The 230,686-nt window shown below is 38.3% G+C and carries 205 protein-coding genes, 1 pseudogene and 1 riboswitch (2 of these 207 cut by a window edge); of the genes and pseudogenes, 83 read left to right on the top strand and 123 right to left on the bottom strand.

The window, feature by feature from the left end; all coding sequences use genetic code 11:
- Positions 1-3,686 carry the 3' portion of a QWxxN domain gene (locus tag IGJ39_RS06545; RefSeq protein WP_438764330.1) on the top strand. It extends 3,919 nt beyond the left edge of the window, so the window shows 3,686 of its 7,605 coding nt (coding positions 3,920-7,605); the start codon falls outside the window, past its left edge; it ends in the stop codon at positions 3,684-3,686.
- A gap of 13 nt (positions 3,687-3,699) precedes the next feature.
- Here the strand turns inward: IGJ39_RS06545 and IGJ39_RS06550 are convergent, their stop codons facing one another.
- Complete coding sequence (locus IGJ39_RS06550; protein WP_019724341.1) at positions 3,700-4,095, bottom strand: ribonuclease HI family protein; 396 nt, start codon at positions 4,093-4,095, stop codon at positions 3,700-3,702.
- A gap of 75 nt (positions 4,096-4,170) precedes the next feature.
- Between IGJ39_RS06550 and IGJ39_RS06555 the strand changes: the two genes are divergently transcribed.
- On the top strand, positions 4,171-4,608 hold the full coding sequence (locus IGJ39_RS06555) for an EbsA family protein (RefSeq protein WP_019724340.1): 438 nt from the start codon (positions 4,171-4,173) through the stop codon (positions 4,606-4,608).
- 108 nt (positions 4,609-4,716) lie between these two features.
- Here the strand turns inward: IGJ39_RS06555 and IGJ39_RS06560 are convergent, their stop codons facing one another.
- Positions 4,717-4,929, bottom strand: a complete 213-nt coding sequence (locus tag IGJ39_RS06560; RefSeq protein WP_029594249.1) for a cold-shock protein — start codon at positions 4,927-4,929, stop codon at positions 4,717-4,719.
- Positions 4,930-5,109: 180 nt separating this feature from the next.
- Here IGJ39_RS06560 and IGJ39_RS06565 point away from each other — a divergent pair, with 180 nt between their 5' ends.
- From IGJ39_RS06565 to IGJ39_RS06605, 9 genes are all read left to right on the top strand, one after another.
- The gene (locus IGJ39_RS06565; protein ID WP_019724338.1) at positions 5,110-6,780 is read left to right on the top strand and encodes a formate--tetrahydrofolate ligase; all 1,671 of its coding nucleotides are present in this window, start codon (positions 5,110-5,112) and stop codon (positions 6,778-6,780) included.
- A 257-nt stretch (positions 6,781-7,037) separates the two neighbouring features.
- Entirely contained in the window at positions 7,038-14,297 is a 7,260-nt protein-coding gene (locus IGJ39_RS06570) for a QWxxN domain (protein ID WP_438764332.1), read from the top strand.
- A gap of 259 nt (positions 14,298-14,556) precedes the next feature.
- Positions 14,557-21,747, top strand: a complete 7,191-nt coding sequence (locus tag IGJ39_RS06575; protein ID WP_195339263.1) for a QWxxN domain — start codon at positions 14,557-14,559, stop codon at positions 21,745-21,747.
- A gap of 342 nt (positions 21,748-22,089) precedes the next feature.
- Entirely contained in the window at positions 22,090-22,284 is a 195-nt protein-coding gene (locus IGJ39_RS06580; RefSeq protein WP_196768995.1) for a helix-turn-helix transcriptional regulator, read from the top strand.
- Positions 22,271-22,762, top strand: a complete 492-nt coding sequence (locus IGJ39_RS06585; protein ID WP_019723662.1) for a DUF6773 family protein — start codon at positions 22,271-22,273, stop codon at positions 22,760-22,762. The genes IGJ39_RS06580 and IGJ39_RS06585 overlap by 14 nt, the downstream gene beginning before the upstream one ends.
- A 96-nt stretch (positions 22,763-22,858) precedes the next feature.
- Positions 22,859-23,242, top strand: a complete 384-nt coding sequence (locus IGJ39_RS06590; protein ID WP_019723661.1) for a hypothetical protein — start codon at positions 22,859-22,861, stop codon at positions 23,240-23,242.
- Positions 23,229-23,927, top strand: a complete 699-nt coding sequence (locus tag IGJ39_RS06595; RefSeq protein ID WP_019723660.1) for a CBS domain-containing protein — start codon at positions 23,229-23,231, stop codon at positions 23,925-23,927. Before IGJ39_RS06590 ends, IGJ39_RS06595 begins: the two co-directional genes overlap by 14 nt.
- 4 nt (positions 23,928-23,931) lie before the next feature.
- Complete coding sequence (gene lspA, locus IGJ39_RS06600; protein WP_019723659.1) at positions 23,932-24,396, top strand: signal peptidase II; 465 nt, start codon at positions 23,932-23,934, stop codon at positions 24,394-24,396.
- Positions 24,393-25,304, top strand: coding sequence for an RluA family pseudouridine synthase (locus tag IGJ39_RS06605; protein WP_195339264.1), 912 nt, complete (start codon positions 24,393-24,395; stop codon positions 25,302-25,304). Before lspA ends, IGJ39_RS06605 begins: the two co-directional genes overlap by 4 nt.
- 59 nt (positions 25,305-25,363) lie before the next feature.
- Here the strand turns inward: IGJ39_RS06605 and IGJ39_RS06610 are convergent, their stop codons facing one another.
- Positions 25,364-25,486, bottom strand: coding sequence for a hypothetical protein (locus IGJ39_RS06610; protein ID WP_256209227.1), 123 nt, complete (start codon positions 25,484-25,486; stop codon positions 25,364-25,366).
- A gap of 58 nt (positions 25,487-25,544) precedes the next feature.
- Between IGJ39_RS06610 and pyrR the strand changes: the two genes are divergently transcribed.
- The 14 genes from pyrR to IGJ39_RS06680 all read left to right on the top strand — a co-directional run bounded on the left by pyrR (position 25,545) and on the right by IGJ39_RS06680 (position 40,679).
- Entirely contained in the window at positions 25,545-26,084 is a 540-nt protein-coding gene (gene pyrR / locus IGJ39_RS06615; RefSeq protein ID WP_029594119.1) for a bifunctional pyr operon transcriptional regulator/uracil phosphoribosyltransferase PyrR, read from the top strand.
- 14 nt (positions 26,085-26,098) lie between these two features.
- Positions 26,099-27,382, top strand: coding sequence for a solute carrier family 23 protein (locus IGJ39_RS06620; protein WP_010735517.1), 1,284 nt, complete (start codon positions 26,099-26,101; stop codon positions 27,380-27,382).
- 12 nt (positions 27,383-27,394) lie between these two features.
- Positions 27,395-28,321, top strand: a complete 927-nt coding sequence (locus IGJ39_RS06625; RefSeq protein ID WP_023519624.1) for an aspartate carbamoyltransferase catalytic subunit — start codon at positions 27,395-27,397, stop codon at positions 28,319-28,321.
- Between the two features lie 20 nt (positions 28,322-28,341).
- Positions 28,342-29,622 carry a dihydroorotase gene (locus IGJ39_RS06630; protein ID WP_019723657.1) on the top strand — a complete coding sequence of 427 codons (1,281 nt, stop codon included), beginning with the start codon at positions 28,342-28,344 and terminating at the stop codon, positions 29,620-29,622.
- 4 nt (positions 29,623-29,626) lie between these two features.
- The gene (locus IGJ39_RS06635; protein WP_066025534.1) at positions 29,627-30,706 is read left to right on the top strand and encodes a carbamoyl phosphate synthase small subunit; all 1,080 of its coding nucleotides are present in this window, start codon (positions 29,627-29,629) and stop codon (positions 30,704-30,706) included.
- Complete coding sequence (carB, locus tag IGJ39_RS06640) at positions 30,706-33,891, top strand: carbamoyl-phosphate synthase large subunit (RefSeq protein ID WP_019723952.1); 3,186 nt, start codon at positions 30,706-30,708, stop codon at positions 33,889-33,891. The genes IGJ39_RS06635 and carB overlap by 1 nt, the downstream gene beginning before the upstream one ends.
- 86 nt (positions 33,892-33,977) lie before the next feature.
- A complete protein-coding gene (locus IGJ39_RS06645; RefSeq protein ID WP_019723951.1) occupies positions 33,978-34,754 on the top strand; it encodes a dihydroorotate dehydrogenase electron transfer subunit in 777 nt (258 codons plus the stop codon).
- Positions 34,751-35,680 (top strand): dihydroorotate dehydrogenase, encoded by a 930-nt coding sequence (locus IGJ39_RS06650; protein ID WP_438764337.1) that lies wholly within the window; start codon positions 34,751-34,753, stop codon positions 35,678-35,680. Before IGJ39_RS06645 ends, IGJ39_RS06650 begins: the two co-directional genes overlap by 4 nt.
- Entirely contained in the window at positions 35,677-36,387 is a 711-nt protein-coding gene (gene pyrF, locus IGJ39_RS06655; RefSeq protein WP_019723949.1) for an orotidine-5'-phosphate decarboxylase, read from the top strand. Before IGJ39_RS06650 ends, pyrF begins: the two co-directional genes overlap by 4 nt.
- Positions 36,388-36,390: 3 nt before the next feature.
- Positions 36,391-37,023, top strand: a complete 633-nt coding sequence (gene pyrE, locus IGJ39_RS06660) for an orotate phosphoribosyltransferase (protein ID WP_010735509.1) — start codon at positions 36,391-36,393, stop codon at positions 37,021-37,023.
- A gap of 196 nt (positions 37,024-37,219) precedes the next feature.
- Positions 37,220-37,861 carry a YfbR-like 5'-deoxynucleotidase gene (locus IGJ39_RS06665; protein ID WP_019722833.1) on the top strand — a complete coding sequence of 214 codons (642 nt, stop codon included), beginning with the start codon at positions 37,220-37,222 and terminating at the stop codon, positions 37,859-37,861.
- Between the two features lie 41 nt (positions 37,862-37,902).
- A complete protein-coding gene (locus IGJ39_RS06670) occupies positions 37,903-38,604 on the top strand; it encodes a carbonic anhydrase family protein (protein WP_019722832.1) in 702 nt (233 codons plus the stop codon).
- Entirely contained in the window at positions 38,601-39,503 is a 903-nt protein-coding gene (locus tag IGJ39_RS06675) for a LysR family transcriptional regulator (protein WP_019722831.1), read from the top strand. Before IGJ39_RS06670 ends, IGJ39_RS06675 begins: the two co-directional genes overlap by 4 nt.
- Before the next feature lie 240 nt (positions 39,504-39,743).
- Entirely contained in the window at positions 39,744-40,679 is a 936-nt protein-coding gene (locus IGJ39_RS06680; protein WP_019722830.1) for an ETX/MTX2 family pore-forming toxin, read from the top strand.
- Positions 40,680-40,758: 79 nt separating this feature from the next.
- On the opposite strand, the gene efbA is transcribed toward IGJ39_RS06680, so the two are convergent.
- On the bottom strand, positions 40,759-42,459 hold the full coding sequence (gene efbA / locus IGJ39_RS06685; RefSeq protein ID WP_019722829.1) for a fibronectin-binding protein EfbA: 1,701 nt from the start codon (positions 42,457-42,459) through the stop codon (positions 40,759-40,761).
- A 192-nt stretch (positions 42,460-42,651) separates the two neighbouring features.
- Between efbA and IGJ39_RS06690 the strand changes: the two genes are divergently transcribed.
- The 12 genes from IGJ39_RS06690 to IGJ39_RS06745 all read left to right on the top strand — a co-directional run bounded on the left by IGJ39_RS06690 (position 42,652) and on the right by IGJ39_RS06745 (position 53,148).
- On the top strand, positions 42,652-43,278 hold the full coding sequence (locus tag IGJ39_RS06690; protein ID WP_029593979.1) for a hypothetical protein: 627 nt from the start codon (positions 42,652-42,654) through the stop codon (positions 43,276-43,278).
- Positions 43,279-43,701: 423 nt separating this feature from the next.
- Positions 43,702-44,727 carry a tryptophan ABC transporter substrate-binding protein gene (trpX, locus tag IGJ39_RS06695; RefSeq protein WP_019722827.1) on the top strand — a complete coding sequence of 342 codons (1,026 nt, stop codon included), beginning with the start codon at positions 43,702-43,704 and terminating at the stop codon, positions 44,725-44,727.
- The gene (locus IGJ39_RS06700) at positions 44,724-45,605 is read left to right on the top strand and encodes an ABC transporter permease (RefSeq protein WP_019722826.1); all 882 of its coding nucleotides are present in this window, start codon (positions 44,724-44,726) and stop codon (positions 45,603-45,605) included. The genes trpX and IGJ39_RS06700 overlap by 4 nt, the downstream gene beginning before the upstream one ends.
- Positions 45,606-45,607: 2 nt before the next feature.
- Entirely contained in the window at positions 45,608-46,378 is a 771-nt protein-coding gene (locus IGJ39_RS06705; RefSeq protein ID WP_019722825.1) for an ABC transporter ATP-binding protein, read from the top strand.
- 181 nt (positions 46,379-46,559) lie between these two features.
- Positions 46,560-47,420 carry a shikimate dehydrogenase gene (locus tag IGJ39_RS06710; RefSeq protein ID WP_019722824.1) on the top strand — a complete coding sequence of 287 codons (861 nt, stop codon included), beginning with the start codon at positions 46,560-46,562 and terminating at the stop codon, positions 47,418-47,420.
- Between the two features lie 114 nt (positions 47,421-47,534).
- A complete protein-coding gene (locus IGJ39_RS06715) occupies positions 47,535-48,683 on the top strand; it encodes an LCP family protein (protein ID WP_019722823.1) in 1,149 nt (382 codons plus the stop codon).
- 507 nt (positions 48,684-49,190) lie between these two features.
- The gene (locus IGJ39_RS06720; RefSeq protein ID WP_438764342.1) at positions 49,191-49,814 is read left to right on the top strand and encodes a hypothetical protein; all 624 of its coding nucleotides are present in this window, start codon (positions 49,191-49,193) and stop codon (positions 49,812-49,814) included.
- Positions 49,815-49,880: 66 nt separating this feature from the next.
- A complete protein-coding gene (locus tag IGJ39_RS06725; RefSeq protein ID WP_019722821.1) occupies positions 49,881-50,462 on the top strand; it encodes a hypothetical protein in 582 nt (193 codons plus the stop codon).
- A 38-nt stretch (positions 50,463-50,500) separates the two neighbouring features.
- A complete protein-coding gene (locus IGJ39_RS06730; RefSeq protein WP_019722820.1) occupies positions 50,501-51,121 on the top strand; it encodes a hypothetical protein in 621 nt (206 codons plus the stop codon).
- Positions 51,122-51,463: 342 nt separating this feature from the next.
- Entirely contained in the window at positions 51,464-52,021 is a 558-nt protein-coding gene (locus IGJ39_RS06735; RefSeq protein ID WP_019722819.1) for a hypothetical protein, read from the top strand.
- Positions 52,022-52,041: 20 nt separating this feature from the next.
- Positions 52,042-52,620 carry a hypothetical protein gene (locus tag IGJ39_RS06740; RefSeq protein WP_019722818.1) on the top strand — a complete coding sequence of 193 codons (579 nt, stop codon included), beginning with the start codon at positions 52,042-52,044 and terminating at the stop codon, positions 52,618-52,620.
- Between the two features lie 54 nt (positions 52,621-52,674).
- The gene (locus IGJ39_RS06745; protein ID WP_019722817.1) at positions 52,675-53,148 is read left to right on the top strand and encodes a hypothetical protein; all 474 of its coding nucleotides are present in this window, start codon (positions 52,675-52,677) and stop codon (positions 53,146-53,148) included.
- Here the strand turns inward: IGJ39_RS06745 and IGJ39_RS06750 are convergent.
- Both IGJ39_RS06750 and IGJ39_RS06755 read right to left on the bottom strand, forming a co-directional pair.
- A complete protein-coding gene (locus tag IGJ39_RS06750; RefSeq protein WP_019722816.1) occupies positions 53,126-53,743 on the bottom strand; it encodes a hypothetical protein in 618 nt (205 codons plus the stop codon). The two genes, IGJ39_RS06745 and IGJ39_RS06750, sit on opposite strands and share 23 nt — an antisense overlap.
- 17 nt (positions 53,744-53,760) lie before the next feature.
- On the bottom strand, positions 53,761-54,378 hold the full coding sequence (locus IGJ39_RS06755) for a hypothetical protein (RefSeq protein ID WP_019722815.1): 618 nt from the start codon (positions 54,376-54,378) through the stop codon (positions 53,761-53,763).
- Between the two features lie 393 nt (positions 54,379-54,771).
- On the opposite strand from IGJ39_RS06755, the gene IGJ39_RS06760 reads away from it, so the two are divergent.
- Entirely contained in the window at positions 54,772-55,338 is a 567-nt protein-coding gene (locus IGJ39_RS06760) for a hypothetical protein (protein ID WP_019722814.1), read from the top strand.
- A gap of 14 nt (positions 55,339-55,352) precedes the next feature.
- Positions 55,353-55,934: a hypothetical protein gene (locus IGJ39_RS06765; RefSeq protein WP_019722813.1), complete on the top strand. Its 582-nt coding sequence runs from the start codon at positions 55,353-55,355 to the stop codon at positions 55,932-55,934.
- A 70-nt stretch (positions 55,935-56,004) separates the two neighbouring features.
- On the opposite strand, the gene IGJ39_RS06770 is transcribed toward IGJ39_RS06765, so the two are convergent.
- Positions 56,005-57,885 (bottom strand): RNase A-like domain-containing protein, encoded by a 1,881-nt coding sequence (locus IGJ39_RS06770; protein WP_195339267.1) that lies wholly within the window; start codon positions 57,883-57,885, stop codon positions 56,005-56,007.
- Between the two features lie 418 nt (positions 57,886-58,303).
- On the opposite strand from IGJ39_RS06770, the gene IGJ39_RS06775 reads away from it, so the two are divergent.
- Positions 58,304-60,475, top strand: a complete 2,172-nt coding sequence (locus tag IGJ39_RS06775; protein WP_195339268.1) for a type IA DNA topoisomerase — start codon at positions 58,304-58,306, stop codon at positions 60,473-60,475.
- A gap of 76 nt (positions 60,476-60,551) precedes the next feature.
- Positions 60,552-60,866: a hypothetical protein gene (locus IGJ39_RS06780; RefSeq protein WP_010735484.1), complete on the top strand. Its 315-nt coding sequence runs from the start codon at positions 60,552-60,554 to the stop codon at positions 60,864-60,866.
- Between the two features lie 37 nt (positions 60,867-60,903).
- Here the strand turns inward: IGJ39_RS06780 and IGJ39_RS06785 are convergent, their stop codons facing one another.
- Positions 60,904-61,392: a GNAT family N-acetyltransferase gene (locus tag IGJ39_RS06785; protein ID WP_019723858.1), complete on the bottom strand. Its 489-nt coding sequence runs from the start codon at positions 61,390-61,392 to the stop codon at positions 60,904-60,906.
- Between the two features lie 261 nt (positions 61,393-61,653).
- Between IGJ39_RS06785 and IGJ39_RS06790 the strand changes: the two are divergent.
- Positions 61,654-64,193, top strand: a pseudogene (locus IGJ39_RS06790) (cation-translocating P-type ATPase).
- A 745-nt stretch (positions 64,194-64,938) separates the two neighbouring features.
- Positions 64,939-65,112, top strand: coding sequence for a hypothetical protein (locus IGJ39_RS06795; RefSeq protein WP_010735481.1), 174 nt, complete (start codon positions 64,939-64,941; stop codon positions 65,110-65,112).
- A gap of 75 nt (positions 65,113-65,187) precedes the next feature.
- On the opposite strand, the gene IGJ39_RS06800 is transcribed toward IGJ39_RS06795, so the two are convergent.
- The 12 genes from IGJ39_RS06800 to IGJ39_RS06855 all read right to left on the bottom strand — a co-directional run bounded on the left by IGJ39_RS06800 (position 65,188) and on the right by IGJ39_RS06855 (position 76,844).
- Positions 65,188-65,463 (bottom strand): hypothetical protein, encoded by a 276-nt coding sequence (locus tag IGJ39_RS06800; protein WP_019724663.1) that lies wholly within the window; start codon positions 65,461-65,463, stop codon positions 65,188-65,190.
- Positions 65,464-65,542: 79 nt separating this feature from the next.
- Positions 65,543-66,487, bottom strand: a complete 945-nt coding sequence (locus tag IGJ39_RS06805; protein ID WP_438764347.1) for an L-lactate dehydrogenase — start codon at positions 66,485-66,487, stop codon at positions 65,543-65,545.
- A 114-nt stretch (positions 66,488-66,601) separates the two neighbouring features.
- Positions 66,602-67,126, bottom strand: coding sequence for a hypothetical protein (locus IGJ39_RS06810; protein ID WP_195273474.1), 525 nt, complete (start codon positions 67,124-67,126; stop codon positions 66,602-66,604).
- Positions 67,123-67,467: a hypothetical protein gene (locus IGJ39_RS06815; protein WP_065095801.1), complete on the bottom strand. Its 345-nt coding sequence runs from the start codon at positions 67,465-67,467 to the stop codon at positions 67,123-67,125. Before IGJ39_RS06815 ends, IGJ39_RS06810 begins: the two co-directional genes overlap by 4 nt.
- A 35-nt stretch (positions 67,468-67,502) precedes the next feature.
- Positions 67,503-67,694, bottom strand: coding sequence for a hypothetical protein (locus IGJ39_RS06820; protein WP_065095802.1), 192 nt, complete (start codon positions 67,692-67,694; stop codon positions 67,503-67,505).
- 162 nt (positions 67,695-67,856) lie between these two features.
- A complete protein-coding gene (locus IGJ39_RS06825) occupies positions 67,857-68,150 on the bottom strand; it encodes an rRNA processing protein (protein ID WP_065095803.1) in 294 nt (97 codons plus the stop codon).
- A gap of 83 nt (positions 68,151-68,233) precedes the next feature.
- Positions 68,234-70,282 carry a beta-galactosidase gene (locus IGJ39_RS06830; protein WP_195273476.1) on the bottom strand — a complete coding sequence of 683 codons (2,049 nt, stop codon included), beginning with the start codon at positions 70,280-70,282 and terminating at the stop codon, positions 68,234-68,236.
- The gene (locus IGJ39_RS06835; RefSeq protein ID WP_195273478.1) at positions 70,279-72,525 is read right to left on the bottom strand and encodes an alpha-galactosidase; all 2,247 of its coding nucleotides are present in this window, start codon (positions 72,523-72,525) and stop codon (positions 70,279-70,281) included. Before IGJ39_RS06835 ends, IGJ39_RS06830 begins: the two co-directional genes overlap by 4 nt.
- 92 nt (positions 72,526-72,617) lie before the next feature.
- Positions 72,618-73,055: a DUF3284 domain-containing protein gene (locus IGJ39_RS06840; protein ID WP_065095806.1), complete on the bottom strand. Its 438-nt coding sequence runs from the start codon at positions 73,053-73,055 to the stop codon at positions 72,618-72,620.
- Positions 73,056-73,067: 12 nt separating this feature from the next.
- Positions 73,068-74,402: a PTS sugar transporter subunit IIC gene (locus IGJ39_RS06845; RefSeq protein ID WP_065095807.1), complete on the bottom strand. Its 1,335-nt coding sequence runs from the start codon at positions 74,400-74,402 to the stop codon at positions 73,068-73,070.
- Positions 74,403-74,549: 147 nt separating this feature from the next.
- Entirely contained in the window at positions 74,550-75,593 is a 1,044-nt protein-coding gene (locus IGJ39_RS06850) for a LacI family DNA-binding transcriptional regulator (RefSeq protein ID WP_065095808.1), read from the bottom strand.
- 213 nt (positions 75,594-75,806) lie between these two features.
- A complete protein-coding gene (locus tag IGJ39_RS06855; protein ID WP_195273480.1) occupies positions 75,807-76,844 on the bottom strand; it encodes a Gfo/Idh/MocA family oxidoreductase in 1,038 nt (345 codons plus the stop codon).
- A 212-nt stretch (positions 76,845-77,056) separates the two neighbouring features.
- Here IGJ39_RS06855 and IGJ39_RS06860 point away from each other — a divergent pair, with 212 nt between their 5' ends.
- Complete coding sequence (locus tag IGJ39_RS06860) at positions 77,057-77,929, top strand: MurR/RpiR family transcriptional regulator (protein ID WP_010735467.1); 873 nt, start codon at positions 77,057-77,059, stop codon at positions 77,927-77,929.
- A 97-nt stretch (positions 77,930-78,026) separates the two neighbouring features.
- Here IGJ39_RS06860 and IGJ39_RS06865 read toward each other — a convergent pair whose 3' ends face one another.
- The 7 genes from IGJ39_RS06865 to IGJ39_RS06895 form a co-directional block, all read right to left on the bottom strand.
- The gene (locus IGJ39_RS06865; protein WP_335883327.1) at positions 78,027-78,605 is read right to left on the bottom strand and encodes a histidine phosphatase family protein; all 579 of its coding nucleotides are present in this window, start codon (positions 78,603-78,605) and stop codon (positions 78,027-78,029) included.
- Between the two features lie 255 nt (positions 78,606-78,860).
- The gene (locus tag IGJ39_RS06870; RefSeq protein ID WP_195273484.1) at positions 78,861-79,472 is read right to left on the bottom strand and encodes a TetR family transcriptional regulator; all 612 of its coding nucleotides are present in this window, start codon (positions 79,470-79,472) and stop codon (positions 78,861-78,863) included.
- An 18-nt stretch (positions 79,473-79,490) separates the two neighbouring features.
- A complete protein-coding gene (locus IGJ39_RS06875; RefSeq protein WP_104872061.1) occupies positions 79,491-80,171 on the bottom strand; it encodes an ABC transporter ATP-binding protein in 681 nt (226 codons plus the stop codon).
- A 7-nt stretch (positions 80,172-80,178) separates the two neighbouring features.
- Positions 80,179-81,252: an ABC transporter permease gene (locus IGJ39_RS06880; RefSeq protein ID WP_019723348.1), complete on the bottom strand. Its 1,074-nt coding sequence runs from the start codon at positions 81,250-81,252 to the stop codon at positions 80,179-80,181.
- Between the two features lie 283 nt (positions 81,253-81,535).
- On the bottom strand, positions 81,536-83,380 hold the full coding sequence (locus tag IGJ39_RS06885; RefSeq protein WP_195273486.1) for a carbohydrate-binding domain-containing protein: 1,845 nt from the start codon (positions 83,378-83,380) through the stop codon (positions 81,536-81,538).
- A 13-nt stretch (positions 83,381-83,393) separates the two neighbouring features.
- Positions 83,394-84,068 (bottom strand): DUF4956 domain-containing protein, encoded by a 675-nt coding sequence (locus IGJ39_RS06890; RefSeq protein WP_065095814.1) that lies wholly within the window; start codon positions 84,066-84,068, stop codon positions 83,394-83,396.
- A complete protein-coding gene (locus tag IGJ39_RS06895) occupies positions 84,058-84,783 on the bottom strand; it encodes a polyphosphate polymerase domain-containing protein (protein ID WP_019723345.1) in 726 nt (241 codons plus the stop codon). The genes IGJ39_RS06890 and IGJ39_RS06895 overlap by 11 nt, the downstream gene beginning before the upstream one ends.
- A 141-nt stretch (positions 84,784-84,924) precedes the next feature.
- Here IGJ39_RS06895 and IGJ39_RS06900 point away from each other — a divergent pair, with 141 nt between their 5' ends.
- The 3 genes from IGJ39_RS06900 (at position 84,925) to IGJ39_RS06910 (ending at position 88,161) form a co-directional block, all read left to right on the top strand.
- Positions 84,925-85,599 (top strand): response regulator transcription factor, encoded by a 675-nt coding sequence (locus tag IGJ39_RS06900; protein ID WP_195339272.1) that lies wholly within the window; start codon positions 84,925-84,927, stop codon positions 85,597-85,599.
- A 4-nt stretch (positions 85,600-85,603) separates the two neighbouring features.
- The gene (locus tag IGJ39_RS06905) at positions 85,604-86,914 is read left to right on the top strand and encodes a sensor histidine kinase (RefSeq protein ID WP_066025004.1); all 1,311 of its coding nucleotides are present in this window, start codon (positions 85,604-85,606) and stop codon (positions 86,912-86,914) included.
- A gap of 248 nt (positions 86,915-87,162) precedes the next feature.
- Positions 87,163-88,161 carry a tyrosine-type recombinase/integrase gene (locus IGJ39_RS06910; RefSeq protein ID WP_066025005.1) on the top strand — a complete coding sequence of 333 codons (999 nt, stop codon included), beginning with the start codon at positions 87,163-87,165 and terminating at the stop codon, positions 88,159-88,161.
- Between the two features lie 254 nt (positions 88,162-88,415).
- Here IGJ39_RS06910 and IGJ39_RS06915 read toward each other — a convergent pair whose 3' ends face one another.
- Positions 88,416-97,712 (bottom strand): QWxxN domain, encoded by a 9,297-nt coding sequence (locus tag IGJ39_RS06915; protein WP_438764355.1) that lies wholly within the window; start codon positions 97,710-97,712, stop codon positions 88,416-88,418.
- Between the two features lie 505 nt (positions 97,713-98,217).
- Between IGJ39_RS06915 and IGJ39_RS06920 the strand changes: the two genes are divergently transcribed.
- From IGJ39_RS06920 to IGJ39_RS06935, 4 genes are all read left to right on the top strand, one after another.
- Positions 98,218-99,747 (top strand): AMP-binding protein, encoded by a 1,530-nt coding sequence (locus tag IGJ39_RS06920; RefSeq protein WP_019723945.1) that lies wholly within the window; start codon positions 98,218-98,220, stop codon positions 99,745-99,747.
- Between the two features lie 176 nt (positions 99,748-99,923).
- Positions 99,924-100,730 carry a bifunctional hydroxymethylpyrimidine kinase/phosphomethylpyrimidine kinase gene (locus tag IGJ39_RS06925; RefSeq protein WP_019723946.1) on the top strand — a complete coding sequence of 269 codons (807 nt, stop codon included), beginning with the start codon at positions 99,924-99,926 and terminating at the stop codon, positions 100,728-100,730.
- Complete coding sequence (locus tag IGJ39_RS06930) at positions 100,720-101,217, top strand: ECF transporter S component (RefSeq protein ID WP_065095821.1); 498 nt, start codon at positions 100,720-100,722, stop codon at positions 101,215-101,217. Before IGJ39_RS06925 ends, IGJ39_RS06930 begins: the two co-directional genes overlap by 11 nt.
- Positions 101,218-101,233: 16 nt before the next feature.
- Entirely contained in the window at positions 101,234-101,782 is a 549-nt protein-coding gene (locus IGJ39_RS06935) for a TIGR01440 family protein (RefSeq protein ID WP_029594172.1), read from the top strand.
- A 64-nt stretch (positions 101,783-101,846) separates the two neighbouring features.
- Here the strand turns inward: IGJ39_RS06935 and IGJ39_RS06940 are convergent, their stop codons facing one another.
- The 12 genes from IGJ39_RS06940 to IGJ39_RS06995 all read right to left on the bottom strand — a co-directional run bounded on the left by IGJ39_RS06940 (position 101,847) and on the right by IGJ39_RS06995 (position 114,599).
- Positions 101,847-103,487 carry a glycoside hydrolase family 13 protein gene (locus IGJ39_RS06940; RefSeq protein WP_195339274.1) on the bottom strand — a complete coding sequence of 547 codons (1,641 nt, stop codon included), beginning with the start codon at positions 103,485-103,487 and terminating at the stop codon, positions 101,847-101,849.
- 180 nt (positions 103,488-103,667) lie between these two features.
- A complete protein-coding gene (locus IGJ39_RS06945) occupies positions 103,668-105,899 on the bottom strand; it encodes an AAA family ATPase (RefSeq protein ID WP_195339275.1) in 2,232 nt (743 codons plus the stop codon).
- Between the two features lie 22 nt (positions 105,900-105,921).
- A complete protein-coding gene (locus tag IGJ39_RS06950) occupies positions 105,922-106,401 on the bottom strand; it encodes a DUF6530 family protein (protein ID WP_019723209.1) in 480 nt (159 codons plus the stop codon).
- A 155-nt stretch (positions 106,402-106,556) separates the two neighbouring features.
- On the bottom strand, positions 106,557-107,405 hold the full coding sequence (locus IGJ39_RS06955) for a DegV family protein (protein ID WP_019723210.1): 849 nt from the start codon (positions 107,403-107,405) through the stop codon (positions 106,557-106,559).
- A gap of 264 nt (positions 107,406-107,669) precedes the next feature.
- Positions 107,670-109,262 (bottom strand): polysaccharide biosynthesis protein, encoded by a 1,593-nt coding sequence (locus IGJ39_RS06960; RefSeq protein ID WP_019723211.1) that lies wholly within the window; start codon positions 109,260-109,262, stop codon positions 107,670-107,672.
- Positions 109,263-109,390: 128 nt separating this feature from the next.
- A complete protein-coding gene (locus tag IGJ39_RS06965; protein WP_019723212.1) occupies positions 109,391-109,708 on the bottom strand; it encodes an AzlD domain-containing protein in 318 nt (105 codons plus the stop codon).
- Positions 109,701-110,480: an AzlC family ABC transporter permease gene (locus tag IGJ39_RS06970; RefSeq protein ID WP_019723213.1), complete on the bottom strand. Its 780-nt coding sequence runs from the start codon at positions 110,478-110,480 to the stop codon at positions 109,701-109,703. The genes IGJ39_RS06965 and IGJ39_RS06970 overlap by 8 nt, the downstream gene beginning before the upstream one ends.
- A 267-nt stretch (positions 110,481-110,747) precedes the next feature.
- Complete coding sequence (locus IGJ39_RS06975) at positions 110,748-111,722, bottom strand: cation diffusion facilitator family transporter (protein ID WP_438764360.1); 975 nt, start codon at positions 111,720-111,722, stop codon at positions 110,748-110,750.
- 30 nt (positions 111,723-111,752) lie between these two features.
- The gene (locus IGJ39_RS06980; RefSeq protein WP_019723215.1) at positions 111,753-112,145 is read right to left on the bottom strand and encodes a DUF4430 domain-containing protein; all 393 of its coding nucleotides are present in this window, start codon (positions 112,143-112,145) and stop codon (positions 111,753-111,755) included.
- A 116-nt stretch (positions 112,146-112,261) separates the two neighbouring features.
- The gene (locus IGJ39_RS06985) at positions 112,262-113,338 is read right to left on the bottom strand and encodes a hypothetical protein (RefSeq protein WP_019723216.1); all 1,077 of its coding nucleotides are present in this window, start codon (positions 113,336-113,338) and stop codon (positions 112,262-112,264) included.
- Positions 113,338-114,216 (bottom strand): hypothetical protein, encoded by an 879-nt coding sequence (locus IGJ39_RS06990; protein WP_019723217.1) that lies wholly within the window; start codon positions 114,214-114,216, stop codon positions 113,338-113,340. The genes IGJ39_RS06985 and IGJ39_RS06990 overlap by 1 nt, the downstream gene beginning before the upstream one ends.
- A gap of 191 nt (positions 114,217-114,407) precedes the next feature.
- Entirely contained in the window at positions 114,408-114,599 is a 192-nt protein-coding gene (locus tag IGJ39_RS06995; RefSeq protein WP_010735437.1) for a hypothetical protein, read from the bottom strand.
- Positions 114,600-114,758: 159 nt separating this feature from the next.
- Here IGJ39_RS06995 and IGJ39_RS07000 point away from each other — a divergent pair, with 159 nt between their 5' ends.
- On the top strand, positions 114,759-116,261 hold the full coding sequence (locus IGJ39_RS07000) for a DUF1846 domain-containing protein (RefSeq protein ID WP_010735436.1): 1,503 nt from the start codon (positions 114,759-114,761) through the stop codon (positions 116,259-116,261).
- Between the two features lie 138 nt (positions 116,262-116,399).
- Here IGJ39_RS07000 and IGJ39_RS07005 read toward each other — a convergent pair whose 3' ends face one another.
- Positions 116,400-116,534 (bottom strand): hypothetical protein, encoded by a 135-nt coding sequence (locus IGJ39_RS07005; protein ID WP_019724499.1) that lies wholly within the window; start codon positions 116,532-116,534, stop codon positions 116,400-116,402.
- Between the two features lie 136 nt (positions 116,535-116,670).
- Here IGJ39_RS07005 and IGJ39_RS07010 point away from each other — a divergent pair, with 136 nt between their 5' ends.
- Positions 116,671-117,852 carry a NupC/NupG family nucleoside CNT transporter gene (locus IGJ39_RS07010; protein WP_065095829.1) on the top strand — a complete coding sequence of 394 codons (1,182 nt, stop codon included), beginning with the start codon at positions 116,671-116,673 and terminating at the stop codon, positions 117,850-117,852.
- Positions 117,853-118,021: 169 nt separating this feature from the next.
- Entirely contained in the window at positions 118,022-118,582 is a 561-nt protein-coding gene (locus tag IGJ39_RS07015) for a guanylate kinase (RefSeq protein WP_195339277.1), read from the top strand.
- 30 nt (positions 118,583-118,612) lie between these two features.
- Here IGJ39_RS07015 and IGJ39_RS07020 read toward each other — a convergent pair whose 3' ends face one another.
- From IGJ39_RS07020 to IGJ39_RS07140, 25 genes are all read right to left on the bottom strand, one after another.
- Positions 118,613-119,119 (bottom strand): GNAT family N-acetyltransferase, encoded by a 507-nt coding sequence (locus tag IGJ39_RS07020; RefSeq protein ID WP_195339278.1) that lies wholly within the window; start codon positions 119,117-119,119, stop codon positions 118,613-118,615.
- 13 nt (positions 119,120-119,132) lie between these two features.
- Positions 119,133-120,095, bottom strand: a complete 963-nt coding sequence (locus IGJ39_RS07025) for a sce7725 family protein (protein ID WP_065095832.1) — start codon at positions 120,093-120,095, stop codon at positions 119,133-119,135.
- A gap of 7 nt (positions 120,096-120,102) precedes the next feature.
- Positions 120,103-120,792 (bottom strand): hypothetical protein, encoded by a 690-nt coding sequence (locus IGJ39_RS07030; RefSeq protein ID WP_066025015.1) that lies wholly within the window; start codon positions 120,790-120,792, stop codon positions 120,103-120,105.
- Positions 120,793-121,058: 266 nt separating this feature from the next.
- Positions 121,059-122,516, bottom strand: a complete 1,458-nt coding sequence (locus IGJ39_RS07035; RefSeq protein ID WP_195339279.1) for an amidase — start codon at positions 122,514-122,516, stop codon at positions 121,059-121,061.
- A 146-nt stretch (positions 122,517-122,662) separates the two neighbouring features.
- On the bottom strand, positions 122,663-123,604 hold the full coding sequence (locus IGJ39_RS07040) for a dihydroorotate oxidase (protein WP_195339280.1): 942 nt from the start codon (positions 123,602-123,604) through the stop codon (positions 122,663-122,665).
- A gap of 83 nt (positions 123,605-123,687) precedes the next feature.
- Entirely contained in the window at positions 123,688-124,329 is a 642-nt protein-coding gene (locus IGJ39_RS07045) for a PepSY domain-containing protein (RefSeq protein ID WP_195339281.1), read from the bottom strand.
- A gap of 180 nt (positions 124,330-124,509) precedes the next feature.
- Positions 124,510-125,676, bottom strand: coding sequence for an SAM-dependent methyltransferase (locus tag IGJ39_RS07050; protein ID WP_195339282.1), 1,167 nt, complete (start codon positions 125,674-125,676; stop codon positions 124,510-124,512).
- 176 nt (positions 125,677-125,852) lie between these two features.
- Positions 125,853-126,674: a maltodextrose utilization protein MalA gene (locus tag IGJ39_RS07055; RefSeq protein WP_195339283.1), complete on the bottom strand. Its 822-nt coding sequence runs from the start codon at positions 126,672-126,674 to the stop codon at positions 125,853-125,855.
- A 12-nt stretch (positions 126,675-126,686) separates the two neighbouring features.
- Positions 126,687-127,538 carry a sugar ABC transporter permease gene (locus tag IGJ39_RS07060; RefSeq protein WP_010735425.1) on the bottom strand — a complete coding sequence of 284 codons (852 nt, stop codon included), beginning with the start codon at positions 127,536-127,538 and terminating at the stop codon, positions 126,687-126,689.
- Positions 127,539-127,540: 2 nt separating this feature from the next.
- Positions 127,541-128,839: a carbohydrate ABC transporter permease gene (locus IGJ39_RS07065; RefSeq protein ID WP_010735424.1), complete on the bottom strand. Its 1,299-nt coding sequence runs from the start codon at positions 128,837-128,839 to the stop codon at positions 127,541-127,543.
- A gap of 144 nt (positions 128,840-128,983) precedes the next feature.
- On the bottom strand, positions 128,984-130,243 hold the full coding sequence (locus IGJ39_RS07070) for an extracellular solute-binding protein (protein WP_065095839.1): 1,260 nt from the start codon (positions 130,241-130,243) through the stop codon (positions 128,984-128,986).
- Between the two features lie 98 nt (positions 130,244-130,341).
- Positions 130,342-132,108 carry a glycoside hydrolase family 13 protein gene (locus IGJ39_RS07075; protein WP_019723258.1) on the bottom strand — a complete coding sequence of 589 codons (1,767 nt, stop codon included), beginning with the start codon at positions 132,106-132,108 and terminating at the stop codon, positions 130,342-130,344.
- A gap of 158 nt (positions 132,109-132,266) precedes the next feature.
- The gene (gene menC, locus IGJ39_RS07080; protein WP_195339289.1) at positions 132,267-133,379 is read right to left on the bottom strand and encodes an o-succinylbenzoate synthase; all 1,113 of its coding nucleotides are present in this window, start codon (positions 133,377-133,379) and stop codon (positions 132,267-132,269) included.
- On the bottom strand, positions 133,370-134,206 hold the full coding sequence (gene menH, locus IGJ39_RS07085; protein ID WP_195339284.1) for a 2-succinyl-6-hydroxy-2,4-cyclohexadiene-1-carboxylate synthase: 837 nt from the start codon (positions 134,204-134,206) through the stop codon (positions 133,370-133,372). Before menH ends, menC begins: the two co-directional genes overlap by 10 nt.
- Positions 134,206-135,915 carry a 2-succinyl-5-enolpyruvyl-6-hydroxy-3-cyclohexene-1-carboxylic-acid synthase gene (gene menD / locus IGJ39_RS07090; RefSeq protein WP_195339285.1) on the bottom strand — a complete coding sequence of 570 codons (1,710 nt, stop codon included), beginning with the start codon at positions 135,913-135,915 and terminating at the stop codon, positions 134,206-134,208. Before menD ends, menH begins: the two co-directional genes overlap by 1 nt.
- Positions 135,912-137,270 carry an isochorismate synthase gene (locus IGJ39_RS07095; protein ID WP_229048893.1) on the bottom strand — a complete coding sequence of 453 codons (1,359 nt, stop codon included), beginning with the start codon at positions 137,268-137,270 and terminating at the stop codon, positions 135,912-135,914. Before IGJ39_RS07095 ends, menD begins: the two co-directional genes overlap by 4 nt.
- The gene (menE, locus tag IGJ39_RS07100) at positions 137,251-138,735 is read right to left on the bottom strand and encodes an o-succinylbenzoate--CoA ligase (RefSeq protein ID WP_195339291.1); all 1,485 of its coding nucleotides are present in this window, start codon (positions 138,733-138,735) and stop codon (positions 137,251-137,253) included. Before menE ends, IGJ39_RS07095 begins: the two co-directional genes overlap by 20 nt.
- On the bottom strand, positions 138,710-139,525 hold the full coding sequence (menB, locus tag IGJ39_RS07105) for a 1,4-dihydroxy-2-naphthoyl-CoA synthase (RefSeq protein WP_010735416.1): 816 nt from the start codon (positions 139,523-139,525) through the stop codon (positions 138,710-138,712). The genes menE and menB overlap by 26 nt, the downstream gene beginning before the upstream one ends.
- A gap of 381 nt (positions 139,526-139,906) precedes the next feature.
- Complete coding sequence (locus IGJ39_RS07110; protein ID WP_195339286.1) at positions 139,907-140,254, bottom strand: transposase; 348 nt, start codon at positions 140,252-140,254, stop codon at positions 139,907-139,909.
- Between the two features lie 276 nt (positions 140,255-140,530).
- Positions 140,531-141,532 carry an N-acetylmuramoyl-L-alanine amidase gene (locus tag IGJ39_RS07115; protein ID WP_195339287.1) on the bottom strand — a complete coding sequence of 334 codons (1,002 nt, stop codon included), beginning with the start codon at positions 141,530-141,532 and terminating at the stop codon, positions 140,531-140,533.
- Between the two features lie 122 nt (positions 141,533-141,654).
- A complete protein-coding gene (locus IGJ39_RS07120) occupies positions 141,655-142,554 on the bottom strand; it encodes a peptidoglycan recognition protein family protein (RefSeq protein ID WP_272019733.1) in 900 nt (299 codons plus the stop codon).
- A gap of 31 nt (positions 142,555-142,585) precedes the next feature.
- The gene (locus IGJ39_RS07125; protein ID WP_066025026.1) at positions 142,586-142,858 is read right to left on the bottom strand and encodes a holin; all 273 of its coding nucleotides are present in this window, start codon (positions 142,856-142,858) and stop codon (positions 142,586-142,588) included.
- Between the two features lies 1 nt (position 142,859).
- Positions 142,860-143,093 carry a hypothetical protein gene (locus tag IGJ39_RS07130; protein WP_104776874.1) on the bottom strand — a complete coding sequence of 78 codons (234 nt, stop codon included), beginning with the start codon at positions 143,091-143,093 and terminating at the stop codon, positions 142,860-142,862.
- A 287-nt stretch (positions 143,094-143,380) separates the two neighbouring features.
- Entirely contained in the window at positions 143,381-143,794 is a 414-nt protein-coding gene (locus tag IGJ39_RS07135; RefSeq protein ID WP_195339288.1) for an ArpU family phage packaging/lysis transcriptional regulator, read from the bottom strand.
- A gap of 640 nt (positions 143,795-144,434) precedes the next feature.
- Entirely contained in the window at positions 144,435-144,695 is a 261-nt protein-coding gene (locus tag IGJ39_RS07140) for a helix-turn-helix domain-containing protein (RefSeq protein ID WP_066025029.1), read from the bottom strand.
- A gap of 135 nt (positions 144,696-144,830) precedes the next feature.
- Here IGJ39_RS07140 and IGJ39_RS07145 point away from each other — a divergent pair, with 135 nt between their 5' ends.
- The 4 genes from IGJ39_RS07145 to IGJ39_RS07160 all read left to right on the top strand — a co-directional run bounded on the left by IGJ39_RS07145 (position 144,831) and on the right by IGJ39_RS07160 (position 147,216).
- Complete coding sequence (locus tag IGJ39_RS07145; RefSeq protein WP_010735409.1) at positions 144,831-145,277, top strand: helix-turn-helix domain-containing protein; 447 nt, start codon at positions 144,831-144,833, stop codon at positions 145,275-145,277.
- A 97-nt stretch (positions 145,278-145,374) separates the two neighbouring features.
- Entirely contained in the window at positions 145,375-145,566 is a 192-nt protein-coding gene (locus IGJ39_RS07150; RefSeq protein WP_104776877.1) for a hypothetical protein, read from the top strand.
- A gap of 204 nt (positions 145,567-145,770) precedes the next feature.
- The gene (locus tag IGJ39_RS07155) at positions 145,771-146,130 is read left to right on the top strand and encodes a PaaI family thioesterase (RefSeq protein ID WP_010735408.1); all 360 of its coding nucleotides are present in this window, start codon (positions 145,771-145,773) and stop codon (positions 146,128-146,130) included.
- 237 nt (positions 146,131-146,367) lie between these two features.
- Complete coding sequence (locus IGJ39_RS07160; protein WP_023519705.1) at positions 146,368-147,216, top strand: YitT family protein; 849 nt, start codon at positions 146,368-146,370, stop codon at positions 147,214-147,216.
- Between the two features lie 140 nt (positions 147,217-147,356).
- On the opposite strand, the gene IGJ39_RS07165 is transcribed toward IGJ39_RS07160, so the two are convergent.
- A complete protein-coding gene (locus IGJ39_RS07165; RefSeq protein ID WP_438764370.1) occupies positions 147,357-148,652 on the bottom strand; it encodes an ISL3 family transposase in 1,296 nt (431 codons plus the stop codon).
- Positions 148,653-148,901: 249 nt separating this feature from the next.
- Here IGJ39_RS07165 and IGJ39_RS07170 point away from each other — a divergent pair, with 249 nt between their 5' ends.
- The 3 genes from IGJ39_RS07170 (at position 148,902) to bsh (IGJ39_RS07180) (ending at position 150,900) form a co-directional block, all read left to right on the top strand.
- The gene (locus tag IGJ39_RS07170; protein ID WP_010735406.1) at positions 148,902-149,312 is read left to right on the top strand and encodes an organic hydroperoxide resistance protein; all 411 of its coding nucleotides are present in this window, start codon (positions 148,902-148,904) and stop codon (positions 149,310-149,312) included.
- 56 nt (positions 149,313-149,368) lie between these two features.
- On the top strand, positions 149,369-149,809 hold the full coding sequence (locus IGJ39_RS07175; RefSeq protein WP_066025034.1) for a MarR family winged helix-turn-helix transcriptional regulator: 441 nt from the start codon (positions 149,369-149,371) through the stop codon (positions 149,807-149,809).
- Between the two features lie 116 nt (positions 149,810-149,925).
- Positions 149,926-150,900: a choloylglycine hydrolase gene (bsh, locus tag IGJ39_RS07180; protein ID WP_195339611.1), complete on the top strand. Its 975-nt coding sequence runs from the start codon at positions 149,926-149,928 to the stop codon at positions 150,898-150,900.
- 71 nt (positions 150,901-150,971) lie between these two features.
- Here bsh (IGJ39_RS07180) and IGJ39_RS07185 read toward each other — a convergent pair whose 3' ends face one another.
- Entirely contained in the window at positions 150,972-152,342 is a 1,371-nt protein-coding gene (locus tag IGJ39_RS07185) for an LPXTG cell wall anchor domain-containing protein (RefSeq protein WP_195339612.1), read from the bottom strand.
- Positions 152,343-152,471: 129 nt separating this feature from the next.
- Here IGJ39_RS07185 and IGJ39_RS07190 point away from each other — a divergent pair, with 129 nt between their 5' ends.
- The 4 genes from IGJ39_RS07190 to IGJ39_RS07205 all read left to right on the top strand — a co-directional run bounded on the left by IGJ39_RS07190 (position 152,472) and on the right by IGJ39_RS07205 (position 156,419).
- Entirely contained in the window at positions 152,472-154,004 is a 1,533-nt protein-coding gene (locus IGJ39_RS07190) for a helix-turn-helix domain-containing protein (RefSeq protein ID WP_195339613.1), read from the top strand.
- Between the two features lie 141 nt (positions 154,005-154,145).
- Complete coding sequence (locus IGJ39_RS07195; protein ID WP_438764373.1) at positions 154,146-154,496, top strand: DUF2200 domain-containing protein; 351 nt, start codon at positions 154,146-154,148, stop codon at positions 154,494-154,496.
- A gap of 69 nt (positions 154,497-154,565) precedes the next feature.
- On the top strand, positions 154,566-155,093 hold the full coding sequence (locus IGJ39_RS07200; RefSeq protein ID WP_023519710.1) for a DUF308 domain-containing protein: 528 nt from the start codon (positions 154,566-154,568) through the stop codon (positions 155,091-155,093).
- Positions 155,094-155,267: 174 nt separating this feature from the next.
- Complete coding sequence (locus IGJ39_RS07205; protein WP_010735399.1) at positions 155,268-156,419, top strand: cation:proton antiporter; 1,152 nt, start codon at positions 155,268-155,270, stop codon at positions 156,417-156,419.
- A 68-nt stretch (positions 156,420-156,487) separates the two neighbouring features.
- Here the strand turns inward: IGJ39_RS07205 and IGJ39_RS07210 are convergent, their stop codons facing one another.
- From IGJ39_RS07210 to IGJ39_RS07230, 5 genes are all read right to left on the bottom strand, one after another.
- Positions 156,488-156,772: a hypothetical protein gene (locus IGJ39_RS07210; RefSeq protein WP_195339614.1), complete on the bottom strand. Its 285-nt coding sequence runs from the start codon at positions 156,770-156,772 to the stop codon at positions 156,488-156,490.
- A gap of 102 nt (positions 156,773-156,874) precedes the next feature.
- Positions 156,875-158,908, bottom strand: a complete 2,034-nt coding sequence (gene pbp4, locus IGJ39_RS07215) for a penicillin-binding protein PBP4(5) (protein ID WP_066025040.1) — start codon at positions 158,906-158,908, stop codon at positions 156,875-156,877.
- A 175-nt stretch (positions 158,909-159,083) separates the two neighbouring features.
- Positions 159,084-159,965 carry an LCP family protein gene (locus IGJ39_RS07220; protein ID WP_195339615.1) on the bottom strand — a complete coding sequence of 294 codons (882 nt, stop codon included), beginning with the start codon at positions 159,963-159,965 and terminating at the stop codon, positions 159,084-159,086.
- Positions 159,966-160,284: 319 nt separating this feature from the next.
- A riboswitch (M-box (ykoK) riboswitch) is annotated at positions 160,285-160,451 on the bottom strand.
- Between the two features lie 163 nt (positions 160,452-160,614).
- A complete protein-coding gene (locus IGJ39_RS07225; protein WP_195339616.1) occupies positions 160,615-161,229 on the bottom strand; it encodes a flavin reductase family protein in 615 nt (204 codons plus the stop codon).
- A 149-nt stretch (positions 161,230-161,378) separates the two neighbouring features.
- Positions 161,379-162,722: a lytic polysaccharide monooxygenase gene (locus IGJ39_RS07230; protein ID WP_066025043.1), complete on the bottom strand. Its 1,344-nt coding sequence runs from the start codon at positions 162,720-162,722 to the stop codon at positions 161,379-161,381.
- 439 nt (positions 162,723-163,161) lie between these two features.
- On the opposite strand from IGJ39_RS07230, the gene IGJ39_RS07235 reads away from it, so the two are divergent.
- Positions 163,162-163,929: an ankyrin repeat domain-containing protein gene (locus IGJ39_RS07235; RefSeq protein ID WP_195339618.1), complete on the top strand. Its 768-nt coding sequence runs from the start codon at positions 163,162-163,164 to the stop codon at positions 163,927-163,929.
- 161 nt (positions 163,930-164,090) lie between these two features.
- On the top strand, positions 164,091-165,386 hold the full coding sequence (locus IGJ39_RS07240) for an ISL3 family transposase (protein WP_438764378.1): 1,296 nt from the start codon (positions 164,091-164,093) through the stop codon (positions 165,384-165,386).
- Positions 165,387-165,524: 138 nt separating this feature from the next.
- Here the strand turns inward: IGJ39_RS07240 and IGJ39_RS07245 are convergent, their stop codons facing one another.
- The 14 genes from IGJ39_RS07245 to IGJ39_RS07310 all read right to left on the bottom strand — a co-directional run bounded on the left by IGJ39_RS07245 (position 165,525) and on the right by IGJ39_RS07310 (position 178,174).
- A complete protein-coding gene (locus IGJ39_RS07245; RefSeq protein WP_195339380.1) occupies positions 165,525-167,078 on the bottom strand; it encodes a bifunctional metallophosphatase/5'-nucleotidase in 1,554 nt (517 codons plus the stop codon).
- Positions 167,079-167,100: 22 nt separating this feature from the next.
- Positions 167,101-168,384, bottom strand: coding sequence for an extracellular solute-binding protein (locus IGJ39_RS07250; RefSeq protein ID WP_195273079.1), 1,284 nt, complete (start codon positions 168,382-168,384; stop codon positions 167,101-167,103).
- Positions 168,385-168,401: 17 nt separating this feature from the next.
- On the bottom strand, positions 168,402-169,682 hold the full coding sequence (locus tag IGJ39_RS07255; protein WP_195339381.1) for an MBL fold metallo-hydrolase: 1,281 nt from the start codon (positions 169,680-169,682) through the stop codon (positions 168,402-168,404).
- Positions 169,666-170,484 (bottom strand): carbohydrate ABC transporter permease, encoded by an 819-nt coding sequence (locus IGJ39_RS07260; RefSeq protein WP_195273081.1) that lies wholly within the window; start codon positions 170,482-170,484, stop codon positions 169,666-169,668. Before IGJ39_RS07260 ends, IGJ39_RS07255 begins: the two co-directional genes overlap by 17 nt.
- Positions 170,481-171,368 (bottom strand): carbohydrate ABC transporter permease, encoded by an 888-nt coding sequence (locus tag IGJ39_RS07265; RefSeq protein ID WP_195339382.1) that lies wholly within the window; start codon positions 171,366-171,368, stop codon positions 170,481-170,483. Before IGJ39_RS07265 ends, IGJ39_RS07260 begins: the two co-directional genes overlap by 4 nt.
- Positions 171,368-172,438, bottom strand: coding sequence for an ABC transporter ATP-binding protein (locus IGJ39_RS07270; protein WP_195339383.1), 1,071 nt, complete (start codon positions 172,436-172,438; stop codon positions 171,368-171,370). Before IGJ39_RS07270 ends, IGJ39_RS07265 begins: the two co-directional genes overlap by 1 nt.
- A 553-nt stretch (positions 172,439-172,991) precedes the next feature.
- Positions 172,992-173,234: a GlsB/YeaQ/YmgE family stress response membrane protein gene (locus tag IGJ39_RS07275; protein WP_010735387.1), complete on the bottom strand. Its 243-nt coding sequence runs from the start codon at positions 173,232-173,234 to the stop codon at positions 172,992-172,994.
- A 34-nt stretch (positions 173,235-173,268) separates the two neighbouring features.
- A complete protein-coding gene (locus IGJ39_RS07280) occupies positions 173,269-173,823 on the bottom strand; it encodes an Asp23/Gls24 family envelope stress response protein (RefSeq protein ID WP_010735386.1) in 555 nt (184 codons plus the stop codon).
- A gap of 12 nt (positions 173,824-173,835) precedes the next feature.
- Complete coding sequence (locus IGJ39_RS07285) at positions 173,836-174,024, bottom strand: DUF2273 domain-containing protein (RefSeq protein ID WP_010735385.1); 189 nt, start codon at positions 174,022-174,024, stop codon at positions 173,836-173,838.
- Positions 174,025-174,036: 12 nt separating this feature from the next.
- Complete coding sequence (amaP, locus tag IGJ39_RS07290) at positions 174,037-174,603, bottom strand: alkaline shock response membrane anchor protein AmaP (protein ID WP_062805198.1); 567 nt, start codon at positions 174,601-174,603, stop codon at positions 174,037-174,039.
- A 696-nt stretch (positions 174,604-175,299) separates the two neighbouring features.
- Positions 175,300-175,464 carry a cyclic lactone autoinducer peptide gene (locus IGJ39_RS07295; protein WP_010735382.1) on the bottom strand — a complete coding sequence of 55 codons (165 nt, stop codon included), beginning with the start codon at positions 175,462-175,464 and terminating at the stop codon, positions 175,300-175,302.
- Positions 175,465-175,466: 2 nt separating this feature from the next.
- On the bottom strand, positions 175,467-176,033 hold the full coding sequence (locus tag IGJ39_RS07300) for an accessory gene regulator B family protein (protein WP_195339384.1): 567 nt from the start codon (positions 176,031-176,033) through the stop codon (positions 175,467-175,469).
- 102 nt (positions 176,034-176,135) lie between these two features.
- Entirely contained in the window at positions 176,136-176,888 is a 753-nt protein-coding gene (locus tag IGJ39_RS07305) for a LytR/AlgR family response regulator transcription factor (RefSeq protein ID WP_066025052.1), read from the bottom strand.
- A gap of 2 nt (positions 176,889-176,890) precedes the next feature.
- Positions 176,891-178,174: a sensor histidine kinase gene (locus IGJ39_RS07310; RefSeq protein ID WP_066025053.1), complete on the bottom strand. Its 1,284-nt coding sequence runs from the start codon at positions 178,172-178,174 to the stop codon at positions 176,891-176,893.
- Positions 178,175-178,761: 587 nt separating this feature from the next.
- Here IGJ39_RS07310 and IGJ39_RS07315 point away from each other — a divergent pair.
- Positions 178,762-179,235 carry a DUF2975 domain-containing protein gene (locus IGJ39_RS07315; protein ID WP_066025054.1) on the top strand — a complete coding sequence of 158 codons (474 nt, stop codon included), beginning with the start codon at positions 178,762-178,764 and terminating at the stop codon, positions 179,233-179,235.
- Positions 179,236-179,243: 8 nt separating this feature from the next.
- Complete coding sequence (locus tag IGJ39_RS07320; protein ID WP_010735376.1) at positions 179,244-179,459, top strand: helix-turn-helix domain-containing protein; 216 nt, start codon at positions 179,244-179,246, stop codon at positions 179,457-179,459.
- Between the two features lie 73 nt (positions 179,460-179,532).
- On the opposite strand, the gene IGJ39_RS07325 is transcribed toward IGJ39_RS07320, so the two are convergent.
- The 11 genes from IGJ39_RS07325 to IGJ39_RS07375 form a co-directional block, all read right to left on the bottom strand.
- The gene (locus IGJ39_RS07325) at positions 179,533-180,969 is read right to left on the bottom strand and encodes a helix-turn-helix domain-containing protein (protein ID WP_066025055.1); all 1,437 of its coding nucleotides are present in this window, start codon (positions 180,967-180,969) and stop codon (positions 179,533-179,535) included.
- A 152-nt stretch (positions 180,970-181,121) separates the two neighbouring features.
- Positions 181,122-186,305: a putative mucin/carbohydrate-binding domain-containing protein gene (locus IGJ39_RS07330; protein WP_430608464.1), complete on the bottom strand. Its 5,184-nt coding sequence runs from the start codon at positions 186,303-186,305 to the stop codon at positions 181,122-181,124.
- A gap of 478 nt (positions 186,306-186,783) precedes the next feature.
- Positions 186,784-187,026, bottom strand: coding sequence for a GlsB/YeaQ/YmgE family stress response membrane protein (locus tag IGJ39_RS07335; protein ID WP_010735371.1), 243 nt, complete (start codon positions 187,024-187,026; stop codon positions 186,784-186,786).
- Between the two features lie 87 nt (positions 187,027-187,113).
- Positions 187,114-187,884, bottom strand: a complete 771-nt coding sequence (locus tag IGJ39_RS07340) for an Asp23/Gls24 family envelope stress response protein (protein WP_195339387.1) — start codon at positions 187,882-187,884, stop codon at positions 187,114-187,116.
- A gap of 11 nt (positions 187,885-187,895) precedes the next feature.
- On the bottom strand, positions 187,896-188,084 hold the full coding sequence (locus tag IGJ39_RS07345; RefSeq protein WP_010735369.1) for a DUF2273 domain-containing protein: 189 nt from the start codon (positions 188,082-188,084) through the stop codon (positions 187,896-187,898).
- Between the two features lie 12 nt (positions 188,085-188,096).
- Complete coding sequence (amaP, locus tag IGJ39_RS07350) at positions 188,097-188,660, bottom strand: alkaline shock response membrane anchor protein AmaP (RefSeq protein WP_010735368.1); 564 nt, start codon at positions 188,658-188,660, stop codon at positions 188,097-188,099.
- Between the two features lie 30 nt (positions 188,661-188,690).
- On the bottom strand, positions 188,691-189,584 hold the full coding sequence (locus IGJ39_RS07355) for an SDR family oxidoreductase (RefSeq protein ID WP_023519734.1): 894 nt from the start codon (positions 189,582-189,584) through the stop codon (positions 188,691-188,693).
- A gap of 64 nt (positions 189,585-189,648) precedes the next feature.
- On the bottom strand, positions 189,649-190,590 hold the full coding sequence (locus tag IGJ39_RS07360) for a magnesium transporter CorA family protein (protein ID WP_438764385.1): 942 nt from the start codon (positions 190,588-190,590) through the stop codon (positions 189,649-189,651).
- A 26-nt stretch (positions 190,591-190,616) separates the two neighbouring features.
- Complete coding sequence (locus IGJ39_RS07365; RefSeq protein WP_195339388.1) at positions 190,617-190,967, bottom strand: iron-sulfur cluster biosynthesis family protein; 351 nt, start codon at positions 190,965-190,967, stop codon at positions 190,617-190,619.
- 45 nt (positions 190,968-191,012) lie between these two features.
- Complete coding sequence (locus IGJ39_RS07370) at positions 191,013-191,915, bottom strand: glycosyltransferase family 8 protein (protein ID WP_010735364.1); 903 nt, start codon at positions 191,913-191,915, stop codon at positions 191,013-191,015.
- Positions 191,908-192,765, bottom strand: coding sequence for a glycosyltransferase family 8 protein (locus IGJ39_RS07375; protein ID WP_195339389.1), 858 nt, complete (start codon positions 192,763-192,765; stop codon positions 191,908-191,910). Before IGJ39_RS07375 ends, IGJ39_RS07370 begins: the two co-directional genes overlap by 8 nt.
- Positions 192,766-193,090: 325 nt before the next feature.
- Between IGJ39_RS07375 and IGJ39_RS07380 the strand changes: the two genes are divergently transcribed.
- From IGJ39_RS07380 to IGJ39_RS07400, 5 genes are all read left to right on the top strand, one after another.
- A complete protein-coding gene (locus tag IGJ39_RS07380; RefSeq protein ID WP_195273091.1) occupies positions 193,091-193,903 on the top strand; it encodes a Cof-type HAD-IIB family hydrolase in 813 nt (270 codons plus the stop codon).
- A 13-nt stretch (positions 193,904-193,916) separates the two neighbouring features.
- Positions 193,917-194,408 carry an isochorismatase family cysteine hydrolase gene (locus IGJ39_RS07385; protein WP_065096357.1) on the top strand — a complete coding sequence of 164 codons (492 nt, stop codon included), beginning with the start codon at positions 193,917-193,919 and terminating at the stop codon, positions 194,406-194,408.
- A 238-nt stretch (positions 194,409-194,646) separates the two neighbouring features.
- Positions 194,647-194,907: a hypothetical protein gene (locus tag IGJ39_RS07390; RefSeq protein WP_195339391.1), complete on the top strand. Its 261-nt coding sequence runs from the start codon at positions 194,647-194,649 to the stop codon at positions 194,905-194,907.
- Between the two features lie 37 nt (positions 194,908-194,944).
- Complete coding sequence (locus IGJ39_RS07395) at positions 194,945-195,178, top strand: helix-turn-helix domain-containing protein (protein ID WP_010735359.1); 234 nt, start codon at positions 194,945-194,947, stop codon at positions 195,176-195,178.
- Between the two features lie 38 nt (positions 195,179-195,216).
- On the top strand, positions 195,217-195,579 hold the full coding sequence (locus IGJ39_RS07400; protein WP_195339392.1) for a TIGR02328 family protein: 363 nt from the start codon (positions 195,217-195,219) through the stop codon (positions 195,577-195,579).
- Between the two features lie 122 nt (positions 195,580-195,701).
- On the opposite strand, the gene IGJ39_RS07405 is transcribed toward IGJ39_RS07400, so the two are convergent.
- Both IGJ39_RS07405 and IGJ39_RS07410 read right to left on the bottom strand, forming a co-directional pair.
- Positions 195,702-195,902 (bottom strand): cold-shock protein, encoded by a 201-nt coding sequence (locus IGJ39_RS07405; RefSeq protein WP_010735357.1) that lies wholly within the window; start codon positions 195,900-195,902, stop codon positions 195,702-195,704.
- A 184-nt stretch (positions 195,903-196,086) separates the two neighbouring features.
- Positions 196,087-196,563, bottom strand: a complete 477-nt coding sequence (locus tag IGJ39_RS07410) for a flavodoxin family protein (protein ID WP_066025064.1) — start codon at positions 196,561-196,563, stop codon at positions 196,087-196,089.
- A 419-nt stretch (positions 196,564-196,982) separates the two neighbouring features.
- Here IGJ39_RS07410 and IGJ39_RS07415 point away from each other — a divergent pair, with 419 nt between their 5' ends.
- The 3 genes from IGJ39_RS07415 to IGJ39_RS07425 all read left to right on the top strand — a co-directional run bounded on the left by IGJ39_RS07415 (position 196,983) and on the right by IGJ39_RS07425 (position 198,717).
- Entirely contained in the window at positions 196,983-197,741 is a 759-nt protein-coding gene (locus IGJ39_RS07415; protein ID WP_430607334.1) for a hypothetical protein, read from the top strand.
- A gap of 271 nt (positions 197,742-198,012) precedes the next feature.
- Positions 198,013-198,162, top strand: coding sequence for a hypothetical protein (locus IGJ39_RS07420; RefSeq protein ID WP_010735353.1), 150 nt, complete (start codon positions 198,013-198,015; stop codon positions 198,160-198,162).
- Positions 198,163-198,552: 390 nt separating this feature from the next.
- The gene (locus tag IGJ39_RS07425; RefSeq protein ID WP_438764389.1) at positions 198,553-198,717 is read left to right on the top strand and encodes a hypothetical protein; all 165 of its coding nucleotides are present in this window, start codon (positions 198,553-198,555) and stop codon (positions 198,715-198,717) included.
- A gap of 193 nt (positions 198,718-198,910) precedes the next feature.
- Here IGJ39_RS07425 and IGJ39_RS07430 read toward each other — a convergent pair whose 3' ends face one another.
- Both IGJ39_RS07430 and IGJ39_RS07435 read right to left on the bottom strand, forming a co-directional pair.
- Positions 198,911-201,754, bottom strand: a complete 2,844-nt coding sequence (locus IGJ39_RS07430; protein WP_195339394.1) for an endo-beta-N-acetylglucosaminidase — start codon at positions 201,752-201,754, stop codon at positions 198,911-198,913.
- Between the two features lie 337 nt (positions 201,755-202,091).
- Complete coding sequence (locus IGJ39_RS07435; protein ID WP_195273233.1) at positions 202,092-202,871, bottom strand: MerR family transcriptional regulator; 780 nt, start codon at positions 202,869-202,871, stop codon at positions 202,092-202,094.
- Between the two features lie 442 nt (positions 202,872-203,313).
- Here IGJ39_RS07435 and IGJ39_RS07440 point away from each other — a divergent pair, with 442 nt between their 5' ends.
- Entirely contained in the window at positions 203,314-204,330 is a 1,017-nt protein-coding gene (locus tag IGJ39_RS07440) for a hypothetical protein (RefSeq protein WP_438764392.1), read from the top strand.
- Between the two features lie 394 nt (positions 204,331-204,724).
- Here IGJ39_RS07440 and IGJ39_RS07445 read toward each other — a convergent pair whose 3' ends face one another.
- The 10 genes from IGJ39_RS07445 to IGJ39_RS07490 all read right to left on the bottom strand — a co-directional run bounded on the left by IGJ39_RS07445 (position 204,725) and on the right by IGJ39_RS07490 (position 211,696).
- Complete coding sequence (locus IGJ39_RS07445) at positions 204,725-205,159, bottom strand: type II toxin-antitoxin system HicB family antitoxin (RefSeq protein WP_019724111.1); 435 nt, start codon at positions 205,157-205,159, stop codon at positions 204,725-204,727.
- Between the two features lie 34 nt (positions 205,160-205,193).
- Positions 205,194-205,379, bottom strand: a complete 186-nt coding sequence (locus IGJ39_RS07450) for a type II toxin-antitoxin system HicA family toxin (protein WP_029594205.1) — start codon at positions 205,377-205,379, stop codon at positions 205,194-205,196.
- A 263-nt stretch (positions 205,380-205,642) separates the two neighbouring features.
- Entirely contained in the window at positions 205,643-206,050 is a 408-nt protein-coding gene (locus IGJ39_RS07455) for a NusG domain II-containing protein (protein ID WP_019724113.1), read from the bottom strand.
- 36 nt (positions 206,051-206,086) lie between these two features.
- On the bottom strand, positions 206,087-206,464 hold the full coding sequence (locus IGJ39_RS07460; RefSeq protein WP_065095742.1) for a hypothetical protein: 378 nt from the start codon (positions 206,462-206,464) through the stop codon (positions 206,087-206,089).
- Positions 206,465-206,495: 31 nt separating this feature from the next.
- Complete coding sequence (gene rpmF, locus IGJ39_RS07465; protein WP_019724115.1) at positions 206,496-206,663, bottom strand: 50S ribosomal protein L32; 168 nt, start codon at positions 206,661-206,663, stop codon at positions 206,496-206,498.
- A gap of 17 nt (positions 206,664-206,680) precedes the next feature.
- Positions 206,681-206,950: a 30S ribosomal protein S14 gene (gene rpsN, locus IGJ39_RS07470; RefSeq protein ID WP_019724116.1), complete on the bottom strand. Its 270-nt coding sequence runs from the start codon at positions 206,948-206,950 to the stop codon at positions 206,681-206,683.
- A 250-nt stretch (positions 206,951-207,200) separates the two neighbouring features.
- Positions 207,201-207,560, bottom strand: a complete 360-nt coding sequence (locus IGJ39_RS07475; RefSeq protein ID WP_195339395.1) for a YxeA family protein — start codon at positions 207,558-207,560, stop codon at positions 207,201-207,203.
- Positions 207,561-207,804: 244 nt separating this feature from the next.
- Entirely contained in the window at positions 207,805-209,193 is a 1,389-nt protein-coding gene (locus IGJ39_RS07480) for a C39 family peptidase (protein ID WP_104776749.1), read from the bottom strand.
- Positions 209,194-209,418: 225 nt separating this feature from the next.
- On the bottom strand, positions 209,419-210,126 hold the full coding sequence (locus IGJ39_RS07485) for an ABC transporter ATP-binding protein (RefSeq protein WP_065095746.1): 708 nt from the start codon (positions 210,124-210,126) through the stop codon (positions 209,419-209,421).
- Between the two features lie 193 nt (positions 210,127-210,319).
- Positions 210,320-211,696: an FtsX-like permease family protein gene (locus IGJ39_RS07490; protein WP_065095747.1), complete on the bottom strand. Its 1,377-nt coding sequence runs from the start codon at positions 211,694-211,696 to the stop codon at positions 210,320-210,322.
- A gap of 588 nt (positions 211,697-212,284) precedes the next feature.
- On the opposite strand from IGJ39_RS07490, the gene IGJ39_RS07495 reads away from it, so the two are divergent.
- The gene (locus IGJ39_RS07495) at positions 212,285-212,587 is read left to right on the top strand and encodes a DUF5960 family protein (RefSeq protein WP_019723393.1); all 303 of its coding nucleotides are present in this window, start codon (positions 212,285-212,287) and stop codon (positions 212,585-212,587) included.
- Positions 212,588-213,124: 537 nt separating this feature from the next.
- Here IGJ39_RS07495 and bsh (IGJ39_RS07500) read toward each other — a convergent pair.
- The gene (bsh, locus tag IGJ39_RS07500) at positions 213,125-214,099 is read right to left on the bottom strand and encodes a choloylglycine hydrolase (protein ID WP_019723394.1); all 975 of its coding nucleotides are present in this window, start codon (positions 214,097-214,099) and stop codon (positions 213,125-213,127) included.
- 162 nt (positions 214,100-214,261) lie between these two features.
- On the opposite strand from bsh (IGJ39_RS07500), the gene IGJ39_RS07505 reads away from it, so the two are divergent.
- Positions 214,262-214,519, top strand: a complete 258-nt coding sequence (locus tag IGJ39_RS07505; protein WP_019723395.1) for a hypothetical protein — start codon at positions 214,262-214,264, stop codon at positions 214,517-214,519.
- A gap of 231 nt (positions 214,520-214,750) precedes the next feature.
- On the opposite strand, the gene IGJ39_RS07510 is transcribed toward IGJ39_RS07505, so the two are convergent.
- From IGJ39_RS07510 to lepA, 3 genes are all read right to left on the bottom strand, one after another.
- A complete protein-coding gene (locus tag IGJ39_RS07510; protein ID WP_002305693.1) occupies positions 214,751-215,182 on the bottom strand; it encodes a DUF4231 domain-containing protein in 432 nt (143 codons plus the stop codon).
- Between the two features lie 542 nt (positions 215,183-215,724).
- Positions 215,725-215,847: a hypothetical protein gene (locus IGJ39_RS07515; RefSeq protein WP_438764397.1), complete on the bottom strand. Its 123-nt coding sequence runs from the start codon at positions 215,845-215,847 to the stop codon at positions 215,725-215,727.
- Positions 215,848-215,963: 116 nt separating this feature from the next.
- Positions 215,964-217,799 (bottom strand): translation elongation factor 4, encoded by a 1,836-nt coding sequence (gene lepA, locus IGJ39_RS07520; RefSeq protein WP_065095933.1) that lies wholly within the window; start codon positions 217,797-217,799, stop codon positions 215,964-215,966.
- Positions 217,800-217,947: 148 nt separating this feature from the next.
- On the opposite strand from lepA, the gene IGJ39_RS07525 reads away from it, so the two are divergent.
- Genes IGJ39_RS07525 through IGJ39_RS07535 form a run of 3 tightly spaced genes read left to right on the top strand, consistent with a single transcriptional unit; the run spans position 217,948 to position 220,341 of the window.
- Positions 217,948-219,165 (top strand): GNAT family N-acetyltransferase, encoded by a 1,218-nt coding sequence (locus IGJ39_RS07525; protein ID WP_104871007.1) that lies wholly within the window; start codon positions 217,948-217,950, stop codon positions 219,163-219,165.
- A 20-nt stretch (positions 219,166-219,185) separates the two neighbouring features.
- Positions 219,186-219,680, top strand: a complete 495-nt coding sequence (locus tag IGJ39_RS07530) for a nucleoside 2-deoxyribosyltransferase (RefSeq protein ID WP_066025078.1) — start codon at positions 219,186-219,188, stop codon at positions 219,678-219,680.
- A complete protein-coding gene (locus IGJ39_RS07535) occupies positions 219,673-220,341 on the top strand; it encodes a hypothetical protein (protein WP_195339434.1) in 669 nt (222 codons plus the stop codon). Before IGJ39_RS07530 ends, IGJ39_RS07535 begins: the two co-directional genes overlap by 8 nt.
- 81 nt (positions 220,342-220,422) lie before the next feature.
- Here the strand turns inward: IGJ39_RS07535 and IGJ39_RS07540 are convergent, their stop codons facing one another.
- From IGJ39_RS07540 to clpB, 7 genes are all read right to left on the bottom strand, one after another.
- A complete protein-coding gene (locus IGJ39_RS07540) occupies positions 220,423-221,277 on the bottom strand; it encodes a GRP family sugar transporter (RefSeq protein ID WP_195476105.1) in 855 nt (284 codons plus the stop codon).
- 125 nt (positions 221,278-221,402) lie between these two features.
- On the bottom strand, positions 221,403-223,985 hold the full coding sequence (locus IGJ39_RS07545) for an alpha-mannosidase (protein WP_195339436.1): 2,583 nt from the start codon (positions 223,983-223,985) through the stop codon (positions 221,403-221,405).
- Positions 223,986-223,987: 2 nt separating this feature from the next.
- A complete protein-coding gene (locus IGJ39_RS07550; RefSeq protein WP_066025081.1) occupies positions 223,988-225,097 on the bottom strand; it encodes a PTS fructose transporter subunit IIC in 1,110 nt (369 codons plus the stop codon).
- 27 nt (positions 225,098-225,124) lie between these two features.
- Positions 225,125-225,439 carry a PTS fructose transporter subunit IIB gene (locus IGJ39_RS07555; protein WP_010735334.1) on the bottom strand — a complete coding sequence of 105 codons (315 nt, stop codon included), beginning with the start codon at positions 225,437-225,439 and terminating at the stop codon, positions 225,125-225,127.
- A gap of 23 nt (positions 225,440-225,462) precedes the next feature.
- On the bottom strand, positions 225,463-225,912 hold the full coding sequence (locus tag IGJ39_RS07560) for a PTS sugar transporter subunit IIA (RefSeq protein WP_195339437.1): 450 nt from the start codon (positions 225,910-225,912) through the stop codon (positions 225,463-225,465).
- 1 nt (position 225,913) lies between these two features.
- Complete coding sequence (locus IGJ39_RS07565) at positions 225,914-227,821, bottom strand: BglG family transcription antiterminator (protein WP_438764401.1); 1,908 nt, start codon at positions 227,819-227,821, stop codon at positions 225,914-225,916.
- A gap of 283 nt (positions 227,822-228,104) precedes the next feature.
- A protein-coding gene (gene clpB, locus IGJ39_RS07570) for an ATP-dependent chaperone ClpB (RefSeq protein WP_195339439.1) crosses the window boundary here: on the bottom strand, positions 228,105-230,686 show its 3' portion. It continues 28 nt past the right edge of the window; only the last 2,582 of its 2,610 coding nucleotides appear in the window; its start codon lies off the right edge, out of view — the gene reads right to left on this strand; the stop codon is at positions 228,105-228,107.

A 230,686-nucleotide genomic window follows, 5' to 3' on the forward strand; every position in this document is an offset into this window, starting at 1 on the left:
AGTACTTGCTAACTCCAGCTTTACTGACCACTGCTCAATTAGACCCAGAAGGATTAAAAGAGGCTATAGAAAATGGTGAGTATAAAATCTATGCCTTACAGACCTTTATCACCTTCTGGCAAGAAATGATGGAGTCAATCGTTGAGAATGAAAAAATCGTTTATCATGAAATGGGTGTTTATGAAGAGGCAGTGATCAACTGGCGTCGAAAAAAAGCATTGGCAGAATTTGTGAACCAAGAATGCAACAAACGTTCAGGAAAGATCGGATTGTTATTGGATCAAGCATATTTATTAGGCTTGTCACCCTGTCCTGAAGTCTACCAACCACCAAATCTAGAAGAATGGTACACACAGTTAACGAAAGATGTAGCCGACGCTTTTTTCAAAATTAACCAGCGATTTATCGGCACCGCTTTGAATGGATTAGATCAGTCAGAGAAAAATTTCCTATTCTCAAATGAAACACGAATTTATAGAGCCTCGGCAGAGCTGAAGCATCAGATACACTACTATGCGCCACCAGCTATTGGAGGAGTTCCTGCAATCAATTTCAGTGAGCGTGAAAAATGGTTGGATACCGACTTAAATCTAGAAGATACAGATCTTTTTGCAGCGGTTCAGGGAGCAGAAGAACGTTTTTATGCTGTGAAGAAATTGGGACAAGACGGGGGGTATATTTTTTACCGAGTGGATAAAGATCCGCTGTTATATCTTAAATATGGATTGTTTGATCAAAAAGATCTTTGGCGCAAGGGGTATATACAAAACGGAGAAAAAATCCGAATTGGTAAAAAAGATTTCACGTTTTCTACCAAAATCAACCGAGAAAATGAACTAGGGCAAGGGATGAATCATGCAAAACTGAGTATCGCAATCAGTCAAATACAGCGAGATCGTTTCTATCACCAACTATACGAGTTTGGAAATGATAAATCCATACCTGAACAAATTTGGGATGTGATCAAACATATCATTCCCTTTTACGATTGCATTGTCGGGATCATTGACAAAAATGTCTCTGATGCGGTTACTTCCTGTACAATTGATGTGATTTTCTTGATCCCTGTCTTTGGACAAGTGATGGGACTGAGTACAAATTTCGCTTTGGGGATGGCAAAAGCGGCTGCGAAAAGTGGGGTCAGACACGCGATAAGAAACGGAACGCGCTTCACACCCTCTCGTTTGGAAATAAAAGCGCTTCTTAAAAGTTCAACACGCTATGCAGATCCTGGATTTGAATTAGTCACTGACGGCGCAAAGTGGATACTTAGAGGATTTTCTGAATTGAAAAATCATTGGTTCATTCCTGCTCATTTGAAACCAGTATTAACTAAACTAGAGACGTTAACCAGAAAAATACCTTCGTTGCCTGAGGATCATGTGAGAGCACAGTTGCCGAGAAAGGGCCCCTACAGTATAGTGAGACGTGTGAAAGACTCATTGTACAAGCAAGTGATGAATCTAGAAGATGGTGATATTTTTGGTGGATATTTCACATTACATGGGAATCAGCTCAGGTCTTTTGAAGGGGACTTGTTTTACAACCATGAAGAGCTTGAGCGTATAAACAGGCTCGCAAATCAAGTGGATACCAAGCAACTATTTATAATAGAAAATAATTTGAACCCCAAAGGATATGGTGAAGGAAAGGTATATAAGGTAGAGAAGGATGGCGAAGTCATTGGTTCCTTTATTCAAATGAATCAACGAATAGTTCCTGTTCAAATCCATTCGATTGAAGGACATGGGGTAAGATATGACGTATATGAAGGAGATACCTTATTCCCTATCCGATTTAACGGTATTGGCTGGTATTTCGAAACTGAGACTTCGCCAAGATTAGCAAAAGATGTAAGTGACTATGTTGCTAGTCAACCGGAACAATTTGAAAGTATCAGTAGTCCCCTCTCACTTACACCACCTGATGAGTTTGGCTTGATGCGTACCTCTTCAGGAAGAACGTATATCAAGGTGAATAATCGCTATGTTCCATTGATTTTAATGGATCAAGAAAATCAACGATATCACCTGGTTAAGAAAAAGGTAACTAGACCGTTGCTCATCTTGAGATTTGATGAGATACACAATCATTTCCGTGTGGAGACCCCATTAGAAAGATTGCTTGCTGATCCACACCATGCCATCTTAGCAGGTGGGAAAAAAAGTGTTCCTAAGAAACCAAAGGACAAGGCGGCAGGGGAAAAAAAAGAAAAGCAACCAATTCCGCAAATTGGAGAAGCGGGAACATCACATGAGGCAGACACTTTAGCAGAGATAGCGAAAATTTTGGAATACCCACCGTATTACAAATTACCAGATTCCCTTGGTGTAGCGGTAACATTTAATGAGTTCAGAAAAGCCCAGATACTTTCTGATCATCCAAAGAAGTTCAGGTATGAGGATGACCGAGTGAAGCTTCCAACATTGACTTCTTTTGTGTCAGAATATACGAATCCAACTGCCCGTACTGATGGGATGGCAAAATCAGGGATGAAGCATGAAATCGCAAGGATACTAGCGAACAAGCCCGAGATTCCTTACCGAATATTTCCTGGCTTTACCTCTGATAAAGTACCAGAGTACATTGATGTATTTCAACAAGAAGTCGCTTCGGGAGTCGCTGAGGCAGTGACCTATCTCAAAACATTCAAGAAAAAAGCAGAGGAGTGGTTAACACTTGAAACACTTGCAGAAAGAAAGCCCGGTCAATATTTGAATCACATGTTCAAGCTAGAAACCAGCGAAAATAAAGAACAAATAATGAAAGAAGTCATCAAAAGATTATTGATTGTAGCGGATAAAAGCGAACAGTTTCTCAATTTATCAAAAGATCTAGGCTATAAAAATATCTGGATTGTCTCCTCCGATTTAGTTTATGATAAAAAGACGAAAAACTATTATACATCCAAAGTGAAACCTCCGACTACCGTGGCGTTTGTTGTAAATGCTGACCCAGAATGCCGAATACTGATCATGGCGGATAAATTTCATGTCAAGCCGTCAGCTAAGCCAACGATTCAAACTACACCTACTTTATCCGGAACGGTTATCCACGAAACCACGCATATTGTATCAAGCACAGTTGATTATGCTAAATTTGAAGATCCTCCGATAGGATTTCAAAGTAGTGGTGAAGATATCAGAAAACGCTATGACCTTGAATATGTGGAAATAACGTATTCTGAGAATTTTGATTTGTTTGTTAGACATTTGGCGCAAGAATTCGATTTGCCTAAATTAGCTCGCAGTGAGGTGGTAAAGCAACTTTTAAATGATCCAATGTTAGCAGCAAATTTTTTGATTTTAGATGCGGAAGTGGTGATGACGATTATAAGAGATCTTGCATTAGACAATGATTTCTTCAATCGTCTGCGTGTGGAGAGAGGGTTGAGGGATGGACCTTTAATCGATCCTAAAATATTCATTTTTTTTGCGCTGATGCATACGGGGAATTTTTTTATCATAGAAAAAGAATATGAAACTGAAAAGAACCAAACCAAAGCAGGAAATATCAGAGAGGATCAACCCCCAACCCTTCCAACTCCTCCGAATATTCGTGACAAAAGAAGTTTTGCTACTATCGTCCAACAAGCAGCAACAAATAGCAAGGAAACGAATAAAACAGTGAATATTTCATTTTCCAATTTAAATAAAAAAGAATTGAGTGTGAGGGGGTTTAACTAAATATACCGATAGTTTATAAGGTTTTTTGTAACGCTTGTCTAGCTAGGTTATCAGCGCCTTTATTTTTACTTTCAGGTACCCACTGAAGGATCAACATTGAAAAATCTTTTAATAGACTTTGTATTTTTTCTAAATAAGGTAAAAAATCTTTGTTGTTCGTATAATTTTTATCGATAGTTGATACAAGTACTTTACTATCGGAATAGCAGAGAATGATTTCTTCGGTCATCTGTCTATTCTTTAGAATTTCTAAAGTTTTTAAAAAGACTTCAAACTCGGCTTGATGGTTTGAACCAAAGGACAAAGGGATAGACAACTGTTCTTGTTGCTGATCAGCGAGTATTAATATTCCTCCACCACTAGGTCCAGGGTTGCCTTTTGTTGATGCGTCAATGTATACTTTTAACATAAGGAAAAACACGCCCTTCAAAAATTGTCGGTTTGACTTATTATACCACTACAGATAAAGACACGAGGTTGAAGAATGAAAAAAAATATTCGCTGGCAGCCCGAAACGGCACAGTCGATCATTTATTGGTCATCAACATTTATTCTATTATTTTTGAGTTTGATTTTATCGTTAGAAAATACAAGGCCTTATTGGAAAAGTAATATTTTAATGGGAATTTTCTTTATTTTTCTTTTGCTAGGATTTCGACGCTCACTCGTTTTAAAGAAAGAGGCAATAAAAATAAAATATGCTGCATTTTGGAGAGATCGCGACATACCTATCAATGAAATCAAGGAAGTTCACGTACAAAAACGTAAAGTATCTTTATCTCTTGTAAAAGGTAAAGAGCCATTCGTGATTTTCGTCAATCAGAAGGCACAAGGAGAATTGCTTGATCACTTGAAACATCCACATAAAAAAACGATCAACACTTCTTCACTGACAGAGAATACGAATGATTTAGTTGAGTAAAAAATAACGATAGAGACTTTAGCCATCTTTAACTGCACAGAGAGTCGTCTATAATAATAAAAAAGCTATTCCGAAAAATATCGGAATAGCTTATTTTGTTTGATTGGACTAAGCTTGATCATTGATCTTTTTGACATGGGCCGCCTGAACGCCTCGATTACCTTCAATGACGGTAAATTCTACCACTTGGTTTTCTTCAAGTGTTTTGAATCCTTCTTCTTCGATTGCAGTAAAATGTACGAAGATCTCTTCTGTTTCATCATAACTAATAAAGCCATATCCTTTTTTGTTATCGAACCATTTCACCATTCCTGTGGTCAAAACACTCACGACCTTTCTATGTCTGATCATAGCCTATATTATAAAGAGAATTAATAGGTACGTCAAATAAATTAAAAGTCAGTTTTTTTTGTTTTTTTTTACAAGGAAAACAGGTATAATGGATTTAACTTAACAAAATATAATTATTTTTATATATAGTTCGTGAAAAGGGGAGTTTTAATGAAGAATGATTTAGAAATTTCACAAGAAACACATCTAAAACCGATAGTTAGAGTGGCGGATAGCATTGGAATCAATGAAGATGATTTGGAATTATATGGAAAATACAAAGCAAAAATAAACTTTACCGCAATAAATGATTTTTCGGAAAAAGAGGATGGTCGCCTCATATTGGTAACTTCTATCAATCCAACACCAGCGGGAGAAGGAAAATCAACAGTTACAGTCGGATTAGGTGACGCATTGAACCAAATAGACAAAAAAGCAGTGATTGCATTACGTGAGCCTTCATTAGGTCCGGTTATGGGAATCAAGGGCGGAGCGACAGGAGGTGGCTACGCACAAGTATTACCAATGGAAGATATCAATTTGCATTTTACTGGCGATATGCATGCCATCACTTCTGCAAACAATGCCTTGTCAGCTCTATTAGATAATCATATCCATCAAGGAAATGAGCTGGGGATCGATCCTCGACGTGTCATTTGGAAACGTGTGGTGGATTTAAACGACCGAGCATTGCGAAATGTGATCGTTGGGCTGGGCGGACCGATGCAAGGGGTACCAAGAGAAGATGGATTCGACATTACGGTGGCTAGTGAAATCATGGCAATTTTGTGTTTAGCTGCTGATTTAGATGACTTAAAAGCTCGGTTAGCACGAATCGTGATTGGCTACACCTATGATCGTCGCCCTGTAACAGCAGGGGATCTAAAAGCAGAGGGCTCCCTTGCTTTGTTATTAAAAGATGCAATTAAACCGAATCTCGTACAAACGATCTATGGTACACCAGCATTTATCCATGGTGGACCATTTGCAAATATTGCTCATGGCTGTAATAGTGTATTAGCAACTAAAACTGCTTTGAAAATTGCGGATTATGTAGTGACTGAAGCTGGTTTTGGTGCTGATTTAGGAGGAGAAAAATTCCTAGATATCAAAGTTCCTAATTTGCAGAAAGCACCAGATGCGATTGTGATCGTAGCAACTGTCCGTGCGTTAAAAATGCACGGGGGATTGGATAAGGCAGAATTACAAAATGAAAATCTCAAGGCGTTGCAAACTGGATATGCGAACTTAAAACGGCATATTCGTAATATGAAAAGTTACCAGATTCCAGTGATCGTCGCAATCAATGAGTTTGTGACTGATACAGACGCTGAATTAGAATTACTGAAAGAATTGTGTGAAAAAGAAGGAGTCGTAGCAAAACGCGCAAGTGTTTGGGAACATGGTGCGGAAGGTGGCGTGGACTTAGCAAAGGCAGTCGTAGAATTGATCGATACAGAAAGCGCGGATTACGTTCCATTGTACCAATCCAGTGATCCGATCAAAACAAAAGTCCAAGCGGTTGTTCAAAAAATCTACGGTGGCAAAGAAGTCTCTTTTAGTAAAAAAGCAGAAAATCAACTCATTGAATTTGAGAAAAATGGTTGGTCTGACTTACCGGTTTGTATGGCAAAAACCCAGTACTCTTTTTCTGATGATCCAACATTATTAGGTGCACCAGAGGATTTCACAATCACGATCCGTGAATTTGTACCTAAGTTAGGTGCCGGTTTTTTAGTCGCTTTGACAGGCGAAGTGATGACGATGCCTGGATTACCAAAAAAACCAGCCGCCTTGAATATGAACGTAACGAATCAAGGAGAAGTAATCGGTTTATTCTAATCGGAAAATGTAAGATTTTATGTAGCGTTCACTGACTCTTTTTAATAAAAAAACGCATAAGTCAAAAATAGTTGATCTATTTTTGACTTATGCGTTTTTTTATAATGATTGATTTATAACTGAGTGACAAAAAAAGTTCAAGTTTTTATTATTAAAAAAAAACTAGTCACGAGTTCAAACAGACGACCATGTATAATTGGGGCATAAAATTGTACTGTTAAGTTTGTATCTCATCAAAAAAACAAGGAGAGAAAGCTATGCCAATCGATAATCAAAGTAATCGAAAACGAAATGGACAATTTAACAATGAAAAGAATGATAAAGAAGATAAGCAAGCTCTTGAAGAGGCAGTCAAAGCAATTTCTTCTGACGTCGGTCATGCCCCAACACCAGAGATTCTTCACTCGCCATTATTATTGTCACTATATGTCTCGAGCATCTTAGGAAATGTGGTCGTTAGAGGAGAAGGCCCCAAACAACAACGAGTTAAGCAGAATAGTGGCGCTGTTTTTGAAGCAGATACTGTTGTTGAAGTCACACAACATGCAAATCAATCAGAAGTATTGAATTCGCTCACCTCTCATTCGACGGTGAACACGACGTTGCTCACACCAGCTTTGACAGAGAACTCGACGGCTATTGCTACTGTGAATGCACCATTTTTTCGAACTTTTTATGATAATACTACTTACAATTTGACAGATTTTGCTCATCATTGGAGTTTAAATGTACATAAAATAGCACACGGTATTGCAGAAACATATGGATGCACAACAAATAAGACGAGCATAACGCGCCCAATTTTAGAGGAAGAATCTAATCCGTTCAATCACACTAAAGTCCACTTTAAAACCGTTTGTCAGAGTGCGATTGCTGAGTCTCAAAAGATAAATCAACAACCAACTGATCAACCCACAGAGCTACATCATTTTTCCTTCAAGAAAGGAGACGATGGGAGTTCCAAACAACAATTTTTATTTGAAGATTCGGCGGAAAAACTAAAAAATATTTTTCAACAATCATTTAACAAAACCAGCCATCAGACGGATCAACAGACAACAGGAAATGCGACAAACGATACTTCTGGGACAGCTAATTTCTTTAAGGGACTAACTGAGGCTTTCGTCACATTTTTTAATGATTTTGATCAACCAATCTATACAGAAAAACATGAAAGTTTAAAAGGAGATTCGCTGATCACTCGCTTTTTATCAATGATGGCTCAAAGCATTTCATACCAAGATGAGATCCATCAGACATCTAAAGCTTCAAAAGATACAAATGTTCCTCATGCTTTTCGATCCTATGACTTCTCAAGTGGAATTCCAACTTTGAAAAAAGACGAGGAAGGATTTGCGACACAATTTTGGACATTGTTTAGCAAAATGGATGAAACACTGACCAACTTTATAAAAAAATGGGATTTATTCGTAGTTCGAGGAGCTGAAGCAAGGCCGATCAACGATCCACGTCTAAATGTTAGAGCAGAAAGTGAAGGCAAGACAGTCAAAGATAACCAACGGGGAAAGAAAGTAGCAAAAAAACCTCAATCTTCAAAGATCGAGATAGTGAAGGGGATCGTAGAAGATATTGAACATGATCGAACCCCAACTAGTCGGTATCAAGAACCTTTGCCCTACTTTTTTTACGATAAATCTTTATTCCGAAGTAAGAGCGAAACAAAGAACGTAATCAAAAAACTGAAGATTTTTTTAATCAAACAAAAAGCTGTGAGCAAAAATGCCGATGATCTTGAAGTAGTCAAGGCGTTTGAGAGTTGGGCTAAAATCCGTCGCATGAGTGATATTTCGCAAGACTCGTCTAAAGTTCAATTTGCCGCTTACCTCATTCGAAGAAACTATGGTTTGAAAAATGTAAGAATAGGAGATCCTTTGACTACAGAACAACTACAAGCAGTCTTTATGCAGTTGAAAGTCAATGTACACTTGGTAAATTATACTTACCAAGAAAAGTCGAAACCCATTCAAATGTCACCTACGGAAAAACCACTCGAGGCTTATTATCGAAAGGAAACGAATGTATGTAACCAGATTTTTTCGGACTTTATCAACGATGTTCCTGCTACTGTGCCAAAAAACCAGACGATTACAGCAGTTATTTACAATCGCGATCTCTTTAACGATCGGGAAAAAACCGAAGCAGTGAATAAACAACTGATTGATTTTGCAGAAAAGCAAGGATTCATTTTAAAGAATCCTACCGCAAGTGAATTGGTCCGATGGATGCGGATGTGGATATTCAGATTAGGGAAATATGAAGAAATCGTGAGTCGAGAAGAGTTAGTAGCGAAAGAGTTATTAAGAGCCTATGGATCGAAAATGACTCTTGGAGGAACAAATGATTCACGAGCGGTGATCCTCCAATGGGAAAATAATAATGCACAAATGGGTTATAAATATGCAAAAAAAAATATAGATGCGATTGCGCCAGATGCTCGCAAGGACAAATCAGATCAGACTGAGGAAGAACAAGTTCAGTCTTTTCTTCAAGAAAATCACATTATACCTAAGAATGAAACCCTTCATGGCGTTGAACAACCTGCAGATCAAAACCGACGTACTGAACCAGTAGAAGTAATCGATCAGAGAATCTGTCAATTTCTAAAAACAAAGGGTGTTGTCTGTAATCTATCGAATCCTCAGTTATTAGTGGACACGGTATCCAATTGGCTTTTGCTTGAAGGGGCGGTTCAGAAAGTGATCGATCCTGTTAAACTAAAACAAATCGCACAAACGATACTTAACCAAGAAGATAATGGTCTCATTTCAAATAAGGAAGCAGAGTTGACATTTGCGAACTGGTTAGAAGGGAAATTGGCAAAAAAAGAGTTGCCTGATTTAACTGACAATCAGGCAAAAACGGATAAGCCTGACTTGAAACCTGACATACAACCAAAACCGGATAAACCTGACTTGAAAAATGATGAAATTCAATGGAGAAGTCAACAAGTGACGAATAAAGTAGAGCAATATTTACGTCAAAATTATTTGATCACAGGACCAGCCACAAAAGAGAATATTTTGAGTGGAATAGGCAAATGGTTTATGCAAAATAAAGATGAAGGGGAAATTAGATCTGAAAGGCTACAAGCAATAGCCACTGTTATACTGAAAGAATTAAACTTATATGGTGGAGCAGAAGATGAGCTGATCTCTGATAATGATGCAAAAAAAACAATCATGAAATGGGTCATCGAAAATGTGCTAGGCAGCTCAGTGGAAGAATATGCGACAAGAAAAATCCTTGATCATCCCAATCCGGCAAGTTTTACGATTGGTGAACTGAGAGACTCATTCAAACTGAAGGAATTGGTAAAGAACAAACGAATTATTCTTAATAAAGATAATGATGCTAAAAAGCAAAAAGAGTTAGAGACTAACATAGGATATTTGTGGAAGGAGTGTCTAAACTATTTGCTCCCTAATTATTTTCTCAAATCAAGTGAATTGTCAGATGATCTATTGATTTCAGATTATGGTTCATTGATGCAGATTGCAGGATCAAGGATACTAGCAGCTGCAGGTATTCTAGATAAATTTGACAAAGAAGAGATTCGAACGTTGGGTGAACTTTTCTTTGAATCAGTCAGTGAAAAAGGGGTCCAGGATATCGAAGAATTTGATCAGCTGCTGTTACCGGCATTATTCACAACAGCGCAACTAGATGCCCCTAGCTTAAAAATTGCAATTGAAACGGGCAACTATAAAGAAGTCGCGATCAGTACGTTTATTGACTATTTCCAAAGAGGCTACTTTGCGATCATGGCTCACGATGAAGAAGTTAAACGTTTTTATCGCAACTATAAAACGGCTGTGATCAACTTTAGGCGAAAACAAGCATTAGTTAATGAGACCCTTAAAGAGTGTGAAAGACTCGGAATTAGGGTGCCTCCAGCTGCAGGAGAAATCTATTTAGCTGGTGGGAACCCATGTCCAGGCCCCTGGATTCCACCTAATATCGAAACTTGGTACAGAGAGCTAACCAGTGATGTGGCAGAGTCGTATCATCTGTTGAATCGGAAATTGATTGGACTATCCATCGGTTCGTATAGTCAAACAGAGTTAGATTTTATGTTTTCTCCTGAGACGCGCATTTATGAAGGAACGGCTGAGTTTAGAGATGAGGCAGCTCTTGCCTCAAACCCGATCGGTTCAGTCCCGTCCCTCGTTATCGCTAGTAGAAAAGAAAATAGGGATGATTTGATCTTACGCCTTAAGCATACAGATCTATTGGTAGCCGTTCGTGGGAATGAAGAACGGGTCTATGCGTTGAAGAGGTTAGAAAAAGAAGGGGGATATACGATTAATCGTGTGGATAAAGATCCACTTTTGTTCTTAGATCATGATGTGATAGATCTCAAATCACTTTGGTGGAAGAAATATAAAAAAGAAGGGGCTAAGATTCGGATCGGTGATTATTCTTATACTTTTGTCATGCAGACTCATCGAGATAAACAATTATCTCATGGTGATGAAAGGGAATCTTTATTCAATACTATAAGCACGAAACATAAAGATATTCTGTATCAACAACTATATGAATCCGGAAATGACCAGACGATGGCGAGTAAAGTATGGGATGCGGTTAGTCATTTCATCCCTTTTTATGATTGTGTCGTTGGCATCATCAACAAAGATGTTGAAAGTGCAGTACCTAATTGTGTCATTGATGCGCTTCTTGTCATTCCTGTATTAGGGCAAATAACTACTATCAATGTCCGTTTTGCTTTAGGCGCTGCAAGAGTGATTGCCAAAAGTGGGGTAACAGGATTGGTAAGAAACAGCGCAAAAGTGCTCCCAAAACTCTCCGATTTGAGAAGTCTTTTGGCTAGTGTGGTGCGGTATATCGATCCAGGGATTGAGGCAGCAATTAGCGGTGGACGCTTTGTAATCAAGAACCTATTAAAATTAAAAAACCAGCCAATTCTTACGAGAAATATCCACTTTAAACCAGTCCTAACAAAACTTGAAAAACATGAAAAAGATTTACCTGCACCAGTGATATCAAAAATGACTGTTACCGCTCGTTTACCAAGAAATGGTCCGCAAGTTCTAGTGAAAAAAATGAAAGACAATCTATATGTCAAAGTTTCCGATTTTAAAAAAGGAGATGTCTATGGAAAAGTTTTTACTTTAAGAGGAGAAGAACTGAGAGAATTTGAAGGACCCGTATTTTTTTCTCAAAAACAAAAGGAAATCATCCAATCTTTAAAAATCAATATCCAGCCAGATGAGATGTTTATCGAAAAGATAAACTATTATCCTAAAGGTTATGGTGAAGGAACGGTCATGGAAATCTATAAAAATGGTCAGAAAAAAATGGATGTGATCGAAATGGACGGTCAACTTGTTCCTGTTAGGATCCAAACGATAAAGAAATACGGTGTGCGCTATGATGTAATGGATGGAGATAAAGTATTACCAGTGAACTTTAATGGTATTGAATGGTATTTCGAACCAGATACATCCCCGCTAATTTCGAGAGCAGTAAAAATCGAAGTGACGAATCGTATCAATCAGTTTGAAGCTGTATGGGACCCTAGTACTCTGTCAGCACCAGATGGAAATGGTTTGATGTGGAGTGCAGAAGGTAGAACCTATATTAAGATCCAAGAACGCTATACTCCTTTGGCCTTATTAGATAAGGAAAACAACCGATATCATTTAGTGAAAAAAGATATACTCGAACCTATGACTGTCTTACGATTGGATCCGGGAATCGATCAATACCGTTTTGAAACTCAGTTGGAGAAAAGCGTTGTTGAACGTCCGGATGATCTATTATTCGCTGGCGGCTTCGATGAGGGAGCAAGCACATCAAAAGGTCAACCAGCCTCTACACAAAATCAGCTGACCTCTGTAACTCTTAGCAACCCTAATTATCCACCCTATATGTGGGTGCCTAAAATACCACAGAAATGGCCAGAATGGAAAGCACGTATGAATGCAATCGAGATTGATCGCCCTAATAATGTCCCTGTACTGGAGAATAGTCAAGTGGTACTCCCACGATTAACTAAGCTTATACCAGAACCACCAAAAGAGATAATAACCGATGAAGCGCTGACCATAAAAAAAATCAAGCTGGGTATTCAGCATTGTTTACCACCCGAATTGAAAAATAAATATCGTGTATTTGCTGGTTTAGATGCCGCAAAAATGCCGGAACATTTAAAAGAATTTCGGAAAGTAGTAGCAAAAGAATATAATGAAGCGGTGGATATTGTAGATCTTGTTATCGAAGAATGTAAATATATGTTAAGGTTTGAGAAAATAAGTTCGACGACGAGAGGAACCTATTTAGCCAATATGTTTAATGTATATGGCAAACCAGAGGAACAGGCAGTCTTAAAAGAAGTGGTCAAAAGGCTTCAGACAATCGCAGAAAAAAGCAAAGCATTTCTTAAGCAATCAGCAGATTGGGGATTTAAGAATATTTGGATTGCTTCCACCGATTTCCAAAAAGATCCGATAACGAAGAAATTCTATTCCTTAAGTAAAGAACGTACTTCGCCATATGGATTTGTGATTCGGACGGATGCCGAAAATCGAATCATACTTATGGCTGATTCTTTTAATAAGAACCCTAATTATTGGCCACAAGTTGAAATTGCACCGCCTGTCTCAGAAACTTTACTTCATGAAACGTCTCATTTAGTTTCAATGACTGATGATATCGTCGTTTATGATGAGGTGCGCCGTGGTTTTTTAAGGCGCGGAAAAGATGCACTAATCGATTTCGTTTCTCGGTATCATAAGAATTTCAGAACCATTGGTTTTTCTAATTTTGTTCGAATGATAGCAGATTATTTCCGTATGGATAAGCTATCACGAATGGCTGTTTTTCGGAATTTCGGTACAGATTCTATGTTGTTGGCTAATTATATGTTGAATGATGCGGAAATGGTCGGTACGCTTCTTAGAGATGTTGCCAATGGGTACAGGTATGATCAACCGCTCCTGCGACCTAAACGCTCTGTGGATGAACCAACTCAAGAGCCAACTGCGGAAATTGGAAGTGGCAATATCCTTATCAATCTGTCATTGATGTCAATCGGTGAGTATGCGACAGAAGAAAGAAGTATTGGCTTAGAAGTGACGAAGGAACCCCCTTTAGGAAGCACACTTAGCGATGTAAGTCCTACAACAGAATTTTCTACCTCAATGGATTCAAAACAAGCTGGTTCTGCTTCGGTGATAGATAGAAAGATACTAAATAGTCAATCACAAAATGGAGAGATTCCTGCACAACGAACAAGAGTGAAGCGAAGTGATTTGAATGTTTCGGAAGAAAAAAGCAATCAAGGAACTTCTCAATCTAGCTCTGTCGAACAAACTGGTACCTTATCTAAGGTTTCCCAGCCTGTAAGCGCCAACCCATCATTTTATAATAAATTCTCCGCTCTCATAAATAGAGGAGTTGGAAAGAGTCAGGCGCTAAATAGAACTTCAACAAGGAGACAAAATAAGAATAAATTGGTAGGAATGAATTTATAAAATTGAGATCCTGAAATGATCATGCAGGTCAACGATTGTAAAATACGTTGACACTGGGGATAAAGACAACAGTTGTTTAATGATTATTTGGCTGTCTTTAGGTATTAGTATTTTATTTTGTGACTACATTTCGATGCAATAAATCTTGTTTTGCTTAGTCAATTATTCATCTTAATTAGACAAATTTTGGTTTAGTTGTTTACACGATCTATCTCTTATCAGATGCGTACAAATACCTAATAAACAAAGGAGTATGAAGATGCCTATCGAACAACATCGAGAAAAAATCGGTCAATTCAACAACAAATCACAGAAATATATGACGGAAGATAACCTAAAAAGAAATCTAAGCTCACTTGCAGACAGCTTTGGGCATTATCCTGTCGGTAGAGGAGTCTGGTCGCCGACAGGAATATTGTACTTATTAAGTGTTGGTCAAAATCTTCGGATATCGGAAGCAAATCTACCGAATCGACAGCGTGCAGTGCAAGAAACGACTGCTGCATTTGAAGTGGATACATTTGTAGAAGCACGACAACAAGGGAATGAGACCTCTTTACATTCTTTAGTGTCAAGTTCTACTGCGGCTCCCCAGCGATTTACCCCATTTACGCCGAATCATTCGTCTATACCTACCAATTCGACGATTGAGGTTGCATTGCCTTCGAATTCACTCATTTATTTAGTAGAGAAGGCCCATCAGTGGAGCATAGGGCTGCACAAAATGGCGCATCGAATTGCGCAAGTCGAAAATTGCACGACTACGAGCGAGATCTTTCACCAAAACCCTCTTGGACTTTGGAATAGCGCCAATCATACACAAGCTCATTTTAAAACTATTTGTCAGACAGCTATTACAAAATCACAAACAACCAATGAAGAACGAAAAAGTATGCCTGCGAGTATTCAAAAATTTTCTTTTAAAAAGCAAACAATAGAGAAGACAACACACAGATTCACTGCCGAAGAAGCAGCCAAAAAAATGAAAACGGTATTTGAATCAACGGTGGAAGAATTCTATCAAACAAAAAATAGAAGAACGAAAGAAAAAACAAAAAAGCATGGAACTCCTATTCCTGAAGCGCCAATCGTTGATGCTTTTTGGGGAGAACTGACCGAGCTCTTTACGACATTTTTCGGTAAACCTGAAAATGCTACATATACAGAGCAACCAGCAGACACGAATGGATACTCAGTGATGGATCATTTGGTTGAGTGGCTGACTCAGACGTTCTCAGTCAATCATTCGTCCTATGATACGATGGATAGCAAAATAAATCAGAATTCGAATATTCCTCTAGCGTCAGTTTTACCTGATCAATCCCAGACACAAGCTTCAATGGCGGAACCAGCTGTCAAGGAAGTGGTGGCAGAAGCGATATCACCTTTATGGGAACTCACGAACAAATTGGCGGAAAAACTTGATCACTTCATAAAAAAATATGATTTTTTAGTCACAAGAGGCGTAGAGGCAGCGCCCATTATTGGTCGACCAATGCCCGATCAATCTACGACTGTTCAAACTGTTGAAGGGAATCTAGAGGATCAACTCCTACTTCCTTCTATGGATTCTGGATATGAACAAGTCATTCAAATCATTGAAGCAATCTCTAAAAATAAAAAACCTACGGGGATTTTGTCCCCATTACCGAACTTTTATTATGACGAGTTGCTTTCTCAAAGAAGGAATCAAACAGCTCAAGTGAACACGTATTTAAAAGAATTTTTTGTTGATCAGAATTTACTTCCTACGCAAGCGACCGATCTGGAATTGATTAAAGTTGTCCAACGATGGGCCGGTATGAATTGGAAAAATGAAGAGTCTCTGTCCTCCGCTAGAGCACAGTATCTCGCTTACCGGATACTTACCGGATATGGGATAGAAAATGTCCGACTAGGGGATTTCTTATCGGACATAAAGTTACAGTCGATCTATAATCAATGGAAAACGAATACATTGTTGATTGATTATCAATTTAAAGAAATCAATGAAAAAACGGAGCAGTATCGCTTATCACCTGTAGAGGATGATGCAGTGATTCGACTACAAAATCAAAAAAAAATAAATAATCAAATTTATGCGGATTTTAAGCATCAGCGCCCAGAGACTGTTTCTAAGGGGACCAAAATTCTAGCGATTTATTACCATAAAAATAGTTTCAACAGGCGATCAAAAACAGTAGAAGTAAACGCAATCGTTGAAGAATTTCTTTACAAGCATCGAATTTATTTGAATAAGCCAACGCCTGAAAAGTTAATCTATTGGCTGCAAAAATGGATTTTTAATGGCAAACTGTACGATGAAATCCTCCAAAGGGAGTTAACAGCAGCCAACTTACTTTTGAAAGCCTATGGATTGACAGAGAAACATTTAACGGTCAATATGGCACGAGCGATTTTGTTGCAATGGGAAGAAAATAATGCGCAGATCGGTTATACATACAAGAAAGCTAAGAAAAAAATTCTGGGCATCGATATCAATAAAATCAAAAAGGATCAGGAAAAGGAACGTAAGGAACAGATGAATCAAAAAATCGAACTGTTTCTTCGTGAAAATAATATAGATCCACCTCTAAAGAACCTTCATGAACCAGTAGAATCATCACGAATGCCATCAATGAATGATCAAGTTATGGCACGCCAAAGAGTAGCGGAATTTTTATCGGAGCAAGATGTTGCTTGTAATGCATCGGATCCCAATGTTTTTGCTGAAACTGTGTCAAACTGGATATTACTTGAGGGAGCAACTAAAGACATCATTGATATGGTAAAAGTCAAACAAATCGCCCAAGTGATCCTCGATGAAAAGGTAGATGGTGTTATTTCAAATGAACATGCTGAAATCACTTTTACGAAATGGTTGTGGGAGTTGATTGAAGCCGATGAATCATTATTGACTGTAGTGCCACGATCAGTGAATAATGAATCCATACTTGAAAATAGTACAGTCTCAACTTCTACAGACATAAACGAGACCACTCTGACAGAATCACCGATCAAAGAAGAAAAGAAATCGAAAGAAACAGCAAATAGTGAGCAATGGCGTAGTCCAAAATTATTAAAACAAGTCGAAAATTTCTTTCGTAATAAAGGTCTGTTGATTGGCATGGCGACAAAAGAAGATGTTCTGAGTGCGATGGGGCGATGGTTCATCGAAGGTGAGAAGCAAACGGTCATCATGCCTGAGAAAGTTCAGGCAGTTGCTTCTTTGATCTTAAAAGAATTGAACTTATATGGTGGCGGTCCAGATGAAATGATTTCTGATTCCAGTGCAGAAAGAACGGTGATGAAGTGGGCGTTTGAGAATGTATTGGGGAGCTCGATCGAAGCGTACATCGTAAAGAAAATCGTCGATTCCCCTGATCCATCAGCCTTTACGATTGGTCATCTTAGAAAATTGCTCATGTTTGAAGAATTAAAAAAAGCAGGAGTGATCAACCTATCTCCGCCATCCAATACTTTACAACAGGGCAATCAAGCAGGCGACACAGAGATGTTTTTTAGGAAACTTTGGATTTCTTTGTCCAACCGAGCGTTGCCAAATTACTTATTGAAGTCAAGCAATCTTTCAGATAATTTATTGATTTCTGATTATAATTCATTGATTCAATTAACAGGTGAGAGCTTAATGACAGATTTAGGTTTTGCTAGACAGTTTAATCAGACTGAGAAGCAATTGCTAGGTGAATTTTTCTTAGAAACGCTTAGTGTTGAAGGCATCCGTCACTTTGAAGAGTTGTCCTTCCTTTTAACGCCAGCTTTGCTCACTGTGGCGCAACTAGAACCTGATAAAATGCAAGAAGCGCTAGTGAAAGGAAACCTTATCGAAGTAGCACTGACTACCTTTATCGGTTATTCACAAAGAGGTTATCTCCAGATGATGAAGATGCAAGCGATTGCGGATGATCTTGTTCTTACGTATCGACAAGCTGTGACCAACTGGCGACGAAAGCTTGTGTTAGTAGATGAGGTACTAGCAGAGTGTAATCGACTTGGCATAAGACTTGATTTGGCTGCGAGTCAAGTGTATCTAGCTGGTGGTAACCCTTGTCCCGGTCCATGGATCCCACCAGATCTTGAGAATTGGTATACTCGATTGACAAAAGATGTCTCAGAATCCTTTCACTTGCTTAATGAGTTTTTGATCCAGCTTTCAATCCAATCGATCCGAGAACAGGAGTTGGATTTTATCTTTTCTCCTGATAGCCGAATTTATGAAGCTTCGGCTCAATTCAAGAGTGAAGTCCGTCAATATCAGTACCCAATGAATTTACGTTCAGTTCCTCCGCTTTTATTTTATAAACAGGAGGAATTATTGAACTCGACGCTCAATTTGAACCAAACAGATCTGATCGTTGTCCTCAAGGGAAACGAAGAACGATGGTATGCGTTGAAACAAGTGGAAAATGGTGGCTATAAATTTTATCGTGTGGACAAAGATCCCTTTTTATTCCTTACCTATGGCCTGATGGATCAGAAAGATATTTGGGATGGGCAATTTCGAAAAAATGGGGATATGATCCGGATTGGCAAGAAAGATTATACATTCACAACGAAAGTGCATACCGATAAGGAATTTTCTCGTGGAGATACGAAACAGACACTCGCCAATCAAATCAGTTTGAAGCATCGAGATGCGCTCTATCAACAGTTATACGACTCAGGCAATGAACAAACGACCGCTACAAAAGTCTGGAATGTTTTAAAACACGTGATCCCTTTTTATGATTGCGTGGTGGGTATCTCCGAACAAAATGCTGAAGAAGCAGTACCTAATTGTCTGATTGATGCGGTCTCATTGATCCCACTTCTAGGTCAGGTGACGACTTTCAACATGCGGTTTGCCTTAGGAGTCGCAAAATCTGTCGTTAAAAGTGGGATGAGTGTGACGCTAAAAAACAGCGCACGCTTTCTGCCGACGCTAACCGAACTTAGCGGGCTAATCATAAATACGATACGTTATTTGGAGCCGGGCGTGGAGTTGATCGCAGGTAGTGGACGCTTCATTTTGAAACGTTTAGTCAAATTTAGCAATGAACAATTTATTGGAAAAGAATTAAAAGCAGCATTAGCAAAATTAGGCGAATTAGGAAGTCAACAGACTGATTGGACAAAAAAATATGTGACCGCTCGCTTAGCAAAGGATGGTCCAGAAGTCCGAGTGAAGCGTATGTCAAACCATTTATACTTGAGGGTAAATGACCTTAGAAATGGGGATGTGTTTGGGAAATATTTTACCTTAAGAGGTACCCAGTTGAGAGAATTTGAAGGACCTGCTACCTTCACACCAAGACAAAAGGTAGTGATCCAACGACTTTCAAGAACATTGGACGTTGATCAAGTATTCGTAGAAGAACCCAATTTAAATCCTAAAGCTTATGGAGAAGGGAACGTCTTTACATTCAAAAAAAGAGATGGTCAACGAGTTTCTGTGCTTCAAATGGATGGGCATATGATTCCTGTCGAAATAACTGTGCTCAAAAAGCATGGCGTACGCTACGATGTTTCTGATGGAGAAAAGCTTTTACCTGTCAATTTCAATGGGATTGAATGGTATTTTGAACCATCTACATCGCCAATGGTGAGGAAACCTGTAGAAATAGATATAACGAACCGAATCAATCAATTTGAGGCATTATGGGACCCAAGTATCCTTTCACCCCCAGATGAACGAGGTTTGATGTGGAATGCGGAGGGGAGGTCTTATATTAGAATCAACGATCGCTATCTTCCATTGATCTTACTGGATAAAGATGTAAATCGGTACCATCTAGTAAAAAAAGATATCCTTGAAACGATGACTATCTTACGGTTCGATCCAATTAACCGCTCATTTAGATTCGAAACTGAGCTTGAAAAACAAGCGATTGACATTCAAAACCAGATCAGAAGAGCCGGAGAAAGTGATGAGGTGATACCAGGTACTTCAAGCGGAACTGTTGGCACATCCCAAGGGGAAAAAACGTCACAACAGGTAACTCCATCCTATCCACTACTACCAAATACGCCAGGTAAATGGGAAGAATGGAATAAAATCAGGGAAGCAGTGGCAGTGTTCACAGATCCGCTACCAAGGACGGTCGATAAAAATGTAGAACCTAAGAAATTAACTACTTTTATTCCCGAACCACAAGTCGAGGTTATGTTGAATGAGGAAAGTATGCGTCAATCAATATCTGAAGTAATTGCAATAATGTATCATTCACAACCTGTAGACTACAAAGTTTTTTCGGGTTTGGATCTTAGCAAGGTGCCTGATTACCTTCAACCTTATTTGAAAGAACTTTCAGATGGATTTTATGAAGCAATCAATTATTTCAAAACTACAAAAGAAAGATGTATTGAGTTGTTGAAACTAGATAACATTGCGGAAACTCCTGAAGGTAAGTATGCAGTAGAAATGTTTGACATGTATCTGATCAAAAATCGTGAACCTTATTTGAGGGAGATCTTTAAAAGACTATTATCTGTATCTGAAAAAGGCGAACGCTTTCTTCGCCAGTCAGCGGATTGGGGATTTAAAAATATTTGGATCGTCTCTACAGAGTTAGAAAAAAATGAAGCGAAGCAAGTATTCTATTCAAAGGTTGAAGCGATCCCAGAGGCATATGCGTTTATGATGAGTCATGATCCGGAGTGTCGAATCATATTTATTGCTGATATGAATCATATTGATCCAGATTATATGCCAAAACTACAGATATCTGTAGATCCAAAGGAAACTCTTATCCATGAAACAACACATATCATGTCCATGACATATGACGTTATTTCCAGCTATCCGTATATGGTGTCAGGATATTCGAAATCTGGAGCAGATGTTCGCAACCAATATTTCAGAAAGTATCCAGGTTTTTTCAAAACGGAGGAGTTTACTCGCTTTGTTGATCAGTTAGCAGATTACCAGAACTCTCCGATGTTATCAGAAGAAGCGGTTATACTTGCAGAAAAAACTGACGCGATGATGAGTATGAATATTCAAAGTCTTGATGCAGAAACCCTTACGATAATCATTAGAGATATTGCATTAGGGAATCCTTTCAATAAACGTCCAATCAATCAACGACCAAAACTCTTTAAACGAGACCTCAGCAATCAACAGAACAAACCAAAAATAAATGGTGAAATGCTGGTCTCTCTTGCATTAATGAATTCAGGACAGTTCAATATAGCTGAAAGAAATCTAGAATTGGGAGTTACAAAAAAACCGATAGTCCAGACTACTGCAAGTCCCTTGCCAACCAGTACGCCTAATAAAGAGAATACCAATCAGCAAGGCTCTGGACAAGATAAGACGAAACAAAGTAAGAAGAATCAGAATAAGAAGAATCAAAAAAAGCCGCGGATAAATAAACTGGTTGGATTTAGCACGAAAATCAGTGGGTTTGTGAATGAAGGACAAGTAAACACCTCAGCCAAAAAAAAGAGCGACTTAAATCTTCAAAAGTAATGAGACTAGGAAAAATTATACACTTTTTGTTCAGCAATTTACTGTGGAGCAACGATCCAAGAATAAATGATCAATACCTACGGAGGTCGGGACAGCAGCGTGTCATCTCGAGAAATAAGGCGTCATCCACGAAAATGGTTCTTCAACTTTTTGTGGATGACGCTTTATTTCTCGCAGAGGGTCCTTCTTTTTCCGCCGTTTATACGGGGTGGGCGAATGACCCAGCCCTTTATTATTTTTCCCTTATTAAAGCAACATATATTTTACATTTAGTAAGATATAGTTTACAATCAGAGTGACAGAGAAGAATGGAGGTTAACTATCAAGTTGAAAAACATCCGAATGAAACTCGCGCGTTTAGCAAATGATTTAAGTCAAGAAGAATTGGCCCAACGTGTAGGCGTGACAAGGCAAACGATTGGATTGATTGAAGCAGGGAAGTATAATCCCACACTCAAGTTGTGTCAGGCCATCTGCCATGAATTAAATCAAACACTAGATGATCTATTTTGGGAGGATAAAGATGAAAAAGAATAAACTTAAAGATGAACGTATCGTACAGGTCAATAATCAAATACAAAGTGAAGCCTTTTTGTTATTATTGGTATTATTAGGGACTTCGATCTTTGTAAAAAGTTATTTGTTGGAGCAACCAGTTTCTGAAGTGTTTACCGAATTATTGTTGCTAGGAGTAGCGTTCATCTATTTATTGATCCGTGGCTCACTGATTGGTCACGAGCTTATCGATCAATCCAAACATGCAAAGAAATTACGAGTGTTAGCAGTCATTGTTGGAAGTGTATTCGTTTCTGCAGTTACTGGGGTGAGGAATTATACCTTATATCATGAGTTATACACTGGTTATTTCGATCCTCATTTTTTAGCGATTTTAGGGATTACATTTATATCTTCAGCTTTATTTATGTCTGCCTTAGTGTTTTTGGTTTCTTCTGTCAATCGATTTGGGCAGAAAAGACTTGAAAGTAAATTAGAGGATGAAAATGAGGAAAAATGACTGCTGAAAAAGATGATACAAGGATCGATCCATTAGGGATAACAGAGATTCCGCTTGTGTTTTGATAGAGACTAACGCATAATAGGAGGAGCGAAAATGGAAGTGAATGTTACTAGAGATACGGGATTTTACGGAATGGGTAGTCCAATCACATTACGGGTGGATGATCGGAAAATCAGTTTGGGGCAAAACCAATCTGTTACTCTAGATGTAGACGTCCCGTTTCAGATGCAAGTCACCTTTTTTTGGCTCAAAAGTCCAGTCTATACGATAGCAGAACCAACTAAAAACTATCGGATCACGATGAATTTATTGCTATTACAGTTATATCCCGTACTTTTCTTGTTTACAGGGATCAGTGCTGTTGCTATTCAAAGTATCCTTTATAGTTTACTGATCGTCGTCGTAATGATTGGTTTCTTTCTATTTATAAAAAATAAAGCATATGTCATCAAGGAGGCTAGTGATGAAGAATTCTGATCTTTTTTTGAGTAGCTTTAATCGGATCGAAAAATGGATGCAAGAAGAGATGGGGAATCCACGAAATATGGGGTTCACTGAACTCGTTCGTCGTTTAGCACAAAAGCAACACCAAAGTATCAAAAAATATGAGGATGACTTACTACAATTGGCTCAATTACGTAATGCGATCGTGCATGATCGGATCGCCGTCGATTTTATTATCGCTGAACCTAATGAATGGGCGACGAAGCGTATGCAAAGAATCGAGCAAGAACTGATTCGTCCAGAAACAGTGTTACCGCGTTTCGCAAAGCATGTAACTGGGTTTGAATGGGACATCCCATTACCTAGTTTGTTGGAGACGGTTGCTCAAAAGCGTTATTCTCAGTTCCCGCTTTATCATAAAGGAACATTCAAAGGATTAGTGACGTTGCGGATGTTAGGTTTTTGGTTAGCCAAAGAAAGTCATCATGGTGTGATCGATCTTCAAGGGAAAATAGCTGCCGATCTGATCACTCAAGATGGTAAGTACACCAATTATCATTTTGTATCCGCTCAGACAACGATTGCTGAAGTAGAAAAAATGTTTGGCGAGCAGGGTACGCTTGAAGCTGTGTTGATCACCAAAAACGGTGACCCTAACGGAAATTTATTAGGGATCATCAGACCAAGAGATATTTATCATGAAGTAGAAAAGGAATGATTGTTTGTTAGCGATATATTGGATTATAAGTGCGTTGATCATCGGCTTAGATCAATGGGTAAAATGGTTGATCGTCGATAACTTTGCTTTAGGAGAAACGAAATCAGTGATTCCAGGGATCTTGTCCTTGAATCATATCCGTAATTTCGGAGCAGCTTGGAGTTTACTAGAAGGAAAAATGTGGTTTTTTACTGTCGTGACGATCATCGCAGTTGTAGTGATCTTGACGTTGATGATCAAAAATCGTAGCAACGGAAATCGTTGGTTCATGATCGGTCTGACATTGATCCTAGCTGGGGCGATCGGTAACTTTATCGATCGTGTCCGTTTAGGTTATGTGGTCGATATGTTCCAAACCGATTTCATGAATTTCCCGATCTTTAATGTGGCGGATATTTCTTTAGTGATCGGTGTGATCTGTGTATTGGTTTATATTATTTTAGATGAAAAGGAACAACGAAAAAAATGACACAATTAAAAGCAACGATCAAAGAAGAAAAAGGGCGGATCGATAAAGTTCTAACAGGATTATTTCCGGATCATAGTCGTTCACAAGTCCAACAATGGTTAAAAGACGGTGCCGTATCAGTAAATGGGGAACCAGTAAAGGCGAATTACAAAGTGAAATCGGCGGATACGATCATTATTGATGTGCCAGAACCTGAAGAACTTGAGATCCTCGCAGAAGATTTACCGATCGAGATCGTCTATGAAGATGACGACGTAGCTGTGGTCAATAAACCACAAGGCATGGTCGTTCATCCTTCTGCTGGTCATGCCCAAGGAACACTAGTCAATGCGTTGATGTACCATATGAAAAATCTATCATCGATCAATGGCGTGATCCGTCCAGGGATCGTCCATCGAATCGATAAAGATACGTCTGGATTATTGATGATCGCAAAAAATGATCAAGCCCATGAAGCTTTGGCACAGCAATTGAAAGATAAAACTTCCCTAAGAAAATATATTGCTTTAGTCCATGGCGTTATTCCTCATGAAAAAGGGACGATCAATGCACCTATCGGGCGCTCAAAAGTCGATCGAAAAATGCAAGCGATCCGCGAAGATGGAAAACCAGCTGTGACGCATTTTACTGTACTAGAACGTTTTGAGAATTTCACTTTAGTAGAGTTACAATTAGAAACAGGGCGTACGCATCAGATCCGTGTGCATATGAAGTATATTGGTTATCCTTTAGCAGGTGATCCCGTATATGGACCAAAGAAAACCCTCAAAGGCAATGGCCAATTTTTACATGCGAAATTATTAGGTTTCACTCATCCTCAAACGAATGAACGAATGACCTTTGAGGCACCATTGCCAGAAGTTTTTGAAAAAACTTTAGAGAAGTTGAGAAAAGATATTGCTTTTTAAAGTACTTAACGGTATAGTAATAAACAATAAAAGAAAAACTTAATAGAAGTCCTTTAAGTTTAGTCCCGTGAGGCTAAGAAGGGTGTGAGTAAGAATTCCTGTGGTGCGCCATAGCGAGACTTGCTCAATGACGTCGCATACACAAAGCGACCAGTGTAGTAGTATACACTCAGTCTAAACATTCCTCCTGTCCTCTTAGGGCAGGAGTTTTTTTGTGTAAAAAATGGAGGGGGAAAAATGATGCAAGCAAAAGAAGTAGTGGATCAAGTAACGATGAAACGAGCGTTAACACGTATCACTTACGAAATCATCGAAAGAAATCAAAGTATCGAAGAGATCGTCTTAGTCGGGATCAAAACGAGAGGGATCTATATCGCTGCTCGAATTGCCGAACGTCTGAAACAACTCGAAAATATCGAAGTACCTGTAGGAGAACTTGATATCACATTGTACCGTGACGATAAAAAAGAGATCGCTCAAGAACCAGAATTGCATTCTTCAGATATTCCAGTCAGTTTAGAAGGAAAAGAAGTTATCTTGATCGATGATGTGTTATACACAGGACGGACGATCCGCGCTGCAATGGATGCAGTCATGGACTTTGGTCGTCCAAGAAAAATCTCACTAGCAGTTCTAGTTGATCGGGGACACCGAGAATTACCGATCCGCGCAGATTACGTAGGCAAAAATATCCCTACAGCAAAAAAAGAAGAAATCTTAGTAGAGATGCAAGAATTAGATGGACAAGATCGCATCATGATCTTAAACGAGGAAAAGTAGAGGAGTAAGGCAAGATGGCAGAAGAAAAAAAGTTCCACAACGATAGTGTGGTATTAGACATCCATGATCGACCAACCATTGGACACTGGGTGGGATTAAGTTTACAGCATTTATTCACGATGTTCGGTGCAACTGTCTTAGTACCGATCTTAGTCGGAATCGACCCTGGGATTGCTTTGGTCAGTTCAGGATTAGGAACGATCGTTTACTTGATTACAACAAAAGGGAAGATTCCAGCATATTTAGGCAGTAGCTTTGCGTTCATCGCCGCTATGCAGATGTTGATGAAAACCGACGGCTTCCCGGCGATCGCACAAGGCGCGATGACAACAGCACTTGTCTATCTGATCGTTGCGTTGATCATCAAGAAAATCGGTTCGGCTTGGTTAGACAAAATCTTGCCACCGATCGTGGTTGGCCCAGTCATCATGGTCATCGGTTTAGGTTTAGCTGCCAACGCAGCAAACAACGCGATGTTCAATCAAGACCATTACGATTTCAAATATCTATCAGTTGCGTTGATCACTTTAGGATTGACGATTTTCTTCAATATGTTCTTACGCGGGTTTCTAGGATTATTACCGATCTTGCTTGGCATCATCTCTGGTTACATCGTGGCTTTACTTTTCGGGATCGTTGACACCCAACCAATCATCGACGCACCATGGTTCGCGCTGCCTAACTTTGAGATTCCATTTGTGCAATATCAACCGAAGTTATATATAGGGGCAATCACTACGATGGCACCGATCGCCTTTGTCACAATGACCGAACACATCGGCCATTTGATGGTCTTGAACAAATTGACCAAACGAAATTTCTTTGAAGATCCAGGCTTACACCGTACATTGACAGGAGATGGCTTGGCTCAATTAGTGGCAGCTTTTGTTGGTGGGCCGCCAGTGACAAGTTATGGTGAAAATATCGGCGTCTTGGCAATCACTCGCGTACACAGCGTGTTCGTCATCGGAGGCGCAGCGGTCTTCGCAGTGATCCTTGGCTTCATTGGCAAACTAAGTGCTTTGATATTAAGTATTCCTGGGCCAGTCATTTCAGGTATCAGTTTCATCCTATTCGGAGTGATTGCGGCAAGTGGGATGAAAATCTTAGTCGAAAACAAAATCGATTTTGATAAAAAGAAAAATCTATTGATTGCTTCAGTCATCTTAGTCGTAGGTATCGGGGGATTAGTCCTGGAAGTCGGGACATTCACTTTATCTGCCATGGCACTAGCAACAGTTTTAGGAATCATTTTAAATCTTATCTTACCAGAAACTTCACGCAGCGAAGAAAATTAAGGAGGACATCGCATGATCATCAAATCAGAACGCATCAGTTTAAAACACTTATTAACGGTAGAAGCATTAACAGACCAAGAAGTAATGGGGTTGATCCGACGAGGACAAGAGTTCAAACAGGGCGCAACTTGGTCACCACAAAAATCCCAATATTTTGCAACGAACTTGTTCTTTGAAAACAGTACACGAACGCATAAAAGTTTTGATGTAGCAGAAAAGAAACTTGGTCTTGAAGTGATCGAATTTGAAGCAAGTACAAGTTCAGTTACAAAAGGTGAAACATTATACGATACCGTTCTAACGATGTCTGCACTTGGGGTGGATGTAGCTGTTATCCGTCATGGAGATGAAAACTACTATGACGAATTGATCCAAAGTAAAACGATCCAATGCTCGATCATCAATGGCGGTGACGGTAGCGGGCAACATCCAACGCAGTGCTTACTTGATTTGATGACGATCTATGAAGAATTTGGCTATTTTGAAGGCTTGAAAGTGGCGATCGTCGGAGATATCACACATTCTCGTGTCGCAAAATCGAATATGCAGATGTTGAAACGTCTTGGCGCACAGGTTTTCTTCTCAGGTCCAAGAGAATGGTATGACGATGAATTTGAAGTTTACGGTCATTACTTACCACTAGATGACTTGCTGGATCAAGTCGATGTCATGATGATGTTACGTGTGCAACATGAACGCCACGATGGAAAAGAAAGTTTTTCAAAAGAAGGCTATCATCAAGAGTACGGCTTGACAGTCGAACGCGCTAAAAAAATGCAAAAACATGCAATCATCATGCACCCGGCACCAGTCAATCGAGATGTCGAATTGGCGGATTCACTGGTTGAAGGGTTACAGTCACGGATCATTCAACAAATGAGCAATGGTGTATTTGTCAGAATGGCGATCTTAGAAGCTGTATTAAGTGGAAAAGCATAAACATAAGAGGAGGAAGAAACATGAAAACACTCATTAAAAACGGTCAAATCAATACAAAAAGAAATGAAACAACACCAGCAGAAATTTGGATCGAAGAAGGAAAGATCAAAGCAATCGGTACAGGCTTTCCTGAGGCTGAATTTGATGAAGTGTTTGATGCACAAGGGCAGTTGATCACACCTGGATTAGTGGATGTCCATGTCCATCTGAGAGAGCCTGGCTTTACTTACAAGGAAACGATCGAAGCTGGCACGAAAGCAGCTGCTCGAGGTGGGTTCACCACTGTTTGTGCGATGCCAAATCTTGACCCAGTACCTGATACAGCAGAAAAATTAAAACAAGTCTATGACATCATCAAACGTGATGCTGTCGTCAAAGTATTACAGTATGCACCGATCACTGAGAATCTTCGAAGTGAAGAACTGGTCGATCAAGAAGCATTGATCAATGAAGGCGCATTTGCTTTTACCAATGATGGTGTCGGCGTGCAAACAGCAGGCACGATGTACTTAGCGATGAAAGAAGCTGCGAAAAACAATAAAGCACTTGTTGCTCACACAGAAGATGAATCATTATTATTTGGCGGTGTGATGCACGCAGGAGAAAAAGCAGAAGAGCTAGGGTTGCCAGGTATTTTGAGTGTGACTGAGTCTTCTCAAATTGCTCGTGATCTCCTATTAGCGGAAGCAACAGGGGTTCACTATCATGTCTGCCATGTTTCAACAAAAGAAAGTGTGCGGGTGATCCGCGATGCGAAAAAAGCCGGGATTCACGTGACTGCAGAGGTTTCACCGCATCATCTGATCTTGATCGATGAAGATATCCCAGAAGATTTTGGTTTTTGGAAAATGAATCCACCGTTGAGAGGCAAAGCCGATCGCGAGGCATTGATCGAAGGCTTGCTTGATGGCACGATCGATTGTATTGCCACCGACCATGCCCCACACGGATTAGAAGAAAAAAGTCAAAGTTTCTTGCAATCACCATTCGGGATCGTTGGAAGTGAAACAGCCTTCCAACTCGTGTATACACATTTTGTTGAAACAGGAAAATTCACACTAGAGCAAGTGATTGACTGGATGGCAGTCAAACCAGCAGCCATCTTTGGTTTGGAAGCTGGCACCTTGACGATCGGCGCACCAGCAGACTTGGCAGTTTACGATATTGCGCATTCCGCAGTAATCGATAAAAAAGATTTCTTATCAAAAGGCGAGAACACACCTTTTGTCGGTTGGGAAATCAAAGGGGAAACATTGATGACATTTGTCAACGGAAAACTTGTTTGGTATAAGGGGGAATAATTGGATGGAACGGTTGCTGATTTTAGAAGATGGCACAGTATTTAAAGGGAAATCATTTGGCGCGACAGCCAATGTGTTTGGAGAAATCGTCTTTACGACAAGTATGACAGGATATCAAGAAACGATCACAGATCAAAGTTTTAATGGACAGATCATTACATTTACGTACCCGATGGTAGGGAACTATGGCGTCAACCGTGATGATTATGAATCGATTGCACCAACGTGTAAAGGTGTAGTGGTCAAAGAGCATGCACGTGTTGCGTCAAATTGGCGTAACCAAATGACATTAGACGAGTTCTTGAAACAAAAAGGAATCCCTGGTATCTCTGGCATCGATACACGGGCGTTGACACGAAAAATCCGTGAAGTTGGGACGATGAAAGCCAGTATCGTGGATGCAGGCGACACATTTGAACATGCGTTTGACCAACTAAAAGCAACCGTCTTGGCAACGAACCAAGTCCAACAAGTTTCAACCAATAAACCTTATCCTAGCCCAGGAACAGGAAGAAATGTGGCAGTCATTGATTTTGGATTGAAACATAGCATCTTACGTGAATTGAGTAAGCGTGACTGTAATTTAACGGTCTTACCGTACAATACGGATGCGGAAACGATCCTTTCATTATCGCCAGACGGCGTGATGTTGACGAATGGACCAGGGGATCCGAAAGATGTACCAGAAGCGATCGAGATGATCAAACAAATCCAAGGCAAGATCCCGATTTTCGGGATCTGCCTAGGGCATCAACTTTTTGCACTAGCCAATGGGGCAGATACGTACAAGATGAAATTTGGTCATCGTGGACTGAATCATCCTGTGCGTGAAGTTGCCACAGGAAGAATCGATTTTACGTCACAAAACCATGGCTATGCGGTAGATGAACAAACGATCGATCCGGAAAAATTACTTGTCACTCATGTGGAAGTCAATGATGGCACAGTCGAAGGTGTCCGTCACCGTCGCTATCCTGCCTTCAGTGTGCAATTCCATCCAGATGCAGCACCTGGCCCACATGATGCACTACATTTATTTGATGAATTTATGGAAATGATGGACGCTGGAAAGGAGCAATTCTAATGCCAAAACGCACAGATATCAATAAAATCATGGTGATCGGTTCTGGTCCGATCATCATTGGTCAAGCCGCTGAGTTTGACTATGCAGGTACACAGGCTTGTCTTGCTTTAAAAGAAGAAGGCTACGAAGTCGTCTTAGTCAACTCCAATCCAGCAACGATCATGACTGATAAAGAAATTGCCGATCAAGTCTACCTAGAACCAATCACATTAGAATTTGTCTCGCGAATTTTACGAAAAGAACGTCCTGATGCGATCTTACCGACATTAGGTGGGCAAACAGGTTTGAATATGGCAATGGAATTAGCTGAATCAGGAATCTTGGACGAATTAGGCATCGAATTATTAGGGACGAAATTAAGTGCGATCGACCAAGCAGAAGATCGTGACTTGTTCAAAAAGTTGATGGAAGAATTAAATCAACCAATCCCAGAATCAGAAATCGTGACAACGGTGGAAGAAGCAGTCGCCTTTGCCAATAAAATCGGTTACCCGATCATCGTTCGTCCAGCCTTCACACTAGGGGGTACTGGTGGTGGTATGTGTGAGAATGAAGCCGAACTACGACAAATCGCGGAAAATGGCTTGAGTTTGTCGCCTGTTACCCAATGTTTGATTGAACGTAGTATTGCAGGCTTCAAGGAAATCGAATATGAAGTGATGCGCGACTCTGCCGATAATGCCATCGTTGTCTGCAACATGGAAAATTTCGATCCAGTCGGTATCCATACAGGGGATTCGATCGTCTTTGCTCCAAGCCAAACATTAGCAGACCATGAATATCAAATGTTAAGAGATGCATCACTATCGATCATCCGTGCATTGAAAATCGAAGGTGGCTGTAACGTTCAGTTAGCATTAGACCCTCATAGTTTCAACTACTATGTCATCGAAGTGAACCCACGTGTTTCACGCTCCTCTGCTTTAGCAAGTAAAGCGACCGGCTATCCGATCGCAAAATTAGCAGCTAAAATCGCGTTAGGCTTGACCTTGGATGAAATGAAAAATCCAGTAACAGGAACGACTTATGCTGAATTTGAACCTGCATTGGACTATGTAGTAGCAAAAATCCCACGTTGGCCTTTCGACAAATTCGAAAACGGTGAACGTGTCTTAGGCACGCAAATGAAAGCAACCGGCGAAGTGATGGCGATCGGTCGTAACATCGAAGAATCTTTATTAAAAGCCGTTCGTTCATTAGAAATCGGGGCGCACCACCTTGAATTGCCAGAACTGAAGACAGTCAGTGAAGAACGTTTGATGGAGAAAATCGTCCGAGCACAAGATGATCGTTTATTCTACTTAGCCGAAGCGATCCGTCGTGGCTATCCGATCCAAGAATTGGCAGACTTGACGAAAATCGATTTATTCTTCTTGGATAAATTGTTGCATATCATTGAATTAGAAGAGGAGCTTTCGGCACAACCGAATCAGCTGGATCTACTTCTTACTGTGAAACAAAATGGCTTCACAGATCGAAAAATTGCGGAATTGTGGAAAACGACGACGGAAGCGATTCGCCAATTACGTACGGAAAAGAACATTCAACCTGTTTACAAAATGGTCGATACGTGTGCGGCCGAATTTGAATCCCACACACCTTACTTCTATAGTACGTATGAAATCGAAAATGAAAGCCATCGTTCAGAAAAACCGTCTGTTCTAGTACTTGGTTCTGGACCGATCCGTATCGGACAAGGGGTAGAATTTGATTATGCGACAGTTCATTCCGTCAAAGCCATTCAACAAGCAGGCTATGAAGCAATCATCATGAATAGTAATCCTGAAACCGTTTCGACAGATTTCTCGATTTCTGATAAACTTTACTTTGAGCCTTTGACTTTTGAAGATGTGATGAATGTCATCGAGTTAGAACAACCAATCGGTGTCATCGTCCAATTTGGAGGACAAACAGCGATCAATCTAGCTGAACCATTAGCAAAAGCAGGTGTAAAAATCTTAGGCACAACGATCGAAGACCTTGATCGTGCAGAGAACCGTGATTTATTCGAACAAGCGTTACAAGAATTAGGGGTGCCTCAGCCACTAGGAGATACTGCGACAAGTAAAGAAGAAGCAGTTGCAGTTGCCAATAAAATCGGCTACCCAGTACTTGTTCGTCCAAGCTATGTCTTGGGAGGTCGGGCAATGGAGATCGTCGAGAACCAACGTGACCTAGAAGATTATATGGAACATGCGGTCAAAGCTTCACCAGAACATCCAGTCTTAGTCGATCGTTACTTGATCGGTAGTGAGTGTGAAGTCGATGCGATCTGTGATGGCGAAACCGTTTTGATCCCAGGAATTATGGAACACATCGAACGTGCTGGAGTCCATTCAGGCGATTCGATGGCGGTTTATCCACCACAAGCACTGTCAGAGGAAATCAAGCAAACAATCGAAGATTACACGATCCGTTTAGCACGAGGGTTGAATTGTATCGGGATGATGAACATCCAATTCGTGATCCATGACAACCAAGTATATGTCATCGAAGTGAACCCACGTGCGAGTCGAACGGTTCCTTTCTTGAGCAAAGTGACGAATATCCCGATGGCACAGATCGCGACAAAAGCCATCTTAGGAGAAAAATTGAAAGACTTAGGCTATGAAGATGGTTTGTACCCTGAAACTGCCAACGTCCATGTCAAAGCGCCAGTTTTCTCATTTACGAAGTTGCATAAAGTGGACACTTATTTAGGCCCAGAGATGAAATCGACAGGTGAAGTCATGGGTTCGGATCAAAACTTAGACAAAGCGCTGTATAAAGCGTTCGAAGCATCTGGTTTACGCTTGCCTGATTATGGTGCTGTCTTGTTTACGATCGCCGATGAAACGAAAGAAGAAGCCTTAGGTCTAGCAAAACGCTTTGCAGAAATCGGCTATAGCTTATTGGCAACGAAAAATACCGCAGCGTTCTTTGAGCAACACGGACTTGTGGTGACCCCAGTAGCTAAAATCTCTGAGGAAACAAAAGAGAAAAATGTCGTTGACCTGATTCGTGCGGGCAAAGCACAAGTAGTCGTCAATACCATTGATAAAGATCGTGGGAATGCGTCAAAAGATGGTTTTATCATTCGACGTGAAGCAGTAGAGCATGGCACGCCATTGTTTACTTCCCTTGATACTGCGGATGCGATCGTCCGCGTGATGGAATCCCGAGCATTTTCAACACAAGCAATCTAATCGTGGAGGGCAATTGCCCTCCTATTTAAAAAATGAAAAAAGCAAAGCAGTCTAGCGAAAAAGTCCCAAAACATAGGAGTGTAGAGATGAAACAAGAAGTAATGAAAATCGTTCACCAACGGCAACTAGCACCACGAATCTATGAAATGACACTGACCGGGGAATTAGTCAAAGAAATGACACGACCTGGACAATTCCTTCATATTCGGGTACCCCGAGCAGATTTGTTGTTGCGCCGACCAATCAGTATCAACCAGATCGATCAATCACAAAAAACTTGTCGTATCATCTACCGTGTAGAAGGAGACGGAACAAAGCATTTCGCAGAATTGACTGCTGGTGATTCTTTAGACGTCTTAGGGCCTTTAGGGAATGGCTTCGATCTTTCAGGATTAACGAAAGAAGATGAGGTCTTCATTGTCGGTGGAGGGATCGGTGTGCCTCCTTTATACGAACTATCGAAACAGCTGAAGGAACGAGGCGTCAAAGCGATTCACTTTCTAGGCTTTGCTTCACAAGAAGTAATGTATTATGAAGAAGAATTTCTAAAGCTAGGTGATACAAGGATCGCAACAGATGACGGCACCTATGGACTGCATGGGAATGTCGGTAATCTATTGCTTGCGGCAAAAGATAAGCCTGCTGCTGTTTTTGCCTGCGGTTCAAATGGATTACTAAAGACAGTGGAACAGCTTTTCGCCGGTCATCCTAACGTCCAACTGTCATTAGAGTCTCGCATGGCTTGCGGTGTCGGTGCATGTTACGCATGTGTCTGTCATGTCCCAGGCGATGAAACAGGAACGAAAAGCTTGAAAGTCTGTGATGAAGGACCGATTTTCCAAGCAGGAGAGGTGATTTTATGAGTGACCCTTTAGCAGTTAAACTTCCAGGATTAAACTTGAAGAATCCGATCATGCCAGCAAGTGGTTGCTTTGGATTTGGCAAAGAATATGGCAAATACTACGATTTGAACCAGCTTGGCGCGATCATGGTCAAGGCGACGACACCTAAAGCGCGCTTTGGTAATCCCACGCCGCGAGTAGCAGAAACACCATCTGGTATGCTCAACGCGATCGGGTTGCAAAATCCTGGAATGGAAGTGGTCATGGAAAAATCGCTACCTGAATTAGCCACCTATAAAGATTTGCCGATCATAGCAAATGTCGCTGGCGCCTGTGAAGAAGACTATGTTGAAGTTTGTGGCAAGATCGGTGATGCACCGAATGTCCATGCCATCGAACTGAATATCTCGTGTCCAAATGTCAAACATGGCGGAATTGCTTTTGGTACTGACCCAGATGTGGCGTTCCAACTGACACAAGCGGTGAAAAAAGTGGCGAATGTCCCTGTCTATGTCAAATTATCTCCTAATGTGACGGATATCGTGCCAGTGGCACAGGCGATTGAAGCTGGCGGCGCCGATGGGTTTACGATGATCAATACCTTGCTGGGGATGCGTATCGATCTGAAAACTAGAAAACCGATTCTTGCCAATCAAACAGGCGGTCTCTCAGGACCAGCGATCAAACCGGTGGCTATTCGTTTGATCCATCAAGTGGCAAGTGTCTCAAACTTGCCGATCATTGGGATGGGCGGTGTGCAAACCGTTGATGATGTACTGGAGATGTACATGGCAGGTGCAAGTGCAGTTGCTGTTGGGACAGCCAACTTTACCGACCCTTATATCTGTCCAAAACTGATTGCAGACCTACCAGCGAGAATGAGCGAGTTAGGCATTGAGTCTTTAGAGCAATTGATCAAAGAAGTGAAAGAAGGTAGAAATCAATGAATCAACGACCAATTATTGCTTTAGATTTTTCATCTTGGCAAGAAGTAGAAACCTTTATGCAACGTTTCCCAGAAGACGAAAAGTTATTCGTTAAAATCGGTATGGAGCTCTTTTATCAAGAAGGACCAATCATCGTTCGTTGGTTAAAAGACGCTGGACATGACGTTTTCTTAGATTTGAAATTACATGATATCCCAAATACCGTGGAAAAAGCGATGCGAGGCCTAGCAAAATTAGGCGTAGACATTACTTGTGTCCATGCTGCCGGCGGTATCCGTATGATGGAAGCGGCGATGCGTGGCTTGACAGATGGAACACCCGAAGGTAAGAAACGACCTTTACTTTTAGCAATCACGCAACTGACTTCCACAAGTGAAGAAGAGATGCACCATGATCAACTGATCGAAGTACCCTTAGAAGAAAGTGTGATCCACTACGCAGCTTGTGCAAAAGAAGCAGGTTTAGATGGGGTCGTATCTTCAGCACTTGAAGTGGCATCGATCAAAGCAAAAGCAGGTGACACATTTACGTGTCTAACCCCTGGCATCCGACCGGAAGGAACAGTTGCTGGTGACCAAACCAGAATCGTGACACCAGCCCGCGCAAAAGAAATCGGCTCAACCTTTATCGTTGTCGGTCGACCAATCACACAAGCAGAAGATCCTTACCAAGCCTATCAAACAATCAAAGCAGAATGGAGTCGTTGATCTATGAATATCGAACAAACTATTGCCAAAGACCTTTTAGAAATCGAAGCTGTTTTCTTAAGCCCAAACCAACCATTTACTTGGGCAAGTGGCATCAAAAGCCCCATCTATTGTGACAATCGCATCACGATGAGTTATCCAAAAGTAAGAAAAGAAATCGCTCAAGGATTAGCTGAAAAAATCAAGCAAGAATTTCCAGAAGTCGAAGTGATTGCTGGAACAGCAACCGCAGGAATCCCTCATGCAGCTTGGGTAGCTGAGATCTTAGACTTACCAATGGTCTACATTCGCAGCAAAGCGAAAGCTCATGGCAAAGGGAACCAAATCGAAGGACGGATCTTTGAAGGACAAAAAATGGTGGTCATTGAAGATTTGATCTCAACAGGTGGAAGTGTGTTAGAAGCCGCTGAAGCAGCTAAACGAGAAGGTGCAGATGTTTTAGGTGTCGCAGCTATCTTTACTTACGAGTTGCCAAAAGGAAAAGCTAACTTTGAAGCAGCGGGTCTACCATTGGTTACTTTGACGAATTATTCTGTGCTGATCGAATTTGCTTTAGAAAACAAAACCATCGACGAAACAGAATTAGCTTTACTAAAAGAATGGAAAAAAGATCCTGAGAACTGGGTGACGGATTAATTAGAACAAAGGGCGAAAAACAATTGTTGTTTCAGCCCTTTTTCTATTTGTGGAACAGCCAACTCTTTATGATACATAGTGAAAACTATTCTTTTATAAATGAAAACCTCTAAAGATAATAAGCTGAAAATTTGCGAATTCAAGTTATTTAATGATAACATTATCGGAAAAGTCATCTCAAGGAGGAGGAATCTTTATGGGATTGAATGAATTTATTTTAGGACTAAATAACTTAGAAAGAATCACACGGGCGCCAGGTTTCTTCAAACATACTGAACATACCGTCGCGGCTCATTCGTATCGTGTGGCTTCGATCGCGCAAGTTTTAGGGGATATCGAAGAACTCCATGGGCAACCAATCGATTGGAAACTCTTATATGAAAAAGCGCTGAACCATGATTACACTGAACGTTTTATCGGCGACATCAAAACACCGGTAAAATATGCAAGTAAAGAGTTGCGGGGGATGCTACAGACCGTCGAAGAAAAAATGACGGATGAGTTCATCAATCAAGAAATTCCCGAAGCTTTACAAGACGTCTATCGTCGCCGCTTGTTCGAAGGAAAAGACGATACGGTCGAAGGCGAATTATTAGCAGTTTCAGATAAAATCGATTTGTTGTACGAATCATTTGATGAGATCAGTAAAAACAATCCGGAAAAAGTCTATAAAGAGATGTTTATTGAGGCAGTCACAACGATCAAAGGCTTCGACCATCGACCTTCCGTCCAATATTTTTTCAAGGAGATCTTTCCGGAGTTGCTCAATCAAGAATTCTATGGAAAAGAGGATTTCTTAGCAGCTGTGTCAAACATTGTCAAAAAAGAAAAAGAATAGTCGAAGTGCCTTGTAGGTAACTGATTCAGGAGGAATTTTAGTTGAAGAAGAATATGGATGTTGAGTGGGGTTATTCTGGTGAAAGAGGACCGGAACATTGGGCAGGATTGTGCGATTGGTTTGCAAAAGGAGCCGAATTTGAGTGGCAATCGCCCATTCCTCTAGTTACATGTGAAGAAAGCAGTGACACGAAAGAAACACTGTCTTTTCACTATCAGAAGCAACGCTTCACGGATAAAGAGTTCAAGAACACGATCCATCTTGTGCCATACGATCAAATCAGTTACGTTCTTTTCAATGAAGACAAATACTATTTGACCGACATCCATTTTCATATGCCGTCAGAACACGTCATCAATGGGAAACAAGAAGATATCGAGTTTCACTTTGTCCATACGAACGAACGACAAGAAAACTTAGTGGTTGGTGCGATGTACCATCTATCAAATGATGAGGGTTGGTTGTACGATCGCCAAAATGGCGACAAATGGGATCTTGATGCCCATGAGCATTGGACCGATGCCTCTGTCTTTTTCCCTGAGCAGAAAAGTCATTATCATTACGTTGGTTCATTGACCACTCCGCCAACGAGTGGGCCGATCCAATGGTTCGTCATGGATCAAGTCGGTCAATTGAATCGTGATTTTTTGATCCCATTCAAAGGACAATATGCGCAACCAAATAATCGTCCATTACAACCACTAAAGGAACGAAAAATTTATTATTACAAGGGGACGAAATGAACATCCAACAATTGAAATATGTCACTGCGGTAGCGAATAATGGAAGTTTTCGAGAAGCAGCAAAAAAATTGTTTGTTTCTCAACCAAGCCTTTCTGCAGCGATCAAAGAATTGGAAAATGAATTAAGTATCACTTTATTTACCCGCACGAATCGAGGTGCCTATCTAACAGAAGATGGTCAAGCCTTTTTAAAACGGGCGGAACGGATTTTAGTACAATTAGATTCTTTGGAAAACTATTACCAAAAAAGTGAAAAGCGAGAAAGCTTTTCGATTGCTTCACAACACTATGATTTTCTAGGACCATTGACTGCGCAACTGATCGAGACGTTTAAAGCAGAAGTGAAGCAGTTTCGGATCATGGAAACGACAACAGCAAACGTGATCGAAGAAGTCCAACAGCAGCAAAGCGAGTTAGGGATCCTTTATATGAATGACCATAATCGCACAGGGATCAAGCGTTACTTAGAACAAGGGGAATTAGTCGCGCAGTCTTTAGGAACATTTAAGACCCATATCTTTCTTAGACAGCGCCATCCACTTGCCCAGCAAGAAGAAATAAAGGTAGAAGAGTTAGCAGCATTTCCACAAGTTCGGTTTACACAAGATGGCAATAATTTTCCTTACTTTTATGAAGATCTAATTGAGATCCCTGAACAAGAATCGGTGATCTATACGAGTGACCGTGGCACGTTGATGAACATTGTGTTAGAAACAGATGCCTATGCTTCAGGCTCTGGCATCGTGATCGGGGAGATCAAAGAATATTTACGCTTGATTCCTTTAGCGGATAGTCCGATGAATGAGTTATATGTCATTTATTCTGGAAAGCAGCCATTAAGTGATATCGCCAAGAAGTTTATCACAAGTATCCAACAGGTGATGAAACAGATGAAGTAAGCTGTAAAAATCAAATAAACGTCTCAATAGACACTGTTGAGCAAAAAGATAAGCCGAAATATCAAAAATGGTTGATTTTCAGGCTTATTTTTTTGTGCTTGATTTGAAGCTGATAAAATTGTTGTAGTAGTGTACAGGATGTCACTACGCAGAAAATATGTTCCATAATAGAATTAGCAAATCGTTGGGTAACTATATGCCCATTGATTTGTAGAAAATAATAAAGGAGAATCAAAAAATATGAAAAAAGTAACAAAGGTGATGTTGGGTGTTGTTGGAGCGACGAGTTTAGGCTTATTTACAGGAGAACCCGTTGTCCAAGCCGATGAGTTGCTTCCGCAAATCGGCGAAGGGTATTTAAAATCGGTCAATCAAAGTACGATCGATCGCATGAGTACGATGTCTTATGCGTTATCTTTTCAAATGTATCAATGGGGGGACATTGGTGTAAATGAAAGACTGACTGGTAATGAATACAATCCAAGAAATGTGTCTAGCCAAGCTTATTCGGTAGGAGTCAATAGTGATATGGGCACCAGACAAACATCAAGAACTGTTAACACAAGTGTATTCCACAATAGTACAAACCAAAATCAAACGTTTACGACACCTTCTTACTCGGAGACTTATACGGATTCAACAACAACTTCGACCACGCAATCTGCTGGGGTATCAACATCGACTAGCACAGAGATCCGTGTACCAATGTTTGGTTCTGCAACCATGGGTGTTGAATTGAGTTACAACTTTAGTACAACGACTTCACATACACGAGAAGTCAAAAAAAGTTGGACAGTTCCTGGTCAAGCCATCAATGTAAGACCTGGGCATACCGTGGAAGTCAATTGGGTATTTTATACTGGAGAAGCCACAGGATCAGTTAACTTAGAGCAACAGATCCGAGCAGATATCCCATACAAAAAAGATGCTGCTGGCCGCATCCATACATATGGTCTAGGAACTGTCGTTGGAGATCGCCAAGTACTTTCTGATAGTTATTGGAATCGTTACATTTCTGAAAGCCGCAACAATTGGAAACAAGTTAACGCCAATGTAGCAGGTCGTAGGATCGGCGGAGGAACGTATCGTGTCGATTATGGTTCTGGATTTGTATTAGAAGCCTTTGACCGTACAACTGGCACAAAAGAAATCATTGCGACAGGCTATCAAATTTAATTTGTCATTCGTATTTTGAACCACAAAAAAACCGATCGTCAGAAGTCATGACTTCTTGACGTCGGTTTTTTCAGCAAAATCAATCTTTCGTCATTGCTTGGATTTTTTCTTCCTCTGGCGTCACAATGATCGTTTTTTGGTTTTCGTAAATCACATAGCCTGGTTTAGCGCCATTCGGTTTGCGAATATGTTTGACTTGCACTAGATCCACAGGCACTTGTGCAGAGTGGCGATATTTGGAGTAATACGCAGCTAGTTCCGCAGCTTCCGTAATGGTTTCATCAGAAGGCTGATCACTCTTGATGATCACGTGAGACCCTGGAATGTTTTGCGCGTGCAACCAGTGATCCGTTTTTCTTGCAGTTTTCATAGTTAATTGATCATTTTGCAGATTGTTTTTACCAACTAAAATCTCAGTGCCGTCAGAAGAGAAGTAGCGATCAGGTTGAGAAGGTTTTGCTTTCTTTTGTTTTTTGTTTGTTTTCTTTTTCAAGTAGCCCTCTGCTAATAGCTCTTCTTTGATCACTTCGATATCCATCGGTCCAGCAATCTCCAATTGCGAAAGGACAGATTCAAGGTACTGGATCTCGCTTTTCGCTTCTTCGATTTGTTTCCCGATCAATTTGACCGCATTTTTAAGTTTTTGGTAGCGATGAAAGTACTTTTGCGCATTCTGATTAGGTGTTAAGGCGGGATCAAGAGCAATCCGGATTGGTTGATTCTCTTCATAATAATTCGCCAAGGTCACTTCAGTCGCACCACGAGGAACTTGAGTCATAAAAGTCGTCAATAGTTCGCCATCACGACGAAACTCTTCCGCATTTTCTGAATCAAGCAAGGTCTGCTCGCGCTTTTTCAATTTATTGCGATTACGTTTCAGTTCATTTTCGATTTTACGGATCAGTTCGCCGCCTTGTTGTTTTGCTCGATCTTTCTCCGCTTTTTCCTGGTAAAACGCATCTAACAACGCGCTTAATGTGGCGTACTCTTGTGATGAATCGGCTTGTTTCGCCAGTTCTTGATAAGCAATCGGCGTAAAGTATTCTTTTGTGCCGACTTCATAGTGTGTGGGTGTAGGTTGATCGATCGCAGTAAAGAATTCTTCCCAGACAGCCATTTTTTCATTCGGTCGCTGATTGATCCGTTCGATCAATTCTAATGCAGTGTCATGGCCCAATCCTTGAAATGCTTGTTGTAGTGCTTTTGCATTTGGCTCGATTTTTGATAGGCGTTCAAATACTTGTTCTTTTGTTGCTTCAAAAGGATCAAGTACCGCTTGTTCAGGTGGTGCGACATATTCGACACCAGGGAGTAACGAACGATACGTGTTTTGTGAGCTGCCAATATGCTTGATCGCGTCTAGGATCTTTTGTGTTTGTTGATTCACTAAAACGATGGTACTGTGTCGTCCCATCAATTCAACGATCAAAACAATATTTTGTAAGTCGCCTAGTTCATCCCGCTTTGAAAAATGGAAGTGGATTACTCGGTCATTTTTGATTTGCTTGATATTTTCTAAAATCGCACCATCTAAATGTTTACGCAACATCATCACGAAGTTCGGCGGATTTTCTGGATTTTGATAATCGATCTCTGTGATCTGGACACGGGCATAGCTTGGATGAGCAGATAACAACAATCGGTGGTTCTTTCCACGAGAACGAATCACCAAAATGATTTCATTTTCATACGGTTGGTGGATCTTTGAGACCCGACCAGATAATAGTGTTTCGCGCAATTCATGGATCATTGCATGGGTAAATACACCATCAAAGGACATGATTCATTCCTCATTTCTATTCATAAGTACACTTATTATAACGAAAAAAGAAAGGAAAGACCAATGGACCGGATGATTTCTTCTGTAAAAGAGAGAATAAAGAAAGAAATTACATGAAAAACTAGTGTTTTATTTCGTTCTTTCGCTTGATTTTAGGTATAATTAGAGAAAGAACAGGTGGGGGAAAAAAGAATGCAGCGATTAATGGTAGAGATAAAGGATAAAATCATAATGAGCTACACGAATTTATCAGAGGATTTTGAGCAACATCCTCAAAAATATTTCAGACGGATCGGTCTTCTTCTGAGCTGTTCATTTTTGTTGACGGTCGCGATGTTTTTCTTGCCGAGTAAAATCAAAGAAGCACAGGTGGATTCATTGATCTATTCCTCGATCCATTCCGAAAAGTTACAGCCTTTGCCATTTTCTTCCGCGCATCAAGAGATCACTGATAGTCGAGCCATCTCTGTCATGTTTAGTCTGCCAAAGGGTGAACTTTACAAGCAAGTGGTGGATATATTTGAAGATCCGCAACAAAGTAGTGAATTGAATCGATCGATTTTCTTCTATCCACTCGTTTATGATACCCAAGAATTAGAACAACGATATGGGATCGAAAAAGATAAAATCACTATTATTTTCTTTGATGGCGGAAAAGAGAGAAATCGCTTAGTCCTCTCTGATGAAAATAAAGAAGAACTTGAAAGAACTCTAGTTCCTGCATTGAATCGATTACCGTTGATCAACATCAAACAACTTGAAAAAGAATTAGCAAACGGCGAACAAGCGGAAGAAACAACAGAGAGTACCTTGGAGTAAGTGTAGCGGAATACTTAGTGATAAATAACAAAAAGTCAAAAAAATAAAAAATTAGTTGACGGATAAATAAAATTCGATTAGACTTAGGATAACACTTAAAGGAAAGGATGGTCCAAGATGAACTTATCAATTCAATTTTTATCAGAACATAAAAATAATTGGCGTAACTGGCGTAGATAAGTTGTATCAAGGGCGAACTTTTTCGTAGATACAACTTTTTAGAGTACAACAATGTACGATTCTAAAGTTTGTATCTATGCTGGACAAGAATTTGACGACCGCATAGATGGCTCTATGCGGTTTTTTGTTGGTAAAAGACAATGACCGTACCAGCGGTGATTGTCTTTTTTTTGTTCATTCGCTCGAAGTTACAAACGTAGCCGATTTATTTAAAAAAATACATAACAAAAAGGGGAAATAAAAATGAAAAATAAACGATTGATCGCAGTAATCGCACTGATACTTATCTATTTGACCGGTACATTTATCTACGAAACGATCAAGGATCAGCCACCTGTTGAAGGAAATCGAACAGGTGATAAGAAAGTTGTTGGGGTCTTACAGTTCGTTAGTCACCCTGCGTTAGATGAAATCTATCGGGGAATCAAAGATGGATTAAAAGAGTCAGGTTTGGAAGAAGGACGAAACCTAGAAATCAATTTCCAAAATGGTCAAGCCGACCAAAGTAAGTTAGCAACCATGAGCCAGCAATTGGTTCAAAATAATCCAGACGTTCTCGTAGGCATTGCGACACCAGCAGCACAAGCCATCGCAAACACCACAAAAGATATCCCGCTTGTCTTGGGCGCAGTGACTGATCCTGTAGGGGCAGGGCTAGTAAAAAGTTTAGAAGCACCAGGGGGCAACATCACAGGAGTTTCTGACCAACCGCCTGTGGAAGCGCAGATCCAGTTAGCGACAGAACTGTTACCAAAAGCAAAAACGGTCGGGATTCTTTATGCATCATCAGAAGACAATTCACGTTATCAAGTCAGCCAAGCAGAAGAAGCGGCAAAAGCCAAAGGACTAACACCAGTGAAGTATGCCGTCCCTTCAACGAATGAAATTGCACAAACCGTCCAAGTCATGAGCAAATCAGTTGATTTTATCTATGTTCCTTTAGATAACACGATTGCTAACGCAATGCAAACGGTCATCAAAGAAGCAAATAAAGCGGATATCCCAGTAATTCCTTCTGTTGATACGATGGTTGAACAAGGCGGATTAGCGACAATCGGGATCAATCAATACGAATTAGGTGTACAAACAGGTAAAATGGCAGCCGCTTTAGCAAATGGGAAAGAACCAGCCACCACCCCTGTCTATGTCTTTGATAAAGGCGATATCATCGTCAATGAAAAACAAGCAGAACTATTAGGAATCACGATTCCTGAATCCATCAAAAAAGATGCAAAAGTACTGACAGAGATCAAGGAGGAAGAACAATGATCGTATCCGCAATTTCACAAGGTATGTTATGGGCCATATTAGGTTTAGGGATTTTTATGACTTACCGCATTTTAGATTTCCCTGATATGACAACAGAAGGTTCATTCCCGCTTGGTGGGGCTGTCTGTGTAACAGCGATCACGCATGGCGTTAGTCCATTATTGGCAACGATTCTAGGGGTTTTGGCCGGAATGGCAGCTGGACTTGTTACAGGCTTACTTTATACAAAAGGAAAGATTCCAGTCATCTTAGCCGGTATCTTAGTCATGTCCGGTTTAAACTCCGTCATCTTGTTCGTGATGCGCACACCCAACCTTTCATTGTTGAATCATCCAGTCCTACAAGATGTGTTTCACGCACTACATTTACCGAATTATTTTGACACTGTCCTATTAGGATTATTATCGCTGGGCTTATTGATCAGCGTGTTGATCTTTTTCTTCAATACAGATCTAGGCCAAGGCTATATTGCCACTGGGGATAATGAGACAATGGCACGTTCATTAGGAATCAAAACCGACCGCATGAAAATCTTAGGTTTGACTTTATCTAACGGAGTCATTGCTTTATCTGGTGCTCTGATCGCTCAAAACGATGGCTATGCGGATGTCAATAAAGGAATCGGCGTGATCGTGATCGGACTAGCTTCGATCATCATCGGGGAAGTCATTTTCCAAGAGTTGACATTGATCGAGCGTTTACTAGCAATCGTTGTCGGAAGCATCATCTATCAACTATTGATTTTAGCTGTTATCAAATTAGGTTTTGATACGACTTATCTGAAATTATTCTCAGCGATCATCTTAGCGGCTTGCCTGATGATCCCACAAGTAAAACAAGCATTGAAATTAAAAACTGGCTTTGAAAAGGAGGTCTAACGATGACAGCTATCTTAACGATCAAAAATGGTAGAAAAGTAGTCAACAATGGGATGCACGAAGAAAAAGTATTATTGGATGATATCCAATTGACTATCAATGAAGGAGACTTTATCACTGTTCTTGGCGGTAATGGGGCGGGCAAAAGTACTTTGTTCAATACGATTGCCGGAACATTACAATTAAGTCAAGGTGGGGTTTATTTCAAAGACCAGCCAATCACTAAGTTATCAGAAGAAGCACGAGCTTTATTTCTATCACGCGTATTCCAAGACCCAAAAATGGGGACTGCACCACGGATGACCGTGGCAGAAAATCTATTGTTAGCCCAAAAACGAGGTGAGAAACGGACGCTTCGTTTGCGTCAATTGAAAAACCAAAAAGAAGCGTTCTATAAAATATGCCAAGAAGTAGGCAATGGATTAGAGCAACATTTGGATACACCTGCTGGCGAATTGTCAGGGGGGCAACGACAAGCCTTAAGTTTATTGATGGCAACGATCAAAGCGCCAGAATTACTTTTATTAGATGAACATACCGCAGCACTAGATCCTAAGACAGCCAAGCTGCTGATGGAATTGACCAACCAACGCATCACAGAGCAAAAGTTAACATGCTTGATGATCACGCACCGTATGGAAGATGCTTTGAAATATGGGAATCGCTTGATCGTCTTACAAAAAGGTCGGATCGTCAAAGACTTAGCGAAAGAAGAAAAACAAGCATTATCCATGAACGATCTCTTACACTTCTTCGAAGAAGTCATCGATTAGTCATTCGAGAACGCTATCTCCGTTTGACAAGTTTGTTTCCTTCAATTTATACTTGTGATAGCAGGTATAATAACAATCAAAATCAATACGATTCATATCAGAAAAATGATTGATGCCGCTTGTTCCTTCGTAGGTTCTACGAATGGACGCGGCATTTTTAGCGTATTATAGGAGGCGTTCCATGATTTCAGGAAAAACAAGATTAGCAGGGATTTTTGCATCTCCCGTTACCCATAGTTTATCTCCATTGATGCATAATAGAGCCTTTCAAGCGCGTTCGATTGATGCTGTTTACTTGGCATTCACAGTCGATCAGTCGAATCTTATGCAGGCGGTTGAAAGCATACGTACATTCAATATGTTAGGTGTCAATCTTTCCATGCCTAACAAAACAGCAGTTATTCCTTATTTAGATGAATTAAGTCAAGAAGCGCAGTTGATAGGTGCTGTTAATACCATCGTTCAGCAAGACAACCGCTTGATCGGCTACAATACGGATGGCATGGGCTTCATGCGTTCAGTCAACGAAGCGGGTGTCGCAATCAAAAACAAAAAAATAACCATGCTAGGTGCAGGTGGCGCAGCGAAAGCAATCGTTGTTCAAGCGGCGTTAGATCAAGCAAAAGAAATCGTCATCTATAAACGGAAGAATGCTACTTTTGCGAGTGTCTTTGCGGATTTTGAGAGAGTTGCGGAACAAACCAACTGTCCCATCATCGTCAAAGATTATGCAGATACTGAACAGTTGAAAAAAGATCTAGAAGATACGGACCTTTTGATCAATGGTACCGATATGGGCATGGGCGCAAAAAAAGAGTTGATACCAATTGATCCTCAGTTTCTCCATAAGAAAATCGCAGTTTTTGATTTGATTTATTCCCCTAAAGAAACACGCTTTCTAAAAGAAGCCAAAGCAATCGGCTGTCTCACACGAAATGGGCTAGGGATGCTGATGTACCAAGGAGCAATTGCCTTTGAGCTTTGGACAGGCGAGACTATGCCGATTGAAGAGATCCAACCTTTACTCGTTTCAAAGGAATGAAACGAGTGATATCAAAGGATTCGTTAGCTTTTAGTTAAATTTACAACGATCTTACTGTTTTTCATTAAGAAGTATCGTATGATTTTACTGAGTTGAACAAAGGGAGGAAATCAAATGAGTCGGATGGATCGCTATCAGAACATCCATAAAAAAGCAAAACCAATCAAAGAAAAGTCATCGCCGCTATCTTGGCGACGCGCAAGTAAGAAACAGGCAGAGCCTGAAGAGGAAGCAATCCCTTCTTACGAACAAACTTATGAAGAACGTCCAAGTGATTCTCGATACTCAACGCCTTACGAAGAACACGTTCATTCAGAACAACCACCCCAGAAAAAAGGACTCTTTAAAAAGAAACAGCCCAAAGGTCCACGTAAGAAGCGGTCTTGGTGGAAAATCATTTTAGGAATTTTACTAGTCTTGTTTGTCTTTTCACTGATTTCATTTTTCGTCGGCAAGTTCGTGGCTGAAAATGATCAGTCACTGGAACCAGCGACTTCAGAAACATTCAATGGCACCCAATCAACAAGCGGCGCACACAATATTTTGATTTTAGGAAGCGATACTAGGGGTGAAGATGCGGGACGAGCGGATACGATCATGGTTCTACAATTAGATGGACCAGCTCGTAAACCCAAATTGATCTCATTCATGCGGGATAGCTTCGTGACGATCCCTGGGGTCGGAGACAATAAAATCAATGCAGCTTATGCTTATGGTGGCGCTGAGTTAGTCCGACAAACCTTGTTAGAAAACTTTGGGCTGAACTGTCAATACTATATGAAAGTCGATTTCAAATCATTTGAAAAAGTGATTGATGCCATGTTCATGAATGGCGTGTCGATCGATGCTGAAAAAGATTTGAATCTAGACGGTGTTGATATCGCTAAAGGCAAACAACGGATGGACGGTCATGTGCTGTTGCAATATGCGCGTTTCCGGATGGATGAAGAAGGCGACTTCGGTCGTGTCCGCAGACAGCAACAAGTAATGGATGCGATTTTCGGTCAACTAAAAAATCCATTGAACTTGATCCGTGCGCCATATGCTGCCGGAAAAGCAATCGGTTATACATCCACCGATGTACCGATGACTTTTTTAGTCAAAAATAGTTTCTCTATCTTACGTGGTGCTGGCGGAATCGACCGTTTAAGCGTCCCAGCGGATAATACTTGGAGCTATGGTCAAAGTGATTATGCGGGTAGTATCCTCGTATTAGATAAACAAATGAACCGTGAAAAGATTGAACAATTTTTGAGTAAATGATCGTTGATGTTTTGTTAAAAAGGCTTTTCTGGAGGTGATAACTTCTGGAAAAGCTTTTTTTGTGTGGATGTCTTAATTGCTATATAGTGTTTCTTTTTCCAATAGCTCCATTTTATCCTCCTCGCAAAAATCCACTTATTATTCGGATTGAATTTCTTAACAATTTTACATTTTTTATGAGCTTATTTTTTTACTTTTATTTCTTAAAAACATAAATTTTTGTTTCGCAGATACGACTTTAAAAAACAAGATAAATCAATCGGAGAAACTTGTCGATTTCTTTATCATGCGATAATATAATATTAAAAAGATAGTTATTCTGCTTAAATACATATAAAATAACAATAAAAGGTAATTGGGTGTTCTGTTTAATTTTTTAGAGGTTCGAAGGATGATTATGAAATTTAAGTATACGTTTGGTGATCCAAAGATAAATAGGTCTTTTTGTAAAGTATAGGAATTATACTTATTGAGTACATACAACATTATTTAGAGGAGAAAAAAGCCATGGAATTATTGGTAAAAGAAACATTAGCATTAGAGGAAAAAAGGGATATACTTTTTCCGTATTACGTTGGTTATACGTTCTTTCAGGAAAGTGATTACCAAGGAAAAATCACCCATAAAGAGGCAATCTTAGCCTATCTAAATTATTTAAGTCGTTTAGCAAAAACAAATCTTTGGTCATCAAAAAAACGCAAAGAAACTGGAAAAACTGTTACCCGTGAAATGTATGTAGCGAAATTTCGTGAACTAAATTCTGATTCAATTATATACACAGCAATTGATCCTACTACGTTAAACTTAGATGGCTACCCCATTGAAGTCAACGAAGAGATGATGGAAGGCACAGAACTGACTGCGGAAGAATTGTTTATGGATGGTGGGGTATATGAGGAAGCTTTTTTTAATGAATTTCATGGTACAAAGTTATCTAAGAAAGAATTTAATCTGGTAAATGAACATTTCTTTCCTTTAAAAGATAAATTGATCATCTATTCATGGAATTCAGAGTTTACAAATTATTTCAATTATGCGCGTGTGGGCTGGGGCGCCTATCTTTGGAGTGTTTATGATCCTAGAACCCAAATCTCTACGATCATCGAAATTTATTTAGCGGAACAGGGGTAAAATGATAACAAACCTATATTTAGGTTAAACAATTGAATCATTAATCATGTGAATGAGGAGGACAGAATGAAGTTATTAAAAGAAGATACGTATCAATTTAAACAAAAACTCTATTTAAGAAAATTTCCAATCAATGGACTTTTACTCGATTATGTATTTTTTGAAGAAACAGGTTACCGTGGATACTCCAGTCATCGTAAAGCCGCCCTTGAATTTATCAAAGTAATGAATGAAAAAAGAAATATTACAGGTCTTTTATATACAGATTTGCATTATTTTGATCACTTACCCGTAGTATGTAGCCCAATTAGATTGAGTTATGCCGTAAATCCAGAGTTAATGTATGGAAAACGGATAAAGGCAGATGTTTTCTTTTCTGTTGAAAAATTCGCTTCTGGAACCTATCTAAATTGGTATGCCCAGACATTTCTTTATCCACCTTATTCATACAGCGGGAATGAAGAAGATTTTATTTCCTTAAATAATGAACTATTTCCTAAGAAAAATGCGTTAATCATTTATGCTTGGAATAACAATTGGTCGAATTACTTTTCTGCTGGGAGAGAATGGATGGATGCCTTTCTTTGGACGATTTACGATACTGCATCGAATAAGTTGACGGTCATAGGGTCTTCTATGACAGATTGAGTTTAATTAAGACTTTTAAACTTCGAGGAGGAAAAGATATGGAATTATTGGTAAAAGAAACATTAGCATTAGAAGAAAAAAGGGATATACTTTTTCCGCATTATGTTGGTTATACGTTCTTTAAGGAAAGTGATTACCAAGGAAAGGTCACCCATAAAGAGGCAATTTTGGCTTACTTAAATTATACAAGTCGCATAATAAGAACAAATCTTTGGTCATCAAAAAAACGCAAAGAAGCTGGAAAATCTGTTACCCGTGAAATGTATGTAGCGAAATTTCGTGAACTAAATTCTGATTCAATTATATACACAGCAATTGATCCTACTACGTTAAACATAGATGGCTACCCCATTGAAGTCAATGAAGAGATGATGGAAGGCATTGAACTAACTGCGAAGGAATTGTTTATGGATGGCGGGGTATATGAGGAAGCTTTTTTTGATGAATTTTATGGTACAAAGTTATCTAAGACAGACTTTAATCTGGTAAATGAACGTTTCTTTCCTTTAAAAGACAAATTAATCATCTATTCATGGAATTCAGAGTTTACCAATTACTTCAACTATCCTAGAGCATGCATCGGTGCCTATTTATGGAGTATTTACGATACGAATACAAAGAGATTTACAGTCATTGATATTTATTTAGGATATGAATAAATTTTAGAACTTAAAAATTATTTCAATTATGCGCGTGTGGGCTGGGGCGCCTATCTTTGGAGTGTTTATGATCCTAGAACCCAAATCTTTACGATCATCGAGTTTTTTTTAGCAGAACAGGGGTAAGAGGATAACAAACCTATAAGTAGGTTAAACAATTGAATCATTTAGTAAAAGTAAATAATTGGGTAATAAAAACATAGGGAAACCGAAAACTGATTATTATGAAATATATGCAGAGAAATTTCATTCATCGGATTTTGACTCAATTTTCAGTGATTGGTGCTTTATTGACTACATAATAGAAAAGAAATCATCACATAAAAGAAAGGAAAGATCAATTTGAAATTATTAGATGAAGAGACGTATCGATTCCCTTTGACTATGATGGAGAATAATATCCCAATGAAAAATATCCCGATTCTTTTTCTATTCTTTCATGAGAAAGATTACGAGGAAGATAGCAGTCATCAACAAGCAGCAATTCAGCTTGTTAAGTTTGCGAACCAGAAAAAAAGATATCCTATGATTACTTGGAATAAGCAGGAACATTTAGATAACCGAATACAAGAATATACAATAAATCCTACGCGCATGACCGCTCGACGTTTAAGTCACGAGGTTTTTTTCTCAATTTATCGGGAACCTAAAAGACCGTTTCTTTCAAATTATGCTTATGCATTCTTCCAGATGTCTTCAAACTATCTCGGGAAAGTAGAACATTTTATTCAAATGAACGATATTCTTTTTCCAGATAAGGAACAACTGATTATTTATGAGTGGAATAATACTTGGTCAGATTATTTTCATTATGGCAGACAGCATAGAGGGGCTTTTATATGGACGATCTATGATCCTAAAAGAAATAAGTTTACGGTGATCAATGCAAGCATTTTATGAGATTAGGAGAAAAATATAATATGGAGTTTTTACTACAGGAAACAGAAGTATTGAGCCAAAAATTAGAGGAGAAAGCATTATTTACAAGACGTTTAAATTTAGACTTTGTCTACTTTAAAGAGAAGAATTATCGAAATGTGGAGAGTCATCAACAAGCAGCGATTGAATTTATAAAGGTGATGAACGAAAAAAGTCTAGGGTACTCATGTGTTCATTCAACAGAATTACATTGTTTTGATGATTTACCTATTTTTATTAAGGCATTGGCTTATCCCTATGCAGTGAACCCAGAGTTGATGTATGCGAAATCAGTATTGCCCCCTGCCTTTTTCTCTACTAAATGTGAGAATGGTAAATATGAATCTTCCTATGCTTATTCCATACTCTCACAGATATATAAACCTCAGCGAGAAGAGATTTTTTTAAAAGCCAATGAGTATCTATTTCCTATGCAAGACAACCTAATAATCTACCAATGGAACAATGATTGGTCAAATTATTTTTCAATAGGTAGAGAGGAATATGGTGCGTATTTATGGACGATCTATGAGAGGGAAACTGAAAAATTTACGGTGATAGGTGCTTCGATGAGGTACTGAATACTACGTGAAAAATACTATCGAGTACATACAACATTTCTAGTGGAGGGAAAGATGAAATTTTTGGAAAAGGAAACAGATCGATTTGTACTGACTATGGTTGAAAAAAATATCTGGATGAAAGAGCTCGTACTCACTTACGGCTTCTTCCATGAAGAAAATTACAAAGGAGAAGAAAGTCACAAAGAAGCAGCACTTGCCTTTGTGACAGCAATCAATCAAAAGAGAGGACATACAAAAATTGAGTATACGGATAGAGTAAATTTCCCTGTCAATCTGAGAAAAACTTATTCCATCAATCAACTACTGATGCAAGGGTTTATAATCGAAGGAAATGTTTTCTTTTCTACAGCCTATGATTCGGACAAGAAATATACTTCCGATTATGCCACTGCTTTCTTTAAATTATCTTCATCTTATAAAGGAGAGGAGAAAGATTTTATTCAATTGAACAATCATATCTTTGGAAATAGAGCCAAACTGATTATTTATCAATGGAACAATACTAAGGATTCAAAAATACACTGATTACTGTAAATCGTTTTCTTTTTTCATCGTAAATACTCCATAAATAGGCACCGTAACAATCACGCGCACGATTAAAGCGATTGGAGAAGGATGCATCCCACTCGTAGATTTTTAAATGCTCTCTTTCAGGAAAGAATCGTTGATTAAGCACTAAAAAATGTTCTTTACTCACTGTAGTTGTTTGAGTTTCATGGAAAAAGGCTTTTTCATAGGCTCCTCTATTTTTAAATAGACTATCGGGTTTGATTTCTTCTGCCTTCATCATTTTTTTATTTACATAAATTGGGTATGTTTCCCAACCTAAGTAATCAGGATCTCGCTTGATATAGATGAGCGGATTAGCTTTAATTGAACAAAAATATTCGTTAAATTGTTCTATGCTTGTAGGCTTCCCAGTTTTTTCTCTTTGGTCGAATGCCCAATGATTACATTGTACAATTCGATTCGAAAATTCTAGATATCCTAGAATGGCTTGTTGGTGACTGTGAATTCCTTGATTATTATTTTCAATAAAGAAGGCATAATTAACATAAATTGGTATATTTTCACCACTCCAATCCCAACATGCTAGTGTTTCTTTTTCTAATAGTTCCATCTATTTGTCTCCTTTTACTAAGGTTCCAAAAGTATACTGATAACTGTAAAACGGTGCTTTTTCTCATCATAAATACTCCATAAATATGCACCGAAACAATCACGTGCACGATTATAATGATTGGAAAAGGATGTATCCCACTCGTACACTTTTAATTGGGCTCTTTCAGGAAAGAATTGTTGATTGAGAGCTAAAAATTGCTCTTTAGTCACTTTGATTGTTTGAGTTTCATGGAAAAAAGTTTTTTCATAGATTCCTCTATTTTTAAATAGAATATCGGGATTGACTTCTTCTGCCTTCATCATTTTTTTATTGACATAAATTGGGGCTGTTTCCCAACTTAAGTAATCGGGATCTCGATTGATATAAATAAGTGAGGTAGCTTTTATTGAATAGAAATATTCGTTGAATTTCTCTCTGCTGATCGGTATCCCAGTTTTCACTCTGAGGTCTGATGCCCAGCGGTTACATTGCACGATGCGATTTAGAAATTCTAGATATCCTAATACGGCTTGCTGGTGACTATGAATTCCTTGATCATTATTTTCAATAAAGAAGGCATAATTAACATAAATTGGAATATTTTCTCCACTCCTATCCCGGCATGCTAGTGTTTCTTTTTCCAATAACTCCATTTTGTCCTCCGCAAAAAAATCCACTTATTATTCAGATTGAATTTATTAACAATATTACAGTTTTCATGAGCTTGTTTTTTACTTTTATTTCTTAAAAACATAAATTTTTGTTTCGCAGATATGACTTTAAAAAAACAAGATAAATAAATCGGGGGAACTTGTCGATTTCTTTATCATGCGATAATATAAACTTATAAAGATGGTTATTCTACTTGAATATATATAAAATAACTATTAAAAAAATATTAGGTTTTATGTTTAATTTTTTAGAGGTTCGGAGGATGATTATGAAATTTAAGTATACGTTTGGTGGTCCAAAGATAAATAGGTCTTTTTGTAAAGTATAGGAATTATACTTATTGAGTACATACAACATTTCTAGAGGAGGGAAAAATGAAATTTTTAGAAAAGGAAACAAATCGATTTGTTCTGACCATGGTTGAAAAAAATATCTGGATGAAAGATTTAGCAATCAACTATGCGTTTTTCCAAGAAAAGAATAATCAAGGATACGAAAGTCACAAAAAAGCAGCTTTGGCATTTGTTACGTTCCTCAATCAAAGAAGAGGACATGATCAAATTGAGTATACGAATAAACTTGAATTTCCAGTCAATATATTCGCAACCTATTCCATAAACCTCAATTTAATGGAAGCAACAAGAATTCCAGTCGATACTTTTTTTTCTACACATAGCGACTTAGAAGGTCATTATATTTCAGATTATGCCTACGCTTTTTTTAAAATTCCTTTTTTTTATAGAGGAAGTAAGAAAGATTTCATTGAACTGAACAATTACTTGTTTTCCGAGAAGGAAACATTAGTCATTTATCAATGGATCAACACGTGGTCAGATTATTTCGCTTATGGAAAACATTCCGGAAAAGGAGCGTACCTTTGGACGATTTATGATCCAACAAGAAAAAGATTTACGGTATGTGGGGCATCAACATTGAGTTGAATGAGGAGGACAGAATGAAGTTATTAAAAGAAGATACGTATCATTTTAAAAAAAAACTCTATTTAAAAAAATTTCCAATCAATGGACTTTTACTCGATTATGTATTTTTTGAAGAAACAGGTTATCGTGGATACTCCAGTCATCGCAAAGCCGCTCTTGAATTTATCAAAGTAATGAATGAAAAAAGAAATATTCCAGGTCTTCTATATACAGATTTACATTATTTTGATCACTTACCCATACGATGTAGCCCAATTAAGTTGAGTTATGCCGTAAATCCAGAGTTAATGTATGGAAAACAGATGAAGACAGATGTTTTCTTTTCTGTTGAAAAAACAGCTTCTGGAAGCTATTTAAATTGGTATGCACAAACATTTCTTTTCCCACCATATTCATATAGTGGGAACGAAGAAGATTTTATTTCCTTGAATAAATTATTATTCCCTAAGAAAAGTGCGTTGATCATTTATGCTTGGAATAACAATTGGTCGAATTACTTTTCTCCTGGGAGAGAATGGATGGATGCCTTTCTTTGGACGATTTACGATACTGCATCGAATAAACTGACTGTCATAGGATCTTCTATGACAGATTGATTTTAATATTAAAAAAGCACCAATTAAATTTGTAAATAGTCCAATTTAATTGGTGCTTTTTCTACATTAATTATTTAAGAGATTCTATATAGGGATGAGATGTCTTAACATAAAAGTTCCTATTATTTTTTATAAATTTACTTTTCTTTTGGAAACTTACATACCCTTCGTCAATTTGATTATGCTCAATGATTCCTATATTATCTATTTCTTGAAACCCCCAGCCTAAATTTGGCGATAAATTATCTATAGATGTATAAGTTATCATATTATGATTGGGAATGTCATTTATTTTGCCGAGATCTTTATATTTTGAACGATCTTTTTTTCCTGGAATATATCCTTGAGCTCTGGCTGTGGAGAGTCCATAGTTAATTGTTATTATTGCTCCTGAAATATCATGGTAAGTACTCGCCGATTCTAGACCATCCTCAATGATACGATCCATTAGATATGATTTATCTTTTGCGATGTGCCTACCCATAGTATGACCCTTACTACCACCTAAGGCAAAATATTCGTCATAATATAAATCTAACGGAGTATACCAATAATCATCTTCCTCCTCATCATCTTCTGTTAAGGATTCTATAAGATTTGCAATTATTAATGAGGCCGCTAAACTCCACGTTGTGCCCATAGCTCTTTTAACTAAAATATTTTCTGTGCCATCCTCAACTATATCTCCAGTCTCTTCATCCAACACCCCACGTTTTCTATCAATAGTGATTGAATCATCATTTGGTACTGCCTCATCACTATAAGAAAACTCAATCGCTCCAACTAAATGCGATGGAACTGCTTCCTGGGTTTGAGCATAGATGAAGTTTCCAGCACGATCCAATACGACTGCCGCACCGTATAGTGTCGCGATCATTCCAGAAGGGTCAAAGTCTAATCCATTGTTGTTTGGAGCTAAGGCTTCGCTTAAACTTTGGCTGATTTGGCTGGTTCGTTCATCATATGCGACAGCCATTTCTTGGGCAGTTTTAATAGCTAAGGCTTTAGAAGGTTCATTGACGACCCCGAATTCAAATGGTGTGGTTGCTTGGACGTAGTCGAGCAATTGTTCTTTTGTTGTGATCTCTGTTAAGAGCGTAGAGATGCTCGTGTCCAGCTTGACTTGATAGTTGAAAGGTTCTGGGAAATCATAGCCGTAGTAAGAAGAACCGGTGATGTTCAAGATAGCATCATCTGCTCCTCGAACGGATTCGCCATACTGGATGCTTTCTAAAACGAAAAACTCATTCTGGGAGAGAGAATCGGCTAGTGACGTGTTACGTCCGACCACCGCTGCTTGTTCCCGTAGTGTCCAAGGGATGGTGTAGTTGATGTAGCGACGATAAAGTTCAACACGGTCACTGACGCTGAAAGTAAAGATTCCGTGGTCGCTCTCGCCAGTCAAGTACTCACGCATCAACGCATTGCTTGTTACATCTTGTGCGTAGCGGTTTTGTAAGGCTGCGGAGAAATTGTAGGTATTTGTTGTCGAATCGATTCCAGACATTGCAAAAGCGTTCAGTTCATTTTGAGTGGAGGCACTGCTACCGATCGATTCAAATAAGCCACTGTTTGTTTTCGCTAAATCAGCTGTTGCGACGCCTAAAGAGGCACCGAGTTGATAAAAACCGACCCCTAGACCAATCCCTAGCAGAGCGGGGGCAAGAACAGCGGAGGCTGCGGTCGACAGTAAGCCAGCGCTAAGTGTACTACCTGATAAACCAGATGCATAAGCAGACATGCTGATTCCATTAAAAACGTTTAAGGCAACTGCTGCATTTTGTGGTTCTGCGGACGAAGGAATCGCTGAGGTGGTATCGATCGGAACGATGGTTTCGTCAGGTTGGGTGATTTCGCCAGCGATCGCTTCTTGGGCGTGGACATCAAGTGGCAAAGTGGCAAAAGGTGCGAGCAACAGACCAACAAGTAATAGGCGATAAAATTTTTTCATTTTTTACTCCTTTTTATCAAATGACTTGAGTGACTACCAACAGTTCAACTACCAAAAACCTCCTTATTTGTGTCGTAGGTTGCTTAATTATATTTTCCAAAATATAACAACAAACTTCAAGTTTATTTAAAATTATAATTATAAAAAAACTCATTTTTTTATATAGTTATTTTCTTTGCAAATACTAATTATATGTTAAGCCTTGCTGTTCTTTTATCAATGTTTATACCCTTATTTAAAAATAACAGCATGATAATAATAAAAAGATAAATGTTCTTCTTTAGGTGATTATAGTTATTTTTTTGTAACGCTTTTTTCCATTCAACAAAAACATCTTCAATTTTTTCGCTATTCTTTTTGAAAGCCATTTGGTAAACTGTTAAAGAATTCTTATTTTATCAAGAAGAGGAGGGAAAACATGAAAACAGTGATACTTGCTGAAAAGCCTTCTCAAGCAAAAGCGTATGCGGAAACGTTCAAAAAAAGGAAAAAGCAGGAAGGTTATTTTGAAGTCAGCGATCCACTATTCACAGGTGAAGTAACGATCACTTACGGGTTTGGTCATTTAGTGGAAATGGTTCCTCCTGGAGAGTATGAAGAACGCTGGGCTAAGTGGTCATTGCCCAACTTGCCGATATTTCCAGATCAGTTCAAATATACGGTCCCTCCAGAGAAGCGGGCCCAATTTGCGATCGTTAAACGACAATTACAAGCAGCTGATACGATCATTATCGCAACAGATAGTGACCGTGAAGGTGAAGCGATTGCTTGGTCGATCATTCAGCAAGCTAACGCATTTACGAAGCAAAAACAGTACTTTCGCTTATGGATCAATTCATTAGAAAAAGAAGCGATATATCAAGGGTTCAAACAACTGAAACCTGCGGAACAATTTTATCCGAAATATAAAGAAGCCCAAGCTCGTCAACATGCAGATTGGCTGATCGGGATGAATGGCAGTCCACTGTATAGTTTGCTGCTGCAACAAAAAGGAATCTCAGGGAGCTTCTCATTGGGGCGCGTGCAGACGCCAACGCTTTATATGATCTACCAGTTACAAGAAGAAATCAGGAAGTTTAAAAAAGAGCCTTATTTCGAAGGAGAAGCGCAGATCAAAAGTCAACATGGGCAGTTTGTCGGTAAAATCGAGCCGAAGCAAACCTTTAAGACTGCGGACGAATTAGTTGCTGCGATAGAGGCAAAAGGTGCACATTTAGGAAAACAACAAGGAACGATCTTACAAGTAACGAAAAAAGAAAAACAACAAAGTAGTCCACGTTTGTTTTCTTTGTCAAGTTTACAATCGAAAATGAATCAACTGATGAAAGTCAGTGCGAAAGCCACACTTGATGCAGTCCAAGGCTTGTACGAAAGTAAGTTTTTGAGTTATCCTCGAACAGATTCTTTTTACATTACAGAAAGCGAACACCAGTATCTTGTCCAAAATCTTGATCGCTATAAAGCGTTTTTAGGGATCACAGAGGTAGCGACACCTGAAACATTTCCTAAAAAACGATATGTGGATGCAAAAAAAGTCCAAGAGCATCATGCGATCATTCCAACCAAAACGATACCGACGAAGGAACGTTTTGCTAAGCTTTCCCGACTGGAGCAAGCGATCTATTTGCAGGTGATGCGTACAACTTTAGCAATGTTTGCAGAAAATTATCGCTATGAAGAAACCGTGATCCTTACAGGAGTGGAACGATTACGTTTAAAAAGTGTCGGGAAACGTCCGATTGCAGAAGGCTGGCAACAAATCTTGACCGTAAAAAGCAAGAAAAAATCAGATGGTCAGCTTTTGCCTAAAGTTAGTGAACAAGAGGTAGTGACTGTTGATCTGAGAAGCCTTGAGAAAGAGACTCAACCGCCTAAGCCCTACAATGAGGGAACGCTGATCACTGCGATGAAAACCGCAGGAAAGACCTTAGACGATGAAGAAGCGCAAGAGATTCTGAAAGAAGTGGAAGGGATCGGAACGGAAGCTACCCGCGCGAGCATTATTGAAAACTTGAAACAAAGGCACTATATCGAAGTCAATAAAAATGATATTCAAGTGACTGCCAAAGGTATCACTTTGTGTAAAGCAGTAGCAGGAGAATCTTTACTGACAAGCGCTGAGATGACGGCGCGGTGGGAAAGTTATTTGAAAAAAATCGGTGAACGGCAAGGAACGCCGGAAGTCTTTTTAGAAAATATCAAAAAATTTATTCTGCATTTATTAGAAGTCGTCCCAGAACAAGTAAAAACAGTCGACTTGTCGGAAGAGCAAAGCGGATTGATGCAAATCGAAGCAATGGAGAAGAAGAATGACCAAGTCGGGCGTTGTCCCAAATGTAAAAAAGGCATTGTGATGTTGTATCCAAAAATCGCGACATGTACGAACAAGGAATGTGATTTTAAATTATGGCCTACGATTGCTCAGAAGAAATTGACCAAAACAAATCTTAGAGAGTTGCTATCAAAAGGTAAGACTAGTAAAGTGGTCAAAGGATTCACTGGGAAAAAAGGAAAGTTTGATGCTGTCCTTTTTTTGAAAGAAGATTTAACGATCGGCTTTTCATTTCCTTGGATGGAAAAACAAGAGTAGGTATATTTATTCCGAAAAGTTAAAATACCTAAACCAAAAAATACTAAAGTAATCATTGTTAGAGGAGTACTTGTACGTGAAAAAAATCAATTCGCTTTTGAATTATGCGATGGGGTTGTTAACGTTGGTTGCTCTATATCAGGCGGTCATCGCATATCCAGAATACGGAACCAAATTATTAGCTATTACAAAACATCCGACTGGCTACTCACCGACGGTCATTTTGACAACTTTGACCGCAGCAGCCAAGAGTGGCACATACTTGTTGCATACAACGAGTAGTCTACTGAAAAGAAAGAAACAACGGAAACAGTTGCTTTTCGTATTAGCTGCGGCGGGTGTTGTTTATTTCTTACCGGTGATTACGCAATTTATTCAACAGTTCATATAAATAGATAAAAAAAGACGACGATAAGAGAAAAATTTCCTTATTCGCCGTCTTTTTTTAAATCTTTAATATACCAAGCGTCCATCGTCGAGTGTTCAGAACCTGCTAGTGGATCAGCTATCAAGTGAAAGCCGAACTTTTCATACAGTTTACAAGCAGGCTTTAATAAATGCATCGTTTCTAAATAGCATTGACGGTAATGTTGAGTGGCATAAGACAATGCTGTTTCCATCAATTGGTTGGCAATTCCTAAACCTTTTGCTTCTGGGGCTAAGTACAATTTTTGTAATTCACATATCTGCTTTTGCTCGTCGAAAGGTGCGATTCCGATTCCGCCAACTACTTTATTTTCTAATTCCACCACCCAATAAGCAGCACAGGGGAGAGCATGGTAGTAGTCTGTTAAATGGTCTATTTGTGGGTCGAAATAGGCAGTTCCTTCAATCGCTAAATCGAGTGTTTCTAGGGAAGTTTGAATAATTTCTTTGATGATTGGATCATCTTGTGGTTTGATTTCTCGGATCAGCATCGGACAAGGCTCCTTTTCTATCGTGTTTATTTATCGTAATACAAATGAACGGAAGGGTCAATTTACTTTGTACTCAGAGGAACATTCTTTTATCAACATCTCCCTTGACCCATTGCTTGAACTGTGAAATAATAACTTCATAAAAAATTTATGACTTAAGAGCGTTCGCCGGAACGATCTTGTAGGAGTCAGACAAACGAACCGTAGGCTTTAATGGTTCGTTTGCCTGGCTCCTTTTTGTTTTGGGAGGGAATAGGCAGAATGAAAATAGAAAACTTACAGACAGATAGACAAAAAGGATTAACAGAACAAGAAGCAAACGATCGATTAGAATACTACGGTGTAAACTCGATTGACACTCAGTCAACTAAATCTTTTATTGTTTATCTCAAAGAAGCAATGAAAGATATCACGATTTTGATTTTACTTGTTGCCACAGGACTGTCTACGTTTATTGCTTATCAAACGCATCCGGATGATTTTACAGAACCAATCGTTATCTTTTCGATTGTCCTATTAAATCTTTATTTGTCAATACGGCAACAAAAAAGTGCGGAAAAATCAATGGATCAACTGAAAAAAATGAGTACGCCATCTAGCCGTGTCTTGAGAGAAGGTTCCATCAAAGAAATCAACAGCTCTGAGATCGTTCCTGGTGATATTGTACAACTTAAATTGGGTGATCGTGTCCCTGCTGACGCGAAAGTAATTACAAGTACTAATTTCTTTGTTGACGAATCGTTTTTGACTGGAGAAAGTGAACCGAGTGAAAAAGACGCTTCTTATCAACCTACTGATAATGAAGCATTGAGTGATCGTAAAGACCTAGTATTTTCAGGTTCATTGGTTGTGACAGGTAAAGCGACAGTCTTAGTTGAAAAAACTGGCAATGCTACAGAAATCGGAAAAATCTCTCATTTGATCAAGAATGAAGGAACGCATGTCGCACCACTGCAAGTCAAAATGCAAAGACTGGGTAAAGTACTAGGGATAGTCGCAATCACTGCTGGTTTCTTAGCAATTGTAATTGGTTTAGTAAAAGGTTTGAGCCTAGAATCAAGTATCATGACTGCAATTTCAATGGCAGTTGCAGCAATACCAGAAGTATTACCGGTTGTCGTAACCATCTCTTTAGCTGTGGGAATGGGGAATATGGCAATTAAGAAAACCATTGTCCGAACACCTTCAACGGTTGAAACAGTAGGCGGTGTCTCTGTGATTTGTTCAGATAAAACGGGTACGATTACTGAAAATAAAATGACCTTGAAAAAAATCGTTCCTCTAACAGAATTACCTACTCTTATAGACTTCACTAAAGACAAGGAAAAAAATCTACTTTTACTGTTTTATCTTGCGAGTGGTTTTTCTGAGAAAGAAGGAGGGGGCAATCCAACGGAATTAGCGATTCAAAAAGCTGTAAAAGATCGATTTTCGGAGAAAGAATTACAGGAATCTCTTTCTGATTTGAAAAAAATCAAAGAATTGCCCTTTGATTCAAAAAGAAAACGTATGACTGTCGTCTATCGTATGGGTCAAGAATATTTTTCAGTCACAAAAGGAGCATTCGATCGACTACACTTGGTGAATCTAAACGAAGATTACCAAGCGGAACATGATCAACTTGCTGATCAAGCGTACCGTGTATTAGGGGTAGCCTACAAGGTATTTCAACAATCAATCGAAGAATTATCAGAGGAAGAACTAGAGGAGGAGCTGACATTTGTCGGCTTTATCGGCATTATCGATCCAGCGAGGAAAGAAGCAGCAAAAGCAGTGGAAATAGCAAAAAAGCAGGAATCAAAACCGTTATGATCACTGGCGATCATTTATTAACAGCTTCACGTATTGCTAAAGAAGTAGGGATAATGGGAGAAGGAGACCAGGCAATGACAGGGGCGGAACTGAAAAGAATGAGTGACAAACAGTTAGCCGAAACTATCGATAGGTATCGAGTGTTTGCTCGAACGTCACCTGAGGACAAGATACGAATCGTTAAAGCTTTTCAACAAAATGACGAAATTGTCGCCATGACAGGGGACGGAGTGAACGACGCTCCGGCATTAAAAGCAGCGGACGTCGGCATTGCTATGGGGAGTGGAACGGAAGTGGCGAAGGAAGCTTCTGATATGGTTTTAGTAGACGATCATTTTGCAACGATCGTCCAAGCGGTAGATGAGGGGCGAAGAGTGTATCAAAATATCCGTAAATCTCTATATGCCATGTTAGGTTGTAATATTTCAGCTTTAACGATCGTATTGATTTCTTTGATCTTAGGTTGGGGGGCGCCAGTCACAGCGATCCAATTGTTGATCATCAAAGTAGTCGCAGATGGCATCCCTGGTTTTAGTTTAAGTGTCGAACCTGCAGAGGAAAAAAATATGGAAAAACAACCGATCCATAAATACGGTAGCATTTTTTCACGAGGATTGACCTTTAAGATCCTTGAAATCTCTGTCGTGTTTACCGTCGTCACATTATTGGCTATAGTTATTGGTCGTACACAATCAGTAGCGATTGCTGAAACAATGACATTTATTGTCTTAGGGTTATCCACGATCAGCCATATGTATAATTGTCGCAGTGAAGTATCTATTTTACGATTGAAATTTTTGGGCAATCCACTGTTAGTCTTAACTACAGCAATTGGTGCATTGATCATTGTCTTATTAGTGACAATCCCTCTGACACAACATATCTTTGGATTTGTTACGATTGGACTTTCCAACTGGCTATGGGTTCTTGGTTTATCTTTTATTCCAGTAGCCTATATCGAAGTGAAAAAATGGACACATCTGTTTTAAAGAATTACCTGAAGGATTTTCTCTTAGTTAAGTTTAATTATGTTCGTCTGTCGTTTATTTTTCCCGAAGCTACGGACGAACTTTTCTTAAAATGACTTAAAAAAGCGCAAATGATCAAAATAAATACAGATAACAAAAAAACTAGAGAATTATGGGAATTTACGATTAGTGAGAGAGGTTAGAACAAGGAATTATGAAGGTAATCATTTTTCATTTATTCTAGTTTACATAATATATATTATACAAAGTAGATTCAAATGAAGTATGAACCGTTATCAACCAGAATTAATCCGAATTTTACCACGAAAACGATTTTTGACTCTTTTGCAAAATTTTAAAATTATTTTGCACTTGATTTGTTTATTTTCTCTTATTAGTTACCAACCATCTGTTTACAGAAAACTTAAATTTTAAATCTATATTCCTACAATCTACAAAATATCAGATTGACATTCTTGCATCAGATTTAAGTTGGTCTCAAGAATTTTTTATGACTTCGTCAATTTATGTATTTATCATCAACTAATCTATATCAGCCATTCTAATAGTATGTTTTACTAATTCTATATGTTTATTCATGAATCGTATCTTAACGATCAATTTAACGATCTTTTTCTATTATTATTACTTTAAATAACTTAGCTATTTAAGTTCCTTATTTTCCTCGAAAATCACTTTTTTGGTTCTCTTAGGCCAAGTTTAATGTGATATGTTATCTATAGAATAATAACTGAGGTGATAAAAAATGAAAATTGTCAAACTAGAGAAAGAAAAAATCAAACAGTACATATTAAATGAAGCCAATGAACAAGATATGATTGAAATGATCGAGTTGATGCGTGCAAAGAAAGCGATTTTAGACTTAGAAAAAATCGCAATGGAGAAGAAGAAAATCGTTGATAAATTCAACAAATTGTAAGAGTCTAAGCCCTATAGCCTCTTTTTTCTCTATCTACGAATGCCCTCTTCTCCGTTCAAATGTTCTTATAATTCACTAAAAACGGATCACAGAAATATGATAAAAAATAATCCCGATAAATACTCCAAATAGAATATGTAAAACAACAGCAAAAACTAACGGAACAACCTTGGCTCCTTTTTTATCCCAGCTGTACTTTGCTTTCTTATTCTTCCATAGTAAAGAGATAAGTAATAAACTGAGAATCACGATCCATAATAGAAACGCAATACCAACTAAAGGCATTATTTTTTCATTAATAATAGCTATACCCATAAATGCTCCTTTCTTTTCTATATACTCTTCTATCATCAAAAAAAACGGGAACAATCGGAAATAATTTTTTTGCTATCCCGATTGTTCCCGTTTTTTGTTCATTTCATTGCTGATGTTAGCGTACAGTATCAAGTACGGCTTTTAATTCACTGACTGATTGATGGAACATTGCTTTTTCTTGAGGTGTGATCGATAGATCAATGATTTCTCTTACCCCATTTTCATCAACGATCGATGGCACACCAGTAAAGATATCTTCTTCACCATACTCACCATTTAAGTAAGCTGAAACTGGTAGTACAGCTTGTTCATTATTTAGAATGGCTTTGACGATTCGAGTCGTACTCATACCAATACCGTAATAAGTTGCTTTTTTACGGTCAATGATTTCATAAGCTGCATTTTTTACTTTATCAGCAAGTACTGTTAAATCATTTTCTTCTAAACGATGATCTTTCTCAACGTATTCCATGATTGGTTTACCACCGACTGTAGTATGTGACCAAGCAGCTACTTCTGAATCCCCATGCTCACCTAAGATATAACCATGTACGCTACGTGGATCAACTGCAAGTTTCAAAGCAATTTCTTTTCTGAAACGAGTTGTATCTAAAGTTGTTCCAGTTCCTACCACTCTTGAAGTTGGTAAGCCGGATTCTTGCCATGTTAAGTAAGTTAAAATATCGACTGGGTTTGAAGCAACCACGAAGATACCATCAAAACCTGAAGCCATGACTTCTTTAACGATTTGACGAGTGATTGCTGCATTTGTTTTCACTAGATCTAAGCGAGTTTGACCAGGTTTTTGGTTCACGCCAGCAGTTAAGATCACTAGATTTGCATCTTTACATTCTTCATACGTGCCAGACCATACGGAAACGTTCTTTTCGCCCCATGCCATTCCATCTAGTAAGTCTAAAGCTTCTCCTTCTGCTTTTTCTTGGTTGACATCGATTAAGACAAGTTCATTGGCAACACCTTGATTGATCATCGCATAAGCAATACTTGTACCGACAAATCCTGTACCTACGATTACAACTTTACGACTTGTTTTTTTCATGTCTAACACACCTTTCATCCGTTCTTTGTTATTTTCATGAAAATTATAAATCGGTTGCTATCATTTTTCAATAATATAGAAATTATATATACTATAATAATTTTTTATAGAAAATCAATAACGTCCATAGTCGGATTGTGTTCTTCTCACTCTTGGTATTTCTTTACGACAAGTGGGCAAGCCTTTAATTGATAGATCATTTGTTTTTACTAAAGCAGTCATTTGCGGTGAAAGTTTTGTTACTTTAGATCGTAAAGACATAGGTTCAGGTTTTGTTGATTGATAAGCTTGATGATCATCAGGTAAAGAATTGGTACTGGATTGTCGTGAGAGATAGCTAAAATTAGGATCTCCTTCCAAACGAGTAGGAGAAATTTTTAGTTGTAGATCTTCGACATAAATTCTTGAAGAAGGTTTTTTATAGAGTGGATCCCCAAGTTTAGGTATCCAGTTTTTTCTTCTTTCACTGCGCTTGAGCTTGTTAGTTAACCGCTCCATTTCATTCTCACCAGTATATTTAGGATAGTTTGCAGCATGATAAGTCGAATAGATAGCTTCGTTGATTCGTTGGAATAGCATTTCCCGATATGTATTTGTATTGAATAATCGATGAAACTGATACAGTATAAAATCCCTCAATCTTCTTGCTCCTCATTCTGGTGCCATGGCTCAAAGACATCTCTTTGTCTACTTGCTCGGGCCTTTTCTTTTTCTATATTGCTCTTCACTCTTTCTTCTTGGACTTTATAAGAAGCCGCAACTTCTTTTTTAAAGTGTCTGCGATCTTTACGAGTCACTCTTTTAATATATTTGAATATTTGCCAAATAATTACGACAAGTAAGTAAACCGTAAAAAAGCCAGAAAAACCAAACTGAATAATAAACGACATAAGAAAAGCAGCAAGCTTACCTGCTTGACTAGCTGATGGAAAATTTTCCTGCTGTTGCGCAATAAATGTTAAAACCCAGTACATGCCCATTTTCTTTTTCCCCCTACTCCTCTTTGTTCCAGTGATTACTTACTCTTTTTATATCGACTTTTGGCGAGTGCTTGTTTAGATGGTTTCCCCATTTTAGGTTGTGCAACCATTTTTACAGAAATAAAAACACATAAAACAATAACAAAACTTGTGATACCAATGATCATAGATGTGTTATTGATAAAATATTTTGTCAATAATTGAATGATGTCTGTTTGACCAACCACTATGTTTCACCTCCTTTAGACATACAATAAGCAATCATAGTTTATAATGAAAGGCTGGTCCGAAAAAAACTTTTTTTGACTTATTTTGAAAAAATAGAAAAGAACTTGCATCCGTAAGCCTTCAACATGGCTCATGTGGATACAAGTTCTTTTTTTGATTACTTATTCTTTGTGTTTCCTTTTAAAAGCGTCAAATTTTTCTTTCGCTTCTTCTACCACTTCATCTAGTTCTTCCTTCAAATGATGTTTCTTTGTAGGATGCTCAGACTCTTCTTCCACAGCATTTGAACCAGACATCGCGACTTCTTTTTCTTCACCGGAGTTGGTCCCAGCTAACGCCTCTTCTTTATTTGTTGTTTCACCTGAATTAGTTCCGGCTAACGCAACTTCATCATCTGTTTTAGGCGCCATTGACCCTCTTAAGCGTTTTTCTTTTTCTCCATCATAATTTGTCATGTTCTCGTCCTCCTTGTTGCTCTGTCTCTATCCTACAACAAGAATAAAATAACTGTCAAAACATAAAGGCGTATTCATTCGTATTAATTGTCTTTCCTTAGAATTTTCACTTCGTAAGGTGCAAACGTTAGTATACCAGTGAGCGTTTGATTTGTTTCGATAGCCAAGTGAGGATCAAGTAACTCAAGTTGTTGCATCTCTTCAGAAAAATTCATTAGAAAGTAATAGCTCTGTTTCCCATCTGTTCGCGATTGAATCGATACTTTTGGATGTGATGCCTTAATGATTCCTTGTTGCAATTGTAATGATTCGATGATTGGTTGATAAAATACTTCTAAAAAGTCCAGATCGGTACGGGCCGCTAAATAATAAGCAGTCCCTTTCCCTAAGCGATTTTCAACTAAAGCTGGTGTACCAGTATAAAAGTCCTTTTGGTAAGTAGCCCTCACCTTCCCTGTCGTTTCTTTGACGATACCACAGTAGTCTTTTGTTTGATACGTTTGTTCCTTGTAAAGGATTTGATTGTATTCACCTGGATAAAGCGTATCAAGCTCTTTTGGCAAGACACCAAAAAGTGTTTGCAATACTTGTGGCCATTCTCCAAGATGTAACCGATCGTGTTCATTGACCATTCCGGTAAAATAGCTACCAATCAACGTACCACCATTTTTGACATACTCTGAGAGTGCAACCATTGTTTCTTCCCGCATCAAATAGAGCATTGGTGCAACGACTAAAGCATAATTAGAGAAGTCTTGATTTGGCGTCAAAATATCAACAGCGATATCTCTTTCCCAAAAGAATCGGTAATGTTCTTGAAGTGTTTGGATATAACGACGAGTTGGACGACCAAAACCACCGCCTCTCTTTAATGCCCAATTGCTTTCCCAGTCAAATAAAATAGCGACTTTTGCCTCTGTTTGTGTGCCTTTGATCGAAGATAAAGTGTCTACTCGTTTTCCGTAAGCCGCTACTTCTTGGAAGACTCGATTGTTTTCTGAATTGTCATGTTCGACCACCGCCCCGTGGAATTTTTCGGAATTCCCTAGTGATTGCCGCCATTGAAAATAGAGTGTGCTATCTGACCCATGTGCCAGTTGTTGCATCCCACTGAGCAGATGCATCCCTGGCTTCTTCGCCTTGTTGAATGCGTGCCAATTCACGTAACTAGGCGTCGATTCCATCACGAGAAACGGTTGTTTCTTCAATGAACGATATTGATCGTGGACGTAAGCTGATTTCATGGCGGTCACATGTAAGGATTCGTATGGGTTATGCCAGTCGGGGTAGCTATCCCAACTGACGATATCTACAACTTCAGCAAATCGGGAATAATCAAGTCCTTCCAGGGGAATAAAGTCATGTTGATCATGGCCTTCTGCCATAAAATTAGTCGTTACTGGGATTGCTGGTGTGAGTTCTCTGATCGGTTCGATTTCATGTAAAAAGAAATCGATCGTCCGATCAGTCACAAATCGTTTCCAGTCTAAGTCCATGCCATGTACTTTATGTTCTCCAAGAGGCGAAGGTGGTACAACTTGTGACCAACTGGAATAATCATTGCTCCAAAATGTCATCCACCAAGCGTCATTCACCGCTTCTAAGGTTTGATATTTCGCTTTGACCCACTCACGCCATTTGGCTGCACAAAGTGGACAGTAGCATTCTCCTGAGTATTCATTACTGATATGCCACAGCAATAATGCCGGATGGTCACCATATCGTTCAGCTAAACGCCGATTGATTTGCTGGACTTTCTCCCGATAAATTGGGGATGTGTAGCAATGGTTATGGCGAAAACCATGATGATGCTTTTGTCCTTTTGCATTCGTTCGATTCACCTCTGGATATTTTTCACTCAGCCATTGCGGTCGTCCGCCACTTGGTGTGGCCAAGATCACACGCCCTTGACGTTTGTGCATCTCTTCAAACACTTTATCCAACCAGTCAAAGTGATAAACCCCTTCTTCTGGTTCTAATGTACTCCATGAAAAGATCCCGACAGTTACAGTATTGACATGTGCTTTATCCATCAACTCAAAATCTTTTTTCAATACTTCAGGGTGATTCAACCATTGTTCCGGATTATAATCCCCACCATGGAGTAAACGTGTGTCATTATATGTCTTCACTTCATTTCCCTCCTTTCTACCAGATGATAGATGAATGATTGACAGTCTCCTGCAAGTTGGTAAGTGGTATGGTTGGCTCCATTGAACAAACGTGGTTTTTTCAGACCGACATTCATCAGGAAATGACCGCTAATCGTTTCTTTTTCATTGATTTGATAATAACTATCCTTATTCAGGCATTCTGGAAGTGGTAAATATGCCTGTGCAGCTGGATTTGCACGTCCTAATTTTTGATAAAAACCAATGATTGCTTCTGACCGATCGTGACTAAACACACCCCAACAAATTTCATTATCATACGGATGATTTGGCAAGATCTGGAGAAATTCACCGTGAGTCAGCAACTGACGATGGGCTTTGTAAAAAGTGATCCGGCTACTGATCTGTTGTTTTTCTGCTTCTGTCAAAGTCAATAGGTCTAATTCATAGCCTAAAGGCCCAAACATGGCTACATCTTGGCGGAATGATAAAGAAGTCTCACGTAATACTTGATGATTCGGAGAAGCAGAGACATGATTACTAAAGCTAGAAATGGGGTATCCTGCTAATGTTCCGCTAAGAATACTTAATCGTTCCAACCCATCACTGGTATCACTAGGCCAGATTTGTGGACTATAAAATAGGATACCTAAATCATATCTCCCTCCCCCGCCAGCACAACCTTCAATCAAAAGATCAGGATAGCTGGTCAATAATTTACCGTAAAGCGTGTAGACGCCTTGGACATAGCGATGGAAAAACTCCTGTTGATGCATCCCTTGTTTTTCTAAATAAGCGGAATAGGCTTCAGTGATATTGCGGTTCATATCCCATTTGATATAAGTTAAATTTGTTTCTTCGATGATCTTTGCCATTTGCTCATAGATTCCTTCAACAACCGCCGGATTCGCAAAATCAAGCACATATTGTCCACGTCCCACCGAGATACGTGAATAGGGATGTTTCACCACCCAATCTGGATGTTTTTCCAATAACTGACTATCAGGAGAGATCATTTCAGGCTCGAACCACATGCCGAATTGAAGACCCATGTTTTTGAGCTTTGTTGCAAAGGAAGCCAAACCGTGTGGGAATTTTTGCTTATCAGGCGTCCAGTCACCTAATGAGGAACGATCATTGTTTCGTTTGCCGAACCAGCCATCATCTAAGACAAAACATTCCATCCCTAATTCTTTTCCAATGGTCGCAAGGGACAAGAGTTTTTCCTCAGTAAAATCGAAATACGTTGCTTCCCAGTTGTTGAAGACGATTGGTCGTGGCGTGTCTTGCCATTGACGATCAATCAGGTAGTTTTCGATAAAATGTGTCAATTGTTTGGCAAGACCATTCGTACCTGCAGCGCTATACATCAAGACTGCTTCGGGTGTCGTAAAGCTTTCCTTAGGCGCTAATGTCCAAGTAAATTGTGTCGGATGGATACCGATCATCACTCGCGTTTTGTCCCATTCATCCACTTCTGCTTGAGCGAGAAAATTACCGGAATAAACGAGATTCATTCCATAGACCTCTCCTTGATCGAGCGTCGAGTTTTGATGTTCTAGCCGGATAAAGGGATTATGCTGATGGCTACTTGCACCTTTTAGTGAGCCAATCGCTACGACTCCTTGTTCAAGCGGCCGTTTCTTTTCATGCCGTTCTTTTAACCAAGCACCTGAAAAATGAGTGAAATCATACGCTTTGGTGGAAAGATTCAAGACGCCTGAAAGCATGCGATGGATCTGTAAATCTGCCTCAGATTGATTGATCAGCGTCTGACTTTGTACAATGGCGGTGGAATCGTAAAATAAGGTGTAATGAAGTATTAGTTCTAACTGACGTTCCTGATCCACTAATCGCAATGAGAGGGTTTCTGTTTCTTCCTCATTGCCATAAGTGGTCGGACAATTCAAGTTTCTTGTCTTGCCTTTTTTTGTCGTTGCTTCAACAAAGCGAAAATCTGTGTAGTAAGGCGTTTGGTTACTTGAAAGTTCGATCGCGCCTTCTTTAAAATCAGAAGAACCATACACAGGATATGCTTGTGGATGATCAGTTAACGTAAAATTCGGGTCATCTTCAAAAAACTTGACTGTTCCAGCAGATTTATTTTGATCTGTGACCAAGTAGTCGATTTCTTCAACAGATAAGCCATGTAAAGGTTTCCCGTAATAGATTTGCTCGATCTGTCCATTTTGCATGACATGGAGAATAAAGCTAACTTGCGAATTATTGATGTGAAATATGCGGTTATTTAATTGTTCAATCATGGAAGGCAACACCTCTTAATTTTTAGTTAGTAAAACAGACAAGGAATGAAGAGAACGACGTTTTGTTCCTCCATTCCTTGTTTGTGGAGAAATCAGAGCTTTTGTATCAAATAATTGACTCTTTTGGCTAACTGACGATTGTAAAAGAGTTTATAAAATGGCAGGACAAAAAGCAAACTCAGCTGCGTTTTGGCATCAACCAGTTCATTTCTTTCAGAATAATGCAATGTGAACTGCTGCTCATCTTGACGTTTTAGTTGGTAGGTTTGAATGATTTTTCCACCGGAGTAATCAGTAGTCATTTCAAGTAGTTCATCTTTGACTAAACGTTGGATCGTTAGCGTACTTTCGACAGTCGCTTGCCCTAGTTTTGTTTGAAGCGCAGTCGTGACAGCTGCTCCTTCTGTCAGTTTGGTAATTGAAGAGTCCTTGCTGTGAAAATAGTTTAATTGTTCTTCAAGTAGTACTTGGTAAAAATGTGCGGGGTGTGTCGGTATTTTCTTTCGGTAGTTCAAGGTATCGATCCGCATACGGTTCACTCCCTACTGTTCTTCTATGGTGATTTTTCCATCCATCAGTTGGTTTTCTTTTTCTTGTTTCAGTTGTTGGCGTTCTTCCTTCAAATATTCACGGTCCATCGCAACTAAGAAAGGCACCCAGATCAGTGTCATCACAACTACTGTTACGATTTGTAAAAGTGCGCCGGTGATCGAACCAGTTCCTAACCACCCTGACAGTAAAATCGGCGTCGTCCAGACAACTGTTGCCCCGATTGGACGAGGAACGAAGCCCAAGTAAATCGCAAAGTATGAAATCGTGGTAGAAGCTAGTGGCGCTAGAATCCAAGGGATGAATGCTATAGGGTTCAGCACGACGGGCAGTCCAAAAGTCATTGGTTCTGATACATTAAAGATCGCTGGCGCCATGATCGTTTTCATCGTTTTCTTCATTCGGATGGAGCGAGCAATAAAGAACGCCATCGTGATCGAAATACCAAGTTGCATTCCTTGATTGACGAACACCCCCATAAAGGTCGTATTGATGATATGTGGCAACTGCTCAGCGCCATTTTTATATGCTTCAAAGTTTTCGATGGCTAAAGCACCCATGATTGGATCAATCACTGCATTGATGACTAACGTGCCATGGATACCGAACCACCAGAAAAGTTGCGTAAAGAAAACAGCGATCAATACAGCTGGTAAAGTTCCGCCAAGTCCCATCAAAGGTTGTTGCAACATCTGATAAACGAAATCGACTGCATTTCCCCAGGTGGTAAAAGTAAATAGATAGCGGATGATGTTGAATAAAAACAAAGGAGCAGCTCCGGGGATGATTGCCACGAAAGATTCAGCGATCATCGGCGGTACAGATTCTGGCATCTTGATCGTAAACCCTGAGCGACTGATCCGACTATAGATTTCTGTAGCAACGATCGCTGTCAAGATACCCACGAACATCCCTTCAGCACCTAGTTTCGATAAAGGAATAAACGTACCCATGGTTTCATCGCTCCCAAACGGTAACAGCATGATGAAACAAGAAAGTGAAATGGCACCAGCAAAGATTTGTGGTTGTTTGTAGTGACCAGCCAATTGATAACCGATCCCAAATACAATAAAAAGTGCTGAAATACTCATTGTCGCATTGCCGACAGGTCCAAAGAACTCATTTAAAAAGGTATTGAATGCTTCTGGCAGAAAAGTAGCGAAGCCAAATGTTGTTGGCAAATTTTGGATAATGATCATGATGGAAGCAAACATTGTTGCAGGAAAAGCCATCATAAAACCATCTCGGAGACTGAGTAGATATTTATTATTTGCGATCAGCGTTGCAGCGGGCACCATTTTTTCAGCTAATTTATCGACAAATTTCATGTGTGATAACTCCTTTTATTTAATATGTGCAAACGTTTACTTGGTGAGTATAATTGTTTACTTAATGTTTACACAAGTGAGAAAACAAAAAAAGTTCGAGAAAGAGAGATTCTCGAACTTTTTCAAGGGATAAATGTGTAAAATGAGTTAATCTAAAAGCGCGCTGTCCTGTCCGATGGAGTCTCGTAACACGAGTTCACTGCGACAGATCACACGGATCGGCATCGTTCGTTCTTTTAGCATGCGTTCCTTCGCTAAGCGTACAGCTAAACGCCCCATTTCTTCCGGGTTTGCCTTAATACTTGATAAGCTTGGTGTCATGAATTGAGCCATTTCGATATCATCAAAACTCACGACAGCAATATCATCAGGGATTTTTTTATTTGCTTCACTGATTGCTTTATAAACACCTACTGCCATCGGATCACTGGCGACGATAACTGCTGTGGGCGGTGAGGATTGCGCCAATAACTCTTTACCTAAACGAAGGCCATCTTCAGGTTTCCAGTTTCCTTGATAGGTATTGGCATAATGTTGCAGGCCATTTAATTTCATCCATTTCAAGTAAGATTCCGCCCGGATCTCCTCTTTGTTTTTATGGACTTCACCGTTTTCAGCTACTTGACTGCTGTAGCCACCGATAAATGCGATGTTTCGATGGCCTTTCTTATAGAGAACTTCTAATACTTCCACGGTTTTTTGTTGGAAATCGGTTTGGATACAGTCAAATTCTTCAGAGTTCGAGTAGTTATCGACCAAGATCAAGTTGGGATTGATCGTAGCGATTTTTTTCGTTGCTTCAATCGTCATTTCACTGATCATGATCACCGCACCATATTTCGCTAACTCTTTCCATTCTTTATGGGCATCTCTCATATGGAAAGCACGGATCGTGCGAAAACGCCACTTTGCTGCTTCTTTTTCAATGCCACCACGGATTTTGCGAAAATAGGGATCATCTAATTCTGCTTCTTCTTGATGTCGAACGATCAAGGCAATCGTCATTTCATCTCCTAAACTTCGACTGCCGCGTTTATTTTTATCGACAGAATAATTTAATTGATTGGCAATTTCAATCACACGTATCCTCGTTTGTTCGTTGATGCTAAATGTGGGATCTTCATTCAGGATACGGGAAACACTCGCTGCTGAAACCCCAGCGATTTTTGCAATATCACGTATAGATGCCATTTACTCACCTCTTGTTTACTGTTTACTAAATAGTAACAGAAGATCAAGCAAAAGGCGAATGAAAATTTAGCGTTTGCCCTTTGAGGATTTGTTGTTGCATTGTGTGAATCAGTGGGTAGAATAAACGAAAAAACCGTAAATCATCCTTTTGATTTACGGCTCGATTCTTTCATTACTTGGAAAAAAGTATCCCTTTTGGATGTAACAACATCCTTAATTTTCAAATGCAGTTTTTGCTTCTTCGATCTGTTGGATACCTGTTTCTAATATGTTCATTTGTAATAACGTTTCTTCATCTTTTACGATTTTTTCTGCACCATTGATCAATGTTTCATAGATTCCTTCGTACACTCGGCGATAATCTCCGACTTCAGAAACAACTTTCTCTTCATGATACGTTCCTTCTTCATCAATGTAGGTCAATACACCATAGTGTTCCGGTTGATCAATCCCGAAGTCCGCATTTTCAGGCATATAAAACATTTTTAAGTGTTCTTCTTGTCGGTCTTTTGTTTGTTTGACAAACATCCCTTTTTTGCCATAGACGACAAAACTAGGACGTTCTTTGATACGGAAATAACTTGATTTGATCGAAACTTTCATTCGACCGTAGTAAAAGTCTAAGTCAAAGTAATCATTCATTCGACCGGTGCCTAGTAATTGACGGACATCGTAATGAATATCATCTGGTTCACCAAAATAAGAAAGGACCTGATCTACTGTATGACAGGCATGACCATACAGGTAGCTATTTGCCACTGAAAATTCTTTTGTATTCTCTGGGATTTCTGGGCGGAAGTAGTCATAGTGCATTTCCACTTCTAAGATATCACCAAGCTTCCCACTTTCGATCACTTTTTGGACGGTCAAAAAGTCCGAATCAAAGCGGCGATTTTGATAACATTGGATAAATAGTCCTTTTTCCGCTGCTAAGTCGAATAATTCTTTTGCTTCTTTTGAAGTTTCTGCAAAAGGTTTTTCGACTAACACGTTCTTGCCATTTTCCAAAGCAAGTTTGGCGTATTCTGCATGAAATTGGCTTGGTGTCGTGATGACTACTAATTGGATCTCAGGATCATGCCACAGATCAGACAACTGATCGGTATATTCGATCTCATCAAAAGTTTCCCAAATTGGTGCTGATGGAGAGTAGATTTTTTTGACGTTGATCTTGTCAGGTAGCCTTCTTGAGAAGGGTAAATGATAGCGATTGGTACTTTTGCCATTACCTAAATATGCGATGGTTAACATGTCGTTTCCTCCTGCTTTCGAATGATTTCTTTTCTTGAGTATAGCGCACTATAGATAAAAGAAAACCGATTCTAGTTTTTTTGGTAGAAATGTTCAAAGAAATTGAAAGAATGACGATATTTTTGAAAAAGATGTTCAATCTTAGACTACTGTAAAAAGAAGTGGTTATTTTTCTAGTTATTCAGTAAGATAGATTTGGAGGTGTGTGATGGATGCTTATCGAAGAAAAATTAACCCAACAAGAAACATTTACTACAAATGAAAAACGGATCGCCGATTATCTGCGGATGAATTTGGAAGCAGCAGTTTATATGACGATTGAAGAGCTGGCAAAGGAGACCTATACCTCCCATTCCGCTATTATCCGATTCTGTAAAAAAATCGGCTATAGCGGCTTTAAAGAATTTCGCTTTGAATTAGGACGAGAAGTCCACCAACTGGTTGCTCAGTTCAATCAAGTCATCGATCCTAATTTTCCTTTTACCGTTGATGATGATGCGAAGATGATTGCCAAAAAAATGGCAGATCTATCCATTCAAGCCATCAAAAAAGCGCAATTTCAAATGGAAGATCAATCCTTAGAAACCATCGCGACTGTTTTAAACAAAGCAGAGCGCATTTTCTTATTTGCAAAAGGTGATTCGCAAACAACCGCTCGGAAATTTCAAAACAAATTAGTCAAACTAAATAAGTTCTTGATCTTAGCCGAAGAATATAGCGATTCGTCCTGGAATGCAGCTAATTTGACGGAAAATGACTGCGGGATTTTTATTAGCTATAGTGGACGCATCCATCATTACGAACGTATTCTTACCTATCTGGCACATATTGGCGCACCTAGTTTATTGATCACAGGAAATGAACAGTCTGAAATGGCAAAGAAAGCAGCCATGCGGTTGGTCGTGTCCCAAGAAGAGTATGATTTTGCGAAAGTTGCTACATTCTCTTCTCAAATTGCCTTCGACTATGTCTTGAATACCTTGTACTCCTTGATGTATACGCAAAACTACCAAGAAAATTTATTGAATTTGAAAGAAAAACAAGAGCTGATCCAAAAAGGATTGTTAAAAGAATACAAAAAATAAGCGGTGTAGTAACAAAGAAATAGCCCAAAGACTGAATCCTTCGTTTCGTCTTTGGGCTATTAGTATGGGCGTATAAAACTTCATTTATCAAAATAACTTAAAATTCATGATTGATTGCTTGGATAAATGTAAATTGACGATCGCTATACTCGAATTCTAAAATACAACAATTTGAAAATTTCAGCTTGGCTACTTGCTCATAAGGTAACCATTTTTGAATGAATAAATACATGGCACCACCATGGCTAACTGCTAACACGCTTTGGTGCTCTTTTTCCATGATGTCGATCAAGGTCGTGTTCATTCTTTGTTGGAGTTCTTTTGCCGACTCCCCGCCATAAGGAACAAATGAATCACCATAAGAAGTTTCGCTAACTGGTCGTTTAGGATTCAACGCTTCACTTTCTCCTTCAAATCGGCCAAAGTTCCATTCTTTTAATCCTTTACTTCGCTTATATTCTTTTTGTCCGATAATGATTTCTAGCGTATCGGAAGCTCGTTCTTGTGTGGATGAATAATACGCATCAAAGGTGATTTGATTGGTTTCAAAATAGTCTCTTGCCACCTTTGCTTGTCTGATCCCAGCTTCTGTCAAGGGAGAGTCACAAGCCCCTTGGATTTTCCCTAATTGATTGAACAAGGTTTGACCATGGCGCATGAGATAAAGTTTTTTCATTTAAAGACCTCCTGTCGATTTGGCTATGTATCTTCATTAGTTAGTATAGTCTCTGGAGTAAACTCCAAGTCAATAGAAAACCTATTTTTTTCGATGTGGTTGGGATAAAAGTTGTCTTGACTTGAAATGATCAATGCTCCAAATGTTTACCATCAAGCTTTAATCATGGTTATTCAGCGACTGTCTAAAAAAGAAGCGCCTACTCCTACAAAGAATGGTGCGGAAGTAGATGCTTCTTTTTATTTATAGACTTGTCTAACTATTAGCCTTACTCTTTACCCCTATCTCTAGCCATTTGACTTTATAGCGGAAATCCTCTACTAATTCTTCAGCTGTCCATTGGTTGATCATATAATCTGTCAAAGAATTCATGACAAGAGCCATCACGAAATATAAAAAGCTGATGGCTTCTTCTGTCGTAGCCATGACGATCTGGTTGATTTTCAACAAATCAAGCCATTGTTCAACCATCGATGTGTCACCTTGATCATTTGAACGCTTCGCTGAACCTAGATCGTTTGCACGTGTGAGTAATTTGATGGATCGCCAATAAGAACTATCTTTACTTAGCTGTCCACACCAGGCGAGATATTCTTCGATTCCTAAGAAAAAATGATCTCGATTTCGATTGATCGAAGCGATGATATCTCCATGGACTTGGTTGGAGTAGTTTCGGACAGTGAACGTATACGCATCTTCTAAATCCTGAAAATATTTATAAAATGCCCCACGAGACATGCCCATTGCTTCAACGATTTCTGACACTTTGACTTGGCTGATGTGCTGATCATAAAATTTATCTAATAAAATCTCTAAGATCCATTGCTGTTTTTCTTTGGAAATATTGAAAAATGTTTCTTTTGGCATAAGCACTCTCCTTACTGCTTAAGCTTTAGCTTGTTCTGTCAAATAACCGTCTTCCATGCGGTAGATACGGTCGCTCCATTGGATCATTCGAGAATCATGCGTGACCATGACGGTGGCTTTTTGCTTCTCATGGGCTTCCTTGACTAATAATTTGACGACTTCATAGGCATGATCGGTATCTAAGCTTGCTGTTGGTTCATCCGCTAAAATCAAGCTTGGATCATTGAATAATGCTCTTGCGATGGCTACTCGTTGTCTTTCTCCACCGGATAAATCTTTCGGATAACTGTCTTTCAACTCATAGATATCCAATGATTTCAGCAATTCATCGATGCGCTCATCCCCTGCTTTTTTCTTAGCGACACGATCGACTAAGTAAAACTGTTCTTTGACTTTTAGAAAAGGAATCAAATTTGAACTTTGTAAAATAAAACCAATTTCTTTAAAACGCAAGTCTGCACGTTTTTTTTCATTTAATGCGGAAAAAGAATGACCATTGATCGTTATTTCCCCTGAACTAGGTGTTTGCAGTCCACCAGAGATGGTTAAAAATGTACTTTTCCCTGAACCAGAAGGGCCGATGATGCTGACAAATTCTCCTTGTTTCACTGAAAAATTGATTTCCTTTAGTGCAGTCACTTCTGTTCGGCCGTTGCCGAATTTTTTGACGATATTTTTCATTGTCAAGATTTCTTTCATTTTTCTATTACCCTCCTATCGCAATAACTGGATCAACTTTAGCGACTGTCCGAATGGAGAATAGCCCACCGATCATTGCTACGAGTATCAATATCCCACTATATAAAAGCCACTGAGGCCACATGATCGCGAAAGGCATGGCAGTCGGTAAGATCAAACTAGTCAAGAAAGCAAGCCCTACTGCGAATGCTACACCAACCACTCCTACGATGAATGCTTGTGCTAGTAAGGAACGGGCGATAAATGAATTTCTGATCCCTTGTGCTTTCATCACACCGAAAATCGCTGTTTTTTGTAAGGTGATCACATACATAAAGATGCCTACAACTGCTGCAACAACGACAAACAAGAAATAAATCATCGCATTCAATGTCATGTTTTGTGCAGAATAACCTGGGAGACTTTGAATAAAGTCGTCAATCGACAATTTTTGTAATGTTTTTGATGCCCCATCCGATTGGATAGTGGCAGCTTGTTTCGTGACAATGGCATTGATCGGCTTCTTCTCATCCGAAGCAAAAGGCTGATCGCCAAATTTCAACTGTGTCCATGTATCGAGATCTGTATAAACGACCGGCCCCACCGTGTAATAAGTTTCAGGGAAGATCCCAACGATTGTTAGTTCTTCATCATAGCTACCGATTTTGATTTTTTCGCCAATCGAAAAACCTAGATCTGCCATATTTTTGGAAATAATGATTTCATTTTTTTGTTTGAACATCTCGCCTTCTAATAAATCAGGCAATAAGAACGCATCGCGTGTCGTCCCAAATACAGTGATATTTTCCTTTTCTTCTGCTTTGACTGCTCCGCTGAATAAGCCAATCGGCGCTTTGTCTTTTGCGTCTACTTGATCCAGATCTTCTCTCGTCAATTGAGAGGCAGCAAAGACTTTATTGGCATCTTCTGATAGCACAATTTCTTGTGCTTGCCAGTCAACAATTGCTTTTTTGAACTCTTCGGAGAGTCCACTTGCTAAACCAGTTAACATAAACACAACATAAGCGATCAAGAACATGATTCCAATAATCAGCCCATAGCGTAGTTTGGCATAGCGCATTTCTTTTATCGCTAAAAACATTTTTTTGATTCCTCCATTTCGATTTCTATGTGAGTGACAAAGTGTCACTGGATAAAAGTATAGCGCTTGTGCATCCAATAAGTCAATTGCTTCGTCTGATAAATTCGTTCATAATATTAGTATTTTTAAGAAAAGAAACACACTAGATAGCCATATTCTATGTGACACAAGCGTTTGCGATCTGTTACGAAAGTAGTGATGAACAAAAAAATGATCCCAAAAATGGCGCTTGTTCACACGCTATTCTTGGGATCACTATCCTTCGTTCTCTTCGGTGATGGAACTAAAAACCTCCTGGCCCCATTTGACCAAAGGAAACTTCTTCCCCAGATTGAGAAATCGTCATTGACGTATCTGCGAAGCTGAACGTGCCTAAATCGTCTGCATCACTGATTGATAGTTGTTCACTTAAGCCATTCGTAAGTTCAGCTTGAGTCGTGCCACCGGTAGCAATCGTATACGTTTCCCCAACTGCAAGCTGCGGTGACGAGACTACGATTGTTTGATAATTTTTAGCAGGTTGATACGCAATCACTGCTTCCCCTGCGGTTGTTTGCAGACTCATGAGTGTATCTGCTTGTTGAACAGTGTCATAGCTGATTGCTACTGTCGCTTGAGTAGAACTATCACTGACTGTTTGCGCCATCCCACTTGAGCCAGCCGCGGCAAATGTCCCACCTGTTAGAGTAAATGTCCCACCATAATCCAATGCACCATTGCCACTATTTACGGGACCGTCGATCAGCATTGTACCACCGGACATTTGAATGTTCCCGTTGCTGTCTAAACCGTCCCCTTCTGCATTGACATAGATCGTGCCACCGTTGATCGTGACTTCTTTGCTCTCATCCGCCTCATCCGGAGGACCACCAAAGCTGTCAGCGCCAAATTGGCCAGTGGTTGTTTCTGTGTCACTGCCGCCACCGGCGTTGATTCCGTCATCACTAGCAGTGACTTTTATCTCTCCATCGTTGAAGGTGATGACAGCTGATTCAATTCCTTCATAGGATTGCCGGATGTCAATCGTGCCACCATTGAAGGTCAACTCGTTGTCTGTATGAATCCCATCATCTCCGGAGCTTAATGTGAGTGTGCCACCTGTTATTTCAGCACTGTTATTGGTGTGGATACTGTCGTCTGCACTATTGATGGTATAGTTACCGCTACTTATCAGTACGTTATTCCCAGCTTTTATGCCTTTGTAACTTTCATTTGTATCTAAGTTCGTGCTATCGGCTCCGTCTGCCGTCTGGATCGTGATTTCTGCTCCTTGGCTACGGATGGATGTTTCTGCTTGGATGCCGTCTCTTCCACTGTTTATATTGAAAGTCCCGCCGTCGATTGCCACCGCACCTTTTGTTTCATCCTCTGTTCCATTTGCTTGGATGCCATCTCCTTCTTCGGTAATGATCTGATAGCTCCCGCCTTTGATCGATACCGCATCTTTTCCTTTCAATCCGTTATTCTTCGCTTGGATCGTATAGGTTCCGGAAATCAAAACTAAGTCATCTTTGCTACGAATCCCGTTACTATAATTCCCATCAACAGTCAATGCGCCAGTTCCGTTGATCGTTAAATCTTCTTTACTGTATAATGTGGCATCTGGCTCAGTTTCGTTATCTGCTAGTGGATATGTTTCGCTATCAGCTAAGTGATTATCGGTGTTGTCTGCTAAAGTCACTATCGCTTTTTCTGTTTGTTGGATATTCACTGCAGGTCCGTTAGAATTGGTGATCGATACACCGTTGAAAATCAGATGGACTTTTTCTTCTTTCGGCACATTCACGATCAATTGACCGTCAGTCAATGTTCCGCTGATGACATAAGTCCCTCCTTTTGTGATCGTTACTTGTTTATCCGCTACTTCGACCCCTTCTCCTGTCACTTCTGTCTCCTCCCCTAATTGGATGTCGACAGCGGAACTTTCCTCATAGCTAGTTGTTAGATCTTCTGTCTCATAATTACCGAACGTCGTTTCCGATTCCGTCGATGTCGTATCTGTCGAGAGATTTGTCACTGTACTTGTATCTGTTTCCTCTGTGCTAGTCTTACCCGAAGAAGCTGAATTTGCTGAGGAACAGGCTGTTAATAAGAGACTGGTAGCGATCAATGAATAGAATTTTTTCATGCGAGTTCCTCCTTTATAATTCTTCACGATTCGTGGCTACTTTACCGAGTACGACTGGTAAATTACCATTGCGAACACGTATTTGATCAATGATTTCTTTTTCCTGCTGTTGATTTTTCAATAGAAGAATATAGCGTAACTCGTACAAGCTCCCCATGGTCGTTGTTCGAACAGAACTGAGATGATGCGTATACGTATACTCATCAAAAATATCGGTAAATAGTTCAGGATAATCCAAATCTTCTGGAATCGTCACTTTCAATTCTCGCTCAGCTACTTTATTCTGGTTGCCAAAAGGTGAAAGATAAAGCAATAGTAAAAAGAGCGCGACGATAACTGAGAATATCACCACGTACGCAACGTAGCCCATCCCTGTAGCAATCCCGATACCCATCGACCAAAAAATACTAGTGATCTCTCTTGAGCCGCCGGCAACCGAACGAAAACGAATCAGACTGAAGGCACCGACGACCGCCAAGCCTGTTCCAAGATTGCCATTGACCAACATGATGACTGATTGAACCAGTATCGGCAAGACAGCGACGGTAACAACAAAACTTTTCGTATAGACGTTACGTTGCATATGGATAGTTGCAACTAATAACCCTAAAACTAATGAAGTGGCGATACAAATCAATAATTCTTTAGGTTGAATGGTTGTCCCTGATTCGATCAAACTAGATAGCATGGTTCTTTCCCTCCTTTGTCTGAACGAATAAATGTCGCTGATATGTTTCTGCGTATTTTGAAAAGCTCCCTTTTCTTAGCTGATAATCGTTTAGTAGCTCCACAAACCACAAGGGATACGCCCCTAGCGCTTTCACTTCCATCAATACGCCAATCTCAGGCGCAACCAAAGTTTCTTCCCCTGTGATTGATAGATCCAAATTGGTACTGCGAAAACGGATATTCTGGTCAAACGTCACACGAAAATCTGGATCTGACGTGCCAAATAGCGACATTCGTTCATACATGATCATTGTTTTAGGCGACAAATCTGGATTTCTTTTGAACAACCAGTTCACTTCCTGTGGGATTTGTTCGTCTTCATTCTTGAGAAAATGTTTTTGATCTAGCCATTGCAGATACTCAGCATAAGTGAGTGGCATTCTTCTTTTATAGACGATTCCGTTGACCTTCTTTTTGATTTCTAGAAAGACCATCGATGTCTCCTTTGGGATGCCGTAGCTTCTTACTCTGAATTTTTCTTTGTATTTTGGTTTCGTCATAGAATTGGTAATGAAACGATCGTCTGGTGTATCAAAGTACAAGGATAAAATAGTATGCAGCCCATATTCGTCGATCTGCATCTGTTTTTTCAAGTCTTTAAAAAAAGAATTGAATTGTGTCGTTGGGACCAGATATTTTGTTTCTTTGCGTTGGAATACATTTTTTAATTTCATTTTCTTCCTCCTGTCGTATCAAGTGATGTCATCTAGCATACAAAGGTTAGCTTAAACGGAACTTAATCCGAAATTTAAGTTTTGTTTATGCTAATCATGGTAAAATCAACTTATATGGTGAAAACAATAGAGGTGGAATGTATGATTAAATTATTAGTGGTCGAAGATGATCACGTATTGTCGGATAATATCAAAGAGATCATTTCTGAAATCGGTGAAGTGACCCAAGTCTATGATGGCAGCGAAGGCTTATATGAATTGGAATCTGGTGTTTATGATCTAGCAGTTCTTGATTTGATGATCCCTGAAATGAACGGTTATGAAGTATTAGCGCATCTTCGGAAAAAGAACATCATGACGCCGGTACTGATCTTGACCGCAAAAGATGGCTTAGAAGACAAAATTGAAGGCTTTGAACGTGGTGCAGATGACTATTTGACCAAACCATTTTATCGTGAAGAATTACTGATGCGGATCAAAGCATTATTGAAACGTTCACTCGGACTCTTCAGTGAACATACGTTGGAGTATCAAGGGATCATCTGTGACTTACAACAAAATACCGTCGAATACAAGAAACAACTACTTCCGATTCAAGGTAAAGAATTTGAGTTGCTTGTTTATTTCTTGCAAAATAAAGGGATCATCTTGACGAAAGAGCAGATTTTCGACCGTATCTGGGGCTTTGATTCTGACACGACGATCACTGTCGTAGAAGTCTATATGAGCAATCTTAGAAAACATCTTCGCGAGACTGGCTTGGATAAAGAAATCAAAACGTTGCGTAATGTCGGCTATATCTTACAGGGAGAGTGAGCCGATGACAGACAGCATTTTCAATAAACAACGCACAAAACTATTTGCAGCCAATGTGACCGCCTTTGCCTTGATTTTTCTTTTGCTTGGAGGAATCATTCTCCAATTATTGAATCAGTCAGCCTATCGTGAGACCGACCTGATGTTGAAGAATGTCTCATTGAACGCCCATATAGTGCAATTAGAAATCGAACGTTATCAACAGGGAGATCCTTTTTTCAACGCCCAGATCCCTCCGCGTCAAACAGAGTCACTACCTGAAGGCGATCGTTTCAATACTCAAGTGATCTTGTGGTCTGCATCAGGTGAAGTCTTGAATAAAGAAACCATTGGTGGTCGTTTTAATCAAATCGAAGGAATCAAGCTGGATACGAGTAAGTTAGATACGATCCAAGACATTGAACTGGCGCAAGCTGACCAAGGAACGCCCCTTTATTTTCGATCCGTTACAAAAAAAGCAACAAACCAAGGAGAAGTTGCCTACGTCCAAGTGTTAGAAAATACCAATCAAATCAACTCTTCTCTGCGAACATTCCAAACGATTTTGATTCTTTGTATGATCGTCTTTTGGCTAGGCTCTATTGGCGTTAGCTATTATTTGTCTAAGCTCAACATGCGTCCGATCTTAGCATCATGGCGCCGACAAAGAGAATTTGTGGAAAATGCTTCCCATGAATTGCGAACACCTTTAACAATCATCCAAAACAGTTTGGAACACCTCTTCACTAAACCAAATCATACGATCATCGAAGAATCTGAAAGTATTGCGCAAGCATTGTCTGAAACAAGACGCCTGACTGGCTTGACTGCTGATTTATTGACCTTAGCGCGAAGCGATTCGAGTCAAGATACGCTCGCAAAGCAAGAACTACAAACAAAAGGATTTATCGCTGAATTGATCAAACCTTTCCAAGAGATGGCAACGATTGATCAAAAAGAGTTTATAGTCGAGAACCAAGCAGACATGAGTGTTTTAGTTGATCCGAAAAAAATCCATCAAGTATTAGTCATTTTGCTAGATAACGCACTCAAGTACACGAGTGAACACGACGAGATCATTGTCACTTCAGCTAGCACCAATAAAGACTGGGTGATCCATGTCAAAAATACAGGTCCTGCGATCAGTGACGAAGACAAAAAACGGATTTTTGATCGTTTTTATCGCGAAGACCAAGCTCGATCAAAGGAAACGGGTGGCTATGGACTTGGCTTAGCAATCGCAAAACAATTGATCGAGCAACACAAGGGACAATTGACTGTGTCAGATCACCTGCCTGTGGGGGTGGATTTCAAGATTCAGTTACCCATCAAATAATCATTTAGTGACACGTGAAAAGACACTTTGAACCATAGCTGGTGCTACGTCAAAGTGTCTTTTTTATTGATTTAGTTTTTAGTATTCAGTGAATGATTGTAGTAAAATAAGACGAGGATAACAAGTAACAGTTGCTTTTCATCGCTCCCCCTATCAGGCTAATACATTGGAGGTGCAGAAGCAATCTTTCGAGAAAATACACTAGTTCCTGTTCCCATGACATCAGATAAGAAATGGAGGTTTTTTGCATGGATGCCAAAACAAGAAAACAGATACAAGAAAAATTGAAACAACGAATGCTCCAGTTACCACCGATCTTCAATGAATTTTTGCAGGCGAACTCAAAAAAATTATCATTAGCTAGTCGCTATGAATATGCAAAAGATTTCCATTTATTTACAGATTACTTACGAAAAACACATAAACAAGAAATAAATGATCAGTTGATCATCCAATTGGAAAAACAAGTCTATCTTAATTTTTTAAGTGAAGTTTACCTTCACACGCGGGCTTTCCATACAGCTGCTGCACAAGAAACGCAACAGCAATTCAAAAATGGTTACTACGGGATCTCTCGCAAGCAATATGCTTTGAATCATTTTCTACGCTTTTTGTATGAAAAAGGCCTTGTTGAAAAAGAGATTTCCTTATTAGGGGATAGTTTACCAGAAACTACCTCTGCCGCTCCACGTTATATCGACGCTTCCTTATTAAGTGATTTTGACTCGCTTTTCGTTCCTGAAAAAGGTTTTAATTCTCCACGGGAAGCACTTTTTGAACAAAAAAATCGTGCAAGAAATCTGGCAATCGTGGCTGTTCTCCTCTATTGTGGCTTGAAGATCCATGAAGTCGTTGAATTAAAATGGAAAAACCTTGATTTGAAGAAACAGATTTTGGTTGTAGATCGGAAAGCGAATCGTTTAGAGCGAGTACCTATTCCAAATGAAGCACTTCCGATACTTGCGAACTATGCCAACCAACATAAAAATGGCGCATCTGGTGAATCCTATGTTTTCCGCTCTTCACATGATGAACAAATCTCGCCTCGTACGATTCGCCAAATCCTCGATCGGATCACGGTGTACAAAAACGTTTCACCGGAATTGTGTCGGAAAACTTTTCGTTACTACACTGAATTATACTTAGACGACAAAGATGCAGTGAATTATCTCTGTGGTAATCGCTACGTACGTCCACACTCATTTGAAGAAATCTATGAGAAAATGCGTGACTTCTCCTATCGTTGAACCTCCAATGATCCATGAAATCATCGCATAGAAAGTTCGCTACATCTTCCTGTTTCTTCACTTTCTATGCGATTTATTTCTTGTTGCTGATTTTATTAGCTGCCAAGTATCCTCACTTCAAGTGTGAAAAAACGATCCAGTTGATTTTGTCTGCTTTCTTGAAATGAAGTAATTATGTCGTAACTGCTCATTCTCTAAGAACATGATCCGTTGCACTTGACTGATAAAGAAGCCATTCAATCACCGTGACTAACTTATCTTTGTGATACATTTAAATCACTTCGCTTCATTTTTTTATCGTTGTTCCCTCCTAGTCCAAAGGGATTTAAAGGACTTTGTTTTTGGCCTGCTCTTTGTTTTTTCTTCATTTTTTGTCTTCTGATCAATCCAAACGGATCCAAGACATTCCGTTTATTTTCAGTCTTGCCGGTCAAGCCGAAGACATTCACGTTTTCACTATTTTCTTTTCCTTCGTTAATGATGCTTTCGATCCCTCTTTTTTCTCTATGACCAGTGGCTCTTTCCGGAGTAGCAGTGACTGTTTTATTATTTAGGATCGTATGAACATTCTCCAATGGAATTTCCATCTCATTTGCCTTAAAGTCCCATATTTCTGATAAGGCAATCGCCATCATAAGATAGCCACTCCCTAGATCCATACTGTTTGTTTCTCTTTTTTGTACTTTAGCCCGCGAAAAAGGAAGTCCTTTCACAAGACTGACGATCAGGTTCATTACAGTTTCTGCATCAGTCAATTTAATATTTGCACTTAAAAATGGATCTGTACGTATAGATACCAAGACACTTTCTGGTGATAGTTCTGGTAAACCGTAACACATTGCTGCCTGCTTGACGAATTCTTGAAATGACGGAGTGCCTATAAGCTTATCTTTATTTTTATTAAAGGAATCTCGTATCTCTTCCAGACTGTTCATGAATACTCCTCGAGGGGGTAAGGTGTAACATATCCAATCTTCTGTGCCTGCCACAGTGTGTGTGATTTCATGAATAAAGGTTTCCTTTATACCCGGACGTACTTGTCGATTCAAATCTATTTTTGAATCCATATGAAAAGTATCAGCAAAAATAAGGATGCGACAATTCGGATCATTGCTTATAATAAATGCGTCTGCACGGGGGCGCGTTGTATATTGAGAAAAATAACTTTTGGTACTTTTTTGATAAACCAAATCAGTAGAAATCAGCCAAATATTTTCAAAGCCAAAAGTAGCGGATTGTTCAACGAACTGGAGTCCTTTTTTAGAGATAAATAACAACCTTTTTAGTGCTGCTCGCATAATCTCTTCCTTGTTTTCAACGTTCTGTAGTTCAAATAGCGGCATAAAAAGTTTGGCTGCATCTGTATCCTCTATTTTGTCATGACTTAGCCAGAATTCAGCTAATTTTATATAAGTTTCGAAGATCGCTGTCGTTTCCTGAACCTCCTCTATGAATTTTTTTGCAAACGGTCTGAGAGAAGCCGGTAACTTACTCGGTTCAAGACCAGAATAAACTTTGTAGGGAAGCTCGGGCGTTTTAGGTAAATATAGTTGGACGATCTCTGCCAGATCACTTAACAAATGTTTTTCTGCGTCTATTCTGACTCGGTTTCTAGGTAGTGGAATAAGCGCATCTAAAGGAGGAAGTTGTACGCTATGATCCACAAATCTGATGGCATCAATCTCAAAGTAAGGAATAGCATCTCGAATCATATTCCACTCTTTTTCTCTTCCAGGATTTTTCGGGAAGATAGAGTAGTCTGGTTCTTTGGTTGTAGTTGTTGTTTGTGAACTCGATGCGCCAGCTGACGTCCCTGCATTCGAAGTACCTGGGAGATCGTGCGAGGGAATTTCTTTTTTTCCAGCTCTGCGGATCGATTTTTCCAGTTCATACAGTCGTTTTTCTTCGGAGGTTTCCAAGCGGAAAGAATTATTTTCTAAATCAAAGCGTAAAATCGTTAGCAGATCATTCCCGCTTTTATTCAATATACCGTAGCGATTAAATTCTCGATCTAGTAGTACGGTTGTCACATACTGATCATTGATTTTGAGATAGGACTTTCCATAAGCATTCCACATCAAACCATTTTCATCTGGTGGTGAAAGCGTACTTGGATCTTTTATCGTTTCTGTTTTTTGCAACTGTTTTGTGGTTGTTACGATTACTTCTTTTGTAACCAATGGTGATGATGGTGGCTCAAATCCCCACTCGATCCCATTATATTTTACCGGAAATATTTTGTCTCCGTTACATACGTCATATCGGATGCCTTGACCTTCGATAATTGTCGCTCTGACTGGGACTACATGACCGTTTAGCTTGATGTAATACTCTGTTGGTAGATCTGTTTTTTTGATTGCTAAGATTGGACCATCTCCGTACCCTCTTGGGTTTAAATTCTTTTCATCAGAAAAAGACTTATATACAGCAACTGTACTTGCTAAGTGTTTGATTAATTCCTTTTGTTCTGAATTGAAGGAAATAGGGCCTTCAAAGGGTTTTAACTGATCGCCGTGCAACGTATAATATTTCCCAAAGACATCACCAGTTTCTATATCGGTCACCTGTAAAAATAAATTGTCTTTTACACGCTTGACAAAGATATGTGGTCCATCCTTTGATAGCTTAGCAAGCAATACCTCTTCTTCAATTAATCGCGCTTTCGTTGCACTGTCAAAGCGTTCTAATTTATTTAATAGTAGTTTCATTTCTTTTGTAACCAGTGAACTGTATTTAAAACTGATCAATCGTTTGATGATCAAATTTGCTCCGCCAACTAACAATTCAAATCCTGGATCGACAGATCGTGCAACACTTTTCATCAAGACTTTTATGTCAGTCATACTAGGAAGAAAATACGTAGTATTTTTGATTACTAATTTTAAGCCACCTTTCGCCAGCGCTCTAGATGCACCTAGCGCAAATTTCCAATTGAGTGCCGAGATTTGACCAAAAATAGGAATCATCATAACGGCATCAATCGTGCAAGATGTCACCGCTTCACCAATATCTTGATCAATGATACCTACAACACAATCATAAAATGGAATAAAATGTTTGACTACATTCCAGACTTTTTCAGTGACTGTTTTATCATTGCCGAGTTCATACATGATATTATAAAGCAAATCACTGTGATGACGTGCAAGTTGATCGATAAATGGCTTTGTATCATATCCCTGACATAGCTTTTTATCTTTTTTGATGTCAATGGTAAAGGTAAATAATTTCTTGCCTATTTTAATCCGATCGCCTTCCTTTGAATAGCCTTCTTTCAAAAGATGCTTGTTATTAAACAAACCATACTCAAGGAATAGCAAGGGGTCTCTATCGACTCGTTGGATGACATACCCACCTTCATCTGCCAGTCTTTTTAACGCGTATATTCGTTCTTCCTTTCCATTATTTGCCACAAATAGATCCGTTTGCTCAAGTTCAAGAATGGTGTCTAACCATGGATCATGTTTAAAAAAGATCATAGGCATCGAACCAGGTGCAGAAGGACCATAGTAATGGACCTTGTTGGATAATTTAGCAGATGCTAAAAAGACAGTAGTATCCGGAGAAAAGATAAAATGCTGATCTTCCATATTCAACGAATATAATGAAAGTTCAATTATTTTTTGATCTAAATCAAAATAACTATCAGAAACAGCTCTTGTCAAGCTTTTATAGGCGACCTCAATATTGATGGGAGTAAATAGGCTAGGACATGGATTTCCACCACCTAGATAGATTTCCCCCATTCCAAAAGTAAAGGTGGCACCAAGCCGCTCACACTCTTGTACGACATCATTTGTTATCGCTTGTTTTCTGCGCCAATTGATGGTTGCTTTTTGGTAGGGTGAAAATCTTTTTTCTATTTCTTTTTGAATGTCCAAGCGGATTTCATCGCGCCTATTCCAATACCCCAGAAAGGTTTGCAACGCATATTCTTTATATTTCCCTTCTTTTCCTGCTTTGCGTAGTCCTTCTGGATCGAGTTGCGCCGTAGTGATCAATGCGGGCATCAACAAATGATTTAGTTCATCAATGGTTGTGATTCCTTGGGTACTGATCGTCTCACAGAACAGAGCGCCTAACTTGCGAATTTCAGTTTGATCAAATTTCGTACGATAACCTACGTTTTCAAGTATTTTCGACCCGACCAGCTGTATCACCGATCCAAAATCTGATATCAGTAAATCGTCGGAAATTTGACTCGTCTCAAGGAAATAATTTGGTAAGGTCTTTTGAACAAGAAGAATCCAGATTTTTTTTAAGGTGCTTAAGGAGTCCTCTGATATTTTCGCATCTGTTTTGGACAAATTGAACACACCTGCTTTTGCTAATTCATCTACCTCAAATAGGTTTCTAAGTTGTCCAATAGTAAATATTGATGGATCTTCTGCGTTGAGAATATTTTTTGTGACATAAGCTTCGATCGAGCTTTCTAATACCGTTTCAAAGATCCATTTGGTCACTGTTAATTCTGCATTTTTTTCACTGATTTTTTCGTTTGCTTCCCCACCATATCGATTCATTTCTTTCAGAATGATTTTTGCTATAGGTTGCGTTTTATCATTCATGAGGACGAACCCTGCGCTATCTTGAGAAAACCATTTGCCGAGAGCAACCAACAATTCTTCTTTACTTGGGTTTGTAGACAGTAGCTGTTTCTGTTGAAAGAATATTTCGATTTGATTCCTAATATTTTTATCTCGCCAGCGACCAGCTTCAGTGATGACGAATGATCGATCGTTTCGCGATGGTGCCGGTTTTACCTCCGTCGGTGCAGCGGCTAGTTCTAGTGTATCCATCGCCCATTTAAGAAACATTTGGTGTGCCTCTTCATCTGAGAGCTCCCGAACTTTAAAGATTCCGACAAACAGAACTAATAAGTTTCTGACTTTGTTCATATCAACTTTTTCTGTGGATGTTCCCTCTTGAAGCGTCCAGTGGGTGGCCACTTTAACTAAGTTATTTTTATCGTCAGGACTGCAAGGATGGCCATAGGAAGTTAAAAAATCGGCTACTTTTTGTAATGTTTCTTCAACCTGTATTAAAGAACTTCCAAATTTATCAATCTCTACATCACTGATTTTTTTATTACTTTTATTAATGCCATTCTCAGAAATAAATGCTTTGACTTTTTCCTTCATTTCTTGCTTTTTGCTTTCCTCATCATTTCCATAGGCAAAATTCAAGTGTTCCATATCAAAAGTGAAATCAACTTGCGCATTATTATTTATCCATTGGAGGATCACTGCATATGCTTTTTCAAGAGTCAAATTTTCCTCATTGACATTGTATGCACTAAGGATGATGTTGGCTACTTTATACACCCGTACCACCATTAGAGGATATCTTTTCTCAGAGAGTATCCAGTTTTCCACTGCTTGGGTTAGATAGCGGTTTTGTAAACGCTTCAGTATGACCTTTTTTGAACGTAAATATCTCCTAACTATCTCATTAGCAGAGAATGTTTTACTCCGATCAACCGAGAATGTTCTCTCTACTTTATTAAAAATATTAAGATAATACACATATGGAACGAGTAATTTTCCATTGAAAATACTGGTATTGGTTACCATGCCCTTATTATATTTCTTATAGATGTAGTCACTTTCCTGCTTCTGCTGAAATTTACTTATCACGTAGGGTGATTCATCTGGAGATATTTTATAATAGGTTGTTTTTTCATTGGTTGATCGGTAGATTGCTCCTTCTAGTAAAGTATTCAGTTTCCATTGCATATAAATTGCTTCCAATTTTCTTGTTGATAACTGTTCACCCAATCTTATCAGTGGTACATCGTATTCTTTCAAGATCATGTATGCAAAAAATTGCATTCTTTCTGCATCAACACTATTTTCAGTTTGCCAGTTTTTACCTATCCATTTTTCAACTTGCTCAATTAGATTCTCGGGCGTGTCTAGCTTTTTCACAATTCTTTGCTGGACAAGATAATTTCTTATTTTCTTATTGACATTAGCTGTTCTCTGTTTGTTTTGATAAATAGAGCCAACAAAATAAAAATTTGGCAGATCATGTATATCGGCTTCTAAAGGTTGCTTGTTATCGATGACTGCTTGCACAACTTTTTTGATTTGTGTCAAATCATTTTCCAGATCTGAAGGAACCACTTTCTCCGTCTGATTGGTCGTTGCTGTTTCAGTATACTCAGGAGATTCAAAAAAAGGAATTGTTTTTACGTCTAGAAATTTAGCATCATGGTAGACATTATTCGCTCGCCATTGTAGGAAAATGGCATTTGCTTCTGCATCAGACAATCTTGTCGCTGGGCGACCTAGCGTATGAAGTATGACATGGGCAATCTTTCTTCTTCTAAGCAGTGATTGACTCGCACTTTCTTCATTTTCTAATTTAGCCAGCTCAATAAAGATATAGCGTATGAGTGATCCTTTCAATTCCCTAAAACGACCGTCTTCATTGGCTAAATACTCTTTTACGGCTTCATTGATTGTTTCTGTATGATATCGATCTTTAAAAACCTCAAATTGAAACCAGAAGGGTGTTAACACGGCATCTAATTTCAAGTTCGTGTATAAGTGCTTGATATCAAGATAGGATATGAGCCGTAATTTTAATTCATGTTCAACTTCCAGAGTTAGCTCCTCATATGACAATAATGGCGCTTGTAAACTTTTAGCACTTTCATACAACTCGGTGCCTGGGATATGTTCTCCTGCCCTTTTCTGAACCAAATGATCAGGTTCTTTTTTAAATATGTAACCATTAAACGCGTTGTTATAGCGCCACTGCAAAAAAATTGCGATGCTTCGCTCCTCTGATAAGTTATGTGCAGGTAATCCATGTTCTTTTAGAATCGTTTTGGCAATTTGTACTCTCCGCTCGATAATTACCGCACTTGAGCCTCCGTTATTGGCAAAATTTTGCAAAACAAGTGAAAAATCATTTGACGCTAGTCTTGATGATCCTTTTAATTCTTCATACTCATCAACAAGTTCCTCGATGATTTGCTTATTGACTTTCTCCGTCTCTGCTCTTCGATCAAACAATTCTCGATCAAACCATATTGGCGGCAAAGTCAATGATGGTTTATCAAGCAAAGGCTGATTTTTCAAATAAGCCGTGACGATTTTATTTACGGCATCGTGTTCTTCTTGTGAAAGTTCTTTAGAGGAGTTCAAAGCGACTTGCGAACTGATGTCATAAGGCAATAGTTTTTTTTGTGTTGGCGAAGATGATTTCAAGTGTTGAATGTCTGTTAGGCTCGGTTCATTGAACTGGATGTCGCTAAACACATCATTGTAAATCCACTGAAAGAAAATGGCTATGGCTCGGTCATCTGAAATGGTGTCATCATTTATGTCGTAGCTTTGAAGTATAACTTTAGCGACCTGGCGTCTTTTTTCCAGGATGGCAACACTTGATATGTCGTTATCCACCCACTTTAGTAGAGCGAGGAAAAAGTCTTTTGTAGACAAATCATCAATCAAACAGAAACCTAGGTATTCACACACACGTTCTTTGATTCGATTGGTTGCCACTTCTGTTTCCACGCGCTGTTGAAAGACATCTAAGTCGAGCCAAAAAGCGTCGATTGCTTCGGTTCTTGGCATAGGTAATGGTTGACCTTTTGTATACATATCCACTCTTTGGTTAATAAAGGCTCGAGTAGTTTGTGTGATTTCTTTTACTGAATTCAGTGGTATTTTACTCGCATCGTAGGGGGGCACATCCGCTGAGGCGGCAGGCGTATCAATGCGTGGTGTCACTTGATTCAATGTGTCTGGAAGTTGAAATTTATAGTTCATGAAGGCATGGTTATTACGTGCTTGTAGAAATATTTTTATCGCTTGGATATCTGAAATTTGCTCATCTTTTACGCCATAAGCCTCTAAAATGATCTGCGCAATTTGACGTCTTCTTTCTAATACTAGCTCCTGATCGCTTGGGTCCTTTGAAGTCCCCCAGTTATAAAGAGCATGAAACAGTTCTTTTGTGGAGACACTATTCGAGAAGCAAACGTCATCAGACAACTCGCAAAGTGATTTTCTGATCGTTTCCATTGCCACACCTACGTTATGTCTCTTTTGAAATAGCACTAAATGAAACCAAAATGGGGTTAAGAATTTGGTAGTTATTGGAAGTGAAGGTTCAATATTTATGTAACGCTTCATTACCTTATTGACTGTTTTTTGGATTTCAAGAGAAGGTTCGTCTTCCAGATAATTCATTGAAACACTCATACTGGAGGCATAAGGTAAGATCGGAACATTCAGATTTTTTTGAGGTGTCGGTAACGCTTCCGCTCCAGGGAGTATCTGAAAGTTGATCTTTTCAAAGAATTGATCGATCCGTTCGTTGAATTTTTTGGCTAATTCTAACAATGGCGCTGCTAAATGTTCTTCTTCCTCCAAAATCGGTCTATCAGTTGCTTGGTCGTTCTTAGTTGTCTGAGTCTGGTAGCTCTTGGATGCCTTCGGTCGTTCGTTCTTGGATTCCTGGGGTGCTTGAGGGAAATAAGCTGCCCCAGCACCTCTACTACTTTCTTTGTGCACATGTTCAGTTGCCAAATGTTCCGCTGAGAATGTCCGAGTTAACACTGTAAAAAATTTTGATAATACGCTTTCTACTGGTGGTTCACCTGAACCAGTCGTGTGACTCGTATTCTGGTATTCGTGAAAAAAAGAAGTGAAGGTATCCGTTAGGTTTTCCAAAAAAGAGGTTGGCAGGAACGGTCGAGTATGATTGTTTTCGCTGTGACTACTTGAAGGTTCCCCTTCATAATCATAGTAAGAGGATAGGACCATACGAGCAATATTTTTTGCCTCACGTTGGATTTTACCTAGATCTACTTTATTCTTGGAATCTTTATTTTTAAAAGAAAAATGGTGGATTTCTTGTTGATCGTCTTTGGCTTGTTCTCTTAATTGAAGGGATTTTGATTTCGCTTCTTCACAGATCGTATTAAAATGATAAAGCGTATGGTTTTTCTTCTCCCATAATCCATACTCAAGTACGGACATAGGCGTGACGGTAGTATTACACTTATCGATTTTTTCCAGATTATGAATAGTTTTATGTACATGTAGTGTCCAATGATGTGTAAATTCAGCTAAAGAAACAGGTTCTTGTAAGGTCGCGTTTTTTACAGGATCAGAAAGGTATTCAGAAGCATTGATCGGTTGAGCGGGTTGAACGAGGGTCGTATTCACACTCGAACGAAAAGAAAGAGAATGGATCGTCGGCTGGTATATCTCGGTCTGATTCGTAGGGGTTTGATCCATCATAATATGATTCACGTCAGTTTTTGCTGGACCAATATCCACATACGTGTCAGCTTCAAAGGCAGGCCGACTTGTGCGAAGCGTCCTTGGGGGTTCCCCTCTCACAGCTAAAGAATCAGTGATGACTAATAGTTGAAGGAAAAGTAATGGAGACCATCTAATTCGTTCCGTTAGCTGGTTATTTGCAGTGCTGGAGATGAAATTGACTGCTTCTTGCCTAGCATTTTGATCAGACTTTTTATTGCGCTTATTCTCAAATGTACCGACTGCTTTACGATGCTCTTCGATTGGCATTTTTTTCGCTCCTTTTCAATACAGCTGATTAATTCAAATGGTATATCTATTATTTTAGTTTATCTTATTAAAAAAATAACCGATTCTAAGTACTATTTTTTTGAAAAAAATAAAAAAATGATTAATAAATCCTTTATTAAAAGCTTTTATTATTTATGTAGAATAGAAAATTGTTATGTGTTTTCAAAATTACCATTTAATTATCTCAGTGGGTAAATATGAAAGGTATAGAAGGTTATGGTATATTCATGAGTATGAAAATTCATTTGTATGAGTATCTCCTACTAAAAAAATAAAAAATTGGAAAAGCGAGTGGGCAAGCATTTTCTCAAAAAAAACCTTTACGTCACATCATGTGGATGTTGCGCATTTCTCATCCAATCTTCCCTCTCAATTCAAAAGATAACTTTACATTCAGGTTTTTCTGTTATTTAGATTGTGGATATGCTATCATATTTTAAGACTTTGTACATTTATTAACAAATTTATTTATGGAGCGTGAAAGATGGAAACAATCGACTATACCCCACTTAATCTTTATACGAATTTTCAAGAAGCTGCTGAACGCACACCTGATGTCCCAATGATTTTTGATCAGACATTAGTGGCTTTTCCGGAGCTTGGTTTTAAAAGCACTTACAGCGAATGTCATGAATTAGTAGTAACACGTGCCTATCAACTGGCTAGTTTAGGTGTGACACTTGGTGACAAGATCATGATCTACAAAAGCTCTGCTTTTGATACCTACTTGATGGCCGTTGCTGCCTCTTATCTAGGTGCAGTTCCTGTCATGCCTTCCTACCATTTACCAACAAGTACTTTAGAAGTATTTGTTGATCGTTTGGAAGACCCTTTTATCTTATTCGACGAAGTGACAAGTGAACGCGTTGCAGGCATCACTAACGGCACTAAGAGCAAACAATTGGCTGTCGCTGATTTGCTCAAACAACCCGCAACTCCTGTGGAACAAAAGAAATTAGATAATGATGAAATCTCTTATATGACTCACACTTCCGGCACGACCGGCATTCCTAAATTGATTTGCCACTCTGCACATTCAATGGGCTGGCGGACAAAGTGGCAAAAAACGGTATTTACTAAGATCGCCGAGAAGAAATTAGTCGCTTTTCATATTTCGCCGGTTCATTCACGATTCAACATCGGCATCTCTTCTCTTATGGCGATGGGCTTTCCGATGATGCCAATCGCAGATCCTCAAGGGGAACATGTGGTAAAACTGTTATTAGAGAATCCGCCAATTGCTTTAGAGACACATCCAAATAACTTTGTTCAGTGGAGTTTCACTGCTAGAGAGCATCCAGAAGCTTTTTCAGGTATTCGCTACTACCACTCTACATTTGATGCCATCAACAATCAGACAATGGAAGTATTCCTTCAAACGTCAGCAACAAAAGAAGCAATCTTTTTGCAAGTCTACGGACAAAGTGAATGTGGACCGATGATATTGAAAGCTCATACGTTGGAGAGCTTAAAAACAAGTGACGCACGTGATATGGGTGTCGGTTTAGGTGATTTGACCAAAGCAAGGATCACGGATGAAGAAGGCAATGAACTACCGGCGAACACAGATGGTCACATCCACTTGTTATCAAAAGGTCGTGCATTGACTTATTATAAAGAAGATGCTCGTTTTCAAGAAAATGTGTATGGTGTTTGGTGGGATAGCGGCGATTATGGTTGTATCGATGAAAATGGCCATCTACATTTGAAAGATCGTCAAGTTGATTTGATCGATACGATCAATAGTACATTAGCGATCGAAGATTATTTGTTGGATTCATTGGAATTTTTAGCTGAAGTCGTCATCGTTCGTGATAAAGATAATTCACCACAACCAATCATTGCTTTAGCGCCGAATCAAGAGATGGATTGGGATCGTTGGTGGAACCAAGTCCATGAATTGCCACGTTTGAACACACCGATCATTCGTGCTTACGAAGATATTCCAAGAACAGCAACGATGAAAGTCCAACGGTTACAAATTGAAAAAGAATTTAAAGAAGCAAATCAATAATTATCTGCTCCAATAGTCCAGACAAGTACTTTTCCTGTAGTTAGGAAAGTGCTTGTTTTTTTTGTATATAGATTTCTTTTCTCTTTTTTGCATAAAGTGGCTGACTTGATAATCTGCCAATTGGCTGTTTTTCTTTTTATTCGAACAAGGTATACTCTTTTTGTGGAGGGATGAAAGTGAAAAAAATAGTAACGATTGGAGGATCTGATCCGTTTGCTGGTGGCGGCATACAGTCCGATTTAAAGACATTTGAAAACCATCATATTTTTGGGATGAGTGCATTGACTTGTATCGGAATGCTTGACTCAGATGGTTCGTTTATATTAGAGACGATCCCGCCTGAATGGCTAGCCAAACAGCTAGACTCGATTCGACGTATGACAGATTTAGATGGGATAAAAATTGGCTTATTACATTCATTGGAAGCCATTGACGTTGTGAAGGATTTCCTTACATATTTTGAGGATGTTCCCATTGTGATCGATCCTGTGTTTGCCTTTAAGGAAACAACAAATACCTTGAATCAAGCTTATATGCAAAAAATGATACAGGAGTTATTTCCTTTTGCGGATGTATTGACCCCGAATTTGAAAGAAGCCTCCCTACTTTATGGCCAACCCGTTCAAACATTTCTCCAAATGACTGATTGTGCAAAATATATCCATTCACTGGGTGCTAAGAACGTAGTGATCAAAGGTGGTACTGGGATTATCGGTAACGAAGCATTGGATGTTTTATTCAACGGAAATGAGACAATCTCATTTAGGCGGGAAAAGTTAGACGAACAGACTGTCAACGGTGCAGGATGTACATTTGCTTCCGCGATTGCTGCAAATCTGGTCTTAGATTATCCTTTGACGGATGCTGTTGCTCGGAGTAAGGCTTTTGTTTATGACTGTATCTTGAATGGTGTCATGATGAAGGATCAAACAGGAAGTGTTTGGTCAAAAGGAAAAGGAGTGGAAATAACGAATGAATACTAAAAAAATTGCAATTTATGCCATGCTGACGGCTTTAACTGTGGGGATCTCTTTAGTCATCTTGATCCCAATACCTGGAACCAACGGATTTGTCACCTTATGTGAAGTTGGGATTTATACGGCAGCTGCCCTTTTTGGTCCGATGGGTGGATTGATTGTTGGTGCAGGAAGTGGCTTGTTTATTGATTTATTATCCGGCTATCCCCAATGGGCGATCTTCTCTTTATTGATCCACGGCTTACAAGGACTGGTTGCTGGCTATTTTGCGGGTAAAGGTTCTGTGCGTTGGGGCTTTGGTTTATCCCTTGGAACGATCATCATGGTTGCAGGCTACTTCTTTGCCAGTTGGTTGCTTTATGACTGGCCAGTCGGTGTCGCATCGCTACCAAGTAATTTGGTCCAAAACATTGTCGGTATCGTGGTGGCAATCCCACTTACAAAGGCATTGATGCGTTTACCTCTGCAACAATCAACGGTAAAAAATAAGTAAAAAGGATGAATGGAAAATGGAAGTATCAAAAGACAGTTTCAAACAGCAATTATCTGAAATGGTTTCGGACGTTCTCAATGAAGCCCATCTTAAAGCAGGCGATCTATTCGTTGTAGGATGCAGTACCAGTGAAATTGTTGGTGGACATATTGGTAAAAACTCAAATGCAGAAATCGGACAATGGGTCATCGAAACATTGAAAGAACAATTAGACCCTCTTGACGTTTCGTTAGCAGTCCAAGGCTGCGAACACCTTAATCGAGCATTAGTCGTCGAACGTCCAGTAGCGGAAAAGAAACAATTTGAGATCGTCTCTGTCATTCCGGCACTCCATGCAGGAGGTGCCTGCTCAGTTGCAGCATTTGAACAATTCAGCGATCCTGTCGAAGTGGAACATGTCGTTGCTCAAGCAGGAATCGACATCGGCGATACTGCGATCGGAATGCACATCAAGCATGTTCAAGTGCCTGTACGTCCTCGTTCTAACACATTAGGTCATGCGCATGTCACTGCTTTACGGTCTCGCCCTAAATACATTGGCGGACCTCGCGCGCAATACGAATAAGAAAAAACTACGAACGAATAAGAGAGTGTTCCCTTTCTTACTGTTCGTAGTTTTTTCATGTCAGCTAAATTTTTCGATAAAGACGCGCTTCATAAGGGGCGAATGTACCACCTGATTGAAATTCTTGACCGGGTTGATTTTCCAATAATACTTCCCAATTTGTTTCGATTTCCGTTGGTAAGGTATAAGTCGCTGCTTCATCAGTCAAGTTGACGATGATCAGATAACGTTCTTCATCTAGGACTCGTTCGTATACAAAGAGCTGTTCATTATCAGGTAGATATTCATTGAAACTACCATATATCAACCCTTTGTTTTCTCGACGTAGGGTAATCATTTTTTTGTAAAAAGATAAAATCGATTCTGGGTCATTGGTTTGATTAGCGACATTGATCATTTGATAATTCGGATTGACGAGCAACCAAGGGGCAACCTCAGAAAAACCAGCATACAAATGATCATTCCATTGCATCGGTGTACGACTGTTATCTCTTGTGGTATTGGCTACGATATCCAATGCTTCTTCTTCAGAACGTCCTTCATCAAGCAACTGTTGATACAAGCGTTTCGAATCTACTGCATCAATCTCATCAATAGAGGAAAATGGTAGATTCGTCATACCGATTTCTTGTCCTTGATAAATAAATGGCGTACCTTGTAAAAAGAAATACATCATGGCGATTGCTTTTGCAGAAACTTGCCAATATGCAGGAGACGTATCTCCAAAGACAGACACACATCTTGGTACATCATGGTTTTCCATATAAAGAGCGTTCCAACCTTTGCCATCCAGTGCTCGTTGCCAAGCGCTCAAGGATTGTTTCAAACTCAATACATCTAGATCTCCATCTTTTTCATGTTTCCAGATCGAAATATGATCAAACTCAAAGATCATATCAAAATAGCCATTTTCACCTACCCACTCAGGTCCTTCGTTTGCAGATACCCCACTCGCTTCTCCTACCGTCATAATATCGTATTCATCAAAGACATTTTTTAATTCTGTCAAATGATCTTCAATACCGGAGACATTTTGAAAAGGAGAAAATGGGTTCTCAGTTGCCTGGACAGAGTATTCATCCTTTTTTACATGAGAAATGGCATCTAAGCGGAATCCATCGATCCCTTTATCTAACCACCAGCGGATCATCGTGAAGAGTTCAGCTTTTAACTTGTCACTTTCCCAGTTCAAGTCAGGTTGTTCTTTTGCAAAAATGTGTAAGTAGTATTGACCAGTTTGTTCATCGTATTGCCAGGCTGAACCGCCAAAGATCGACTGCCATTCATTTGGTGCTTGATCAGGTGTGCCATCGACCCAAATGTAGTAATCACGGTAAGGATTATCGACCGACTGACGTGATTCAATAAACCATTCATGCTGATCAGAACTATGATTGATGACGAGATCCATGATGATCTTTATCCCCATCTGATGGGCTTCAGCTAATAAAGCATCAAACTCATCCATTGTACCAAACTTCTCAAGGATTGCTTGATAATCGCTGATATCATAGCCGTTATCGACAAATGGTGACTGATAAATAGGGTTGATCCAAATAAAGTCGATCCCTAACTCTTTCAAATAGCTAAGTTTTTCGCGAATGCCGTTGATATCACCGATACCGTCGTTGTTGCTATCTTTAAAGCTCGCTGGGTAGATTTGATACCCAACTGCTTCTTTCCACCACTTTTCTGACTGCTTCATGCTTATCCCCCTTTTTTCTTTATTATAGCTCAATTTCAAGCGGTTACATATTTGTTACCGTTAACTGTTTTCATGCTTACATCAGTTGGAGTAGTGCTTATCATAAATGAAAGAACTCAAAAAAGCGAACATCAAAGACCATGAGTGACGCATCATCTTTGATATTCGCTTAATATTTATTTATAAATAACGAGAAATCAATTGGATCAATTGTTTGGGAAATGTCGATAAATCGGTAATATCGACGAAGCGACTTGCGCCATAGATTTCTTTGATTTCTTCCTTATCTTGTCCAATTGCCGCAGAAATAAAGACGATACCTTGGCGTTCATATTCGGTCAACACTTCTTGGATATCTTTTTTTGCTTTAGCGCCTGTATAATCAGGTAACGCTTTTGGTTGGCCATCACTGATGTTGACGATCAGTTTGGTTGTTGCAGGTTGTTCTGCCAGCTTTCCAGCGATCAGACGTAACACTGCGCCATCACGATTGTTTTGTCTTGGCTTCATAGTCACTAATTTCTGTTCCAACCACTCAAATGAATCTGAAAATTCTTTGTACGAAAAGACAGATGTTTTTTCTCTTGTCGAAACATCTGCTGTATCCCCGTAGATCAATAAAGGAATACGTACTTTTTTGGCAAATGCGGCAATAGCAAATGCAGCTTTTTTTGCAGCTAACATGCGGTCTTCACGAACCATCGAACCAGATTCATCGATTCGTAGAGCCACTGCCAAAGAAGGTTGTTCGTGAGGGGGATTTTTTTTATCAAATTGCCGTAAATCCCCATAAGCTACTCGACTAGCATTAAAACGTTGGCCTTCGTACTTTCCTTTTTGATAAGTTTCGCTTTGTTCATTTTCCAAAAGATCAAGGATTTGCCGACTCAATGAATCCACGATTGGATCGATTTCTTGTCGAATAGTCGCTACTTCAGGATTTATGACAGCAAACTTAGGGCGATGAACGATCATTCCTTCTTTTTCATGGATCGTACCTTTCATCAGCTGTCGCGCTTCTTTATTGAGTTCACGTTTGAGTTGCTTGTCTAAGGCTTCCATATCTGAAGCTGACATCTCTTGGGATTCATCATCTGATTGCTGTTGACTTCGTCCTTCGACTTCTTGACTCCGCTCTTCCGATAAAGGCAACGTGTCAATCGGGGTTTCTTCTTTCGCCGCTGCTTCCTTTGTCTGCTCTTCTGGTAACACTTCCTCTTTTTCTGAGGGTTGTTCAGCAAGGGATGTTGTTTCTTCTGCCAACTGATCGATTTGACGTTCTATCGCTTCTTCTGCACGAATTGTCCGTCCTTTGATTCGTGGGGATTCGTCTGATAAGTCCCCCCATTTCTTTTGTCGAAGCAATTCTCTGAGTTCATCTAAAAGCCCACTATCAGTTAGTGCAGTCGTCAAAATGTGTAATTCATCTGGATCAGTCGTCAGTTTATATAAGACTTTGGGATAGAGCGATACGAAAATGTCTTGATTTTGTTTCATTGTATTGACCCAATAAAAATAAGAACGCATACCTGCCACACCTTTGATAGCATTTGCTTTGGCAGTTTCATCTAACAAACGGATCACTTCTGCCATTTTCAACAAAAGTGTCGGCTCTTCGACTTGTGTCTTGCTGATAGCGCGTTCCACCATGACTGAAAGCTCTGGCAGGTCCATTTTCTCAGCATGTTGCATACGATCTCGAAGCGATTCATTCAACGGTCGGTTTCCTTGGTAGTTGCGATTGGTTGTAATGATGATGATACAATCAGGGTGGCGTTTTATCACACCAGTAGGTAAGTTCAACAAACCGTTCGTTTCTAAGGCAGAGTTCAAGGCAACAAGAACCGAAGCATCACGTATCACCGTTGGTTCTTGGATTTCTAAAAGATAACCCTTTTCGATCGCACGAACGATTTCTGACGGATAGTATTTGTAGTGGATCGTACTTTCTTCGTTGTTTTCGATTCGTTGCACGAGATCGGCTAATTTCTGTTTGGCTGTTTGTTGATCGACGGAGTAATATTGTTCGATCAACGTCAATACCGCAGATAATGTATCCGTTTGATAAATAGCGGTCAATAACTCTTGATCCTCTTCTTGGTCTGAATCAATGACAGGTAGTAACGCACCAAAGACATCTGATTTATCCATATCAGCAAAGCATGTTACTTTCGTATAAGGTAACTGCAAATCAAAGGATAATGCTTTGGCTAATTGCGTTTTCCCAGAACCTGCATCTCCTTCCAATAGCACATTGCTGATTTTCATTTCCGGATCTAGCCAGTTTGCTTTGATTTCAGTTGCAATACGCAGCTCTTCAGCACTTGTTTGATGACTTGTCGGTTTTTTCCAGATCATTTGTTTTTCGATCGGCGTAAACGTTCGCTGGTCGGTGAGTGAAAAGTTTTCCATGTTTAAACACTTCCTTATAACATTAATACCCTAGATCATCTAATAGACGTTTCAAGATACGAAAACGTTCACCAAGTAATTCGCCATCTTTTTGTAAAGCATCGTAATATAACATGATATCTTCATCGATTTTAGGATTTTTCGTGTCCACTTCCACCGTCATCCGGTTTCCTTGCAAACCGATGATATCAACGACAGGATTTTCAGGGTCGTAAAATTTTTCATGGCGGTAGGCATCCTGGAAGTATACACTTCCTTGCGCCACTAAGATCGCTAAGTCAAGGATACGAGTGATCGGTAATTCTTCCGATTGACGTGACCACTTTTCACCTGTATGACGCCACACTTTTCCTGAGATATCGACTTTGCCTCGATCATTCCACTGAGCTAATCCTAAAGACAATCCTTTTGCATCTGTATGCAAGGCTTTTCTGCCATCAACTTTATCGTAATCTTCAACGACGATCACTGGTTTATGTTTCAAATTTGTTGGTATTTCCATCCTTCTCTACTCCTTTTTAGTAATTTAGTGATTTAGTAAATTACTAGATAATTAAAGATAGTATAAAATAATTAGGGTAGAAATGCAAAAAAACAGTCCAAGCAAGTCATTGCTCAAACTGTTTCTTTTCTTTGTGTTTTTGCTTTCTGCCCTATTTATTGTGCAGAGATCGCAATACCGATCGCTTTTTCACCCAAGTGACTACCGATCACTGGACCAAAATGGCCGATCTCGATTTCTGCTTGTGGGTATTGTTTTTGAAGTTTTGCTTTTTCTTCTTCGGCAACTTCTAAATTGTTTGCATGGATCACATATAATTTTACTGGTGGCTTAATTTCTTCATTTCGTTTGCCAATGATTTGCTCTGCACGGGCAAAAGCTTTTTTGCTTGAACGGATCTTCTCGAATAAAATAATCTTACCTTCTGAAAAAGTCAGGATCGGTTTGATTTTCAATAGTCCGCCGATCAGTGCAGCTCCGTTAGTCAAGCGACCTCCGCGGACTAAGTTGTTCAAGTCGTCAACGATCAAATAGGCGTATGTATTGTCTCTAATTCGATCGATGTGAGCTAAAATGGCTTCAAGTGAATAACCTTTATCATTCAAGTCTAAAGCAGATTCCACCATATGCCCCATTGGCATACTGGTGATTTTCGAATCATAAGGAACAATCGTCATCTCTTTGACGTCGTCTTTCATCGCAAATAATGTATTGACGAATCCAGAGATCCCACTTGATAAGTGTATGCTTAAGATCGTATCATAGCCTTTGGCTTTCAGTTCTTCGTATAGTGCCAAAACTTCACCTACAGCAGGTTGGGAAGTTGTTGGAAAATCTTTACTGTTTTTCAATAGTCCGTAATATTCGTCTGCTTCGATGTCAATGCCTTCGTTATAAATTTTTCCATCCAAGATCACAGGGATAGGAATCACATATAAATCAGGATGGTTCTTGATACGTGTTGGCAGGAAAGCTGTACTGTCAGTTACGATTGCTAATTTCATTTATTTAAGTTCCTCGTTTCAAAGAATTTTACCAGTCCTTAATACTATATCATAAGTAAGAAAAGATTTGAACCTTTGTCCGGATTATAGAAAAAGCAACCCATGTTTTTTATTAAAATCTAAGGTTTTTATCACTTTCATTGTTTATTAGAACAAATAAAAGCCAGGACTAGAAAAAAATTTCTCAAGTCCTGACTTACTATTTGAAATTAGCTTGCACGCTTAGTTACCTATAGAACCACTGGTACTTGCCACAGTATCCCCTTATCGTCTAAAATTCTTGACCATTTGCATGGCGTTTCTTCCAAATTGGGCAAAGGCAAACGTCAAGCCGCCGACACCTCCGATTACCACACAATAAATGACTGCATGCGTTTTTGATGTCATGGATAGGGAAAGACTCAAAACGAAGAAAAGAATGCAGCACAGAAGCAACATGGCCATTGTCGAACGAAACGTCTTCAAGAAGAAATGACTGATCTTTGCGAATGGCGAGATGCGGTATTCTTTTGATAAATAAAGATACCCACGAACAAACACAAAAGCAAAAGCCACTGTATTAGATAAACTCATTCCGTATCCGCCAAATAAAGCTAACCCAATCGCTTGGAATACGACTTTTAAAATAATGGCTTCCGTTGTCAGTTTGATTGCAACTAAATGATGATTCAATGATTGGAGCATCGTCGATAAAATCGTAAACAACGAGAAGAACAAGGAAGCTAGAAGCGCCATTTGGAAGTAGCCGACACTCTCTGGATCATAGCCAAAAAACAAGGTGTATAACGGTCCTGCTAATAAGGACATCCCTGCTAAAGAAGGCAAAAGGATCAATAAAGCAATCGAGAAGCTGTCCCCGACTGTTTTTTCAATCTGTAGTCGGTCTTTTTTTCCTAGTGTACTTAGGATTGGCAGACTACTGATTGCGACCGTTCCGACCATTGAAATCAAGATCAGTGTCAATTTGTTCGGATTGACTGATGCACGACTAAACAAAAATTCGAGTTGTTGGTCTGCAATTTCCGGTCTGAATAAATGTAAGAATGGTTTCATCGTCACCTGATCGATCATTTGCACGATCGTGATCACCGAACCAACATAGATGAAGGGTAAGGTTTCTCGAATGATCGAAACAGACGCAGAACGATTGTCTTTTTTGAAATAGCGACTTGAGATCCAGAAATCTTTTAAACGGAAATAATCGTTTTGCCGTCCGACAACAAACATATGACCAATAGCCGCTAGTCCACCAAAGAAAGAAGCAACAGTACTGATCAATACCGCTTGCACAATCGTGCCATCTGTCAACACACGCAAATAATACGTACCAGCTAAGATCACGATCACACGGATCACCTGTTCAATGATCAAGGAAGTACCGTAAGGGCGAAGATGATTTTTCCCTTGGAAGTAACCTCGCATCGCACTTAATACTGGGATCGCTACTAAGGAAGGACAGAGACTACGAATCGCCAAAATACCATTATCGACATTCGAGATCGGACTGATTTTCGCCAAAGCGGGAGCAAACAAATACATCAATACGGCAGATATGATCCCGATAACAAACATGATATTGATCGTACTGCGAAAAATGACCCGACAAGCCTGTTCATCTCCATTTTTCGTCGCCACCGCGACTTTTTTTGCTATCGCATTTGGAAACCCGACTGTACCTAACATCAGGAAAAGGCCATATGGTAAATAGCCCACATTATAAAGGGTTGTTGCTAACATGCCATCTTGATTGTTCCCCATCATGCTCAACCAAGGAATCAAATAAACGACACCTAAAACTTTACAGAGTAGATTGGCAAAGGTAAGCCAAAATGTCCCTTGCATCAATTTCTTATTCATATGTCAACCTCAACTATCTCTATTAGAATAAACATCTTCCCTATTATAACAAAAAAAACTTGGAGGACAACTCGTTCAGGAAAACAAAAAAATAAGCTTCCCGATTTTTTGGAGAAGCTTAAGAAATTCTATAACATTGATAATAAAAACACAGAAGCAAGTCCTGTAATGACAGACAAAGCCATTGAGCGAGTCTTATAAGCAACACCTGCGACAAATAGCATCGCAACGATTTTGATGTTCCACGCAATATCTAAATGTTCATGCGTGATAAAAACATCTTTGAAGGCTAACGCTGCAAACAAAGCAACTGGTACATATTTCATCCATTCGCTAAACCATTTAGGCACTTTTCGATGTGTAAAATAAAGCATAGGAAAAACTCGTGGAATGTAGGCAACGACAAATAAGCTGATCACCAATAACAACAAGTACCACTCAGTCATGATGTTGCACCTCCTGTTCTGGGAAATGGAACAATGGCTCATTCAAAGGTTGGGTCTCTTTGCTGGATTTCTTTTCCTTTTCCTTCTTGAAGGCTCTTTCTAATACAAAACCTGCTGAAGAAGCAATCAATGTTGCAACGATCAAACCGAAAGTGTTTTGGAAAAGTACCATGAATATGACACTGAGTATCCCAGAAAAGAGCCCTGTGAAGATGAGTAAAGCATTTTTCATTTGCATGATGAACATAAAAATAAACATAGCAGTTAAGGCAAAATGCACCAAATCCGTATCCACGCGGATCACTGATCCAAAAATATTTCCGACCATGTTGCTGATCGCCCAAGCCCCCATTGAAAACCAATTGACATATAAAGCTTTTCGCTTGTCCCAAGTGGGATCAGTGGAATACTTCAAATAGTTGACGGCATAATTTTCGTCATTCAATGATTGAGAGAACACAGCTAAAAAGAATCGCTTTTCTTTCTTCATAAAGCCTGAAAGACTCGACCCTAGCAAAATATACCGTAGTTCTAAGAAAAAAACCATCAAAAGTGTAGTTGAAAATGGCGCTTGTGTGGCTAACATAGAGGCAACTAAGAATTGTGCGCCACCAGAAAATACTAAGATAGATAATAGACCAGCTAAGAGTGGATCAAAACCAACTTGTTGCAGTAAGACTCCGCAAGCTAACCCAACTGGGATATAACTAAGGCAAAGTGGCAACGAAGCATGTAGCGAATCCTGCCAAGGCGCCCGTTTCTGTTTATTCATTAACGATATCTCCTTCAATTTACAACAAATAAATAGCGGACTAATTGTAACATAAATAAATAAAAATGTAGCCGTTTTATCGTTAAACAACATGATATTTTTCTCATTTTCAAAGGAGAACGATTAAAAAAAATAAAAATCATCGAAAAAGATAAGAGGAAATTCATTTTCCTCCTACCTTTCAGATGATTTTACACTATAAATAAACGAGTTGTTTTTTTGACATCAAACTTTTTTATAAGTAAAAAAATAACAATAGTTTCTAAATTATTTCTCGACGTTCTCTATCATATTTTCTTGTGTTTTCTTTATTTGCGAATAATTTGGATCATATTTATCTGTTTCAATGTAAATATAGATTTTTTTATCCTTTAATTGTTCACGGATCGTCCGTTCAATATCATTGATGATCATGTGTACTTGATATTCTTTACTCTCAAATAGATCGATTTTTGCCGCAACTAAAATCTCTGTCGGACTTAAATGCACCGTTTTGATATCAATGATGCGATTCACTTCATTTCGCTCAAAAGCAAATTTGATCTTTTTCAAATCTGATGTAGTCACGCTCTCGCCAATAATCAAACTATAAAATTCTTTTGCCAGAAAGATAGCAGCACCCATCAATAGAAAGCCGATCAATAGTCCACTGATGGCATCAAAAGCTGCAATCCCTGTCACCATGGTCAATCCGGTGCCGACTAAAGCAAGAACAAGACCAATTACAGCACAGAGATCTTCGGTGAAGATCACGAGGATTTCACTGTGGCGACTTTCGCGTAAAAAGCCCATGGTTGAAAGGTTTTCAGTGTTCAATTCGCGGATTTCTTTCATCGCAATCCGTAATGAACTACCTTCTACAGCTAGACCAAATAATAGAATCAGGATGACGATCCAAGGATTACCAACTTCGTGGGCGGGATGGGTAAGTTTTTCAAAAGCTTCCATCACACCTAGCGCGCCCCCACCAAAAAACAACATCATGGCAACAATCGTACTGAAAAAATACTTTGCTCGTCCTTCGCCAAATTGGTGTAATTCGCTTTGACCACGATTCGCACGTTTATCACCGACTAGTAGTAATACCTGATTGCTACAGTCAACGATACTATGGATACTTTCATTCAACATAGCGGCACTGCCACTGATGGCATAACCGATAAATTTACTAAACGCAACTAAGAGGTTGGCACCTAACGCTGCCAATACAGAAAACATTCCGCTCTTCTTCAAATTCTCCATTGCTTTTTCTTCCCTTCATTCTTAACAACATCAAAGAGTATCTAAATTAAAGATGACGGTTTGATTATTTTTTAATATCGTTTCTTTTGCGCCTACTTTTGTATTTTTACCATCCACACTGAACATCCAATATTTTTTCTCTTCGGTATTTTGGCTCTGACCATTGATCGAGGTGATAAATCCTTTGTCTTCTTCCACACTAAAGTTTTGTTCCAGCACGTCCAGTAAATTTTCTCCTGTATGGAACGTCACTTTTTTTACTAAGGTATCAACCCCATCTTCTTGCAAGGTGATAGTTGCTGTTTCATTCGTCACCATGGATAACGGTTTTGGGTCAGCTTTTTTTGTCTCATGATTTGTACAACCGGTAAAGAAAAGCAACATCGAACAGACAATGAGTAAACTGGTTCCTATCCTTTTCATTTTCCCCCTCCTAAGTATAAAAAAAGCCAAGGAGAAACCCGATTCCTTGGCTCTTTTTTCATCGATCATCTGAATGGATCATTCTGAAGCATATAAGGCATGATTGCTCTTTTTCATCAATTTTTGCGGACCATCAAAGGTACTAAAAATTCATAATTGATAAAGAAATCGATCACTGAACGATGATAGTCACCAGAAGAAATCGCTAGATCTGTCTGTGTTGTGTCTTTAAGAGAAATTTGGAGCGACTGACCTTTATCCAGCAACACCTTATAAGTCGTGTCATCCAATTTTTCCATATCATACTGCGGATTTTTCATTGTGACAATAAAAATATCATCTAATACTTCTTGCGTAGCTGGAAACTTACTTGCAATATCTAATCTTAGTGGCTTCGTATTGTCTAACAAGGTTTGATCCACCGTAAAACCTAATTTACGTGCATAGGCAAATAATTGATTCAACTTGTGATTGAAAATCGTGATCTGACTAGCCGAGAACACGCGTTCAACAGACCAATGACGAATCAATGCTAACACTCGGTCATCATCGATCTCGATCGTCATTTGTTCTGGGGATACTCGCATCAAATTGATGGATTCTACTTGGTATCGTTGGTCGATCGTTGGTAACACAAAGGAGAACAACAATTCTTTTTGTGGGGTCAAACTATAATTGATTGAAAAATATCTTGTTTCCCATACATCATATGCTTGTTTGGATAACTCCAAGCCAATATCATTCAATGGTTTTAATATCTCGTAGGCAAAGTATTCGATCAAACTTGTCTTAGCAATGGCAGAAATCGGTGTATCTTCTAACACATAGCGATGATAGGCGACCAATAACTCATTGAAATCCGCTTCGATCAAATATTTACGTAATCGTAAATCGGCCAACTCTTCTTCTGCGGCTGCAATCAAGTCAACGATGTCTTCGTGATCATTTTGTTTACCAGAAAGATATGCTTGGTTTTCATTGACCGCTTGCTCGATCGTTGAACGTTCATTATCTGTTTGATTCGTCGAGTTTGGGACGACTTTTTCTTTTTCGTGGATTTTGGCTTCTTCGCGAATTTCTTCTACTTCATTCGCCAACTCTTTGTCGGTGCTTGATGTTTCTTCTACTGGCTCGGTCGTTCCATGATTTTCAGCTGTTACTTCTTGTAGGTCTAACTCTTCTTGTTTTGTCATCACTCGTCCCCTCCCTCTTCTACTATTTCAGGGTTTTCACTGCCAAGATACGACATCAAGAAACGATGGATCGACTGTCTGAAACCTTCCATGTCACCAAAATATTTTTTGATTTGACGTTGTTCTTTTTCAACGATCGCAGCGCGTAGCTGGTCCGCTTTTTCTTCATGTAATAAGGTTTGCTTTTGTTTTTGGATTTTTTCTGGTTCTTCGATATAAGGCAACCAACCTAATTTTTCATTTTCAAGTGCTTGTTTCTTTTGTTCTAACGCTTGGATTTCTTCGTCTATTTTTTTACGATTCAAGAAACCTTTCGTATCATCTAAGTCAGTGATTTGCTGATCGATCTCTTTGATGGCCTCTTCTAAACGCTCGATCTCTGTTTTTGCAGTGATCACTTTTGCCTCTAACTCATTGATTTTTTTATCAAAATCATGGGTTTGTTGCGTCGCATAGTTCTCCCATTCTTCATCGATTTGCGGTAATACAAAGATTTCAGGTAAGCTGGCATCGATCCCAATCGTTGCTCGTTCATGAAAATAGGTGCCGATCTGGTAATAACACATCGTCGGAGAGATGGTCTCTGTATGTTTCATAAAGGGAAATTCTTGCAAGAAACGGTCATGGATCTTCCGCATCAACAGCTGATCGATCTCATGATTTTCATTTGAGCTTTTTTTAAGCTCATCGTTCAAGCGTCCATTGTATAACTGATAGATTGCGGGAATATTCTCCTCGCGGACAGCTTGTTCAAAAGCTTGCAGATCTTCTAATAATTGTGAAAGATTCATACTTGCTTTTTCTTTGATATCGTAAAACGAAGATGCTTCCTCTTGTTCGTTTTCATCATAATGTTCGTTCGTCTGTGGGTCTATCATCTTACTGGCCTCCTCTTGCTTTTGAACGCATCAATTTTCCATCAATTATTCTATGTAATCCAATAGTATCATTTTCTAAGAAAAAAGTGTTACTAAGTATGCGCTGACTTAGAACAAAAATTACTTTTACTCGTATTAATTGAAAGTTAGAAAACATAAAAGAGCGGGTCAGCGATTCCCCGCTCTTAGTTTTATTTTTTGGGTAAATCTCTTGTTGTAAAATGGATGCGTTGGTTTTCATCTCGTGTAAGTAATGTTTCTTCATTTAAGTAAGAGAACTTTAATTCATTTAGTTCACTATCTTCTAGCATATGCTCATATCCTGTAAAAATTGAGCGTATATACTGTTTGTACGCGTTTTTCTTTTTTTGTCTTTTTTTCATAGGACACCTTCCTTATCAAACCTATCATACCAATGAATGCCTTCTGAGACAAGCATGTTTCTTTTGTTTTTTCTTTGAAATTTCTTTATATACTTAATTGATAGTTGACGAAACCTTCAAAAAATGAAAAAATGCGAGAGTAGCTAAGGAGGGAAACAAGTGAAAAAAATAGGTTTTGACTCAGAAAAGTATATCGAAGAGCAATCTGCGTATATCCTTGAACGCGTTCATCATTATGATAAGTTGTATCTAGAATTTGGTGGGAAATTAGTCGATGATAAGCATGCCAAACGTGTCTTACCTGGATTTGAAGAAGATGCTAAAATCAAATTATTACAAAAGTTACGTGATCAAGCGGAGATTTTGATTTGTGTGTATGCCGGTGATATCGAGCGGAATAAGATTCGTGGTGATTATGGGATTACCTATGATATGGATATCTTACGTTTGATCGATGAATTACGAGGATATGGATTATCGATCAATAGTGTAGTAATCACCCGGTATAACGGACAGCCAGCAACTAAAGTATTTATCAACAAATTAGAGCGTCGCAATATCAAAGTCTATAAACACGCTGAAATCGAGGACTACCCGATCAACGTCGAAAAGATCGTTTCAGAAGATGGTTTCGGCAAGAACGAATACATCGAAACAACCAAACCGATCGTTGTCGTGACAGCACCAGGTCCAGGTAGCGGTAAATTAGCTACTTGCTTGAATCAACTCTATCACGAAAGCCAAAAAGGCAATGCAGCAGGTTATTCTAAATTTGAGACTTTCCCTGTTTGGAATGTTCCATTGAAACATCCCTTGAACATTGCCTATGAAGCAGCAACAGTCGATTTGAAAGATGTCAATATGATCGATTCTTTTCATTTTGATGCCTATAATAAGGTGGCAGTCAACTACAATCGTGATGTGGAGACTTTCCCAGTCATTAAACGGATCATCGAAAAAATCACTGGTAAGGAATCGGTCTACCAGTCTCCTACTGATATGGGCGTCAACCGCGTAGGCTTCGGTATCACGGATGATGAAGTCGTACAGGAAGCATCGAAACAAGAGATCATCAGACGCTATTTCCAAACGGCTTGTGACTTTAAAAAAGGTTTGACAGATGAAGATGCCGTCAATCGTATCAAATTGATCATGGAGGAAGTCGGTTTACGTCCAGAAGACCGTAAAGTCGTGACCCCTGCTCATGAGTATGCAAAAACTAGCCAAGCGGCAAGTACTGAACCGATGGCAGTGATCGCGATCGAACTTCCTGATCAAGTGATCCTTACAGGTCGGACAAGTCAATTAATGGATGCTTCGGCTGCTGTTGTCTTGAATGCGATCAAATATCTCGCCCATATCTCTGATGACATTCCGTTGTTATCGCCGCTTGTCTTGGAAACGATCCAAGGACTTAAAAGCAAGGCATTGCACTCTTCGATCGATACACTCAATCTCAATGAAGTGTTGATTGCTTTATCAATCAGTGCAGTGACTAATCCAATTGCACAAGTTGCTTATGAAAAATTAGCAGAACTTGAAGGTGCGCAAGCACATTCAACTGTGATGATCAATAAGAATGATGAACAAAACCTGAAACAATTAGGTATCGACATCACTAGTGCGCCTGTTTACCCTTCAGAAAACTTGTATTATCAATAAATAATTCTTCGATGATAGCTAAAATAGAAAAATAGAAGTTACCTCGATAAATAAGGTGGTATCCATGAAAATTGTTCCAATTTTTGTGGGTACCCTTTGTTTTTTGGAGAAGCAGCTTCTGTGTCAGACTTTCCTGTTTTAAAAATAAATAAAGTAAAGTTGTTGCTCGTCTAACAAGTCCTGATAATATACATCTTCCAAGTAAACATACGTATATGCCACAACCGCTAGATAAATCAACAATTTAGGATTCCCAGAGCGACTTCTATTCATTATAAGACACCTATCTCTCCGTTCTCTTACATGTATACGCTTTAGTCTAAAAATCTCATGAAATTTCTCTCAAAAGATTCGTATTCTTTAAAAATAACATGTAGAATTAAACGGAATTTGGTAAGGAGTGATTTTTTTGAGTCAGTTTATTGGAATAATAGGTTTACTTTTAATTTTTGGGTTGGCGGTTTTGATCAGTAGCGATCGAAAAGCCATCAAACGCAAACCATTGATCATCATGCTCGTTTTGCAATTTGCGTTTGGGTTTGTTTTACTGCGTACGACTTTTGGTACAGCGGTTGTTGCGATGCTAGCCAAGCTATTTGATCACTTATTGGCATTTGCCGGTGAAGGTGTCAATTTCGTGTTTGGGGGTGTAGCAAACGTTGGAAGTGCCCCATTCTTCTTGAATGTGTTGATGCCAATCGTCTTTATTTCTGCAATTATTGGGATTTTGCGTTACATCAAGATTCTTCCTTTATTTATGAAAGCAGTCGGTTTAGGATTGAGTAAAATCAACGGAATGGGTAAATTAGAATCTTATAATGGTGTGGCTTCAGCGATTTTAGGCCAATCAGAAGTTTTTATCTCCATCAAAAAGGAACTGCCTTTCTTAACAGAAAAGCGTCTGTTCTCGATGAGTGTTTCCGCAATGTCCACAGTTTCGATGTCCATCGTTGGTTCCTATATGGCATTGATTGATTCAAAATACGTGATCACTGCTTTAGTGTTGAATCTTTTTGGTGGGTATATTCTTGCTTCGATCGTCAATCCTTATGAGTTGGACGAAAAAGAAGATGAATTAGTGATTGAAGAAGACAAAGAACAAACATTTTTCCAAATGTTAGGCGAATATATTTTAGATGGTTTCCATGTCGCAATCACAGTGGCTGCAATGTTGATCGGTTTTGTTGCTTTGATTGCTATGATCAATGCCTTGTTCAACGGGATTTTTGGGATTACATTCCAACAGATTTTAGGGTATATTTTTGCGCCATTTGCATTTATCAGTGGGATTCCTTGGAAAGAAGCGGTTGATGCCGGTAGTATCATGGCAACAAAACTTGTGACAAATGAGTTTGTAGCAATGACTGAATTATCGACTGGGACTTTTGAATTTACAGAACGTACCACCGCTATCTTATCAGTCTTCTTAGTATCATTTGCGAACTTCTCTTCAATTGGGATCATTTCAGGGGCAATGAAAGGGTTGAATGAAGAAAAAGGTAATCTTGTAGCAAAACATGGATTGAAAATTTTGTTCACCGCTTCATTAGTCAGCTTTTTAAGCGCAATTGTTACCGGAATACTGGTGTAAAGCTATCTTTTATCTAGAGTCTTAAGTATACTGAACTTGGCTGGTTTGAACAGATGGCCTGTTTAAATTAGTTAAGTTTTTTTACTTTAAATGTCAGATTTCCACTTTTCGGTATATATTAGTTATAAACATGTCTTTGATCATGTCACTATAGAAAGGAATATTTCCTATGAATAAATGTTATGTATTTATTGGGCCTTCTGGTTCCGGAAAGACGACACTCGCTCATGCAATTTTTTCTCCACAACAAAAGATCATTACGTATACGACCCGCCCCCCACGAAAAAATGAAAAAAATCACCTTGATTACCATTTTGTTTCTCAAGAGACCTTTGAAGAAATGATCGCCCATCAGGAATTTGCCGAATGGGATCGGTACGCCGATCACTATTATGGCTCAAGTAAACAAGAGATCTCAACGAAGCTTACACAGGGTGACTGCTTCACGGTCCTTACAGCCCCAGGTTTTTGGCACTTGTATGAACAATTTGGTCGTTGTATCGTCCCTGTCTTCATCACAGTAGCAAAAGAAAAGTTGTATGAACGATTTGTATTTCGCGGCGACTCACCAGATAAAATCAGGCAACGGCTCGCTCTCTTTGAAAAAGATCAAAAAGAACTTGAAAAATTAACACTTATACCTACCTTGATCTCATTTGAAAATAATCAGACGTTAGAAATCGAAACAAAAAATTTAAAGCAAGCCATCCATGCAGCGGATCATCGCTGAACAGTTGGCTTGCTTTTAGTTTTGAGCACTTCACAATAATTTTTGATAAGCTTTTCTTTCTCCGTGTGGGAATGGAAATTCAATCATGCCACGATAATGAAAACCTGCCGAGTATATCGTTTTTTCCATTGGGTGATTAGTGGGAAACGTATCGATCCGAACGTCCTTGATTCCTTGACATGTGGCAACGGTCAATAAATGTTCTAATAATTGTTTTCCAAGTCTTTTCCCTCTTACGTTTTGATCAAGAGCAACTCGATGGATGGAAAGATACGGCTCTCTCCCCTCCCAATTTCCGGCAATTGCTGTATAGACCGGATCAATGCCTGCAACAAGCGCCGCAGTGCCAACAATGTCTTCTTCGTCAATCAAGACGAAGCTTTCCTGCCTTTCAATGTCTTCGATGATTCGTTCTTTTGATGGTTTTTGATCTCCTTGCCATTGAGGCAATCCTTGCTCAGCAAGGTATGCTGCAGCTTGATCGATGATTTGCAACACTCTCGGCAAATCATCTAATGTAGTTTTTCTAAGATACATATCTCTGCTCCTTTTATTGATCTGTGATCAATTTGTATAGCTTGTCTATTCTTGAACCACTGCGTAACCAGTCTGTCGGATGATCTAAGAGCTGACTAACTAATTCAAGATGATGTAACAATGTCCATTTCTTCAAAACTCCCAGACCAGGGAATTTTTGTTGGCGATACAAGCTGACAAGCTCAAGTAATCCTTCCGTGATATAAATTTGTTGATGGTTCCTCATCAACCAACCATACATTTTATTGGCTGCTTCCATAAATTTCAATGCTTGATCTTTTGCGGAATCATTGGTATCTGAAACGAAGTGTTTGATTCGCATATTCCCATAAGCATCGACGTATGTAATATGCAAGGCCAACGCTCGACTGGGAAATCCTTTATCGAAGTAACGACTGCCTTCGATCGTAAAATCGGAAAACCCATGATAGCCATCCATTTGAAAGAAAAGATGATCATCGCTAAAAAAATCATCATTTTTTTCTGCATAATTTTCCACATGCCGTCTCGTTTGAAATTGATCACGGACAATGATTTTATTCTCAGGCAATTGCATGCGTAAGCGACTAGAATCAGGAATGAAAAATGTCGCATTAGTTTTGTTCAAAGCTTGCCAAATCGCATTTTCTCTAGGTTGATGTTGTCCATCAAAAATAATGAATGGCGGGGGTGATTCAATCATTCTTTCATAATTGCTCGGCGTAATGATCTCTGCCTCTGCTAACGAGCTATCTTCACTGGTCACCCATGTGTGAATCGGTTGATCGAACAGTTTGAACTGACCCACTTGCGGATTATTTATGATAATCAGCGGATGATTCTTTTTTTGAAACAACTCGATAACATTTTTTAGCGTCGCCGAATCACGTACTGGCTCGATGATTGGCTGAATCTTAGTGGATAAAAGTCCACGATTCAAACTTTCCTTTAATGCAAGTAGATCGAATTGTTTGCCACGTAAATAAGGATAATACATATATTATTCACTCCAATGGTTCTGTTGGCAGACGTCGAATATGACGTTGCTGGCGCAACCAGTCCTGTTCTTGTCGCAAGGCACGATTTTCTTCTTGCAGATCATGGATTGCTTGACTTTCAATTTCTTCAATAAACCGTTCATAGTAGCGTTCTTTTGAGAAGGGATCTTGTGTTTCTGAGCGTTTTTTTAATTCTTTGTACAGCTGATCTGAAGGGAAATATTTTACTCCCCGTTCCATTTGTTTGGCCTTTCTGACTTCTCTAAACAATGAAGCCATAAAACGATTAGTCAATGCCTCTTCTGCTACACCTAACTCACGACGCATTGCTTTTTTTGCAATAATAAAAGTTCCAGGAACAGGCATTTCCTCTTCTAGTGCATACGAACGATAAACTAATACACCAATCTCTGGTGGGATCTCACTTTTGACTTCTTCATATAAGTTTTTTGGTAAAACAAAATAATTATAGTGACCGACAAAGGATAATTTAGCAGTTGAGCGAAAATCAGCTTTTGTGACTTTTAATTCATAACAGCGCCATTCTCTTGTTCCGTCAAATTTCATCAGACAACTTAAAGTATCCACGATTCCATGATCCTCAGGCATTGTCACTTCCTCGACCACGATCCCTCCCTGTTCGATACAATAATGATACAACGATGATTCCAGCTCGATCGTTAAAGGAGTTTTCATACATTTCACCTCCGAACATACTTTCGCTTTTCATTCTACCTGAAAAGCCAAGATAATCCAACTACCATTTTATTTTTTTGTATGCTACTTGTCTAACAATAAAAAAAGCAACATAGAAAAGACGAAAAATGCAGCTCAAACATCACATTTTTCGTCTTTTCAATTGCACTCGTTTTTTTATTGATCGATCGACTTAACGATAAATTCTTCTACCTGTTTGCTATTCCGTATTAAAAATCGCACGATTCATTTGTTCTGTTGATCTCTTACGCTTGCTCGATTCCTGACGGAAGATAAAACAAACCATGTTTTTCAAATAATTCACCAATCTGAAACAGTAAGTCTTCTCTTCCTCTGGCAGCCATAAACTGAATCCCTAGTGGCAATCCTTGTTCACTAACATGTGTAGGCAGACTGATTGCAGGTTGCCCAGTTAAGTTCGCTAATTGTGTATAAGGAGTGATTGTCAAGCTCTCTTCAAACATCGCTGACACGACTGCCAACCCTTCATCTGCCGATAAATGAGGGACATCAGCCATCTGCTGACGGATCAAGTCACTTTGTAAGTCAGCTGTGATTTTAGGCGCAGTATCCGCAGTGGTTGGCGAAAGAAACAAATCAAAGGACTCAAACAAGCTTTCCATTGTGACAGCTGCATGATCCCATACGTGCAATGATTGCACATAGTCTGCTGCAGAAAGTTTTTTACCATATTGCCATAATGTCCATGAGATTGGTTCTAGCTCGTTGCTTTCTATCCCCCGCTGCAACCCATTTTCGATCGACTCGATCATTGCTGCCGTTTCAGCACCATTCATTTGATAATAGGAGTTGATCAATGTACGTCCATCTAAAGGATAAGGAATCTCAACGATTTCATGTCCTGATTGTTCTAGAAACTGCTGCGCTTTTTTAATAGCGATTTGAGCTTCTTCGCTCACCTTCGAGCCGATCGGTGAATCAACACAGACAGCGATTTTCAACCGTTCCTTCACTGGATGCTGTTGCCAAAATGCTGGTGTGACTTGATAGGGCGCCCCACTACTGATTCCTTGTAGTGCTTGGAACAACGCTTTTGTATCTCTCATGGAAATCGTTAGTCCGAAATCAATTGCCGCTCCTTGCCAGCCTCGCCAAGCATTTGGACCAACCGGCATTGTTCCTCTTGATGGCTTCAAGCCGATCAAGCCAGAAAATGAGGCTGGAATACGGATCGAACCACCCCCGTCACTGGCACCTGCCATAGGAACGATCCCTGCCGCAACTGCCGCTGCAGCTCCGCCACTTGATCCTCCTGGAGAGTATGCCAAGTTCCATGGGTTTCGTGCTGGGCCATATAATTGTGGATCGGTAATATTCTTAAAGCCAAATTCAGGTGCATTCGTTTGTCCAAATGGAACCAAACCAGCTTTTTCAACTGCTTGGACATAATTCGAATTTTTAGACGCTCGGTGTTGTTCAAAAATCCGTGAACCAGAAGTTGCCAACCAGCCTTTTTTTTCTTGTCCTAGCATTTTTAAAGGAAATGGTATTCCTGCTAATAGCGAATCACTCTCCAATCGTGGTGGTTTTACATTTGATTGGAAATCAAGTGATTCAAGTGTGACAAATGCGTTGATTTCTGGATTGAGCTTTTCAATTTTTCGCTTTGTTTCTGTAAAAAGTTCTTCCGAGCTGAATTGCTTAGTTTTTAAACCATTCGCAAGATATGTTGCATCTTTCATGCTCTCCCTCCTCAGTTACGGTTATTTTCTCATATGACAGAAAAAGCAACAATGTTTACGCTTAGTCTCTTATTCTAAATAGAAAAACACTTGAAGCAGCTGAATGCTTCAAGTGTTCTACTCTAGTTATAAGAATGAAAGAGGTATTACGACATCGAGCGTAATTTCCCTCTAAATTCGTCGATTGAATGGTAGCCTTTTTCCGCCATGATCGTCTCTAATTCTTTACTGATACGTTCAAAAATAGCTACTCCCTCTTTGTGAAGTTCCGTACCGATCTGTAACATACTTGCGCCGCATAATAAATGCTCAAAAGCATCTTGTCCATTGCGGATACCGCCAGTACCGATAATTTTGATCTCTGGTTTCAGGCGGGTATAAAATGCCCGGACATTCGCTAACGCAGTAGGTTTGATATATTCGCCTCCAAGTCCACCAAAACCATCTTTTGGTTTGATGACGACTGTTTCACTCTCAGTATCGATATAAAGGCCATTTCCCACACTGTTGATCGAGTTCACATAGGCGATCGGGTACTGATTCAAGATTTCCGCCATTTGATCAAAGTGGGCGAAATCAAAATAAGGAGGAAGTTTGATTCCCAACGGTTTTGAGAACACTTGAAAGACTTCTTTCAATAAAGCTGCTGTTGCCTCGAAATCGTAAGCTAGCTGCGGTTTTCCTGGAACGTTCGGGCATGAAAGATTCAGCTCAGTGATCCCTTGGTAATCACTTTCTTCGATCAACTTCAACATTTCCAGATTTTCCTCTGCACTCATACCGGCAATCGAGAAAAACAATGGTTGTTCTTGTCCATGCTCTTTCTCGTAGGCCAATGCATAATCCAGATAATAGGAAAAACCTAAGTTTGGTAAGCCCATTGAATTGATACTCCCCAGTGGCACATCATAATAACGAGGTTCAGGGTTTCCTGCTCGCTCATTGATGGTACAGCTTTTTGTAATGAACGCCCCCGCATTCGAATGTGCAAGTTCATCTAATTCCGCTGTAGTCATGCAATGGACACCAGAAGCGTTCATCAAGGGATTTTCAAAAGAATGATTTAAGAAAGTAGTCGTTAAGCTCAAGTTATTCTCTCCTTTTAATAAAGCGTTTTTTCTAGTGTATCATTTAAGCGAACAAAATCAACAAAAATTTATCGAATGTTCGATCAATCATCGATTTCTGAAGACAATACTTCTCCTGTTTGACTATTGATTTTTACATTTGTCGTTTGGTTGCCATTTTTCACTTTAACATCCCAGTAAGTAGTTCCTAATTCTTTATCAAGGTCCCAATCTGTAGCAGTTCCAGCGCCAACTTTTTCAACCGCGATTTTCCCAGCTTCTTCGATCGAGATCAGATTGCTGACATCTAAGCCGTCTTCTGATTTTTTCTTGCCGTTTTGTTCGTCACGATCTAATTGCTCTGGATTCTCTGCCTCAAGTTTTTCGTCCATCGCATTGATTTTCACTGAATATTCGTTTTGATCATCGACACCTTCAATTTTGTAGAAGTAGCTTCCCCAATCACTATCGAGTTCTAAGCTAGTGATGGCTGCATCTGGGTATTTGTTTTGGAATAATTCAATCGCACGATCCGCAGAAACTTGAATATCAGGGTTTGCTGTTTGTGAAGAGGATGAATCCGTAGAACCAGCGGATGTGCTAGAGTCTTCTGACTTGTTCGTAGAGGTTACAGTTGTTTCTGACGACTGATTGGTCGTACTTGATGGGGAAGTTGTTTGGTTTGGCTGGCACCCCGCCAAAAGTAGTAAAGAAAATAAGCCTGTAAAAATAACTTTTGATTTCATAACAATTCTCCTTTTTATTAGGTATCTATTCTCAGTATAACGAAAAGAGTGAATACTGTCAGCCGATACCATGAAAAATCAGTCTATAGTCTGATTTTACAACTAAAAAAGAACCTGTTTTTACGTAAAAAAGTAAAAACAGGTTCTTTTCATTTAAATAAAAAAACAAATATTAGTTAGTTATTTCCGATGCATTGGGATCGAATTGTTCCCTGGATGGACTAACAAGTACTGGATCACATCGATATTGCTCGATTCAAAAGATGCGGCACAGGCTTGTAAATAAAGATCCCACATACGATAGAACCGATCACCCATCTCCTGAGTCACCTGCTCTTGAACCACATGGAAACGTTGCGTCCAATGTTGTAATGTCCATTGGTAATCACGACGTAAACTTTCTAAGTCGATCACTTGTAGATCGTTTTCCGTGATATCCTTAATCAGTTCCGTCACACCTGGTACATAACCGCCAGGGAAAATATATTTATTGATCCACGCATTCGTTGCACCACCTTGTTGTCGGCTGATTCCATGGATCAAAGCAGTTCCTTTAGGTTTCAACAAATCTTTGACTACTTTGAAATATTCAGGTAGATTTTCTGACCCTACGTGTTCGAACATCCCCACACTGGTGATATGATCGAAAGTCTCCCCTTTCAACTCACGGTAATCCATTAGAAACACACGACATTGGTCTTCTAGATGCTCTTCTTTGATTTTATTGGTGATGAAGTTGTATTGTTCTTCACTGAGAGTAATACCAGTCGCTTTGACATGATATTCTTTTGCCGCAGTAAATAGTAACGTTCCCCAGCCACAACCAATATCCAAGAGGGATTCCCCTTCTTTGATAAATAGCTTATCTAAAATATGATGGACTTTATTGATCTGTGCTTGCTCCAAACTATCTTCTGGAGTTTTGAAATAAGCACAAGAATACGTCAACGTTGAATCAAGCCATAAGCGATAAAAATCATTACCTAGGTCGTAATGAGCATGGATATCCGCTTTATTTTGTTGCTTTGTGTGTTTCTCTTTTTTTGGTAACCACTTCAGATAATCTTTGCTACGCAAGAAACTATCGGTATGACTGTATGCATCGTTGATCAATGATTGGATATTCCCTTCGATTTCAATGCGATGATCCATATAAGCTTCCCCTAAAGAAAGAGAAGCATTTTTCGTCAACTCTTTGATTGGGATCTCTTCATTGAACGTGATTTTGATTTGTGGAGGGTTATCGGTATCCCCATACTGCTTCGTCGTTCCATCCCAATACGTGACTTCTACTGGAAGTGAAAAAGAGTGCGAAAATAGTTGATGATAAATTGTTTTTTCTAACATAATGATCCTCCTAAAACAAAAATTACACTATTACGTTATACCTATTTCGTCAAAGAATCAACAGATTACAGGTAATAAATAAAAGCTTTTTGAAAATTTCAGAAACACAAAAATAAAGAATGTAAGGAGGAAGACATTTCTGCTTTCCCTCTTACATTCTTCATTTTTTGATTCGATCAGACTTGGATCGCTTTTGAATCTTTGAAGCCAGTTTTAGCGAAAATCCATAGTAACAATAAAACGGCTATGGTCGACTGGATGCCCATCATCAAGACAAAATCAAAATGGATAAAACCGACAAAACCAGCAATTATCGAACTCACACCTAGAACATTCAACATCAAATTTGCGCTCTCTTTAAAGTTTTTTATAGAAGAGAATTTGCTTTTTCTTGTTAGCCATAAAAAGAAGGCAGCGCCGAACAAAATCAAGCCAGTCATGATAAACAATAAAATACCTAACGTCAAACTGTAAGATAAAATGATCATCGGTCGATTACTCGCATAAAATTCATTCTCTAAAAACTGTTCAAACTCTTTAGGACTTGTTATTCTCATAAAATCAAATGAGGAGGGATATGACATATTGTATTCTCGTGTTTGTCCATCCTCTTCTTGACGGATCGTCCAGCTGGTCTCTTCAAAATTGATTGCGGCTCCTCTTTCTGCCATTTTTTCTGGCGTCAGTGCTGTTCCGATGATGACATCGTTTGTTACACTGATGATCTCAGAGTCAGCTGTTAAGCGACCGTTCGTAAGTTGTAGTTCACGTAAGCGTGCCACCCCTTCCTGATCGATCAACGTATTCACCGATAAGAATTGTTCCATCGGGATCGCCGAGACTTGATTCGTATAAAATAAAGTAATCGGCATGACCATAAAAGAAATTAGAAACAGAAAGATCACGATAAATTTTGGCCAAGTGAGTTGTTTTCTACCTAAAAACAACTGTTTTGGACTTCTTAAGCTTGAAAAGTAATTGAGTGGGAATTTATCCATAGCAAACGACTCCTAACCTTTGGTCCCGCCTGATGTCAGTCCGGTCACAAAGTTTTTTTGTAAAAAGAAGAACAATAAACATATTGGTACAGCAATCAAGATTGCTCCCGCCGCAAACAGAGAAACGCGTTGGTTGGTTACATCAGAAATAAAGGTTTGTAATCCAACTGCGACTGTTTGATTTTCAGGCGTACGAAGTAGGAAACGTGCCAACATGAAGTCACCAAATGGTCCCATAAATGCCCAAAGCGCTTGGACTGCGATCATTGGTTTGACTAATGGTAAGACGATTTGCAAGAAAATCCTAAAGTGTCCTGCACCATCCAATTTAGCTGATTCATCTAAATCGATTGGGACTGTATCGAAGTATCCTTTCATCAGCCAAGTGTTCATTGGGATTCCCCCACCGATATAGATCATTGTCAGGAACCAATAACGATCCAATGCACCTAATAGAAAGGCCATCACATAAAAAGCGGTCAATGCTGCCATCGTTGGTACCATCTGGATCACTAGAAAGAACATCAAACTTGATTTTCTTCCGATGAAACGATAACGACTATACGTATAACCAGCAAGTGTCACAACAGTTACTTGAATGACCATCGTTAAAACAGAAATGATCAACGTATTTTTATACCACGTGCCATACAAGGTTTCATTGAATAAGCGAGAAAAATTATTTAAGGTCCAATCACCGGAGAAATCCAAACTAAAAGCAGCAATATTCCCTGGTTTGAAAGCAGTACTAGCTGTGATCAATAACGGATAGATGATAATGATCGACAATAGGATCAAAAACACATAAGTAAAGAAATGCGAAAGTCTCCGTTGGAACTTAGCACTTGTACTAAATTTTTTCATGACTAGTCCTCCATTTTGAACGCATTAGTTTTCTTGAATACCAACAGAGAAACGGCAATGACGATCATCGAAATGATCAGCGTGATCGCAGAAGCCATCGAATACTGTGGCGAGGTCCCCGTGGTCAATTTATAGATCCACGAAATCAAGATATCTGTTGATCCTGCACCACCACCGACACTTCCCGGTCCCCCATTATTGAAGAGGTAGATCATGGAGAAGTTATTGAAGTTCCCTGTATACTGTGTGATGAACGTTGGTGCTGCTACAAGAAAGATTGCTGGCAACGTGATACTTGAGAAGCGCTGCCAAGCATTCGCACCGTCGATTTTTGCTGCTTCGTAAAGATCTTCAGAAATCGATTGTAAGATCCCTGTGACCATCACATAGATGTAAGGAAAACCTAACCAGCCTTGTATCAAGATGATTGCGACTTTTGTCCAGTTCGGATCAGTTTTCCAAGGAACGGAGGCAATATCTACAAAGGGGATATTATTCAAGAATGGAATAACTTGCGTGTTGATCGCTCCCACACTATCGTTAAAGATGTTTGAAAAACTCATGATCGTGATAAATGCTGGGACTGCCCATGGTAAAAGGAAAATAATTCCAAAAACACGTTTGAATTTGATAAATTTCTGGTGCGCGATCACTGCTGTGAATACGCCTAACGTGATTTGTAAAGTAGTGGCACAAAGCGTCCAGATGACGGTCCAAGAGAACACAGCAACAAATGTATTTCGATAAGAACTTAAAAAGAAAATACTGAAGAAGTTTTCTGCTCCCACCCAGTCGATCAAACTTGCTGGTGGGATGTGTTGGAAATCATAGTTTGTAAATGCTGTAAATAATGTCACTAGAACCGGAAAGATGATCGTGAAAATCATCAATAGATACGCTGGAAGCGTCAAGAGATAAGGAAAGCCTTCATCACCCACATTATGTATGACTTCCTTCATTGTTCGATTGATCTTTTTCCCTTCTTTTCTCATGACTGCGACACGTTTTGCATCTACTAGATTGATGAAATAAAAAAATAAAAACAAGGCTGTCACAATCAATTGCAAAGTTCCTTGGATCAACATAAATAATGAGTGATCTTCCATTGGGACACTCCCTAAGGTAACTAAACCTATTAAGGATTGAAAACCACCTAAAACCATTTGGATGATAAATCCGATAAATAGTGCTAAAAATACGACCCCTTTAAATACTTGACCATTTGCAAATTGACCCAGTCCTGGAATGATCGAACGTAACATCGTGCCTTTGACATTGACCGCTGTATCTTCTTGTTGCATGGTGTTGTTCCCCCCTCTTGATACTAAAAACAGGTGCTGTATGTTGAAGCGCCTTTTCTATAAAATCATCTCACGTTCATCAAAGGTAAAACATGGAGCTGAGAAGCAATTTCCTTCACAGCTCCAACCTTTTTGATGATCTAATTAATATTTTTGCTCAATTGCTTCGCTGATCGTCTTCACCGCGTCGTCAGCCGATTCTTTTGGTGTTTTTCTGCCTGAACCAGCATCAAACATCAAGTTTTCTGCGCCTGTCCAAACTTCTGCCATCTCTGGAATATTTGGCATTGCTTGTGCTGTTTCATATTGTTCGATAACTGCAGTCGTCAATTCATCATTTGTGCCTTTTGCTGTTTCACGAGCCGCTTGATTGGCTGGTACTTCGTTGACCATCTCAAAGAATTTTTCTTGGTTTTCTGTATTGGTTACATAATCTAACCATTTTTGAGCCACTTCTTTATTCTTAGAGTAGTTACTTACGACCCAACCTTTTCCTCCACCAAATGGTTGATAAGATTCACCATTATTCAATGTTGGGATTTTTGATACGCCATAATTGAGGTCGTTTTCTTGATAAGTTTGTGCTTGCCATGGGCCATCGATAATCGCTGCTGCCTTGTTTGACATGAACTGTTGGTTGACAAAGTCGCCAGCACTCTTGATATCTTGCATTCCTTTAGGCCAAACATTTTGGAACCAATCTGTAGCATAAGTGATTCCTTCTACTGCTCCTGCATTGTTTAACCCAATTTCAGATGGGTCTGTTCCATCTTCACCAAATACATATCCACCGTAACCAGAAATCAAGCCATATGAATAATAAAAATCAGTCCATTTTGCTAAAAATCCTGTATTCGTTCCTTCTTCAGATTCAAAATTGAAACGTTCATCTTTTGCTAACGCTTCCAAATCTTTGAAAGTTGTCGGTGCAGTGTCAACTAGATCTTTGTTATAGTATAAAACTAGTGTCTCGATAACTGCCGGAGCTCCATAGATTTTATCCTCGTACGTTACTTGAGCTTTATCCGTATCATTGTAATCTGCTTCGTTCCCCAATTTCACTTCTGCCAAATGTCCTTGTTGTCCTAATGCTCCGATCCGGTCATAAGCTGCCATCATGACATCTGGTGCTTTTCCTGCAGGACCATCTAACGCAAGCGATTCTAATTGTTCGAACATGTCTTTTTCGACTAACTTGATTTTTACATCGTTATCTTCTTCAAATTTTGTTTTGATCTCATTGACATAATCTTTGTAGCCAGAATCGACAGAAATCGTTAATGTTTTTCCATCTTCTTCATTTGCTGCAGTTGAAGACCCGCCATTACCACAGGCAGCAAGTCCCCCGATAAACCCTAAAGATAATGCACCTAACCCGATTTTTTTTAGCAACTGTTTACTCATTTTTTTTCCTCCGATTCTATTCTATTCCTCTTACAATTTGATTATATGTTTACAAAAGCTTGATTTGCAAACGCTTTCTCTATGTTACCGATAACAACTTAACAAAGGATCAAAAATCCATTCGTTTGGACTTCAGCTTTGCCGTCTTTTAAGATGTCACAATTTTGGCTGAATAAAACATCATTTTCTAAATCGACCAAGTACGGTTCTGTTCCTTGATTGAAATAAGCATGAATGGTTTGCTGATCGAGATGACGAGTCAAGTGAATTTGTTCGTTTTTATCGTCGACCGAGCGCCAAGTCAGATCCCCTTCAATCAACACTTGTTGCACTTGTTTACGCACACAGATCAATTCTTTGACGAACCCCTGCAATTCAAGATCTTGCTGGTCCTTTTCCCAGACCATACATTTTCGACAGTCAGGATCATCATGACCTGTCATGCCGATTTCTGTTCCGTAGTAGATACAAGGCGCTCCTTTTTGTAAGAACATGAAAGCTAACACTGATTTCATCAGTTCCTTGTCCTCTTTACACAAAGTCAAGATTCTGGCTGTATCATGAGAATCCAATAAATTGAATGTCCCTTCATTGACTTGATCACGATAAAGCATTTGCTGATGATTCATGCCACTGACCATTTGAGTGGGTGTGATTTTTTTATGGACGAAATAGTCTTTGATCGAATCCATAAAGGCGTAGTTCATCACCGCATGGAATTCATCGCCCTGTAACCAAGCTTGAGAAGAATGCCAGATTTCGCCTAAAATATAAATATCAGGTTTGATCGTAGTGACCGCTTCTCTGAATTTCTTCCAAAAATGATGATCCACTTCATTTGCTACATCTAACCGCCACCCATCGATATCAAATTCCTTGACCCAATACGTGGCAATATCTAATAAATAATCTTGTACTTCTTGATTTGCTGTATTGAGCTTAGGCATAAATGGCGTAAAAGCAAACGTATCATATGCCAGATTTTCGGCTGTTTCAGGAACATCTGTCATTTGATAGGCATCCACTGGAAATGAATGGATGTGGAACCAGTCTTTGTAGCGGGATTTCTCGCCATTTTCGATCACATCTTGCCATTGTGGTGCATGACTACCCATATGATTGAACACGGCATCCAGCATGATTCGGATTCCTTTATCATGCGCTTTTGTGATTAACTCTTTCAATAACTCTTTATCACCAAATTGTGGATCGACCGCATAGTAATCGATCGTGTCATATTTGTGATTCGAGGTTGCTTCAAAAACAGGACAGAAATAAATCCCTGTGATTCCTAAATCAGCTAGGTAATCGAGATGATCGATCACCCCTTGAAGATCTCCGCCAAAGAAATCTTCTCGATCGGGGTCTTTACTTCCCCAAGGCAACGTACCTTTAGGATCATTTGTTGGATCACCATTCGCAAAGCGTTCAGGAAATATTTGATACCAAATCGTTTGTTTTGCCCATTCAGGTACTTTGAAGCGATCGATTTGTTGAAAATATGGCATACGGAAATAATAGTTTGCATTCGCCAATGTTTCTTCTTGATAAGGGAATATTCCTTGGTCTCCGTAAAAACAATCCATCCCATCAATTCCCACGATGTGAAAACCGTATTGCAATCGTCTAGTATCACTCGTCAACTCGATTTCCCAGTAATCATGAAGAAGTGTACTTAATCCTTTTTTCATTGGTTGTTCTTTTAAATACCAATTTTCTGAGAAAATCGTATATGGATCTCCGCTGATCACAGAAACTTGTTTGACATCATCTTTACTTGTACGTAAGCGAATCCGCATCGTTGTATCACTGTATAAATAAGCAAATTCACTTTCGGGTCGATGATAAATTGCTGCAGTATTCATTTCAGTCCTCCCTTGTCTTTCAGTTAACAAAAACAACTATAAAAGATAACTAACCGAAAGACAACGCTTACATCATTGTTATCGGTAACAAGATTTTTAGCAAAAAAAAGATGAATAGCACACTGTTTACAAAACATGCGTGATTCATCTTCTTGACGCTATTTATTTACATAGGTTTTCTGATCATATGCATAATTTAACAACTGCTCTTCTTGCCATGTGACACCAATCCCTGATTGACCAGGAATCCTCAAATGTCCATTTGTGATTCGTGCTTTGGGTTCGACGATATCATCATAGAAATAGCGATCAAAAGCAGACAAGTCTCCTGGAAAAGTAAAGCAATCTTGACTTGCAAAATGCAGATTCATCGCTCGACCGACTCCGGATTCAAACATACCACCTAACCAAACGAGCAAATCATTTTCCTGACAAAAATCGACGATTCTTAAAGCCTCAGTGATTCCTCCGACTCTGGGAATCTTTAAATTGATTGCTCGACAACTTCCCAGTGCATGAGCTGTTTTTACGTCTTCCAGTGTTCGAATATTCTCATCAAGACAAACTGCTGTTTTGATTTCCTTTTGAAGTATGGCATGGTCAACATAGTCACGAGGGTGAAAAGGTTGTTCGATCATCGCAAGCTTCAAGGCATCCATTTTCTTGAATAACGGCAGATCGCTGATCGTATAAGCAGAATTCGCATCAGCCATCAATTGGATCTCTGGATATTGTTCACGCAACACTTGCAGTGGCACTAAGTCATTGCCAGGAGTGATTTTCAACTTGATTCGTTGGTATCCTTGATCAACATAAGTTTTTGCAGTCGCAAGTAAATCTATCGGGTTGTCATGGACACCAATACTGACACCTACGGGAATCGCTGATCGTTCGGCAGAAAACAACTTTTGTAATGGGCGCCCTATTCGACGAGCATAAAGATCCCAAACCGCTGTTTCGACCGCTGATTTTGCCATGAAATTCCCTTGCGTATGTTTGAAAGCTGACCAAATTTCTTCTGGATGTGAGAAGTCAAGTTCGAATAAACAAGGAATCAGTTCTTTTTGTAATACTGACCGACTCATATCAATCGTTTCTTCGATGTAATCTGCACGTTCAAAAGCGACCAACTCGCCGATCCCCTGATTCCCTAGCTCATCTTCCACGATCAACAAATCAAAAGCCTTTGTTTCCAATCGACTATAACTCGTTCTGAAAGGTGTCACTAAGGGTAATCGCAAACAGTACTGTTGGATGTTGACTATTTTGATGGCGTCCACTCCCTTTCCATTTCACTGATCCAAGTAGTGACAGTTGTTTCAAATAGCCTAGGCTGCTCGATGTGACAACAGTGCCCGCAATTCGCAAGGATCTGGCAACGAAAAATCTCTTTAATGTTTGTCATTTGTTTACCGATCTTTTGGAACTTCTCATCCTTTTGACCAACAAGATACAATAGTGGGCATTCGATACTCGCTAAATCTGGCCAATAATTTTTTTGCGCGCCAGTTCCCATATAGTAAAGACTTAATGCTAAACCTAGCTTATTTTGAGCAAGTCGCTCGTTTCTTACTCTGCTTTTTTGTTCCAAGGATAGCGCCTGTTGTGAAGCGAATAGTGGCAACTTCTCCCAATCATCAACAAAATCAATCAAAGGCTCTCTCAATAAACGTAAAGCAAGTTTTCGATCAGCTTTTTTACGATGGTTTCGTTGCTGTTCATCTGCAATTCCTGCAGTTCCACCTTCTAAAATGAGTCCTTTGATCCCTTGTGGTTGTTCGAGCGCCCAAGCAAGTGCTACTCGAGCGCCCATCGAGTAGCCTAATACATAAAAAGAGGGGATTTCTAATAATGAGACTAAACTCGCCAAGTCAGCTACTAGTGACGAAAGTTGGTAGCGATAAGGATGCAGGTAAACCGCTGTTTTTCCATGACCGATCAAATCGATGGCTAAGTAATTAAACTGAGGATTCTCAAACATAAAGGTTTGTGTACTACCGGTAAAGCCATGCAAACAAATAACCGTTGGCTGCTTTGGATCAGTTTGCTGTAACCAACGGTAATGGTAAGCCGCCCCACGTACAGTCTCAACTGGCATCAGTCTATTTCCTCCTGATAACGACGCTTCATCTGCTCCCATAATTGAACAGGTTCTTGTTGTTGCCCTCTGATTTCAATCATTGTCCAATCCCCTTGACTCCGGCTTTTTTCAATCGCTTGCGCAAACTCTTTCCTTGAAGTTGGTTGTATATAATGACCATTATATAAATCTGCTACTTTCTCTAATTCTAAATCAAGTGGTGTACCAAACAATGGTTCAAAATCAGTCTCTGAAAGTTGATTTTGAGGAAGAAAAGAAAAAATTCCACCACCATTGTTGTTCAATACGACTAAAGTAACAGGTAAGTGATAACGTCGAATTAGCTCCAACGCGTTCATGTCATGAAACAGCGCAAGATCGCCGATCAAGACAAACATCCGCTTGTTCCTTACCAAAGCGATTCCTGCCGCTGTAGAAATCAACCCGTCGATCCCGTTGATCCCTCGATTCCCATAGATTGGAAATGATTCTCCAGTAGGCGAAGCAAAACGATCAACAAAGCGGATCGCGTTGCTATTTGCTAAAAATAAAGCTTCCTCTGATTTTATCGCTTGCAATAACTGGCAACTAGCATTGCTTTCGCTCCATTCATCGATAGACAATTCTTTAGTGATGACTTCTCTCGCTTTTTTATAAGCTCTTTTCCATTGCGCCAACCATTCGTCAGGGGTTGGCGTAGGTATTGCATCCAAAGTTTCCAGTACTAGTTTACAGAAATCAAGCACGCTGATTTGAACAAAACTCGTTCCTAAATGTAATGGATCACGCCATTCTTCCTCATCGATCAAAACATAGTCAGAAATAGCTTCGTGATGTTTTTTTAAATAAAGCATCACATTTTTAGCTACAGGAAGATTACCAAATTGCCAAATGACTTCAGGCGTTTCAGTAACCGGTCCAGAAAAAATCAAATCTGCGTGCGGAAGATAGACATCGCTCATTTGTTGACAAGCACCTAGATTTGCTAAAGGATCGCCAATGATTGGCCATTGTAAAGCTGTTGCTAAAGTAAGTAACGCTTTTGCCTCATCAGGTGTCAATTCTTTACCGACGATCATCAACCCTTTTTTTGATAGCCAAGGAACAAGCTCCGGTACTTGCTTCGACACAATTTGAGTAACCAGTTTTTTTGGATGAAAAGATCCATCAAGAGAAAAAGTTAAATCAGGCAATAATGGCTCTCTAAAAGGCAAATTGATCTGAATAGGGCCAGCAGGCACGCGTGTTGCTTCATAGGCACTATTGGCACCATGCCAGTAGCTATACCGTATCATTTCCGAACTGGCTTCAGGAAGTGCTAATTCAATAAACTTTTTGATATGCGAACCAAATAACTTTTGTTGGTCCATCGTTTGTTGCGAACCAACGCCACGTGCTTCTGGTGGACGATCTGCTGTTAGCAATAGTAAAGGAATGTTTGTTGCTTTTGCTTCACAAACCGCTGGAAAGAAGTTCGCTGCGGCAGTACCAGACGTACAAAGAACCCCGACTGGTTGTTTCAATGCTTTTGCCATACCTAATGCAAAGAATGCCGCCGATCGCTCATCAACATTGACTGTTGTATTGATCTCTGGGTCTCTATGAAGTAACAAGGCAAGTGGGGTCGATCGTGAACCAGGACTGATCACGACATTTTTAAGCCCGCCTTCTTTCATTCCTTTGATGAATGCCAATAAATAAGCGGTCATCTCTTGTTGTCTCGTCATCCTTTCACTCCTCTAAGCATTGGTTGGAATTTCAGCAATGTTTCTTGGCGTTCTGCCTCAGGATCAGAATCCGCAACAATGCCACAACCTGCATATAATATTCCTTCGGTTTCAGTCAAGATGCCTGAGCGGATGCCTACAGCAAACTCACCGACATCCTCGATCGGGTCCACCCACCCGATTGGTGCCCCGTATAACCCTCTACCGAAAGGTTCATGATCTTTGATCCATTGCAACGCCAATCCTTGAGGTTCACCACCTAAAGCCGGTGAAGGATGGATCAGTTCAACCGCATCGATCAATGAGACTCCCTGTTTACGTTCTCCAGAGAAAGTCATCGCTAAATGTTGAATATCACGGTTTTTCAATAACCGACGGGAAGAAACAGCGACATCCCCTGCGACAATATTTGCTAATTGATCCTCTAATCGTTGCGCAACAATTCCGTGTTCTTGTGTATTTTTAGAGTCTTTTAAAAGTTCTTTACCGATTTCATCGTCTTCTTGCATAGTAGATCCTCTAGGTGCCGAACCTGCTATCCCAGCAGTCATAAAATGACTTTTCGTTCCTTGAATCAATCGTTCTGGAGTTGCACCAATGAAAGCAAGTTGATCCGATGCTAAAAGAAATAAATAAGTCTGTGGTTGTTGTTCAGCTAAACGATGAAGAATTTGAGTGAGCGACTGGAAAGATCCGTGTATTGCCAATTGTCTTGCTAAGACGACCTTTTTAAGCGAAGTAGCTTTGTGTATGATTTCCTTGCGCGCATCATCTACATTGTATAGAAAAGTTGGAACTGCCAGCTCTTCGGACGACACAAGAACATTTGCTGATTGTTCTTGTTCTTTGCCATCTAACAATTCACTCACAAGACTATCTAAATACGAAAAATCTTTTAAAAGACTCCTGGTTGTTGCCGCTTCTTTTCTGATTGTCAAAACAACTTGAGTCTTTGAACCTATTCGCTTGAAAAGAATACTTGGTAGAATGAAATAGCCAGATTCAAGCTCACTCCAAATCTTTTCTTTTAAGTTGTTTGGATCAAAGGGAAAGCCTCCAAAAAGCAAAGGTCTACCCTTCTGGCTTGATACGTTTAAAAAACTTTTAGAAAACTCAAGAGAAAATCCTCTGATAGCACTGGGCATATCATCCTGTTGTCCATCAAATAAATTTTCTCCTATTCCTAATAGCTCACAATCCTCATCAGGAGGACACCAATAAAAGCGATCTCCTTTAGATGGGACAAGAGGTAAGAGTTTTTTTACCGTTTGTTCACCAAGCTCGTAGCTATAAGTAAAATAAAGATGATTTTTTAAAAGCTGATCATCGATTGAGCTATCTAATTTGATATTCAATGTAATTCACTCTTTCTTCTGTCATTAAAAGACGTTTGATTGGTTTTCCAGTCGCCGTTTTAGGAATTTCCGAGACACAGTAGATTTTAGTTGGATGCTTGTAACGTGCTAATGGCGCTAGTAGCTCAGTGATTTCTCTATCAGTAAGTGGTTCATCTAATCGCACATAAGCAACAGGTGTTTGTCCCCATGTTTCATCCCAAGCCCCTACGACAGCGACCTCCGCAATTTTATTGCAAGTTAAAAGTACTCGCTCGATTTCAACTGGGAAAATATTTTCTCCCCCCGAAATGATGCGTTCACTCATGCGACTGACAATATAAAGATAATCCTCTTCATCAAGGTACCCCCAATCGCCAGTGTGAAACCAGCCATCCTCTGTCCAAGAATCCGGATTGACGCTATTCAAATAGTGGTCGGTGATCGATGGTCCTTTGACTAAAATCTCTCCCATTTGATCTGACTTCTTATCTTTTTGAATACGGATCGATACCTCAGACAAAGCTTTACCAGAAGAACCGGTTTTTGCTTCGAATGACTCTGGAGAAAGGGCGACGATCTGTGAACAGGTTTCTGTCATGCCATAAGAAAGCATCACAGGCACCTGTTTTTCCATACATGCTTGCATGACTCGTCCTTCTCCCGGCCCTCCCCCTAATAATACTTTTTTGAATGAGGGAGCATAACCACTTTCTGGGATCAATGGTTCAAGGTCTTTCAACATTTTGCTGACCAAAGAAATATAGTTGCCACTTCCATTTGCTAAAAGTTGATGGACTTGTTGAGGAGAGAATCCCTGCAACAGAATCACTTGGATGCCTAAAGCAAGTGAGCGTAATAAAATAGACAAGCCACTAATGTGATAGAGTGGCACACAGCAGATCCAGCTATCTGAACGATCTACTTCTAAACTTAGCGCAGTCGCTTGGCTACTCGCATAGTGATTGGCAAATGTTTGCGGTACGCCCTTCGGTTTACCTGTCGTTCCAGACGTATACATGATTGACGCGATCGCCTTTTCTCCGTACCCTTCATCAAACCAATCCTTCGGCTGTAGGACGTGTAATTCCGAAGGATCGGGAAATGAATACCAAGTGATGCGCTCGTTGACTGCTAATTTATTGGCAGAAATAAGAGTGGATGTCCCAGCATCTGCCATCTGTTCACTGATCTCATTCGTCGTCAAGCGTGAATTGACAAACTGGATTTCTTTTCCTAACTCCCATAATGCCAAGATCGATAAATAGGCATCTAAATCATTTTCACAATACAAGGCAACTCGTTCACTCGCTTTGGGTAATATTCGATGATAATACTCTGCAAAACTTTGAACGTGTGATGTCAGCTCGCGAAAAGACAAATGATGATCGTTCCACTGACAGGCTGGTGCATCTGGATGAAGCATTGCTTGTTTTTGCAACCAGCTATTAGGTTGAGGTTTAAGGGAACTTAGGAAATTGGTCAAAATCAGGTTCTCTTTTTTCTTTAAATGCGTCACGTCCTTCTTGTGCTTCATCCATGGTGTAATATAAAAGCGTCGCATCCCCTGCCAATTGTTGGATACCTGCTAAGCCATCTGTATCTGCGTTCATTGCCGCTTTGATCATTCGTAGAGCTAGTGGGCTTTTCTTCAACATCTCTTCTGCCCACTCGATCGTCACATCTTCTACTTGTTCGAGCGGTACGACCGTATTGATCCAATTCATTGCCAACGCTTCTTCAGCACTATACTGCTTCGTCATGAACCAAACTTCTTTCGCTTTTTTATGCCCTACGACACGAGCCAAGTAACCCGAACCATAGCCACCATCGAAGCTCCCAACGTTAGGCCCTGTTTGACCGAATTTCGCATTTTCGGCTGCGATTGTGATATCACACACAAGTTGTAAGACATTTCCACCACCGATCGACCAACCTTTTACCATCGCAATCACTGGCTTAGGAATGACTCGGATCAATCGTTGCAAATCTAGTACATTCAGACGCGGAATTTGGTCTTCACCAACATACCCACCATTTCCTCGAACTTTCTGATCGCCACCTGAACAAAATGCTTTGTCACCAGCTCCTGTCAAAATGATAACACCGATATCTTGACGATCACGACTGATTGTAAAAGCTTCGATCATCTCAAAGACTGTTTTTGGTGTAAAAGCATTATGAACCTCTGGACGATTGATTGTTATCTTAGCAATCTTCCCATATTGTTCAAATAAGATTTCGTCGTATTCCTTGATCGTTTTCCATTCTCTCATTTCTATCTCCTCCTAAAATTCATTAAATTTATTATACACAAGTTTTAAGCATTTAATGATAATTTCTTTATAAATTACTGTACAAAGAATATTGAATGAGTTAAGCGCAAGAAAAGCTTTATAATCTAACTTTCAAATAAATGATTTTAGATTTTTTCAGTGAATTTATTGTTTCTATTTTTCATTGTAATTGATTACTTCAAATATCTTCTCTTATTAGTCCCTGGCTATATTCATAATCTAGCATATACCCAATACGTAATTTTTTTGCTTTTACCATCCATACTCATAATAAACAATTGCTACGCAAGCAAATGAATGTTTTCAAAATCCTCTATTTCGTTTACTATTTTAGTCGCTATTTCCTAGATAGACATACTTTCACAGCAGTACAGCTCTTTTATATAAATAATGAAGAGGTTGATTCTGTTCTCGCCGCTTATTCAGTTTCAGGTGGTATGAGAGGGCTAATATATCTCTCTCCAAAAAGTTTAATAGACAATAGGCTAACCGGTTATTTTGACAGAATTTTTCTAATAGACGAGAGGAGACACCGGTTGCTTCAAAAATAATTTCAGGCGTTTCTGGCAGTACGGTGATTTCTTCAAGTAACTGGCGGAACTCTTCTTGATTATGACAGACTTTCCCTTCTGTTAGACATTGTTGATTATGATAAAGTACTTTGTAACTTTTACCTTTAGATACGTCAAAAGCAAAAATAAAGGTCATGCGACTTCTCCTTTATTATTTGATTGAACATCCTTCACTCATTCATTTCGATTCGACTTTTCTTTACACGGACTCGAGGTCCATTAGAGTATGTTCGAGCTTCCCTTAACTCTCACTATACTTGAATAAGAGAAATAGTGATTATCGATGTAGTTTCAAAGGCAAATCTTTCGAAAACAAGTAAAAAAACGAAAATTTATTTTCAAATTTTCGTTTTTTTACTTGTTTCTGTTAGTTTTCGGCTTTTCTCAAAACTGTGCGTAATTATTATATCAATTAGATTTCAATGCCAGTAACCCAGTATGAAGTAACGATTCCATTAGCAGTTGAACCAATAGCCAACCAAGTATAACCTTCACTAATTGACTGTCTTACAAAGGCATGCCCATTCTTTTGTACGAGTATTTTGTCATATTCGAACGTTTCCCCCAGATCCACGCGACGTAGTATTGGCAGACTAGTTGGATTGGTTACATTGTCACTTGAAGGTCCTCGTAAGTTGATCCCTCCTGAAATAGCGACAGTCACCTCGCCTTTTCGTTCAATCCATTCATTATCAGATGATGCTTCTGCTACTAATGATCCTGAAACCCATCCGTTACCATCCACTTCATACCAGTGTCTGATACCATTCACTAACTCCCCGTTGATCGTCACTCGTGCAGAATGGAAAACTTGACTTCTAGTTAATTGACGTAAGATTGCTGATCGTGTGTTTGGCTCTTGGCGTACATTTAAAACATCTGCTGCTACGACCATTTCTTTATTCCAATCATGCATGATATAGTCCGGTTCTGGAACGCTGCCATCCCCACCATTAAGGATATCTCTGACAGCATCCATATTTGTCCCTGGACAAATATTTGATGCATGTCCACTAAACTCATTATGGCCTAAGACGTTTTCAACGGATAAACCAAATCGTTCCATTGCGGCTTTCGCACGCTGATTGAAAGCTTCTTCTTGAGCTTCCGTAAATGAACCATTTCCTACTAAACAGATATGATAAGTTGGTGTATTGTGCCCACCAACACCATTAGTTACATCTTCATCAAAGTAGCACCATTGTACAGTTCCGTCACGTAAGATAATCTCATGATAACCGCCAGTTCCCCAGCCTAGTTCTCCATTCCAATATTGTTGAAAGATAAAAACATCTCCTGTTTCAGTTGCTGAATGGTGACGTGCAATGTTTTTGACCACTGAAACGTCTCGTTTCGCATTAGTTGGTCCTAAAATCCGTGAATCTCCTCGTAAATCCTCAATTTTGATTGTCATAGTAATCTTCCCTTCTCTGATTTTATTATTTTACAAAATCATTTTCTCATTAAATTTTGATATTTTATTTATTGTTGTATTGTTTTTGTTTGATTATAATATGAACAATGAAACAAACTTTATTATCGTTTAGGAATGGTCAAAGTATATTCTGGAAAAGAAACATCAACTGTTTGTCCACTGATCATATTTCCGTTTGGTTCATTCGTCCGTCTTAACATCGGAAATACTTTTTTTCCTGCATGTTTTTGAATGTCAAGTGTGCCGTCCAAACCAAACCGTAGACCAGTTGGTAAGCCGTAAGCAACATTCACATCGTCTCGTATAATGCCTGCTGACCGACAACGACCAACTTCTACAGATGGATTATCGGCATCTATCCAAAAAACATAGCCTAGATCTAAAAAGGCTGCTCCATTTTGTGGTATTAACCATCCTGCTATCCGAAACATACCTAAAGATAGCTCATTGAATATTTCTAATTTTCCTCGATAGTTTCCGACTGCCTTGGGTGGACTAGCTAAAATAATTTCATCATGTGTCAAGTCCTCAGCAGCACCTAAGCGATCACGAATCATCATCATGTTAATACCCGGACAGATAGTTGAAGAGTGTCCAATGAACTCATTGTGCCCCAAAACATCCTTCACTGATAGGTCAAAACGTTTCATCGCCGCTTTTGCTCGCGTATCAAATGCTTTTTCTTGTTCTTGAGTGAACGAGCCATTTCCAACAAGACAAATATGGTAGGTTGCTGTGTTATGTCCCCCAACACCATTTGTTATATCTTCATCAAAGTAACACCATTGTACCGTGCCATCTCTTAGGATAATCTCATGATAGCCGCCAGTTCCCCACCCCAATGTGTTCTTCCAATAGTGTTGAAACGCCCATACATCTCCTGTGGTTGTTGCCGAATGATGACGCGCAATTTTAGTTATTTCTGATGCCTCTCGTTTGGCATTGGTCGGTCCTAAAATACGTCCATCTCCTCGTAGATCCTCCAGTTTTATCTTCCTCACCTCCTTTACTGGTAAAAGAAACTTGGGACGATCAATTGCTTTTATTAGACTCCTGTAGTTTCATTACATGATCTCCTAGATCAAATAATCCACCTGCGGCCAAACCAGCAATCGCTCCTGCCCATAAATAAAGAATGAGATCCTGTGGAACGAATGAGAAGGAATACAGCCCACTAAGCAAAATTCCAGTAATCACGTTGCTGATAGGCAAAAGTTTACTGCGCCCTATTTGTCCTTTCACCAGTTCTGTCACACCGACGACCAGTGGTGTGATAATACTTGAAATCGTTAAGATTTCGGTCAACTTACCTCACCTCCTTTCCAATTTGTTTGAAAATAGATTTGATTTGTTCTTCAATAATTGATAGACGATTGCCATACTCGATTTGGCTTTTTTCTACTCGAACAATAGTATTTTCTAATTTTCCCAATGTATGATCGAGCTTTGTAAACATTGCATAGAATTTTGCTACGCCTACAATCAACGTTCCACCAAGTGTTATGACAGCCATCCATTCACCAATTGATACTTCCGCCATTCTCTACCTCCGTTATCTTTGACGTTTTTGTTTCTGTGAGAATATTTGTATCTTTCATCATTTGATTCTTCTTTCGTTTCATATAGTGACTTAAGTTGATTGCTCTATTTTCTTTATTCCACTATATGTGCCATGTTCATCCTGAAAATGTAGATACACCTATCTATCACCTGTTATTACATAGAAAAACAAATACTTATTATTTTCTGCCATTTCCTAAGCTTACATTCATACTAGCATCAAAGAAGAGGATGGAACCGCCAATCATCTGCCAAAAAAACGCCAAATTATTTATACGCAATCAGTTTTCCAGTCTTATATGCTTCAGCAAATTCAATCAATGCTTCTGCTTTTTTTCTCTGAATCGTTCTTTCGGAATAACCGATTTCAAGACTAATCTTATAATTCGAAAAACTTTCAGGAACAAAGTAAGAATAATAAAGGATCATTCGATTCGTTAGACTCAAAACCATCAAAGCATTTAAGATTGCATTTCTTTCTGCTTCAATCGCTATCATTTGCATAGATGCCCTTTCTGAAGATAGATCAGAAAGAGTTGCTTTTAAGCTATTGATTCTATGAGGAGATTCAATGTCGACTGTGACACGTCCTACCATCCGATCAAGTTTACGAAAATTTTTTAAGACTTCTCTCATATTGCATCTTGTTTGTTTCATATCTATTCTTTTGGGGTACATCAAAAAAAATCACTCCTTTAAAAAATCATCTTTTAGATCTACTGATATAAAGTATTTGGCTTCTACTAGTCAAACCACAAACTAAATTGCACAGAGTTTTCATTTTATTTCTTTTCCAACTCATATAAAAATAGACGTTTCCTAAGGTATGAAGTATTTTTTTTCATACTATACTTAAACTAAAGATTGTTCGAATTAGTCAATCATTAAATCTTCATAACCAATATCATTGGATACACAATACTTTTCTATTTCTTTTCGTGTGTTTTTAGGATGATTGACCTGTTTGACCGGATTTTTGAGATTACGTAATCCAGATTACATTTTTACTCCTCTTTTCCAACGTGGTTTTTCCTTCAATTACCTCATTAATGCTTCTATGCCTTCATAATCTGGTTGGATAAACCGAAGATTTGTAGGTCCGAGTTTTTTTTTTTTTTCAAGACCGACAGTTCAATGGCATTCTTACTCACTCCTTAATAAAAATTAAATGTGTCCGCTTATATTAGTACCCATTACAAGGACGCTAAAATGTTGAAAGACCATCGTTTGGTTTAAATGATTTTATTCGTCACATCAATTAATAGGTCATATGCTGTTCATCAATTTTAAGTGGTTATCTTGATGTTTATCACATGAATCACTAAAGATTATTTTGGTTTAATCCACGTGAAATATAACTTAAAGTTGATTTGTTACCGAAAAATATATAGTCATCGGAAATACCATAAATTTCCGAAAATTTCTTTGCTAAAGAAATCGGCACATCAGTGGCATCATCCTCGTACTCAGCAAGCTGTTCTTTAGTAAGATTTAGACCATAACTATTTTGCAGAATGTCAATTACTTCAGTCTGATTCAAATCTGAATTTACTCTTGCTGCTTTCAAAGATATTTGCAACATATAAAACACCTCCTATTTATATATTTTAATATAACTTAAAGTTATAGTAAATAATTTTATATAACTATGTATAACTTAATGTTGATTTAGACCAGTTTCTGGTATATTATTGGAGTAAGAATTCGGAGGATTATTATGGATAAAAATATTATTGGACAGAAGATTAGTGAACTAAGGCATAAACAACAAATGACGCAAGAAGAATTGGCAATAAAAGTCGGTGTTAGCAAGCAAACTATTTCTAATTGGGAAACTGGATTAAAAACACCTCGTATGGGTGCTATTCAAAAAATTGCTGAGTTATTTCATGTGACAAAAGGTTATATTATTGAAGGTGAGGAAGAAAATTCTCGTCGTCTACTCTCTATCTTTGAAAAACTTGATAGCGAAAGACAACAGTCAGTCATCTCTTTTGCAGGAAAAAAATTAGAAGAACAACAGTTAGAAACAAAGCTTGATAATGAAGAACTTCTCAAAGAAATTGATGAATTCGTAGAAGAATATGGATTCGAGGCCTTTGAAAATTTACATAAAGTAATTACCAGTAAAAGGCAAAAAGAACAAAATAAAAATATCAGCTAAATCCCTTTCCCCCTTTTTAAACGAACGGTTACAATTTTAGAATAATAATAATATAATTGTTATATAACCGTATATATAGGGGGTGTTTTTTTTCTGATTGCCTAAAAAAAATAATTTTTCAAAAGAAATAGTTGATTTTGAAAAAAGACTTCATCATAAAAAGGCAGGAGTAGAAAAAGAAAAAGCATTGGTTAAAGGGATAATTGGTGGCTATACGCCTAATGAAATAAAAGAAATCCGGAAATTAATGAAAAAACTAAAAAAAGCAGACCATTATTTGTTTTTATGAACTTTGGCATTTTTTCTGGTAAAAGATTTAGAACGAGTGTTTCATTCAAACTAAATGATTAAATTTTAACTGACAGTTCTTCCATTCATCAGTAAAAGTATTTTTAATTGAATACCCTAATAGTTCGCAAACAGTGTTTGAATGATAAAAATAGAGTTTAATTATGACAGTAGCAATAAAGAATAAGAAATAAGGAGTAACAGGATGAATTTATTAGATCATCTAGGGATTGAAACGTGTATTGTTTCACCTAAAGAAGTCCAATTGACTTTAGCAATTGACGAAAAGCATCACCAACCTTATGGCTATTTGCATGGAGGAATTAATGCTGTATTGATCGAAACGGCTTGTAGCATTGGGGCTAACGAATATTTACAAGCCCCCCACTTTGCTGTAGGTATCGATCTGCAAGTCCAACATTTGAATAAAGCCTCTACAGGTAACTTGAGAGTGGTTGCACAACCTGAAAAAATCGGGAAAAATATTCATTTTTGGCAGGCAACGATTTATTTAGATAATGATTTAAAAATCGCTACAGGGCAATGCACCTTGATGGTCAATTAGCTTTTATAAATAGTTTCTATAAATATCGAGTCAGCATGAATCAAAAAATACACCCTTCGTTCCATTTCATAATTGTTTTTATTGATTGATGTCCACTATTTCGACCCATTTTATCTTTGAACGATTCATTATAAATTTAGGTTTATCTAACTTTCTTTTTCAACTTTGTTAACTTTTATACAAAATTAATGTATAATGAGAATAGTTGGAAATAAATGTATAGTAGGAAGTGGATAAATGAAACACGGTAGAAATATAATTTGGACATACATTAAAATAGTATTTGCTTTAACTATTTTAGCTATCAGTATCAACATGTTTTTAGGTCCGCATCACATTGCAGCTGGTGGCGTAAGTGGACTTGGTATTTTACTTGAGTCAGCTTTAGGTTTGAACCGAGCAACAGTTATACTAGTTTTGAATATCATCATGTTGATCTTGGCCTTGATTTTTTTAGGCAAGAAACCTTTCTTTAAAGTATTATTTGGTAGTTTAGTCTTCCCAGCGATCATTGAGATCGTCCCAGAGTATATGATCACGCCTGATCGTCTCTTATCAGTCATTTTCGGTAGTGCGATCTTTGCTTTGGGTGTAGCTATCTTATACAAAAATAATTCATCTAGTGGCGGTACCACGATCCCTCCCCTTATCTTCAAAAAATACTTCAATTTAAGTACTTCCATTGGACTTTTGATGACCGATGCTGTCGTTGTTTCCTTAACCTTATTTGTTTTTGGATTTGATGAATTTCTCTATGCGATTCTGTCGATCGTAATTACATCCATCGTGATGAATTACATTGAAACAGGAACAAATCGTCAAAAATCGATCATGGTTCTAAGCGAGAATCATCTTTTAGAAATCCATACACGTTTAAGTCAGGAGATTGGACGTGGGTTCACGATCCTAGAAGCTAGAGGCGGTTATAGTAATCTATCAAAAGAAGTGTTGTTGATGGTTGTCACTGACCAAGAATTTTCTAAAGTCAAACCGATAATTGAAGAAATCGATCCGAATGCTTTTGTCATCGTCAATAGTGTAGCAGAAGTCATGGGTAGTGGATTTACGTACCATCCGATCGAATGATGTCGCAATTAAAATGAACGGACCTATTCCTATAAAAAAGTCTACTCTTGATTTTTATAGCTCTTTGTCAATAAGGACTGATGAGTTGCGAAAAATTAAATCTGGGTCAGAATGAACCACATTCTGGCTCAGATTTTTTGTTATCTAACTTTGATTAATTGATTGGTCAAAAAGATTCTAATTTTCATGTTCTCAAATGATCTAAATCCGTAGGATACTCGTTTCATCGTTTTTATGTGGGTATTCTTTGCTTCTATTTTTCCATTGGAGTAAGGATAAATCATCGCATTGGCGATGCCTTCTTCGTAGGTCAGTAGGTTTTGAAGTTTCTCACGAAAGCCGTCATCTAACGTTTCGGGAAGTTCTGCCAATAAGGAGAAAAACAAGTCAGGGTCTTTGTCTCGAAAAGCTTCAACTAATTCATGGAAAAAGGGATACGCCTCCTTTAGGGGCTTAGAAAAGCTAAGCAATCGATCAATCATCATTGCTTCAGTAAGAAATGGGTATTTAGGTGCTCGGAAACTTTTCCATGTTTTATACTCATAGTGATTAATGTTTGCACGATTTTTTAGCAGAAAGCGCCAGTTCTTTTTCAGTTTTTCTGCATGGCTTTTCTGTCCTGCTTTACGCAGTTCATTCATTTCACGGATACGCAACTCATTGAAAGCTTGATTCATGTGTTTGACAATATGGAACCGATCAATCACTACTTTCGCATTTGGCAGAACGCGTTTGGTGAGCTGGAAGTAGGCGGCGTTCATGTCTGTGACTAAGAATTTTACTTCTTCTGGATTGGTGCAGCCCAAGAAATAGTTTGTTAATCGAGGTAATTTACGAGTAGGTAAGATATTAATTAAATTACCTGTTTCTCCATCTGCGCAAATAAAGCTCATTTTATCTTCTATGGAAGCGTGCGAACGAAATTCATCAACCATCAATACTTTGGGGAGAATCCTCTTAGTGGGCTTTGGTAAATAGCTTTTAAACTCTTTCAATATACGAATAACGGTAGTCAAAGATACCTGACAGCTTTTCGCAATAAAAGATAAAGAGACTTTTTCAGTCAGTAAAGAAGCAATTTTATATCTGACATGATCCGCAATTGAATGTCTTGGGCGTACAAAATAGCTTTGAGCAGTCCAATGGGTTCGACAGTTTTTACAGGTATAGCGTTGCTTTTTTAAGCGCATAACCATTGGCATATGATTGTATTGTTCAAAGCGGACAATGATTTCTTTCTTCCCATTTTTCACCACAATTGCTTTCCCATTTCCATCTACCACAGTAGAACCACAACTTCTACAGGCACAAGGATCAGGTGAGAGAATGGCATTAATGACCAATGTCTTTTCCTTATGAAAGATCTCGTAAGAGATCTCAGTAATCATCAAATCTTTATCTATTAATCTCAGCATTTTTTTGATAGAATCATTCATATAGCATATCGTCCTCTCAGTTGTTTATTTTGTGGTGATTTAATCATACTAGAGAACGATATGTTTTTTTATACCTAAAATGAAAATGGGACTGAAGAATCCATTTTGATTCATCAGTCTCATAAATTATAGAGCCATTTTTATTCATAAACCAAGAGTAGACTTTTTTTCAAAGCAAGTTAGTTGCTCTACCTAATTAAATTGTGTACAATTTAATTGTATCAAATATAAAAAGAGGAGTGATTTTTAATGAAAAAAATGTATTCAACAAAAATGATCAATACTGGCGGACGTTCTGGGGAAGTACACAGTCCAGATCACTCATTCGAGCTTAACATTGCAGCTCCAGGTAAACGTGTAGAAGATGCAACAAATCCGGAACAATTGTTTGCCGCTGGCTTTAGTGCATGTTTCAATAGCGCATTAGACTTGATCAAAACACAAAAAAATATTGACGGTGCATCAACAATCAGCGCTCAAGTGTCTCTATACGCAGAAAGTGAAATGAGTTTTGTGTTAGGCGTTGAGATCGAAGGTTCAGTTGAAGGTTTATCAATCGAAGAAACACAAGAATTACTAGAAGCTGCACATAAAGTTTGTCCTTATTCAAAAGCAACAGCTGGCAATATTGAAGTTACTTTGACAGCCGTAGAGAACTAGATTTTTTTAGAAAAAACAAGTATGCTATGAAGTAGCACATTAGGAGGTGGTCTATTTTGGAGGAGTTATTATTAAAAAATCAATTATGCTTTCCCTTATACGCCACCTCTAAAGAAATTACTCGTTACTATGCGCCTTTGTTGAAGCCACTGGATCTCACGTATACGCAATATCTTGTTCTACTTGTTTTATGGGAGAGAAAACAAATCACGATGAAAGAGTTGGGACAGATATTATGTTTAGATTCAGGAACTTTGACACCTGTCGTAAAGAAATTAGCTAGCAAGCAGTATATCACTCGGAAAAGGGATGATTCCGATGAGCGGGTGTCCATCCTCTCTTTAACAGAAGACGGGCAAGCATTGCAAGATCAAGCAAAAGATATCCCTGAAAAAATCCTTGATTTTCTACCTTTAGAGGAAGAAGAATTAGCAATGCTCCTCTATTTGACGAAAAAAATGCTAAAAAACTTTAATAAAGAACAACATGCTCGGTAAGCTAATTACCGAGTTTTTTTGTCTGCTGGTTTATATTTATAATAGTGAATAATCGTATTGTTAGAAATTTTTCTTAATTCGTCTTAATATAGAATTAAACAAAGGAGGTTATTATAATGTGTACATCTATTACTTACACAACAAACGATCATTATTTTGGACGTAATTTGGATTTAGAGATTTCTTATAATGAACAGGTGACGATCACTCCCAGAAATTTCCCTTTTGTTTATCGGAAAGTCCCAAAACAAACATCGCACTATGCAATCATTGGTATGGCAGCAGTTGTAGATAACTACCCCCTCTATTATGATGCAACAAATGAAAAAGGTTTGAGTATGGCTGGTTTGAATTTCCCTGGAAATGCCCATTTTTTTGACGAAGATGCCGAAAAGACCAATATCACACCATTTGAATTTATTCCTTGGATACTGAGTCAATGTAAAAATGTGGAAGAAGCTCGTGCATTACTAGCAGATATCAATTTAGTCAACATCAATTTTAGTGAAGAACTACCTTTATCTCCCCTACACTGGCTATTAGCAGATCAAGAAAAATCCATTGTCATTGAATCCGTTGCCGAAGGATTAAAGATTTATGACAACCCAATTGGTGTATTGACGAATAATCCGACTTTTGATTATCAATTATTCAATTTGAATAACTATCGATCAGTGTCGCCAACTACGCCTAAAAATCATTTCTCAGATCAACTTGATTTGTCGGTCTATTCTCGTGGGATGGGCGGCTTAGGTTTGCCTGGGGATCTATCTTCTGCCTCTCGTTTTGTCAAAGTGGCTTTTACAAAATTGAATTCGGTTAAAGCAACGACTGAACAGGAAAGCGTTAGTCAATTCTTCCATATCCTAAAATCTGTTGAACAACAAAAAGGCCTTTGTGATGTCGGCAATGGTCAATTTGAATATACGATCTATTCTTCTTGCTGTAACATGGATAAAGGAATCTATTACTACACGACTTACACAAATAGCCAAATCAATGCAGTCGATATGACGAAAGAAGATTTAGATAGTACAGAATTACTTACCTATCCATTGATTGAAGAAGAACAAGTCCACTATGTTAACTGATTATTAATCATTTTCTACGTAAAAATGCCTTGAAACATTCCGTTTCAAGGCGTTTTTACCTATTACAATCATTAGTTGATTTTTCTAAAAGTAACCATACTCATTCCTGTGATCAGCAGACCAAACATCCATGTAAAGAAGCGATTGTGCTCTCCTGTTTTAGGTAATTGCTTCGTTGCTTCCTCTGTGGCTGTTGCAGAATTCTTATCATTAGCTGCTTGATTTGAAGAGTGAACTATTTTTGTCACTGGCAGAATTTCTTTCGCACTTTCAGACGATTGTTTATTTACCAGTACATCTGTCGTACCAACAGATGGAATTGATTGTTTTCGAATTTGAGACAATGGTTTTACTTGCTCAGGTATTGTGATCGTTGGATTGCTGCCTTCAGGGTGGATTTGTGGTTTAATCACTTCTTCACCACCATGTCCACCATTTCCATCTTCCCCGTTATCTCCTTCATAGTTTCCATTGTTGCCCTCTGGGTTATCCGGTTTTGCATCTGGATTCTCATCCGGATTATCTGGCGTCACATCGGGATTTTCATCCGGATTATCCGGTGTCTCATCTGGATTTTCATCTGGATTATCCGGTGTTACATCTGGGTTTTCATCTGGATTATCTGGTGTCACATCTGGATTTTCGTCTGGGTTATTTGGTGTTACATCAGGATTTTCATCTGGATTATCCGGTGTCACATCAGGATTTTCGTCTGGGTTATCTGGTGTTACATCAGGATTTTCATCTGGATTATCCGGTGTCACGTCTGGATTTTCATCTGGATTATCTGGTGTCACATCTGGATTTTCGTCTGGGTTATCCGGTGTCACATCTGGATTTTCGTCTGGGTTATCCGGTGTTACATCTGGGTTTTCATCTGGATTATCTGGTGTTACATCTGGATTATCCGGTTTAGGATTTGGATTAGGATCTGGCTCAGTCACGCCACCTGTTCCCCCCGCTTTTTGTTCAACTGTTTGACGTTGACTATATGGTGTCAAATGATGTCTATCTCCAGGTTGACCATCTGCTACCTTTATAGAGAATAAAGCAGGTCTATTGATTGGTTGTGTCAGTGTAATATTAAACGTAAAAGTTGCTAGTTTGTTGTGGAATACAAGTGAAGCTGGATCGTGTTCGATCTTCAATGCTGGATCAACGTTTTCAAATTGGACAACAGACTGTAAAATCGGTTGAATATCCCCTGAATAAGTCACCAGTGCCTTCACCGTGATCGTCTCTCCTAGTTTAAGTCTCATAATACCAGAGTTTGCTGAAACATGTTCTTCTAAAAATTTGATTTGATTCACATTTGCCCAGACGGAATGAGAAGCTAGTTGAGCGACATCATTGCTAGGTTGTTCATCTGTCTGTGCAGCTTCGACTGGTACAGAAACACTACTCAGTAAAACAGAAGCAAAGAGAAGACTTAAATATTTCATGAGAATTCCTCCTATTTAATATCATTATCATGTTAAACATAAGATAATATAGATTGAGACGGAAGATTTACTGTTTTTTTGTGTAAAATAAAGAAATTTTCAGTAAAATTTTCAACCGGAGGAATTTCAATGCAAACACAAGAAGCAATCAAAACGTTTTTATTAAAGAAGAAAAATGTAACAAAACTTGAGATTTTTCTTTTTTTAACTGAGCATCAGTTCTTTATCACCACGCACTATCTAGCAGATTACTTTAAGATGTCTGATTCAAACTTTCTTTTATATCTTCATGAAATCGAACAGGATTTTCATTCTTTAGGCTTGAATAGTGTTGAAGTAGTGAAAAACAAGAAATTCGTCAAAATTTCTTTGAACGATGCTGACCTTGCGACGTGTTATTACGAATTATTTGGTAAATATTGTTTTGAATCAACTAATTTCCAAATCATTGCTGCCTTACTTCGTCAGAAAGTCAACTCTATGGTCACGATCAGCCAAATGACAAATTACAGTCCTTCATATCTCTATTCTAAAATGAAGGCAATCAACCAATTTTTGGCTTTATATGGAATCTCCTTTAAATTTTCAAGTAAGGGAAAGAAAATAATCACCGGTAGTGAGATTCAAATCCAATATTGTTTCCTAGATGTCTATTGGACGATTTTTGCTAATACCTCCCTTCCCTATCACAAGGAAGAGCCAAAAAAAATCGATTACACACTCCATGTCTTCTTCAAGAAAGAGTTATTGGATGGGATGAATGGTGGCGTCTTGGACAAGTTGTATCTTCTCTTAAAACTTTGCCAGGACAATTTTCCTATGACTTCTTTAGAAAATGTTCAAAAAGAATTAAGTCAGTTTAAGTATATTGATCTTTTGATTGAACCTGATGTGGATATTTTAAATCCTGATTTACCGATTTGTCGGGAACAACGAATCATACTCAATTTATTAGCACGCCTAACGATTTCTCAATTGGATAGTGAAGAGCAAAGTTTGACGCACTATCAAAGACTGTTAGCGATCGATTTTCCTTATTTGATTTATTCCAAGAACTTAGTTGAAGCATTCAGTCAGCATTTCGCTTTAGAGCTACCTGAAAAACAAAAAAAGTTATATGCACTGTCCTTTACGATCAATAAGCTTCACAATACCTTTTTAGATAGCGAACAGCCGAATACACCTTTACCAACTTTCTTGCTTTATAAGGATCAGAAAAACTATGAACACTTAAGAACCGTGGTAGCTGAATTTTATGAGAACTTCCGGCAAGAAAATTGGCATTACTTACCAGATTTTCTAGAAAAAGAAAATACTTCATGGGTAGTCGAAGAATTACTACATTTCTACGACCGATTCAAAAAGCAACCACCGATCGTTATCGGTGTGAATCACACGAAAGACTTTTATATCAGTAAAGATTTAATTGTTAAAATTGAACAAATCTTTTCAAAAGAAGCGATCGTTATCCAACGTTACTTTATGGAGCGTTGCGATATCGTCATTAGTGATTGTCCACTAAACCAGTTACCCGAGCGTATCAAAAAGATTTATTTGTTAAACGGCATCGTTCGTCCAGATGATTGGAAAAAGATGATTGCTCAGTTAGCTAACTATATTTTTGAGATTAAACAAGAACGTGACTACGCAGATTTTGATTGATCATCACAGAAACAATTAGCTCAGTATCCTGTAGCGTTCTTACTATGTATTCCCCTGTTCACTGAACTTTCATGAGACTTGACACTATAGCTATTCTTTTCGAACAGTTCATTATATAATAATCAAAAAAGGAGCTTTTCTATGACTGAACATCGTATTTTCACTATGACTTTTTCTTCTGTCTATCCTCTTTATATAAAGAAAGCAGAACGAAAAAATCGTACAAAAGAGGAAGTTGACCAGATCATTTATTGGTTGACCGGCTATGGACAAACTGAATTAGAGGAACAGATTCAATTGGAAAAGGACTTCAAAACTTTCTTTGCTGAGACACCGAGATTGAATCCTGACCGTAAATTGATCACTGGCGTCATTTGTGGAGTTAGAGTAGAAAATATTGAAGAGCCATTGATGCAAGAAATTCGTTATTTGGATAAGTTGATCGATGAGTTAGCTAAAGGAAAGAAAATAGAAAAAATTCTAAGAAAATAATGGAATCACTAGTTTTTAGTTGGTTTAAACATCAATAACCGTTAAAATAAAAAAAAGGAGGTTATAATAATGTATGAACTTATTCGAAGTAATTTTCAAAGATATGCTATTTTACGAGCAGCTATTTATATCATTGCTGGTATCGCCATAGTCATCAATCCAACTGCCGTATTTAATTTTGTCGGCTATCTTATCACTGCTTATTTTGTTTTATTAGGTCTGATCAATTTATTTGAAGCCTATAAAAACAAGCAAAAAACGGGTGCTTGGGGATTTGGACTTTTCAGTGCAATTGCTTTTCTGATTTTCGGACTGATCGTGTTCTTATTTGCATCAGCAATCGTTTCGATCTTACCAATTCTTTTAGGCTTGATGATTTTAGCAAATGGCGCATTTCAATTGTTCATCAGTTTGAATACGAAATCAAAAGGATGGTCATTATACAGCGTGATTTTACTGATTGGCGGATTGATTTTATTATTTAATCCATTCCAAAGCTTGATGGTACTTTTCCAAATCTTTGGTGGTATCTTGATCTTTATGGGGATTTCTGAAATCATCAACTACTTTAAAGTAAGAAATATGTATGTCAATTGATTAGTTATTTAAATTCGAGGTTAGGCTTAATGCCTAGCCTTTTTTGTCGTGCGCTTTCATATATCCACACAATGGACGATACTACATAAATAACGTTATTTATGTTATCCTGTTTAGGAGGTCATTTGACACGAATAAAATAAATTCTTTTTTGAGAAAGGAAGGATGAAAAGAATGGAATTTATAGGTATTCTCTGTTTGATCTTGTTAGCGACAACCATTGGCTCTCACCTTTCACGGAGGTTTGGTGTACCTGCGGTGATCGGTCAACTACTCGTTGGCGTCTTGCTTGGTGGTGCGGGTCTGGGATGGGTGCATCCAAATATTCTCGTCCACGATTTTTCAGAAATAGGTGTCATTTTATTGATGTTTTTAGCTGGATTGGAAAGCGATCTTTCTCTTTTGAAAAAATACTTTCGACCAGGAATGTTCGTTGCTTTATTAGGGATCATACTCCCCGTATTATTTGGTTGGTTGACGGGTGAAATTTTCCAAGTCACAAGGAATGAAGCTATCTTCTTTGGAATCATCCTCGCAGCAACTTCTGTTAGTATCTCTGTTGAGGTATTGAAAGAACTTCATGTAGTTAACACAAAAGAAGGTTCGACTATCTTAGGTGCTTCAGTAGTTGATGACATTCTTGTCGTGTTGGTGTTAAGTTTCAGCTTATCATTTTTGACAGGAGAATCTGGTAGCAGCCTCCCTTTACCGCTTCTTTTATTGGAGCAAGTGATTTACTTTATTTTTATATTTTTATTAGTCAAATGGATTGCCCCATTTTTGATGTCACTAGCTGGAAAAATCTATGCCAACTCTGCAATTATCATTGTTTCCTTGGTTTTATGTCTAGGTATGTCCTACATCGCTGATTTGATTGGACTAAGTTCAGTCATTGGTGCATTTTTTGCAGGGATCGCGGTAAGTCAAACCTCGGTCAAAGAAGAAGTGTATCATAATGTCGAGGCATTAGGTTATGCCGTATTTATCCCAGTCTTTTTTGTCAGTGTTGGACTAGAAGTCGATTTCTCTAACTTTGGAGAACAATTGATTTTTATCTTGATCCTAACGACTGTTGCAGTCTTGACTAAACTTGGTGGTGGTTATCTAGGGGCGAAAGTAGCCGGTTTTTCAACGAATAGTGCCTTTATGGTAGGTGCTGGCATGATCTCACGTGGTGAAATGGCACTGATCATCTTGCAAATTGGACAACAAAGCCAATTGATTGAAGCAAAATATTATTCTCCACTTGTGATCGTAATCTTATTAAGTACTTTGATCTCTCCATTGATTCTTAAATACTTTACTAGAAAAGTGTATCATGGGTGATTCGTTCTCAGATAAATAGAGCCTTTCTACTAGATTTCTCGAATCTAATAGAAAGGCTCTATTTTTGATCAAATAATATGCTCTTTGCTATCGTTCCATAACTCTTCTGGCGAGTAATAATCATTTTCATTCAGAACAAGAGTGCCATCTGGTTGAATTTCAATGGTCGATCCTACCCAGGTTGTTTGTGAAGCCAATAAACTATTCTTTCTCTTGCCATTTTTCATCGAAAAAGCTTCTGCATGTTCTTTGGCTAAATGTGATTTTAAATATCTTATTTCCCCATTATCAAATTGGATCTTCAACATGCTTGCTGCCATCTCCGCTTTTACTGCTCTTGGAACATCAGTCATCTTATCTCCTCCTCTTGTTATTTACACTCGTTTCTATAGACTAGTGTATCACTAGAAAAGGAAAATAACCAATGGTTTTGTATCCGATTTCACACTCTATGTTTATTGGTAAGTTTGGTTCAAATACTGCAATAAAGCAGGCGCTCGATTAGTAGCAGAATCGCCTTCTTCTCTGTTTTCTAACATGCTGATCACCAAGTAGCCATTTGTTTCAGGATTGATCGCATAAAGGAAACTGTTTTCTTGTCCTTTTTCATCCTGCTTTTCTTTGATTTCAGCTGTGCCAGTTTTCGCGGCAAGCGGAATGCCAAGTGCAGCTAAAGAATGTGCCGTTCCGTTAGGATCTTGCACAACATCGACTAAATCTGGCAAAATCGTTTGGACACTTGATTCACTGATCACATTTTTCTTATCTTTAGTTTCCTGATCCATGACTAATCGTGGATAAACTAAACTGCCATTATTTGCAAAAACACTATACATCGCAGCTTGTTGGATTGGATTGATCAATAATTGTCCTTGCCCATAGCCTGTATCTGCCAACAAAATCTCCGAATTGAATGAGTCTTCATTTGAGATCTGCGCAGGATTCATTTGGATCGGTAAATCAAGATCTTCACCAAAAATAAATTGATTCAGTCCTTTTCTAAAGGCTTCTTCCCCCATTTTCAATGTTTCTTGTGCCATATAGATATTATCAGAATAAACTAAAGCATTTTTCAAGTTGACTTGTGGTACATCACTGACACGTGTCACCTGGTAAGAACCCCAAGAGCTATCTTTTTGCCACTTCAATCCATTGATCGTTAAGACTTCATCTGGATTCAATGTTCCATTATCTAAGCCGATGGCTGCGGTGATCATTTTGAATGTTGAACCCGGCGCATAACCTGTCGCAAAACGACTGATAAATGGACGATTGGGGTCTTCTTCATATGCTTTGTAATCATCTTGGGAAATACCGTTCGTCATTTTATTTGGGTCATAACTAGGTGAACTGACAAGGGCTAACAAATCTCCAGTTTTAGGGGCTGTCGCCACAGTAGAACCTGGTTTTCCATCTAAGCTATCGAATGCCGTTTTTTGCGCATTAGCATCGATCGTCAACTGGATATCCTGTCCATTTTTTACTTCATGTTGGAGTAAGACCGCTTTTTCATTTCCTTCTTCATCTGTGACACTTAATTTTCCGCCGTTCGTACCTCTTAATTCTTTGTCGTAAGCCATTTCTAAGCCTGAACGCCCGATTTTCCCTGTGCTACTCAACTCAGGATTTTTCTCAATGTCTTCTGCGGTGATATCTCCTACGTAGCCAATCAATTGGGCAGCGGCTTCGCCTAGTGGATAATAACGACCGTCAACTTCTTGGATCGTTGCTCCATTGGGAAGTTCTGGTGTTTCCCCATCAATGATTTTTAAAGGAACAAAGTAATCCGGTTGGACCCAACCTTGAGAAATCGCTTGTTCTATACTGGCTTCCGTCAAATCGAATGCTTCAGCGATTGCTTTGATATTCGCTGATTTTTCCTCACCCTCACCTAATTTCGCAGGTACGACACCTAATTGTTTTAATTTCCCAGTTGTCGCTAACGGCTGTTTATTACGGTCCAAGATTTCGCCACGTGACGCTACATCTGTACTCAAGCTGACTTTATCTTGTCCTTCCATTTGCGGAAAAATCAAATTAGGTTGCCAATTGATTTTGGTTTGGTCTCCCTCTTTGGACAAGGTTCCTTCATATGCTAAGTCTTTCAATTCACCTAGCGTCGTATTCATTTTAGCTTTATACGTAAACTCATACGTATCATTCGCTTTTTTTGTCACGGATAAGTCAGAGAGTTTGATCCCTCTGATCTCTGCTGCACCATAAATGTTTTGATATTTTTCCAAAATATCTTGTTCAGTAAGATCACTATCCTTCTCTACTTGAAGTGATTTTACCGCTTCTTCATAATTTTCCTGATTCAGGGAGTCAATAAATCCTTCAATCGTTTGTTCTCCAGCTTTTACTGCTTGTTGTTCCTGAACGTGTTGATAATAAAAGAAGCCACCACCAGCTGCTGCAAGCAAGACGACGATTCCCGCTCCGATATAGATGCCGGTCGATTTTTTCTTTTGTCTGCCACTCCTCTTCATGTTTTGAATACCTCTCTTTATTAAAAGTACGAATCAAAGATATTTTAACACATGGAAGAGGAAATAGAATAGCAGCCCAAATGATTCTTAACCAGTACTGTTCTTACGTTAACTTTTTTTTAATCAAAATAAACCAGTTCGTTTTAGGAACTGGTTTATCAATAGGGTTATATGGTTATTTGTCCAAAAACTCGTGTATCGCTTGCTGATTTTTAGTCAAGTCGATTTCCAAGACACTACCAGCTGGTGTATGATCATTGAAGTCCCAACTTTTATCAACGGGCACGGACAATGTATCGATTTTCTTCTCGTCATCTAGGAAATCTAACCCACAATCTAACAGTACACTTTCCGGTAGATTGGTTTGGATACTGCCTAAAAGTTTGCCGATCTCCTTAGGTAATTTGATGATCGATGTAACATCTTTCAATTGACTGGCTACCGCCTCAACGACTTGTTGTTGTCTACGGATCCGTCCAAAATCACCTTCTTCGTCTTCACGAAAACGAGCATATTGCAGCAAGGTATTTCCGTCCATTGTTTGCTTTCCTTTTTTGATAGCTACCCCATCTAAATCCAAATCTTTTTCTGCATCGATCGTGACGCCATCTGGAAACAATTCATCGATACAATCAATAAAATCTTGAAACGTAATACTTGCATAGTAAGGGGTCTCTAACTTGAAATTATCTTGTAAGGTTTGGTCCAATAAGTCGATACCACCATATGAATAGGCGGCATTGATCTTATTCATTCCATAACCAGGAATAGTGACGTAAGAATCTCTCATGATAGAAATCAATTTGGCTTGTTTGGTCTTTTGATCATATTGGGCGACCATCAAAGAATCAGAACGACCATTTTCTTCTTTTGATCGTGCATCAGAACCAATCAATGCTACATTGATGATCGATGGAACATCTTGTGCATTGACTTTCTCAACTGTTGCAGATTGTTTCACTGAGGAGAACCCTTGGATAAATTCAAAAGAAAAAAAGCCAATGACCATTGCAAGCACTAACAAGATACTTAATACGATTTTTTGAAATGGTTTCATTCAGTTGCCTCTTCCTTTCAAACTCTTCTACTTGAAACGAGGACCTTTGTCTATTATGATGAATCAAGTAAAGAGTATATTCTCTTACATGTCTTTGGGTCGATTGAGCTGCAACTCGTCGACCTTTTTTGTTTGTCTCTCTGTTTTATTTCGTTCGGCATTCTTTGGAGTGAGACGAATACCTCTATTGATAAAATCAAATAGCTTGTTCCAGCGCATCCCCTTTCTTGTCCAGACACAAGTTAGGCAAAGCGAGCAAAAAAGGAAAAGAAAGCAAAAGAAAAGGTCAGAAACCTTTTCGAACAAGATTTCTGACCTAGCATCATCTCATCGTCCGAGTTTTAGCACTATACAACGTAAAGAACGTATTCTTAGCTATTGGAAAAAGCCTTAATCCGACAATTCCTGTTTGACCCATTGGCGTCTTTCGACGTTTCTGGGCAATAGCCTATGTTTGTATAGGAGCCTCACCTAACAAGGTTAGTACTTATTTGATTTTCACAAAATTTATCATATTCCTCTTCGCATCGATAATCAATAAAAAAAAGAATAAAATAACTAAATTAAACTTTATTTAATAAATGTAGGGCTACCATTTGATCCATAAATCATTTTTACACTAGAAAAAACTGCGTTATCGGTCGGTCATTTATTCCGGACGTAATAAGCGAATGATCTCACCTAATTTACCGTAGTCGTTTCCTGCTAAACGGCTGATTGGTTGTAACTGTTTCGGATCGATATACCCTGTTTGTTCATCATAAACAGCTTCACTTATTTGATAAGTAGAAATTTGCAGTAAAAATAAATCAGCGGTTGTTTCTTGGCCTTTTTTGATCGGCACATGTTGGTATAGTGTCGTTTCAAAGGCAATACTTGCTTCATTGATTCTTGGGACGCTGATCGTATCGGATTCGGAAGTAGTGAAAGAGGTCAACGACAATTCACTTTCTTCGCTTGATAAGCTAGCAGCTGTCTGATTCGCATCTACAAGTATTCTTTCGTCTAGAACATGGATCACCGCTTCTTTTGTATCGATAAGATGTTTTGCTGTATCTTTCCACTCCCCATTTTTTCTTTGGATAGCTAAAGAAAGTATCGGCGGATTGGAACTGACGATATTGAAGTAACTAAATGGTGCTACATTGGTCACTCCTTTTGAAGACTTTGTCGCAACCACTGCCACCGGGCGAGGGATAACTGAGCCAATCAACAGTTTATAATTTTCTCTTTCTGTTAACTCTGAAGGTACTCGTTTGAACATTTGCTTTCCTACTTTCTGGTTGAATGATCATTCCTGATGATAGTCATGGTATCGGACAATCTCCTTCATTGTCAACTAAACGTTCTTATTGCAACCTTTGTTCACAAAAAAACACCCAGCGCAGTTTCATGCGCTGAGTGTCAAATTGATTATTTCAAACGGAATAATGTTGGTGCTTGGTCAGGTGCCCAAGTAACATCACCAAAGTTGAAATGTGGAACAATAGTGATGTAGACTCTTCCATTGTGTCTTACTTCTTCATTCATCGAATAACGTTCTGGTGAAGCCATTGAACCTACTTTCCATTCACGGATTCCTTCGATTGTTTCATCTTGTTTCGTTGTCACTGATAAAGTGTTACTTGCATCTGAAACTTCGTCTGTTGTACTGATTGCACGTACCACGTATGAGTATGTTGTGCCAGAAGCCAAGTTTTCATCTGTGTAGCTAGTAGATGGCGTTGAAGCCACTAACTGACCATTGCGATAGATATCATATTGTTTGATACCTTGTGTATGGGTTGAAGCTCCCCACATCAATGACACGCTTGAAGTCGTTTCGCCCATTGAATGTAAGTTTTTAGGAGCAGTTGGTTTTTCTTCAGCAGTTGTCGCTCTAGTTGTCACTGAAATCGCTGTTTTGTCAGATGTCAATCCAGTTTGGCTAACTGCTTCGATCTCATAGTTGTATGTTGTTTCTTCATTTAGTCCTGCATCTTTAAATTCTGGATCATTTGTATTACCAACTAATTCACCGTCGCGGTAAACGTTGTATGATACAGTATTGGCTTGGCCATTCCATGCTAATTCTACAGAAGAAGCAGTCACATTTTCAGCACGTACATTTTGAGGTGCTTGTGGTTTCACAGGAATAGCTGAATCACCTTTCACATCAACATCAATCACGTTGTAGAATGCATTAGCTGTATCCGCTACATCCCAAACAGCTAAAATCACATGGTAACCTAAACGATCACTTGGTACGTTGATTGCGTGTGGTGTCGTTGTTGCTGGTGTGCCATTATGGTTGATCGTACCAATCAATTCAAAATCAGAACGTTCTAATTTATCGTTTGGATTCCAATCTGCTTTTGTCATGTAATAATGCCATTTTGTTGTTGCATGTCCAACAGTATAGCGCCATGTAAATAAGTTTGCTCCTTGATCAATCGATTGTTTTGTCCAAAGTGATGAAGTTTGTTGATCAAGATTGAAATCACCAAGTGAACCACCTGCTGATGCAATTTGTCCATCAGCTGGTCCAGCTTGAGGGTATCCTTTTAAGGCTTCTAAAGATTGAGGTTCGTTGATAACCGCTCCATATTTTTGGAAAGCAGCATTCCAGTTTGTGTCTCTGTCTAAATGTCCTTGGTACCCACGACTGATAGGAGACTGTACATATCCGTGTGCAGATGCTTCATTCCCACCAATTGCTAGACTTGCTCCAAATAAAATACTTGAGCATAAAATGGTTCCTAAAATTTGTTTTTTCATGTTTCCCTCCGTAATTAACGATTAATATAGATAACTTCAACTTTTTTCAAAAATTTCATATTATGTATTTGTTTTTGTTATCTTAAACTAAGAATAACAGACAAATATGTTTAAATCTAACCAGTTATTACCGCAAGCAAGGTAATAATAAATCACAAAAAAATGTTAAAACACCGTACAAAACGTTCTTTAAACAAGATTTTATGGATGTATTTTAGTGTTGGAATAATTGAAAAAAATATTGATCGTCTCTATTCTTGATTTTTTATTATAAATCAGCAAATTTTTAACTATTAAAAATTTCGTTATTTCTTATTTATGAAAAAAACTATATCTATAACTATAATAACAATTTCCCCCTTACTCTTTAGCTAGTGTAAGTTCATTCATTTGCGGTATCGATTGCTTCATCATATGATGATACAAAGGGGGAGTATTTATGAAAGCTTGGCTGATCGTGCCCTTTGCCGTTTTATTGTTTTCATTAACGGGTTGTGAAGAGCCACAGCAGATGACTGTTCCTGATCAAACGAAAAGGACTACTTCTACTGACGTCCAACCTACCACTGAAGAAACTAAACATTTGATCGAGGAAACGGAGGAATCGCTTATGAGTTACCCATCTGGCAGTTTATTAGCCGCAGTCGAAGACAACGATCGAAAGAAAGTTGAGGATATTTTACAAACAGAGTATTCAAATGATGAACAAAATGACAAAGGTGAGACACCTTTACTAATTGCCACACATCATGATTTTGTCGAGATTGCCAAACTTCTGATCGATCATGGTGCGTCAATCGACATCCAAGATGCGATTCAAGATAGCCCTTACCTTTACGCTGGAGCACAAGGAAAAACAGAGATTCTATCTTATATGTTGGAACAGCGTGAACCAAATCAAGCAATCGTCAATCGTTTTGGCGGTAATGCCTTGATTCCAGCAGCTGAAAAGGGGCATTTAGACAACGTGAAACTCCTGTTAACCGACGCACGTGTGGACATCGACCATCAAAATAATTATGGTTATACGGCGTTGATTGAAGCAGTTGCTTTACGTGATGGCTCTGAAATCTATCAACAAATCGTTCAAGAACTGTTGAATCATGGCGCAGACAAAACGTTACGTGACAATCAAGGGAAAACTGCGGAAGATTACGCAAGAGAACTGGGATATACTGAGCTATTGGCACAACTATCTCAATCATAATATAAATATAAACGCTGAAAAAACTGGCTCTATAATTTATGGGACTGATGAATCAAAATTGATTCTTCAGTCCCATTTTCATTTTAGGTATTAAAAAACATATCGTTCTCTAGTATGATTAAATCACCACAAAATAAACAACTGAGAGGACGATATGCTATATGAATGATTCTATCAAAAAAATGCTAAGATTAATAGATAAAGATTTGATGATTACTGAGATCTCTTACGAGATCTTTCATAAGGAAAAGACATTGGTCATTAATGCCATTCTCTCACCTGATCCTTGTGCCTGTAGAAGTTGTGGTTCTACTGTGGTAGATGGAAATGGGAAAGCAATTGTGGTGAAAAATGGGAAGAAAGAAATCATTGTCCGCTTTGAACAATACAATCATATGCCAATGGTTATGCGCTTAAAAAAGCAACGCTATACCTGTAAAAACTGTCGAACCCATTGGACTGCTCAAAGCTATTTTGTACGCCCAAGACATTCAATTGCGGATCATGTCAGATATAAAATTGCTTCTTTACTGACTGAAAAAGTCTCTTTATCTTTTATTGCGAAAAGCTGTCAGGTATCTTTGACTACCGTTATTCGTACATTGAAAGAGTTTAAAAGCTATTTACCAAAGCCCACTAAGAGGATTCTCCCCAAAGTATTGATGGTTGATGAATTTCGTTCGCACACTTCCATAGAAGATAAAATGAGCTTTATTTGCGCAGATGGAGAAACAGGTAATTTAATTGATATCTTACCTACTCGTAAATTACCTCGATTAACAAACTATTTCTTGGGCTGCACCAATCCAGAAGAAGTAAAATTCTTAGTCACAGACATGAACGCCGCCTACTTCCAGCTCACCAAACGCGTTCTGCCAAATGCGAAAGTAGTGATTGATCGGTTCCATATTGTCAAACACATGAATCAAGCTTTCAATGAGTTGCGTATCCGTGAAATGAATGAACTGCGTAAAGCAGGACAGAAAAGCCATGCAGAAAAACTGAAAAAGAACTGGCGCTTTCTGCTAAAAAATCGTGCAAACATTAATCACTATGAGTATAAAACATGGAAAAGTTTCCGAGCACCTAAATACCCATTTCTTACTGAAGCAATGATGATTGATCGATTGCTTAGATTTTCTAAGCCCCTAAAGGAGGCATATCCCTTTTTCCATGAATTAGTTGAAGCTTTTCGAGACAAAGACCCTGACTTGTTTTTCTCCTTATTGGCAGAACTTCCCGAAACGTTAGATGACGGCTTTCGTGAGAAACTTCAAAACCTACTGACCTACGAAGAAGGCATCGCCAATGCGATGATTTATCCTTACTCCAATGGAAAAATAGAAGCAAAGAATACCCACATAAAAACGATGAAACGAGTATCCTACGGATTTAGATCATTTGAGAACATGAAAATTAGAATCTTTTTGACCAATCAATTAATCAAAGTTAGATAACAAAAAATCTGAGCCAGAATGTGGTTCATTCTGACCCAGATTTAATTTTTCGCAACTCATCAGTCCTTATTGACAAAGAGCCAAAAAACTCCCTCAAATGCGGTGTATACGCATTTGAGGGAGTTTTTCATCCTATTTTTATTTGCCGATCACGTTGAAATTATGATTCACTTTTGCATCTATCACTTTTTTTCGTTTGAAATAGTCGGCAATCAATTCGGTCATATCGATTGGATATTCTTTCACGATCTTCTCCGCTGAAAACATCTTATAATTTCCACCACCAACTGCTCGATATTGATTGATCACCACTTCTAGTGGTTTATCTAAGGGAATCGGTTCCCCTTCTTTTTCAAAGCGCGTTACACGATGCCCGATGGGTTGATTTAAATCAATTGTGTAATTGATACCTTCATACATATCATAGTTATAATATTGAGGTTTGGGCTGGATATACTTCGGATCAAACGTAATTCCTTCATCGGTTGCCATTAAGTAACCAGCCGTTTGTTCGAGTGCTGCTTTCAGTTCTTGTCCCGTCACTCGTACAACAGCCAGAGTATTCGGGTAAATATAATTCGTAAGAATATGACGCATACTGACAGATTGTGGCAAACCAGTCACTTCATTATTGAATAAGGCTGTTCCTGAAATCTCTGCTCCAGTCGCATCCATCTGTATTCGATTGATCAATTCAATATATGGATGCTCATTGACTCTAGCTGCCATCGGATCAATAATCCGTAGATCCCCCAGCACTTCTCCCACTGGTTGGTCTAGCCACACATCTAATGCTTTTGAGACTGGTCCAACTTGTTCAAGAACACTAGGATCTGGAGAAGCCTCGTTCGTCGGATAAAGTTTACATGAGTGGTCTAAGATGATAAACTTGTTATCTTGCTTTTTGACAGTTAGTTTGATTGCTCCTACAAAAGCCCCACGATATCCTGGTTGGATCACTGGTACACCATTAACGACTTCAGCAATTTCACGATGTTGATGCCCTGTGACTAACGCATCGATCCCAGGTACTTCTTGTAACAATTGACTTCCTTCGTTTTCACCAGTCATTGCTTCAGTCGGCTCGTTTGTTGTTAGATCTTTTTCAAAACCACCATGGTATGCAACGACGACTAAATCTGCTAACTCACGTAATAGTGGCACGTACTTTTTGGCCGTTTCCACAGCCGACACAAAGTGAAGATCCTTGATTGTTTCAGGATTTTCCCAGTTTGGGATATACTGGGTCACTAATCCCAAGACCGCTACTTTGATCCCTTGTTTCTCAATGATCTGATACGGAGGTAAAACCGATTCCTGTTGATTCTTCCTTAACATATTGGCTACAACTATTGGGAAATCATAGGATTGGATTGCTTCATTCAAATAGGTCCAGCCATAATTAAATTCATGATTACCTAACACACCAACATCATAGTTCATGCCGTTTAGAAGCTTTGTTAACGTCGAGACAGAATACTCCGGTTGTTTTGCAACAAAATAACTAAGTGGCGAACCTTGGATAAAGTCACCGTTCTCAATCATGAATACAGGACCGCTCGCTGCTTGTCTTAATTCCTTCAGTTTTCTAGCTACCTTCGCCACACCAAATGGTTGTTCTAGGTCACTGGCATAATTCGTCGGCAGAACGTAGCCGTGCATGTCACTTGTTGCAAGGATCGTCACTTCCATTATTTCACCCTCTCAGTCGTTTTTATTGGTTCCAAGCATCTTCTAACTGCGGTACTGAATCTGTGATCAATTGATCTGTATCTTGATTTGTGTTAGCTAATATATTCTCCATGATCGTACGCATTTCATTGAACGCATTGTCACTATTCTCCACGACTGGAATCGAGAACAATTCTTTCGTTGCCTCTTCTAACTGTCGTGGGACTTTTGTTTCCGATGAATTTTTGTAGTCATCACTTTCTAATACTGATTCGATCGTTGGCATATAGCCAGTCATGGTTGCCCAATACAATTGGTTTTCTGGCTCTGATAAGAATTTCATATATAAAAACGCTGCTGTCCGTTCTTCTGGTGTGGCACTACTGAACATGTAGAGATCCGTTCCTTGTTGTAAATTGATTTTTTCAGGGCGTGGAGCAACATCATACGTAAATACACCTTCCGTATCTTTCTTCACATATCCTTCTCCTGCAATCGATCCGATAAACATAGCTACTTTTTGATTGGCAAAAGGCCCGGATAAATAGTTGTCTGATCCCGCAATTCGGAAGTATCCATCTTTAACACCCTCCGCGTAATAGTTGATCAATTCTTTTGATTTGTCACTGGTCAAATCTAACTCTTTGTTAAATTCAACCCCTTTGTTTTCCATACCGATCGTATAATAGTTGTTCAAAGAATCAAAGCCGGCACCTACAACTTCGCCATCCGTTGCTTCATAAATCTTTTGGGATGCTTCTTTGAGTTCAGCGAATGTCGTTGGCACAGCGACATCATATTTTTCCAACATATCTTTGTTATAAAAGAGCATTTCAGTCGATTTATTAAAAGGAATACCGTACTGGACATCATCGATCTTGGCGCCATCTAGCAAAGAGGTACGAATCGCTTCTTGGTCTTGCCAACCAATCGTGTCATTATCGATCAATGGTTGGAGATCAACGAGCATCTCGTCTTGTGCAGCATCGTATAACCAACCAGGATAAGCTTGAGTAATGGTTGGTAGATCCCCTGGTGACGGGAGAGTGGAGTTGATCTTTGCTTGTAGATCAGAATATTGGGCTTGGTTTTGTAATTCGACTTTGATAGTTGGGTTGGCTTTAACAAAATCATCAGTCAGCTTTTGTAACGCTGTTTCTTGCGCACCGTTCATTGCATGCCAAAAGGTGATCGTCGTGTCTTCTGTTAAATCAGTGACGATCTCTTCACTTGATGAAGAGGCGTTCGAGCCAGTGTTCCCACAAGCGCCTAAAGTCATTACAGCTGCTGATGCTACCAAAAACTTACTAATAGTTGTCCATTTCATTTTTCATTTTCCTCCAATTATAGTTGAATGGTTTCGCCTCTTTGTACTAATACTCTGCTTCCATATGGATTGTGCATACTCTCAGGTTTTAACGTATGGATTGGGACCAACATAGCTGGTTTTATCCGATCGATGATTTCTGCTAGATCCGCAGGTTTTGCATGACCTGATAATGATAACTGCTCAAACTCCACTTGTTGCTTTTCAAAAGATGCTCTAAAAATCGCGTACTGGGGATCAAACTCGCCTAATGGTTGGGCATCACTGTGTATATACAGACCTCCTTTTTGTAATGAGTCAACCTTACCAACAAATTGCCAAAAATAATCTGTCGAATCTGCTAATAAAGTATCGTAAGAATACTCAAGTTGTGGATCTAATGTATCGATCCGCTCTTTCTTCTCAGCGTAGTAATAAGGGACTTCTCGTTTTGCAACTTTTTGTAAGAGTAAAGCCATTTCTGCTTCGACAACTACTTGTCGTGGGGAAGCATCGATCAAAGCTTCCCAGCGTTTGATGTTCGCTGGATAAAAATTGAAGGTCAATTGACGATTCTCGTTTTCTTGGATCAACTTCACCAGTTGCTCCGTCAGTCCTCTTTCGCTATCTGGTGATGTCACATGTTTTTTTTCTTTCTCTGGGAAACTAATGCTCACTCCTTCCAGCATCAATACATCGACCTTCTGTGCCGCTTCACAAAATCCCTCTGTCAAATGTCGGTCAAATCCATGAAGACGAAGGTCACCTGAATAAGCAATCAAAGCAGTTGGTGTTTCGATAAGAAAGGCTGCTGCCCCATATGCATCATGATCTACAGGAAACAAACGTATCGTTATTTCGCCAATGTGAACATCTTGATTAGGCGTAATCGTTTTGATCGTTCGTGTATTTCCTTCTATATAAGGTGAAGGCAACAAGAATGTCCCGTTACGATTTAAGCTTTCCAATAAATCTTTGGTCGGCTCTAATGTATATAAGGGAATTTTTGGATCAAGATAATTGATCATTTTTGTATGATCCAAGTGAACATGCGATAAAAATACTGCAGTATTTTTAAACTTAGTCTCTTGCTTTTGTATGGTCAATCGAGGATCATAAATATCAATTGCTGGAATAAATCCTACATCTAGTAAAGTTGGTAGCTCTTCATTTGGTAAGTTGATCTCAGGGTGATATTCTGTCCCAAAGTCAAAAAAGATTCTATCGTCCCCGTAAGCAACTTCAATGACTGTTCCACCGATCGTCATGAGCCCACTATGAAAGGTAATACTTGTTTTTTGATTAGCCTTTGATCCCATTTTTTGCCACTCCTTGGATGATTTCTTTTCTAAAAATAAAGTAAATAAGCACAATTGGTAATACCGTTAAGGTGGCTGCTGCTAATTGTAAGTGGACATCACTGCCACTTTCGCTCGTAAATGCAGATAAGCCATTGTTCAATAATCGAAACCTTTTGTCATTTGTGACCAATAACGGCCATAAAAAGGAGTTCCAACTCGAAATGAAAGTCAAAATTCCTACTGTGACCAGCGCTGGCTTAGACATAGGAACAAGGATCTTTTTAATATATTCCATATCAGATGCGCCATCGATCTTAGCTGCTTGATAAAAGGAACGTGAAATACTTTTCAAGTAATTAGTCAAATAATAAATATAAAAAATACTCGTCAAAAACGGTAAGATCAAGGCAGTATAAGAGTTCAACAAGCCTAAACGTGCGATTGTATTATAATTCGTAAATATGATCGACTCGTATGGAATCATCAACAGAGAAATCAATCCTACCATCACTACTTTCTTGTAGCGAAATTCCAAAGTTGCTAAAGCAAATGCTGCTAACAGTGAAGTGATAACGGTTGCCAATGTGGTTACTAACGATACAAATGACGTGTTGATGAAGTATTGGATAAATGGCGCTTTTTCAAATACCGCGAAATAATTCACCCATTGAAAGGAATCAGGTATAACAGTTGGTGGAATACTTGTCGCTTCCCGATACGTCATCAAACCACCGAGTATCATATAGATAAATGGAAACACAGTAATGATTCCTAGGAGTGTCAAAAATAAGAGTGAGAACAATGTAACGATTTTTTTCATCTTTGTCTCCCCACTTTCTTCAAAATCAACTGTTGGATAAAAGTAATACTTAGAATAAGCAAGAATAAAACAAGTGTTGCTGCCATAGCTAGACCTGGTCTACCTACAACGTGGAACTTATCATAAATGTAAAATACTGCGGTCATCGCACTTTTTGCAATCCCAGCTTGACCACCAAACAGTGCATAAACTTGCGTGTAGATTTTAAATGCGCCAATCAAATTGACTGTTAAGAGAAACGTCAATGTAGGAAGCAGTTGGGGCAAAGTGATCTGTAAAAAAATCTCCCATTCATTTGCGCCAAACATTTTCGCGATCTTGTAATGCTCTTTGTCAATGTTACGGAATCCCGCTAATAATATGATGATATTGAAAGCTAGACTTGTCCAAATACCAAAGAGGATCAAAGTCGGCATACTCATTGACACACTATCTAACCAATTCACGCGGGGAAGCCCAACAAACTCGAGTAAATAATTGATGAGTCCGTAAGATCCGTTGAAAAAATAGCGAAAAACAATACCGATCGCTATCGTACTCGTGACATAGGGCATAAAAAAAATCGCTTCAAAAAATGACTTATACTTTACTTTTTCAAAAATCACCCACGCAATTGCTAATGAAAGAATCAAAGCAATTGGTACGACGGTAAAACTGTAGAATGCAGTATTTTTCAATGCGCGAAAAAATACCGGATCACTAAACAACCGTTGATAATTCTCAACTCCTGCAAAGCGAGGATTGATCAATGTCCCTTTTTGAAAGCTCATAAAAAAAGCTCGAAAAAGCGGATAAATATTGAATACGAAAATTGCAAGTAATGCTGGAAGCAAAAAATACCAAGCCTTTAGCTGATTTTCAGAGTTATAATTCTTCTTTCTCATCAATAGATCCTCTCTCCATCAAGACTGAATAAGAACACTTTAGGATAAGCCAAATTAAACGTAACCTCAGTTCCTTCAGTAATCTCATTTTCCACTCGTACAATCGACTTTACTCGCTCTCCTGCAAGTTCAAAGTGTAAAATCCGTTCACGACCGATCAACTCAACACTTTGAATCTTCCCTTTCAAAGGTCCATTATCGCTTGGAAAGATATCTTCAGGACGTATACCTAAGTAATATTTACCATTTGTGATTGTTTTTTTGAAACGCTGTTCAATAAAATGAGTAAGTGGTAAATCAAATGACGTATGTTTGACCCGATCATCGATGACTTCAATCGGTAAAAAATTAATAATTGGATTACCAATGAATTTCGCCACGAATAAATTTTCTGGCTCTAAATAGAGATTTTGAGGATCATCATCTTGTTGTATCTTGCCATCTTCCAACAAGATGATTTTGTCACTGATCGATAGAGCTTCTTCTTGATCGTGGGTGACAAAAATCGTCGTGATCCCCACTTCTTTCACTAACCTGCGAATTTCTTCACGGATCTTCAAGCGTAGTCGAGCATCGAGATTACTTAAAGGTTCATCCAATAATAAGACTTCTGGTTCTTGTACTAAGGCTCTCGTGATGGCTACTCGTTGTTGTTGCCCACCAGATAAAGTCCCAGGTTTCTTGTTCTGCAACTCTTTGATATTGGTTAAATCCATATATTTTTCAGCAATCACTTTTGCTTCACCTTTTTTCTTTTTATTATCCCCAACTAATAAAGGAAACATGATGTTCTCTAAGACAGTCATGTGTGGATACAACGCGTAATTTTGAAAAACAAAGCCAATATTACGATCTTTAGGTTCTGTTTTTATGACCGATTGCCCGTTAAAACGAATATCGCCATCTGTCGGTTGTAATAGTCCTGCGATGAGGTTCAACATCGTTGATTTACCACAGCCACTAGGGCCTAAAAGACAAACAAGTTCTCCTCTTTCAATCGCAAAATCTACTTGCTTCAATGCTTCAAAGCCATTATCAAAAGTTTTCTGTAATCCGATCACCTCAATCATAAGTGACCCTCCGCTCTTCCTTATATTTTTTATGACAGTTGTTTTCTTTCACATCTTCATCTTAACGTTCGAATATTTAGATTACATATATTATTTGTAAATATCTTGAAAATATTCTTAACTCCTAGTTTTTATGTTTGTTTTATTGTAAAAAATTGAAATCAACGTTATAAAATGATGCTTATAAAAACTCTTCATATAATATTTCAATAAAAGGATAACAAAGAAAAAATGCTTTATCTATAGCAATATTTAACGTCAAGACGAGAAATAACAGTTATCTAGCAGTTAAACCTCGAAGATTGCTATGGAATAAGCATTTTGTTATTTTTTTAATATCAAAAAAATCGTAGTTTACATATTGTTTTTATGATAAACACGGTATTCAAGTGAATTAACTGATTGATAAAAGACAAACAACGAATATTCGAAAATATGTACAAACAAACAGACCACGAAGAGTAAGAATAAAAACTACTCTTTGTGGTCTGTTAGAATGTTTAGTCGATCTCTTTCATGATCAAATCATTACATCTGAGTAAGCGATCTTTGCTTAAAGCTTACGTGCAAAGAATGAAACGATCAATACTAAAATGATTGCTCCGATAAGTGATGGTACGATTGCCATTCCACCGATCACTGGACCCCAAGTACCTAAAAGTGCTTGACCAATAGCTGATCCAACTAGACCTGCGATCACATTCGCAATGATTCCCATTGAAGAACCTTTATTTGTGATTGCTCCTGCAATTGCTCCGATAATACCACCAACGATTAATGACCAAATAAATCCCATGATTATTTCCTCCTAAAATTCTATAAAATTAAGTTTATTGTACGCGTGGTTCATTGTTTTCTTTTACTTTTTGCGCACCTTTGCCAACAGCTGATTTTGCTTTGTCAGTTTGTTTTGAAGCAAATTGACCAGTTGATTTTGCTGCATCAGTTACTTTATCTTGTACTGTTTCTTGATCTTTTTCGTATTCTGCTTGTGTTTTGATGTCAACAACATTTACGTTAACTTCGATCACATCAAGATGAGTCATTTCATTTACTTCTGTGCTGATCAATTCTTTGATTTGATCATAAATGTTTTCGATATCTTTTCCATATTCAACAACTACATCTAAATCAACAGCAACTTGTTTTTTACCAACTTCTGCATTGATTCCAGCTGTCACGTTATCTGTATTGACTAATTTTTCAGCAATATTGGAGAAAAATCCGCCATCAAGAGTCAACAAACCGTCAACGTCTTTCAATGCGTAACCAATGATTTTTTGAATGACTTTGTCTTCATAAGTCAATTCACCTTTTGCTGTAGTATCAGCAACTGGATTTGTACCTGTAGTAGTGTTCACGTTTTTGAAATCTTTGTTTTCCATATTAAATTCCTCCTATGATTTGAAATATTCATCTAACAATTTGGTTTCTTTTAAATAAAAACCAATACCCACACCAATAGCGGTCATGATCAATATTAAAAGAGTTTTGAAAAATCCAACTGTTAACCATAAAACGGCTAATAGTAAGCCAAGACCCCCAAAGATAATAGGGAGCTTATATAGTGAAAAGAATTCTTTCATTTGTGTGCCCTCCTATTCTACTCGTGAGTGCTGGTTGTCTTCATGATCTTTTTCTTCTTGATAACTACTATAATTGACAGCTACTTTGATCTCTTGTTCTGAACCAAGGACATTGGCAACTTGATCTCTCACTTCTTGCATCAACATTTCTGTTTTGCCAATCAGAGAAGAAGTACGTTTTAGATCGCCTTTTACATGAATATTGATTTTCTGTTTTGTTGATCGTACTTTGACTTTTGGTGATTGAATGAACTCTTCTTCGTGTAGATACGAACGAGTCAGTCCTTCAATTGCTTTTTTATCCAACGTCAATTTTCCATCTTTGTGCTTTAATACGAAGGTTCCTTTCGATTTTGGATAGAAAAGAACAAATAATAAGATGAGAACGACAACAATGGCAAAAACGACTGCAGCCCAGAAAATATATTGTTGCATATAATAATTTGTTATCGTAAAAAAGCGAAAACGTTCCAATTGTTCAGGTAAGACATATGGTGCATTAACTAGAGCGATGATCAAAAGTACTGAAAGTAAAATTATGCTTACAATTACACCGATGATCTTTACCCCCTTATTCATTTTCCACCTCCTAAGTATCTTATTTTTTATTTTTCAACACATGACCAACAAGTATATCACTTGAGGAACCTATAGAAATACCTACTTAAAGTAAGCGCTACCAAAAAGTGCAGGCTCAAAATAACTTTGGTACTCCCTCCTGAATAGAAATCTTAAATAACAGTAACAATTATTATATAACTTCTATTGTTTCTTGCTGGCTATACTACAAGAATAGTATTCAAGATTAAAAATTGCAAAGATAATGCTCATTTATATTACAAAATAAAAAATAAAAATGACAAAATACAGCAAGAAACGATCATTTCCCACTTTCAAGCCAAATGTTTTAATCTTTTATTATAAAGAATGATACCCTTTTCAAAAATCATTAAAATATTTTATAATAAGTAAAAGAAAAATGTTAGAATAATAGTTATTCAATTTAGTAAAACTATTACTCTTAGAAAGAGGTGTCATATGCTAAAAAAATCTATATATGCATTTATAATAACGATTATTTACTTGATTGTTTCCAATGCTGGTAATCTATTTTTTGGGGTGTCTAAAGAATTTAGTTGGACCACTACTCTGTGGGAATCATTGTTTTTCTTTTTATTCGTTCTCTTACTACAAAATTATCGAAAGAAATGAATGGGTATGAATATCAAAAAAATAAAAAGCGATTTAGATTTTTTCTAAATCGCTTGTTTATTTTTATTTATTCATTTCATTTTTTAATGCTTCAGGCATTTTTGGTTCGTAGATAACGAATGTGCAATCTGCACCGATCGTTCCCATTGCGTAAGTTGCGATAGCAATCGCCATTGTTGAGATAACCTGCATCATTTGTAATTTCTTTGTTTTTAGACTTGTTAACATATTTACTCTACCCCTTTATTTTTAATAAACATCAACAATGTAGCAATTGCTAGACCTAACAAAAGATATGTACGAATACTGTCACTAGGTAAAAGCAAGCCGATCGTTGTGATGAACAAAATAATAAGAACCGTTTTTCTTAATCGGAAAGGTCCTTTTGCTTGATTGATCGTCCGCTCTTTTACGAATATTCCTAAACCCACGAATAGAATTCCGAGAACAAACAAAGGACGAGTCGATTCAAAACCAAGCGAAGCGGTGATCCATGGCAAAACAACCAAGAAAAGCACACTAAGTATTGTACAAACTGCACTGTTACTTGCATGAAATCCTTTCGTGGTAAAACGAACTGAGATGAATACAAGGTGTGTGATGAATACTGCTCCCACAATATGTAAGAGAAACGCAATCCCATACATCACGATCATCTTGAACAGATCAACAAATAGGATCGATAACCCATATTCCACCTTTGCTTGTTCAATCGGTGAAAGTCCTAATTGTGAAGCGAAATGTCCACTTATTTTCTTTGATAATTTTTCCTCTATTGAAATGTACTCTTCAGTCATCTTTCACGCTCCTTCGCAGTTTATTATACCTATTTTACAAATCTATGGATTATTTTATCAAAAGTGCTTCTTTTTTTGTCAAAAGTGCAAAAATCGATGCATTTATGCTTTGGGCGAAAACTCATTTTCAAAGCGAGTGGCTAATTTTTTTAAATATCTGGTAGAGACTAAACATTCTTCCCCGTTCGTCATGATCACTTTTCGCTCTTTTTTATTGATTTCTGCTATATTTGCCAAATTGACGACAAACGATTGGTGACAGCGACACAAAGAATCACTTAATTTTTCGATTTCTTTGATTTTCCCCGCATACTCAATCATGCGATTGTCCAAGTGTACGATCAATTTATGTGGTGTTGGACTTGAACTAAAAAAGAGGATTTCATCCACATATAATTTTACATCGACGGCACCGCTTTTTAGCCAGATCTGTTCCCTGGTAGACAACGCAGTATTCATATAGCGTTCGATCGCAATATCAATACAACTGATGATTTTTTGTTGCAATTGTTCTTCATTATCTTTGATGATATAATCCAACGCCTCTACCTTATAAAGAAAAGTAAGATAAACAAAATCGGTATAAGTCGTAACAAAAATGATTTTGGCTGTTGGATCATACTGTCGAATCTGCTTTCCTAGTTCCACACCATTGATATCTGAATTTAAATCGATATCTAAAAAATAGATACCCTCTGTTTTGTTAGTTGATACGTAGGATAAAATATCATACGGGTTATCTGCAGCTAGTTGGAACTCCACATCATAGTCCATCATCATCACGTAATTTTTTATAATGTTGGTGATGCGGTTACGATGGATCTCTTCATCATCACAAATAAAAATTTTTAACATAGTTACCCCTCTACCTCACATATAGTTATGATTTGTATAAACTTATCATCTTGGATCTTTGTATCTAAAAATACATTTGCATTCAACTGGACTAGCTCATCCAGATTTGTCAAACCTATCCCAGAATTACCGGGTTTTGTCGTAAAACTTGCTTTCTTTAAATCATGTAATTTAGGCAAATCACGTGGACAGTTATTGATCAACATAAATGTACAGTCATTATGGTCTGCCACGATTGCTAGTTCAATTTCTGGATGTTCAAGTTCTTCTGAGGCTTCAATTGCATTGTCCAAAATGATCCCCAGCATTCTTACGAGTACCATCGTAGACACTTCCACATGATTGACCACTTCAGGCACAGAAATGCTCACATGGATTCCTTTCTGGTGTGCCATATATAACTTACTCATGATCACACTTTTGATTTCTCGAATTTTTATATTTGAAATCGAAGACATCCTAAAAATTTCTTGGTCAAAAATCGATCCTGTCGCTTTGATACTATTTCTAAAATAATCCTTTAGACCTGTTAAATCTTCAGTTTCGATATACTCTTCCAATGAAATTAGAATATTTTTGTAATCGTGTTTAAATTTTAGAATCTCTAAATAATTTTTTTCAGCTTGTTCACTGTATTCGATCAAGTAACTCATTTGACGTTTTTGCTCTCTATTTTCATATTCCGTTCTTTTTATGAAAATAAACGAAAAACAAATAATCGCTGACAATAGCCCATACAATATCATGAATAGCTCATGTGCATCGATCAAATAAATTCGCAAATTCGGAAATCTTTCTATGACCACTAGACAAAAATAGACACAAATCGTCGCTGTTGCGATGATTCCGCTGATTTTCATCGTCAAGAGATCTTTGTAGCACTTTTCTAATAACCATGTTTTGAAAATATATGCAAAGAAGAAAAAAAGAAGGGTTCCTAAAATCACAGTTAATCTTATATTTAGAACCAAATGAAGAATCGTATAACTAAAATTGATGATATAATCGGAAAAAATATATAAACAGAATGTGACAGAAGGGATAAATAGCGCAATATAAATATTTCGCCGGAAGTAATAAGTTATGGCACATAAACTAGCCCATAAAACTGCAGTTGCAAAAACATTGATCACAAAATAAAGTGCCATATAGCAAATGATTCCAATGATCGACAAAATGACGTAATACCGATTTTTTAAATGCGTATCCAAATAGCTAGTCACCCAAAAGATGCAAGCCGTTTGAACGATGACAATCAACAAGCTTTCCAGCGTGTCTAAATTCACAAAATGTCCCCCTAATTTAAGTAAGTCCTCACGTACACAACAAACCAAAAACAACAAAGTATTGCTTCATTAACCTATTTTTCTTAAAACAAAGCCTCATTTTTTCATTTTATGTACCTTTCGATAACAAAAAAATTTTAATCCTTTTCACCAAAAAAGATTGTAGCACATTTCACTAGTCATTTGGATTACATGTTGATTAATAAACTGCGTAGAACTTTTCATTTTTTCGGTACAGCCAAGGATTTTTTCTGAAATTAATAGTCTATTTACATCCATTGTTCGTTGTGCTATAATAGATATATTGCGAATCATATGTTATACGACATCTTAATTTGTTTTTATGAAATTTAATCCCACTGGCGTAACTAAAGGGTTACAAGGATGTATTAGTGGTTAGGGAATACATTGTTTAAATGAGAAAGAGTTAATATAGAGTAATCGCCTCTTTAGAGGTTTTAAGTAACACCAATGCTTCGTTAGATTGCCTTTTCTTCGGAAAAGGCAATCGTTCAACCATCAATTTATCGAAAAACGATAAATTATAGTTGAATATCAATATATACATTTTTTAGGAGGTCAAATTAATGAAAAAACATTCACTCTTTTTAAAAACAACGACTATCGGAATATGTGTTGTTTTCGGTCTTTTTGGTCTGTTGTTCGCTACTCAGTTACTGACCAATGAATCAAATGCCCCCTTAGATTGGCAAACCACTCTATTGATTTTAGTCATTTTCACCACTCTACTATCTGGTATCATCATTGGCGGTATCATTTTTAAATTATTGACAATCATCTCTAATGACCAGACCTTCTCAGATCATTCACACCGTTTAGTTAGCTATATCCGGAAAGTAATGATTCTGATATCACTCAGTGCTTTTGGTATTTTACCAAAATTCTATCAAATGGCAGATGCGGATGATGCTCCTGGATTGATGCTATTAGGTTTTGCACTGGTTTTCTTACCTTTTGCGGGGTTAGTATTAATGAATGTCTTGATCAAAATATTGGAAGAAGCAATTCGTTTGAAGAAAAATGACGAATTGACCGTGTGAGGTGTGAGATGGCGATCATTGTTAATTTAGACGTAATGTTAGCAAAGCGGAAAATGTCAGTAACAGAACTAAGTGAAAAAGTTGGTATTACCATGGCTAATCTTTCAATTTTAAAAACTGGAAAAGCGAAAGCGATTCGCTTCACCACATTAGATAAAATCTGTGAAGTTTTGAATTGTCAGCCAGGAGACCTTCTTGTCTTTGAAAAAGATCAAGAAATCTAAATAGTTTTGGTGTTATAAAAATGCAAGTTCCATAATCTCAAGATTTGGAGGACTTGCATTTTTTTATTCGTTATCAAGCCAGTAATTCTTGATAAAAGTTGATCAGATTATGTATCTCTCTTGCTTTTGGAAAGACGGATATACCGAATATAGGGATATTATAGGTTTTATCAATCGTAATATTTGAAATAATACAATCAAAATTCTCATAATTGATTAAATCTTGGGACAATGTTTTATTATTTCTAGCAACAAATTCAAAATGATTACCCAATTGTTGGTCTAATTCACTGAGTAAATAGGCGTCATATTTTAGTGTAGAGTTGGTGATGACTAACGCGCGAACTTGCTTATTATCTTCGAAGTTCTTTATTAAATCTGGCCAATACAATAATATTTCTGTAAACATAGTTGTCGCAAATTCTTCGAAATCATTTAGTAAGATATGATGTGTATGTACACAATGTTTTAACTTATTCCATAATCGAAGCTGGATTTTATTCATTTCTGAGTGACTATTTTTAAAAAAAAGTGATTTTTTTTGATAACTTATAGAGAAAGGTACCGCGCTTTGTTGTAATAAAATAGTTGCTTTACGAAAGATCTTTTTTTTATCTTCGCACACAATTCCATATTTTTCTTCCACTTCTTTGATAAAACTATCAATTGCAAATAGAATTGGATTTTTTTGATTTAAAGAATCTCTGACGAATAATTGGAAAACAAGTGGTTGATCGAATATAAAACTTGCCAAGTGCTCATTAATCAATTCGTTGGTCTTTGGTAAACGCAAACGTTTATTTGATAGTATTTCGTACTTGAATTTTTTTTGTTTTCTACTAACCGTAACTACCCCATTATCATTTTGTAGCAATAGTATCCGAGCAGCAATCCAAAAATGAAATATTTTTTCTTCTTGCGGTTCCAAACTAATCAGTGCTTGTTGCAAGTTGTTTTCTTCAACAAAATCCTGCGCAAGTTGAGTCACTAGCAACCGAAAGGATGCAGGAAATGCATCTTCAAAATAATGATATTTTTCCATTAAGAACTGAACGGTCATTTCAGTAATGACTTGATCATTTCCAACAAGTTTGATCAGTGCTTGTACTTTCAGATCATAACTCTGTAACATTGGATTGATTTTATCGACGATTCGCCGCAAGGTACTTTCAGAAATAAATAAATAGTCTGCTAATTCAAGATAATTCTTGAATTTATGTAATAAAATAGCTTCCAAGTAGCGATATTCAATCGACTCTTGCTTGATCACTTGATAGATATAATCTTCCGTGACATGAGGTAGAATTGTTGCTTTCACTCCCTCTTCTCGAGTCATTTGGATTTTGATATCGCTGGCATAAGAATGAATATCAAGTAAGTCATTTCTTAACGTTTTGGCTGAACAACCAAGTAAATTTTCTAAGTCGTTAAAGCGATAGGTATCGCCTTCAAATAAGTATTCCAGTAACTTCAATTGTCTTTTTAATTTTTTTGACAAAATCTTCAACATTTCTATTCACCTCACAAACAAATAAAAAACACTCAAATTTGGGTTTCCCCTCCTTTGAGTGTTTCCCATATTTAATTTTAGAGGTCTTTTTTCTTCTCTAAAAACTATTTTTTCTACTATGAATAAAAAAGTGGATAAAAAATGTCTTTATTTTATTTATCGGACTCTTCTTCCAACTTTTCAGTAGATCGTTTTTTCCAGAAGAAGATACCGCCAACCAAGGCAAGTAACATAGTTCCTAGTACTGAGAGAACTGTGTTTCGAGTGGCATTTGTTTGTGGCAAGTTGCCTGTTGCTTCAAGATCACTTCCATCATCTTGTCCACCTTCTCCATTTTCACCGGTCTCACTTCCAGCACCCTCTTCACTAGCACCTGGTGTATCTTCTGCACCTTGTTCAACCACGGAGTATCTTCCTTCAGCGCTTGTTGTAAAACCACCATGTGCTTCATTGACTTGGATATCTAAACCAACGATATTGTTACTTCCAAGTGCAGAGGTATCGATTTGCGAATCTTCTTGTAACTGAACCGTATAAGAATTGGCTGGAATTTCGCGACCATTTACTCTTACTGTTTCAACCATAGATTTCGGATCGACTCTTTCTGTGCCAATCGCAATAGAAGCTACTCGTGTTCTAACATCTAACTCCCCTGTAGGCTCAAACCCGTATTCTGTCACATTATAAACAGCAAACTGTCCTCCATAAGTGAAGTTTCTTTCTTGTTCTTCATGCATCAAGATATTGTTGTTCGCATCTTGGTGGAAGACCTTTACAACATCTCCTTCAACTACTGGCAAGGCATTTCCGCTATTGAAACGCGAGATTGCTTGTTGGATCGTTTGTGTGCCGCGAACTTCATATTGATATTTCGATCGTCCATCTTGACCGAGGATCTCGATTCCATAATACACATTATTGTCATCCACTTGTGTCACACGATTATTTAAAATCGTGCGATCAGATCCTTGTATTGATTGGATTTCGATTTGACGACCACTTTTCACTAAACCAAATGAACCTACTGTCTCATTTTGGCGATTCTTCAAATGGATCGTGCTGCCCCATTTGACTTCATATGGTACTTGAATGTCTGTAGCGGTGACACCATCTGCTGTAGATACGCGAACAGTCACTGATTTTTGGCCAGCTGTTTGTGTGTCGAACGCATCGATTTGTTCCACATTATATAACGAACTAGATAATTGGTGTCCGTTAAAGCGAACTTCATTGATCAGCTTTGTTGCATCCAATTCACTTGCATCTTCACCTAAAACTAAGCTTTGATTTTGTTTTTCTGCATGGATCATAGTGATTGGTTCAAACTCACCATTTTGGATTCGGTAATGGGCATAATTAGATCCTGCTGTAAAGTTTCTGACCAAGTTATCGCGCATCAATAAGTTACGATTTTCTGTTTCCGCATGATAAACTTTGAAAATATCCCCTTCATTAACTTCTAACGGTTGCCCATTATTAAAACCTTGAATTGCTTGTCGGATCGTCATGTGTCCTGTCACTTCATAGCTGTATTTAATATTATCTGGAAACAGGCGACTTTCTGGTTGCTCTGGATCAGCTAAAATTTCGATTCGATAATACGTATCACGACCAAAAACATTATTCACCGCATTGTTTAAAATCGTTTCTTGTTCTCCTTGTGTCGCATGGATCTTTGATCCCCCGTCTTGTTCGATGATACTGAATGCACCAACAGTCGCATTTTCTAAACCTTTCAGTAAGAACGTACTTCCCCACTTCACCTCATAAGGAATCTCCAATTCAACGGAGGCCAAGCCATCTTTCATTGCCATTCTCAAACGAACTTCTCGTTCACCAATAGTTGTAGTATCGAAATCAGATAAACGCTCGATCGTATACGTATCTTCTGCCACAGGTTCTCCATTGATCGTCACGCTATCTAATAATTCTTCCAATTCAAAGTTGGTTGTATCTTGCGCTAAAACAAGTTCCTTGTTTGCTGTATGAGCATCCATCACTGCCATTGGTTCAAATCCGTATGCGGTTACCTCATAGTATGCATAAGAAGAATTATAAGTGAAGTCTTTTTCTTCCTCGTTAACGAATAACACTGAACTTCCTTCTGAACGTTGCGGATGATAGATTTTGATGACATCCCCAAACTGAACGGTGACTGCACGATTATTTCCAAAATTATCCATCACTTGTTGCAACGTTGCTCGTCCCGGCATCTCTTGAGAGTAAATGCTTCGATCCCCACGAATGATTTCCATTGAATAGTACAAGGAAGAATTCGGACTTAACTGCTCATCTAGTGGTGAATCAATCCCTGGGAACATCGTTAACTGACGTACTGAATTATTACTTCCTGGTCTTAATGAGAACGCACCTGCCGCTCCCCCATTCGCTGAACGCATTACAATCGTATTTCCCCACTTGACTTCATAAGGGACAGTGATTTCTTTTGAAACTACCCCATCTCTTGTTTCAAATTGGATGCGTAGATCTTTCTTCCCAGCAGTGGAGGTATCAAATTCTTCTAATTGAGTCACTGTATATTGACTCGGTGCTAATTCGACCCCATTGACTGTGATATGATCGATCAGATTTGCTCCATTGATACCTGCTGTACTATCCCCTAAAGTAAACTCTTGTGGTGAAGATTCTGCAGCTACGGTAATAATTGGTTCTAACCCATTATCTGTCACTTCGTAATAGGCATAGTTTGAACCAATCGTGTAATCACGAACTAATTCGTCTTGCATGAGCAAGTTTCGCCCTTGCGAAGCACCTTGTGGATCTGCATGGTAGACCTTGATCACATTCCCTTTTTCAACTGGTAGTGGTTGCCCATTATTGAAGCCATTGATTGCGTCTCTGATCGTGGAATTACCGGCTACTTCATATGTATAATTCGAGCTAGTTCCTCCCATGATCTCGATGGAATAATAGGTATCACGACCAAAGTGGTTGTTGACTGGATTCGCGAGATTCGTACCATTTACTCCTTGAGAAGCATGGAGTGCCAATTGTCCGTCTTCCTTAAGCAAACTAAACGCACCAACTGTTGCTTCATTTAGTCCCCTTAACACAAAAGTTTGGCCCCAATTCACACCGTATTCTACTTCCATTTCATTTGAGGCAAGACCATCATTCATTTTTAATCTTAGACGCATATTACGTGTGCCGATCGTACTCGTATCAAAATCAATTAGTGATTCTACTGTGTACTGACTGTTATCGATTCTTCGTCCATTGATCGTCACATTGTCAATCAATGAGCCGGGATCAATGTTGGATGTGTTTTCGCCTAATGCAAAATTCTTTTGTGAGGCTTGCGCTTCCATAACAGGAGCGGGTCTAAATCCAGAAGAGGTAACTTCATAATATGCATATTCTGTACCATAGGTAAAATCATGCTCTTCTTCATTCATCATCAAGACTGAACTATTGGCTGATCGCTCTGGATGATGGATACGAATTACATCGCCCAATTGAACATTAAAAATATTATCCGTATTTCCAAATTGATCGATGATTTGTTGTAGGGTCGTACGATTCGACATCTCTTGATTGTAGATTACATTGTTATTACGCATAATTTGGATCGAATAGTATGTAGAAAAAGGCGAAGTTAACCTTCCTACAGAAGCGTCCATGTCTGTTGCTAAGCCATTAGTAATTCTTAGGGGAATATTATTAGAATCTGTATTACTTAATAATAATGAAAATGCCCCAGCTGATTGACCGTTGATCGATTTCATCAAAATAGTGTTATCCCAACGCACGTTAACAGTCGTTGCAATTGTTCCTGTGGTTCTCACGTTCACGTCTGGTCGTTGTCCTTCAACAGTTAATCTTAATTGATGTTCACCGACTGTTTGATAATCTGGCTCAGATGATTCTGAAGCAACCAATCTAAGAGAATCGATATCTAGTGGTGTTCCTCTAAAAGTTGCCGATTTGATTAAATCTCTGAATGCATTATTATTCAATAAAGAACTTGTATTACCTAGCTGTATAGCTCTGATTGGATGTAACTCAATCATTATTCCTTGGTCTGGTATTACTTCAGCATTCACAGAAGCTGTTGCTTCTCTGCCATCTTGTGTACGAACTCGTGCTTGCCATACAAACGAACCTGGCGTCGCTGTGCTCGTTGGAGTAATCCATGACAATTGATAGGAACCTTGATAATTGACATCAAAAAGTTCATTCAAAGCTGGTACTGGATCATTTTGATAAACTTGTATTTTATCTTCTTTTGTAGTAATCAAAGGTAGGACTTCTATATCGAAAGTCACGATTACTGGAGATCTGCCTGTTTGATCACTTACTTCTACTTGTACTTGTTGCTTACCTATCTTGTTTGTATCTGGTTCTGTTAACCATCGGTAGCTGACATCACCACGAGAATTTTGTACATCAACATAACTTTCAGGATCTGGTACGGTGTCCTGATATCCAAGAGTATGTCTACCTGATTTAATATTAGCCTGCAAATCACCGATGTTGGTAGTTGAAAAATCAAATTTAAATTCCGTTGCCATTCTCACCGTACTCCAACCTTCATTCCAAGGTTCAATATACCAATAATAAGAATATAAAAAACTTGGTATTTCAAATATTTCTTCTTGGGGAGGGGCCACTCTTAAACGAGTGAATACGACATTTATTTCCCCAATTTCTAAATTTTGAGCTGTAGAACTTTCTGTAGGTGTGATTTCCATTCGCCAATTTCCACTACGTGAAATAGCGTTGATCCTGAAAACTCTTCTTGGTGCAGAATCCCCATTCGCTCTTAACGGGCTCAGATTATTTATAGTTGTCCCAGGTACATTGACACTAGGAGAATAATAAAAAATGGGTGACACGTTTCTAAATATCATGGTGTCGTTAACGCTTAAATTATCATTTTCTGTATTAAATTGTGCATCGATACCTTTTTGCATCTCATCAACTAAAAACTGACCTAAACGAATCGCATTAATAGTAGGAGCAACTGGGATACTATCTGGGATGTCTAGCGCATACCTAGGATTTAACAATCGTTCCAAAATTTTTTCTTGCTCTTCTTTTTCTTCTTCTGATGATAGAGAGCGTGAATTCGTTTCTTCTTTCTTCGTAGCACTATCTGATGTTTTACTGGAATTTTTATTTTCCTCTTTACTATTTTTGGTGTTTTCTATGACACTTTTAGCTTCATCTTTTTTTTGCTTATTACTGACTGGTCTGTTTTGAGTCATTCCTAAATTATTTAATACCGTTACTGCCTGAACAACTGTGCCATTGAGATTGCCTAAAGTCAAACTTAGGATCAAAGCACTGTTCAACAGTTTTCTTCTTGTTCTCAAATTATTTCCTCCCTTTATCAAACAATCAGAGAAAAACTTTTTTGTTTGGTTCATTCTCTGTCGATAGTCGTTTCTTTTTTTTTAAAGGATGTTCGTAGTAATTCAAATGACTCTTTTATAAAAACGTTATGTATTTTGCGTTTCTTAATCGTCTTTTTACTATTCACTCCTTTTTCAAATCATTTAGAAAAGCATTGAAAAGCTTTACTTCTTCAAGTTTATCGGTCATCAACGTCTTGTGTAACGTCATTTTTTCCCTTTTGATTGGGAGTAATTGAAAGAAGATTTTTTGTGAGAAAATAATTTATTAATCATCTACTTGCAAAAACGCCGAAAGGACAACAAAAAAGAAGGATCTTCACTTCGTTGAACAAGTCAACTTGTAAAGATCCTTCAATCAAATTCAAGATAATTGAATGTTACCGATTATTTCAAAGTAAAAGAATTTTTGCATCTATCGCAAATTTCTTCTTTATTCTTATAATTTACGCGCAAAGAATGACACGATCAAAACTAAAATGATCGCACCGATCAATGAAGGCACGATTGCCATACCACCAATGACTGGTCCCCATGATCCTAATATTGCTTGTCCGATTGCTGAACCAACAAGTCCTGCAATGACGTTTGCAATGATCCCCATTGAAGATCCCTTGTTTGTGATTGCTCCTGCAATTGCTCCGATAACTCCACCTACGATTAATGACCAAATAAAACCCATCTGTATTTCCTCCTATAGTGTCTAGCCGATTTTTTCAATGCGACATCTCATTTATTTTAATTAAAAGTTTTGACTCACCAAGATATTTTATTGTACTCTTGGCTCGTTATTTTCTTTTACTTTTTCCGTTCCTTTGCTTGCTGCATGTTTTGCTTTGTCTGTTTGTTCTGACGCAAATTCTCCAGTTGCTTTTGCAGCATCCGTCACTTTATCTTGGACAGTGACTTGATCTTGTTCAAATTCTTCTTTTGATTTGATATCTGTTACATTGACATTCACTTCGATGACATCTAAGTGTGTCATATTCGCTACTTCTTCACTGATGATCTCTTTCATTTGTTTAAAGATATCTTCAATGTCTTTGCCGTATTCAACGACGATCGACATATCAACAGCAACTTGTTTCTTACCTACTTCTGTTTCGATCCCAGCTGTTTCGTTGTCCGTATTGACTAATTTTCCAGCTACATTAGAGAAAAATCCTCCGTCTACTGTCAATAGTCCGTCGATACGTTCTGATGCGATCGCAATAATTTTTTGAATGACTTTGTCATCATAAGTTACTTCACCGTTCATCGATTCTTCACTGCCCTTCACTTCATTTGTCTGTTTGTTTGCCTCATGAGTTGGCGTATGCACACCAGGAGTTTTCGCTTCATGATGTGGATGATCGTGGTGTTCTTTTTGATCATGCGCTACTTTTTCTTCTACATGTGGCACCACTGGATCTGGATGTGCAGACACTGGCGCAGTTTTATTTTTTTCATCTTTGATCCCTTGTGCTTGATTCGGTGTTGTTGGATCTGGATGTGCTGATTTCGGTGTATTTCCGTTTTGATTTGAATGATTGTTTTCCATGGTAAAGCCTCCTAAGATTTAAAGTAATGTTCTAAAATTCCGGTTCTTTTTAAATACATGCCGATGGCTACACCAAGCGCAACCATAATCACGATCAGCAATGTTTTAAAAAATCCGACGGCTACTAGTAAAATAGCTAATATCAATCCAAGCGCGCCACAAATAATTGGGAGCTTGTATGTCGAAAAGATCTCGTTCATTTTCTCTCCCCCTTACTGTACTCGTGAGTGTTCGACTCTTTTTGATTGTGGTGAGTCAAAACCGGTATAATTGATCAGGACATTCACTGGTTCATCTGTACCGATGATTTGTTTTACATCACGCTCAATGTCTGTCATCAGTGCTCCTGTTTTACCGATTAATGATGACGTACGTTTCAACTCGCCTTTTACTTTTACGTCAATTTTATTTTTTGTTGCTTTGATCGTTACTTTTGGGGAAGAAACAAACTCTTCTTTCGTCAATCGTGAACGAACCATTCCTTCGATTGCTTTTTTGTCTAATGTTAACTCGCCATCACCTTTTTTTAGTAAGAATGAACGGTAAGTTTTTGGGTAGAATAATAAGACTAGAATCAATATAAGTGTCAACACAGCAAAAGCTGCGGTTACCCAAAAGACATATTGTTGTACGTAAAAGTTAGTTAATGATAAAAAGCGAAATTCTTCTAACTTAAACGGCAATGGATAAACTGAGCTTAGCAACATTGCAAATATTAAAACAGACAGCAGAAGGATCAGTAAGATCGCTCCTATCGTTTTGGCTCCTTTGTTCATTGTCTCGACCTCCTAGCTTCTTGTCACTGATTATAGATTAATGGCTTCTCCACCAGTGATACCGTAAATCTGTGCTGTGACATAGCTTGCTTTGTTGGATGCAAGAAAGACATAAACAGGCGCTAACTCAGCTGGTTGTCCTGCACGTTCCAACAATGCTTGTTGACCAAACTCAGGTAGATCTTCTTTTGGTTGACCTGCATCTAGTTGTAATGGTGTCCAAATTGGTCCTGGTGCTACGCCGTTGACACGAATTCCTTTTGGTGCTAATTGTTTTGCTAAACCAATGGTGAAGTTTGCAATCGAAGCTTTAGTCGCTGCATAATCTAACAAGTGTTCACTTGGATTGAATGCTTGGACTGAAGTCGTTGTAAGGATTGCTCCTCCTGCTGGAATATGTGGAATTGCTTCTTTCACAAGTGCAAACATTGCGATGATATTTACAGCAAAAGTATCTTTTACTTGTTCCAATGGGATTTCTGCAATTGAAGGGGACGAAATTTGTTGCGCCGCATTAAGAACAAGTGTGTCTAATCCACCAAAAGCATCCACTGTTTTTTGGATGATTTCTTTTGGTGCAGCTTCATCACGCAAATCATAAGGTAATAGTAATGCTTTACGTCCAGCTTCTTCGATATAATGGGCCACTTGTTGCGCGTCTTCTTCTTCACCTGGGAAAAATTGAATGGCTACATCTGCACCTTCTCGTGCAAAGGCAATGGCTGCGGCACGTCCAATACCAGAGTCTGCACCTGTGATCAAGACACGGCGATTTGCTAATTGCTCTGTGCCTTTATAGCTTTCTTCTCCACAATCAGGTACAGGTTTCATATCCTTTTGCAAAGCCGGAGTTTCTTGATCCTGTTTTGGAAATTCTTCTGTGTGATATAGTTTTCTTGGGTCGATTAAATTTGGTTCTGTCATGTTGATCCTCCTAGTTTTTAGTCATAACTGACGTTATAAATTTGGGCGTATTAGCCCATATTGGTTATTTTGTGTAATCTTTTCTAAATAAGTGATACCCTAAAGCAGCAGCAGCAACGATTGAGCCCCCTAATACTAAGAGGAACCCAGTTGCTGAATCTTCTCCTGGTAAACCGCCTGTGTTCATTCCCCAAATACCTGCGATCATCGCAGGCACAGAAATGATCAATGCGGTCGAATCCAAGTATTTCATCAGATGATTCAGATTATTGTCCATCATTCCGTTGAACAGATCACCGATACTTTCTAACAGATCGCGATAAATCAAAATCATCTTCTCCGTTTGACGTTGTCTCAAACGAACGTCATAAAGCAACTGTTCATCATTGACACGTTCTTTGAATTCAGGAGTCTCCCAGAGGAGGTCCATTGTCTCTTTTTGATCCCGCAACGTATGATCGATGTAAACAATATCTCTTTCTAAATCAGCCTGCTTGTACAACTCTTCATTTTCTGTCGTTTTTCGTGCTTCTTGATCTAGCGAATCAATACGCGTTTTCATTTCAAGAAGTTCTTTGACAAAATGGGTATAAATATCTAATGCCGCATAAACAATCACTTTTTCGAAAGAATCGATTTTATTACCATGATGTTCAATCAGCCGATCGATAAAATTGGTTTTTTCGTCTCGACAAGTAATCAATAAGTCATTTGATATGACGAAAGATAATGGTGTCAGACGACGTTCGATTTTTTCTTTTTCACTTGAAAGGTTGAGCAGTACTAAGGAAATCGGGTTGTTCAAACTTGTTCCTGATAGATGTTCTAAGCGGGAGACCTCTTCTGGATAAGTCATACCGACAAATATATCTTCAGGGAGTTGATAGGTTCGAGTAACCTGTTCGATTTCCTCAGTATCGCTCGTATCAATAACAAGCCAATTAAAATGTTCTTCATCTGCGGCTATTACTTTCTTGTTTTCATCAATCAAGTAATATTCCAGCATGGTGAATCGTCCTTTCTAGTGTGCACTCAGCTAAAGAAACAATTAGTTAGTTTGATGTTATGATCTAGTACAGCAATCTCATTTTCCAATGAGAAACTATTTAATACATGATCATAATCCATCGTCAAATGTTTGCCTAAATAGCATTGTTCACTTTGTGATGTATAGATTTCTAGCGAAGGATGTTTGATTTTTGTGACGTATAGTCCAAACTCAGTAACAAAAGGGATAATTTGGAAAAAGCTACCTTTCGCACACGCTCCTTTGTCTCTAAGGAAAGGATCTTTACTATTGATCAATGCAAGCGCTAATTTTGATTGTTCGCCTGCTTTTTCCTTTAAGATGTCCATCGCATTTCTTGTCAGCGTAATTTCCATATCGATCATCTCCTCTATATAATAGTAAGTTTTTTCTATTGTCGATCAATGACTCAATTCAGTATTTCGTTGAACACGAGCGTACAATGGATATTTAGGGAATGATTTAACACAACGAAAAGCAGTCATATTTGCATACTTTTCATAGTATTTTTTACTAGCACCTTTAAACTCTTCACTCCATGGTTTGATATGCCCAGAGTAATGGATGATATAAGGCTTACGACGTGCTTCTTCGTACTCTTTTTCTCCTTGAGCCGTTGGATGTTGTTTTGCTTTCGCCATGATGTAACCTTGTGCATTCCATTTCGGATGCAAAGCAATCCAACGATCGTGTAAGATAGCATTCAAAGCATCTTGGTCATGGAATCGAAGTTTTTCTGGGTTTTCTTCGATGAATTTTAGAACGTTTTTCGTGATGTTTTGTTCTAACCATTTTTCAACATTGATCAGCATCAAGCCGGAGTTAAAGTAACGCATTGAATCTGCTTCAATCTCCATTTTTTCAAGACGTTGGTGGAAACCAGCATCTTCAACTGCTGCCATCACTGCGCCATTAAACTCTAGATCCCATAGTTTACTGATATCATTCAACGCGATCATGTCACAGTCCATATAAAGGATACGTTCGACATTTTTCCCTCTAAATAACTCAGGGATCGCAATACGATAGTATGCTGTTTCAGGGATACGATCACTTGTCACTAAGTTTTTGAAGAATTTTTTGTTGATTTTCAAAAATTCAACATCTGTATTCATTCGTGAATTTTTCACTGAGTAACGTAAAAGATTTTTACTTTCTAATTCAATATCATCATCAATCACGTAGAAACGTACAAACACTTTCGGGTCACTATTTTCTAAAATCGACACAAACAGTGCTGCTAGATGAGGCACAAATTTTGTATTACAACTAGAGACAACTGCTACTTCTTTTCTTCTATTCATTTACCTCGCCTACTTTCATTAATACGCTATGCGCTAGATTTTTTAGATAGATTTGTGTATAAGGATGATCCTCCAATGTATTCCAAGGTTTATCATGCCCTGTGAAATGAACGATTGAAGGAGCTTCGTTCCCACTCTTATATAACTCTTCATATTTCTTATCTGGAGCTGGATGGCGTTCAAAAATCAATGAACATTGCATGTTCCATTTTGGATGAAGTTGTTCCCAATCTCCATATAAGACACCATTCAATGCGTCTTGGTCATGATAGATAATCTGTTCACCATTTTCTTTTAGGAATTGGATCGTTTTATCTGTAACGTCTTTTTCATTCCATTGATCAATATCGATCACCATGACACCTGAGTTAAAATAATATTCTTCTGAATCGATCCCTAGGCGCTTCAACGCTTTCGTTTGGCCTGGATCAATTACTGCCCCAATTGTTTTACCATTCAATGATTCGTCATATAATGCAACGATATCATCTAACACTAAAACGTCTGCATCTAGATACAACACTTTTTTATAATTGTATTTTGCTAAGATCTTAGGTAGAGAAATTCTTAAATACGCCGTTGTTGTAATGTGGTCACTGACTAAGAAATCTTCATATACATCTTTCTCCACTGTCAAAAATTGGATGCTTGCATGTTCTGAGTGTTGTGCAACTGTCTGACGCAATCCTTCTTTACTATATTCTGATAGGCCATCATCAATCACGTAAAAATATATATGTCTCATCTTATTCGCATTTTCCAGTGCCGTTGCAATCATTACGCTTAGATAAGGAGCATAATTTTCATCTGAAGCAGTCACAACCGGTACAGTCCCATACTTAATCTCCATCAAAATCACTCCTTTTTTTAATCTTTTTCTAACCTGTTCTACATCTACAATATGCCTACTTTTTCCTGAAAGCAAAAGATATGCTTTGTTTTTTATGAATATTACCCAAAATTTGCCCTTTTTTATGAAAATGAAAACGAAAACATTAAGATTGTTATGCTTTTTTATACAGCGGTCTTAACCAATTCCTTACTAATATCCTTTTCTCCATTTATGAAAAATCTTTTTTGAAAAAATTCAAAGAGTTAAAGCATTTTATTTTTATTTTAGAAGTTTCTCATTTAAGCTATTGGTGAAAGAAAAAAGACTAAGGGAGCGTAAAAAGATGAAATTAGCAGCTATTGATCTAGACGGGACCTTGCTTGATTCCCAAGGAGTTGTCCCACAAGAAAATATTCGCGCATTAAAAGCTTTCTCCTCTAATGGAGGAATCGTAACGATTGCAACAGGAAGAAATAGTATTTCTGCCAAGGATGTCTTTGCACAATTAGGCGTCAGCGGCTATTTGATTTCTTCTAACGGTGCATTGATTTCCGAAATGAAAGATGGCAAGATCGATCATGTATTAAGACGCTCAAAAATCGAAGTACCTATACTTAAAAAGGCCTTTTATTTAGCAAAAGAAGCAAAAATATCGATCATCGCCAGCCGAGAAACACAAGATGATCAAATCACTTTTGATGAAACTGCCTTAGTAAAAGACGATCCTTATTATCAACACTTCAACTTGCAAAATCATTCCTTTGATGAGATCACAAAACAGTTGGACGATCCTTCCTTAAGCTATTTGAAATTAGCTCTGACGGATAAAAATGAGGAAAAACTACAAAAAATCCAAGCAGAGTTGAAGAAAGAAGGAATTGATTCTGTTTTTTCAGACCCACATTTCCTAGAAATCACTCCTAAAAATATTACAAAGGCCCACTCACTCTTATTTCTAACTGAGTACTTAGGGTTATCTTCAGAAGACGTCATGGCGTTTGGTGATCAAGAAAATGATTTGGCAATGCTTGAGTTCAGCGGATTAAGCGTGGCTATGGGCAATGCGCAAGAACATGTGAAGGATCTAGCAGATGAGGTGACAGAAACCAATGATGAAGCCGGTGTTGCAAACTTTTTGAATGATCACTTTTTATAAGGAGAGATGATAGATGTTAGTCGTTATCGATATGCAAAATCATATTTTAGATCCAACTAGTGAATTTTATATAGAAGATGCTGAAGCATTAGTTGAGCGAGTAAATACACGTTTAAACCAAGCACGTGCAGCGAATGAATACGTACTATTCACTCGTGATATCCCTATCGAACGGAAAGATGAGGCAGAAAGTGAAGATCTTAAAATCATTCCCACGCTCTCTCCTCTACCAAATGAGCGGGAAATCAAAAAATATTACTTTACTCTGCCGCCAGAAACCTTAACAGAGATCAAGCATTCCCTTTTTGAACGTAAAGAAGAACAGAAAACGATTGAAGTGGTTGGGATCGAAACTAATTTGTGTGTCTTATCCAACACGATCGCTTTACAAAGCGCCTTTCCAGAAGCTGACTTTATCATTGATTCGTCACTAGTCAGCAGTCGTGTTCACGAGCCACAAGCACTTAAACTTCTAAAAGACTTTAATGTCTATGTCAAAGAGTAAATGGTCGAAACCAATCTAAAAACATAAAAAAAGGCGGAATGAAAGTTCCACCTTTTTTTATGTTTTTTTCAAATTATACGTCTACAGAAGAATCATGTTTTTTATCGAAATATTTGTTCAGAATCGCATAACATGCTATCTTTTATCTAGTGAATATAAATCTAGTATATTCTCAAATAGAATAACTCAAAATACAATTTATGCACGAATAAAATATAGCTATGGGAGTTTATTTATTATGCTGGAATTGAGCCGACTTGCTTTTATTTTTCCTGTTTTTATATTTGTACCGATCGTTTTTTCGTTTATCAAATGGACGAAAGAACGAAAAAAAATCGCTTTAAGTAGTTTGCCTGCGATCTATTTTATGTACAAAGTATTAAATTATCAGTTTTTCGAACCCTTCCAGATCTTCACATTTAATTTAGTTGGGTTCATTCTCTCCATACTCTTTGTCATTGGGTATTTATTTTATCTAAACAGAAAAAATAAACGTTAACTCTCATAGATAATTATTTAGAGAAAGGTGAGGTAAAATGACGATTGAAGAAGCGATTTTACTGGATACACTGCATTGCCGTTTAAACTTCCTCAAAGATAAGAAGCATTTAACTACACCACAGGTTGCTGAAAAAGTGAACTTACCGATTGAGACATATAAAAACTATGAAGATGGAAAAAATATACCTAGTATCATCGAATTGATCTTTATCGCAGATTTTTACGACACGACCATCGATTATTTGATTGGTCGAACGGAAGCATCCTAAACACTTAATTCACTGTTTTAGAAAGAAGGAAATATTATATGCGCTTATGGCATCAAAGCCTCTTGCAATCACTTCCGCGCCAACAATTATTAGGACAACATCGCGAATGTTGTGCTCTGAGAGGCAATGGTTGGGGACGAAAACATGCGACTGTCGATTACGTTTTTACACATTCGCCTTACAAATTATTTCAGTATCATTTGTTAGTAATGGAAGAAATGAAGAAACAAAATTATAAACCTGGTGAGGAATGGTTTGATCCCTTGTATCGTGGAAAAATTTGTGCACCTTATTCTACCCTTTCCCCTATTGAATGGACCTCACCACTTTATCCAGAACATGATCAAATCTACTTAGCCGAATGTGTGGCAAATTTAGAACAGAAAGGGATCATTTTGTAAACAATCAATAATACATTGCTCTATCAAACCTCTCGATTGCTGAATCGAGAGGCTTTTATTGAAATTAGACATAAAAAAACTGCTCTTTCATAAGAAAGAGCAGTCAGATATCAATCGTTTGATTATGCTTTAACGATGTTGATTGCTTGAGGGCCACGTTGTCCATCTTCAACATCAAAAGTCACAGCTTGACCTTCGTCTAATGTTTTGAAACCGTCACCTTGGATAGCTGAAAAATGAGCGAATACGTCATTTCCATCTTCACCAGTGATAAATCCAAAACCTTTGTCTGCGTTAAACCATTTTACTGTACCGTTATTCATGTATATTTCCTCCTGATACGTATCAACGTACGTTTATAGTGCAATAAATATTTGATAGGCAAAAGGAGTCTTATAATGTTTAACTTATAGCTCAAATTACGTTTCAAAATAGATTACTTTTATACTATAGCATGCCCTTTTAGAAAACACAACTATAAACCCTCGGTACTTTCAATTTCTCTATTCATCTCATTTGTTTGATTTGTTCATTAGATGAAGCAATGTCTTTCTTCTGATAAATCATTCCTAACTTCTGCATCAAAAACCGGTCACTCACATTAGACAGCATTCGTCTAATTCCGCTGATAGCTTCATCTGGCGCAGATCCTTGAATAAACCAGAAAACCGATTTTTGATACAAGGGAGCATCTGGTGTCTCTAACCCATACTCAAATAGATCCGTCCAGCGATCAATAAATGTTTTTAACAAACCGGTCACATCCCACCAGTAGATGGGCGTACCAATCACCAAGACGTCAGCTTGTTTGATTACTCCCATGACTTTGTCAAATTCATCCTTTTCGGTCATCTGTCCTAACTGATTGATCGAATAATCAACTAAATGCAGGACCGTATAGTCGATATCCTTTAAGATTTTTTCTCCCCATCTAACGGTCATCCCCTCTTTGTTCGGGCTTGCATTAATAAACAAAATGCGCATATTAACTCCTCCTCTATCCAGTTTTTCATCCTGACTCTCTTTTTCATGTGAACTCTTGGTTAATTTTTATATTCGAACGATTATGATATCAAATCGATACTTTTCTTCATCAAATATAACATTTTTTACATTAAAAAAACAAATATTAAAAAAATCATCATCCATTAAAACTCTCTGTTATTATGTTCATCTTAATGATAAAATAAAGTTTGTTTGTTATTATTTCTTTATATAATTATAACGTTGTGCTTTCTTCTACCACTATTCTTTTTTGATTTATCTACACTCTCTAACTGGCTTTCGTCGGTTCGATTCCGACATAGAGAATACGGTCAATCACCGTAAATAAAACCAATCGCTTTTATTAGGGGGAGCTTTGTATGAAAGCGATCTATTTTTCGTAGAAACAGGAGGAAAAAATGAATTTATTGTTGTTATTGTTAGGATTAATCAGTTTGATGCTTGGTCTACATCTATTTAGTCGATCAAGTAAAAGAAATGGAAAAGCTTGGCAACGCCATCTCATTTTATTTAGTGCTTTATTCGGTTTACTACTGATCAGTAGCGCTTGCGGATCTGGTACCAATCAAGCGTCAAAAGCAGATACCGCTACTTCGGAAACAACTTCAACATCCAGTGAAGAAAAAGCCCAACGAGAAGCGGCGGAAAAGAAAGAATTAGAAGAGAAAAAGAAAGAAGAACAATTAGCAGCTGAGAAAAAAGCACAAGAAGAACAAGCGAAACGTGAAGTAGAAAAGAAAGCGCAAGAAGAACAAGCAAAACGTGAAGCAGAAAAGAAAGCGCAAGAAGAACAAGCAAAACGTGAAGCAGAAAAGAAAGCGCAAGAAGAACAAGCAAGACTTGAAGCGGAAAAGAAAGCTCAGGAAGAACAAGCTCGTCTCGAAGCAGAACAGGCAGCACAAGCACAGGCAGCGGAACAAGCGCGTATCGCTGAAGAAGCTCGTGTGGCTGCTGAACAAGCAGAAGCCCAGCGCGTGGCACAAGAACAAGCAGCCGCAGCTCAAGCGCAACAGGCACAAGCAAATGAAGCACAAGTCTTAGTTACCAGAACTGGAGCAAAGTACCATACGCATAAGTGTGGTAACGGTAATTACTATCCTGCGACAATGAGTGAAGCATTGGCACGCGGATTGACCCCTTGCGAAAAATGTTACTAAAATAATTGATGCAGTATACGAAATGATCGCTCTGATCTCGTATACTGCTTTTTTCTTATCAATTTCATAATCTAGTCTACATCTTCTTATCCCTCCTTTTCACTTATGTAATCCAATTTTTTTGTGTCAATGACCCCCTTCAAATAATAATCATTATTATTTAATAAAAATACAGTTGATTCAATTCACCTATCTGTGCTATAATAGTTATGGAATTTCGTTATCAACGTATCGTTGCCTTTCAACAGAACAATAAGAAAGGAGAATGGCTATGACATTCTATAACAAAGAATTACAATATCGTGTCACTCTTAATACCGATTTAAATCTTTTCGTTGTATTCGACAAAGAAGATAGCAATCGTGTAGCGACTGGTGTAACGATCGAACAAGCAGTGCAAGAACTTAAAAAATCCGCATAGGAGTGAAAACCTCGAATGGACGATTGCAACTCTAGTTCACAATAAGACACCTACTTGAAAGGTCAAAGTAGGTGTCTTAAATTTTATATGCGTGATGAAACTCTTCACTTATTTTTACATATGACGATCAAATGATTCTAGCTTGTTCTTAGGAATATTCTCTTTTTCAATTATTTGATCCTATTTTTAACAATTTGAATAAGTACCTGATTTGCACTAATCTTCAACTAATCCTTACAATCTTTTTTACTTTGTGCTAAAATTTCTTTTTCAAGATGAAAATATTTTTGTCTTTATAAGCCGTTTAAAAGGAGGTTTGGAAGTGAAAACAGCGATAGCTCATTCTTTATGTAACACGAGAAATTGACGCTTCGATGTTTTCATTAGGATATGGAAAAGAATCTAACCGTATGGACTTTACTATTATGTTTGATCATTGGACTAGCTTTATTACTTTTTAATGTGATTACTTGGACAACGTACTTTGTTGTAGTATTAATTATTGCGGGATTGACGTTCTTTGAAAAAAAGCGACGCTCAAACCTTAATAAGTAAAACTCTTTTGATTATATAAAGGCAACGAAACCTTCATTAGAAATGCATTGCTAAATAAGCGCCACCCTCGAAAATCATTTTCATGATTTCGAAAAGGGTGACGCTTATTTATAATGATGTGGATTTTAAACATATCAATTATATTAAATGATAAAACTGATGAGATGACGAATACACTTCTTATCCCACTAAGTTAGTGTAACAATTCTGGCAGTCCAAAGACTTCAAATCCATAGATTCTTGCTGCAGTGTCTGATCCTTGTGTTGGTTTGTCAATACGTAATCGGACATATCGTGCAGATTGTACCGCAAAAGTCTCGACGGAGCTACTCGCCGTATTATTGGTAGTTTTGGCAACTTCTTTATATATCTCTCCATCTTCACTTATTTCGATCGCATATGCTTTTGTATTCATATCAGGACTTTCTCCACCTGCTTGCGCATGGTCTATGCGAATTTCACTAATGGTTTGAACACTTCCTAAGTCAAGTGTCAATTCATGTGGTGGCGTACCCGTTGCACACCATTTAGTCGACAAGTCGCCATCTATTGCTAAATGAGGGGCTTCCGCTTCGTTGGTATAAGAAGAAGCGGTCGCTTTCGCGTTTCGTGATAACAGCGGTAACTCCATTGGTACTTTATTAGAAATTGTAATCAAACCGTTTTTTTCGACAGGTGTCTCCCCTGCTTGATTGCTTGCCGTTAATTTGACTTTATAAACACCTTCTTTGCGATAAGTGACAACTGGCGAATGTTCATGACTTGTCGTGATATCCCCACCTTCAAATTCCCAAGTAACCGTTTCAGTGTTTAAGGATGACGTGTTTGTAAAAGTAATCGCTGATCCTGGAGCAGCTAACGTTCTTGAAGCAGTAAAATCTGCTCTCGGCACTTTATTATCCGGCCAATTAAAAGAAACGGCTTCTGAAGGTTCACCTTGATTACCCAGCGCATCAACAGGCACGACAATCAATTTGGTTTGCGTGGTGTCTAAGGTTCGTTCAAGGGCATTGATATAATGATTCGTAGCTGGTGTTGCTCCTAAGAAAGATTTTGAGTTATCAGGATTCAACCGGTAGATCTCATAGTAGCTTGCTTGACTCTCCGTCTCATCCCAAGCCAGTCGTATGCCAGCGTATCGCCCTTCCTCTTCATCAAACACAACATCTTCAAGCGTCAGTCCTGACACTTTTGTGGCTTGAGGTTCCTTTCCACCTGTCAGAGCTAATTGACCTAAGTGTAACGCATAATCCGACTGAGTTTCTGAAGAAGCAAGCTGATAAGAAAGGGTGTTGATTTTTTCTCCTGCCAATCGACTGACATCATAGCTGACAGTCGTCCAATCCCGACCGATTGGTTCACTTGCTGAGATGATTTCTTTTCGTCCGTCAGCCATTTCTAAAACTAAGTCAAGTTGGCTCATGCTCGTTGCTTTTGCCGTTGTTGTGATAGAAGTTTTATCGGAAATGATTCCATTCATTCGATACAGTTTGATTGTGCTTGTTGCCTCGTTCACCATACTCCCTTTAAGAAGCAAAGAATTTCCGCCACGAAACGCCTCATCGTAATCCATCTCAACGGCTAATTGATTTTCTCCTTGATGATCAAAGATCCAACGATACGTTGGCATCACGTCTTGCATACTGCGATTATTCCACTCTAGATCAGATACTTTTTTTCCATTGATAAAGTATCCATACCCATTCCCCATGCTAAAATTCGTCACAAAAGGCATGCTGGTAATAGCGCTCTGCTCTACTGCATACGTAGAGATCCCAGGCCATTCTTTTTCTACCGGTGCCTTCCCTTTCGTTGGATCACCTTGTTCATTGACCCAAAAACGCATTTCACGACGTTGAAAATCAGCAGGATCACTTGCTGATGAATATGTCCAACTTGGCACATACAGACCTAACGAAGTATACGGAGTTCCCGTTTCATCTGTGAATAACCGCCAATTCACTGGTGTATCATAGCCATTTTGTTGGACATCGATGCCCGCATATAATTGATAAGGATCAATGCCTAATTCAATTGCTTTCTTTTTAGAAGCTTTCAATAGCTCTTGACTAGCTAAACGATCGGTGTTCCACCAGAAATTCAAAAACATGCTATCTGCTAAAGGATTCATCTCCGCATCGACTAAAAAAGCTTGGTTTTTATCCGTCAACGCATTTTGCCAATCCATTTTACCCTCCGAAGTCATCGAATCATACCACATGATATCTAAAGTTGCTGCTTTTTGTTTGAATTGTTTGATGAATTCTTGCATCAAATCCGCATGTTCTTTACTCAATCCTTCTGCCGCATTTGCCCCTTCTACCTTTTTCTGAGCATTCGCATCATCAAAGCTTGTGACTACGGTGTCTGTTTCTTGATTGATAAACCAGCCATCAAACCCATATAGAGTAGCTACTTCGATCAATTGATCGACTAAAGGAAAGGTACCATCCTCATCTTTTTGCAAGAATGTATCCAACCATTCGATTTTACCGCCATGAGCGCTTTGAGGAAAGAAGACCGTGCCTAATACCGGCACACCATTTTTATGGGCCGCATCAATAACATCAGGACTTGGCGGCACAATGATCCCTTCACCAGACGAACCACCCCAATACACAAGTTGATCGATATACTGCCAATTGGAAAATACATTGGCATCAAAAGTATTGATACCCCTTGGCGCATTCCCACTTGTACTGCTATTCATGATTGATAAAGCGACTACTTTCATTTCTGGTGTTTGCGTGTCATTTGAAGTTGTCAATGCCTTTTTATCGATTCGTTTTGCCAAAGGCACTTTGCTGACATTATAAGGTGCATCCGGATCTTTAGAAAATTCCCATTCTAACAATTCTTCTGGAAACCAGTAAGACGATTCCGGCTGATTATCCAGTCCTCGTTGATAAGTTGCTGCTTCTGTTTCTTTATAATCAAACGTTTTAGACTCTGCGTGATACGTTGTCCCACTACCAATTGCACTTGCTATTACTACTGCACAAAAAAGTCCGACTACCATTTTTTTCTTATCCTTCATCTCCGCTCCTCCTAAATTTAATTGATTCACAAAAATGATAACGCTTTCTTAATTGCGGGTATATGAACAAAGCATAGAACTTTCACAACAAATTATAGGTAACTTGAACAAAAAAACTGATTTTGATCGTCGATCGAAATCAGTTTTTGTATTGTTGATCTGCTATTATGCTGCTTTACGATTGATTTTATTTGTAACTCTCATGAGACCAATCAAATCTAATAAAACTTGAATTGTTGGTCTGCGTGATTAGTTCCTTCGACGTAATTTCCTTTATTCATGGAGAAATTTCCCTCAACATTTTGACTTTTCGTCATTGTTCAGTGTTGACGGATTCTCAATCATTCATTCCATCGTTGAAAACACGAATCTCATAAACGATTTCTTCTAATGTTCCAGTGGAAGCTTCTGCTTCAACCGCAAGAATAGTCGACTTTTTTTCAAATATTTCTGGAAACAACTCTGGAAGGCGCTCGCCGTAACTTTTAGGAGTAAACCGGCATGCATATTCTCCACTAGGTAAAACCTTAATATTTTCACGGACATTTTTTGTAGGCTTGATTTCTATATACATATACTGTCGCATGTTTTTATCAATAAATTCATAAAGAATACCAAAATCATATAAAGGCTCATACCCATCTTCCATCGAGCGATCAAACAAATTGGCTGCTTCTGTATAAAGTGTCTTTTTGTTATCAGTCGGTTGATAAGGAAAAACATATAAGTACTTTTCTGACAATTGCCGAATATGTTGCTTTTTAGAATGTCGATATGTTTTTAACAAATTGATTTCTTCTTTTACCTCTTGCATTCCTTTTAAATTTTGTTGGAGCGAATCGATTTTTTGTTTCATTAATTCTTCGCTATATGATAAAAAAGATAGGTAATCGATGGAATTATTCGGATCACTGAAGCGATGCAATTCCTTTAAAGGCAACCCAATCTCTACACATGCTTGAATCAGCTCGACCGCACTCACTTGCGCTAAGGAATAATAGCGATAGCCAGAATCTGGATTGATGTATACCGGCAATAATACCCCGACTTGTTCATAATATCTTAACGATTTAATATTGACACCGGTTATTTCGCCAATTCTCCGATACTCAACAATTCACTTCTTTTGTCCGTTTCTCTCATTACAATTCTCCTACATGATAATAATCTTTAATATCAAGCGTTCAGATACTGATTATATCATAAACTATCTTTATATATTATATTTTATCGTTATTTTTTAATCTAAAACTATTCACATAGATTCCTTTATTCAATATTTTCCACTCAGAAATTTTGATAAACAGCTATATTTATATCGTTAAAAAATCACCCTTATTTTAGTTCTATGTAAAAAAACAAACGTACTCTTAACACAACTTGTATTATTCATTAGATAAAGATATAATATTAATGTGTTTTCGATGAAGAAGTTAAAACGCCCAAATTCAAATAAGTTTTTTTTAAAATGAATAGGCTTTCACACTTGGTTATAGGTCTACTTTTTTGGTAACTACTACATTTACATAGTAGTCAAAATAATTTTTTGGGGGAAAAAAATGAAAAAAATCGTTAGTCGTTCCATGTTATTGTTCGTTCTACTATTTCTAGCCGCCTGTGGAAAGCAAGTCAGTGTTGATGACCTGAAAGCCAATGATTGGCTGATTGAAGAATTAGAGGAAGTAGACATGATTGCCTCTTTCTCAAATCATGTCGTATCGTTTCGCATTGATCCTTCTTCTTACCAATCGACCGCTACCAATGAATGGGAAGCCTTGGGTGAAGAATTTGCGAAAAGCATGCTTGAAGAATTTCAATATAAGTTTGAATACACGTTAGAAGGAAATATCATGACCTGGGAAAACGACGGGGAAACAGGCAAGTATACAGTAACAAAAGAAGATAAAAATATTATTCTCACACCTACCAAAGATAACGAGGAAGATAAAAAACTTGTTCTGAAGCCATATGATAAAAGTAAAACAGCAACATCTTCTACTTCTTCAGACAGCACCAGAACTGATAAAGACGCAACAGATGATTCATCTCTCGTAGATATCACTGATAACTCAACTGAACTAAGCGGATCAGATGACGCATCAGGTGATTCTGCTTTTGGCAAACGTTCAAACCCTGTGCCCCTCGACAACCCGATCACGTTCGACACTGTTTATTATGATGACGAATATGAAGAAATCGACACAAATATTTCCTTAACCATCAGTAACGTTGTCCGTGGTGAAGAAGCGTATAATTATATGATCAGCATGGATGAGTACAATGAACCAGCACCAGAAGGAAAAGAATGGGTAGTTTTTGATGCAGAGCTAACTGTCAATAAAGGGAGCCAAGATGAGCCATATCGTGCTTTTTCTAGTTTTATACCAGTTAGTTCAACTGGAGAAGAAGTCAACCAAGAAAGTTATAGCTACTTAGGCAACGAAGAATTTGGGAACAAAGATTTGTACGAAGGTGGAACGGACAAAGGCAAAGTCGCATTGCTCGTTCCGATTGGTGACGATACGCTTATTGAATTTAATGATTTTACAAATAGGATTTTTTTCAAATTACAGTAACCTTTGAAAAGTAGCAATAAAACGTGCTAGAGGATCATAAGCACCGAACACAAATAATCAATCAAAAGGTAGTATAAGGATTAACCTCCTAGAATCAACTATGCTGTATCACATCTGCGAAAAGCCCTCATCTAAATATTGATTTAGATGAGGGCTTTGGCTGACTTCTAGAATGATCATTCATCGAAAACTTTAAATGGTCTTTTCCTTTAATTGTAAATAAAAGATACAAGTCAACAATTGATTTATTATGAGACTGATTTTAAAAAGCTTTTTAAATTTTTTTAGAATCAGTTTCAACTAATTTATTCATAAAGATGTTCATCTACTGTCAGATTTCGAGAGCATTATTACTAGTGGAAGACATAAAAAGATACTAGTTTCCAAATCATTTTTATCTATTATTTTTACCTGAATGAAGAATATCATCCGCTTTATCTGCAATGGATTCTGTTAAAAGGACTGAAAAATTTATCCCCGCACGTTTACCTAATGTATCGGCCCATCGTGGAATCGTTAAAGTCTTTTTGATAAGTTCTGTATCCTTTAGATATTTAGCAACATCTACACGAATCAATGTCGTAAAGGAATCTTTTTCAACAAAGACTTCTTTGATCGGCGTCGGCTCTGGTATTGGCTCTCCGTGATCAATATAGTCCGCTAGAACCATACCTAACACCTCTTGTGCCATGGCAATTCCATAAGATATATCATCTTCATTGATTCCTGTATAAGCACCCTGAATATCAGGAAATTCAATGAAGTAACCGCCACCTTCTTCGGGTTTAAAAATAGCAGGATATGTTTTTGCTAAAGGTTCGCTTAACATCTCAGTCAATCCCTTCTTGTAATCAAATGCGAGATTATTTCAATCCCGCATCCTTCAAAATTTTTTGCTCAAGTCCTCGGCCTAGATCTTGATTGGCATGAACAGGGACAGTAATTCTAACACCATCTTTATAAAGGTGATGATGAGAGCCTTCCTGCCTTCGCTCAACCCAGCCATTCTTCTTCAATAACCGAAGCATTTCTTTTCCTGTAAGCGGTATTTTTCACTATACCTCCTTACAAAAACAACTATAGCACGTACCAACACGTACGTAAAGGAGAGACTATATTTTTAAAGAGCTATTTTTCTTGGTTGAGAAATGCTAAATTTTGAAATCATTTAAATAGATCATGCCACCTTGTTCAATTTTTAAATACATATTTTTTAATGTATAATCATATCTGATTGTACCCTATCACTCTGGAGACAAAAAAACTGCTACTATCAACTTTATCCTAGCTGATAGTAGCAGTTTTCTTTTACTTAATAGATATGATAATCCGACTGTCCTTCTTGTTCAATTGTAATAACTAGTCGATGCGGCAAACAGATACTCGTTTGTCCAGGTTCCGAGATCCAGCCAGTTCTGACAGCGATTTGATCGGGACTATTATCTTCTTTGACTCTGATCTTGCCTTCTTGGATTTCGACAATATTGTATTGGGTATCAGAAGGATGATAAGTCACCATCTTACTACTGATTTCATCTAAATCAAAACGTTCGACTTCTTTTCCGTCAATTTTGACTACTGCATACTTCACACTATTACCGCTTTCTGCGTTATCAAATGACAAAGCAAAGACAATTGTCGGAACGAAAGAAGCAACTACCAGAACAGTAATAATGATGATATCCCAAGGTTTTATACCTGATTTACGAAAGTTGTGCATATAGTTTGTCCTTTTGGATTTTCTTATTCTATCCTTTTACCGATCTTCTAAATAGATGTTGATTTGTTGTTCGTCATCATAATCCAGTTGATCAGTTTCAAGCATTTCCATTAATTCTATTTTCAAGTCTACAGGAATCTCCCAGAAGCCGTCAATAGATTTGAACAAATCGGCATCATGCTTTTGAAAAATAGGATAAATGTCCAAAAATTCTTCAAAGGATAAGTTTTGTTTTTCGTAATAGTCTTTGACAAAGCCTTGCTCTAGCGCATGTTCTGTAGGAAGGCCAGTTTCTGTGATCAGTTTCTTATCGACCATCGCACGATAGAATTCCCCTTTGTCTACAGGTTCTTTCACCGTTTTCGAATAATATTTGATTCCTTGTTCGACTAATGGTGGATAAATAATTTTCATTTCTTGAACCCCCCTTGCAGCTTCCAATCGGTTATTCTGTCACTTTGCGTCCTTTATAGTAGCCTTTTAAAGAGACGTGATGGCTTCGACGATAATCACCAGTCACCTCGTCAAAGGAAATCTGTGGTTTCGTCAAACCTTGGTGTGTTCGTCGCAAACGTTTTTTTGCTTTCGATGTTTTTCTTGCTGGTACTGCCATGACTTTTTCCTCCTATTTTACCAACTTGCTTTTTTAATTCCTGGGATCAACCCTTGATGTGCCAGTTCTCTAAAAGTGATTCGAGACATGCCAAATTTTCTCATGTAGCCTCGAGGACGGCCATCTGTCTGATCTCTCAGTTTTAAACGATTAGGATTAGACTCTTTTGGCAACTTAGCTAGTCCTTCATAATCTTTTGCTGCTTTCAACTCTTGACGTTGTTCACTATATTTATTGATCAAAGCTACTTGCTTATTCATTTTTGCAATTTTTGATTTTTTTGCCACTAATAATCTGCTCCTTTATTTCACTTTATATTATACAAATCGTAATAATTACGTTTTGAGTAGAATAACATTACCATTTATTTATTTGTTTGTCAAAAAAGAAATACTAATAAAAAATATGGCTGAGCGGGCTTGGACTGAGCGTGTGTTTTTGAGAACATTGAAAAAGCCCCCATGACATGTATCACATCCATCACGGTGAGCTTTTTTTATTATTAACTACCTCAAATGTAATTAAACATTTCAGCCATTATATATTGATTTTTTGCAATGCTTTCGTAGGCACTTCGTTTTCTGCTACTTCACTCCAGCCTTTTCCTTGCATTCCTTTTGCATAGATTTTTAAGTATCTACCTTGCTTTAATTCGTGATCCACTAATTTTTTTACTGTTTGTTGATTGCCATCTTCATCGTATCCTTCAAACGTGTAGAGATAATCCTTCCCTTTTTTATCCCCACTACTTGTTTTTACATAATATTCTTTCACTTCTTTATCAGATAAAAAATTATCCGTTAATGCTTGAAAGCCTTCTGACTTTGATTCAATAAAAAATGCACCGATTCCTAAAATAAGCGTAATTGCTAATAATCCTTTTACTAGTTTTCCCATTATCATTCCCACTTTCCTATTCTTTTTCACTTCCTGTCTAAATCATACTAAATAAGGCAATGATCCGAAATCTATTCTTCCTATGTTTAACTTACATTAACGTAATAGAATTTGTTTCTAACCATTGATTTTGATCTAGATAGAATAATGCAATAAAAATAACCCATAAAATCCAAACTATTCTCGGATCTTACAGGTTATGGGAAAAGAATTACTGCAACCATTGTTTTTGTTAAGCTTTAGTCTATCTTACAACTACCGCGTATTTACGTGCATTATAAATATTTTCAAATGTTGTCCGATTCATCCAATAAGAACCACTGATAGGATCAGATACATGGACTTGATTACTTCCTTTATTATATCCATCAAGAGTAACCGCATGATTATTATTCGCTGCGACACCAAAATTCCAATTCCCCCAACGGATTGGTTGGAAGTTGATCGTAACCCAAGCAACCACCGGATGGCCATTTTTGACTTCGTTTAACAACGTATTCATCGAGCTACCTGAAATATTTTGGACATTTCCATACTTCTTGCCCCACGTCGTCAAAGGTGCAGGATAAATTGCAGAATAAGTCCATGAATTTTCGACGAATGGGCTGCCAACAAAACCGCTGTTTGGATTACCATTCGGAGATTTAGGAATCGTGTTCAAGAATTGAGTCAAACTCCAGTTGGTGATCTTTCCTTTATATTGAAGTGCTTGCAATAATGAAGCCCCTTCACATCCACTTGGCGCACCTAACGCATATTGGTTGTAATTTTTCACACCCAATAGTTTATAGTCCTCTTGATTTTGTTGACCACTGCCAACTGCGTACCAACCAACACCTTCATAGACCCACCCTTGTTTCGTGATTACTTTTTTCTCGTTTTCATCTAATGTGTAATGGTGCCAGTTCACGCGTTTACTATATAAACGACTGACAGGAATGGCATTCGCCCCTTTGTAGGAATACCAACCGATTCCTTCATACTTCCAGCCTTGTTTCGTGATACTATCTCTTTCTTTTGCGTTCAACGTATAAAAATGTTCTCCATTATAGCGATTGTACAAACGATAGACTGGATCACCACTTGTCGGTGCCTGCCAACCAACACCTTCGTAATTCCAACCAATCCTTCTTAAATTATCTCGTTCACCAGTGTCTCTCGTGTAAAAATGCTCCCCACTATGTGGATTGAATAAACGATACATTGGAATCGTTTGCACAGCTGCTCGAAATAGTCTTGGAGAGCCTTCGATCAATTCCTCTTTTGGCGCTTGTGTGATATCCGCTTCGTTTTTACCAGCTTTTTCTGGCGCTTCCAAAGCGACTTCTACTCCATCGACGATTGCAGTTTGTGGTTGCTCTGGTTGAACTTCTGTTTCTTTACTCGCTTGTACTGGTGGCGTTTGTTGTGACTCTTGCGCTGGTATCTCTGTTTCTGTCGTTTCTGTCTGCTGACTGACTTCATTCGTTTCTGTACTATTTATCTGTGGAGCTGCTGACGTTTGAGTCGATTCAGTCGAGGTATCCATTGTAGACGAATCCTCTGCAAAAACTTGACTCACACCAAACGAACTCGTTAATATCGCAAGTATCGTGAACCCACAAATCCCCTTAGAAATAAATCCCCTTTTCATCTTTTTCCTCCTCATAAATGAACAAAAAATAGCAATAGATTTTACATAAGATGTTTCCTAAAAATATTATAACGATAGTAATATAAACTCTGATTAAATTATACATGAATCTATTTTTTTGTCCGAATGATTTGTTTAATCCATTTGAGAACCAAAGAAAGCATACGCTAATTTCATTGAGTAAAAGTAGATGGAGCTAAGGTAGATATGAATGAATCGTATCTTTTAGAATATGAGGGTTTCCAATGTTGGCGAACTTATATTATTATGAATGCGCCCATCCTTTAAAACAATTGCTCTGGAAGATTGACTGGCTAATTCTAGGTCATGAGTAACCATAACAATTGTCTTACCTTTGCTTACTAATTCTTTCAGTACTTCCATAATAAGGACACGTGAGTGAGTATCTAATGCGCTAGTAGGTTCATCTAAAAATAATATTTCTGGATCTGCTAATATTGTGCGCCCAATTGCAACTTTTTGTTGTTCACCACCCGAAAGAGCATCAATAGGCTGATGTAAATCCGCTTTTAATTCCAATCGTTTTGCCAAAGTATCGATATTTTCCCTTTTTATTTTGTGCCCATTCAATGTTCCTGGGAGTACCATATTATCGTAGGCTGACAATGAAGGTATGAGTTGAAAATCTTGAAAAATAAAACCAATTTTTTTACGACGAAACTTTGCTAATTTCGCTGCACTCCATCCATATGGTGATTCGCCATCGATCATCACCTCTCCCTCTGTAGGAGGTAATAAGCTAGAGATACAATGAAGCAACGTTGTTTTTCCTGAACCAGAAGGTCCTACGATCGATACAAACTCTTGTTGCTTTACATCAAAAGAAATATCAGTAAGCACTTGTAAAAGATTTCCTTTCGCAAGCTCTATTTCTTTTTTTAATTCGTTTATTGAAATAACTATCTCTCTCATCGATATTAACCTCCATAAAATCATTCTAGTTTATAAATCAAATTCTCATACAAAACTGTAGGGCGCAAACTACTCATTGATAGTAGAAGGATCTCCCAATTCAGCAATTTCTTTCCTTCTTTCAATTTGAATTAATTACTTTCTTGTGTTTGATTCAATTAAAACAATCTATTCTTTTAGTATATTAATAAATCTACTCGACATACTTTTTTAACGTGTAGCGCTCAAACCAATATATTGCAATAAAACATAAACCGAATATTAGAAAAGCGCCTAACGATAATAAGAGATTAACCGACCAATTTGCCTTAAAAATATTGCCACCACCCAGATATGTCACTCTTAATAAAGGAATCGCAAACATTATCATTCCAATGAGAGTAACTACTATTGAGATAAGTGAAACTATACTGATTTCAATGATTCTCATTTTAAAAATCCAATCTGGTGTACATCCAGTATAAAAATAATTTTTAGATTCAACTTTTGTTTTTATTCTAAAAAGGCAAATTGACACAATTACGTTCGCCAAGCTGATTAATATTGGAGCTCCAAATACAAAAATAAGGTTGATGATCAAATCTGAAATATAAGAGTTATCATTTGTACCATCAATCAGTAGTTTAGTGTTGAGAAACAAAGCTATAAAATTCCCAACTAATAAGGTAATGATGCTGACAGGACGAATTAATTTTACTAATTCTTCTATATTGTATTGCATATTGTAAAATGCAGTGCGGACCATTGGATTCTTTGTCATTTTTGGTAATCCAACAATTATATGTACGATCCCTCGAAATATGGGACGAATCAAAAAATTCATAGTCATAAGTATAGAAAGCCACAGAAGGAGCAATAAATTCATTGAGTTACTCATACTTTGAGTATATTCTTTTATTAAAGTTGGATCAGGAATATTTTTGAAATATAAATATAATGTCGCACCTACGCTTATGAGTAACGCAATTATTCCCAAAAATTTACCACTGTTCTTCGTTTTATTAGATGCTCTATGAGAAGAAAGGCTTCCCTTTCTTTTCTTATAATTTTTAAGACAATAGCGCATACATGTATATAGAATAATTGCTAGTTGAATCATTATCACAGCAAAAACGATATTCCATGAGAACTGAAGAGGGATATGTACAAGAGATTCTTTAGCAGCACTCGAAGGTAATGTGGATAAAAAAAGCTGTGAAGATTTTAAGGAGAAGCAGCTTCCAAAAAAGGCTCCAATCATCCCAATTATTAACATTTGACCGGTCATTACCAAACTAATTTGAGCAGGAGAAGCCCCTAAAAGAAGCAATATGTCATTTGTTTCATCAAAAAAATCTATACACTGTTTCATTGCATTGGTAGTCAATAAAAACAACACTACTATCCCTATTACTATTGGTAACTGCATAAAAACACCATAATCAACTGAACTGTTAAGACCAGCCCTACTTAAAGCATTTAATATCACAAAAGCAGTGCTAAATATTAATCCAGAAACAATAAAAATAGGCAGGATGGATAGCCAAATTTTCCAGTGTTGTAAAAATTGCTTTAAAATCAACTTAAACATTTATTTGTTGCCTCCTCATTTAGTATTTCTAAATTTAAGGTAGCATAAGAAAATTGTAGTAACAATTAGACTTTAGCCTTATTCTGAAAGGTATTACTCTAATTACAAAGTAATAAATACGACTATATTTTTGTTAGTAAAATTAACCATTAAGGATTATGACTCGACAATGGATTCTTTCTGTCCAAATAAAAAGAGCAGAAAGAAGTTAACTCCTTCTTACTGTCCAAATTATTCTAAGATTTCTCTTTGCCAACATCATTTTGACAAAGAATCAAAATCATTTAGTATTCTCATTTTGAAATAGCTATTTCTTCGTCTTATCCTCATCCATTTTCAGAACGGCCATGAAGGCTTCTTATAGTCTTGTATTCTAAAAGCATTACGTACATTTTCAATAAGTTTTAATTTGCTTCATGTAGAAGTGTTTTCAATTGCTGTATATTCTATTATTTTTTCACTCTTCTTCGTATCACTTCAAATTTTTTTGTGGTTTTATATAGACTACGTGGGAGAAATGTGGGAGATATTATCTTTATTTAAGGTTTACAAAAAAACTTTTGTTAGTATTTTTAAGGTGAACTTTATATGTTAATGGAAGTAAAAACACTATTGTGGTTTAAATTTGATCCTTCGAATAGATTTATCAAATATTTTTATAAAGTATGGGATTCAGAAGTTTTCTTTTTAGCAATCGAAGAAAGCTTATTAATCAATCTCTACTATTCAAATAAGAACTACTTTAAAATCCCTGCTGCGAAAACGAGAATGAAGAAGGATGTATATTTTTTGTTTGATATCGTGACTGACGTGCCAGACACACGGAGCGATCATCGACGTTATGACTATATAAAGTATACTTTCGTTGATCCAGAAAGGTATATAGATTAAAATAAGTTACCTAAAAAGGACAGATACAAATTTTATTATCTTATTCATAGTAAGAAGATAATTTTAAGATTGCGAAATACGATACTATTTGTAATCTATAATATCAGTCCTATAAAATAAACATCTAATTAATTACTCTAAATCCTAATTATAAGCCTTTTTTCTCACTTTTTTTCAAAAATATGTTATGCTTCTTAGTGAATTCAAATATAAAAGAGTTTAAAGCGTAATACACTTATGGGGAAGTGGTTTGGGGTGCGCTTTAAACTCTTTTTTATTATTATCTCACAGCATGCTTAAAAGGTCTATGGATTAAGTTATGTAAAAAAGTGCCTCTTTAAACGTCCTAAAATCAAACAAGGATAGCATAATATACACTATCGTTGATCCAGAAAACAGGTAAATAAATTTTGCAAAAGTAATAAGTTAAAAACATTACAAAAAAGACAAGGATATCACATCAAGAAAAAATGTTTTGAAAATATCTTTGCCTTTTTGTATTATATCTATATTAAATAATCAATCACAACACATTAACTAATTTATATATTTAATTTGTTGTTTTTCTATAATTGGATAACTAATTAACTTATGACTATCTAAGTCTTCTTTATTCATATCAATTGCAGTAATTTGACTGTCTTCATATGTTCGATAATAATAGATTCCTTTGTCAACATTGCAACAAGAAGAATAAATTGTATATTCATATTTTCCATCACCAACATCACACAAACCTTTTTGTTGTTCTACTGAACCTAAGATATGGAAAAATTGACTAATACTTTCTGACTCTGAATCTCCAGATACAGAATTCAGCTTCGTAAAAGTCGCTTTAACAAAACGAGATACTGAGGATAAATCTCCAGGCAAGCCTATCCCTCCCATACCGCGGCTATAGGCATTCAAACTTATTTGATTTGAAAAATTATTTTTAGGAGTTCCACTCGATAAGACACGATAATTGTTTAAATTAAATAATTGATAGTCAAATGAAGGATTATTGGTAAGAACGCCCACAGGGTTATCATATATATGAAGTCCATCTTTCATACTTTCAATGACAATTGACTTTTCTTTATCAGCTAATAGCCAATGTAAAGGGGATAAAGGAAGTTCATCACTATAATTTATATTTGCTAAATTGATATTTTTTAACAATTTTTTAGCTTCTCCTACTGTTGAGCATTGTCCTAAAATCCAAGGAATAAATTCAAAAGGAGATACATTGTCTTTCCCTTCTTGTATTTCTTTATAATCAGCATACCCAGAAAAATTTAGCCCAGCCATACTCAATCCTTTTTCATTTGTCGCATCGTAATAAAGAGGGTAGTCAGCTATACCAGCGGCAATACCAATCATTGCATAATGAGTATCCAAATCATTTACCTTTCGAAAATTCAACTTATAATTTCTTGGAGTAACAGTGACTACTTCATTGTAAGATATTTCATAATCAAAATTCCTTCCAAAATAATGATCACTTGTTACATAAGTAATAGACGTACACATAGTTTATTCCTCCTAAATATTGTTCTGTCCACGTTCATTTTACTCCAAAGTTTTCCTCATTTCAAAAGAAAATCACAGAATACACGAAGAAGCGTTTCTATTTGTATAAACTATATCAAAGTTCTATACTTAAATTATCAAATAAAAAGGACGTGAAGATAAATGTCAAATTTAGAAAACAAAGAAGAAAAAGTTGTAAACAGAATTGTTTCTGTTGTCAATAAACTGGATAAAGAGTTAGACGAACTTGATACGTTATCTGAAAATCCAGAAAAAAAACATAACCTAAAAAAATGGTTAGTTGAACGAAAGGCTATTCATGAAATTAAAAAAGTTCTTCATGAAGCTGATAAATATGAAAAATATGATGAAAAAGAACTTGATAAAGAATTTAAAGAAATCAATGACTTATTACTATAATTGATTTATACGACTCATTTTTGAGTCGTCAGACTGCAAACAACACTCTAAATTTAGGAGTTTGTCTACAGTCTGAATAAATTTTAAATTTATTGTCCATAATGTTATTATGAATTTATAGCATTAAGAAAAGAGATAAGACTTTACATTCCTAAAAAAATGTAAAGTCTTATCTCTTTTCTTAATTGTACAATTAGTATTATCTGCACTACTTTCTAATTAAATAAATTTTTAGTTATTAACTTGATTAAAATCAGAGATAATATCATTTAATTCAGTTTGAAGGGTTGTAACGATTAAATGGAAATTTTCTTCATCTGTTTTATTATATGGGGATGTTTTCGTTATATATAACAACTTTTCTTTTTCAATTTTCATTAATAACTCTGTCGAAGTCTGTACTTTATCTTGATAATTAAATGCAGACATCCCACTTTGTATAATTGTAATTATTGCTGAAGCAATTGAAACAATCAATAGTAAAGACCTGTGTTCGGAAGCCTGATCAATTAATATTGGGATACTAGCTGATAAGACTATTTTTATAATATTTCCGATACCAATTACTCTATTATAAAATCGAATTTCTTTTTTTAATCTATCGATTGTAGAATCAATAGATTCGATAAACGCTTTTTGATCCATCATTTTCTCTCCAATCATTTTATTAAAATCATTAACAAAAATATTATAATAGGATTTAAGTAAGTTCTAACTAATCACACATAAAAATAAAAAAACATTTGTATTTTATCAAAGTTTTATTATACTTGTCAATTTGTGTACATCCTAAAATATAAGCTATTTGTTTACTTCTGTAGAATATATACTTTGTTGTTAGATAAGTTGCACATGTTTATAGAATCTAAATAATAAATTTTTATGTACCGCCCCTCAAAGAGGGATTATTTTTATTTATAGCGTTAAATAAATATCAGAAATCCGCACATCATTTACTGCACCTTAACCATTAGACTGATTGCATCGGCGTAAAACAATATCAATCTTCTTCCCTTTCAGCAAATCAGTATCAAAAGTTACATCAAAACCAAGTGTATCTCCACCTTGATAACCATATGCTTTTTTGACATCTGGGCATAAGATACCTTTAGATTCAATGCGATTAAATTCTTTATGGTGCCATGCTCCATAATCAAAACGAATGCTCTTGCACGAATAGATCCTTGCGGAGTGCTAGGTACTAATCATCCAGCAACGCGAGCTGTGACTTTTTCAAATACAGTGAATTTATCAAGCTTGGCATTCGCATTTCTTTGCCGAACTGGCGCACTTGCAGCTACTCGCAAAAACGTGATTTGTTCCGTCAACTAGATATATTTGAAAGAATGTTAAAAGACAGTATGATTTAAATTTCCCATACAACCGTGGGAAATCCGTGGGAAAAAGCAACAAAAAAGGTCTAGCCCAACGGCTAGACCCCTTACTATTTCTTCGGTTCATCCTCATCCATTTTCAGAACGGCCATAAAGGCTTCTTGAGGGACTTCGACGTTACCGATTTGTTTCATTCGTTTTTTACCTTCTTTTTGTTTTTCAAGAAGTTTACGTTTACGGGAAACGTCACCACCGTAACATTTAGCCAACACGTTTTTACGTAACGCTTTGATGTCTGAACGGGCAACGATTTTTTGTCCGATCGCCGCTTGGATCGGTACCTCGAATTGTTGACGAGGGATCAATTTTTTCAGTTTTTCAACGATGGCTTTTCCGCGTTCATAGGCAAAATCACGGTGAACGATGAAGCTTAATGCGTCGACTTTTTCAGCATTCAGCAAGATGTCCATTTTCACTAGCTTGCTCTTTTGATAACCCGACATTTCATAGTCAAGTGAAGCGTAGCCTTTCGTGCTTGATTTAAGTTTGTCAAAGAAATCAAAGACGATCTCGGACAATGGAAGATTATAAACAACATTGACACGATAGTCATCTAAATAATCCATCGTAATAAAATCGCCACGTTTACGTTGCGAAAGTTCCATGACTGCACCAACGTACTCATTAGGTACCATGATCTGTGCTTTCACAAAAGGTTCTTCGACATCTTGGATCGTGACTGGTTCAGGAAAATCAGCAGGATTATCAACAACGACCATCGAACCGTCTGTCTTGTTGACATGATAGATTACAGAAGGTGCTGTCGTGATCAATTCAAGATTGAACTCACGCTCTAAACGTTCTTGGACGACATCCATGTGAAGTAATCCCAAGAAGCCACAACGGAAACCAAAGCCGAGTGCTTGTGATGTTTCTGGTTCAAACTGCAAAGCAGCATCATTCAGTTGAAGTTTTTCCAATGCTTCACGTAGATCATTATATCGTGATGTGTCGATCGGGTATAAGCCACAATAGACCATTGGGTTCATTTTACGATAACCTGGTAATGCTTCTGTAGCTGGATTATCCGCAAGTGTCACTGTATCCCCAACACTTGTGTCTTGAACTGTCTTGATGCTTGCGGTGATATAACCGACATCACCGACCATCAAAAAGTCACGAGCAATCGTTTTTGGTGAGAAAACGCCGACTTCGGTCACATCGAAGGTCTTGCCATTACTCATCAATTTGATTTTATCCCCTGCCTTGACAACACCATCGGTGATCCGTACGTTTAAAATAACTCCGCGGTAACTGTCATAGATCGAATCAAAAATCAGTGCTTTCAAAGGAGCTTCGATATCGCCTGAAGGTGCTGGGACATATTCCACTACTTGTTCCAGTATTTCTTCGATACCAATTCCAGACTTCGCACTTGCTAAGACCGCTTCACTGGCATCAATACCGATCACTTCTTCGATTTCATTACGCACACGCTCTGGATCTGCGGCTGGTAAATCGATCTTATTGATGACTGGTAAAATCTCTAGGTCATTATCTAATGCCAAATAAACATTGGCTAATGTTTGTGCTTCAATCCCTTGAGCGGCATCCACGACTAAGACTGCGCCTTCACAGGCAGCTAAACTTCGGGATACTTCATAGGTAAAATCGACGTGCCCTGGGGTATCGATCAAATGGAAGATGTATGTCTCCCCGTTTTTAGCCGTATAGTTCAATTCTACGGCATTAAGCTTGATCGTGATCCCACGTTCACGTTCTAGATCCATGGAGTCTAATAACTGATCTTGCATTTCGCGAGACGTCACAGTGTTCGTCTTTTCCAAAATCCGATCGGCCAAAGTTGATTTCCCATGGTCGATATGAGCAATGATCGAAAAATTTCGAATTTGCTCTTGGCGTTGTTTCATTTTCTTTATATCCATAGCGTCTCCTCTTTTCATATAATCAGCACTTTTCATTATACCAACGAAAAGGAGGAATTTAAAGACTTTTTCCTTCTAAGGACTTTAGAAGTTTTTTTTAGAAACTTTTGTTATACTGTGAACAAGTAACTAAATTGGAGTTGAAAAAATGGACCAAACAGATTTTAGAGAAAATTTTGAGTTGAAGCCTGTCACGGAGGAACATGTTGACCAGTTCAATGAGTTACTTTCCTATGTTTTTCAAGTCACTGACTCTGATATTGAAGAAAGTGGATTCGAAAACAAACGGGAATTTGTACGTTCCAAGCGACCGATCCTAGAATTATCAAATGTATTCGGCTGGTTTCATAAAGAAAAATTGATTTCTCAAATCGCGATCTATCCTTGTGAGGTCAATATCCATGGTACACGGTACCAAATGGGCGGTGTAACTGGCGTTGGAACCTATCCCGAATATGCCAATCATGGATTGATGCAAGACTTGATCATCGTCGCATTAGACAACATGCGCAAAAACAAACAGTGGATCTCTTATCTTTATCCTTACAATATCCCTTATTACAGGCGTAAAGGTTGGGAAATCATGTCAGATAAGTTATCCTTTAAAATACGTGATACGCAACTACCTAAACAAGTACCTGTTTCTGGTATCGTGGAACGACTGCCTGTCGATCACGAAGATGTTTTCCGTGTCTATCAACAGTTTGCGGGAAAGAATCATGGTGCACTGTTTCGTAGTGCCTTTCACTGGGAAGAATACTGGCGTTTTGAAAATGAAGAAGAACGGACTGCGGCGATTTATTACAATAGCGACAATGAACCAACAGGCGTACTTTTTTATTGGGTCGCCGAAGAAGTCTTCCATGTCAAAGAGATGTTTTATTTGAATCAAGAGGCGCGTAACGGATTGTGGAATTTCATCTCTGCACACTTTTCAATGGTTTACTGGGTACATGGTGATATCTACAAAAATGAACCCCTTGCTTTCTTATTAGAAGATAGCCAAATCAAAGAACAGATCGAACCTTACTTTATGGCAAGAATCGTTGACGTCAAAGAATTTATCCAGCGCTTCCCTTTTTCTGGTACAGCAGAGGATTTCCATTTCATCGTGGAAGATTCCGTGGCGCCTTGGAACAATGGGGTATTTGGCTTGACGTGGCGAGATGGTCGTTTGTCGATCGTCAACGAGCCCCTTGGAAAAATGGTTCGCTTAGATATCCAAACCTTGACATGTCTAATGATGAATTATCGTCGTGCTTCTTACCTTGCTCGGATCGAACGCTTAACGACGGATGAGGACATGGTCAAGACATTAGAGCGGATCATTCCAAACATGGAAGCTTACTTTAGTGACTATTTCTAATACAAAGGATGTTGAAACGAATGAATATTTATTTTGCAGCGCCACTCTTTGCAAAAGGAGATTTGCTTTATAACGAATCTCTTGTCAAAAAAATCAGGGAGATTTCTTCTGATTTGTCGATCTATCTGCCACAAGAAAACGAAGCGATCAATGACAAGACTGCGTATGCAGATAGTAAAATGATTGCCTTGGCTGATACGGAAAAGGTGCTAGAAAGTGACTTGATGATCGCACTTTTAGACGGATTGACCATCGATGCCGGAGTTGCTTCTGAGATCGGTGTCGCCTATGCTAAAGGCATCCCGATCATTGGTTTATATACAGACAGCCGCCAACAAGGAGCGACTCATCCAAAAAAAGTCGCTGCCTTGCAACAGGCTGGTGAAAATCAGTTCCATTATTTAAATCTTTATACGGTCGGCTTGATCAAGTTGAACGGAACGATCGTGTCTTCTGAAGAAGTATTGTTCGAAGTATTGAAATCATATCTAGCTGGGGGAAAAATTAGTGAGTAAGACAGTAAAAAAAGTTCAGATTGCATTAACGATTTTCGGTCTATTTGTTGTTGGTTATAACATTTTCGAATTTGTAACAAACAAATATTCGACCACACAAGGAATCACCTTTATCGTCGAATCACTGGCAGGTATCTTATTGATTTATTTGCCACAGATCATTCGCCGACTGTTCAAGATCCATGTTCCTGATGCGATTGTTTTATTTTATTGGTTTTTCTTGTTCATTTCTGTCTTTTTAGGAACAGGTATGCACTTGATCAGTATTATTTCATTTTGGGATAAAATCTTACACGCCGTTAGCCCGATGGTTCTGACTGCCTTAGGTTACGGTTTGATCGGCTTCTTGCTGAAAGACGCACCAATCGAGAAAACAAGTCCTTGGCTATTTCTTTTATTTGGATTTGCTTTTGCTGGGTTATGCGGTGTTTTCTGGGAATTCTGGGAGTTTTTATGCGACCAATTCTTAGGAATGAACTTGCAACGGTTTGCTGCATCTGATGGTACGCTCTTCGTCGGACGCGAAGCATTGATGGATACAATGGGAGATTTACTAACAAATACAGTCGGCGCCTTTATCATGGGTGTTTATGCGTGGGTCCAAGTGAAAAAAAACCCAGCACATTTTGAGAGTTACCGACTACAAAAATTAGATCACTGATCAATCGTAGCAAGTATGATAGATAAATAAAAAAATTGGCAAGGGATTTTGTTTGATCCTTTGTCAATTTTTTTCAATTCTTTATTTTAAAAGACTCATTCCAACCACACCCACTACATACACCAATGTACCCAAATAGATTGAGCGTTTTTCTAATGATGTCTTCTTCTCTCTCAAAAGAATGATGCTTCCGTAAGTTGCGACAAGTAAACTCATTTGCGAAAAGGCATAAGTAATACCCACACCAAAAGACGCAGACACAGCAAATAACGTCGTGTTAGCGATCACCCAGGAACTACCAGTGAGGATATTTCGAGCGATAGCGTTGACTCTCAATTGTCTGATCTTCTTCATTGAGAGGATCATCCCTCCAACAAACATGCCGATGGATTGAGGTAGAAACACTTGCGGTCCATGAATATCAAAATAACTAGTGATCGTTACATATAGCATCAAAAACGCAGATGAAATGCACAAAAAGACAATCACTTGTTTCGCCACTGCGCTGTTTCCATTGCTTGTCTTAGTCACCAATAGCACACCGACTAAAATGACCGCCAACGCCACGATCGACATCATAGCGACAAAGAAACTCGTCCATTCCAATAAAAAAATTCCTGAAATAAGCGTGATAAAGGCTAATTGTGTCCCGACAGATATGGGCATCGCTTTTGACACTTCAGCCTTTTCTAATGCGCGGAACTGAAAATATTGCCCCACCGCCCAGAATACTCCGGACAAAAAACAAACAATGAATGAAACCGTTTGGTATGTTACTTGCTGAGACAAACTAAATATCAAGCCAAATAGTAAGGCTGCAATGGTGGTGCCAATCAATTGTTCTTCTGACTTGCCCCCCATGATCTTAGATAATATTGGCATCATGCCCCACCCTAATGCTGGGATCAAAGCTAAAAATAAAAGGTGTATCGCCATAATTTCTCCTCTTTCAATTTCACAACTAAAGGGAGACACAAGTAGTCAACTTGCTGTTCCTAAAACCCGCTAAACGGTGTTCCAGAAGCAACTCCTTGAGAATCAACTTGTGCCTCAACGTTTTTTTATTTTGTTAATAAATAGGTGGCTAAGCCATAGCCGCTGATCGTTTTTGTCTCTGTCACTTCTTCTTCCAAGGCATTGATACGTGTGTATTTGAACCCTGAAAAAAGCTTCTCTGGCTCAAGGTAACGCTTTTCTGAGGTTCCATTGACTAATCGAATCACTACACCTTCTGAATAATAAGCATTATGGATCGCACTGACAGCCAATCCTTCTTCCAAATCTAACGAAATTTGCGTATATGTCGTTTCACTCAAAGAAAGTGGTTGGATTCTACTTTGGATCTTATTGTCGATTCGATAAACGAAATAATTCAAATCTTGCAATTGATACGAAATCGACGGTTGTTCTTTTTCTGATTTCCATGTCACTAATGTGTGTTCTGAAATATCAGTTGGCGCCACGCGCACTGAAAAGTCAAAATCGATCCGTTGATTTTCCATTTGAGCAAGCGGTGTCTCCATCATGATGTGCCCTTTTTTCGTCGTATCTCCTGAAGCACGTCCTGGACGATACAGCAAATCTGCTTTCCCTAACGAATCCGTCGTGGCTAATACCGTGACGTATAAGGAGTCATTGATATATTCGTATTCCTTACTTTGTTCGGTATAAAACACTAATGCTTCTTCGGCGCTATACGCGATCACTTGTTTTTCAAAGGGCTCGATATTTACTGGCATCTCAGAGTATTTTTGTTCCCAATCTGTCGTTGACTGATTTGATTTTGCTAAGTATCCAAATTGGATTGCTGAAACGACTTTTTCAATCGACTGATTTAACTTTGTTTTGATTCGGATACGGTGATTTAAAACATTATTTTCAAAAGAAAGCTTGCCTAGGACCTCGCCCTGTTCCGTTAACTTCAATGTCAGCTGGTAAGCGAAGACTTTCGTTGTTTGACCGGCGATACGTTCTAACAATGTATAAGGAAGCTCTAGTTTTCCTTCCAAGATCAGGGTTTCATCATTGCCTTTACATGAATCAAATGTCAAAGAGAATGGGAGATCATTAGGTATAGGCGAATAATCATAAGTATCTCCGGCATTGCTATCGTCCACGATCGTCAAGAAGTCTCTAACCGTTTGATTGCCATCTGAAAAGGTAAGCTGTCCCTCTTCAAAAGTCAAAGAATAGTTCCCTTTTGAGATCCTCGTTCGTGGCATCATACCAGGTAGCTCAGCTGTAGTGTGTTCAACGAAATCGAAGACTTGATAACCTAGTCCATCAAAGGAACAATCAACTGCTACTTGTAAAATATAGTACCCTGGCTCTTCGATAAATCGATTGCCGGCTGGTGTTTCTTCCATGATATTTTGGCGGCTAGGCACATAATCCATCGAGATGACGGCAGAATCATGGCCCAACACTTCGATTTGATTGACTTTTGAGATGAGTTTTACCACTTTTTTTCCTTTGAAAGGTGTAACTGAAGTATTCAAAATCAAGAATTGTTGCTCTGTCAGCTTTAGTCCTTCAGAAATTCTTTTCAATACCAAATTTTCGATACTGTCACAAATTTCTGATACTTCTTTCAAACGGTGGGCGATGTCTTGCGCGACACTATCTGACACACAGCCGGCTAAACTGTCATGTGCTTGGCACTCAAATAATTTTTTCCATGCCTTCATAACTAACCGATTGCTCAAAACGATGCCTAGCTCCTTGGCAATCACGACCATTGGTTCGATTTCAAGTGTCAGTTTATTCTCTAATCTGAAGATCTCACGTTTCAAATCCATCCGGACAGAACCGATCGTCTTATGCACACGGGCAAAAACCGGTGCACGAAACTCTCCTTGATACTCTTCCAGATCCTTTTGACGGACCAAATCCATGAACGCTTGATACGTGCTTGTTTGATAGTTATATTTACCGATTTGATTGATTTTAGCGATTTTCTCTTCTAAAGACGAGATGATCCCTAATTGATCGTTTCCTGTTGGGATCAAGATGTCTGTTTCATCTGCGTAGCTCTTGATAAAATCGATGCCTTTGTCTAAACGACCTTCCACATAATTTTTTGTTGGTTCTAGTTGTTGTTGCGCACCATATCCTTGGGGAAAGTTCACTGCATACAATTCATTCTCTCCGCTTAAACTCTTCCATTTGAAATATGGCGATTGGACATGTTCGCCTAAGTCGATCCCACGCCAAAAAATGATATTGTCAAACCCAGCTTCGTTTAAAATCGTCGGCATTTGTGCGTTGAATCCAAACGTATCTGGAAGATAGCCAATAGGTAGATACTCCCCATATTTTTTACTTTCAAAGACGCCCACCATTGCATTTCTTAAAATAGATTCCCCTGAGGCAAAAAACGCATCCGTTTGTGTGAACCAAGGGCCAATAAATAATTGACCCTTCGCAACTAATTCTTTGATCTCTGGTAATTTCTCTGGATATAGTTCCAAGTAATCATCGAGGATCGAAAGCTGTCCATCTAATACAAAAGTAGCATTAGGCTGTCTTTTCAACTCTTCCAAAACATCTGTAAACAACTGATCACTTAAAACGATGCAATCCATTGAAGTAAAGTACCATTCTCTATCCCAATGTGTATGATTTACAATGTGTATATTTGTCATAGTTATGCTTCCCATTGTTCTTCCCAAGCAGCTTCATCAAATTCTTCAACTGCTGATTCTACTTCTTGTCCAGCATCTTTTGAACGTAGCATGCTAGTTAGGATCGCGATGAACAATGCACCTGTAGCGATCGAAAGTACATAGATCGGCCATTTTTCTACGGTGAACCAGCCATAGAATCCTGAGATCGGTGCAGTGTTCACTGCCCCTAAACCAACTGCCATCGCAGAACCTAAGGCAGAACCAATCATATTGATCGGGATAACTTTCAATGGATTTTCAACGGCAAACGGGATCGCTCCTTCAGAAATACCGACAAGTCCCATGATCACAGCTGATTTCCCAGCTTCTTTTAATTCATTGTTGTATTTGTTTTTCGCAAAGATCGTGGCTAACCCTAATCCGATGGGTGGAATGATGATGGCCACTTGTGCCGCAGTATTTGGTGCATAAACATTACTAGTCAATAGTGCCATTGCTGTTGTCACTGCCGCTTTATTGACTGGTCCACCTAAGTCAAATCCAACCATTGCGCCAACGACTGCTGCCATAACGATGGCATTTCCACCACTTAAACCGTTCAACCATGATTCTAAACCAACGTTCAATGCTGCAAATGGCGTGCCAATCACATAATTGACTAATAGAACGGTGATCAATGTGCCGAATACTGGTACTAGAAATACTGGTACAACGGATGCCATTGATTTTGGTAATTTGATTTTATTTTTGATCAACAAGCACGCATAACCAGCGATCAGACCAGAAACGATGGCGCCTAAAAAGCCTGCATTGATATCTTTCACTAACATCCCACCAACTAAACCAGGAGCAATCCCTAATTTGTCTGAGATCGAATAGGCAATAAAGGCGGAAATCACTGGGAACATCAAACCAAGGGCTGTGCCACCGAAACCATCTAAACTATGCAATAAACGAATGATTGCATTCCCACTCTCGCCATGAGAACCGTCCCAAATATCAACAATCCCGTAAAATGAACCACCCACACGAGAAATGGCCATGATGACCGCTCCAGCGATCACTAACGGTATCATATAAGAAATTCCTGTTAAAACATGATTTTTGATTTCACTTGCTATTTTTTTCATTTACTTTCTCCCCCACTGATTAATTGATTAGTCGATCATTCCTAAAGCTTCTTCGATTACTTTTTCTGCATTCTTGATTGGTGCTGCGACGGGTACTTTTAAGATTGTTTTCCCTTTGAAACGTTCTTCATTTCTCACTTTTGTATCCACTGCAAAAATAACGACTTCGCCAATGTTGCAATCTTTTTCAGTCAATTCATTTTCGATACCTGTTGCTCCTTGTGTTTCCACTTTGATCAAATCTCCACGTTTTGCTGCTGCTTTCTTAAGTGCTTGGGCTGCCATATACGTATGAGCGACCCCTGTAGCACAGGCTGTAACTGCGATAATTTTTCTTTTCATCTCTTTTTCCTCTTTTCGTTTGTTTATTCGCTTAATAGTTTCGCTATTTGTTGTTTATCTGTCTCAGTTTTTAGTTGTGCCGTAATGTCATCATCCATTAATTTCATCGCAATTTCAGATAAGATCCTTAGATGAGTATCCCCTTTTTGTGACTCTGGGATCGCTAATAATATGACTACAAAAACTGGCTCTTCATCTAATGATTGCCAATCGATTGGTTGTTTCAATCTTGTAAAAACAATTGCTGGCTCACTGACTGCTTCACTTTTCCCATGGGGAATGGCAATATTGTTCCCAATGCCTGTCGTCGAATGTTCTTCTCTTTCTAATACAGACTGGATATATGCTTCTTTATTGTTGATTAAGCCGTTATTCGTTAGAATTTCCCCTAATTGACGGATCGTTTCTTCTTTGGTTGTACTCTCCATATCTAAAAAAATATGATCAGAAGGTAGTAAAGTTGCAATGCTCATATTAAAATTCCTCTTTCAAATAGTTTTTGATCTCATTTTTTGTTCCCTTTAGCAAATAGTTTTTTTCACCAGATTCGATGATCTCTAGCATGATATCATAGACTTCTTCCAGCTCTTGCGCTGTTTCATCTTTGATACAGATGAAAAATAAATATTTGACTTTCGTTTCTCCCCACATCAATTCATTAGCTAAACGCAAAAAGACGATGGCTGATTTTTTGACGTATTTAGGGGCCCCGTGTGGTGTCGCAAATTTTCCAAAAGAGGTAAAAGAAAGCTGTTCTCTTTCTAAAGAAGAAGAAATGATTTCTTCTTCCGCATATCCATTATCAATCAATTGCTGTCCAACGAATTGGATCACTTCTTGATAGTCTGTGAATGAATGATCCAAAAAGATCAAGTCATCTTTGATCAACTTCCCAAAGTGATTCGTTGATTTGATTGGTTTATTTTGGGCATTTTTTAAAAATTGCTCGATTTTCTGACGTTCTAATTTGTTGAGAACCGGTGAAACATTGATCGTTGGTATCGTCTCTAGGTTCAAGTTGACAGTCGATATCACCAGATCTTCATCGATCGATGTCTGCATCAACTCTTGGATTGAAAGTATCCTAGAAATTTCGATCTTCTCATAATTTCTACGAAGTCGGGCAGCCAAGAGTTGTGAGGTGCCTTTGCCACTGCTACAAACAAGTAAGACACTGACTTTCTTTTGATGTTTTTCTTCTTTTTGCTCTTTCATTGCTTGGATATGGACAGCAAGAAAAGCGACTTCATCTTCTGGGACGTTGATCACAAAATCTTGGCTTAAGGCATTTGCTAATTGGATGGCTTCTGTAAAAGCCACAGGAAAGCTTTTCTTCACATCTTGTAAAAAAGGATTATGGATCAACAACCCTTTTTTGATACGCAAGACTGCTTCTTTGATGTGCGTAACTAACCCTAAAATGATACTTTCGTTGTAAAGGGTTACATTTTCGTGAATCAATTGTCGAATGTGTTCATCTGTCACTTCATGCATTTGCTTCGTTTGTTCAAGCAATGTATCACCTTCTAAGTGTAAGAGAATATAACGGACTTCAGAAGAAGGTAATGTCAATGAGAAAGTTTTTTCTAATTTTAGAATGAATAAATCAAATGGTTTATTTTCTCTGACTTTTCCGTAGACTTCTTCGCTTTCTAAATAGTTATCTTCTCTTACGCGATCAATCATGATCAACAGATGGAGCAATAATGAATGGTAGGTCGTATCATTCAACCTTATTTGTGCCTCTTTTAGGTATTCCTGCAATAATGTATCAACTAATGTGATGTTCTTCATGTCGATGAACTCATTGACAAAAGGAGGAATGCCTTGGATCGAGTGTAGATATAGCTGGTTCTTTTTGATGATTTTCCAATTACTACCCCAAAAATAGTAGATCAGATCAAATGCTAAGCGTCTTTTTTCTTGCTCTGATAAGTTTAGAAATGAACCTTTACCAGGCAGGCGATCGATGCTAACGTTGAAATGGCGGAAAATCTCATGGACTTGGTTCATATCACCTTCTAATGTCGATTTGCTTATAAATAGTGTATCTTGTAGTTCTTGGCGAGTGAAATAGGTCTTTTTTTTCAAGAGTTCAAAACAGAGGAATTGGATACGTTCTTTTTTAGAAGCTGGAACTGTTACCACAGTCGTTGTATCAAGCTCACGTAAAATCTCTGTTGGATCACCGATGATCGAAACACCGATTCGTGGTTTTCTGATTAGTTCGATCGTTGTATCACGAAAGAATTCATCGATCAATTTTAGTGATTGTGAAACTGTTTTATTCGATAAATTCATGTGTTTCGCTATTTTTGTGACCGTCGTATGTTCGTTCATCAAAATATATTGAATGATTGCTTTTTCTCGTTCCTTGATCATCACACTATCACCTCATCTACATTTCCTATCTTAGCTTGTCTACCGATTTATGAGAACACTTACTTTTACCGTTTTGAATACAGTAAATCATAGGTTTAGTCGCGAACTTGACGATCACCATTCATTTTCTAGTTCTGGTCCTTCGATGAACCATGTAATTGTTTATTAAGTATAGACGAAAAAAATACCTGTCAAAGCTAGAGACTATTAGTAATAGTCTTTTACTTTGACAGGTAATGCTTTCTTCCTCAATCATGCATCAGATTTGGAGTCGCATTTCCTATTATTCATCTTCGGGTAGGCTTTCTGTGGCGAATGCTAAGTGGTGATCGAATAAAGTAATTGTTACTTTCGATTTCGGCATGATCTTCCCTGCTACGATTTCTTTAGCCAATGGCGTTTCTACTTCTTTTGTAATGAATCGTTTCAATGGGCGTGCGCCATATGCAGGCTCGTACGCATTTTCTGCAATCCATGTTTTTGCTTCGTCACTGATTTCCAAAATGATTTCTTGACTTTCTAAACGATGTGCCAAATGAGAAATCATCTTGTCAACGATCCCTTTGACATTGTTTAGACTTAATGGCGTAAAGAGGATCGTGTCATCAATACGATTCAAGAATTCTGGTTTAAAATGACCACGAAGGATCGTTCGCACTTGTTCTTCGACTTCTTCTGGAATCGTTCCTTCTGGGGTGACACCTTCCAACAATAATTGAGAACCGATATTGCTTGTCATGATCATCACCGTGTTTTTAAAGTCAACGAGACGACCTTTTGAATCCGTCAAACGGCCATCGTCTAATACTTGTAATAAAATATTGAAGACATCTGGATGTGCCTTTTCAATTTCATCGAGCAAAACGATCGTATATGGGTTTCGTCGCACAGCCTCTGTTAGCTGTCCACCTTCTTCGTAGCCAATGTAACCTGGAGGCGCACCAACTAAACGAGAAACGGCATGTTTTTCCATGTATTCACTCATATCGATCCGCACCATATGCTCTTCAGAATCAAACAAGTTTTCTGCTAAAGCTTTTGCTAGTTCGGTTTTACCGACACCCGTTGGTCCTAAGAATAAGAATGAACCCAATGGTCGGTTTGGATCTTGTAATCCCGCACGAGAACGAATGACCGCATCACTTACTGCGTCTACCGCTTCATCTTGCCCAATGACACGTTTATGAAGCGTTTCATTCAACTTGATTAGTTTTTCGCGTTCACCTTCCACGAGTTTCGTTACTGGAATCCCTGTTAAACGGCCAACAACTTGAGCAATTTCATTTTCAGTGACAGATTCTTGTACCATCTTGATGTCACTGTCTTTTGTTTTTGCTTCAAGTTCTGCTAATTCTTTCTCTAATTGTGGAATCGTTCCATGACGCAAAACAGCGGCACGCTCAAGATCATAATTGTTTTCTGCGTCTTCTAATTCATGTTTTGCCTTATCGATTTCTGCACGTTTAGAAGAAACGGTATTTACTTCTTCTTTTTCAGTTTCCCACTGCATCTTCATCGCATTGGCTTCTTCTCGAAGATCGGCTAGTTCTTCTTGTAAGTTCTTCAAACGTTTTTTACTTGCATCATCAGATTCTTTCTTTAATGCTGCTTCTTCGATCTCCAACTGCATCAAGCGACGAGTCACTTGATCTAATTCCGTTGGCATGGAGTTCATTTCCACTCGGATCGTAGCACTTGCTTCATCGATCAAATCAATGGCTTTATCAGGTAAAAAGCGGTCTGTGATATAGCGATCGGATAATGTAGCTGCCGCAACCAAAGCATTGTCATGGATATTGACGCTATGGTGGATCTCAAAACGCTCTTTCAATCCTCGAAGAATACTGATCGTATCTTCAACAGTTGGTTCCTTCACTAATACTTTTTGGAAACGGCGCTCTAACGCTTTGTCCTTTTCCATGTATTGTCGGTATTCATCTAAAGTAGTCGCACCGATCAAATGAAGTTCCCCACGAGCTAACATCGGTTTAAGCAAGTTACCGGCATCCATACTACCTTCCGTTTTTCCTGCACCGACGATGTTGTGGATCTCATCGATGAACAAGATGATCCGTCCATCGCTTTTCTTCACTTCTTTCAAGACTGCTTTTAAGCGTTCTTCAAACTCTCCACGGAATTTTGCTCCAGCAATCAAGGCACCCATATCTAAAGAAAAAATGGTTTTATCTTTTAAGTTTTCTGGTACATCTTTGCGAACGATACGTTGCGCTAATCCTTCAACGATCGCTGTTTTACCAACACCAGGTTCCCCGATCAACACAGGGTTGTTTTTAGTTTTACGCGACAAGATCCGGATCACATCACGAATCTCTTCATCTCGGCCAATGATCGGGTCCATTTTGCCACTACGAACTTGTTGGACGAGATCGACACCATATTTTTCTAACGCTTTATATTGTTCTTCTTGATTTTTTGAGGTCACACGCTCTCCTCCCCGCATGTCTTCGATATTTTTACGCAATTCTTTTTCATTCAGTCCCTGTTTTGTCAAATAAACAGTCAGTGGATAATTTTTTAATTTCATTAAAGCTAATAGCACGATCTCAGTGGATAAGAATTCATCACCAAAACTTTCTCTCAATTGATCCGCTTCATTCAATAAATGGAAAAGATTTTGACTAAGATTTTGTCCGTATTGGACATTGCTGCCTGAGACTGTTGGGTAATCATCTAACACACGATCGATCTCTTGTTCAAACGCATCTGCATCGATACCTGCATCTGTATATAGATTACGGCCAAAATGATTTGGCTGTAAAAAGATCTTCCATAAATGAACGATGTCGATTTCTTGATGTTTTCTTGTCATCGCTACTTGTTGTGCTTCTGCAATCGCTTCTTGGA

The organism is Enterococcus sp. AZ140 (assembly GCF_051714405.1).
Taxonomy (GTDB): domain Bacteria; phylum Bacillota; class Bacilli; order Lactobacillales; family Enterococcaceae; genus Enterococcus_B; species Enterococcus_B pernyi.

Coding starts and splice junctions, on each gene's coding strand:
- IGJ39_RS06550 (WP_019724341.1), bottom strand. CDS start 4,095: ATGTTAAAAGTATACATTGACGCATCAACAAAAGGCAACCCTGGACCT.
- IGJ39_RS06555 (WP_019724340.1), top strand. CDS start 4,171: ATGAAAAAAAATATTCGCTGGCAGCCCGAAACGGCACAGTCGATCATT.
- IGJ39_RS06565 (WP_019724338.1), top strand. CDS start 5,110: ATGAAGAATGATTTAGAAATTTCACAAGAAACACATCTAAAACCGATA.
- IGJ39_RS06570 (WP_438764332.1), top strand. CDS start 7,038: ATGCCAATCGATAATCAAAGTAATCGAAAACGAAATGGACAATTTAAC.
- IGJ39_RS06575 (WP_195339263.1), top strand. CDS start 14,557: ATGCCTATCGAACAACATCGAGAAAAAATCGGTCAATTCAACAACAAA.
- IGJ39_RS06580 (WP_196768995.1), top strand. CDS start 22,090: ATGAAACTCGCGCGTTTAGCAAATGATTTAAGTCAAGAAGAATTGGCC.
- IGJ39_RS06585 (WP_019723662.1), top strand. CDS start 22,271: ATGAAAAAGAATAAACTTAAAGATGAACGTATCGTACAGGTCAATAAT.
- IGJ39_RS06590 (WP_019723661.1), top strand. CDS start 22,859: ATGGAAGTGAATGTTACTAGAGATACGGGATTTTACGGAATGGGTAGT.
- IGJ39_RS06595 (WP_019723660.1), top strand. CDS start 23,229: ATGAAGAATTCTGATCTTTTTTTGAGTAGCTTTAATCGGATCGAAAAA.
- IGJ39_RS06605 (WP_195339264.1), top strand. CDS start 24,393: ATGACACAATTAAAAGCAACGATCAAAGAAGAAAAAGGGCGGATCGAT.
- IGJ39_RS06610 (WP_256209227.1), bottom strand. CDS start 25,486: ATGTTTAGACTGAGTGTATACTACTACACTGGTCGCTTTGTGTATGCG.
- pyrR (WP_029594119.1), top strand. CDS start 25,545: ATGCAAGCAAAAGAAGTAGTGGATCAAGTAACGATGAAACGAGCGTTA.
- IGJ39_RS06620 (WP_010735517.1), top strand. CDS start 26,099: ATGGCAGAAGAAAAAAAGTTCCACAACGATAGTGTGGTATTAGACATC.
- IGJ39_RS06625 (WP_023519624.1), top strand. CDS start 27,395: ATGATCATCAAATCAGAACGCATCAGTTTAAAACACTTATTAACGGTA.
- IGJ39_RS06630 (WP_019723657.1), top strand. CDS start 28,342: ATGAAAACACTCATTAAAAACGGTCAAATCAATACAAAAAGAAATGAA.
- IGJ39_RS06635 (WP_066025534.1), top strand. CDS start 29,627: ATGGAACGGTTGCTGATTTTAGAAGATGGCACAGTATTTAAAGGGAAA.
- carB (WP_019723952.1), top strand. CDS start 30,706: ATGCCAAAACGCACAGATATCAATAAAATCATGGTGATCGGTTCTGGT.
- IGJ39_RS06645 (WP_019723951.1), top strand. CDS start 33,978: ATGAAACAAGAAGTAATGAAAATCGTTCACCAACGGCAACTAGCACCA.
- IGJ39_RS06650 (WP_438764337.1), top strand. CDS start 34,751: ATGAGTGACCCTTTAGCAGTTAAACTTCCAGGATTAAACTTGAAGAAT.
- pyrF (WP_019723949.1), top strand. CDS start 35,677: ATGAATCAACGACCAATTATTGCTTTAGATTTTTCATCTTGGCAAGAA.
- pyrE (WP_010735509.1), top strand. CDS start 36,391: ATGAATATCGAACAAACTATTGCCAAAGACCTTTTAGAAATCGAAGCT.
- IGJ39_RS06665 (WP_019722833.1), top strand. CDS start 37,220: ATGGGATTGAATGAATTTATTTTAGGACTAAATAACTTAGAAAGAATC.
- IGJ39_RS06675 (WP_019722831.1), top strand. CDS start 38,601: ATGAACATCCAACAATTGAAATATGTCACTGCGGTAGCGAATAATGGA.
- IGJ39_RS06680 (WP_019722830.1), top strand. CDS start 39,744: ATGAAAAAAGTAACAAAGGTGATGTTGGGTGTTGTTGGAGCGACGAGT.
- efbA (WP_019722829.1), bottom strand. CDS start 42,459: ATGTCCTTTGATGGTGTATTTACCCATGCAATGATCCATGAATTGCGC.
- IGJ39_RS06690 (WP_029593979.1), top strand. CDS start 42,652: ATGCAGCGATTAATGGTAGAGATAAAGGATAAAATCATAATGAGCTAC.
- trpX (WP_019722827.1), top strand. CDS start 43,702: ATGAAAAATAAACGATTGATCGCAGTAATCGCACTGATACTTATCTAT.
- IGJ39_RS06700 (WP_019722826.1), top strand. CDS start 44,724: ATGATCGTATCCGCAATTTCACAAGGTATGTTATGGGCCATATTAGGT.
- IGJ39_RS06705 (WP_019722825.1), top strand. CDS start 45,608: ATGACAGCTATCTTAACGATCAAAAATGGTAGAAAAGTAGTCAACAAT.
- IGJ39_RS06710 (WP_019722824.1), top strand. CDS start 46,560: ATGATTTCAGGAAAAACAAGATTAGCAGGGATTTTTGCATCTCCCGTT.
- IGJ39_RS06715 (WP_019722823.1), top strand. CDS start 47,535: ATGAGTCGGATGGATCGCTATCAGAACATCCATAAAAAAGCAAAACCA.
- IGJ39_RS06720 (WP_438764342.1), top strand. CDS start 49,191: ATGGAATTATTGGTAAAAGAAACATTAGCATTAGAGGAAAAAAGGGAT.
- IGJ39_RS06725 (WP_019722821.1), top strand. CDS start 49,881: ATGAAGTTATTAAAAGAAGATACGTATCAATTTAAACAAAAACTCTAT.
- IGJ39_RS06730 (WP_019722820.1), top strand. CDS start 50,501: ATGGAATTATTGGTAAAAGAAACATTAGCATTAGAAGAAAAAAGGGAT.
- IGJ39_RS06740 (WP_019722818.1), top strand. CDS start 52,042: ATGGAGTTTTTACTACAGGAAACAGAAGTATTGAGCCAAAAATTAGAG.
- IGJ39_RS06745 (WP_019722817.1), top strand. CDS start 52,675: ATGAAATTTTTGGAAAAGGAAACAGATCGATTTGTACTGACTATGGTT.
- IGJ39_RS06750 (WP_019722816.1), bottom strand. CDS start 53,743: ATGGAACTATTAGAAAAAGAAACACTAGCATGTTGGGATTGGAGTGGT.
- IGJ39_RS06755 (WP_019722815.1), bottom strand. CDS start 54,378: ATGGAGTTATTGGAAAAAGAAACACTAGCATGCCGGGATAGGAGTGGA.
- IGJ39_RS06760 (WP_019722814.1), top strand. CDS start 54,772: ATGAAATTTTTAGAAAAGGAAACAAATCGATTTGTTCTGACCATGGTT.
- IGJ39_RS06765 (WP_019722813.1), top strand. CDS start 55,353: ATGAAGTTATTAAAAGAAGATACGTATCATTTTAAAAAAAAACTCTAT.
- IGJ39_RS06770 (WP_195339267.1), bottom strand. CDS start 57,885: ATGAAAAAATTTTATCGCCTATTACTTGTTGGTCTGTTGCTCGCACCT.
- IGJ39_RS06775 (WP_195339268.1), top strand. CDS start 58,304: ATGAAAACAGTGATACTTGCTGAAAAGCCTTCTCAAGCAAAAGCGTAT.
- IGJ39_RS06785 (WP_019723858.1), bottom strand. CDS start 61,392: ATGCTGATCCGAGAAATCAAACCACAAGATGATCCAATCATCAAAGAA.
- IGJ39_RS06795 (WP_010735481.1), top strand. CDS start 64,939: ATGAAAATTGTCAAACTAGAGAAAGAAAAAATCAAACAGTACATATTA.
- IGJ39_RS06800 (WP_019724663.1), bottom strand. CDS start 65,463: ATGATAGAAGAGTATATAGAAAAGAAAGGAGCATTTATGGGTATAGCT.
- IGJ39_RS06805 (WP_438764347.1), bottom strand. CDS start 66,487: ATGAAAAAAACAAGTCGTAAAGTTGTAATCGTAGGTACAGGATTTGTC.
- IGJ39_RS06815 (WP_065095801.1), bottom strand. CDS start 67,467: ATGGGCATGTACTGGGTTTTAACATTTATTGCGCAACAGCAGGAAAAT.
- IGJ39_RS06825 (WP_065095803.1), bottom strand. CDS start 68,150: ATGACAAATTATGATGGAGAAAAAGAAAAACGCTTAAGAGGGTCAATG.
- IGJ39_RS06835 (WP_195273478.1), bottom strand. CDS start 72,525: ATGATTGAACAATTAAATAACCGCATATTTCACATCAATAATTCGCAA.
- IGJ39_RS06840 (WP_065095806.1), bottom strand. CDS start 73,055: ATGCGGATCGATACCTTGAACTACCGAAAGAAAATACCGACACACCCC.
- IGJ39_RS06845 (WP_065095807.1), bottom strand. CDS start 74,402: ATGAAATTTGTCGATAAATTAGCTGAAAAAATGGTGCCCGCTGCAACG.
- IGJ39_RS06850 (WP_065095808.1), bottom strand. CDS start 75,593: ATGGCATCTATACGTGATATTGCAAAAATCGCTGGGGTTTCAGCAGCG.
- IGJ39_RS06855 (WP_195273480.1), bottom strand. CDS start 76,844: ATGTTAACCATCGCATATTTAGGTAATGGCAAAAGTACCAATCGCTAT.
- IGJ39_RS06860 (WP_010735467.1), top strand. CDS start 77,057: ATGCTTATCGAAGAAAAATTAACCCAACAAGAAACATTTACTACAAAT.
- IGJ39_RS06865 (WP_335883327.1), bottom strand. CDS start 78,605: ATGAAAAAACTTTATCTCATGCGCCATGGTCAAACCTTGTTCAATCAA.
- IGJ39_RS06870 (WP_195273484.1), bottom strand. CDS start 79,472: ATGCCAAAAGAAACATTTTTCAATATTTCCAAAGAAAAACAGCAATGG.
- IGJ39_RS06875 (WP_104872061.1), bottom strand. CDS start 80,171: ATGAAAGAAATCTTGACAATGAAAAATATCGTCAAAAAATTCGGCAAC.
- IGJ39_RS06880 (WP_019723348.1), bottom strand. CDS start 81,252: ATGTTTTTAGCGATAAAAGAAATGCGCTATGCCAAACTACGCTATGGG.
- IGJ39_RS06885 (WP_195273486.1), bottom strand. CDS start 83,380: ATGAAAAAATTCTATTCATTGATCGCTACCAGTCTCTTATTAACAGCC.
- IGJ39_RS06890 (WP_065095814.1), bottom strand. CDS start 84,068: ATGCTATCTAGTTTGATCGAATCAGGGACAACCATTCAACCTAAAGAA.
- IGJ39_RS06895 (WP_019723345.1), bottom strand. CDS start 84,783: ATGAAATTAAAAAATGTATTCCAACGCAAAGAAACAAAATATCTGGTC.
- IGJ39_RS06900 (WP_195339272.1), top strand. CDS start 84,925: ATGATTAAATTATTAGTGGTCGAAGATGATCACGTATTGTCGGATAAT.
- IGJ39_RS06905 (WP_066025004.1), top strand. CDS start 85,604: ATGACAGACAGCATTTTCAATAAACAACGCACAAAACTATTTGCAGCC.
- IGJ39_RS06910 (WP_066025005.1), top strand. CDS start 87,163: ATGGATGCCAAAACAAGAAAACAGATACAAGAAAAATTGAAACAACGA.
- IGJ39_RS06915 (WP_438764355.1), bottom strand. CDS start 97,712: ATGCCAATCGAAGAGCATCGTAAAGCAGTCGGTACATTTGAGAATAAG.
- IGJ39_RS06920 (WP_019723945.1), top strand. CDS start 98,218: ATGGAAACAATCGACTATACCCCACTTAATCTTTATACGAATTTTCAA.
- IGJ39_RS06930 (WP_065095821.1), top strand. CDS start 100,720: ATGAATACTAAAAAAATTGCAATTTATGCCATGCTGACGGCTTTAACT.
- IGJ39_RS06935 (WP_029594172.1), top strand. CDS start 101,234: ATGGAAGTATCAAAAGACAGTTTCAAACAGCAATTATCTGAAATGGTT.
- IGJ39_RS06940 (WP_195339274.1), bottom strand. CDS start 103,487: ATGAAGCAGTCAGAAAAGTGGTGGAAAGAAGCAGTTGGGTATCAAATC.
- IGJ39_RS06945 (WP_195339275.1), bottom strand. CDS start 105,899: ATGGAAAACTTTTCACTCACCGACCAGCGAACGTTTACGCCGATCGAA.
- IGJ39_RS06950 (WP_019723209.1), bottom strand. CDS start 106,401: ATGGAAATACCAACAAATTTGAAACATAAACCAGTGATCGTCGTTGAA.
- IGJ39_RS06955 (WP_019723210.1), bottom strand. CDS start 107,405: ATGAAATTAGCAATCGTAACTGACAGTACAGCTTTCCTGCCAACACGT.
- IGJ39_RS06960 (WP_019723211.1), bottom strand. CDS start 109,262: ATGAATAAGAAATTGATGCAAGGGACATTTTGGCTTACCTTTGCCAAT.
- IGJ39_RS06965 (WP_019723212.1), bottom strand. CDS start 109,708: ATGACTGAGTGGTACTTGTTGTTATTGGTGATCAGCTTATTTGTCGTT.
- IGJ39_RS06970 (WP_019723213.1), bottom strand. CDS start 110,480: ATGAATAAACAGAAACGGGCGCCTTGGCAGGATTCGCTACATGCTTCG.
- IGJ39_RS06975 (WP_438764360.1), bottom strand. CDS start 111,722: ATGGAGAATTTGAAGAAGAGCGGAATGTTTTCTGTATTGGCAGCGTTA.
- IGJ39_RS06980 (WP_019723215.1), bottom strand. CDS start 112,145: ATGAAAAGGATAGGAACCAGTTTACTCATTGTCTGTTCGATGTTGCTT.
- IGJ39_RS06985 (WP_019723216.1), bottom strand. CDS start 113,338: ATGACAAAACAAGAAGAGTTAGACCTACAAGAAGTAACAGCTGAAAAT.
- IGJ39_RS06990 (WP_019723217.1), bottom strand. CDS start 114,216: ATGATAGACCCACAGACGAACGAACATTATGATGAAAACGAACAAGAG.
- IGJ39_RS06995 (WP_010735437.1), bottom strand. CDS start 114,599: ATGAAAAAAAGACAAAAAAAGAAAAACGCGTACAAACAGTATATACGC.
- IGJ39_RS07005 (WP_019724499.1), bottom strand. CDS start 116,534: ATGAATAGAAGTCGCTCTGGGAATCCTAAATTGTTGATTTATCTAGCG.
- IGJ39_RS07015 (WP_195339277.1), top strand. CDS start 118,022: ATGAATAAATGTTATGTATTTATTGGGCCTTCTGGTTCCGGAAAGACG.
- IGJ39_RS07020 (WP_195339278.1), bottom strand. CDS start 119,119: ATGTATCTTAGAAAAACTACATTAGATGATTTGCCGAGAGTGTTGCAA.
- IGJ39_RS07025 (WP_065095832.1), bottom strand. CDS start 120,095: ATGTATTATCCTTATTTACGTGGCAAACAATTCGATCTACTTGCATTA.
- IGJ39_RS07030 (WP_066025015.1), bottom strand. CDS start 120,792: ATGAAAACTCCTTTAACGATCGAGCTGGAATCATCGTTGTATCATTAT.
- IGJ39_RS07035 (WP_195339279.1), bottom strand. CDS start 122,516: ATGAAAGATGCAACATATCTTGCGAATGGTTTAAAAACTAAGCAATTC.
- IGJ39_RS07045 (WP_195339281.1), bottom strand. CDS start 124,329: ATGAAATCAAAAGTTATTTTTACAGGCTTATTTTCTTTACTACTTTTG.
- IGJ39_RS07050 (WP_195339282.1), bottom strand. CDS start 125,676: ATGTTAGAAAAAACAATTTATCATCAACTATTTTCGCACTCTTTTTCA.
- IGJ39_RS07055 (WP_195339283.1), bottom strand. CDS start 126,674: ATGGATAAATTCCCACTCAATTACTTTTCAAGCTTAAGAAGTCCAAAA.
- IGJ39_RS07060 (WP_010735425.1), bottom strand. CDS start 127,538: ATGAAAAAATTTAGTACAAGTGCTAAGTTCCAACGGAGACTTTCGCAT.
- IGJ39_RS07065 (WP_010735424.1), bottom strand. CDS start 128,839: ATGCAACAAGAAGATACAGCGGTCAATGTCAAAGGCACGATGTTACGT.
- IGJ39_RS07070 (WP_065095839.1), bottom strand. CDS start 130,243: ATGAGTAAACAGTTGCTAAAAAAAATCGGGTTAGGTGCATTATCTTTA.
- IGJ39_RS07075 (WP_019723258.1), bottom strand. CDS start 132,108: ATGAATACTGCAGCAATTTATCATCGACCCGAAAGTGAATTTGCTTAT.
- menH (WP_195339284.1), bottom strand. CDS start 134,206: ATGCCAGTTGAGACTGTACGTGGGGCGGCTTACCATTACCGTTGGTTA.
- menD (WP_195339285.1), bottom strand. CDS start 135,915: ATGACGAGACAACAAGAGATGACCGCTTATTTATTGGCATTCATCAAA.
- menB (WP_010735416.1), bottom strand. CDS start 139,525: ATGAGAGAATGGAAAACGATCAAGGAATACGACGAAATCTTATTTGAA.
- IGJ39_RS07110 (WP_195339286.1), bottom strand. CDS start 140,254: ATGACCTTTATTTTTGCTTTTGACGTATCTAAAGGTAAAAGTTACAAA.
- IGJ39_RS07115 (WP_195339287.1), bottom strand. CDS start 141,532: ATGACAATCAAAATTGAGGATTTACGAGGAGATTCACGGATTTTAGGA.
- IGJ39_RS07130 (WP_104776874.1), bottom strand. CDS start 143,093: ATGGCGGAAGTATCAATTGGTGAATGGATGGCTGTCATAACACTTGGT.
- IGJ39_RS07140 (WP_066025029.1), bottom strand. CDS start 144,695: ATGTTGCAAATATCTTTGAAAGCAGCAAGAGTAAATTCAGATTTGAAT.
- IGJ39_RS07145 (WP_010735409.1), top strand. CDS start 144,831: ATGGATAAAAATATTATTGGACAGAAGATTAGTGAACTAAGGCATAAA.
- IGJ39_RS07155 (WP_010735408.1), top strand. CDS start 145,771: ATGAATTTATTAGATCATCTAGGGATTGAAACGTGTATTGTTTCACCT.
- IGJ39_RS07160 (WP_023519705.1), top strand. CDS start 146,368: ATGAAACACGGTAGAAATATAATTTGGACATACATTAAAATAGTATTT.
- IGJ39_RS07165 (WP_438764370.1), bottom strand. CDS start 148,652: ATGAATGATTCTATCAAAAAAATGCTGAGATTAATAGATAAAGATTTG.
- IGJ39_RS07170 (WP_010735406.1), top strand. CDS start 148,902: ATGAAAAAAATGTATTCAACAAAAATGATCAATACTGGCGGACGTTCT.
- bsh (WP_195339611.1), top strand. CDS start 149,926: ATGTGTACATCTATTACTTACACAACAAACGATCATTATTTTGGACGT.
- IGJ39_RS07185 (WP_195339612.1), bottom strand. CDS start 152,342: ATGAAATATTTAAGTCTTCTCTTTGCTTCTGTTTTACTGAGTAGTGTT.
- IGJ39_RS07190 (WP_195339613.1), top strand. CDS start 152,472: ATGCAAACACAAGAAGCAATCAAAACGTTTTTATTAAAGAAGAAAAAT.
- IGJ39_RS07195 (WP_438764373.1), top strand. CDS start 154,146: ATGACTGAACATCGTATTTTCACTATGACTTTTTCTTCTGTCTATCCT.
- IGJ39_RS07200 (WP_023519710.1), top strand. CDS start 154,566: ATGTATGAACTTATTCGAAGTAATTTTCAAAGATATGCTATTTTACGA.
- IGJ39_RS07205 (WP_010735399.1), top strand. CDS start 155,268: ATGGAATTTATAGGTATTCTCTGTTTGATCTTGTTAGCGACAACCATT.
- IGJ39_RS07210 (WP_195339614.1), bottom strand. CDS start 156,772: ATGACTGATGTTCCAAGAGCAGTAAAAGCGGAGATGGCAGCAAGCATG.
- pbp4 (WP_066025040.1), bottom strand. CDS start 158,908: ATGAAGAGGAGTGGCAGACAAAAGAAAAAATCGACCGGCATCTATATC.
- IGJ39_RS07220 (WP_195339615.1), bottom strand. CDS start 159,965: ATGAAACCATTTCAAAAAATCGTATTAAGTATCTTGTTAGTGCTTGCA.
- IGJ39_RS07225 (WP_195339616.1), bottom strand. CDS start 161,229: ATGTTCAAACGAGTACCTTCAGAGTTAACAGAAAGAGAAAATTATAAA.
- IGJ39_RS07230 (WP_066025043.1), bottom strand. CDS start 162,722: ATGAAAAAACAAATTTTAGGAACCATTTTATGCTCAAGTATTTTATTT.
- IGJ39_RS07235 (WP_195339618.1), top strand. CDS start 163,162: ATGAAAGCTTGGCTGATCGTGCCCTTTGCCGTTTTATTGTTTTCATTA.
- IGJ39_RS07240 (WP_438764378.1), top strand. CDS start 164,091: ATGAATGATTCTATCAAAAAAATGCTAAGATTAATAGATAAAGATTTG.
- IGJ39_RS07245 (WP_195339380.1), bottom strand. CDS start 167,078: ATGGAAGTGACGATCCTTGCAACAAGTGACATGCACGGCTACGTTCTG.
- IGJ39_RS07250 (WP_195273079.1), bottom strand. CDS start 168,384: ATGAAATGGACAACTATTAGTAAGTTTTTGGTAGCATCAGCAGCTGTA.
- IGJ39_RS07255 (WP_195339381.1), bottom strand. CDS start 169,682: ATGGGATCAAAGGCTAATCAAAAAACAAGTATTACCTTTCATAGTGGG.
- IGJ39_RS07260 (WP_195273081.1), bottom strand. CDS start 170,484: ATGAAAAAAATCGTTACATTGTTCTCACTCTTATTTTTGACACTCCTA.
- IGJ39_RS07265 (WP_195339382.1), bottom strand. CDS start 171,368: ATGAGAAAGAAGAATTATAACTCTGAAAATCAGCTAAAGGCTTGGTAT.
- IGJ39_RS07270 (WP_195339383.1), bottom strand. CDS start 172,438: ATGATTGAGGTGATCGGATTACAGAAAACTTTTGATAATGGCTTTGAA.
- IGJ39_RS07275 (WP_010735387.1), bottom strand. CDS start 173,234: ATGGGATTTATTTGGTCATTAATCGTTGGTGGTATTATCGGAGCAATT.
- IGJ39_RS07280 (WP_010735386.1), bottom strand. CDS start 173,823: ATGGAAAACAAAGATTTCAAAAACGTGAACACTACTACAGGTACAAAT.
- IGJ39_RS07285 (WP_010735385.1), bottom strand. CDS start 174,024: ATGAAAGAATTCTTTTCACTATATAAGCTCCCTATTATCTTTGGGGGT.
- amaP (WP_062805198.1), bottom strand. CDS start 174,603: ATGAATAAGGGGGTAAAGATCATCGGTGTAATTGTAAGCATAATTTTA.
- IGJ39_RS07295 (WP_010735382.1), bottom strand. CDS start 175,464: ATGTTAACAAGTCTAAAAACAAAGAAATTACAAATGATGCAGGTTATC.
- IGJ39_RS07300 (WP_195339384.1), bottom strand. CDS start 176,033: ATGACTGAAGAGTACATTTCAATAGAGGAAAAATTATCAAAGAAAATA.
- IGJ39_RS07305 (WP_066025052.1), bottom strand. CDS start 176,888: ATGTTAAAAATTTTTATTTGTGATGATGAAGAGATCCATCGTAACCGC.
- IGJ39_RS07315 (WP_066025054.1), top strand. CDS start 178,762: ATGAAAAAACATTCACTCTTTTTAAAAACAACGACTATCGGAATATGT.
- IGJ39_RS07320 (WP_010735376.1), top strand. CDS start 179,244: ATGGCGATCATTGTTAATTTAGACGTAATGTTAGCAAAGCGGAAAATG.
- IGJ39_RS07325 (WP_066025055.1), bottom strand. CDS start 180,969: ATGTTGAAGATTTTGTCAAAAAAATTAAAAAGACAATTGAAGTTACTG.
- IGJ39_RS07335 (WP_010735371.1), bottom strand. CDS start 187,026: ATGGGTTTTATTTGGTCATTAATCGTAGGTGGAGTTATCGGAGCAATT.
- IGJ39_RS07340 (WP_195339387.1), bottom strand. CDS start 187,884: ATGGAAAACAATCATTCAAATCAAAACGGAAATACACCGAAATCAGCA.
- IGJ39_RS07345 (WP_010735369.1), bottom strand. CDS start 188,084: ATGAACGAGATCTTTTCGACATACAAGCTCCCAATTATTTGTGGCGCG.
- amaP (WP_010735368.1), bottom strand. CDS start 188,660: ATGAACAAAGGAGCCAAAACGATAGGAGCGATCTTACTGATCCTTCTG.
- IGJ39_RS07355 (WP_023519734.1), bottom strand. CDS start 189,584: ATGACAGAACCAAATTTAATCGACCCAAGAAAACTATATCACACAGAA.
- IGJ39_RS07360 (WP_438764385.1), bottom strand. CDS start 190,590: ATGCTGGAATATTACTTGATTGATGAAAACAAGAAAGTAATAGCCGCA.
- IGJ39_RS07365 (WP_195339388.1), bottom strand. CDS start 190,967: ATGGAAATTACGCTGACAAGAAATGCGATGGACATCTTAAAGGAAAAA.
- IGJ39_RS07370 (WP_010735364.1), bottom strand. CDS start 191,915: ATGAATAGAAGAAAAGAAGTAGCAGTTGTCTCTAGTTGTAATACAAAA.
- IGJ39_RS07375 (WP_195339389.1), bottom strand. CDS start 192,765: ATGGAGATTAAGTATGGGACTGTACCGGTTGTGACTGCTTCAGATGAA.
- IGJ39_RS07380 (WP_195273091.1), top strand. CDS start 193,091: ATGAAATTAGCAGCTATTGATCTAGACGGGACCTTGCTTGATTCCCAA.
- IGJ39_RS07385 (WP_065096357.1), top strand. CDS start 193,917: ATGTTAGTCGTTATCGATATGCAAAATCATATTTTAGATCCAACTAGT.
- IGJ39_RS07390 (WP_195339391.1), top strand. CDS start 194,647: ATGCTGGAATTGAGCCGACTTGCTTTTATTTTTCCTGTTTTTATATTT.
- IGJ39_RS07395 (WP_010735359.1), top strand. CDS start 194,945: ATGACGATTGAAGAAGCGATTTTACTGGATACACTGCATTGCCGTTTA.
- IGJ39_RS07400 (WP_195339392.1), top strand. CDS start 195,217: ATGCGCTTATGGCATCAAAGCCTCTTGCAATCACTTCCGCGCCAACAA.
- IGJ39_RS07405 (WP_010735357.1), bottom strand. CDS start 195,902: ATGAATAACGGTACAGTAAAATGGTTTAACGCAGACAAAGGTTTTGGA.
- IGJ39_RS07410 (WP_066025064.1), bottom strand. CDS start 196,563: ATGCGCATTTTGTTTATTAATGCAAGCCCGAACAAAGAGGGGATGACC.
- IGJ39_RS07415 (WP_430607334.1), top strand. CDS start 196,983: ATGAATTTATTGTTGTTATTGTTAGGATTAATCAGTTTGATGCTTGGT.
- IGJ39_RS07420 (WP_010735353.1), top strand. CDS start 198,013: ATGACATTCTATAACAAAGAATTACAATATCGTGTCACTCTTAATACC.
- IGJ39_RS07425 (WP_438764389.1), top strand. CDS start 198,553: ATGGAAAAGAATCTAACCGTATGGACTTTACTATTATGTTTGATCATT.
- IGJ39_RS07430 (WP_195339394.1), bottom strand. CDS start 201,754: ATGAAGGATAAGAAAAAAATGGTAGTCGGACTTTTTTGTGCAGTAGTA.
- IGJ39_RS07440 (WP_438764392.1), top strand. CDS start 203,314: ATGAAAAAAATCGTTAGTCGTTCCATGTTATTGTTCGTTCTACTATTT.
- IGJ39_RS07445 (WP_019724111.1), bottom strand. CDS start 205,159: ATGTTAAGCGAACCTTTAGCAAAAACATATCCTGCTATTTTTAAACCC.
- IGJ39_RS07455 (WP_019724113.1), bottom strand. CDS start 206,050: ATGCACAACTTTCGTAAATCAGGTATAAAACCTTGGGATATCATCATT.
- IGJ39_RS07460 (WP_065095742.1), bottom strand. CDS start 206,464: ATGAAAATTATTTATCCACCATTAGTCGAACAAGGAATCAAATATTAT.
- rpmF (WP_019724115.1), bottom strand. CDS start 206,663: ATGGCAGTACCAGCAAGAAAAACATCGAAAGCAAAAAAACGTTTGCGA.
- IGJ39_RS07475 (WP_195339395.1), bottom strand. CDS start 207,560: ATGGGAAAACTAGTAAAAGGATTATTAGCAATTACGCTTATTTTAGGA.
- IGJ39_RS07480 (WP_104776749.1), bottom strand. CDS start 209,193: ATGAAAAGGGGATTTATTTCTAAGGGGATTTGTGGGTTCACGATACTT.
- IGJ39_RS07485 (WP_065095746.1), bottom strand. CDS start 210,126: ATGAGAGAGATAGTTATTTCAATAAACGAATTAAAAAAAGAAATAGAG.
- IGJ39_RS07490 (WP_065095747.1), bottom strand. CDS start 211,696: ATGTTTAAGTTGATTTTAAAGCAATTTTTACAACACTGGAAAATTTGG.
- IGJ39_RS07495 (WP_019723393.1), top strand. CDS start 212,285: ATGTTAATGGAAGTAAAAACACTATTGTGGTTTAAATTTGATCCTTCG.
- bsh (WP_019723394.1), bottom strand. CDS start 214,099: ATGTGTACGTCTATTACTTATGTAACAAGTGATCATTATTTTGGAAGG.
- IGJ39_RS07505 (WP_019723395.1), top strand. CDS start 214,262: ATGTCAAATTTAGAAAACAAAGAAGAAAAAGTTGTAAACAGAATTGTT.
- IGJ39_RS07510 (WP_002305693.1), bottom strand. CDS start 215,182: ATGATTGGAGAGAAAATGATGGATCAAAAAGCGTTTATCGAATCTATT.
- lepA (WP_065095933.1), bottom strand. CDS start 217,799: ATGGATATAAAGAAAATGAAACAACGCCAAGAGCAAATTCGAAATTTT.
- IGJ39_RS07525 (WP_104871007.1), top strand. CDS start 217,948: ATGGACCAAACAGATTTTAGAGAAAATTTTGAGTTGAAGCCTGTCACG.
- IGJ39_RS07530 (WP_066025078.1), top strand. CDS start 219,186: ATGAATATTTATTTTGCAGCGCCACTCTTTGCAAAAGGAGATTTGCTT.
- IGJ39_RS07540 (WP_195476105.1), bottom strand. CDS start 221,277: ATGGCGATACACCTTTTATTTTTAGCTTTGATCCCAGCATTAGGGTGG.
- IGJ39_RS07545 (WP_195339436.1), bottom strand. CDS start 223,985: ATGACAAATATACACATTGTAAATCATACACATTGGGATAGAGAATGG.
- IGJ39_RS07550 (WP_066025081.1), bottom strand. CDS start 225,097: ATGAAAAAAATAGCAAGTGAAATCAAAAATCATGTTTTAACAGGAATT.
- IGJ39_RS07555 (WP_010735334.1), bottom strand. CDS start 225,439: ATGAAAAGAAAAATTATCGCAGTTACAGCCTGTGCTACAGGGGTCGCT.
- IGJ39_RS07560 (WP_195339437.1), bottom strand. CDS start 225,912: ATGAGCATTGCAACTTTACTACCTTCTGATCATATTTTTTTAGATATG.
- IGJ39_RS07565 (WP_438764401.1), bottom strand. CDS start 227,821: ATGATCAAGGAACGAGAAAAAGCAATCATTCAATATATTTTGATGAAC.